Origin of the sequence: Pseudomonas sp. St316 (assembly GCF_018325905.1) — a bacterium.
Taxonomy (GTDB): Bacteria; Pseudomonadota; Gammaproteobacteria; order Pseudomonadales; family Pseudomonadaceae; genus Aquipseudomonas.
The window spans coordinates 285,655-516,340 of record NZ_AP021901.1; the positions used below are offsets into that span (position 1 = coordinate 285,655).

Sequence of the window (230,686 nt, forward strand, 5' to 3'; positions counted from 1 at the left end):
CGTCGCGTACGCAGGGGGACGCGAGCATCGAGCTGCCGCGGAAAAAGCGCGTGATGTTGCCCACCAATGGGTGAAAACGATTGATGGGATACACCAGTGCACTGGCGTCTTCACGCAGCGACTGGCGTACCGATTCGTCGACGGGCAGGTGCGCGATCAACTCGAAGTCGAACGCTTGCTGCAGATCGCTCGCCAGGTACTGGACGATGAAACCGTGCATCAAGTGCGCAATCGCCGCGCGGTCCTCTTCGGGCGCGGTGCGCCAGTAAATCTGCACCAGTCGCGTCCAGAAACCGGAGTGCCGGCCCTCGTCGAGCAAGTGATCAGCCATCAGCCCCTTGATCGAAGCCTTGACCGAGTCGTCCCGGGCGAAGGCCGCCACTTCGTTGGTCACGGTGTTCTCGGCGATGGCGATGCAGATCAGTTCCACGGCGCTGAGCAAATGTTCCGGCGCCTGGGCCAGGGTCGCGGGTATCGCGCGGCTGAGTTCGATCTGCCCAGGCAACGGGATCGGTGCGATGCCGGTCATGTCGATGGTCTGCTGCATGAAGTCCATCGCCACCAGCGCGTGGTAATCCTCGTCCACCACCACGGTCATCGCGTCGTAGCGGCAAGCGAATGGGAATTCGATGCCGAAGCGGTTCTTGGCGATGCGCCGGGCGGTGTGGTCCACCAGTTCGGTCTCGAAAATCACCACGTCGTTGATGAACTTGTAGAGGCTCTGCACCAGCACAAAGTCGCGCAATTGCGGGCAGTGGCTGAGGAAGGTCTGGCTGTGTACCAGCGGCTGGCGGCTCATCGGGAAGATCAGCTTGTCGTCGTCTTCAACCCGCCGCCGTGGCCGGGTGCGGATCGTGGCGCGGCTTTCCCAGGCGTCGGCGAAGGATTGGTATTCGGCGGCGTTCATGGCGTCACCTGTGCAACCGGCTGGGCCATGCTCTGGCGCAGGCCGTCCCACAAGGCGGCGCGGCTGTGGACGGCGGCGAGCGCGGCGGCCAGGACTTCGGTTTCGCGCTGCGGGTCGCCATCGATCAGCCGGGCCAACAACTTTTCTGCCGCCGGGCCATGGTCTTCGGAGTCGACTTCGATGTGCCGTTGCAGGTAATAACGAAAGGTCGGCGCCTGATCCAGGCCAATGCCCCAAGCGTCGAGCATGCGCTGGAACATCTGCGGGATGACGCTCTCGCGACCGTGCACGAAGGCAGCGGCCACGCTGTGGGCCGGGGCGTTCAGGGCGGTGTGCAAGGTCTGGCGGACAAACCGTGCCGCCGCCGGTTCGACCTCGACGCTGTCCAGTGCAGTCTCGGGGCTGACGCCTTCCTGTTGCAGGGTGATGAATCGCTCGATTGCGCGGGTATCGGCGCCGATTTCCCGCATGGCGTCCAAGTACAGTTCGAAATGGCTGCAATAGCCGGCACCAGGACGGTCATCGGACTCTTCCCCCAGCACGATTTCATTGATCAAGCGTGCCGCGTGCGGGTCGGCCGGCGGCAGCCAGGGCAGGTGGACGCAGGTGAGCTCGCGTTGCAGCCGCTTGGTCAGCGACATGAAGTCCCAGACGGCAAAGACATGGCTTTCCATAAAACGGCGTAACAGATCGATTGATGTAATCTCGGAAAAAACCGGGTGTTGGCCAAGTTCGCTTTTTTGGAGGGATAGTTTTAGAGATAGTTGTTCTTTGGTTGGCTGCATCGGAACGTCCTCATCAATGATATTTGTCCGGAAGGTTGCTCGTTATTTAATTAAGGCGAGCGGGTGCCTGAACCGGAATCCATGAATTACCCAAGTGGCTTAAGTATTCGCTCTCAGTACGTGTTTTTGGCTTGTGGTGCCTGTATTCAAAGGGTTTGTAAAAAAGCGAAAGGGTCGCCAGTAACGCGACTAATAAAAAGCTAATGCATGAAACAAGTGAGCGGCAAGTACTTTTTTAATTATTTAAAGTTGGGGTTTTATTGGGTGCGAAGAGGGCTGTTAAAACTTTTTATATAAGTTTTATTGAGGCGAAGAAGCTCCTTCCGATTTAGGAGTATCAGAATCGAATAGTTCGAGTGAATGCCTCACTCGGAGCACTTCAGGGATCGGGGAGTTAAGAAGTTTTATGTTATGGGCAGGACGTCGGTCGGACATCCGATCATCCCGCCGGTTGGACGACGCTCCTTGCGTATTGGCTTCGATTCGTCTGGCCTCAGCCAGGCGTTGACTTCTTCAGGTCTGTTTTGAATCGACAAGCGCAAGAGTGAGCCCAAATCGATGGCAGTGCCATTGAACTGATGGGACGACGAGTCGCGGCCACGGCCAGGCCGCGCCGCGCAGGCGACAAGTGAGTCGGAAGGATATGTAAGAAATTTTTACGCTGGTCGGAGCGCCGATGTGGGATCAAAGATTCGACGGCTGTTCCAGGTACCGGCGCATGGTGGCAGAGGCTTTTTCCAGGTGCAGCTCCAGCAATACGATGGCCTTATCGATGTCCTTGGCACGCGCGGCGTCGAGCAGCGCGCGATGATCGTCCTGGCTCAACTTGCCCAGCCCCATGGATGACAGATGAAAGCGCAGGAAGCGCTCTTCTTCATTGAGCTCGCGCTCGATCAGGTCCAGCAGCTTGCTGTTGGGTGCCTTGTAATAAAGCGACATGTGGAACAGCCGGTTGAGCTTGCCGATCTCGGCGTGTTCGGTTTCCGTTTCCAGCTGTTCGATGTACTGGGCGGCCAGTGCCAGGTCGTTGTCATCGAGCAGCGGGATAGACAGGCGTAGGGCGAACGATTCGAGGACCGACCGCAGGGCGTAGGTTTCTACCGCATTGTTGGTGATCAATGGCGCCACCACGGCGCCCTTGTGCTGAACCACATTGAGCAGCGACTGCGCCTCGAGCTGGCGCAATGCCTCGCGCACCGGCATGCGGCTCACGCCGAACAGGTCGGCCAGTTCCTGTTGGCGCAGGGCGGTGCCGCAAGGCAGGCGCCCATCGAGGATGGCCTCGCGCAGAGACTCTTCGATGATCGAGCGTGCCTGGTCAGCCGGGATGGGTCCGTTGACCTGGATAGTGCTGAGTGGTTTGGGCTTCTGTGTCACGACAACACCTGACTGGTAGTAACGAAAATTGGATCCAGGCCAACGTTAGTTACAGATTGCCAAGCCGTCAAAATCTTGCGGCCCCGTTCCTGAACTAAAGTTTAGTCTGCTTGCGGTGATTGCAACCTGCCATTGTTTTTTACCGGGCCAGGCTTCACCATCCAACGAATTTCCAACGGCCCTTTTCGGACGTATTCCCTTGGCTGCACCTTTCCCTGTTCTCAGGTCCTTGCGCTGGCTGTGTTCGGCATTGTTGCTGGCCGGCCTGATGCTGGGTGGCTTGCAGGCTGACTGGGACTTTGCGCAGATCAGCCGACGGGCGCAAGCCTTATATGGGCCCTTGGGCGAAGGTCAGCAACGGATCGACGCATGGCAGCAACTGTTGGCGACCCAGAAACAGATCCCGGAACTGGAACAGCTCAAGGTGGTGAACCTGTTTTTCAACAAACAGGTGCGCTACGTGGAAGACATCGACCTGTGGCGCGAGGTCGACTACTGGGAGACCCCGATCCAGGCCCTGTGGAAGGGCGCTGGCGATTGTGAAGACTACGCCATCGCCAAGTATTTCAGCCTGCGTCATCTCGGGGTGTCCAGTGACAAGCTGCGCATCACCTACGTCAAGGCCTTGCGGCAGAACCGTGCGCACATGGTGCTCACCTATTACGCCACGCCCGAGGCGATGCCGCTGGTACTCGACAGCCTGATCGACGGCATCCTGCCGGCCAGCCAGCGAACCGACTTGCTCCCGGTCTACTCTTTCAATGCCGAAGGGCTGTGGCTGCCGGGTGCCAAGGGCAACAAGAAAGTGGGTGACACCAAGCGCCTGTCCCGGTGGCAGGATGTGTTGAAGAAAATGCAGGCCGAAGGTTTTCCGGTCGAGACGACTAACTAGGAGCGCGCGCTCAGATGTCCTTGTTCAAACAGCTGTTGATCGCTATCTGTCTGTTCCTGGTGGTTGCCTTCAGCGGCAGCTTCATGGTCAGCCTCGAGAGCTCGCGGACCCAGTACGTCAACCAGTTGCGCTCCCACGCCCAGGACGCAGCCACGGCGCTGGCGCTGTCGTTGACGCCGAACATCGACGACCCGGCGATGGTGGAACTGATGGTCAGCTCGATCTTCGACAGCGGCTACTACGCCAGCATCCGTGTGGTCGACGTGGCCACCGACAAGACCCTCGTCGAGCGCACCGGCACGCCGGACGCCGGCAGCGTGCCGCAATGGTTCGTCAAGCTGATCGGCCTGGAACCGGCCGGTGGCGATGCTATCGTCAGCCGCGGCTGGGAGCAGGCGGCGCGGGTCGAAGTGGTCAGCCATCCGATGTTCGCCCTCGCCAAGCTGTGGCAGAGCGCGTTGGGCAGCCTGGGTTGGTTGTTGCTGTGTGGCGCCGTGAGCGCGGTGCTGGGGGCCTTGCTGCTGCGTCGCCAGCTCAAGCCACTGGACTACATGGTGCATCAGTCCCATGCCATCGCCCGTCGCGAGTTCCTGAGCCTGCCGGAGCTGCCGCGCACGCCAGAACTGCGCCGGGTGGTGCAGGCGATGAACCAGATGGTCGAGAAACTCAAGGCGCTGTTTCAGGAGCAGGCCGAGCGTAGCGAGAAACTGCGGGTCGAGTCCTACCAGGACAACCTCACGGGCCTGGCCAACCGGCGCTACTTCGAAATGCAGCTCAATGCCCGAGTGAGTAACCCGGAGCAGGCCAGCTCCGGTTATCTGCTGTTGTTGCGGGTCAAGGACCTGGCCGGTTTGAACCAGCGCTTGGGTGGGCAGCGCACTGACCAGTTGCTCCAGGCGGTTGGCGAGCAATTGCTGCGTGAATGCGCGCGGTATCCGGAAACCCATAATCTGGTCACGCGCATTCGCGGCGGGGAATTCGCGGTGCTGGCACCTGGGCTGGTGCGCGAGGAAGCGCTGCAACTGGCGCAGAACCTCGAAGCCGCGTTGGCGAGCTTGCACGCCACCGGCGCGACGGATGTGGCGTCGGTGGCTTCCATTGGGCTGGCGCCATTCGTCCACGGCGACTCGCCGCAAGCGGTGCTCCAGCTCGGCGACCAGGCCCTGGCCCAGGCCGAAAGCCAGGGCGAACCGGGTTGGGCCTGCCTGGACCACAGTGCATCGGCCAGCGTCGGCGACGATCACCATGCCTGGCACACGCTGCTTGACCAGGCCTTGAATCATCAGCGTTTCGAGCTGTACTTCCAGCCGGTGGTGGCCGCCCAGGACACCCAAGTGGTGCTGCACTACAAAGTGCTGTCGCGGCTGCTCGACGAGCAGGGCCAGACGATCCCCGCCGGGCGTTTCCTGCCCTGGCTGGAGCGCTTCGGCTGGACCGCGCGCCTGGATCGCTTGATGCTCGAACAGGTGCTCAAGCAAATGGCCGGGCATGAGCAATCCCTGGCGTTGAACCTGTCTTCCGCCACCCTGGGTGACCCGCAGGCGTTGAACAAGATCTTTGAAATCCTGCGGGCGCATTCCAACCTTGGGTCGCGCTTGACCCTGGAGATTGGTGAGGAGCAATTGCCTGAGCAAGTGGTGCTGGAACAACTGACCCGGCAGTTGCGCGAGCTGGGGTTCTCGTTGAGCCTGCAGCGTTTTGGTGGGCGGTTCAGCATGATTGGCAACTTGTCGCGGTTGGGGTTGGCTTATTTGAAGATCGATGGCAGCTACATTCGTGCGATTGATCAGGAAAGTGACAAGCGCTTGTTTATCGAGGCGATCCAGCGGGCTGCTCACAGTATCGACCTGCCGTTGATTGCCGAGCGGGTTGAGACGGAGGGGGAGTTGGCGGTGATTCGGGAGATGGGGTTGTTTGGGGTTCAGGGGCAGTTGGTTGGGGAGCCTCGGCGGTGGGGGTGAGTTTGTTGACCTTCTGACCGAGTACATATCCATTGCTGCGGTAACGGCTGCTTAGGGTTCCGCCCTTACGGCGGCTCACTTTTTTTCAAACGCCAAAAAAAGTAAGCAAAAAAGGCTTGCCCCACCACTCGGTGCCTCGCTTAGGCTCGGCATGCCCGAACGAAGGCATTGCTCCGTGGGCCGCCGCGAAGGGCCCTCCATGGCCCAGCGCGGCTATCCCGGCATCCATGCCGGGATGCCCACTCCACAATGCCTGCGTTCGGCCAGCGTGGTTAACGGGGCCCCAAGATCAAAAGCTCGCGAGGCGGCCTTATAGCCGACCTGGTTCTTCCGGTCGTACACCAGCCAGACTTGTTTGAGCAGGACCTGTGGGAGCAAAGCTTGCTCGCGAGGCGGCCTGACAGCCGATCTGGCTCATTGTGGGAGCGAGCTTGCTCGCGAAGGCGGCGGCACATTCAGCATTGATGCAAACAGACCCACCGCCATCGCGAGCAAGCTCGGCTCCCACAGGGATCGGCGGTGGACACTGATCTTGTAAACTACCAAAAACCTATGTGGGAGCGAGCTTGCTCGCGATAGCGTCCGCCCAGACAACCCAAAACCAGTGGCGAGGGGATAAATCCCCTCGCCACAGGGGTCTGTACTCTGCCTGGAATGAGGCTAGATCAACCCTTTCTCATCATCGTCGATCAGCCGGCTCAACCCGCCCAATGCTTCCCGGGCCTGGGTACGATCCATCAGTTTGGCCTGGGCCGCTGGTGGCAGGTCGGTGACGCGGATGACGCCTTTGCTGGTCAGCACCTGGATCAAGTCATCGAGTACCCGGATCATCTCCAAGTCGCTCTGCTTGAGCTGCTTGAGGCTGTTTTCCACTGCCTGGTTGGCGAACCAGTCCTGGATCTCGTGGTTGTCGGCCGGCAAGGTTTCGGTGGCCTCGGCGTAAGCGGTGGCTTCTACGCGCACCAGCAGGCCTTGTGCATCGCGTTGCACATAAAACATCGGGCATCCCTCGTGTATGAAGCGGCGTCATGCTGGGCAGCATAGGCCAACTGTGGGGAGTATGGAGGGTGGAGACGAAATCGTCATCCTGGGAGCAGCCATGCACGACCGCCCTGTGAAGGGCGGCCGTGAGGGCCCGATCAGCTGTTGTTGTGATCGACCTTGATGGTCGGATCGCTGCCGGCGATCAACGAGTTCAGGTTCACGTTCGACCAGTTGTTGCCTTCGAGCTTGATCGTCACGTCCGGGGTCGCGGCTGCACCGTTGGTGGTGTTGAACTGGCCGGACGTGCTGACCTGCAGCGACGACACGCCATCGACCGTGCTGATTTTCAGGAAGTGGTCAATGGTGCTGCCCGTTTCCCCCTGCAACAGATCCCGCAGGTCGATCCGGTCACCTTCACCGGCGTTGAAGTTCTTGATCACGTCGTTGCCGGTGTCGCCAGACTTCCAGACAAAGGTATCGCCGCCCAGGCCGCCGATCAGGGTGTCATTGCCCTGGCCACCGATCAGTGTGTCGTTACCCGTGCCACCCAGCAGGATGTCATTACCCTTGCCGCCATTGAGCGTGTCGTTGCCGCCCTGGCCGAAAATGATGTCATTGCCAGCGCCGCCCAGCAGGGTGTCATTGCCATCGTGGGCACCGGACACATCGAACGCGGTGTAGTGCTCGGTGATGTACTGGTGCACGTTGCTGGTGGTGACCTTGCTGACGTCCACGCCGCTCTGTTGGGCGACGAAGGCCTGGATGGCCTGGTAGCCCTCGCCGGCAACGCCGTTGAAGCTCACCAGGTCGCCGAACAGGATGTCGTTGCCGTCGCCGCCGTTGACCGTGTCGGAGCCCGGCAGGGTCGCTTCGGTGTGGCCGATGATCGAGTTGGCCAGGTTGTTCGGGTCGATGTTGGTCTGCGGTGTCGAGTCCGAGTCGTAGGGCTTGAGGTCGTTCAGGGTCACGTCGTTGTTCAGGCCGATGGCCTCGACGGTACTCAGGCCCTTGAGCAGCGTGAAGCTGTCGGTCGAGCCCGCTGCCGAATCGACATAGTTCCAGTAGTCGCCATAACCGGTACCGCCCTGGTTCGACAATTCAAAGGTGCCATTGCCCTCGGCATGCACCGTGCCCACATAGCTGTCCTTCCAGCCCTTTCCGCTTTTGGTCGACAGGTACATCTCGCCGTTTTCGTAGATGGTGTACTTGTGCGTGCTGTCGATCGTCTGGGTGTAGTACTTGCCGACGCTGTAATTGGCCGCGCTCAAGACGTCATCGAGCTTGACGCTACCGTAAAGCGTCGGATTGACCTGTTCGCCGGTCTGGTAGTAAGTCGGCTTGCCGTCGGTAATGAAATACGTCAGGTTTTTCGCCCCGGTATTGCTCAGGGCGTTGGTGCTGTTGAAGAAGTTCGCCGTGGTCTTGAACACGTCTTCGTAGTTGGTACCGCCACCGGACACCATCGAGTCGAGCACGCCCTTGAGCAGGGTCAAGGCGTCCGGGTTGTTGAGGTTGACCGAGACCGACTTGTTCACCTGGCTGTCGAAGTCCGCCAGGAAGATGTTCACCGTGCCGGCGTTGCTGCCCATGCTCTGCTTGAGGGTGTTGAACACCGAGGTCAGCGAGGCCTTGGCCGCGGCGATGGACGAGTCGCTCATGCTGCCGGAGCTGTCGACCATGAAGGCGATGTTGTAGTTGACCCCCGGCACCACGGTCAGCCCACCGATGTCGGCGACCACGATATCGTTGCCGTCGGTGCCGGTGATGTTGTCACTGCCCGCTGTGGCGGTGATGGCGTTATAGGTCGTCGGGTACACGGTGACCGGGATCTGCGCCGTGCTCGTGGCCGAGCCGCCGAGGGCTTCGGTGGAGGTCGACGTCACGGTCAGGTTGAAGTGGCCGTTGTAGTAGGTCGGAGGGGTCAGGGACAGGCTGCCCAGGTTCCAGCCGGTGACCGAGGCTTCGCCGTTGCTGCCCACGGTCGCGGTATGGCCCGCGCCGTCGCTCAGTACGCTGCCTTCCGGGATGCCGCCAATCTTCACGCTCAGGCTTTCGGAGCCGTCGGTGTCGGTCAGGGCGGTGGTGATCTTCGACAGGTTGACGCTGGTGCCTTCGGCGCCTTCGTTGAGCTTGAAGCCGTCGTAGTAGCCTTCACCGTTGGTGCCGTGCAGGTCGGAGACGGTCACGCCAGCATTCGCCAGGTCGGTCACGCCGGTATAGAGCGGCACGCCGGCACCGTTCAGGTCGACTGGCGTGCTGCCGTTGACCGACAGGTTCACGTCGTAGCTGCCCGGGCCGGTCTGATTGTGATGGTAGATGTCCAGGGTGTAGTAGCCGCTGGTGGTCGGCGTGAACGAACCGTTCAACTGGCCGCCCGCTCCCCAAGTGGTCGCCGCGGCGGTTTTGCCGCCGATGGTGACCAGCAGGCTGTCGTCACCGGTACCACTGAAGGTGTAGGTCTTGCCGGCTTCGAGGAAAATCAGACCCGAGGTTTTCGACGCGGTGCCCGGGTTGACGTTGCTGTCGGACTGCACGTTGGTCACGTTGCTGCTGCTGTTCGGCGTGCCGGCGGCATCGATCACCGACTTGAGCGTGCCGGACGGCGCGCCGCTGCCATCGGTGCCCAGGCCCGACAGGCCGGTCCAGACTTCCTTGATCAAACCGGTGGAGGTCACGTTGTTGCCGGCCACGTTGAGGCTCGGTGCGTCGGCGACTGGCGTGATGTCGATCTTCACGGTGCTGGTATTGCCCAGCGCTTGGCCGTCGGTTGGCTGGAAGCTGATTTGCGCGTAATCGGCCTTTTGATCGCCCACGCCGGCCGGGTTGCCGTTGGCACCGGACTCGTTGGCATCGGGGGTGAAGCGTACCTTGCCGGCGTCGATGTCAGCCTTGGTGAAGATCTGGTTGTTGGCCACGTCCTTCCAGGTCGAGCCGTCCAAGTACTGCAACTTGCCGTCACCCGGCAGCCCGGTGATTTTTACACCCTGGCTGGCGGCGGCGCTGTCCACATCGCTGATGCCGAAGGTCGACCAGCCGAGAACCAGCGAAGTGTCCTCAGTACCGGTTACCGCGCCACCGGTGGCCACCGGCGCATCGTTGACCCCGACCACGTTCGCGGTGGTGGTGGCGGTGTTGGAATAGCTGGTGCCGTCGGTCACCGTCACCGTGATGATGCGCGGTACGGTGCTCGGATCTTCGTTGTTGTTGATGAAGCTGATGTTCTTGATCTGTTGCATGTAGTCGGCCAGCGTCGCATTGCCCGACAGCGTCAGGACGACCTTGCCGTCGGTGCTGTTGGCGTTGATGCTGATGCCGTTGACGCTGTTGCCCAGGTTCAGCGCATCGCCAGGCTGACGGTTGGTCAGCACGATGGTGGCGCCGGTCAGCATGGTGCTGTCCGGGTCGGTGATTTTCAGGTCGGTGTCGGCGATGGACACGCCTGGGCCGGTGGTGCCTTCGGTGAAGGTCACCTGGTAATCGGCGCCGGTCTTGCCACTGGAGTTGTTGGCGTCCAGATCGAGTACTGGCGGTGCATCGTTGTCGATGATCGAGGTACTGACGCTGCCGTTGGTGCCGCTGACCGCCAGGTGCTCGAAGTTGCCACCGGTGGCCGAGTCGATCTTGACCACGAAGTTTTCGGTGCCTTCGGTGATCTTGTCGTCCAGCGTTGCCACGTTGAAGGTGGCGCTGGTGGCGTTGGCCGGGATCTTCACGGTGTAGACACCGGTGAAGTCCGTGCCATCGGCGGCGGTGCCGCTGTAGACGATCTTGAGCGTCACCTCGGTATGCGCCGGGTTCGTCAGGCTGACGGTATAGGTGGCCGCCTGGCCTTCGGTGACCGACGTGCTGCCGGTGATGCTGACGGTGGTGTTGTCGACAGTGTCGCCCACGGCCGTCGACGCGCCGGTCTTATCGACAGCGATGGCTTCGAGGTTGCCGCCGGATGCCGATTTTATCGACTCGGTGACGGACGGCGCACCGGTGTAGACATCGTTGCCGACGGCGACATCCAGCACGCCTGAGCTTGCGCCGGCGGCGATGGTGATGGTTTTGCCGCTGTCGAGGGTGACGGTGACCGGACCGTTCTGCGCGGTGACGGGTTTGCCGTCGACACCGGTCAGCGTCGCGGTGTAGGTGATGGTGCCGTTTTCGTTCACGGTCGGTGTGGCGGTCAAGGTCACGGTAGTGGTGTCGTTGACATCGCTGACGATGGTGCTGGCCGGCGCCGTGTTGGGTGCGATGGCTTCGAGGTTGCCGCCGGATGCCGATTTTATCGACTCGGTGACCGTGGTTGGGCCTTGGTACACGTCGTTACCCACAGCAACATCGAGCACGCCTGAGCTTGCGCCTGCTGCGATGGTGATGGTTTTGCCGCTGTCCAAGGTCACGGTGACCGGACCGTTCTGCGCGGTGACGGGTTTGCCGTCGACACCGGTCAGGGTCGCGGTGTAGGTGATCGTGCCGTTTTCGTTCACGGTCGGCGTGGCGGTCAAGGTCACGGTAGTGGTGTCGTTGACGTCGCTGACGATGGTGCTCACCGGAGCCGTGTTCGGTGCGATGGCTTCGAGGTTGCCGCCGGATGCATCTTTGATCGACTCGGTGACCGTGGTTGGGCCTTGGTACACGTCGTTGCCGACGGCGACATCCAGCACGCCTGAGCTTGCGCCTGCTGCGATGGTGATGGTTTTGCCGCTGTCCAGGGTCACGGTGACCGGACCGTTCTGCGCGGTGACGGGTTTGCCGTCGGCACCGGTCAGCGTCGCGGTGTAGGTGATCGTGCCGTTTTCGTTCACGGTCGGCGTGGCGGTCAAGGTCACGGTAGTGGTGTCGTTGACGTCGCTGACGATGGTGCTGACCGGAGCTGTGTTTGGCGCGATGGCTTCAAGGTTGCCACCGGATGCCGATTTTATCGACTCGGTGACCGTGGTTGGGCCTTGGTACACGTCGTTGCCGACGGCGACATCCAGCACGCCTGAGCTTGCACCCGCGGCGATGGTGATGGTCTTGCCGCTGTCCAAGGTCACGGTGACCGGACCGTTCTGCGCGGTGACGGGTTTGCCGTCGGCACCGGTCAGGGTCGCGGTGTAGGTGATCGTGCCGTTTTCGTTCACGGTCGGCGTGGCGGTCAACGTCACGGTAGTGGTGTCGTTGACGTCGCTGACGATGGTGCTGACCGGAGCCGTGTTCGGTGCGATGGCTTCCAGATTTCCGCCCGTGGCGGTACTGATGCTTTCGGTGACGGTGGTCGGGCCTTGGTAAACATCGTTACCCACAGCGACATCGAGCACGCCTGAGCTTGCGCCTGCTGCGATGGTGATGGTTTTGCCGCTGTCCAGGGTCACGGTGACCGGACCGTTCTGTGCGGTGACGGGTTTGCCGTCGGCACCGGTCAGGGTGGCGGTGTAGGTAATGGTGCCGTTTTCATTTACGGTCGGTGTGGCGGTCAAGGTCACGGTAGTGGTGTCGTTGACGTCGCTGACGATGGTGCTCACCGGAGCCGTGTTCGGTGCGATGGCTTCGAGGTTGCCGCCGGATGCCGATTTGATCGACTCGGTGACCGTGGTTGGGCCTTGGTACACATCGTTACCGACGGCGACATCCAACACGCCTGAGCTTGCACCCGCGGCGATGGTGATGGTCTTGCCACTGTCCAGGGTCACGGTGACCGGACCGTTCTGCGCGGTGACGGGTTTGCCGTCGGCACCGGTCAGGGTCGCGGTGTAGGTGATCGTGCCGTTTTCGTTCACGGTCGGCGTGGCGGTCAAGGTCACGGTAGTGGTGTCGTTGACGTCGCTGACGATGGTGCTGACCGGCGAGGTGTTTGGCGCGATGGCTTCAAGGTTGCCACCGGATGCCGAGGCAATCGACTCGGTGACGGTGGTCGGGCCTTGGTAAACATCGTTACCCACAGCGACATCGAGCACACCGGAGCTTGCGCCTGCTGCGATGGTGATGGTCTTGCCGCTGTCGAGCGTGACGGTCACAGGACCGTTCTGCGCGGTGACTGGATTGCCATTGGCGTCGGTCAGGGTGGCGGTGTAGGTGATGGTGCCGTTTTCATTCACGGTCGGTGTGGCAGTCAGCGTCACGGTAGTGGTGTCGTTGACGTCGCTGACCACGGTGCTGACCGGGGCTGTGTTTGGCGCGATGGCTTCCAGGTTGCCGCCAGTGGCAGTGCTGATGCTTTCGGTGACCGTGGTCGGCCCTTGGTAAACGTCGTTGCCAACGGCCACATCCAACACACCGGAGCTTGCGCCGGCAGCAATGGTGATGGTCTTGCCGCTGTCGAGGGTGACGGTCACAGGACCATTTTGCGCGGTGACTGGATTGCCGTTGGCATCGGTCAGGGTCGCGGTGTAGGTGATCGTGCCGTTTTCATTCACGGTTGGTGTGGCGGTCAACGTCACGGTGGTGGTGTCGTTGACATCGCTGACAATGGTGCTGACCGGCGCGGTGTTTGGCGCGATGGCCTCAAGGTTGCCACCGGATGCATCTTTGATCGACTCGGTAACGGTGGTCGGCCCTTGGTACACGTCGTTACCCACAGCGACATCGAGCACACCGGAGCTTGCGCCTGCTGCGATGGTGATGGTCTTGCCGCTGTCGAGCGTGACGGTCACAGGACCGTTCTGCGCGGTGACCGGGTTGCCATTGGTATCGGTCAGCGTCGCGGTGTAAGTGATCGTGCCGTTTTCGTTCACGGTCGGTGTGGCAGTCAACGTCACGGTAGTGGTGTCGTTGACGTCGCTGACGATGGTGCTGACCGGGGCGGTGTTCGGTGCAATGGCTTCGAGGTTGCCACCGGAAGCCGAAGCGATCGACTCGGTGACCGTCGTCGGGCCTTGGTACACGTCGTTACCCACAGCGACATCGAGCACACCGGAGCTTGCGCCTGCTGCGATGGTGATGGTCTTGCCGCTGTCGAGCGTGACGGTCACAGGACCGTTCTGCGCGGTGACTGGATTGCCATTGGCGTCGGTCAGGGTGGCGGTGTAGGTGATGGTGCCGTTTTCATTCACGGTCGGTGTGGCAGTCAGCGTCACGGTAGTGGTGTCGTTGACGTCGCTGACCACGGTGCTGACCGGGGCTGTGTTTGGCGCGATGGCTTCCAGGTTGCCGCCAGTGGCAGTGCTGATGCTTTCGGTGACCGTGGTCGGCCCTTGGTAAACGTCGTTGCCAACGGCCACATCCAACACACCGGAGCTTGCGCCCGCAGCAATGGTGATGGTCTTGCCGCTGTCGAGCGTGACGGTCACAGGACCATTTTGCGCGGTGACTGGATTGCCGTTGGCGTCGGTCAGGGTGGCGGTGTAGGTAATGGTGCCGTTTTCATTCACGGTCGGTGTGGCAGTCAGCGTCACGGTAGTGGTGTCGTTGACGTCGCTGACCACGGTGCTGACTGGCGTGGTGTTGGGTGCGATGGCTTCCAAGTTACCGCCAGTGGCAGTACTGATGCTTTCGGTGACCGTGGTCGGCCCTTGGTAAACGTCGTTGCCGACGGCCACATCCAACACACCGGAGCTTGCGCCTGCTGCGATGGTGATGGTTTTGCCGCTGTCCAGGGTCACAGTCACCGGACCATTTTGCGCCGTGACTGGATTGCCGTTGGCATCGGTCAAGGTCGCGGTGTAAGTAATGGTGCCGTTTTCATTCGCGGTTGGTGTGGCGGTCAACGTCACTGAGGTGGTGTCGTTGATATCGCTGACCACGGTGCTCACTGGAGCAGTGTTCGGTGCGATAGCTTCCAAGTTCCCGCCAGTGGCAGTACTGATGCTTTCGGTGACCGTGGTCGGCCCTTGGTAAACGTCGTTGCCTACGGCCACATCCAACACACCGGAGCTTGCGCCCGCAGCAATGGTGATGGTCTTGCCGCTGTCGAGGGTGACGGTCACAGGACCATTTTGCGCGGTGACTGGATTGCCGTTGGCATCGGTCAGGGTCGCGGTGTAGGTGATCGTGCCGTTTTCATTCACGGTTGGTGTGGCGGTCAACGTCACGGTGGTGGTGTCGTTGACATCGCTGACAATGGTGCTGACCGGCGCGGTGTTTGGCGCGATGGCCTCAAGGTTGCCACCGGATGCATCTTTGATCGACTCGGTAACGGTGGTCGGCCCTTGGTACACGTCGTTACCCACAGCGACATCGAGCACGCCTGAGCTTGCGCCCGCAGCGATGGTGATCGTTTTGCCGCTGTCCAAGGTAACCGTCACAGGACCATTTTGCGCGGTGACTGGATTGCCGTTGGCATCGGTCAAGGTCGCGGTGTAAGTAATGGTGCCGTTTTCATTCACGGTCGGCGTAGCGGTCAACGTCACCGTGGTGGTGTCGTTGACATCGCTGACGATGGTGCTGACCGGGGCGGTGTTTGGTGCGATGGCTTCCAAGTTACCGCCCGTGGCGGTACTGATGCTTTCGGTGACCGTGGTTGGGCCTTGGTACACGTCGTTGCCAACGGCTACGTCCAGCACACCCGAACTTGCACCGGCGGCGATGGTGATGGTTTTGCCGCTGTCGAGCGTGACGGTCACAGGACCGTTCTGCGCGGTAACCGGGTTGCCGTTGGCATCGGTCAGGGTCGCGGTATAGGTGATCGTGCCGTTTTCGTTCACGGTCGGCGTAGCGGTCAACGTCACCGTGGTGGTGTCGTTGACATCGCTGACGATGGTGCTGACCGGGGCGGTGTTTGGTGCGATAGCTTCCAAGTTCCCGCCCGTGGCAGTACTGATGCTTTCGGTGACCGTGGTCGGCCCTTGGTAAACGTCGTTGCCGACGGCCACATCCAACACACCGGAGCTTGCGCCCGCCGCGATGGTGATGGTTTTGCCGCTATCGAGCGTGACAGTCACCGGACCATTTTGCGCGGTAACCGGGTTGCCGTTGGCATCGGTCAAGGTCGCGGTGTAAGTGATCGTGCCGTTTTCATTTACGGTCGGTGTCGCGGTCAACGTCACTGAGGTGGTGTCGTTGACATCGCTGACGATGGTGCTCACCGGAGCCGTGTTCGGTGCGATGGCTTCCAAGTTACCGCCCGTGGCAGTACTGATGCTTTCGGTGACCGTGGTCGGCCCTTGGTAAACGTCGTTGCCGACGGCCACATCGAGCACGCCTGAGCTTGCGCCCGCAGCGATGGTGATCGTTTTGCCGCTGTCCAAGGTAACCGTCACAGGACCATTTTGCGCGGTGACCGGGTTGCCATTGGCGTCGGTCAGGGTGGCGGTATAGGTGATCGTGCCGTTTTCATTCACGGTCGGTGTGGCAGTCAACGTCACGGTAGTGGTGTCGTTGACGTCGCTGACCACGGTGCTGACTGGCGTGGTGTTGGGTGCGATAGCTTCCAAGTTCCCGCCCGTGGCAGTACTGATGCTTTCGGTGACCGTGGTCGGCCCTTGGTAAACGTCGTTGCCGACGGCCACATCCAACACACCGGAGCTTGCGCCCGCCGCGATGGTGATGGTTTTGCCGCTATCGAGCGTGACAGTCACCGGACCATTTTGCGCGGTAACCGGGTTGCCGTTGGCATCGGTCAAGGTCGCGGTGTAGGTGATCGTGCCGTTTTCATTCACGGTCGGTGTGGCAGTCAACGTCACGGTAGTGGTGTCGTTGACGTCGCTGACCACGGTGCTGACTGGCGTGGTGTTGGGTGCGATAGCTTCCAAGTTCCCGCCCGTGGCAGTACTGATGCTTTCGGTGACCGTGGTCGGCCCTTGGTAAACGTCGTTGCCGACGGCCACATCCAACACACCGGAGCTTGCGCCCGCCGCGATGGTGATGGTTTTGCCGCTATCGAGCGTGACAGTCACCGGACCATTTTGCGCGGTAACCGGGTTGCCGTTGGCATCGGTCAAGGTCGCGGTGTAGGTGATCGTGCCGTTTTCATTTACGGTCGGTGTGGCGGTCAACGTCACGGTAGTGGTGTCGTTGATGTCGCTGACGATGGTGTTGACCGGGGCGGTGTTGGGTGCGATGGCTTCAAGGTTGCCACCGGATGCCGAGGCAATCGACTCGGTGACCGTGGTTGGGCCTTGGTACACGTCGTTGCCCACAGCGACATCCAGCACGCCGGAGCTTGCGCCTGCGGCGATGGTGATCGTTTTGCCGCTGTCGAGCGTGACGGTCACAGGACCGTTCTGCGCGGTAACCGGGTTGCCATTGGCATCGGTCAGGGTCGCGGTGTAGGTGATGGTGCCGTTTTCATTCACGGTTGGTGTGGCGGTCAACGTCACGGTGGTGGTGTCGTTGACGTCGCTGACCACGGTGCTGACCGGGGCGGTGTTTGGTGCGATGGCTTCCAAGTTACCGCCCGTGGCGGTACTGATGCTTTCGGTAACGGTGGTCGGACCTTGGTACACGTCGTTGCCCACAGCGACATCGAGCACGCCGGAGCTTGCGCCCGCAGCGATGGTGATCGTTTTGCCGCTGTCCAGGGTCACAGTCACCGGACCATTTTGCGCGGTGACCGGGTTGCCATTGGCGTCGGTCAGGGTCGCGGTGTAAGTGATCGTGCCGTTTTCATTCACGGTCGGTGTGGCAGTCAGCGTCACGGTGGTGGTGTCGTTGACGTCGCTGACCACGGTGCTGACCGGGGCGGTGTTTGGTGCGATGGCTTCCAAGTTACCGCCCGTGGCGGTACTGATGCTTTCGGTAACGGTGGTCGGACCTTGGTACACGTCGTTGCCGACGGCAACATCGAGCACACCGGAGCTTGCGCCTGCTGCGATGGTGATGGTCTTGCCGCTGTCGAGCGTGACGGTCACAGGACCATTTTGCGCGGTGACTGGATTGCCGTTGGCGTCGGTCAGGGTGGCGGTGTAGGTAATGGTGCCGTTTTCATTTACGGTCGGCGTGGCGGTCAAGGTCACCGTGGTGGTGTCGTTGACATCGCTGACGATGGTGCTCACCGGGGCGGTGTTCGGTGCAATGGCTTCGAGGTTGCCACCGGAAGCCGAAGCGATCGACTCGGTGACCGTCGTCGGGCCTTGGTAAACATCGTTACCCACAGCGACATCGAGCACACCGGAGCTTGCGCCTGCTGCGATGGTGATGGTCTTGCCGCTGTCGAGCGTGACGGTCACAGGACCGTTCTGCGCGGTAACCGGGTTGCCGTTGGCATCGGTCAGGGTCGCGGTGTAGGTGATCGTGCCGTTTTCGTTCACGGTCGGCGTAGCGGTCAACGTCACCGTGGTGGTGTCGTTGACATCGCTGACGATGGTGCTGACCGGGGCGGTGTTCGGTGCAATGGCTTCGAGGTTGCCACCGGAAGCCGAAGCGATCGACTCGGTGACCGTGGTCGGCCCTTGGTAAACGTCGTTGCCGACGGCCACATCCAACACACCGGAGCTTGCGCCCGCAGCAATGGTGATGGTTTTGCCGCTATCGAGCGTGACGGTGACCGGGCCGTTCTGCGCGGTGACCGGGTTGCCATTGGCATCGGTCAGCGTCGCGGTGTAAGTGATCGTGCCGTTTTCGTTCACGGTCGGTGTGGCGGTCAACGTCACGGTAGTGGTGTCGTTGATGTCGCTGACGATGGTGTTGACCGGGGCGGTGTTGGGTGCGATGGCTTCAAGGTTGCCACCGGATGCCGAGGCAATCGACTCGGTGACCGTGGTTGGACCTTGGTACACGTCGTTGCCCACAGCGACATCGAGCACGCCCGAGCTTGCGCCTGCGGCGATGGTGATCGTTTTGCCGCTGTCGAGCGTAACGGTCACAGGACCATTTTGCGCGGTGACCGGGTTGCCATTGGCATCGGTCAGCGTCGCGGTGTAAGTGATGGTGCCGTTTTCATTCACGGTCGGTGTGGCAGTCAGCGTCACGGTAGTGGTGTCGTTGACGTCGCTGACGATGGTGCTGACCGGAGCTGTGTTTGGCGCGATGGCTTCAAGGTTGCCACCGGATGCCGAGGCAATCGACTCGGTCACGGTGGTTGGGCCTTGGTATACGTCGTTACCCACAGCAACATCGAGCACACCCGAGCTTGCGCCCGCAGCGATGGTGATCGTTTTGCCGCTGTCGAGCGTGACGGTCACAGGACCGTTCTGCGCGGTGACCGGGTTGCCGTTGGCGTCGGTCAAGGTAGCGGTGTAGGTGATCGTGCCGTTTTCGTTCACGGTTGGTGTGGCGGTCAACGTCACGTTGGTGGTGTCGTTGATATCGCTGACGATGGTGCTCACCGGAGCCGTGTTCGGTGCGATAGCTTCCAAGTTCCCGCCAGTGGCAGTACTGATGCTTTCGGTGACCGTGGTCGGCCCTTGGTAAACGTCGTTGCCTACGGCCACATCCAACACACCGGAGCTTGCGCCTGCAGCAATGGTGATGGTTTTGCCGCTATCGAGCGTGACGGTGACCGGGCCGTTCTGAGCGGTGACCGGGTTGCCATTGGCATCGGTCAGCGTCGCGGTGTAAGTGATCGTGCCGTTTTCGTTCACGGTCGGTGTGGCGGTCAACGTCACGTTGGTGGTGTCGTTGACGTCGCTGACCACGGTGCTGACTGGCGTGGTGTTGGGTGCGATAGCTTCCAAGTTCCCGCCAGTGGCAGTACTGATGCTTTCGGTGACCGTCGTCGGCCCTTGGTAAACGTCGTTGCCTACGGCCACATCCAACACACCGGAGCTTGCGCCCGCAGCAATGGTGATGGTTTTGCCGCTATCGAGCGTGACGGTGACCGGGCCGTTCTGCGCGGTAACCGGGTTGCCGTTGGCATCGGTCAGGGTCGCGGTATAGGTGATCGTGCCGTTTTCGTTCACGGTCGGCGTAGCGGTCAACGTCACCGTGGTGGTGTCGTTGATATCGCTGACCACGGTGCTCACTGGAGCAGTGTTCGGTGCGATAGCTTCCAAGTTCCCGCCCGTGGCAGTACTGATGCTTTCGGTGACCGTGGTCGGCCCTTGGTAAACGTCGTTGCCGACGGCCACATCCAACACACCGGAGCTTGCGCCCGCAGCAATGGTGATGGTTTTGCCGCTATCGAGCGTGACGGTGACCGGGCCGTTCTGCGCGGTAACCGGGTTGCCGTTGGCATCGGTCAGGGTCGCGGTATAGGTGATCGTGCCGTTTTCGTTCACGGTCGGCGTAGCGGTCAACGTCACCGTGGTGGTGTCGTTGATATCGCTGACCACGGTGCTCACTGGAGCAGTGTTCGGTGCGATAGCTTCCAAGTTCCCGCCCGTGGCAGTACTGATGCTTTCGGTGACCGTGGTCGGCCCTTGGTAAACGTCGTTGCCGACGGCCACATCCAACACACCGGAGCTTGCGCCCGCCGCGATGGTGATGGTTTTGCCGCTATCGAGCGTGACAGTCACCGGACCATTTTGCGCGGTAACCGGGTTGCCGTTGGCATCGGTCAGCGTCGCGGTGTAAGTGATCGTGCCGTTTTCATTCACGGTCGGTGTGGCGGTCAACGTCACGTTGGTGGTGTCGTTGACGTCGCTGACCACGGTGCTGACTGGCGTGGTGTTGGGTGCGATAGCTTCCAAGTTCCCGCCAGTGGCAGTACTGATGCTTTCGGTAACGGTGGTCGGACCTTGGTACACGTCGTTGCCGACGGCAACATCGAGCACACCGGAGCTTGCGCCTGCTGCGATGGTGATGGTCTTGCCGCTGTCCAGGGTCACAGTCACCGGACCGTTCTGCGCGGTAACCGGGTTGCCATTGGCGTCGGTCAGGGTTGCGGTATAGGTGATCGTGCCGTTTTCATTCACGGTCGGTGTGGCAGTCAGCGTCACGGTGGTGGTGTCGTTGACGTCGCTGACCACGGTGCTGACCGGGGCGGTGTTTGGTGCGATGGCTTCCAAGTTACCGCCCGTGGCGGTACTGATGCTTTCGGTAACGGTGGTCGGACCTTGGTACACGTCGTTGCCCACAGCGACATCCAGCACGCCGGAGCTTGCGCCCGCAGCGATGGTGATGGTTTTGCCGCTGTCCAGGGTCACAGTCACCGGACCGTTCTGCGCGGTAACCGGGCTGCCATTGGCGTCGGTCAGGGTTGCGGTATAGGTGATCGTGCCGTTTTCATTCACGGTCGGTGTGGCAGTCAACGTCACGGTAGTGGTGTCGTTGACGTCGCTGACGATGGTGCTGACCGGAGCTGTGTTTGGCGCGATGGCTTCAAGGTTGCCACCGGATGCCGAGGCAATCGACTCGGTCACGGTGGTTGGGCCTTGGTATACGTCGTTACCCACAGCAACATCGAGCACACCCGAGCTTGCGCCCGCAGCGATGGTGATCGTTTTGCCGCTGTCGAGCGTGACGGTCACAGGACCATTTTGCGCGGTGACCGGGTTGCCATTGGCGTCGGTCAGGGTTGCGGTATAGGTGATCGTGCCGTTTTCATTCACGGTCGGTGTGGCAGTCAACGTCACGGTAGTGGTGTCGTTGACGTCGCTGACGATGGTGCTGACCGGAGCTGTGTTTGGCGCGATGGCTTCAAGGTTGCCACCGGATGCCGAGGCAATCGACTCGGTCACGGTGGTTGGGCCTTGGTATACGTCGTTACCCACAGCAACATCGAGCACACCCGAGCTTGCGCCCGCAGCGATGGTGATCGTTTTGCCGCTGTCGAGCGTGACGGTCACAGGACCATTTTGCGCGGTGACCGGGTTGCCATTGGCGTCGGTCAGGGTTGCGGTATAGGTGATCGTGCCGTTTTCATTCACGGTCGGTGTGGCAGTCAACGTCACGGTAGTGGTGTCGTTGACGTCGCTGACCACGGTGCTGACTGGCGTGGTGTTGGGTGCGATGGCTTCCAAGTTACCGCCAGTGGCAGTACTGATGCTTTCGGTGACCGTGGTTGGACCTTGGTACACGTCATTGCCAACGGCGACATCGAGCACACCCGAGCTGGCGCCGGCGGCGATGGTGATGGTTTTGCCGCTGTCCAGGGTGACGGTCACCGGACCATTTTGCGCGGTGACTGGATTGCCGTTGGCATCAGTCAAGGTCGCGGTGTAGGTAATGGTGCCGTTTTCATTTACGGTCGGTGTGGCGGTCAACGTCACGGTAGTGGTGTCGTTGATGTCGCTGACGATGGTGTTGACCGGGGCGGTGTTGGGTGCGATGGCTTCGAGGTTGCCACCGGAAGCCGAGGCAATCGACTCGGTAACGGTGGTTGGGCCTTGGTACACGTCGTTGCCCACAGCGACATCGAGCACGCCTGAGCTTGCGCCTGCTGCGATGGTGATGGTTTTGCCGCTGTCCAGGGTCACAGTCACCGGACCGTTCTGCGCGGTAACCGGGTTGCCGTTGGCATCGGTCAGGGTCGCGGTGTAGGTGATCGTGCCGTTTTCGTTCACGGTCGGCGTGGCGGTCAAGGTCACGGTAGTGGTGTCGTTGACGTCGCTGACGATGGTGCTGACCGGCGAGGTGTTTGGCGCGATGGCTTCAAGGTTGCCACCGGATGCCGAGGCAATCGACTCGGTGACGGTGGTCGGGCCTTGGTAAACATCGTTACCCACAGCGACATCGAGCACACCGGAGCTTGCGCCTGCTGCGATGGTGATGGTCTTGCCGCTGTCGAGCGTGACGGTCACAGGACCGTTCTGCGCGGTGACCGGGTTGCCATTGGTATCGGTCAGCGTCGCGGTGTAAGTGATCGTGCCGTTTTCGTTCACGGTTGGTGTGGCGGTCAACGTCACGTTGGTGGTGTCGTTGATATCGCTGACGATGGTGCTCACCGGAGCCGTGTTCGGTGCGATAGCTTCCAAGTTCCCGCCAGTGGCAGTACTGATGCTTTCGGTGACCGTGGTCGGCCCTTGGTAAACGTCGTTGCCGACGGCCACATCCAACACACCTGAGCTTGCGCCCGCAGCAATGGTGATGGTTTTGCCGCTATCGAGCGTGACAGTGACCGGACCATTTTGCGCGGTGACTGGATTGCCGTTGGCATCGGTCAGGGTGGCGGTGTAGGTGATGGTGCCGTTTTCATTCACGGTCGGTGTGGCAGTCAGCGTCACGGTAGTAGTGTCGTTGACATCGCTGACCACGGTGCTGACCGGCGCGGTGTTCGGTGCGATGGCTTCGAGGTTGCCACCGGAAGCCGAGGCAATCGACTCGGTAACGGTGGTTGGGCCTTGGTACACGTCGTTGCCCACAGCGACATCGAGCACGCCTGAGCTTGCGCCTACTGCGATGGTGATGGTTTTGCCGCTGTCCAAGGTCACAGTGACCGGACCGTTCTGCGCGGTAACCGGGTTGCCGTTGGCATCGGTCAAAGTCGCGGTGTAGGTAATGGTGCCGTTTTCATTTACGGTCGGTGTCGCGGTCAACGTCACTGAGGTGGTGTCGTTGACATCGCTGACAATGGTGCTGACCGGCGCGGTGTTCGGTGCGATGGCTTCCAGGTTACCGCCCGTGGCGGTACTGATGCTTTCGGTGACCGTGGTCGGCCCTTGGTACACGTCGTTGCCGACGGCGACGTCCAGTACACCCGAGCTTGCGCCTACTGCGATGGTGATGGTTTTGCCGCTGTCCAGGGTCACAGTCACCGGACCATTTTGCGCGGTAACCGGGTTGCCGTTGGCATCGGTCAGGGTCGCGGTATAGGTGATCGTGCCGTTTTCGTTCACGGTCGGCGTGGCAGTCAGCGTCACCGTAGTGGTGTCAACCGAATCGGTAATCGTAGTAACCGCAGGCGCGGTGCTCGGCACCAGGTTTTCAAAGTTGCCACCGGTCGCACCGGTAATGGTGGTGCTGACTGTGCTGCCGTTGTTGTAGACGTCATTAGCCGGCGTCTCGACGTTGACGGTGCCGGTAGTCTGGCCCGCAGCGATGGTAATGACCGAGCCATTGCTCAAGGTCACGGTCACCGGAGTCTGGGCCGGGTTGGTCAGCGTCGCGGTATAAGTGATCGAACCGCCTTCGGTGATGGTGTTGCTGGCGGTCAGGGTCAGGCCGGTGGTGTCAACCGAATCGGTAATCGTAGTAACCGCAGGCGCGGTGCTCGGCACCAGGTTTTCAAAGTTGCCACCGGTCGCACCGGTAATGGTGGTGCTGACTGTGCTGCCGTTGTTGTAGACGTCATTAGCCGGCGTCTCGACGTTGACGGTGCCGGTAGTCTGGCCCGCAGCGATGGTAATGACCGAGCCATTGCTCAAGGTCACGGTCACCGGAGTCTGGGCCGGGTTGGTCAGCGTCGCGGTATAAGTGATCGAACCGCCTTCGGTGATGGTGTTGCTGGCGGTCAGGGTCAGGCCGGTGGCATCCGCCGAATCGGTAATCGTGGTAACCGCAGGCGCAGTGCTCGGCACCAGGTTTTCAAAGTTGCCACCGGTCGCACCGGTAATGGTGGTGCTGACCGTGCTGCCGTTGGTGTAGACGTCATTGGCCGGGGTGTCGACGTTGACGGTGCCAGTGGTCTGGCCCGCAGCGATGGTAATGACCGAGCCATTGCTCAAGGTCACGGTCACCGGGGTCTGGGCCGGGTTGGTCAGCGTGGCGGTATAAGTGATCGAACCGCCTTCGGTGATGGTGTTGCTGGCGGTCAGGGTCAGGCCAGTGGCATCCGCCGAATCGGTAATCGTGGTAACCGCAGGCGCAGTGCTCGGCACTAGGTTTTCAAAGTTGCCACCGGTCGCACCGGTAATGGTGGTGCTGACCGTGCTGCCGTTGTTGTAGACGTCATTGGCCGGGGTGTCGACGTTGACGGTGCCAGTGGTCTGGCCCGCAGCGATGGTGATGACCGAGCCGTTGCTCAGGGTCACGGTCACTGGGGTCTGGGCCGGGTTGGTCAGGGTGGCGGTGTAGGTGATCTGGCCGCCTTCGGTGACGGTATTGCCCGCGCTCAGGGTGACGGTGGTGGTGTCGATGGTGTCGGTGATCTGGGTCACGGCCGGCGTGGTGGGCACGGTCACGGCAATGCCAGCGCCACCGGTAGTACCAGTGACGGTCACGCTGATTTGGCTTGGGTCGTTGTAGACCGTGTCATTCGGCGCGAGTGGAACGTTGACGCTGCCGGTCAGCTGACCGGCCGGGATCACGATGACCGCGCCGTTGGACAAGGTCACGGTCAGGTTGGTCTGCGGGGCCTGGGTTACGGTCGCGGTGTAGACCAGCACGCCGCCGGCCTCGGTCAGGGTCGGCGTGGCGCTCAGGGTCATCGTCGCATTGAGCACGGCGTTGGCGGTCGTATTGGCCGTGGTATCGCCACCCAGGATGTTGTTACCGGTGGCGGCAGCCGCAGCGAGGCCCTCAGTTGGGAAACCGACAGTAGGGTCGACGCTACCAGCGGTGGCATCGAGCACCACAAAGCTGTGGCCACCACCGGCGGCACCACCGGTACCCGCGGCGGTAGCGCCGGCGGCGGTGGCTTCCAGGGCGGTCGTCGGGTCGACGCCAGCGGTGATGGCTTGTTGCAACTCTTCTACCGACGGCGCGGCCTGGGCAGCGGCCTGTTCAAGATCGGTGGACGAGTCCGGGGCATTGGCGCTCCACTGGGTGTCGCGGCCCAGGTCCAGCGTGCGGCCATCGGCCAGTTCCAGTGTGACGGCGCCGGCAGGCCCGGTGTCCAATTGGTCGCCTGGGTTCAGGTGGTCACCTTCAATGAGTACCCGCCGGATGCCCTCTGGGGATACGACGAAAACCTGACCAACAATGCTTTTGACAACGGCAATAACACTGCTCATTGAAGACTCTCCGGGTGCCACGCTCAGTAGACTTCCATGGACCCGGCAGCTTGTAGGCGGCAGCGGTCTGGACGTTCATGTTCACAAAATAAGGTTATTTGACGCTTTCATGTGTCAATGTTTTGGCTCTTGTTTTTCGATCATTTTGTTTGTGCCAAACTATTGACCTTCTGCCGGCCATCCTAAACAATCATTGGCGTAATGTCACATTGATATTTAAGCGGCGACCTGTTCTTTCGGTGCGTATTCCAGCTCCTGTTTTGAACTTTCCGATATACGGTCATTCCGGTTGCCATCATCCGATGCAGCGCCACGTTTCGCTGTGATCCAAGACAAGTGTTTCAGGAAGAAATCCACCATGCGTTCGCCCCTGTTCATGGTTTTACCCTTCGCCCTCGCCGCCAGTTTTGTACAAGCACAAACCTTGCCGCAGGCCATGCAACAGGCGCTGGATGTCCATCCTGAAATCCAGGCTGGCGTGAACAGTCGCCTCGCGGCGGATTACCAACTCAAGGCGGCCAAGGGCGGCTACCTGCCTAGAGTGGACCTTGCAGCCGGATACGGCCGTGAAGGCACCGACAGCGTCACCACTCGTTCGGGCGGGACCAATCATTGGGAAACCCTGAACCGCAGCGAGTCGAGCCTGCGCCTGTCGCAAATGGTTTTTGACGGTTTTGCGACGTCCAGCGAAGTGGGGCGTCAACAAGCCACCGTCAATGCCCGTGCCTACTCGTTGCTGGACGCGTCCGAGCGCACCGGGTTGACGGTGGCCCAGGTCTACCTGGACGTGCTGACCCGTCGCGAGTTCGTGCGCCTGGCCGAGGAAAACCTCAAGAGCCACGAGCGCATCTTCGACCAGATCAAGCTGCGCACTTCCCGTGGCGTGGGCAGCGGCGCTGACCTGGACCAGGCCGAAGCGCGCATGGCCCAGGCCCGCAACAACCTGATCACCGAACAAACCAACCTGGCCGATGCCGAGACCAACTACCTCAGCGCCGTTGGTCAACTGCCCGATCAACTGGAACGCCCTGCCGATTTTCTGGCGTTGCTGCCGGCCAACCTGACCGAAGCCCGCGCCCAGATGCTGGAAAACAGCCCGGTGCTGCGTTCGGCCGAAGCTGACATCGCCGCTGCCGAGCAACAGTACGAAGCCGCCAAATCGAGTTTCTACCCACGCTTTGACGCCGAGCTGGGCCGCACTGCCGATAACGACCTGGATGGCCAGAACGGCCACAACAATGAATGGCAAGCCATGTTGCGCATGCGTTTCAACCTGTATGCCGGCGGCAGCAACAAGGCGGATCTGGAATCCAAGTCGTACCTGTCCAACCAGGCCCTGGATATCCGCAACAACGCGCTGCGCCAGCTGAACGAAGAGCTGGGACTGGCCTGGAACGCTTTGAACAACGCCAATGCCCAGGTGCCGGTCGCCCAGCAATACGTGGATCGCAGCGCTAACGTGCGCACTGCCTATCAGAAGCAGTTCAGCCTCGGCGAGCGGACCCTGCTCGACTTGCTCGACAGCGAAAACGAGCTGTTCAGCGCGTCCCGGCGCCTGGCGGAAATCAAGAATGTGCAGCTGTTCACCCAGTACCGGATCAAGGCAACCATGGGCCAGCTGCTGAAAAGCCAGGGTGTGGTAGCGCCGTTGGCATCGGTTGTGCAGAACGACATGAAGCCCAAGGTCCAGTTGCCTGGGATGAATTGAGTCCTACCACCCGTTTTAATCAGTCAGAGTGCCGAGCGTGGAATCAGAAGTCAGTCCAGTCGAACTAGTTCATGACCCGCGCACGCTGCACGACGACCCGCTGCTGGACGGCTTGCTGGCGCTCTGCATGCTGCACCAGAAGCCGGCCAGCGCGGCGATGCTCACCACCGGCCTGCCGCTGCCCAAGCAGCGCCTGAGCGTCGAATTATTGTCGCGCGCGGCGGCCCGTGCCGGGCTGCAAGGTCGGGTACTGCAACGCAAGCTCGAGCAGATCCCGACCATCGCCATGCCAGCGCTGTTGTTGCTCAAGGAAGGCCGCAGTGCCGTGCTGCTGGGCTGGGTCGGTGACGATCAGGCGCGCTTGCTGCTCAGCGAAAGCGACGGCGGTGAGGTGACCATCAGCCGTGAACTGCTGGCCGATGACTACAGCGGCAAGGTGTTCTTCGCCCAGCCGCAGCATAAATTTGACGTTAACCACGGCACGCTGATCCCACGGGCGCGTTCGTGGTTTCGCGATACCCTCAAACGGTCCCGCTGGCTGTATGCCGATGCCATTGCCGCGAGCCTGCTGATCAACATCATCGCCATGGCCGCGCCACTGTTCGTGATGAACGTCTACGACCGCGTGGTGCCGAACCAGGCCGAATCGACCCTGTGGGTATTGGCCGTGGGTATCTGCGGCGCCTATGTGTTCGACCTGATCCTCAAGATGCTACGCAGCCTGTGCCTGGACCTGGCCGGCAAGAAAACCGACCTGATCATCTCGGCGACGCTGTTCGAACGCATCGTCGGCATGTCCATGAAATACCGCCCGGCGCGGGTCGGCAGCTTTGCCCAGAACATCCATGAGTTCCAGAGCCTGCGGGACTTCCTCGCTTCGCTGACCCTCACCAGCCTGATCGACTTGCCGTTCACCCTGCTGATCTTCATGGTCATCGCGATTATCGGCGGGCACCTGGTGTGGATTCCGGTGCTGGCGTTCCCGATTGCCCTGCTGATCGGCTACGCCTTGCAGAAGCCCCTGGTGGCGACCATGGAGCGCACCATGGCTCTGGGCGCCGAGCGCCAATCCAGCCTGATCGAAACCCTGGCCGGCCTTGACGCGGTGAAGGTCAACAACGCCGAGAGCGAACGCCAGTACCAGTGGGAACAGACCATCGGCACCCTCAGCCGCCTCGAACTGCGGGTGAAAATGCTGTCCGGCCTGGCGATGAACATCACCTTGCTGATCCAGCAACTGGCCGGGGTGATCATGATCGTCTTCGGCGTTTACCTGATCATCGCCGGTAGCCTGAGCATGGGTGGACTGGTGGCCTGCTACATGCTCAGCGGCCGAGCCCTCAGCCCGTTGGCTTCGCTGTCGGGCCTGCTGACCCGCTACCAACAGGCGCGGGTGACCATGACATCCGTCGACCAGATGATGGAGCTGCCCCAAGAGCGCAATTTCGACGAGCGCCCGCTGAGCCGCAAGGTCCTGCAGGGTGCCATTGAATGCCGTCAGTTGAATTTCACTTATCCGAACCAGCAGAACCCCGCGCTGAAGAACATCAACCTGGTGATCAAGCCGGGCGAGAAAATCGGCATCATCGGCCGCAGCGGCTCGGGCAAGAGTTCCTTGGCCAAGTTGCTGGTGGGCCTGTACCAGCCGGACGACGGCGCGCTGCTGGTGGACGGCGTGGATATCCGCCAGATCGACGTCAGCGAACTGCGCTACAACATTGGCTATGTGCCCCAGGACATCCAACTGCTGGCCGGTACCCTGCGCGACAACCTGACCTCCGGCGCCCGTTACGTCGAAGACGAGCTGGTGCTCCAAGCCGCCGAGCTGGCGGGCGTGCATGAATTTGCCCGCCTGCATCCGCAAGGTTATGAACTGCAAGTCGGTGAGCGCGGACAGAACCTGTCCGGTGGTCAGCGCCAGAACGTCGCCCTGGCCCGCGCGCTGCTGCTCAACCCGCCCATCCTGTTGCTGGATGAACCCACCAGCGCCATGGACAACACCGGTGAAGAACGCTTGAAACAGCGCCTGGCCGCCGTGGTGGAGAACAAGACCGTACTGCTGGTGACGCACCGGGCGTCCTTGCTGTCGCTGGTGGACCGCCTGTTGGTGATCGACCGTGGACAGATTCTCGCCGATGGCCCGAAAGCCGCTGTCATGGAAGCGTTGAAGAAGGGGCAGATCAGTGTTGCTTAAAACCGGTTTGAAGGGCGCTGTCGGCCGTTATTTCAAAGGCTCCGACTCGCTGCACGGGCAACCGCTGCCCGAGGTCAACAAGGCCCTGATCGAAGACGCCCCACGAGTGGTGCGCCTGACCATCTGGGGGATCATCGGCTTCTTTATATTCCTCGGGCTATGGGCCAATTTCGCCGTGATCGACGAAGTGACCAAGGGCGACGGCAAGGCGATTCCCTCGTCCAAGATCCAGAAAATCCAGAACCTGGAGGGCGGGATCGTCGCCGAGCTGTTCGTCAAGGAAGGGCAAATCGTTGAAGCCGGCGCGCCGTTGATTCGCCTCGACGACACGCGGTTTGTCTCCAACGTGGGCGAAACCGAGGCCGATCGCCAGTCCATGCTGTTACGTGTTGAACGGCTGAGTGCCGAGGTGGATGACCGGCCGCTGAACTTCCCCGCCGATGTACTCAAGGCCGTACCGCGCCAGGCGGCCAGCGAAGAGTCGCTGTACCTCAGCCGCCGCCAGCAACTGCACGATGAAATTGGCGGCTTGCAGGAACAGTTGATCCAGCGCCAACAAGAACTGCGCGAGTTCATTTCCAAGCAGGCGCAGTACCGCTCCGGCCTGGCGCTGCAACGCCAGGAAATCAACATGTCCGAGCCGCTGGTGGCCCAGGGCGCGGTGTCGCCGGTGGAAGTGCTGCGACTCAAGCGCGCTGAAGTTGAAACCCGCGGGCAACTGGACGCCACGACGCTGGCGATCCCTCGTGCCGAATCGGCGATCAAGGAAGTGCAGCGCAAGATCGACGAGACCCGCGGTAAATTCCGCAGCGACGCCCTGACCCAGCTCAATGAGGCCCGCACCGACCTGAACAAGGCCCAGGCCACCGGCAAGGCTTTGGAAGATCGGGTGAGCCGGACCCTGGTCACTTCACCGGTACGCGGTATCGTCAACAAGTTGCTGGTGAACACCATCGGCGGGGTGATCCAGCCCGGCAGCGACCTGGTGGAAATCGTGCCGCTGGACGACACCATCCTGGTGGAAGCGAAAATCCGTCCCCAGGACATCGCTTTCCTGCATCCCGGCCAGAGTGCCACGGTGAAATTCACCGCGTACGACTACACCATCTACGGCGGGCTGAAAGCCAAGCTGGAACAGATCGGCGCCGACACCATCACCGATGAAGACAAGAAAACCACCTACTACATCATCAAGCTGCGCACCGAACGCAGCCACCTGGGCACCGATGACAAACCGCTGCTGATCATCCCGGGCATGGTCGCCTCGGTGGACATCATCACCGGCAAGAAAACCGTGCTCAGCTACCTGCTCAAGCCGATCATCAAGGCCCGGGCCGAGGCGTTGCACGAGCGGTAGGCTCCTCACCCTGGCTGCTTGAGAGCTTGAGAGCTTGAGAGCTTCAGGCTTGATGATTTGGGTGTTAGAGGTTCTTGTGGCGAGGGAGCTTGCTCCCGCTTGAGTGCGAAGCGCTCATCGCTTTTCGGGGCCGCTGCGCGACCCAGCGGGAGCAAGCTCCCTCGCCACGGTAATTGACCCCTGTGGGATCCTGTGGGAGCGAGCTTGCTCGCGATGGCGGTGTCTCAGCGACAAAGAAGTGTCTGACCTGACGCCATCGCGAGCAGGCTCGCTCCCAAAAAAAAATGCCATATCGTTATTCGCTAACGGTATTTAAATTCAAGTTCTTATAGCCTTAAAGTCATCCTCCTGCGTACCTGCCGACCAATCGGCGCGCCGCACGACACAAACCAACACGGTAACGCCGTGAGTTTTGATCGATTGCGCGCCCGTTAGCGCGCTGTGCGTGGGAGTGATGTATGCCAGCCGTCTCTTATTCTCCAGATTCACCTATCGCGAACATTGCGCCGCAGTCGTTCGACATCCGCCCGTTTCGCGATGCCGTAGGCGCCGAGATCGTTGGCCTGGACCTGTCCCGACCGCTCAACGACCAGGACTTCGCCCGCATCCACCGTGCGCACCTGGACTATCACGTCGTGGTGTTCCGCGACCAACGCATCACCCCCGAACAACAGATCGCCTTCAGCCGCCGTTTCGGCGTGCTGCAAATCCATGTGCTCAAGCAGTTCCTGTTGGCCGGGTATCCGGAAATCCTCATCGTCTCCAACATCATCGAAAACGGCCAATCCATCGGCCTGGGGGATGCGGGCAAGTTCTGGCATTCGGACCTTTCCTATAAAGAATTGCCGAGCCTGGGTTCGATGCTCCACGCCCAGGAGTTGCCGAGCGAAGGCGGCGACACGCTGTTCGCCGATATGCACAAGGCCTGGGAAGGCTTGCCCGAAGCGCTGCGCAAGGCCGTGGAAGGGCGTTCGGCGGCGCACTCCTACACGGCGCGCTACAGCGAAACCAAATTCGAAGGCAACTGGCGCCCGACGCTGACGCCGGAGCAACTGGCCCAGGTCGCCGAAGTCGTTCATCCGATCGTGCGCACCCACCCGGAAACCGGGCGCAAGGCGTTGTTCGTCAGCGAAGGCTTCACCACCCGCATTGTTGGCCTGCCGGAAGACGAAAGCACAGCGCTGCTGGCCGAGCTGTATGCCCACAGCGTGCTGCCGCAGAACATCTATCGCCATCAATGGCAGCCCCATGACCTGGTGTTCTGGGACAACCGCTCGCTGATCCACTTGGCCGCCGGTTGCCCGAGCCATCTGCGCCGCAAGCTGTACCGCACCACCATCCAGGGCGATGCCCCCTTCTGATCGGCTGCGCCTCGCGCAAAGAGCCCGGAGAATCACCATGTCCAAACGCATCGTTTTTGCACCGCTGGCCGCCGCCATCGGCCTGGGTTTCAGCCTGCTGGCCGGCAGCCTGGTAGCGCCCGCCAGTGCCCAGGCCGAGGGCGAGATTCGTATCGCTGAACAATTCGGCATCGTTTACCTGTTGCTGAACGTGGTCCGCGACCAGCAACTGATCGAAAAGCACGGCAAGGAGGAAGGCATCGATATCAAGGTCGATTGGACTCAACTGTCGGGCGGCGCGGCGGTCAACGACGCGTTGCTGTCGGGGTCCATCGACATTGCCGGGGCTGGCGTCGGGCCGTTGTTGACGGTCTGGGACCGCACCCGTGGCAAGCAGAACGTCAAAGCCGTGGCCTCCCTGGGCAATTTTCCCTATTACCTGTTGAGCAACAACCCGAAGGTCAAGACCATCGCCGACTTCACCGAGCAGGACCGCATCGCGGTGCCGGCGGTGGGCGTTTCGGTGCAGTCGCGCTTCCTGCAATACGCCGCCGCCAAGCAGTGGGGTGACAAGGACTTCAATCGCCTCGACAAGTACACCTTGGCGGTCCCCCACCCGGACGCCACGGCGGCGTTGATTGCCGGCGGCACCGAGTTGACCGGGCATTTTTCCAACCCGCCGTTCCAGGACCAGGCCCTGCAAAACCCCAACGTCCACGTGGTGCTCAATTCCTACGATGTGCTGGGTCCGAACTCGCCCACGGTGCTGTTCGCCACGGAAAAATTCCGCGATGAAAACCCGAAGACCTACAAGGCGTTCGTCGAGGCGCTGACCGAAGCGGCCGAATTCGCCCAAAGGGATAAAGGCGCGGCGGCGGACACCTATTTGCGGGTGACCAAGGCCAAGATCGACCGGGCCACCTTGCTGAAGATCATCGACAACCCGCAGATCGAATTCACTGTCACGCCAAAGAACACCTACCCGCTGGCCGAGTTCCTCTACCGCGTCGGCGCGATCAAGAACAAGCCGGCGTCGTGGGAAGACTATTTCTTCCAGGACGTCAAACCGCTGCAGGGGAGCTGATTGCCATGAACGCGCTTTTGCAAGGCCACGCGGCCAGCAACCCCACTCGCACCGGCACGGCGTTGTTGTCGGTGGATAACGTCAGCCTGGAATACCGCACCCCGCAGCGGGTGGTGCGGGCCACCCATCAAGTGAGTTTCGAAGTCGACCCGGCAGACCGTTTTGTACTGCTCGGCCCGTCGGGGTGCGGCAAGTCCACCTTGCTCAAGGCCATTGGCGGCTTCATCACGCCGTGCGAGGGCGAGATTCGCTTGCAAGGCCAGACCGTCAACGCGCCGGGGCCGGACCGGATCGTGGTGTTCCAGGAGTTCGATCAACTGCCACCGTGGAAAACCGTCAAGCAGAACGTGATGTTTGCGCTGTTGGCGTCCCATACCCTCAAGCGCCGCGAGGCTGAGGAGCGGGCGCTGCATTACCTCGATAAAGTCGGCCTGGCGGGGTTTGCCGATGCCTATCCACACACCTTGTCCGGTGGCATGAAGGCCCGCGTGGCGATTGCCCGAGCGCTGGCGATGCAGCCGAAAATCCTGCTGATGGACGAGCCCTTCGCCGCCCTCGATGCCCTGACCCGACGCAAGATGCAGGAAGAATTGCTGCTGCTCTGGGAAGAGGTGCGCTTCACCCTGCTGTTCGTCACTCACTCCATCGAGGAGGCGCTGGTGGTGGGCAATCGCATTCTGTTGTTGTCGCCGCACCCGGGGCGAGTGCGGGCGGAAATCCACAGCCATCAATACGATTTGCACAGCCTTGGGGGCGTGGGGTTCCAGCACACGGCGCGGCGGATTCATTCGCTGTTGTTCGAACAAGGCCAGTCGCCGGAGACCGAGCGCGAGCTGGATTTCGCCGACATTCGTATCGCGTATTAAGGGGGAACGAACCATGAGCCAGTTATCGCCTGCGCGCCAAGAGTATGAAGTCGACCTGCAACCCCTGACCCATGTGCCGCTGGAGCGCGAGTTGCCCTTGGGCCAGCGCCTCTGGCAACAGGGTTGGCTGCGCAAGAGTTTGATCCTGTTCGTGCTGGCGCTGGTGTGGGAGGGCGTGGCGCGCTACCAGAACAACGACCTGCTGCTGCCGAGCTTCCTGCAGACCGCCAGCGCGTTGTACGACGGTTTGCTCAGCGGCGAGCTGCTGGGCAAGGTGTGGATTTCCCTGGTGGTGTTGCTCAAGGGCTATCTGCTGGGGATTATCCTGGCGTTCGGCCTGACCACCCTGGCGGTGTCGACGCAGTTGGGCCGTGACCTGCTCAGCACACTGACGTCGATGTTCAACCCGTTGCCAGCCATTGCCCTGTTGCCGTTGGCACTGCTGTGGTTCGGCCTGGGGCAGAACAGCCTGATCTTCGTACTGGTGCATTCGGTGCTGTGGGCCCTGGCGTTGAACATGTACGCGGGGTTTCTCGGTGTGTCGGAAACGCTGCGCATGGCTGGGCGCAACTATGGGCTCAAGGGCCTGCGCTTCGTGTTGTTCATCCTGATCCCGGCGGCGCTGCCGTCGATCCTCGCCGGGTTGAAGATCGGCTGGGCGTTCGCCTGGCGCACCTTGATCGCCGCTGAACTGGTGTTCGGCGCCACCAGCGGCAAGGGTGGATTGGGCTGGTACATCTTCCAGAATCGCAACGAGCTGTACACCGACAAGGTATTTGCCGGGTTGGCGGTGGTGATTTTGATTGGGTTGCTGGTGGAGAACCTGGTGTTCGACAGTTTGGAGCGGGTGACGGTGAAGCGTTGGGGGATGCAGCGTTAGCCCGTGGGTTGAATGAACCCTGTGGCGAGGGAGCAAGCTCCTACGCTACACGGATTTGGGTTGTCTGGGCTGGCGTCATCGCGAGCAAGCTCGCTCCCACAGTTGAGCGGTGTTGATCTCACATTTTCAAATGACACAAAACCCCTGTGGGAGCGAGCTTGCTCGCGATGGCAATCGTCCATTCACCGCAGGAGTGTCAGCCCGCCGCTTGAACCTCAAGCCGATCCATCGCCCGCTCCACCAGCAAATGCACCCCATCGGCCATCCGGCTGATCGCCAGGATCACACTGCGACGACTGCCCTCAACATCATCCGCCAGATCGGCAGCGATGGCGCTGATGGACCGCAGGTCTTCGGAGGCATTGGCCAGCAGCGTTTCGGTGTCGATGTCCGGGGCGACCATGAAGAGCTGGGCGGTTTGGGTTTTGCCCGAGGTTTCATCGGCCGGTTTGGGGTTGAGGTAGTAGTCGAGGGCGCGTTCGGCGGCTTCGTCGAGCTTTTTGGTCTTCGAAGATTTATCGCAGGCGCTGCCAGGGTTTCCTGGCGGATTTGGCGTGACCTTGAACATGTCGTGTAGCTCCATCTGTAATGTTGGAACTGACACCCTTCGCTTGCACGCAAATGAGGTGGCAGTTGTACGTAGGTGTGCAAGACCGGGCAGACGGAACCCCGGCAGATTTCACCTTGCGGAAAAATCTCCCACGCACAACCGCCATAAAGAGAGCCTTGATCAAGGCTCATAGCGATGTGCGACGTCTTTTACCCGGACTTGCACGTCCGTGTCACCGTTTTTTCAGTGACAAACCCAGACTAGCGGTGAGCCCGAAGCCGGACAAGTTCATCAACATCGCCGCAACTCGAAGGAAATCTCCTAGGACTCCGCTGCACGAAAGCAGCACACAAACCTGTGGCGAGGGTTCGGCTTAGGTTTCATGTGCACCAGACGGCGGATTTTATTTATCGCTGCCCGGCCCATTAGCCAAGTAAAGCCCTCTCCATTTCCTTTAGACTGGCCGCCCTCAAGCAAGCCTTCAGGACACGGAATGCCAACCCCTCCCAGTACCCTTCGCAAAGCCCTGGTCGTTTGGCTCTATGCCGCCGCCCTGATGCACCTGCTCGCCGGTGTCACGCTGACCTGGGCCGGTCATTCGGGCTTGCTCGACGGTTATCTGCAGAACATCGAACAAGCTTTCTGGGGCGCCGACACGGTGGTGCCCGCGATGGCCCATGCGCAGCAGGTCTGGTGGCTGGCCTTGTTCGGCGCCACGCTGCAAAGCTATGCGCTGTACATGCTCGCCCTCGTGCACATCGGCAATCGTTTGAAGAACGCCATGCCTTGGGGCTGGTTGATCGCCGGCATCCTGCTCTGGGCACCCCAGGACATGCTGATTTCCGCCCAGGCACAGGTCTGGTCACACTTGTGGTTCGACAGCGTCGCACTGCTCGTTTTATTGCCGCCGCTGTTCTGGCTCTATCGCCACGACCGCCGCACATCCCTGACTGCCAATGCGTCGAGTGATTCAAACCATGCCTGACTTTTCACCGCTGGACTGGGCCATCGCGCTGCTGATTGCCCAGGCAATCCTGGGCGCGCTGGATACCCTGTATCACCACGAACTCACCGTCGCGTTGCCCTATCGCCACAGCGCTCGCCTGGAACTTTCCATCCACGCCCTGCGCTCGTGCTTCTACGGGATTCTGTTCCTGGGTATCGCCCATCTGGCCTTCCAGGGGACATGGGCGATTGTCATCGCGCTGTTGTTTGCGCTGGAGATCGGCCTGACGCTCTGGGATTTTGTGGTCGAGGATCGCAGCCGCAAGTTGCCGCCCATCGAGCGCATCATGCACACGGTGTTGGCGGTCAATGGCGGCGCCTTCTTCGCGTTGTACGGGGTGCAACTGGCGCAGTGGGCGAGTTTGCCGACCGGCCTGGGCGCGATTGACTTGGGCTGGCGTGGCTGGTTGCTGACCTTGTTCGCCGTTGGGGTCACGGCCTCGGGAATTCGAGACGGGTTGGCAGCGCTGCGCATGCAACGCGCGGGCAAGCCCGCCAACCCGTTTGCCGGTGGCGCCTACAAGCGCGTGTTGGTCACGGGAGGCACCGGGTTTATCGGCGAAACCCTGGTCAATCAACTGCTTGACGCCGGGCACACGGTCAGCGTGTTGGCCCGCGATCCATTGAAGGCCGCCTACCTGTTCGACGGCCGTGCCCGGTGCCTGCGCTCGCTGGGCAAGCTGGGCCATGACGAAACCTTCGACGTGGTGATCAACTTGGCGGGCGCGCCGGTGGCCGGCCCGCGCTGGAGCCCCAAGCGTCAGGCGCAACTCATCGCCAGCCGGGTCAATACCACCGAAGCGTTGATGGCTTGGCTGAAGAACGCCCGGCACAAACCGGCGTTGTGGGTTCAAGCGTCTGCCATCGGCTTCTACGGCGTGCGGGATGCCAGCGAAAGCCTCGATGAAAGCGCCAGCCGGGGCGATGGCTTCATGGCCGAACTCTGTGCGCGCTGGGAAGCTTCGGCGCTGCCCGCCACCGAACTGGGTGTACGCCAGTTGGTGATGCGCCTGGGTGTGGTGTTTGGTCCGGGCGGCGCGTTGCTGCCGCTGCTGATTCCATTTCGGCTGGGGTTCGGCGGGCGGATGGGCGATGGTCGGCAAATCATGAGCTGGGTGCACCGCGACGACGTGATTGCCGTCATCGCCCGCGCCTTCGATGACGCAAGCCTGAGCGGTACCTACAACCTGGTGGCACCGGAAACTGTCAGTCAGGCACTGTTCGCCGAAAGCGTCGGCAAGGTGCTCAAGCGCCCGGTGTGGTTCCACATTCCCGCCGCGCCGGTGCGCGCCCTGGCAGGCGAAATGGCCCAGTTGTTTTTCGACGGTCAACGTGTGCTACCAAGCCGTCTCGTCGAGGCGGGCTATACGTTCCGTTACCCGACCCTCGACGCTGCCCTGCGCGACCTGGCCTGAGGAGCGCCCATGAGCAAGCCCCGGATGTACCTGCTGGCCGGCAACGGCAGCGCCGCCGATTGGTGGGACGACGCGTTGCCGCACTTTGAATGCTACGACGTGGTGCCGCTGGAGTTGCCGGGTTTTGGCAGCAACCCGCAAGCCCCTTGCGAGGACCTGGCGGCCTACGCCCAGGCCTTGCTGGCGGCGACGGAAAAGGGCAGCGCGATCATGGCGGTTGGCGTGAACGCCTTGTTGGTGCTGCACGCCTTGCAACGTCAACCGGGGCACTTTTGCCGTAGCGTGTTGCTGGCACCGGTGGGCGCGTTTTTGTGGCAGCGACGACTGCCGGCGTTGATGTCGCCGCTGCCGATTCGCAAGACCATTCACTGGCTGCTCTCCAACAAGCCGACGCTGTTTGCCCACAAGTTTTCCCGCCAGACCTGGACGCCCGCGCAGTACCAACGCATGGGCGCCGGGTACGCCCGCTGCCGGGCCTTTGTGCCGCATTGGGACCTGGTGCGTGCCGACACCGCGTTGCCGCTGCTGGAATGGATCACCGACCCGGTCGAACTGGTGTGGGGCGATCAGGACAACGTGCTGGGCGTCGAGCAGGCAGCGGCCTGGTCTGCCATTCTTGCTCGGGCCGACTTGACCATCAGCCTGAAGCCCGGTTGGGGCCACTACCCTTGGATCGACGCACCGGCCGAGTTCGCCGCCTGGCTGGAATCGGGCGAGCGTGGGTTCGTCGCGCACACCAAGGGCGGGCGCCTGCGCCTGGCGGAACTGGCCGGGCAAGCGGTGCCGTCGGCGCTGACCCTCAATGATTGCCACGACCTGCGCCTGCCAACGTTTCTTGCCAGCCAACCGAACGCGACCTGGGCAGTGCGCTCCTCGAGCTACGGCGAGGATCAGGCGGATGCGGCGAATGCCGGCCTGAGCACCACGTTCCTGCGTGAGCCGACCGGCAACGTGCCGGCGCGCATCGCCGAGCTGACAGCGGCGGGCGTCGAGGAAGTGGTGGTGCAGCGGTTCATCACACCGCGACTGTCCGGGATCGCCTTCGTTCGCCACCTGGCGGTCGAACTGGAGTGGGTCGAGGGGCACCTGGAGTCGTTGGCCGATGGCCAGGCGAGCCCCGAGCGCGCGACCCTTTCCCGCCTCGGCGCGGCCTGGAGCAGCGGCACCTTCAAGCCCGCCCATGGCCTGACCGAAGAGGCGCTGTGGCGTTTTCTCCAAGGCGTGTTGCGGGTGTTCCACTATGTGCCCGGCGACGTTGAATGGGCGTGGGACGGCACGCAGCTCTGGTTGCTGCAATACCGGCCGATCAGTGACTACGGCTGGCGCCGCCACCTGACCGCCGCCAACATCGCCGAAATCCTGCCGCCGCAACCCAGCGTCCTGGTGGAGTACACCCAACGCCGGGCGGCGGCGAGCATTCCGGCAATCATGGCGCGCTGGGACGCACGGGTATTGCAGGACAACGAGCCGTTCACGGCAGTGTTTGGCGGCGCGTCGTACATCAACAACGACCTGTTCCTTGCCCGGCTGGCCGACTGGGGCATCAGCGCCAACCGCTATGCGGGAGAGGTCGGCGGCGCGGCGCCGCACCTGCCCTGGCGGCCGTTGCGCCTGATACGTTCGCTGCCGTTGTTCCTGCGCATGCAACGCATCGCGCGTGGGCATTTGCTGACGCTCGAGACGGGCTTGCGGCGTTTCGACCGGGAGCTGTTCGAACTGACCGCACAAGGCGCCGACGGCCAGCGATTGGCCGACTGGTTCACCCGTTTCTACGTGTTCGTGGTGCAAGGCAACCTGTGCATCGCCAGTGCGTTGGCCAGCAGCGGCGGCGACCTCTTGGGCCGCCCGCCGACCGCCTATGACGACCTTGAGCACAGCCCCCATCGCCTGCCCTGGGAAACCGACCCGGCGACACTGCGACCGGCCTCGACCGAGCTGCCCTTGCAGGCATTCCCCCAGTGGCCCCTGGCGATTCGCCTGGCCCATGGAGCCGGGCTGCCGGGCTTGCGCGGTTACTACCTGCAAGTGCGTGAGTGGTACCGCGACAACCTGATGCGGATGTTCTTTCGCCTGCACCACGCCATGCCACTGGCCGATCGAGCCTATTGGTTTGCGCCGCACCCGGACATCCGCACCCGCGACGGCAGTTTCTGGCAGGACGGCCGCGAAGGCACCGAGCAGGCGAACGGCTTCCTGATCTACCCGGGTCAAGCCCAAGGCATTCTCGGCGAGGATATCCTGCTGGAAGACACCCTCGACCCTGGCCGCCACGCCCACTATCAACGCGCCCGGGCAGTGATCGCGCGCATGGGCGGGCGCCTGTCCCATGGATCGACGCTGCTGCGCGAATTGCGCAAGCCCTCGGCGGTACTGCCGCAGGTTGATGTGGCATGGTTGGGACGTGAGGTGCGCTATAGCGATGGTGAGTTGACGCTGGTGGAGTAGACGGTCACCCGGCAGCGGGGTCGTTACCAGTAATCCGGCTTGATGGCGGGGGCCTTGTGCGTGGGGACTCGGTGGGGGAACTGGTGGGATTGGAGTTCTTCGCAGGTGACCACGCGGCGCATCCAGTGGGCATGTTCCTTCAAGGAGCCTGGTGCGAGGCGCTTGGAACCGGTTTGGTAGGGGAGCACCACACCCACTTTCAAGTGAGGGAAATCTTCTCGGATAGCCCTCAATGCTGGGGCCATGTCGGTGTCGCCAGAGACCAGCACGAGTTGCTCGATACGCTCTTCTACTGGCAGTGTTTCTTGTCTTGAGGCCATGCGATACATGCTGATTGCAATATGGACGTCCGTTTCCTTTTCTTCCAGCTTCCAAATAGCCACTGTGTCCTGGCGTGAGGCACCGACGCTTCTGCTGATAAAGCGAGGGGCATTGGCCCGCTCGAGCTGATGGCGACCATAATGAACGGCGACTTTGCTGGCCTTCAGTGCGCGGACATACGAGTCTTGAGCTTCCTTGGAAAGGATCCCTCGTGTCGCCAACTCCGGTTTGACCGAAGACGTAAAGTAATCAACGGAGGCGAGTGAGCTTTGAGGATTTTCGACGCGAGCGATGTGCGCCAATAGCTGCGCCAGGTTCAACCATTTGTAAGGTGTGTCGGCAAGCAGTCCATAAAAAACGTTATAGCCGTCAACGAAAAAAGCGGTGCGCACAAACTCAATCCCCAGAAACGAAAAAACCGGCCGAAGCCGGTGTTTTCACCCCAACGGCCAGAGAACTTAATCTCTGCGTACGAGGTTGAGCAGTGAGCGAATCCTAAGCCTGGGATGACGCTGAGTCAACCGCAGGGGAACAAGCTCAAGCACCGGCCTGCTGAGTTTTGTGCGCTATTACGACCAAAGATCAAGACGTTTCCAGCTAGATTTGTCAGCGATTATTTCAGTTTTTATTGAAATGAATGGAAGCGGTTCAACGAAAGGAATAATCCATCATTCGGTGCTGTTTTGAATGAGCGGCTCTTCTTGAGTCACTGTGGGATTTATTACGGATATACCTCAGAAAAAAACCTCGAGCATTCTCGACCACTGTTCAGTCTTTTTTAAACAAGATATTTCACCCTTCATAAGGCTATTCCCTTGACGCTCCCCACCGCTGTCGTAGACTCCGCCCATCCGTCAGGGAGTAACGGTCATGCGACGTTTGAGTAGTTGGGTTGTGGGATTGGCCTTTGTAACGTGCGGCGTCCAGGCGCAAACGCCTGCGGCAGATGATCCATTGCTCGGCAGCAACGTCGCGGCCAGTGCATCGGGCGGCAACGAGGCGCGTGGGGTGCTTCGGGCGCGGGACCAGGCGGTGCTGGCCAGCGAGTTGGCCGGGCGCATCGTCGAGTTGCCCTTCAGCGAGGGCGAGTCGTTCAAGAAGGGCGATACCCTGGCGCGTTTCGATTGCTCGGCGTACCAGGCCCAGCTCAACGCGGCCCAGGCGGCCAGCCGTGGCGCCAGTGAAGAGTTGGCCCATAACCGGCAACTGGCGGAGTTGAAGTCGGTCGGGCGTTTCGAAGTGTCGCGGGCCGAGGCGCGGGTCAGCGAGGCGCAGGCGCAGTCCCAGGTCTACCAGGTGCAGGTCAAGCGTTGCAGTGTGGTCGCACCGTTCGACGGGCAGGTGGTGGCGCGCAAGGTCCAGCGTTATGAAAGTGTGGCGGCCGGCGCACCGTTGCTGGATGTGGTCGACAACCGCTCCCTGGAAATCCATCTGCTGGTGCCTTCGCGCTGGATGGACCGGCTCAAGCCCGGCCAGCCGTTCACCTTTATCCCCGATGAAACCGGCAAGCCGTTGCAGGCGACGGTCAAGCGCCTGGGCGCGCGCATCGATGAGGGCAGCCAGACCCTGCTACTGGTGGCGAGTGTGCCGGATGCCAGCGGCTTGCTGTCCGGCATGAGTGGCACGGCGCGTTTTGCGGAGCCCAAGTGAACGCGCCGATATCGGGCAGCGCCGAGCAGGTGTTTGCCCGTTTTCTCGACCTTGAGCGCCAGACGCGGGCTGCCCGCACCCCGGCGCAATTGAGCTACAGCCTGGTCAATGACGGCCAGGCGCTGTTCGGGTTTCGCCATGCCGCGCTCTTGATTGCCGGCAAGGTGCAGGCGGTGACTGGCGTCAGCGCCGTGGAGCCTAATGCGCCGTTCGTGGCGTTCGTCGAGCAGGCGGTGGCCCAGTTGTTCAAACAAGGGCTGCTCAATCAGGCCCGGGTGATCGCCGCTGACGGGGTCAGTGAATCCATCCGGGCGGACTGGCGCAGTTTGTCGGCGGGGCAGGTGTTCTGGCTGCCGTTGGTCGATCATCAAGGCCAGGTGTTCGGGGGGTTGTGGCTGGCCCGTGATTTGCCGTGGACCCCGTCTGAACAAGTGCTGTTGTCGCAGTTGGGCGATACCTACAGCCATGCCTGGCTGGCCCTGCAACCGCGCAAGCCGTGGCGCCTGCGCTGGACGCGCAAACGGCAGGTGGCGCTGGCCGCCATGCTGTTGCTGGGCTTGCTGATTCCGGTCCGCCAATCGGTACTGGCCCCGGCCGAAGTGGTGCCGCTGGGCGGGCAAGTGGTGGCGGCACCGTTGGACGGCGTCATTGCCGAGTTCATGGTCAAGCCCAACCAGGCCGTGAAGAATGGCGACCTGTTGCTGCGTTTCGAAAGCACCAGCCTCAAGGCTCAGGCCGATGTGGCCGAGCGCGCGTTGGGCGTGGCCGAAGCGGAGCTCAAGGCCAACTCCCAGCGCTCGTTCGCCGATGCGGAGTCGAGCTCCAAGGTTGACCTGCTGGCCGCCCGCGTCGAACAGAAACGTGCCGAGCGTAACTATGCGATGGAGCTGCTCAAGCGCAGCGAGGTGCGTGCCGAGCGGGACGGTATTGCGGTGTTTGCCGATGCCGAGCGCTGGCTCGGCAAGCCGGTGCAGACCGGCGAGCGGCTGATGGAAATTGCCGATCCGAACCAGGCTGAGTTGCGTATCGAGCTGGCGGTGGGCGACGCGATCGCCCTGGAGCCCGGCGCACAAGTGGCGCTGTTTCTTGACAGCGACCCATTGCAGCGGCATCTGGCCTGGCTCGAACGTTCGGCCTATGAAGCGCAGCCCACGGCGGCCGGGCAATTGGCCTATCGGCTGGACGCGCGCTTCGATGCCACGGCGCCGCGCATCGGCCTGCGAGGCACGGCAAAGGTCTTTGGCGAGCGCGCCCCATTGGCACTGTACCTGTTGCGCCGGCCACTGGCCGGGCTGCGCCAGAGCGTAGGCCTGTAGCATGAACCTGCCGAGCCTGCGGCCCGATTTGCAGTTGTCCCCGGCGGCTCCAGACCCTGACGGTTCGCCGCAATGGACCCTGGCCGACCCGGTGCGCGGGCGCTATTTCAAGCTGGGTGCGGCGGCGATGCGCATGCTGCGTCATTGGTCCCTGGGCGACCCGGAACGGGTGCTGCAAGCGGCGAACCGTGAGCCGGGCCTGCCCCTCAATGGTGAGTCGCTGGAGCAGTTGCTGGGTTTTCTGCGTGGCCACGATCTGATCAGCGCGATGGACCCGCAACAGCGCGCCAGCTACTCATTCAAGACGGCGGCCCGGCGCCAGAGCCTGTGGCAAATACTGCTGCACCAATACCTGTTTTTCCGCATTCCGCTGTGGCGCCCGGACGCCTTCCTCAACCGCGCCTGGCCCTGGCTGGCACGGTTAGGTCCCAAGCTCTTGCGCTATGGGCTGCCGTTGACCCTGGGGCTCGGTATTTTCCTGGTGTCACGGGATTGGCAGCGGTTCCTGGCGACGTTTCCGCACCTGTTCAGCCTGGGCGGTGCGCTGGCGTTCGGGGTGGCGTTGTTTTTCGCCAAGCTGTGCCATGAGTTCGGCCATGCCTTCATGGCCAAGCGCGCCGGTTGTCGGGTGCAGAGCATGGGTGTGGCGTTCATGGTGCTGTTGCCGATGTTCTATACCGATGTCAGTGATGCTTGGCGGATCAACGACCGACGGGCGCGGTTGCTGATCGGCGCCGGTGGCGTATTGGCAGAATTGCTGCTGGCCTGCGTCGCCCTGCTGGCCTGGTCGCTGTTACCCGACGGGCCGGCGCGCACTGCCGCGTTCATGCTGGCCAGCGCCACCTGGATCACCACGCTGATCATCAACCTGAATCCTTTCATGCGCTTTGACGGGTATTTCCTGCTCAGTGATTTCTGGGCGGTGGATAACCTTCAAGGCCGTGCGTTCGCCCTGTGTCGCTGGCGCCTGCGCGAAGCCTTGTTCGGCTATGGCTTGGCGGCCCCGGAGCCCTGGTCGCCGAAGATGCGCCGTCGCTTGCTCGTCTGGGGATATGGCTCGTGGTTGTGGCGCGCGGCGTTGTTTTTCGGTATTGCCCTGGCGGTCTATCACCTGTTCTTCAAGGTGCTGGGCATTTTCCTGATGATGGTGGAATTGGTCTGGTTCATCTTTATGCCCATCGTGAATGAGTGGCGGCAATGGTGGAGTCGCCGTGAACAGGCCCACGGTCCGCGGGTGCTGCTGAGCGGCCTGGTCTTGCTGGCGTTGGTGCTGGCGTTGCTGCTGCCCTGGCGCAGCGCCGTGGAAGTGCCGGCGATGCTGGAGGCCGGTCGTGCCAGTGCGTTGTATGCGCCGGTGGCGGCACGGGTCAAGCAAGTGAATGTGCACGACGGCCAGACCGTGGCCCAAGGCGACGTCCTGGTTGAACTGGAGTCGCCGGACATGGCGTCGCGCCTGGTCATCGTGCGCCGGGAAATCGAGATCCAGCAGTTGCAGATGCGTCGTCAGGCCGGGCGCAGCGAGACCGCCGCCGATGCTGGCATCATTGAACAGCAGTTGGCCGAGGCGGTGGCGGAATACCGCGGCCTGGTCGCCCAGCGGGAACGCCTGTTGCTGCGCGCGCCCCATGCCGGCCAGGTGCGCGACCTGCTGCCGCAACTGTCGGTGGGGCGTTGGCTATCGCCAACGCAGCCGCTGGCGCGAGTGGTGCAGACCGATTCTCGCCTGCGTGGGTACCTGACCGAGGCCGAGCTGTGGCGGGTCAGTGCCGGTGCCACGGGCCGGTTCATTGCCGACGATCCGATGCACCCTTCGATTGCCGTGCAACTGAATGAGATCGACACCAACGGCGTGGCCTGGGTCGAGCAACAGGCGCTGACTTCCGATCACCACGGGCCGATCGCGGTGCGCCGTGATTCGCAGCAGCGGGCCGAACCGGTGCAGGCGCAGTACGGCGTGCGCTTGAGTGCGATCGAGGACGGGGCTGCGCCGCTGCAACCGCTGCGTGGCGTGGTGGTGCTGCAGGGGCGGGGGGAGTCGGTACTGGGAGCGGCTTGGCGCCGGTTGGCGGCGCTGGGTGTGAGGGAAAGCGGATTTTAAGGAGCGAACATGGATTCAGTGGCGGCAGAAGGCTTGGTGGTGCGGCCATCGCGGGTCAGCGATGGTCCGTTCCTGCAGAGCCTTTACCAGGCGGCGCGTCCGGATCTGCAATGGATCGACGGTGAGCACGAGCAGGTGCAACAGGTAATCGCCCAGCAGTTCCAGGTGCAAGAGCAGGGGCTGGGGGAGAACTTTCCCAATGCCATGCATTACGTGGTGGAAAAGCTCGGCACCGCCATCGGCGCCCTGAGCACGGATTTCGGGCCGAATGAAATCCGCGTGCTGTACCTGGCCTTCATCCCCCAGGCCCGCGGGCAGGGTTATGGCCGGACGGTGTTGCAAGGGGTGCAGAAAGCCGCACAGCAGATTCGCTGCCCGGTGGCGACCGTGGTCTGGGCCAGCAACCCCCACGCACGGCGGCACTACCTGGCGCTGGGGTTCGAAGTGCAAGAACGCAACCCGGCGGCTGAGCGGTTGGTGTGGTACCCGAAAGGCGATTGAGGGTCTTGTGAGCTTGTTGGAGCGGGCATGCTCACGAACGCACTGGGTCAAAAGGCATTGATTCGACTGACCCAACGCTTTCGCGAGCAGGCTCGTTCCCAATGGGGCGGGCCACGGCCCTGCGGCGGGTGATCAGTTGCGGGACGGGAAGAGACCGTTCAAAGCGATGCTGAAATTGATCGCCAGGAACGGGTTCATGATCGCCATCGGCAGGCCATTGCCCGTCGGGGACACCGTTCCACTAACCGTCGTTGTCACGCCTTTGAGCGGCACTGGCGAGGCGCCGACCTGGTCGGAATAGATATTCGCCGCACCTGGCCCGGTGCCCGAGGTGCCGATGAACGAGTTGGTGGCCGTGGGTGTATTCGCCGGATTGCTGGCCGGGTTCGCCAGTTGCAGGGTGGTCGAGGCAGTGATACCGGCGAGGGCGTGAGTGTGGTTGGGCAGGTTGTTCAGGGTTGCGGTGACGTTTTCGGTGCCCGCAACCTCGCCGATGACGCGCGGGGTCAGGCCCAGGCCGTTGCCCTGGCCCATCGGCAGGCGGCCTTGCAGATCGGGGAGCGTGAAGTTGGTCGTGCCATTGCCTCCGTAGTAGGTGCCGAGCAGTGAGAACAACGCCTGGTATTGCGAGACGGCGAGTGTCTGTCCATTGCACAGCGCCCAGCCATTGGGTGCGAAGTTAAAGGCAAAAGACTGGATAGTGCCCATGAATACTTCCATAAATTCCTCATCCCTCAGGTTATTGGTCTGGTGTCGCCAGAGAAGAAGATTGCGTTCGGCCCGATTCCCTATTCCCTGGCCTGATCACGCACGGCTGAGCGGTTGCGGCATTCTGCCGGGCGAGATCTTTGGGGCGGTGGTCTCCGATTGATGTGTCTATGGGGTGAGCCTGCTCGCGAACGCAGTGGGGTCAGTTGTCGTCATGTTGGATGTGCTACCGCCTTCGCGAGCAGGCTCGCACAGGGGCTGGCGGTAGCAGCTCCACTCGCTAATTGAACGCGATGTAGAAATAGCCAATCGTGGGGTCCCGTCCCATCGGCGGGATCCGTGACACGAACACGCCTTCGAGCCTGCCCAGTTCGGGCACGTCCAGCGCACACAGGCCATCGACGAACTCGGTGGCCTGCAAGCTGTTGAGCTCCACGCTGAACGGCATGCGCTCGGTGTTCGGCAGCTTGGCCCTGGGCGTCTCCTCGAGGGTCTCGACCCGTATGGGCAGGCAACTGCCGTCGGGCAGGGTCAGGCTGCTGGTCTGGCCCAGCAACGATTGGAAATGGTGGCTATGAACCGCTTGCAGCATGTTGATACTCCAACGGACCCGAGGGCCGGGCCCTGCGGTGGGTCATCAGTTACGGGACGGGAAGTAACCTTGAAGGGCGATGCTGAAGTTGATCGCCAGGAACGGGTTCATGATTGCCATCGGCGTGCTGCCGCCTGTGGGCGAGACCGTGCCGCTGACCGTCGTTGTCACGCCTTTGAGTGGCACCGGCGAGGCGCCGACCTGATCGGAATAAATATTCGCCGCACCTGGTCCGGTGCCCGAGGTGCCGATGAACGAGTTGGTGGCCGTGGGTGTATTCGCCGGATTGCTGGCCGGGTTCGCCAGTTGCAGGGTGGTCGAGGCGGTGATGCCAGTGAGGGTGTGGGTGTGGTTGGGCAGGTTATTCAGTGTCGCGCTGACGTTTTCGGTGCCGGAAACCTCGCCGATGACGCGTGGGCTCAGGCCCGGGCCGTTGCCTTGCCCTATGGGCATGCGCCCTTGCAGGTTGGGCAACATGAAGTTGGTTTGGCCGTTGCCCCCGTAGGTCACGCCGATCAGGGCGAAAAGGGTCTGGTACTGGGCAAGGCTGAGCGTTTGCCCCTGGCATAGAGCCCAATCCCTGGGCGCGAAATTGAAGGCAAATGCTTGAATGGTTCCGATGAATACTTCCATAGATTCCTCATCCCTCAGGTGATTGCTCTGCTGTTGGGCGGGCAAGGTATGGGGGGAAAGGTCGATCAGCCCGACGCCTTCATTCCCTGGCCTGTCACGCACGGCTGAGCGTAGACCGGGATATCTGATTTTGCCGGGAGAGACGTCAGGAAAATTCTTCTGGATCGGCTAAATCGATTCAGGTGTGGCGAGAGCCTGTACCGTCCATCTTTTTTACGGGATGAGGTCTATTTGATATCAAAGTACTACTATGCGGCGCTTGTTTCCTAAGCTACGCTTCGGACACAAAAGGACTACAAATGGTGAAAGGATTGTCACAGTTTCACTTTATTTCCGGCTTGCCGCGCTCAGGCTCGACCCTGCTTTCTGCGATTCTGTTGCAGAACCCGCGCTTTCACGCCGGTATGACCAGCCCCGTCGGTTCGCTGTTCAGCAGTGTGCTGCAGCAGTGCAGCGCCGGCAGCGAGTTTGGCTCGGTGATCGACACCGACCTGCGCCGCCGCCTGTTGCGTGGGCTGTTCGACTCCTACTACGCCGACAAGGCCGACAAACCCGTCATCTTCGATACCAACCGCCAATGGTGCGCGCGCCTGCCGGCCCTGCAAGACCTGTTTCCCCAAGCCAAGACCATCGCCTGTGTACGCAATGTCGCCTGGGTGCTCGACAGTCTGGAGCGGCTGTATCGCGCCAACCCCTTCGAGAACACCAAGCTGTTCATCGACGATGACGAGCGCAATACCGTCTACAGCCGTTGCGAAACCCTGGCCCAGCGCAACCGCTTGGTGGGGTTTGCCTGGACGGCGCTCAAGGAAGCCTATTACGGCGAGCACGCCGAGTCGCTGCTGATCGTCGATTACGACCTGCTGAGCCAGGCGCCCGAGCGGGTGATGCGGCTGGTCTACGAGTTCATCGGCGAGCCCTGGTTCGAACACGACTTCAATCACTTGACCTACGACGCACCGGCCTTCGACCAGGCCTTGGGCGTTGCCGGCCTGCACAAGGTCAAGCCCAAGGTCGCGCCGCAAACCCGGCGGACCCTGCTGCCGCCGGATCTGTTCGAAAAATATGCCGAGTTGTCGTTCTGGCGCGATGGGGCTGCCAGCGCCGCCAATGTCATTCGTATGAAAACCGACGCCGCGATCAGTTGATCGCGGTTTTTTTCATTTGCGTGTTCAAGCAGTTCGAGTCCAGGTGAACGTCATGTGGTGGAGCAAAGGTAAATCGCGGGTAATCGAGGGCGCACAGGCCCTGGCATCGCCAATGATCATGTCACTGGAGCCGCGCATGCTGTTCGACGGCGCGGTGGCCGCGACCGTGGCCGAGGCCGCGCAACCGGAGGCTCATCCCACTGCTGATGCGGCCAAGACGCCGACGGCTGACCAGCCTGCCGATACACATGCGCCCCAGGGGCAGGTCGATGCCACCGAGGCTGCCGTTCCGGGCAAGTCCGTGGTGTTTGTCGATTCCCGGGTCAAGGACGCTGCCAGCCTGCTCGATGGCGTCGCGCCCGGCACCCAAGTGGTGCAGCTCGATGCCACCAAGGACGGCCTGCAACAGATTGCCGACTACCTGGACACCCACCAGGGCGTGAGCTCGGTGCAAATCATCGCCCACGGCAATGCCGGCGATTTGTGGCTGGGCAACGCCTACCTGTCGGCGGACAACGTCCAGGCCCGCAGCGAGGTGCTGGCGCAGATCGGCCAGGACATGAACGCCGGTGGCGATATCCTGATCTACGGCTGCTACACCGCCGAGGGCGACCGTGGCTTGGCGCTGGTCGATTCGTTGGCGCAGTTGACCGGCCGCGACGTGGCGGCCTCCAATGACCGCACAGGCCTGGGCGGTGACTGGGACCTGGAAATTGCCACCGGCAATATCGAAAGCGCCAACGTGCTGTCGGCCAATGCGATGAGCGAGTACCAATGGGGTCTTGCCACCTGGACGGCTACCAACAACGCCAACACTGGTGTGGGCTCGTTGCGTGCGGCCCTGGCTTCCGCGCAGAACGGCGATATCGTGACCTTCAACAGTGGCATGACCGTCGCGCTGACCCAGGTGCTGGTGGTCAACAAGAACGTGACCATCGATGGCGACCTCAATAACGACAATGTCGCCGACGTGACCCTCGACGGACAATTCCGCACGCAGATCCTCAATGTGACGTCCGGCACGACGGCTACCCTCGATGGCCTGGTGATCACCCGCGGCATGGTGGCGGGTAACGGCGGCGACGGCGGCACGGATGCGCTGGTAGCCAAGGGCGGCGGGATCTACAACGCCGGGACGTTGACCCTGAAGAACGTCACGGTCACCGCGAACGCCGCGTCGGGCGGTGGCGGCGGTGGCGGTGTGACGCCGCAATACGCCGGTGGCGGTGGCGGTGGCGGTGGTGCGATCAGCGGTTTCGGCAACGGCGGCAACGGCGGCAATACGCTCAACGCCACAGGTTCCATCGGCTCGTCTGGTCAAGGCGGGGCCGGTGGTGGCTTCTCCAACATGGGCGGGCGAGGCGGTTCTTCTACTGCCGGGGCTGGCGGTGCCGCCTATCCGGGCTACAGCACCGGTTCGGCCGGCGGCACGGCGTCCAGCGGCGGCCGGTCCATCGGCGGCGGTGGCGGTGGTGATGGCTACAACGAGATCGGCGGCGCCGGTGGCGGAGCCGTCGGCGGTATCTACAACGATACGGGTGCAACCCTGCGGATCATCGGCAACTCGGTGATTTCCAACAACATCGGTGCGGGCGGTGGCGGCGGTGGCGGCGGGGCCGGTGGCGGCTACAACCACACCGGTGGTGCCGGCGGCGTCGGTGTTGGTGCGATCTGGAACAAAGGTTCGATCCTGATTACCGCCGCCAACTTCGCGGCCCTGGCCGGCAACGTCGGGGGCAGTGGCATTGGTGGGGCGAGTGCGGGTACCGCAGGTACTTCGCCATCGTCGGTGACCAACGTCTATGGTGACGGCGGTACCATCAACACCAACTATGTGCCGGACCTGACGCCACCGACCGCGACTGTCGTGGTAGCCAATACCAACCTGAACTCCGGCGGTACGTCGCTGGTGACCATCACCTTCTCCGAGGCCGTGACCGGCCTTACGGCGTCGGACCTGACGGTGCAGAACGGCACTGTCGGCACCCTCACCAGTGGTGACGGCGGTATCACCTGGACCGGCACGTTGACGGCGGCCAGCAACATTGCCGACACCACCAACGTGATCACCCTGGACAACACTGGCGTCGCCGACCTGGCCGGCAACGCTGGCGTGGGCACCACCAGCTCGAACAATTACGTGGTCAACGACACCGTGGCGCCAACCGCGACCATCGTGGTGGCCGATACCGCGCTCAAAAGCGGTGAAACCTCGGCAGTGACCATCACTTTCTCTGAAGCGGTGACTGGTTTCACCACCGCCGACCTGACGGTGGCGAACGGCACGATCACCGGCCTGAGCAGCGCCGACGGTGGCATCACCTGGACCGCGACCCTGACGCCGGGCGCTGATATCACCGATACCACCAACCTGGTGGTCCTGGACAAGACCGGCGTCGCCGACCTGTCCGGCAACGCCGGGGTAGGCTCCACCAACTCCAACAACTACGCCATCGATACCCTGCTGCCGACCGCCACCATCGTGGTGGCCGATACGTCGCTGAGCGTCGGTGAAACGTCCCTGGTAACCATCACGTTCAATGAGGCGGTGACTGGTTTCACCGCCGCCGACCTGACGGTCGCCAACGGCTCGGTGACCGGACTGAGCAGCGCCGATGGTGGCATCACCTGGACCGCGACCCTGACCCCGACCGCCAGCGTCAGTGACACCACCAACGTGATCACGTTGAACAGCGGCGGCATTGCCGATCTCTCCGGCAACGTCAACGCGGGCACCACCGACTCCAACAACTACGCGATCGACACGCTGCGCCCGACCGCCACGATCGTGGTGGCCGACACCGCGCTGGCCGCCGGCGAAACCTCACTGGTGACCATTACCTTCAGCGAGGCCGTGAGCGGCTTCACCCTGGCCGATCTGACGGTCGCCAACGGCTCCTTGAGTGGCCTGAGCAGCAGCGATGGCGGCATCACCTGGACCGCGACGCTCACGCCGACCGCCAGCATCGCCGATGCCACCAACCTGGTCGTGCTGGCCAACACGGGTGTGGTCGACGCTGCCGGTAATGCCGGCACCGGCACCACCAGCTCCAACAACTACGCCGTCGACACCCAGCGTCCGACCGCCACCGTCGTCGTGGCCGATACGTCGTTGAGCGTCGGCGAAACGTCGCTGGTGACCATCACCTTCAACGAGGCGGTGACCGGCTTCACCACAGCCGACCTGAGCGTTGCCAACGGTACCGTCACCGGGCTGAGCAGCAGCGACGGCGGTATTACCTGGACCGGGACCCTGACCCCGACCGCCAGCATCAGTGACGCCAGCAATGTCATTACCCTGGACAATACCGGCGTCAGCGATGCCGCCGGCAACGCCGGCAGCGGCACCACCACGTCCAACAACTATGCCATCGACAACGTTCGGCCGACCGCGACGATCGTGGTCGCCGACAGCACCCTCAGCATCGGCGAGACGTCCGTGGTGACGATCACCTTCAGTGAAGCGGTGACCGGCTTCACCCTGGCCGACCTGACGACGGCGAACGGTGTCTTGAGCAACTTGAGCACCAGCGACAACATCACCTACACCGCGACCTTCTCCCCGAGCGCGGGCATCAGCGACACCAGCAACCTGATCACCCTGGATAACACCGGGGTCGTGGACGGAGCAGGCAACGCCGGCAGCGGCACCACCGACTCGAACAACTACGTCGTCGACACACTGCGCCCGACCGCCACCATCGTGGTGGCGGACACCGCGCTGAGCGTTGGCGAAACGTCGCTGGTGACCATCACCTTCTCCGAAGCGGTCAGTGGTTTCAATAACTCGGACTTGTCCGTGGCCAATGGCACGCTCAGCGCGGTCAGCAGCAGCGACGGCGGCTTGACCTGGACCGCCACCCTGACCCCGAACCTGGGGGTCAGCGACGTCAGTAACCTGATTACCCTGAACAACACCGGCGTCAGCGATGCAGCAGGCAACACCGGCACTGGCACCACCAACTCCAACAACTACGCCATCGACACCAACGTGCCGACGGCGACCATTGTGGTGGCCGATACGTCCCTGAGTATCGGGGAAACGTCCCTGGTGACCATCACCTTCAACGAAGCGGTGAGCGGTTTCGACAACAGTGACCTGCTCGTCGGCAATGGCACACTGAGCAACGTCAGCAGCAGCGACGGTGGCGTGACCTGGACCGCCACGTTCACTCCGAGCGCCAGCATCAGCGACACCACCAATGTGATCACCCTGGACAACACCGGTGTGACCAACGGTTCAGGCAATGCCGGGGTCGGTACCACCGATTCCAACAACTACGCCATCGACAACGTGCGCCCGAGCGCGACCATCGTCGTCGCCGACACGGCCATCGCCGCGGGCGAGACGTCGCTGGTGACCATCACCTTCAGCGAAGCCGTGACCGGTTTCACCACGGCCGACCTGAGCGTGGCCAACGGTACGCTCACCGGGCTGAGCAGCAGCGATGGCGGCATCACCTGGACGGCCACGTTCACGCCGACCGTCGGTATCAACGACACCAGCAACCTGATCACGCTGGATAACACGGGCGTGGCCGACCTGGCGGGTAATACGGGCAGCGGCACCACCGACTCGAACAACTACGCCATCGACACCTTGCGCCCAACGGCGACGATCGTCATGGCCGACACCAACCTCAGCGTCGGTGAAACGTCACTGGTCACCATCACCTTCAGCGAGGCGGTGAGCGGCTTCGACAATTCGGACCTGAGCGTGGCCAACGGCACCCTGAGCGCCGTCAGCAGCAGCGACGGTGGTATCACCTGGACAGCGGTCTTCACCCCGACCATCGGCACACGGGATGCGACCAACCTCATCGTCCTGAACAACAGTGGCGTGAGCGATGTGGCGGGCAATGCCGGTACGGGCACGACCAACTCCAACAACTACGCCATCGACACCCAGGTTCCGACCGCCACCATCGTGGTGGCCGATACGTCGCTGAGCATCGGTGAAACGTCGCTGGTGACCATCACCTTCAGCGAAGCCGTGACCGGTTTCACCGCTGCCGACCTGAGCGTGGCCAACGGTACGCTGAGCAACGTTTCGTCCAGCGACGGTGGCGTGACCTGGACCGCTACGTTCACCCCGAGCGCCAGCGTTTCCGACACCAGCAACCTGATCACCCTGGACAACACCGGTGTGACCAACGGTTCAGGCAATGCCGGGGTCGGCACCACCGATTCCAACAACTATGCCATCGACACCGTGCGTCCGACCGCGACCATCATCGTCGCCGACACGGCCATCGCCGCGGGCGAGACGTCGCTGGTGACCATCACCTTCAGCGAAGCCGTGACCGGTTTCACCGCTGCCGACCTGAGCGTGGCCAACGGTTCGCTCACCGGGCTGAGCAGCAGCGATGGCGGCATTACCTGGACGGCCACGTTCACGCCGACCGTCGGCGTCAACGACACCAGCAACCTGATCACGCTGGATAACACGGGTGTGGCCGACCTGGCGGGTAATACGGGCAGCGGCACCACCGATTCCAACAACTACGCCCTCGACACCCAGTTGCCAACCGCCACCATCGTGCTCAGTGATTCAACGCTGAGGCCGGGTGAAACCGCCCAGGTCACCATCACCTTCAGCGAAGCAGTGACCGGTTTCACCAACGCTGACCTGACGGTGGCCAACGGCACCCTGAGCGCTGTCAGCAGCAGCGACGGTGGCCTGACCTGGACGGCCACGTTCACCCCGACCCTGGGTGTGAGCGACGCCACCAACCTGATCAGCCTGGACAATACCGGGGTGAGCGACGTGGCAGGCAATGTCGGCGCGGGGACCACCGACTCGGCTAACTACGCGGTCGAGACCCGGGTGCCCAGCGCCACGATCGTGGTGGCCGACAACGCCCTCAACGTCGGTGAAACCTCATTGGTGACCATCACCTTCTCGGAAGCGGTCAGCGGCTTCGACAACAGCGACCTGAGCGTGAGCAACGGCACCCTGAGCAACGTTTCGTCCAGCGATGGCGGCGTGACCTGGACTGCGACCTTCACCCCGGCGAGCAACATCACCGACACCAGCAACCTCATCAGCCTGGACACCAGCGGCGTGGTCAATGCCTCGGGCAACAGCGGCGTCGGGGTGGTGAACTCCAACAACTACGCGGTCGACACGGTGCGCCCGGGCGCCACCATCACCCTGGGCGATACCAGCCTGGGCATCGGTCAGACCACCACCGTGACCATCAGCTTCACCGAAGCGGTGTCGGGCTTCGACCTGTCGGATCTGAGCGTGGCCAACGGCGTGCTGTCGAACCTCGCCAGCAATGACGGCGGCCTGACCTGGACGGCGACCCTGACGCCGACCGCGGGCGTCAATGATGCCACCAACCTGATCCTGCTCGACAGCAGCAATGTCCAGGACCTGGCCGGCAACGCGGGCGCTGGCATCGCGATCTCGGCGAACTACGCCCTGGATGCCAGCCGGCCGACAGCGACCATCGTGGTCGCCGACCCGAACCTGAGCGTGGGCGAGACGACCCAGGTGACCATCACCTTCAGCGAGGCGGTGAGCGGTTTCGACCTGTCGGATCTCAGCGTCACCAACGGTGAACTGACCAACCTGGCCAGCAGTGACGGCGGCAAGACCTGGACGGCGACGTTCACGCCGACGGGCAACCTCACCGACCCGAGCAATTTCATCGCCCTGGACACCAGCAACGTCAGCGACCTGTCGGGCAACGCCGGCTCTGGGGTGTCGGTGTCCAACAATTACCAGATCGACACCGTGGTGCCCAACGATGTGAAGCCGCCACCGGAGTTCCTGATCTCGGACCCGGTTACCGTGGTGCCACCGTCCGACGTGCCGTTGCAGCCGATCATCTTCACGCCGCCCACCGGCAACCTGGGCTCGCCGCTGGGCTTCCCGCCGCTGTTCGAGCAACGGGATGTGGGCGGTGGCCTGGATCCGATAGGCGATATTTTCATCAACCGGGGTGAACTGGCGCCGAGCTACATCGCCCAGGTCTTTAGCAGCGATGCTGCCGGCGACGGCTCGGGCCATGGGTTCCTGGGCTTTGGCGGTGGCGATGGCGGGGTGTTCGGCAGCAGCACGCTGTCGACGCTGTTCAACCAGGACGCCGCTTCCGAGGGCGAATCGATGGACGCCTTCGGCAATTCATCGATGCAGGGGGGCGATGTGTCCCAGGGCTTGCGCGGGATGTTTGGCGCACCGACCTTGGGCCAGCAACTGCAACACCTCAAGGACACTGAACAACGTCAGGTAGACAGCCTGGCGATGGCTTTGCAACAGGTCGGCATCAGCCAGGTACAGGCCTGATAAAACTAAAAAATGGGGCAGCCAGGGGCAATCCAGGGAATGAATAGAAGTCAGAAGTTATTCGCAGTGAGTGCGCTGGCGTTGGTGGTCAGCGGATGTGCCGTCACCAGTGAGCCGATCGATCGAAGCGTCAGCGAACAGCGCGCCCGGACCGACCTGCAGAATATGTACAAGGGCCAGGAGCCCCTCAGTGGCCCGCTGACCCTGCACCAGGCCATGGCCCGCGCGGTGAAGTACAACCTCGAAGGTCGCTTGAAGATCATGGAGGAGGCCCTGGCAAAACGGCAACTGGACCTCGCCAGTTTCGACATGCTGCCGCGCATGGCGCTGGATGCCGGTTATGTCGGCCGCAACAATGTCAGCGCCTCCAGTAGCCAGAGTGTCGAAACCGGCACCCAGTCCCTGGAACCGTCGACCTCCCAGGACCGCGACCGTGAGGTGGCGGACCTGACCATGGTCTGGAACGTGCTCGACTTCGGCGTGAGCTACATCAGCGCCAAGCAGGCCGGCGACCAGCGGCTGATCGTGCAGGAGCGTCGTCGCAAGGTGATCAACACCATCGTCCAGGACGTGCGTTCAGCCTACTGGCGCGCCATGGCCGCCGAGCGCCTGCTCAAGCAGATCGACAGCTTGATGGCCCGGGTCGAGTCGGCACGCGGCAACAGCCAGAGCATGAGCGAGCAACGCATCGGTGACCCGGTTCAGGCCCTGGGTTACCAGCGCTCGCTGATCCAGGCCACCCGCCAGCTCGAAGAGCAGCGCCGGGCGCTGTCGCTGGCCAAGACCGAACTGGCGACCCTGATCAACCTGCCCCTGGGCACCGAGTTGACCCTGGCGACCCAGGATGAGTACGAGATTCCGGAGCTCAAGGTCGACCTGTCCCGCCTCGAACAGGAAGCCCTGGCCAGCCGTCCGGAACTGCGCGAGCAGGACTATCAGACGCGCATTACCGCCGCCGAAACCCGCAAGGCCATGCTGCGCCTGCTGCCAGGCCTGGAGTTCTCCGCCGGCGGGCACTACGACAGCAACTCGTTCCTGGTGGAACAGGGCTGGGCCGACTATGGCGTGAAAGTCACCTGGAACCTGTTCAACGTGATTTCCGCCCCGGCGGCCATCGACGTGGCCAAGGCCGGTGAAGAAGTGGCGTCGGCGCGGCGCCAGGCGATGTCGATTGCCGTGTTGGCGCAGTTGTACGTGGCCAATGCCAACTATCGCGAAGCGCTGCGCCAGTTCAAGACCAGCCAGCAACTGTCGGACATCGACGGGCAGATTGTCGGTCAATTGCGCAGTCGTCACCAGGCTGCCGGCATTGGCGAGCTCGATCTGATCCAGGGTGAACTCAATACCCTGCAGGCCGATCTGCGCCGGGACCTGGCCTACGCCGACCTGCGCAACGCCTACGGGCAGATCTTTGCCAGTGCCGGTCTCGACCCACTGCCAAACGAAGTGCAATCGACCGAAGTCCAGTCGATTGCCACGGCGCTGGCTAACCGCGAAGCGGCCTGGGCCCAGGGCAATATCACGGTGCCGACCACGGCCACGGTGCCCCAATAACCGGGCGCTGGCATGACGCGCCCGGCGTTTTCCCGGCTGCCGGTGGCGGTGAACCTGCCGTTGCTGTTGCAGGCACTGGCCGCCATTGAAGACGAGCGCTGGCAGGGGCATTTCAACAGTGCCTATTACAGCGGCGACTGGAGCGGTGTGGCGCTGATTTCAGCAGCCGATGCCGTCACCGAGCTGTCGCCCGGGCGCGGCCAGCCCCTGCATCGCGCGCCTTGGTCAAGGGATGGCCGCTGGCATGAAGCGTTGCGCGACTGGCCCCTGGAGATCGTCTCGGCCCGGCTGCTGCGGCTCGGGCCCGGCGGGTGCATCCACGAACATCGCGACTATGACCTGGACGGGCCGGACGCCGACCTGCGCCTGCACGTGCCGCTGCTCAGCTCGCCTGGCGTGGACTTCTTCCTGGATGGGCAAATCATTGCGATGACGGCAGGCGAGTGCTGGTTCCTCGACCTGGCGCGGCCTCATCGGGTTGTGAATCGAAGTGCTCACTCGCGGGTTCACCTGGTACTCGATTGTCGCCCCGGGCCTTGGCTGGCACAGCAGATTGCCAATGGGCTGCCCACCACACCCGCCGCGGGCGTCGGGCCAAGCGACTTTGTCCGTTTTCAGCAGCGTGTGGAAACGGATCCTCATCTCGCCCGAACCTTGCAGAACTTGCCTGAGCTGGAAGCGTTCATTGACTCTGCCCTGGCGCTGGGGGCCGAACAAGGGCTTCATTTCACCCGGGAAGAATTGCGGGCGGCGATGCGCACAGGTCGCCAGCAGTGGAGAGACCAGTGGAAGACCTGAACCTGCACGGCTGGTTGCCGATCCGCGTATGGCAAGAGGCCGGGCTGTGGCGGGTCGATTGGTGCTGGTTTGGCGACGCGCGACTGTCGCAGCCGTTCTTCGGCGATGCCGTGGAAGACGCCCTGCGCTTGCCCTTCAACCAGGCATTGCGCCGCCAGACACCCTTGGACGTACTCGGTCAGTGGCAACGACAAAGCCCGGGGCTGGCGCCCAGTGCGTTCATTTTCCATGCCTCCCGTTGCGGTTCGACATTGATCAGCCAGATGCTTGCCCAATTGGACGATCACATCGTCATATCGGAACCACCGCCCCTGGATACGTTGCTGCGCAGTGATTTGCCGTCGCCCGAGCGGGGCGTGGCGCTCAAGGGCTTGATGTCGGCCTATGGGCAGCGCCGCCGAGGCGTGGAGCAACGCCTGGTGGTCAAGCTCGACGCCTGGAACATCGGTGAGCTGGCGCTGTTGCGAGAATGTTTTCCCGACACGCCCTGGCTGTTCCTGTACCGCGACCCCTTGGAAATCGCCGTCTCCCATCTGCGCCGTCCTGGTATGCACATGGTGCCGGGGATGATCGGGACGAGTGTCTTGGACGATGGGTTGCCGTTCAGTAGCCGGGAAGATTTCATCTCGCGTCGGGTAGGGCGGTTGTTGGCGACGGGTTTGGAATACTGTCGGGTATTGGGTGCAATGGCGGTCAACTACACCGAACTGCCTGGGGCAATGACGGGCAGGCTGGCGGCGTTTTTCGGCCTCGATGATGAGCAATGCAGGCGGGTGTTCGCGACGGTGGGGCAGCATGCCAAGCAGCCGGCGCAGGCGTTTGTTGGTGATAGCGAGGACAAGCACCGGGAGGCTTCGGCGCTGTTGCGTGAGCAGGTCCTGCGCTGGGCGCAGGGGCCCTATGAAGCACTCGAAACATTGCGCTGTGGCGAGGGGATTTAGCGAAGCGTCGCACTTCCCCTTGTGGGAGCAAAGCTTGCTCGCGAAACAGGCGCCTCGATTTCTGAAAGACCGCATCGCCGCCATCGCGGGCAAGCCTTGCTCCCACAGTGGGCAACGCATCAAGATTTGTTGGGCGACAACTCCGCCATTCCCTTGAGCAATTCAATCGGCAGGGGGAAGACGATGGTGGAGCTTTTATCCCCGGCAATCGAGCCCAGCGTCTGCATGTAGCGCAGCTGCATGGCACCGGGCTGACGACCGAGCATTTCGGCGGCCTGCATGAGTTTTTCCGAGGCTTGCAGTTCGCCTTCGGCGTGGATCACCTTGGCCCGGCGTTCGCGCTCGGCTTCGGCTTGGCGGGCGATGGCGCGGATCATGGATTCGTTGAGGTCCACGTGCTTGATCTCGACGTTCGCGACCTTGATGCCCCAGGCGTCGGTCTGGGCGTCGAGCACCTGCTGGATGTCGCCGTTCAATTGCTCGCGCTCGGCCAGCAGTTGGTCCAGGTCATGTTTACCGAGGACCGCGCGCAGTGTGGTCTGGGCCAGTTGGCTGGTGGCCATGAGGAAGTTCTCGACCTGGATGATGGCTTTCTGCGGATCGAGCACGCGGAAATACAGTACCGCGTTGACCTTCACCGAGACGTTGTCGCGGGTGATCACGTCCTGGGGCGGCACGTCGAGGACAATGGTACGCAGGTCGACGCGGATCATCTGTTGCACCACCGGAATCAGCAGGATCAACCCTGGCCCCTTGACCTGCCAGAACCGACCGAGCTGGAACACCACCGCTCGTTCGTATTCGCGCAGGATCCGGAACGTCGCACCCGCCAGGGCGATCAACAGCAACAACAGCAGCACAAAACCGATTTGCATGCCCATCTCATACCCCTCCGGAGTCAGCGGCGGCCACTTCCAGCAGCAACCCCTTGCGTGCGATGACCCGCACCGCTTGCCCAGGCCGCAGCGGCGTCGCACTTGCCACCTGCCAGCGTTCGCCTTCCAACTGGACCCAGCCATGATGATTATTGCCGGCTTGCAACGCGGTCACCGCCGTGACGCTGCCCAACAGCGCGGCATCGCCGCTGACAGGTTGGCGCGGTCGTGTTTTCAACGCACGGACCAACAGGATGATCAGCAGCAAGGCGCTGACCAGGCCCAGGCCGAGCATCAGCGGAGCCGGTACATCGGCGTTGGTCAGGATGACCGCGCCAATCACGCACAGGACAATGCCACCCAGCCCCGCGACGCCATAATTGGGCAGGGCCGCCTCGAAGACCAGCAAGGCCACGCCAACGGCAACCAGCCAGAACCCCAGGGGATCGGTGCCTGGCAGCACGAGCCCATCGGCGCCGAACGCAGGCCCGCTGATCGCCAGCAGCGCGACCGTCAACCAGTGAATGTTCACGGGACCCTCCGCAACGTGTATTCGTCGGGATGTTTATTCAAAGTCTAGTCGAGGTGTGGGTTGATTGAATTTTGATCAGTCTGACGGTCGTCGAGGGGCTAGACTGCGCAGAAACACCCCGCCATCTCCATTATGTTCAGGAGGCCCGTATGGAAACCCCAATTCACCCTCTTTCCTCATTATTCAAGCAGCTGGGCTTGCCCGATGACGCTCAGGGCATTGATCAATTTATCACCAGCCATTCCCCCCTCAAGCCTGGGCTGCACCTGGCCGATGCGTTTTTCTGGAGCGAGGGCCAGCGGCAAATGCTGCGCGACGAGATCCTCGAGGATGCGGACTGGGCGGAAGTGATAGACCAGTTGGATGTTTTGTTGCGCAAGGGGCGCAGCGAGTGAGGCACGCACCATTTTGAAAAAGAACCAAAACCTGTGGGAGCGAGCCTGCTCGCGATAACGGAGTGTCTGGTACGACAATGGTGAATGACAGGCTGCTATCGCGAGCAGGCTCGCTCCCACAGTTTCTTATTCTTTAATTGCATTAATAAATAGCTTCTTATTCCTTAAGCAATATGGCTCTCCTCCCTATACTCGTCCGGGAACAGACACGCAGGAGAGCACCCATGCGCAACGAATCGATTCGCTACCTGATTGTGCCGGGCTGGCAAGGATCGCCGGAAAATCATTGGCAAACCCACTGGCAAAACAGCCTGCCCAACAGCGCCAGGGTCGAGCAGGCCGACTGGGTCACGCCTCGGCGTGAAGACTGGGTCGCGGCGCTGGCCGAGGCCGTGGCCGCCGATAGCACGCCAGTGATCCTGATTGCCCATAGCCTGGGCTGCATCACGGTGGCCCATTGGGCCGCCACCGCGCCGGTGCAGTTTCTGCGACAGGTGCGCGGGGCGTTGCTGGTGGCGCCGGCGGATGTCGAGCGGCCGGCCTGTGTCCCGGCGCTGCGCAACTTCGCGCCGATTCCCACTGATCTGTTGCCGTTCCCAAGCCAAGTGGTCAGCTCCGACAACGACGCTGCCGTGAGCGCCCCGCGCGCCCTGGAACTGGCCCGTAACTGGGGCGCAGAGGCCGGGATCCTGGCGGGGGCGGGGCATATCAACGTGAAGTCTGGCCACCAACGATGGGAGCAGGGTTTCGCTTACCTCTATCGTCTGCAAAACCGCATGGAGCATCACGCCCTGCGTCGCGCCTGAATTTTTAGCGCCCCCCGTCTCCCGGCGGTCTGGGGCGGGAGCCTGCCATGAGTTTGCATGAAACCTTCGGTCAGCCCTTGCTGACCTTTCCCGATGCGGAAAAAAGCCCCCTGAGCATTCGCGCCAAGGCGCTGGTGTTTGTCGACCCTCGTTCGCGGCAGTTGCGCCAGGCGTTGGAGCAACTGGCGCCGCGTGCGGTCTCGGTGCTGATACGGGGTGAAACCGGTAGCGGCAAGGAACTGCTGGCCCGGCATATCCATCGCGAAAGTGATCGCGGTGGGTTGTTTGTGTCGGTTAACTGCGGTGCGATCAGCCCGACCTACGCCGACGCCGAGCTGTTCGGTTATGCCGCCGGCAGCTACAGCGGTTCGGCCAGCAGCCGGGCCGGTTGGTTCGGTTCGGCCAATGGCGGCACCCTCTACTTGGATGAAATCGGTGATTTGCCGCTGCCGATCCAGATCAAATTGCTGGCGGCCCTGGAAAACCATGAAGTCACCCGTGTGGGGGCGCATCAGCCCAGCCCGGTGGATGTCCGCCTGGTGGCAGCGACCAGCATCGACCTGGCGCAAGCGGTGGCGGCCGGGAAATTCCACGAACGGCTCTACCATTACCTTGGCGAAGGCCAGCTCGAACTGCCAGCCCTGCGCGAACGGGTGGGCGATATCTTGTCCCTGGCCGAATATTTCCTGGGCATCTACAGCCAGCGACTCGGCCTCAGCGTGCCGCTGATCAGCGAGGCGGCGCAGCATACCCTTGAACAGCACAGTTGGCCGGGCAACACCCGCGAGCTGGAAAACGTCATTCACTTCGCGTTGTTGGTGAGCACAGGGGATGAAATCTTGCCGGAGCACTTGAATCTGCCGTCCCAGCCTTCAGCCCTGAAGTTGATTGATCAGCAGGTGGCGCAGGTCATTGCCCAAGGTTCGCAAGCCGAGCGCCTAGCCCTCAAGGCGCTGCTCAATCGACTGGAGCAAACGCTATAGACCTTCGCCACAAAAACAGCGTTTTTCTATATGAGCAAAATGAATATGAACTTGAATAAAAGATATTGTTAAGGAATAAAAAATATCGGTATTGTCCGCATCACGCCAGCGATAGCACTTCACTGGCACTCCACATTTGGCCGTCGTCCATGACGACAGTGATTTTCGATAAGGACACTGCATGAAAAAGGTTCTGTTGTTCACCGCACTGGCGGCAGCCCTGGCCTCTGGCCTGGCCCAGGCCGCAGAGAAACTGGTCGTGGCGGCCACCCCGGTGCCCCATGCTGAAATCCTCGAGCTGATTAAGCCGGCCCTGGCCAAAGAAGGCGTGGACCTGGAAATCAAGGTCTTCACCGACTACGTCCAACCCAACGTACAGGTTGATCAGAAGCGTCTGGACGCCAACTACTTCCAGACCCTGCCGTACCTGACGAACTTCAACGAAGGCAAAGGCACCCATCTGGTAACCGTGATCGGCGTTCACGTCGAACCGTTCGGCGGCTACTCGAAGAAGTACAAAAAATTGGCTGATCTGCCAGACGGCGCAACCATCGCGCTTCCCAACGAAGGCAGCAACAGCGGCCGCGCCCTGATCCTGCTGCAGAAGGCTGGGCTGATCGAGTTGAAAGACCCGAAAAACGCTTTGGCGACCCCGAAAGATATCGCCAAGAACCCGCGCAACTTCAAGTTCAAGGAACTGGAGTCGGCCATGCTGCCGCGCGTGCTGGACCAGGTCGACCTGGACCTGATCAACACCAACTATGCCTTGGAAGCGGGGCTTAACCCGGCCAAGGATGCCTTGGTGATCGAAGGTGCGGATTCGCCTTACGTCAACTTCCTGGTGGCCCGTCCGGACAACAAGGACAGCCCGGCCATCCAGAAACTGGCCAAGGCCCTGACCAGCCCTGAAGTGAAGGCGTTCATCGAGAAGAAATACAGCGGCGCGGTACTGCCGGCGTTCTGATTCGCGCGGCAAACCCTTTCACGGTTTCAAACGCCGACGGCTGATACAGCGTCGGCGTTTTTTTCTGTGGGAGCGAGCTTGCTCGCGATGGCGATTGGTCAATAAGCACCGATGTGACTGACAGCCCGTTATCGTCGAATTGCCGCCCGGAGCAAGCTCGCTCCCACCAGAGGCCAATCTGGCCGATGGATCAAACCACCCTGGTCTTCAACGCCCTGCGCAACGCCACCAACAATTTCAGTATTTCCTGCGGTTCCAGTCGCTGCGGCACTTTTACGTCAGCCATGTTTTCTTCCTTGTAATGGTTCGGGGTTTCGAACAAAAGTCCTCCCTGCGGCGCAAAGAAAATAGTCGTCTTTGGCCCTCGCGGCAAATCCTGGGGAAAGTTTTTTGCGTGATATAAATAGGCTTTAATGGTATTTAAGTTACGCTTTTCATACCTTTAAATTCAGTGCCTGCCGAGTAGCTATCTGCTGCTTCATTGATAAGGCGATTCGTTTGATCAGGCGCCGCTCAATCGGGCCAATGCCAAGCCGGCTCATCCAGCGCCCGCTGCCCGACAATCGCGGTCTGCCCGAGCTCCTTTTCCAGCACGATGCAGTTGCACTGCTCATCCTGTTCGAGGGCGGCGATCAGGCGCGTGGCATGGGACACCACCCAGACCTGGCAATTGACTGAGGCCCGGATGATCAGCCGCGCCAAGGCCGGCAACAGGTCCGGGTGCAGGCTGGTTTCCGGTTCGTTGAGCACCATCAGCGAGGGCGGTCGTGGTGTGAGCAGGGCGGCCACCAGCAACAGATAGCGCAGGGTCCCATCCGACAGTTCGGCGGCGGACAGCGGCCGCAGCAGGCCATGTTGCTGGAACGCGATCGCGAAACGCCCACCTTGCAGTTTTTCGATGTGCAGCCGAGCGCCAGGGAACGCATCGCCGATGGTCGCGTGCAAGGCCTCGAAGTCGCCGATTTCAAGGATGGTCTGCAGGGCGGCGGCCAAGTCGCGGCCATCGTGGTGCAGCACCGGCGTGCGGGTGCCCAGTTGCGGTTGGCGCACCGGGGCATCGGCGTCGCTGCGAAAGTGATCGTAGAAGCGCCAGCGCCGAATGAATTCACGCATCTGGAACACTTCGGGCGAGGTGCGCAAGCTGCCGACCTGGTCGAACAGGCTGTCGAAGGTGGGCGTGTGCTGGGCCAATACATCCCAGGAACGGCCTTCGCGGGCACGGATCATCGGGCCGTTGCGGTCCACCAGCAGGCTGGCGGGACGAAACACCGGGCCGGCCCAGATGCATTCGCGCTTGATTTCAGGGTCCAGTGAAAACGCCGAGCGGCTGGGCTCCGGCAAGCCCAGGGCGATCGAATAGCTGAAGTCTTCACCGGCAAAACCCAGGCGCAGGCGCTTGGTGCCTTGTCGCACGATGCCTTGGACAGGTACCTCGCCGTTACGCATGCGTCGGCTTATTTCTTCTGGTCCGGCCCAGAAGGTCGAGTCCAATCCCCCTTCGCGGGCCAGGGCGTTGACCACTCCACCCTGGGCGGTTTCAGCCAGCAGGCGCAGGGCGCGGTACAGGTTGGACTTGCCACTGCCGTTGGGGCCGGTGATCAGGTTCAGCCGCCCCAGTGGGATCACCAGCTTGTTGATGGATCGGTAGTTGGCCACCGCGAGGGTCTTGAGCATGGGCAGACTCCTGCTACCTGGGTTCGTAGGAGGCGATCAGTTTGCCCGACTTGTTGTGTCCATTGTATTCGTTGAACCCTGTTCTAAGCTCACAGTCGTATCGTCACTGGCACGTTCGTGCAATGCAAGGAGTCTGCATGGGGGGTCCCCGAATCAAACTGGTTGTTGGCTTGGGCTTGTGTGCATTGTTGGCGGGATGCGGTGATGAGACGCCTGTGGAAAAAGCCTTGCCACGGGTGTTCGTGCAGCAAGCCGTGCCTAGCGAATATGCTGCCTCGGTGACGCTGACCGGTGATGTCCAGGCGCGGGTGCAGACCGATCTTTCGTTTCGCGTGGGCGGCAAGATCATCGAGCGCAAGGTGGATGTCGGCGACCGGGTTTCGGCCCAGCAAGTGCTGGCCCGGCTCGATCCGCGTGACCTGCAGACCAATGTCGACTCCGCCGAGGCCCAGGTCGCCGCCGAGCAGGCGCGGGTCAAGCAGAGTGCGGCGGCGTTTGTGCGCCAGCAGAAACTTCTGCCCAAGGGCTACACCAGCCAGAGCGAATACGACGCGGCCCAGGCGCAGCTGCGCAGCAGCCAGAGTGCCTTGACCGCAGCCCAGGCCCAGTTGGCCAACGCCCGCGAACAACTGGGCTACACCGCACTGGTGGCCGAGATGCCGGGCATCATCACGGCGCGCCAGGCCGAGGTGGGCCAGGTGGTGCAGGCCACCGAGCCGATTTTCAGTCTCGCCCAGGATGGCGAGCGCGATGCGGTATTCAACATTTATGAATCGCTGTTGCGTGAGCCACCATCGGACCCGGCGATCATCATCAGCCTGCTGGACAATCCGGCCATCCAGACCACCGGCAAAGTGCGCGAGATCACCCCGGCAGTGTCCGCCCAGACCGGCACGGTTCAGGTCAAGGTCACCCTTGATAACCTGCCTGAAGGCATGCGTTTGGGATCGGTGGTCAGCGCCACGGCCAAGTCCGCCGGCAAGACCGCCGTGGAGCTGCCTTGGTCGGCATTGACCAAGAACCTCAGTGAGCCGGCCGTGTGGCTGGTGGATGGCGAGGGCAAGGCGCAGTTGCACCCGGTCACCGTCGGCCGTTACCTGACCGGCAAGGTCATCATCAGCGACGGGCTCAAGGGCGGCGAGAAAGTCGTCACCGCGGGCGGGCAGTTGCTGCACCCCGGCGTACGCGTCGAAATAGCGGATAGCGCCGCGAAATCGCCGACAGGAGTCCAGCCATGAAAGGTCCATGGACGCTCCTGGTGGCGTTGCTCCTGGTCGCTTGTTCGAAGGAAGAAGCCCCGCCCGAGCCGGTACGCCCGGTGCTGTCGGTCGAAGTCCAGGCCCTGGATCAACAGGCCCTCGGACGGTTCGCCGGGAATATCCAGGCGCGTTACGAAACCAACGTGGGTTTCCGCGTGCCAGGACGGATCGCCAGCCGCGATGTCGATGTCGGTGCGCAAGTGAAGAAGGGCGACCTGCTTGCCACCCTCGATCCCACCGACCAGCAGAATCAGTTGCGCGCGACCCAAGGCGACCTGGCGCGGATCGAGGCGCAGTACATCAATGCCCAGGCCAATGCCCGTCGCCAGCAGCAATTGTTCGACCGTGGCGTCGGCGCCCAGGCGCAACTGGACATCGCCCAGACCGACCTGAAAACCACGGGTGCAGCCCTCGAACAAGCCAAGGCAGCGGTGGCGCAGGCCCGTGACCAACTCAACTACAGCGAACTGCACACCGATCACGACGCAGTCGTCACGGCCTGGAATGCCGAAGTCGGGCAGGTGGTCACCGCCGGCCAGCAAGTGGTGACCCTGGCTCGCCCGGACATCAAGGAGGCGGTGATCGACCTGCCCGCCGACCTCGTCGACCGGCTGCCCGCCGACGTGGTGTTCGAAGTCGCCGCGCAACTGGACCCGGCCACCCACACCACCGCCATCGTCCGCGAGATCGAACCCCAGGCCCAGAGCGCCACCCGCACGCGCCGCGCGCGGCTGACGCTGACCGAGACGCCGCCGGGCTTGCGCCTGGGCACGGCCATCAGCGTGACCCTGAGCTCGACCATCGAACCGCGCATCGAATTGCCGCTCGCTGCGCTGCAAGAGGTCGATGGCAAGGCACGGGTCTGGCTGGTCGACCCGCACAGCCAGACGGTCTCACCCCGTGACGTGCGGATTCTCGAACGCTCGGCCAACTCGGTGTTGGTGGCCAACGGCATCAAGGCCGGCGACCGCGTGGTCACCGCCGGCGTGAACACTCTCCAGCCGGGGCAGAAAGTGAAACTCGATGAGGACGCACGATGAAAGGGCCTTTCAACCTGTCCGAATGGGCCCTGCGGCATCAGTCGTTCGTCTGGTACCTGATGTTCGTGGCGTTGTTGATGGGCGTGTTCTCGTACATGAACCTGGGGCGTGAAGAAGACCCGTCGTTCACCATCAAGACCATGGTCATCCAGACCCGTTGGCCCGGTGCGACCCAGGAGGAAACTCTCAAGCAGGTCACCGACCGCATCGAGAAAAAACTCGAAGAGCTCGATTCCCTCGACTACGTCAAAAGCTACACCCGACCGGGGGAATCGACGGTATTCGTGTACCTGCGCGATACCACCGGGGCCAAGGAAATCCCCGAGATCTGGTACCAGGTGCGCAAGAAGATCAACGACATTCGCGGCGATTTTCCGGATGGCCTGCAAGGGCCTGGCTTCAACGACGAGTTCGGCGATGTCTACGGTTCGGTGTACGCCTTCACCGGCGACGGTTTGTCGATGCGCCAGTTGCGTGACTACGTGGAACAGGTGCGCGCCGAGATCCGTGACGTACCCGGCCTGGGCAAGGTCGAGATGGTGGGCGAGCAGGACGAAGTGCTGTACCTGAATTTCTCCACGCGCAAGCTCGCCGCCCTGGGGATCGACCAGCGCCAAGTCGTGCAAAGCTTGCAGACCCAGAACGCCGTGACCCCGGCCGGAGTGATCGATGCGGGGCCGGAGCGGATTTCCGTGCGCACGTCCGGGCAGTTCCAGTCGGAAAAAGACCTGGCCAACGTCAACCTGCGGCTCAACGATCGGTTCTATCGCCTGACCGACATCGCCGACATCCGTCGCGGCTACGTCGATCCCGCCACACCGATGTTCCGCTTCAACGGTACGCCGGCCATTGGCTTGGCCATCGCCATGAAGAAGGGCGGCAACATCCAGGAATTCGGCAAGGCGTTGCATGCGCGCATGAACGAGTTGACGGCCGACCTGCCAGTGGGCGTTGGCGTGCACACCGTGTCGGATCAGGCCGAGGTGGTGGAGGAGGCGGTCGGCGGCTTCACCAGTGCCTTGTTCGAGGCGGTGATCATCGTGCTAGTGGTCAGTTTCATCAGCCTGGGCATACGCGCTGGGCTGGTGGTGGCCTGCTCGATTCCGCTGGTGCTGGCGATGGTCTTCCTGTTCATGGAATACAGCGGCATCACCATGCAGCGGATTTCCCTTGGTGCGTTGATCATCGCCCTCGGCCTGCTGGTGGACGACGCGATGATCACCGTGGAGATGATGGTCACGCGCCTGGAGAAGGGCGACAGCAAGGACCAGGCCGCCACGTTCGCCTACACCTCGACGGCGTTCCCGATGCTCACCGGGACCCTGGTGACCGTGGCCGGTTTCGTGCCCATCGGCCTGAACGCCAGTTCCGCCGGTGAGTACACTTTCACCCTGTTCGCGGTCATCGCCGTGGCGATGCTGGTGTCGTGGATTGTCGCGGTACTGTTCGCCCCGGTGATTGGCGTGCACATCCTCAGTACCAACATCAAACCCCACAGCGCCGAACCGGGGCGGATCGGCCGGGCCTTCAACGGCGGCCTGCTGTGGGCGATGCGCAATCGCTGGTGGGCCATTGGCATCACGGTGCTGCTGTTCGTGCTGGCGGTGTTTTGCATGCGTTTCGTGCAGAACCAGTTCTTCCCGTCCTCGGACCGGCCAGAAATCCTGGTGGACCTCAACCTGCCGCAAAACGCCTCGATGGACGAGACCCGCAAGGTCGTCGATCGCCTGGAGGCGAGCCTCAAGGGTGATCCGGACATCGAGCGCTGGAGCACTTACATCGGCGAAGGCGCCATTCGTTTCTATCTGCCGCTGGACCAGCAACTGCAGAACCCGTACTACGCGCAATTGGTGATCGTCAGCAAAGGCCTGGAGTCGCGCACCGCCCTCACCGAGCGCCTGCAAAAGCGCCTGCGTGAAGACTTCGTCGGCATCGGCAGCTACGTGCAGGCCCTGGAAATGGGCCCGCCGGTGGGCCGGCCGATCCAGTACCGGGTCAGTGGCAAGGACATCGACCAGGTGCGCAAGCATGCGATCGAACTGGCCACCGAACTGGACAAGAACTCGCACATCGGCGAAATCATTTACGACTGGAACGAACCGGGCAAGGTGCTGCGCATCGACATCGCCCAGGACAAGGCGCGGCAACTGGGTTTGTCTTCCGATGACGTGGCCAGGCTGATGAACAGCATCGTCAGCGGTTCCCCTGTGACCCAGGTCAACGACGATATTTACCTGATCGATGTGGTCGGCCGTGCTGAAGATGCCGAGCGTGGTTCGCCGGAAACCCTGCAGAACCTGCAAATCGTCACCCCGGGCGGCACCTCGATTCCGTTGCTGGCGTTCGCCACGGTGCGCTATGAACTGGAACAGCCCTTGGTGTGGCGTCGTGACCGCAAGCCGACCATCACCATCAAGGCGGCGGTGCGCGATGAAATCCAGCCCACCGACCTGGTCAAGCAACTGCAGCCAGCCATCGACAAGTTCGCCGCCGGCCTGCCGGTGGGCTACAAGGTCGCCACGGGCGGTACGGTGGAAGAGAGCAGCAAGGCCCAAGGGCCGATCGCCAGTGTCGTGCCGCTGATGCTGTTCTTGATGGCGACCTTCCTGATGATCCAGCTGCACAGCGTGCAGAAACTGTTCCTGGTGGCGAGCGTCGCGCCCCTGGGCTTGATCGGCGTGGTGCTGGCGCTGGTGCCGACGGGCACGCCCATGGGCTTCGTGGCGATCCTCGGGATCCTCGCGTTGATCGGCATCATCATCCGTAACTCGGTGATCCTGGTGACGCAGATCGATGAATACGAACGTGACGGCTACGAACCCTGGGATGCGGTGGTGGAAGCCACCGAGCACCGGCGCCGGCCGATCCTGCTCACGGCCGCCGCGGCGAGTCTGGGGATGATCCCGATTGCCCGCGAAGTGTTCTGGGGGCCGATGGCCTACGCGATGATTGGCGGGATCATCATCGCCACCTTGCTGACGTTGCTGTTCCTGCCGGCGCTGTATGTGGCCTGGTACAAGATTCGCGAGCCCAAGCGTGACTGAATCGTCAGGGCTGCTGTGCAGCCCTGTCGCGAGCAAGCTTTGCTCCCACAGCAGATCTGCAGTGAGTTCAAAACGCTGTATTCACAACGCTCCAGTTGTGGGAGCAAAGCTTGCTCGCGATAGGGCCCGTCCAGCCACCCAGGACTTCTTATTTACGCAACAACCGCAACCCATTGAACACCACCAGCAAGCTCACCCCCATGTCGGCAAACACCGCCATCCACATGGTGGCGACCCCGGCGAAGGTAAACCCGAGAAAGATCGCCTTGATCACCAACGCCAACGCGATGTTCTGTTTCAGGACCCTTGAAGTCTGCCGCGACAGGCGAATGAAAGCCGGGATCTTGCGCAGATCATCGTCCATCAACGCGACGTCGGCGGTTTCAATCGCCGTGTCGGTCCCGGCCGCTGCCATGGCGAAGCCGATTTCCGCCCGGGCCAGGGCCGGGGCGTCGTTGATGCCGTCACCCACCATGCCGACCCGGTGGCCCTTGGCGTAAAGCGCTTCGATGGCCTGCAGCTTGTCCTCGGGCAACAGATCGCCCCGGGCCTGATCGATGCCCACCTGCGCGGCAATCGCGTCGGCGGTGTGAGCGTTGTCGCCGGTGAGCATCAAGGTCTTGATACCCAGGTCATGCAGCTGCCGGATGGCTTCGCGGCTGGAGTCCTTCACGGTGTCGGCCACGGCAAACAGTGCCAAGGGGCCTGTAGCGCCGATCAGCAGCACCACGGACTTGCCTTGTTTTTCCAGGGCGAAGAGTTTCTCTTCCAGTTCGGCGGAGCACAGACCGAGGTCTTCCACGAGGCGGTGATTGCCCAGGTGATAAGTCTGCCCACCGATGTCGCCGCGCACGCCGCGCCCGGCAAGTGCCTCAAAGTTATCCACAACCTGCTGTGCCAGTTGCTTATCCACAGCCGCGTTGGCAATCGCCCGGGAAACCGGGTGGTCGGAGCGGGCGGCGAGGCTGGCGGCCAGGGCCGCAGCGGTGGTTTCCACGCTCGGGTCCAGCGCCACATAGTCGGTTTGCACCGGCTTGCCGTGGGTGAGCGTGCCGGTCTTGTCCAGGGCCAGGTAGTCAAGCTTGTAGCCGCCTTCCAGGTACACGCCGCCCTTGACCAGGATGCCTTTGCGCGCGGCGGCGGCGAGGCCGCTGACGATGGTCACGGGGGTGGAAATCACCAGTGCGCACGGGCAAGCGACCACCAGCAACACCAGCGCCCGGTAGATCCAGTCGAACCACGCCGCGCCCATGAACAGCGGTGGGATAATGGCTACAGCCAGCGCCAGGACAAACACCGCCGGGGTGTAGATTTTCGAGAACTGGTCGACGAAGCGCTGAGTCGGTGCGCGAGCGCCCTGGGCCTGTTCCACGGCGTGGATGATCCGCGCCAGGGTGGAGTGATCGGCCGCCGCGGTCACGGCGTATTCCAATTCGCCGGCCTGGTTGATGGTGCCGGCGAACACTTTGTCGCCGATGGTTTTTTCCACCGGTAGGCTCTCGCCGGTGATCGGTGCCTGGTCGATGGTCGAGCGACCGGCGACCACGTCACCGTCCAGGCCAACCCTTTCGCCCGGGCGGACCCGGACCCGTGCACCGAGGGTGATGAGTTTTACGTCTTGCACCTGCCAGCTGCCATCGGCCTGTTGCACGGTGGCCTGCTCCGGGGCCATCTGCATCAGGCCGCTGATGGCGTTGCGTGCCCGGTCCAGGGATTTGGCTTCGATCAGTTCGGCCACAGTGAACAGGAACATCACCATCGCCGCTTCCGGCCACTGGCCGATCAGCACGGCGCCGGTCACGGCGATGCTCATCAGGGCGTTGATGTTCAGGTTGCGGTTCTTCAGGGCGATCCAGCCCTTCTTGTAGGTACCGAGGCCGCCGCTGAGGATCGACACCAGTGCCACCACGGCCACCACCCAGCTGGGCGCGGCATTGGTGAAATGGATGACCTCGGCGCCCAGGGCCGTGACACCGGACAGCGCCAACGGCCACCAGGGTTTGGCCGGCGCGGGCAGGTCCTTGGTTGCTTGTTTCTGGCCTGGGGTCAACGGCTCGGCCTGCATCCCCAAGGATTCGATGGCCTTGATGATCGGCGCGTCGCTGGGCAAATCGTGGGTCACGCCCAGCACGCGGTTGATCAGGTTGAAATCCAGTTGCTGCACGCCTTCGAGCTTGCCGAGCTTGTTCTGGATCAGCGTCTGTTCGGTGGGGCAATCCATGGCTTCGATGCGGAAACTGCTCAGACGCGCACCGTCCGTCGGCGTTTTGCCGAGGATGACCACAGGCGGTGCTGCTTTCGAGGCGCAGCAAGAATGCCCGTGGTCATGGCCGTGGTCGGGTTTGTGGATGTGAAGAGAATCGCTCATCGGGTTGCGTCCGTGAAAAGTGCCTGTTGCACAGTAAAGACCCTGTAGCCACTATAGGGTCAAGCACCTATTCAGGAGGCACTGCCATGAAGATCGGCGAACTGGCGAAAATCACCGACTGCCAGGTCGAGACCATCCGCTATTACGAGCGCGAAGGCTTGTTGCCGGAGCCGGCCCGTAGCGACGGCAATTACCGCGTCTACACCCAGGCCCATGCCGAGCGGCTGACGTTCATCCGCAATTGCCGCACCCTGGACATGACCCTGGAAGAAATCCGCAGCCTCCTGGCCCTGCGCGACAGCCCCCAGGACCAGTGCGAAAGCGTCAACGCGCTGATCGACGAACACATCCAACACGTCAAGGCCCGTATCGACGGCCTGTTGGCCTTGCAGACGCAACTGATCGACCTGCGCCATCGCTGTGGCGAAGGGCCGGACCTGGATCAATGCGGGATCTTGCAGCGGCTGGAGGTGAGTGGCGCGGTGGCGCCGGAGGTGGAGCATTCGCATGTGGGGCGCAGTCACGGGCACTGAGCCGATCTTGATGCTCATGCCGACCCAATGTGGGAGCGAGCTTGCTCGCGATAGCGGTCTGTCAGTCAACTTTAATGCTGAATGTAATGGCCTTATCGCGAGCAAGCTCGCTCCCACAGGGAGAGGTGGAGTGGCTTAGACCGCCATCGGCGCGGTCATCGGCGCGTGGTGTTGGTAGCCTTCGAGGCTGAAGTCGCTCGGCTCAACCAACTCCAGCCACTCTGGCTGGTACACGCCGGTCTTGGCGAATTCCGGCACACGCTCGGAAATCACCAGCTTGGGCATCGGGAACGGCTCGCGCCTAAGCTGCTCTTTCAGCATGTCCAGATGATTTTCGTAGACGTGCGCATCGCCGATGAAATAGGTGAACCAGCGCGGCGTGTAGCCGGTCAGGCGGCCGATCAGGCTCAGCAGCGCGGCGCCTTCGGTGAGGTTGAACGGCGTGCCCAGGCCCAGGTCGTTGGAGCGGATGTAGAGGGTCAGGGAAATTTCCTTGGTCTCGACATTGGGGTGGAACTGATAGAGCAGGTGGCACGGCGGCAGGGCCATCTCATCGAGCTGGGCGCAGTTCCAGCCGTGGAACAGGATGCGCCGGCTGCCCGGGTCCTTGATGATGGTGTCGACGCACTGGCGGACCTGGTCGATGGCCTTGTACAGCACCACGTAGGCCTGGCCGTTTTCTTCGCCTTCGGCGATCTGCCGGTAACTCTGGGCCAGCGTCTGCTCAATGGCCGCCGGGTTGCTCAGGGGGATCTGCTTGTAGGCCGGCCACTTGCGCCATTGCACGCCGTAGATCTCGCCCAGGTCGTCTTCGCCCTGGCGGAACGGGTTGGCCAGCCACTGCGCGTTTTCGTTGGCGTTCTGGTCCCAGACCTTGCAGCCCAAGGCACGGAATTCGGCGGCGTTGTTCACGCCACGAAGGAAACCGCACATCTCGCCGATGGCCGATTTGAAGGCCATCTTGCGGGTGGTGATGGCCGGGAAGCCTTTCTTCAGGTCGTAGCGCAACATTGCGCCGGGAAGGCTGATGGTGTTGACGCCGGTGCGGTTGGCTTGCCGGGTGCCGTGCTCGATGACGTCGGCCACCAGCTCGAGATATTGTTTCATGAATTACCTGTGTCCTTGAAGCCAGGGCAGTGCCCCGGCGTTCGGGTTTAAACTTTGGCCGCCGCAGCCGACGCACGATGATAAGCCAGCCAGATCAGCGCCAGGCCGCCGACGATCATCGGCAAGCACAACACCTGGCCCATGGTCAGCCAGTTCCACGCCAGATAGCCGAGCTGGGCGTCCGGTACGCGGACAAACTCGACGATGAAGCGGAAGATCCCGTAGAACAGTGCGAACATGCCCGACACTGCCATGGTTGGCCGCGGCTTGCGCGAGAACAGCCAGAGGATCAGGAACAATGCCACACCTTCGAGGGCGAACTGATAGAGCTGCGACGGGTGGCGCGGCAATTGTGCCGGGTCACTGAACGGCGGGAAGATCATTGCCCACGGCACGTCGGTCGGCTTGCCCCACAACTCGGCGTTGATGAAGTTGCCGATGCGCCCGGCGCCCAGGCCGATCGGCACCATCGGTGCGACGAAGTCCATCAGCTGGAAAAACGATTTGTTGTTTTTCTTGCCGAACCACAACGCTGCCAGCATCACGCCGATGAAGCCACCGTGGAACGACATGCCGCCCTTCCAGACTTCGAAGATCAGTGTCGGGTTGGCCAGGTACGCGCTCAGGTCGTAGAACAGCACGTAGCCCAGGCGCCCGCCGACAATCACGCCCATGGACAGCCAGAACACCAGGTCGGAGAGCTTTTCCTTGTTCCAGGTTGGGTCGAAACGGTTCAGCCGACGCGACGCCAGCAGCCAGGCGCCGCCGATGCCGACCAGGTACATCAGGCCGTACCAGTGGATTTTCAGCGGGCCGATGGCCAGGGCCACCGGATCGATCTGCGGGTAAGGCAGCATTGATATTCCTCGTAAACGTCAAAAATACCCGGGCGACGCTGCCACCTCGGGATTAAGCCAGGATTGCGTCAGAACAGGAAACTCAAGCCGACGCAGAATAGCAGGGCGGCGAACAGCCTCTTGAGCAAGCGCGGTGACAGGCGATGGGCCAGTCGCGCACCGAAGCGGGCGAAGACCATGCTGGTCAGGGCGATGCCCAGCAGCGCCGGCAAATACACAAAACCGAGACTATGGGCCGGCAACAGCGGATCGTGCCAGCCCAGAATCATGAAACTTAAAGCGCTGGCCAGGGCGATCGGCAAACCGCAGGCTGATGAAGTCGCCACCGCCTGCTGCATTGGCACGCTGCGCCAAGTCAGGAACGGCACGGTCAGCGAACCGCCGCCAATGCCGAAAATCGCCGAGGCCCAGCCGATCACCGTGCCGGCCACGGTCAATGCGGTCTTGCCCGGCACCGTGCGGCTGGCCTTGGGCTTGAAATCCAGGGCCAGTTGCACGGAGACGATCATGGCAAACACGCCAATGATCTTTTGCAGGTGCGGGCCGGAAATCGCTTCGGCGGTGATCGCGCCGAAACCGGCACCGATCAGGATCCCTACGGTCATCCAGGCGAATATTGGCCAGCGCACCGCGCCTTTACGGTGGTGCTCGCGCACGGCATTGACCGAGGTGAAGATGATCGACGCCAGGGACGTGCCGACGGCCAGGTGCGTCAACACCTGCGGGTCGAAGCCCTGCAGGGTGAAACTGAACACCAGCACCGGGACGATGATCATCCCGCCACCCACGCCGAACAACCCGGCCAGCACGCCGGCGCAGGCGCCGAGCAGCAGATAGAGCACAAATTCCACCAGCGTCTCCCCGCCCATCCCCGAAATAAGAGCGGCATGGTAACGGATCCATGGCCCTTGGCTCCACTGAAGGCGATGGATGCATAGGTGATGTGTGGGTAGAGTAGGCACGGCGACAGCTTTCGTGGCGAGGGAGCTTGCTGCCGCTGTAGGAGCTGCCGAGCGAAGCGAGGCTGCGATCTTTCCCCAGGCGCTTGAGTCTCAAGCGAAAGATCAAAAGATCGCAGGCTTCGCCAGCTCCTATAGCGCCCAGCGCGAGCTTGCTCCCTCGCCACGAAAGCGGTGTTGTTCAGCTTCATCCTTAAACAGGACAACCTGATGTGCCTGATCGTATTTGCCTGGCGCCCCGGCCATGCCCGGCCGCTGATCGTGGCGGCCAACCGCGACGAGTTCTATGCCCGGCCGACCTTGTCCCTGGCCCAGTGGCCTGATGCGCCCCATGTGCATGCCGGTCGCGACCTGGAAGCCGGCGGCACCTGGCTCGGCATTGGCGCCGAGGGGCGCTTTGCCGCCCTGACCAACATCCGCGACCCGGGCCAGCTCCCGGCGTTCAAGTCGCGCGGCGAACTGGTCGCGCGGTTTCTGACCGGAAATCTGTCGATTGCCGAGTATTTGAGCGAAATCGTGCCCCGTGCCGGTGAGTTCGGTGGGTTTAACCTGCTGCTCGGTGATGGCGCTGAGCTGTGGCACTTCAACGCTCGCGATAGCCAGCCACAGCGTCTGGCTGAGGGTGTCTATGGCTTGTCGAACGCTGGGTTGAACACGCCCTGGCCCAAGTTGCTCAAGGCCCGCGCGGCGCTGAGCGAGGTATTGGACGATCCGCAGCCCGAGGCGCTGCTTGCGCTGCTGAACGACCCGAAGCCTGCTCCGGTGGCTGAGCTGCCTGATACGGGGGTGGGAGTGGCGACCGAGATGCTGTTATCGAGTGTGTTCATCGCCAGCCCGGCCTACGGGACGCGGGCGAGCACGGCGCTGATCGTCCATGCCGATGGGACGCGGCACTTGGTCGAGCGTAGTTTCGGGCCGCATGGGGGGCATTTGGGGGAGGTTGAAGTCAGGGTTTAGTTTGCGGTGTGGTGGCCGGCCTCATCGCGAGCAAGCTCGCTCCCACAGTTGATCTTCAGTGAACACCTATTTTGTGAACAACCGAGATCCCCTGTGGGAGCGAGCTTGCTCGCGATGGCAGTGCTACTGGCTTAGAGGGTCTTGTTCGAAGCCGGATTGATCATCCGCGCCAAACCAAGGTTCTTCAGCGCCAGTTGCAGGGAACTGTGGATCACTTGCGGGTTGTCGATGGTCATGACTTCCGCCAGCAATTCCTGGGCCTTGCTGAGGTTGATCTGGCGCAGCATCCACTTCACTTTCGGCAAGTTGGTGGCGTTCATCGACAGGCTGTCAAAACCCATCGCCATCAACAGCACGGCCGCTGCCGGGTCGCCGGCCATTTCGCCGCAGATGCTCACCGGCTTGCCTTCGGCATGGGCGTCGCGCACCACGTTCTGCAAGGCTTGCAGCACCGCCGGGTGCAGGTAGTCGTACAGGTCCGCCACCCGTGGGTTGTTACGGTCCACGGCCAGCAGGTATTGGGTCAGGTCGTTGGAGCCCACCGACAGGAAATCCACCTGCCGTGCCAGTTCCTTGGTCTGGTACACCGCTGCGGGAATCTCGATCATCACGCCCACCGGCGGCATCGGCACGTCGGTGCCTTCGTCGCGCACCTCGCCCCAGGCCCGGTGGATCAGGTGCAGGGCTTCTTCCAGTTCATGGGTGCCGGAGATCATTGGCAACAGGATGCGCAGGTTGTTCAGGCCCTCGCTGGCCTTGAGCATGGCCCGGGCCTGGACCAGGAAGATTTCCGGGTGGTCGAGCGTCACGCGGATGCCGCGCCAGCCGAGGAACGGGTTGTCTTCCTTGATCGGGAAGTAGGACAGGGACTTGTCGCCGCCGATGTCCAGGCTGCGCATGGTCACCGGTTGCGGGTGGAACGCGGCCAGTTGTTCGCGGTAGATCGCCAGCTGTTCCTTTTCGCTGGGGAAGCGCTGGTTGATCATGAACGGCACTTCGGTGCGGTACAGGCCCACACCCTCGGCGCCACGTTTCTGCGCCCGGGCCACGTCGGCCAGCAGGCCGGTGTTGACCCACAATGGCATGCGATGGCCGTCGAGGGTCACGCATGGCAGGTCCCGCAGCGCGTCCAGGCCCAGGGACAGTTGCTTTTCTTCCTCGACCACATCGGCAAACTGCTTGCGCAGCACGTCGCTGGGGTTGGTATAGACCTCGCCGTGGTAGCCATCGACGATCATCTGGATGCCGTCGACCTTGGAGTACGGCAGGTCCACCAGGCCCATCACCGTCGGGATGCCCATGGCCCGGGCCAGGATCGCCACGTGGGAGTTGCCCGAACCCAATACCGAGACCAGCCCCGCCAGCTTGCCTTCGGGCACTTCGCCGAGCATGGCCGGGGTCAGCTCTTCGCTGACCAGGATGGTGTTGTCGGGGTAGACCAGGGTCTGCTGGCGCTCTTGCTGCAAGTAGGCCAGCAACCGGCGGCCAAGGTCCTTGACGTCCGAGGCCCGCTCGCGCAGGTAGGCGTCGTCCATCAGTTCGAAACGGTTGACGTGGTCGGTCACCACCTGACGCAGTGCGCCCTGGGCCCACTGGCCAGTCTTGATGACGGTGGTCACTTCGCTGCCCAGGGAGGCATCGTCGAGCATCATCAGGTAAACGTCGAACAACGCGCGCTCTTCTGGACGCAGCTGTGTTGCCAGCTTGGCCGACAGGGCGCGCATGTCGGCGCGCACGCCTTCAATGGCGGTCTTGAACAACCCCAGTTCGGCGTCGATATCGGTGATGGCCTTGTCCGGCACCACGTCGAGGTCGGCGGGCGGCAACATGACCACCGCCGTGCCCACTGCCGCGCCCGGTGAACCCGGTACGCCGACGAACTTGGCTTCTTGGATGCCCTTGCCCTGGCGACCCAGGCCGCTGATCGAGCCGGTGGCCTCGGCGTGGGCGATAACCCCGGCCAGTTGCGCGCTCATGGTCACGAGGAAGGCTTCTTCACCTTCGTCGAACTGGCGGCGCTCTTTTTGCTGGATGACCAACACGCCGACAACGCGGCGGTGGTGGATGATCGGTGCCCCGAGGAACGAGGCGTAGCGTTCTTCGCCAGTTTCGGCAAAGTAGCGGTAGCGCGGGTGATCCGCGGCGTTTTCGAGGTTCAGGGGTTCTTCACGTGTGCCGACCAGACCGACCAGGCCTTCATTGGGGGCCATGCTGACTTTGCCGATGGAGCGCTTGTTCAAGCCCTCGGTGGCCATCAGCACGAAACGATTGGTCTCGGGGTCCAGCAGGTAGACCGAGCAGACCTGGCTGCCCATGGCCTCTTTGACACGCAATACAATAATCCCCAACGCCGCCTTGAGATCCTTGGCGGAGTTAACTTCCTGGACGATCTTGCGCAGCGTATTGAGCATGGCTCGGGGTCGAACTCCGTCGTCAGTCGCGCGTCAGCAGGCGCGGGGCAAGCTCTTTGAGAGCGCGTCGGTAGACTTCGCGCTTGAATGTCACTACCTGGCCCAACGGATACCAATAGCTGACCCAGCGCCAGCCATCGAACTCCGGTTTACCGGTCAAATCCATCCGCACCCGCTGCTCGTTGGAGATCAGGCGCAGGAGAAACCATTTCTGCTTCTGGCCGATGCACAGCGGTTGGCTGTGCGTCCTGACCAAGCGTTGCGGCAAACGATAGCGCAACCAGCCGCGGGTGCAGGCGAGTATTTCGACATCTTCTCGCTCAAGCCCCACTTCTTCATTCAACTCGCGGTACAAGGCCTCTTCCGGCGTCTCCTGGGGGTTGATCCCACCCTGGGGAAACTGCCAGGCGTCTTGATTGATACGGCGAGCCCATAGCACCTGCCCTGCATCATTCGTCAGAATGATCCCCACATTGGGGCGGAAACCATCGGGGTCGATCACGGCAACAACCTCGCAAACGCATGTCGCCGCATTGTTCCACAAAGGTTGTGAAAGCAGCAACGAGCCTGCGCAGTGGCCTGTGTAGTTAGCCACACAGGCCATCACCTTATGTGCACTCTTGTGAAAAGTCCGTATTCTGGACGCCTTTCTTCAGATTTTTCAGCGAGTAACTGCAATGCGGCTGGCTTTATTCGACTTGGACAACACCTTGCTGGGCGGCGACAGCGACCACGCGTGGGGTGATTACCTGTGCGAGCGCGGTTTCCTGGACGCTGTCACCTACAAGGCACGCAACGACGAGTTCTACCAGGATTACCTGGCCGGCAAGCTCGACAATGCCGAGTACCTGAATTTTTGCCTGGAAATCCTCGGTCGTACCGAAATGCACGTGCTGGCCCAGTGGCACCTGGACTACATGCGCGACTGCATCGAGCCGATCGTGTTGCCCCAGGCCCTGGACCTGTTGAAAAAGCACCGTGACGCCGGCGACAAGCTGGTGATCATTACCGCGACCAACCGCTTTGTCACCGGGCCGATTGCCGAGCGCCTGGGCGTCGAGACGCTGATTGCCACTGAATGTGAAATGATCGACGGTCGCTACAGCGGGCGCAGCACCGATGTTCCATGCTTTCGCGAGGGCAAGGTGACCCGGCTGAACCGTTGGCTGGAAGAAACCGGGCATTCGCTTGATGGCAGCTATTTCTATAGCGATTCGATGAACGACCTGGCGCTGCTGGAAGTGGTGACGCATCCGGTGGCGGTGGATCCGGATCCGAATCTGCGGGCCGAGGCTGATAAGCGGGGTTGGCCGGTGATCAGTCTGCGCGGTTGAAATAGCTATCGCGAGCAAGCTCGCTCCCACAATGGATTTGCGTCAATCACACAACCTCTGTGGGAGCGAGCTTGCTCGCGATGGGGGCGACGCGGTCCCAAGCCTTAAACCGGCTTGGCCCCCATCAACCCCGCAATGGCGATAAAGCAGACCATGCTGAACACCGCCAGGGCAAAGGTGAACCTGCCATTGCCCACCGTCGGCGTCTTGCGCAGTTTGTTCAGTCGCACCACCAGCCAGAACCCCGCCAGCGCCGCCACGGTGTAGAGCACGCTGGAAGCCAACAGCCAGGTCTGCCCCAGCGGCCAGCCAACCTGATGCACCATCCACCAGCCCGTGAAGGGCAGGCTTGCCAGTGCCAGGATCATCACCAGCCAGATGAACAGCCGCGGACGTTGCAGCGTGCGCGCCGCCGCCGTGGCATCGCCGTTGCGGCGCGTGCGCCAGACCCAGACGGCCAGCCCCAGGGCGCCCGCCAGCAGCAGTACGGTGGCGATGACGTGAGCGATCTTCAGCGCAGTTAATGTTTCCATTGTTGGATTTTCCTTAAGTCTTGCTCACAGCCTAGCCCGGCTTTATCAACCCAGGAACAGTTGATAGGCCGGGTTATCGCTTTCATCCCAGTACGGGTAGCCGATTTCTTCCAGGGCGGCTGGCACCAGGTGGCGCTCATCGTGCGGTACCTGGAGCCCGGCGACCACACGGCCATCCGCCGCGCCATGGTTGCGGTAGTGGAACATCGAGATGTTCCAGCGCCCGCCCAGCTTGTTGAGGAAGTTGAACAGCGCACCCGGGCGTTCCGGGAATTCGAAGCGCAGCACCACTTCGTCGATGACATGGGCCGCATGCCCGCCCACCATGTGGCGAATGTGCAACTTGGCCAGTTCATTGTCGGTCAGGTCCAGCACCGGGAAGCCTTGTTCGGTCAGGCTGGCGATCAGCGCGCTGCGCGGGTCGTTTTCCGGGTGGGTCTGCACGCCAACGAAGATGTGCGCTTCGCTGCCGGTGTTGTAGCGATAGTTGAATTCGGTGATCTGGCGCTTGCCGACGGCTTCGCAGAACGCCTTGAAGCTGCCCGGCTTCTCGGGGATGGTCACGGCGATGATCGCTTCGCGGCCCTCGCCCAGTTCGGCGCGCTCGGCCACGTGGCGCAAGCGGTCGAAGTTGACGTTGGCGCCGGAATCGATGGCCACCAGGGTCTGGCCGCTGACACCCCGCGACTCGACGTACTTCTTGATCCCGGCCACGCCCAGGGCGCCGGCAGGTTCGGTGATCGAGCGGGTATCGTCGTAGATGTCCTTGATCGCTGCGCAGATCTCGTCGGTGCTGACAGTGATGACTTCGTCCACGTAGTGCTTGCAGATATCGAAGGTGTGCTGGCCGATCTGCGCCACGGCGACGCCGTCGGCGAACAGCCCCACGGTCGGCAGGACCACGCGCTCGCCAGCAGCCATGGCCGCTTGCAGGCAATTGGAATCGTCCGGCTCGACGCCGATGACCTTGATGTCCGGGCGCAGGTATTTCACGTAGGCCGCGATCCCGGCAATCAGCCCGCCACCGCCCACCGGGACGAAGATCGCATCCAGGCGCCCCGGGTGCTGGCGCAGGATTTCCATCGCCACGGTGCCCTGCCCGGCAATGGTGTGGGGATCGTCATACGGGTGAATGTAGACGTAGCCCTTTTCGTCGACCAGTTTCAGTGAGTAGGCCAGGGCTTCGGGGAACGAGTCACCGTGCAGCACCACCTTGCCGCCACGCGAGCGCACGCCTTCGACCTTGATTTCCGGGGTGGTCTTGGGCATTACGATGGTGGCCTTGACGCCCAGCACCTTGGCCGCCAGGGCCAGGCCCTGGGCGTGGTTGCCCGCCGAAGCCGTGACCACGCCGCGTGCGCGCTCTTCGTCGCTGAGCTGGGTCAGCTTGTTGTAGGCCCCGCGAATCTTGAACGAGAACACCGGCTGCAAGTCTTCACGCTTGAGCAAAATGCTGTTGCCCAGCCGCTCTGAGAGCTGGCGAGCGGTCTGCAGCGGGGTTTCTACGGCAACGTCGTAAACGCGCGAGGTGAGGATCTTTTTGACGTACTGTTCAAGCATCGGAAAGCATCACTGAGCGGGTTGGGCAGGGCCAAGGAGTCTAACCCGGCTTTTGGCTGGGCGACCACACGAATTAAGGCACTTTGGGCACAGAAACCCCCGTGGCGAGGGAGCTTGCTCCCGCTGGTCGCGTAGCGGCCCCAGAAAAAGCGATGAGCGCTTCGCACTCAAGCGGGAGCAAGCTCCCTCGCCACGGTTTCTACGCCTATAATGCCGGCCTTTCGTTCCCTCTCGGCACCTTCGGAGCCCGCATGACCCAGGATCAACTCAAACAGGCCGTGGCCCAGGCCGCTGTCGACCTTATCCTCCCGAAGCTGGATGACAAGAGCATCGTCGGGGTCGGCACCGGCTCCACGGCCAACTGCTTCATCGACGCGCTGGCCAGGCACAAGGGCGCATTCGACGGCGCGGTCGCCAGCTCCGAAGCCACCGCCGCGCGCCTCAAGGGCCATGGGATTCCAGTGTACGAGCTCAACACCGTGAGCGACCTGGAGTTCTACATCGACGGTGCCGACGAAAGCGATGCACACCTGAACCTGATCAAGGGCGGCGGCGCGGCCCTGACGCGCGAGAAGATCGTCGCGGCCGTGGCCAAGACCTTTATCTGCATCGCCGACGCCAGCAAACTGGTGCCGGTGCTAGGCGCGTTCCCATTGCCAGTGGAAGTCATCCCGATGGCCCGCAGTCATGTGGCCCGCGAACTGGTGAAGCTGGGCGGCGACCCGGTGTATCGCGAAGGCGTGTTGACCGATAACGGCAATATCATCCTGGATGTGTATAACTTGCAGATCACAAATCCGGTGGCGCTGGAAAGCCAGATCAACGCTATCGTTGGCGTGGTCACCAACGGCTTGTTCGCTGCCCGGCCGGCGGATGTGCTGTTGCTGGGGACCCCTGAAGGGGTGAAGACCCTGCGGGCTGAATAACCTGCTCTTTTGAGTGAAGTAACCCTTGTGGGAGCGAGCTTGCTCGCTCCCACATTGGTTTGTTGTTCAGGGTAAGTGGATCAAGGCTGCGGTTTCTTGAACACGTAGAACAGATTCGGCTCGCTCACCAGATACAGGTTGCCATCGTCGTCCATGGCGAGGCCTTCGGCCTGGGGCACGGTTTTTTGCAGGCCCTGGCGCCCCTTGCTCAACGACAGCGTGCTCAACGGCCGGCCGTCGATATCCAATTCGATAATCAACCGCGACTCCTCGGACAGCGCCAGCAAATGGCCGCTGCGCTCGTCGTATTGCAGGCTTGAGAGGTCGCGTACGAACAGCCCGGCATCGCGCTTGGGGTTGTTGATCACATGGACTGCATAGGACTTTTCCGGATTGTGGTGGGGAAACCCATGCACTTCATAAATCAGCATCGGGTCGCGTTCCTTCGCCACGAACAGCCGTTTGCCCACCGAATCGTAGGCCAATCCTTCGAACCCCTTGTTGCCGCTCATGTGCACGCCCAGGGTCATCTGTTCGGCTTCGGCGGCGTCGAGGAACTGGGTGTTGTCTTCCAGGCGAATCTTGATCAGCCGCTGCTGGCGCTCGTCGGTGATGACGTAGATGTCTTCGCTGATGAATTCCACCGCCTCCGGATCGCCAAAGCCGATCAGGGCGATGCGCCGCAAAATCTTGCCGTCCAGCGACAACTCCACCAGCTCGGCATTCTTATTGGTGACGGTGAAGAGGCTCTTGCGGATCGGGTCGAACGTCAGCGCTGAAACGTCATCGTCCAGGCCTTCGATCACCTGCGCCTCGACCGTGACCCGGTATTGGTCCAGGGCGATGGCCTGTTCGCTGGTGGTTTTCCAGAGCGTGTTGAGGTTGAACCAGGCGCGTTCGAATAGGCGCAGATGCTGGCCGGCGGCGATCAGGCAGATCAGCGCCAGGGTCAGCAGTATCAGGCTCAAGGGCTTGGGGCGGGCGAGTCGACGCATGTTGGGGTGGGCTCGGATAAGAACAGGTGGGTGGAAATACCACGGCTGCCTGAACTGAAGCTTAATGGCTGTGTGCCACACCCTACAACGAAAGAGGATTTATCCTACAGAGTCAGTGCTGTCAGCGCTGCTTTTCGAAACGATAGAACAGATTCGGTTCGCTGACCATGTACAGATTGCCGGCCTCATCGACGGTGACACCTTCGGCACGAGGGATCGTGTCTTTCAAGTCGTTGAAGCCGCCCAGCAGGGTCATGAAGCTGACCTGCTCGCCTTTTTCGTCCAGTTCCAGCAGCAGATGGGAGTCGGCCGAAAGCACCAGCATGTGCCCGGTGCGCGGGTCGACCGCCAGTGCCGAAAGGTTGCGCAGGTCCAGTTCATTGCTGGTGTGGATCTGCTTGTCGCCCTTGAGCGACTGGCTGCCATCGCTTTTCCAGGTGAACAGCGCCGGCGGGCGTTCCTCTCCGAGCACCAGTTGCTGGTTGCGCGGGTCCCAGACGATCCCTTCGAACCCTTTGTTCTGGTTCTTGGAGGGGCCGAGATCATAGTGAGGGAAGTTGGCATTGTTCAGTTCGCGGGTATCGGCATCAACGTGGACGATGGTCAGCGTGTGACTTCGTTCGTCGGTGATGGCCAGTAAGCCGTTTTCCATATAGGCCACGCCCTCGGGGTTGCTCCAACCCACCAAGGGCATCTTGCGCAGCACATCGCCTTGCAGGCTCAGTTCCACCAGGAATGGGTTCTTGCCCATGACGGCGAACAGGGTCTTGGTCTGCGGGTTGTAGGTCACATCGGACGCTTCGTCCTTCTCCATGCCGGGTAGTGGCTTGGCGTCGATCACGGCGCGGTAGTCCGGGAGCCAGATGCTTTCCTGGCGCTGGGCCGGGCTCTGGAAGTGTTCCGATAGCCAAAGCAGGCCGCGGTCGTCCCAATGCATCGCGAACGCCAGGCCATAGGCCGCGGCCACCGCCAGCAGCGACCAGGCATACCAGGGCAGGGCGAAGCGGGAGCGGCGGGCAGGTTTGGCGGCAGACAGTGCTTGGGTTTTGGCCATCGGGGAATGCGTTCCAGAAAATTCGGCTAGGGGAATGGCTGGCTCAGATGCCGCATTCCCCGGAATTATCCGGATGGCATGTGAAAAAAATGGCAAAGGGTGGGAGAGGTCTCCACCCGTCCACCCTGTGGGAGCGAGCTTGCTCGCGATAGCGGTGTGTCAGCCAACATCTATGTTGGATGTGATGGCCTCATCGCGAGCAAGCTCGCTCCCACAGGGGAACAGGTTTAACCGTTAGCGAACGCTGCTGTCGAAGCGGCTCGCTCCCGGCAACTCCAGGATCAGTTCATCCCCTGCATTCAACGGCCCGACGCCCGCCGGGGTGCCGGTGAGGATCACGTCGCCGGCCTGCAGCGAGAAGCAGCCGGCCATGTATTGGATCATCGGCACGATGGGGTTGAGCATCAGGCTGCTGTTGCCGTCCTGGCGCACCTCACCGTTGATGGTCAGGCGAACGGGGATGTCGGTCAGGTCGGCAAAGGTGCCGCTCGACACGAACGGGGCGAGCACCGCCGCGCCGTCGAAGGATTTGGCAACCTCCCAGGGCAGGCCCTTGGCCTTGAGCTCGGCCTGCTTGTCCCGCAGGGTCAGGTCCAGGGCCGGGGCGAAGCCGGAGATGGCGTCCAGCACTTCCTCGGCGCTTGGGCGTGGCGACAGCGGCTTGCCGATCAGCACGGCGATTTCCGCCTCGTAATGCACCGAGCCGCGGTCGGCAGGAATGCTGAAACCGCCTTCCAGTGGCACCACGCAACTGCCCGGCTTGATGAACAGCAAGGGTTCGGTGGGCACCGGGTTATCCAGTTCCTTTGCATGTTCGGCGTAGTTGCGGCCAATGCACACCACTTTCCCGACCGGGAAATGAATACGTGTACCGTCGACATACTGGTGCTGATAGCTCATTACCGACTCCTGCTTCTGGGATTCATCAGGTGTTTTTAGGCGTCAAATCGCGAAAATCTTGCCCGGGTTCATGATGCCGTTCGGGTCGAATACCGCCTTCACCGCTTTCATGTACTCGATTTCCACTGGCGAACGACTATAGGTCAGGTAGTCGCGCTTGGTCATGCCCACGCCGTGCTCGGCGGAAATCGAGCCGTTGTACTTCTCGACGGTTTCAAAGACCCATTTGTTCACGGTCGCGCATTTGGCGAAGAACTCATCCTTGCTCAGGTTTTCCGGCTTGAGGATGTTCAGGTGCAGGTTGCCGTCGCCGATGTGGCCGAACCAGACGATTTCGAAATCCGGGTAGTGTTCGCCGACGATCGCGTCGATCTCCCGCAAGAAACCCGGAACCTTGGAGACGGTCACCGAGATGTCGTTTTTGTACGGCGTCCAGTGCGAGATGGTTTCGGAGATGTATTCGCGCAGCTTCCACAGGTTCTGCAGCTGGGTTTCGCTCTGGCTCATCACGCCGTCCAGCACCCAGCCTTGTTCCACGCAATGCTCGAAGGTTTCCAGGGCGTGATTGGCGACTTCTTCAGTGGTGGCTTCGAATTCCAGCAGGGCGTAGAACGGGCACTCGGTTTCGAACGGTGCCGGCACGTCGCCGCGACCGAGGACCTTGGCCAGGGCCTTGTCGGAGAAAAATTCGAAGGCGGTCAGGTCCAGCTTGCCCTGGAAGGCGTGCAGCACCGGCATGATCGAATCGAAATCCGCCGTGCCGAGCACCATGGCGGTAAGATTTTTCGGCGCACGGTCCAGGCGCATGGTGGCCTCGACCACGAAGCCCAGGGTGCCCTCGGCGCCGATGAACAGCTGCCGCAAGTCGTAGCCGGTGGCGTTCTTGATCAGGTCCTTGTTCAGCTCCAGCAGGTCACCCTTGCCGGTGACGACCTTCATGCCCGCCACCCAGTTGCGGGTCATGCCGTAGCGAATGACCTTGATTCCGCCGGCATTGGTGCCGATATTGCCGCCAATCTGGCTTGAGCCTGCCGAAGCGAAGTCTACCGGGTAGTACAGGCCATGTTCTTCGGCCTTGTTCTGCAGTTGTTCGGTGACCACGCCAGGCTGGCAGACCGCGGTGCGGTCGGTGAGGTTCACGTTGAGCACCTGGTTCATGTAGTCGAACGACACGACCACTTCGCCGTTGGCCGCCACGGCTGCGGCGGAAAGCCCGGTACGTCCGCCCGATGGCACCAGCGCGATTTTGTGCGCGTTGGCCCAGCGCACGATGGCCTGGACCTGTTCGGTGGTCTTGGGAAAGACGATGGCCGAAGGCGCAGGGGCAAAATGCTTGGTCCAGTCCTTGCCATAAGCGTTCAGGGAGTCGGCATCGGTCAGGACCTTGCCAGGCTCAACCAGGGTCTTCAGCTCATCTATTACGGCAGGATGGGTCATCGATAGAACTCTCGAACATTTCATGGTCATCCTGAGGACGCTTCACGTCGCAGAATGAGTGTTTGGAGGTCGCATATGCTAGCATACCGGCCCCGCAGCGTAGTGCCCAACGGCTGTTCTGCGGCGACGGCTGTCACGCCGGTCGGGCCAGCATGCGCTGTCCGATTCCCTGCCATTTTTCTCCGGGACACAGGTTTACGCAGATGAGCAAGACTTCTCTCGATAAGAGCAAGATCAAGTTCCTTCTTCTCGAAGGCGTCCACCAATCGGCTGTCGACGTCCTCAAGTCGGCGGGCTACACCAGCATCGAGTACATCACCAGTTCTCTGCCGGAAGCCCAGCTCAAGGAAAAGATCGCCGATGCTCACTTCATCGGTATTCGCTCCCGTACCCAATTGACCGAAGAAATCTTCGACCACGCCAAGAAACTGGTCGCGGTCGGCTGCTTCTGCATCGGTACCAACCAGGTTGACCTCAACGCGGCGCGCGAGCGCGGTATCGCGGTGTTCAACGCGCCGTACTCCAATACCCGTTCCGTTGCCGAACTGGTGCTGGCCGAAGCGATCCTGCTGCTGCGCGGCATCCCTGAGAAGAACGCTTCCTGCCACCGTGGTGGCTGGATCAAAAGTGCGGCCAACTCCTTTGAAATCCGCGGCAAGAAGCTGGGTATCGTGGGCTACGGCTCGATCGGCACCCAGTTGTCGGTACTGGCTGAAGGCCTTGGCATGCAGGTGTTCTTCTATGACACCGTGACCAAGCTGCCGCTGGGCAACGCTACCCAGGTCAACAACCTGCACGAGTTGCTGGGCATGTCCGACATCGTGACCCTGCACGTGCCGGAAACCGCTGCCACCCAGTGGATGATCGGTGAGAAGGAAATCCGTGCCATCAAGAAGGGCGGGATCCTGATCAACGCCGCTCGCGGCACCGTGGTCAAGCTCGACGCCCTGGCCGACGCGATCAAGGACAAGCACCTGATCGGCGCCGCCATCGATGTGTTCCCGGTGGAGCCACGCTCCAACGACGACATCTTCGAAAGCCCGCTGCGTGGCCTGGACAACGTGATCCTGACGCCGCACATCGGCGGTTCCACCGCTGAAGCCCAGGCCAACATCGGTCTGGAAGTGGCGGAAAAGCTGGTCAAGTACAGCGACAACGGTACTTCGGTATCGTCCGTGAACTTCCCGGAAGTGGCCCTGCCGGCACACCCTGGCAAGCACCGTTTGCTGCACATCCACGAAAACATCCCGGGTGTGATGAGCGAGATCAACAAGGTCTTCGCCGAAAACGGCATCAACATTTCCGGTCAGTTCCTGCAGACCAACGAGAAAGTCGGCTACGTGGTGATCGACGTCGACGCCGAATACTCGGACCTGGCGCAAGAGAAGCTGCAGCACATCAACGGCACCATTCGTTGCCGCGTGTTGTTCTAAGCAGATCTGGCCGGCAAAAAAAACGGGAGCCTCGCAAGGGGCTCCCGTTTTTTTATGACACACACAACCTGGAAACTCCGTGGGAGCGAGCTTGCTCGCGATGGCGGCATGTCAGCCAATATTAACGTGTCGGACAGACTGCCATCGCGAGCAAGCTCGCTCCCACAGGGGCTGCGTTGGGCCAACCGATAGGCTGTTACTTCACGTCCACGGTGATTTTCTCGGACACGATCGACGGATCGAACGGCATGTGGCCGCTGTCACCCAGGATCAATTGCAAGGTGTGCTTGCCCGGGGCCAGTTTGATGGTGGCCTGGGTTTGTGCCTTGCCGAAGTGCATGTGGTTGGCGTCGTTTGGAATCGGAGCGCCGGCGGCGGGCAGTTTGTCGACATCGATGAGCAAATGGTGATGGCCAGTATTTTTGGTCACATCGCCGGCCGGGGCCAGGGCGATATCCTTGACGCCGAACTTGACCGTGAATTCCTGGGCGACGGTGGCGCCGTCTGCCGGGGAAACGATGAACACTTCTGCACCTTTGGGCGCCGGGGTCGCGGCGCTTGCCAGCATCGAAGCACCCAGCAACAGGCCGGCCAACGTGGCACGAGACATAAAGCTTTTCATTTTTTTCTCCAGTTTTTCCATGAAATCCGCTCGGCCATGACAACTTCATGACCAATCGTTGTCGAAGCCTGCTACAACCATAGCAAAGCGAGCCTGAAACGAGCGCCGCTTGTATAAATACAAAGGAGTGACCATGCGCTTTCTGCCTGGCCTGATTTGCCTGCTACCCCTTTTGAGTCCCCTGGCTCATGCCGAACTGATCGATGACATCAATGACCGTGGCGAACTGCGCATTGCCCTCGAGGCCAATACCGCGCCCTTCAACTTCAAGGAAGACGGCAAACTCACCGGTTTCGAAGTGGAACTGGGCGAAATGCTTGCCAGTGAGCTCGATGTACGCCCCGACTTCGTGGTCACCGATGCCGGTGACCTGCTGAGCGGGGTGGAGAGCGGCAAGTACGACGTCGCCATCAACCACATAGCAATGACCCCGGAACTGGCGGAACGTTTCGACCTCAGCACTGCTTACAGCCATCCGGATGCGCAACTGCTGGCGAGCAAGGATCAGACGCAACGTCCGTTGGTCATGGCGCAGTCGTTCCAGCCGGAAGAAAAGAGCGTCCCGGCGCCGAGCCTGGTGATTCCGTTCCAGAAGGGTAATCCGGCGTTCAAGGCAAGCCTGGACAATGCCCTGACACGTATCAAGGAGGATGGAAGGCTGGAGCGGTTGTCGCAGAAGTGGTTGAAAAAACAGGAGTGAAGCTTCCAGGCGATGAGGCCAAACCATCGAGCTTCATTGATTGTTGCACCGCTATCGCGAGCAAGCTCGCTCCCACACTTGATCAGTTGTGAACTCATAGTCTATGAGCACCGCCGTTCCAATGTGGGAGCGAGCTTGCTCGCGATGGCGCCTTCAAATCCTAAGCAGGTCTTCGCCAGACACTCGCCAACCAAGGCTGTTGCTCCCGGGGCAGTCCAGCCGGTCGGTAGTAATGCTCCAGTTCCACGAAGCCTGCGTCGCCGAGCAGCGTGCGCCAGGCCGCAAGGTCGTGGTAGGCGCCGAAGCGTTGGCCGTTCCAGCCCTCCTGGTTTTCGCCTCGAGGGTTTGAGCTGAACAGCACACCGCCGGGCTTGAGCGTGGCGTGCAGTTGCTTGAGCACCCGAGGCAGTTCCTGGACGGGCACATGAAACAGCACCGCGTTGGCGAAAATCCCGTCAAAGCGCTCGGCCGGCAGGTCGAGCGCCAGGAAGTCCTGTTGCCACACTTCGCAACCGCTGTCCTGGCGCGCCATCCGGGCAAATTCCGCCGAGCCGTCGAGACCGACCGCGACGTGGCCCAGGCGGGTGAACGTGCGCAAGTCGCGCCCCGGGCCGCAGCCAAAATCCAGGATGTGCAGCGGTGCCTGGCCCTGGATATGGCGCAGCAAGGCGTCGATGTTCTGGCTGACATCGTGATCGCGGGTGCCTTCGCGAAAGCTTTCTGCCACGGCGTTGTAATGGCCCAAGGTCGTGGCAGTGATGGCGTGCAGGTCTTCGGTGGTGTGCTTCATGATCGGGGGCTTGAGTGGGGAGCGTCAGGTGACTATACCGCAAGCCCGTTGGTCTGCCTGTGGGAGCAAAGCTTGCTCGCGATTGCGGTCGTCCAGTTGGCATCCATGTTGGATGGAGTAATGCTATCGCGAGCAAGCTTTGCTCCCACAGGTCAACTTTTCCCATGGTCAGCGTTTATTCAAGCCGCGCGCCAGGCGGTCGCCGCCCAACTGGATCACCGCCACCAACGCCACCAGCAATACGATCACCGTGAGCATGATCTGGCTGTCGAAGCGTTGGTAGCCATAGCGGTAGGCGATGTCGCCCAGGCCGCCGGCGCCTATCGCTCCGGCCATGGCCGAAGAGTTGATCATGGTCACCAAGGTGATGGTAAAGCCGCCGACGATGCCCGGTAACGCTTCGGGCAGCAACACATGCCAGACAATGTGCCAGCGCCGGCAACCCATGGCCTGGGCCGCTTCGATCAGGCCATGGTCGACTTCCCGCAGGCTGACTTCGGCGATGCGGGCGAAGAACGGCGTGGCGGCGATGGTCAGCGGTACGACGGCGGCCCACACGCCATACGTAGTGCCGACGATCAGCCGGGTGAACGGAATCAGCGCCACCATCAGAATCAGGAACGGTATCGAGCGGAACAGGTTCACGAACGCGCCCAGGGCCCGGTTCAGGGCTGGCGCTTCATAGATCCCGCCCTTGCCGCTGGTGACCAGGATCACTGCCAGCGGTATGCCCGCCAACAACGCAATCAACGATGACACGCCGACCATCAGGAAGGTGTCGATGAACCCCTGCAACAACCGATCAAACCACATAACCCAGCACCTCCACCCGTTGCGCCCAATTGCCCGCCCGTTGCCGCAGTTCCTCGGCGCCCCACGACGAACCGCTCACGGCCAGCAGCAGTTGCCCCAGCCCGTGGCCCTGAATCCGTTCGATGCCACCGTGCAGCAATCGCACCCGCCCGCCGAGGGCACTGAACAAGGCGGCAAGATCCGGTTCCTCACGATCGATGCCGGTGAATTGCAGACGCAGCACGGTCGCCGCGTCCGCCGACGCCGGTTGCACCTGCAAGCGGCTTTGCAGCTCCTGCGGTATGGCGTGTTGCAACGGCGCCAGCAGCGTCCGGCTGACCTCGTGTTGCGGGTTGCCGAAGACCTCCCAGACTGGCCCCTGCTCGACGATTCGCCCTTGCTCGAGCACGACCACTCGGTCGCAGACTTCGCGAATCACCGCCATCTCGTGGGTGATCAGCACGATGGTCAGGCCCAGCCGCTGGTTGATCTCGTGCAGCAGGCCGAGGATCGATTGAGTGGTCTCCGGGTCCAGGGCCGAGGTGGCCTCGTCGCACAGCAGGATCTGCGGGTCATGCACCAGCGCCCGGGCAATCCCCACCCGCTGTTTCTGCCCGCCGGAAAGCTGCGCGGGATAGGCCTTGTGCTTGCCTTGCAGGCCGACCAGTTCCAGCAACTCGCGGACTTTGCGCTGGCGCTGTTCCTTGGGCACGCCGGCGACTTTCAGCGGCAGCTCAACGTTCTGCCACACGGTCTTGGCCGACATCAGGTTGAAGTGCTGGAAGATCATGCCGATGCGCCGACGCAGTTCCACCAGGCGGTCTTCATCGAACTCGCCGATATCTATCTGATCGATCAACACCCGGCCACTGCTGGGTTGTTCGAGGCGGTTGATGGTGCGGATCAGCGACGACTTGCCGGCGCCGCTGCGGCCGATGATGCCGAACACCTCGCCGCGCTGGATCGCCAGGTCGATGCCTTGCAGCGCGGCCACCGGACCTTGGGCACCGTTGTAGGTCTTGCCCAGGCCGATGAAGCGCACATGGGCACGGTTGAGCAGCGGATGCAGTTCGGTCTGCTCGGCGCTCTGGAGCGTGGGGGCTTGGTGTCGGAGTCGAGGGTTGACGGCGTTCATGTCAGCTTTCCCAGCCGGCTTGGTAGAGCTTGCCGTGGGCCTTGTCCAGGGCGGCGCGCACGGCTGGCGAATGCTGGTAGATGTCGACGAACTTGATCAGCCGCGGGTCGTTCTTGCTCTTGGGCTGGATCACGAACTGAATCACGTACTCCTTGTGATCGAGGCCGTCGAACAGCAAGGCAGAGCTGGCATCGAAGGTCTTGGCCAGGCGGATGTAGGCGGGATAACCCTGCACCAGGTCGGCGTCTTCATAAGCGCGCACCAACTGCACGGCTTCGACCTGCAGGATCTTGAGCTTCTTCGGGTTGGCGACGATGTCGTCTTCGGTGGCCTTGTAGCCGACACCCGGCTTGAGGCTGATCAGCCCGGCCTTGGCCAACAGTTGCAGGCCGCGCCCGCTGTTGATCGGGTCGTTGGCAATGGCGACGCTGGCACCTTCTGGCAGTTCGTCGAAGCTTTTGTATTTTTTCGAATAGAGGCCGACGTTATTGATGATTCCTGGCGCAAACGGCACCAGGTCGAATCCGGCGGCGGCCTTGGCATTTTCCAGGAACGGGATGTGCTGGAAGTAATTCACATCGATATCACCGGAGGCCAGGCTGACGTTGGGCGCGATCCAGTCGCTGAACTCTACCAGCTCGACTTTCAGGCCTTGTTTGCCGGCTTCTTCGACGGCGGCCTCCAGGGGAATGGCGAACGCGGCGGTTGTGCCGATTTTCAACGGTGCATCAGCAGCGAACAGCGCCGAGCTGAAGAGGCCGAGGGTCAGGGCCAGTGCTTTGACTGGCAGGGTCAGGCGTTGCTTGGTCATGTCGGATATTCCAGTCATTTCAGGGGGGCGGTGCATATTTTTGTGGCGAACAGCGCTATGTGGGAGCAAGGCTTGCCCGCGATGAAGTTGATGCGGTCTCTCAAAAACCGAGGTGTCTGCATCGCGAGCAAGCTTTGCTCCCACAGTGCCTTGCTCCCACAGGGTCAGTGCCGGTAGGTCGAGCCAGTGTGTTGTCCGGGTAGATGGGCCCCCGCGTGAAACAGTTTCTCGCGCAGGGTGCCGTTGTCGTATTCGGTCTTGTACGAGCCGCGTCGCTGCAACTCGGGAATCACCAGGTCGATGAAGTCCACGTAGCTTTGCGGCGTGACGATGCGGGTCAGGTTGAAACCATCGAGGCCGGTTTCGGCGATCCACGACTCCAGCTCGTCGGCCACCTGTTCGGGCGAGCCGACCACCGTGATGTAACGACCGCCCAGGGCGTGTTGCTCGAGCAATTTGCGCCGGGTCCAGTCGTTGTTCTGCAAGGTCTTGGTGGCGGACTGGATGGCGTTGCTCTTGACGTACTGGATCGGTTCGTCCAGCTCGTACTGGGAAAAATCGATCCCTGTCGACGCGGAAAAATGCGCCACACCGGCCTCTGCGCTGGCGTAGCTCAGGTACTCGGCATGCTTGGCCCAGGCGGCCGCTTCGGTTTCGCCGACGATTACGTTCAGGCCCATGAACACCTTGATGTCCTCGGGATTACGCCCGGCCCGGGTGGCACTGGCACGCACCTTGTCCACCTGGACCTTGGTCGCCGGTTTGTTCTGGCCGCTGATGAACACACACTCGGCATGCCGTCCGGCGAACAGCAGGCCGCGCTCGGAACTGCCGGCCTGGAACAGCACCGGCGTGCGCTGGGGTGAGGGTTCGCACAGGTGATAGCCCTCGACCTGGTAGAACTCGCCCTGGTGCCGGACCTTGTGCACTTTCTCCGGGCGGGCATAAATCCGCTGCTCGCGGTCGTTGAGCACCGCGTCGTTTTCCCAGCTGCCTTCCCACAATTTGTAAAGCACTTGCAGGTACTCATCGGCCTGGTCATAGCGGCGGTCATGCTCGACCTGCGCCGTCAGGCCCATGGCCTTGGCGGCGCTGTCCAGGTAGCCGGTGACGATGTTCCAGCCGACCCGACCACGACTCAGGTGGTCGAGGGTGCTCATGCGTCGGGCGAACAGGTAGGGCGGTTCGTAGGTCAGGTTGGCGGTGAGGCCGAAGCCGAGGTTTTTCGTCACGGCGGCCATCGCAGAAACCAGCAACAACGGGTCGTTGACCGGCAGCTGGATCGACTCTTTGAGCGTGACGTCCACCGACTGCTGGTACACGTCATAGACACCGACGATGTCGGCGATGAACAGCCCGTCGAACAGCCCGCGTTCGAGCAATTGCGCCAGGGCAGTCCAGTATTCGATCGTGTTGAACTGGGTCGATGTGTCCTGGGGGTGGGTCCACAAGCCGTGATTGATGTGCCCGATGCAGTTCATGTTGAACGCGTTGAGCAGGATTTTTTTCTTGCCGTCCGCCATCAGATAGTCCCCCGCAGCGGCGGTTTTTCATCGTTGAGGTAGAAGTTGCCCACCGCGTGGTATTTCCAGCGCACCGGGTCATGCAGGGTGTGCACCCGAGCGTTGCGCCAGTGGCGGTCGAGGCCATGTTCGGCCAGGGTCGCCTGGCTGCCGGCCAATTCGAACAGCGTGCTGCTGGCGGCCAGGGAAATTTCGGTGCTGATGGCACGGGCTTCGGCCACGGCAATCGAGGCAGCGGCGACCGTGTCGGCCCGGGTGTCGGCCTGGGCTCGGTCGAGAAACTCACCGGCGCGCTCCAACAGGGCTTCGGCGGCATGCAGGCGGATGCTCAGTTGGCCGAAACTCTTGAGGGTGTGCGGGTCTTCGGTGGCGACGTCGCTGGTGGCGTCGATCCAGGGGCGGGTTTTATTGCGGACAAAATGCAGGGCGTCCTCATAGGCGGCGCGGGCGATGCCGGTGTCGATGGCGGCGTGAAGAATCTGCGCCAGCGGCCCTACCGGTGTGGGGCGTTCGAAGGCGCTCTGGAAGGGCACGATGTCTGCGGCGGCGACATACACGTCTTCGAACACCACCGAACCACTGCCAGTGGTGCGCTGGCCAAAACCGCTCCAATCGTCGATCACCGTCAGGCCCTGGCTGTTGCGAGGAACGAACGCCAGTTGTTGCACGCCGTTTTCGTCCACCACCGATGTGGGGATGCGTTGGGCGTAGATCGCGCCCGTGGCGTAGAACTTGCGACCGTTGATGCGATAGCCCTCGCCGTCGCGGCGCAGTTGGGTGATGCGGTCATGGGCCGTCTTGGTGCCAAGTTCGGCCAGGGCGTTACCAAAGCGTTGGCCGGCGAGCACTTCGGCGTACAGGCGTTGTTGTTGCGCTTTAGTGCCGTTTACCCGCAGCACTTCCAAGGCGTAGAAATGATTTTGCGGAATCTGCCCCAGCGAGCCGTCGGCCTGAGAAATCAGCGCGATGACTTTGGCCAGGGTGACGTTGGAAACACCGGCACCGCCATAGGCCTTGGGCACGCTGATACCCCACAGGCCCGAGCGGGAGAAGGCCTCCAGTTCCGGGTACGGCAAGCGGCGCTCGCGGTCGCGCAGGGCGCTGTCACGCTTGAAGTCATCGGCCAGGTCGCTGGCCACGATCAGGGCTTGTTCATCGCTGGTGATCACCGCGACGTGTTGAGAAAACGTCATGTGCTGCTCCAGAGGTCGGGTCGTCAGATCCAGGAATGGCGGGCCGGCAAGGTGCCGTTCAGGTGGTAGGCGCCTACCGCGTGATACTTCCAGCGCACCGGGTCGTGCAGGGTGTGGACCCGTGCGTTGCGCCAGTGGCGATCGAGGTTGAATTCGGCGAGGGTGGCGCGGCTGCCGGCCAGTTCGAAGAGTTTTTCGCTGGCTTGCAGGGCGATTTCGGTGGTGAGCACTTTGGCCTCGGCCACGGCAATCGAGGCGCGGGCAGCCGATTGCGCCGTGATGGGGGCGGCACTGACCTGGTCCAACACTTGTCCGGCCTTGCGCAGCAAGGCTTCGGCGGCGTGCAGTTCGATTTTCAGTTTGCCAATGTCGGCGATCACGTAGAGGTCATCACTGGCCCGCTCGACCTTGGCGTCGATCCAGGGCCGGGCCCGTTCACGGACGAAGGCGATGGCGTCGTCAATGGCGCCACGGGCGATGCCCGCATCGATGGCGGCCTGGATCAGTTGGGAAATCGCGCCTTGCACGCCGGGTGTTTCGTTGATGCGCCAGTTATCCAGAACCAACTCGGCATCCACGCGTACATTGTTCAGCAGCACCGTGCCGCTGGCCGTGGTGCGCTGGCCGAACCCCGACCAGTCGTCGACGATCCGCAGGCCCGGTGTGCCGCGCCGCACGAACGCCAGCACCTGGCGGCCTTCCTCATTCAACGCCTTGACCGCTACCCAATGGGCAAACAGTGCGCCGGTGGAATAGAACTTCTGGCCATTGATGACGAAGCCGTCACCGTCGGCGGTGATCCGTGCCTTCAGCTCAAGGGTATTGCGAACACCCCGTTCCGGCCCGGCGTTACCGATGCGCCAACCTTCGAGGACGCTCTGCAGAAGAATTTTCTTCTGCCGTTCGGTGCCCGTGCCGAGTATCAGCTGGAGAATGCCAAACTGGTTTTGCGGGATCTGCCCTAGGGCCGGGTCAGCGGCGCTAATGATTGCGAACACGTCGGCCAGGGTGACGAACGAAACCTGTGGGCCGCCGTATGCCCGGGGAATGGCGATGCTGCCCAGTCCGCTGCGGGTAAATTGCTCAATTTCTGCCCAGGGCAGCTTGCGTTGCTGGTCACGACGCGCGGCCTGCTGACGAGCGACCTGCGCCAGTTCATGGGCAGCTTTGATGGCCTCGGCATCGTTGCGCAACACCTGTGCGGGCAACAACAGCGGTGCGATGTCCTGGTCGCTCTGGACCTTTGCTTGCGCCAAATCCGACATTACAGCCACTCCGTGGCTGCGGGCAGTGCCGGGGCATACTGCACTGGGGTGATTGTGTTGCGTTCCATACCCACCTCACATCTCAAGAAACGCCGCGATGAATGCGGCGAGCGAAAATCAAGAATGTCCGGTGGTCCGGTTCATATACCCTAAGCGTGTATAAATTTTTTTTAAACTAACTTTTAGGAATATTAATAGAGAGCTTTTGTCGAGTGATGTTGTGGCGAGGGGATAAATCCCCTCGCCACGCTGCTTGCTCAGGGATTCACGTTCGGCGGTGCGGCTCGGCGACCATAGCGGCGTTTTTCGTCGGGTTTTTCAGATAGGGATTGGCGCAACCGATCTTCAACGTCAGTGGCGGTGCCCAGTGGGAGTTGTTGCCCACACGGTCGAGGATGCAGTAGGTCACTTCCAGGCGCAGGTCTTCTCCTGCCTCCAGGATGATCTGCGGCGCAACCCAGATATTGATCGGTTGGCCGACCTCACTGGCGGTGACGGCAGGCAGGTCCATGCGTACATCGCCCCAGCGCAGGGTCACGGCATCGCCGGCGGCCATGTTCAGGTAGGGTTCGATGGTCAGCGGTACGCCGCGCTTGATCTGGTTGGGGTTCACCCCTTGGCGTCGGATAGTGCCGGGAATGCGCACTGGCGCCAGGCCTTGGTTTTCATCGCCGCTCAGGGCCACCGGTTGGCCGCCGGGACAATCGAGCTTCACCTGCATCCGTTGCTTGGCTGACAGCGCCGGCCCGCGTCCAACCTGCATCACCCGGTAATGGATACGCGAGGTGCCGTTGACGATAAAGCTCTCCGGGACCCGCATCGTGATGTTGCCCGGTACATCTGCCGGCGACAGCACGCGCGAGCCGACATAGCAGTTGTCCCAGAACAGTTCGATCAGGTCACCTGCGTCCATACCAGGGTAGGGCGCGATGGCAACCTCCAGGTGAGCGGCGTTGGCGATATTGATGCCAGTAGGGTGGGCATTGACCAGGGTGGGGGCGGCCAACTCGGGACTCTTCGACTTACATGTCATGGTGTTCTCCTTGATGCTTGAAAACTAAGTCCGTTTCGGAAAGTTCAACGGCAATGGTGGATCGCGACATGGTTTATTTGCGCAGCCCTATAGGCTGTCTGCGCTTAGTCGATGCGCAAACTAATCAATGTGCGTTGCCTGTTGGGCACTAGATAAGGGCTCTCTAGTTTCGGTGTCAATAGAGCCGTTTGCCTAATAACTCATTATGAAAGGCTTCAGAAACATCCTACATGCGCCTGTTAAGAATGCTTGGCTTCAAAGGCCATTTTCCCAGGCTTGCCGGTTTTCGAAATAGGTCTTGAACGAGGTCTGGAAACTAGGTGGCGGGAGGCTTGGGCGCAAGGGAAGTGTTACGAGAGGTATGTATATGCTGTTGCATGTATAAGATGAGTGGGACGGAAGTTGCAAGTTGTGACGTCTTTGTAGCGCCTGTGATAACGCCGTATTAATTATGTAGCAGCCTCACTTCCATCCCTGGAAGTGATGATGCTGATTTACTGGTTGCCGTGTCCGGCGGACAGGAACTTGCTGAGGAACTGTCGAGTGCGTTCTTCCTTGGGCGCTGCAAACAAGGCCTTGGCTTCGCCTTGTTCGACGATCACGCCTTTGTCGAAAAACACCACGCGGTTGGCCACGTCCCGGGCGAAGCCCATTTCGTGGGTCACGATGACCATGGTGCGTTTTTCTTCAGCCAGGCCGCGAATGGTTGCCAGTACTTCACCCACCAGTTCCGGATCGAGGGCCGAGGTCGGCTCGTCGAACAGGATCACCGCCGGTTCCATCGCCAACGCCCGGGCAATCGCCACGCGCTGTTGCTGGCCGCCAGAAAGACGCCGTGGGTAGGCGTCCTCCTTGCCCGCCAGCCCGACCTTGGCCAAGAGCTTGCGTCCCAGGGCTTCGGCTTCGGCGCGGGGAATTTTCTTCACCACCTGCGGGCCTTCAGTGACATTTTCCAATGCTGTGCGATGGGGAAACAGGTTGAAGTTCTGGAACACGAAGCCCACCTGCTGGCGCAAACGGCGCACCAGGCCCTGTTGTTGGTTCAGCGGGCGACTGCCATCGATCTCGATGTCGCCGACCTTGATCCGACCGCTGGTAGGCTCTTCGAGGAAATTCAAGCAGCGCAGGAAAGTGGTCTTGCCCGAGCCGCTGGGGCCGATGATCGCAACCACTTCGCCTTCTTCGATCTTCAGGTCGATGCCGTTGAGCACCACCTGCCCCTTGAACTGCTTTGTCAGTTTTTCCACGACAATCATGGGTCAGGACTCCTGGTCATGGCGATTGACCCGGGCTTCCAGGACGTTCTGCAGGTGCGAGAGCACGCTGGCCAGAATCCAATAGATCAGCGCGGCGGCCAGGTACATGGTGAAGATTTCGAAGGTTCGCGCGGTGATCAACTGCGCCTGGCGGAACAGCTCCGGCACCTGGATGGTCGCCGCCAGCGCGGTGTCCTTGACCAGGGAAATGAAGCTGTTGCCCAACGGTGGCAGGGCCGTGCGTGCGGCTTGCGGCAGGATGGCCCGGCGCAGTGTCTGGGCGCGGGTCATGCCGATGCTTGCCGCCGCTTCCCACTGGCCGCGCTCGATGGAGCTGATGGCGGCCCGCAGGATTTCACACGCGTAGGCGGCCATGTTCAGTGAGAAACCGATCAGGGCCGCCGGTAGCGGATCCAGCTCTATGCCCAGTTGCGGCAACCCGTAATAGATCACGAACAACTGCACCAGCAACGGCGTGCCGCGAAAGAACGACACGTAGATGCGGGCGATCCAGTTCACCAGTTTGAAGCGCGACAGGCGCATCAGCGCCAGGCCGAACCCCAGCAGCAAGCCGAAAAACATGCCGCCCAGGCTGAGGAAGACCGTGTAGTACGCGCCCTTGAGCAAGAAGGGCGCGGAGTCCAGCGCGAGTTGAAAAGCCGCTTCCATTATTTCGTGACGTCAGCGTTGAAGTACTTCTGCGAGATCTTGGCGAGGGTGCCGTCGGCGCGCAATTTGTCGATGGCCTTGTTGATCGCGTCCAGCAACTCTGGCTCGCCTTTGCGTAGGGCGATGCCGGCTTCCTGGCGAGAAAACGCTTCGCCGGCGGCCGTGGTGTCCTTGGCTTTCTTGGCATATTCCAGCGCCGCGAGGCGGTCGATCAGGATGGCATCGATGCGGCCAACGCGCAGGTCCTGGAACTTGGTCGGATCATCTTCATAGGTACGCACGTCAGCGCCAGGCACGTTGGCTTTGACCCACTGTTCATAGTTAGTGCCCAGGCCTACACCGACCTTCTTGCCAGCCAGGTCGGCGGCAGTCTTGATGGTGTCCTGATTCTTGGTCAGCACCAGCGCCTGGATCCCGGAAACGGTGTAGGGCTGGGAGAAGTCGTATTTCTTCTTGCGCTCTTCGGAGATGGTTACCTGGTTGACCACCGCGTCCAGACGCTTGGATTCCAGTGCCGCGAGGATCCCGTCCCATTTGGTCGGCTGCAGCTTGACCTTCACCCCCAGTTCCTTGGCCAGGGCTTCGGAAAACTCCACTTCAAAACCGGCCAGCTTGCCGTCGGCGTCGACGAAACTGAACGGTGGGTAAGTGCCTTCCAGGCCGACGTTGATCACGCCTGCGTCCTTGATTTTTTGCAGCTGCTCACCGGCAACTGCTTGCCCCAACAGCCCGGCGCTCAATGCCAGGCCCAGCGAACCTACCAACAGGTTGCGACGTAATGCGGAGAAATTCATGACAAGCCCCTGTGCTTTCTTATGAAGAGGTTATTTTGGCTGAGATAAGGCGTAGCCGCGATCCGAAAAGATTGCCACATCCTGCCTTAAAGCAGCTCGGGCGTCTCGCGGCAAATGCGCCTGCGGCGAGACTATAAGATGGCTTTTATAGATTGGAAAATAATATTAAATCAATCGCATATGTCTATTTGGAATGAGTATTTGTGGGAGCGAGCTTGCTCGCGATCGCGGTGGATCAGCCGAAATGTATGGAGCTGACATACCGCTATCGCGAGCAAGCTCGCCCCACCGAAGTCTCCACTACGCCGGGAATGCCGTGCTATAGGCAAACAATGCCGGTGCACCGCCGGTATGCAGGAAGATGATCGGGCCGTCGTCGAAGCGGTCGCGGCCAAGGCCGTCGAGCAGGCCGGCCATGGCCTTGCCGGTGTAGACCGGATCGAGCAACAGGCCTTCCTGGCTGGCCAGCAGCTTGACCGCCGCCAGGGTTCCGGCGTTTGGCTCACCGTAGCGGGGCGCGAAGTACTCGTCCCACAGATTGACCTTGAAAGCCCCGGGAAGGGCCACGTCCAGCAACTGGGCGGTGCGTTCGGCCAGGCCCTGGACCTTCGGAAACTGGTCTTCCTCGCTGCGCGAAACCGTGACGCCGATGACAGGCAGCGCCGGCAGGGCTTCGCTCAGCGCCAGCGCCAGGCCGCTGTGGGTGCCGGCACTGCCCGAGGCCAGTACCACGGCGGCGAATTCAATCCCGGTGTCCTTGATCTGCTCGGCCAGTTCCAGGCCGGCGCGCACATAACCCAGCGCGCCTAAGGCGTTTGAACCACCAATCGGCACCAGGTAGGGATTTTTCCCGTTGGCGCGCAGGCGACCGGCCAGGGCCTGTAGCTGCTCATCGGCGTTGTCCAGGTTGTCCACCAACTCGACCTTGGCGTCGAACAATTCCAACAGCAGGCGGTTGCCGTTGCCCAGGTAATTGCTGTCTTCAGTGCCGATGGGGTTTTCCAGCAAGGCCACGCAACCCAGGCCCAGCTTCGCGGCCAGCGCGGCAGTCTGGCGTACATGGTTGGACTGGATCGCCCCGGCGGTGATGAGGGTATCGGCGCCTTGGGCGATGGCATCAAAGGCCAGGTATTCGAGCTTGCGCAGTTTGTTGCCGCCCAAGGCCAGGGGTGTCAGGTCGTCGCGCTTGATATAGATGTCCCGGTCGAGCCAGGTGGAGAGGCGCTCGAGTTTTTCCAGCGGTGTCGGATGGCCGAGCAGGTCGAGACGGTTAAAGCGAGACAGCTGTTGTTTGATCATGAGTCCGTACTGGTTGTAGGCGATGTCTGGACTATAGGCATGCGGATATACACCGGCAACCGGCATGTGGGAGCGAGCTTGCTCGCGATAGCGGCGTGACAGTCGATGAAGATGTTGGATGGCGGATAGCTATCGCGAGCAAGCTCGTTCCCACGGGGGCTTGGCGCCAGTGAACGAATGCTCTACTGGCAACGTCATACCCTCTCGTAGGCTAGTGTAGGAAGCGTGCCGTCGAGCCCTGCGATTAGTCCTTAGCTACCTATTTATGTTTAACTTGAACGTTCATTCAAGTTAAACCGTCGGTTTGCTGCCCGCTCACAACAGGAGGCTTGCCTTTGCCGAGTCCGTTTTCGATCACCATCCTTTCGCTTTCCGGAGTGCACCGCCCATGAGTGCCTCGTCCCTTCCACCCAGCGGCCTGGTCCGCATGAACCCGCCGGTCTTTTACTTCGCCGCGACCTTTATCCTGCTGTTCGGCCTGGTGGTGATTGCCATGCCCGCGCAGGCCGGCGCCTGGTTGCTGGCCGCGCAGAACTGGGCGGCCAATACGGTTGGCTGGTACTACATGCTGGCGATGACGTTGTATCTGGTCTTCGTGGTGGTCACCGCCTTGTCCGGCTACGGCAAGATCAAGCTCGGTGCCGACCACGACGAGCCCGAATTCAGTTATCTGTCCTGGGCCGGCATGCTGTTCGCCGCCGGCATCAGCATCACGCTGTTTTTCTTCTGCGTGTCCGAGCCGCTGACCCACATGGTCCAGCCGCCCCAGGGCGAGGCCGGTACCGCCGAGGCCGCGCGCCAGGCCATGCAGATCCTGTTCTTGCACTGGGGTCTGCACGGCTGGGGCGTTTTCGCGTTCGTCGGCATGGCCCTGGCGTACTTTGCCTACCGGCACAATTTGCCGCTGGCCCTGCGTTCGGCGTTGTATCCGCTGATTGGCAAGCGCATCAACGGCCCCATCGGCTACGCCGTGGACGGCTTCGGCATTATCGCCACGGTGTTCGGCCTGGGTGCGGACATGGGCTTTGGTGTGCTGCACCTCAATTCCGGGCTCGACTACTTGTTCGGCATCGCCCACACCCAGTGGATTCAGGTTGGCCTGATCGTGCTGATGATGGGGGCGGCGATCATTGTGGCGGTGGCCGGTGTCGACAAAGGTGTGCGGGTCATGTCCGACATCAACATGCTGCTGGCCTGCGCGTTGTTGCTGTTCGTGCTGTTCGCCGGGCCCACCCAGCATTTGCTCAACACCTTGATCCAGAACATCGGCGATTACCTCGGCGCCCTGCCGATGAAGAGCTTTGACCTGTACGCCTACAACGAACCTAGCGACTGGCTGGGCGGCTGGACGGTGTTTTACTGGGCCTGGTGGATCGCGTGGTCGCCGTTCGTGGGGCTGTTCATCGCACGGATTTCCCGTGGGCGCACCATCCGTGAATTCGTCTTTGGCGTGCTGCTAATTCCCCTGGGTTTCACCCTGGCGTGGATGTCGATCTTCGGCAACAGCGCCATCGACCAGGTGTTGAACCACGGCATGACTGCCCTGGGCATGTCGGCCCTGGAAAACCCGTCGATGAGCCTTTACCTGCTGCTGGAAACCTACCCCTGGAGCAAGACCGTCATCGCGGTCACCGTGTTTATCAGTTTCGTGTTCTTCGTCACGTCCGCCGACTCAGGCACCGTGGTGCTGTCGACGTTGTCGGCCAAGGGCGGCAACCCCGATGAGGACGGGCCGAAATGGCTGCGGGTGTTCTGGGGCGCAATGACGGCCTTGGTGACCAGTGCGTTGCTGTTCTCCGGCAGCATCGATGCCTTGAAGTCGGCGGTGGTGCTGACGTCCTTGCCGTTTTCATTGATTCTGCTGCTGATGATGTGGGGCCTGCACAAAGCGTTCTACCTGGAGTCCCAGAAGCAGATCGCGCAATTGCACTCCCTGGCGCCGGTGTCGGGCTCACGTCGGGGCACGGGCGGCTGGCGCCAACGCTTGAGCCAGGCGGTGCATTTTCCATCCCGTGATGAGGTGTACCGTTTCCTCGACACCACGGTGCGCCCGGCCATTGAAGAAGTGACGGCAGTGTTCGTCGAAAAGGGCCTGACGGTGGTGACCCAACCCGATCCGGCCAACGACAGCGTCAGCCTGGAGATCGGCCACGGCGAGCAGCATCCGTTCATCTACCAGGTGCAGATGCGCGGTTACTTCACACCGTCCTTCGCCCGCGGCGGCATGGGCTCCAAGGAGCTCAACAACCGTCGTTACTACCGTGCCGAGGTGCACTTGAGCGAAGGCAGCCAGGATTACGACCTGGTGGGCTACACCAAGGAGCAAGTCATCAACGACATCCTCGACCAGTACGAGCGACACCTGCAGTTCCTGCATTTGGTGCGCTGACCGAGGCCTGATTTCATCTGCGTCGGCCCCATCGCGAGCAAGCTCGCTCCCACAAGGGAATCACTTAACCCTGTGGGAGCGAGCTTGCTCGCGATGGCGGCGTGGCTGGCGATAGAGAGCACAGTCTCAGACAAGACCGCCGTTGGCCCGCAGGATCTGCCCGTTCACCCAGCCAGCGGCGGGGCTCACCAGGAACGCGATGATGCTGGCAATGTCTTGCGGCTGGCCGAGGCGTTCCAGGGGCGGCATCTTGGCGTAGTGCTGCACCTGTTCCTCACTCTTGCCGTGCATGAAGAGCTCGGTGGCGACGGGGCCGGGGGCCACGGCATTGACCGTGATCTGGCGACCGCGCAGTTCCTTGGCGAACACCTGGGTCAGGGATTCCACCGCGGCCTTGCTGGCGATGTACACCGAGTAGCCGGGCAGGTTGAGGCCCACGGTGCTGCTGGAAAAATTCACGATCCGGCCACCGTCGTTCAGGCGGGTCGCGGCTTCGCGCAGGGTATTGAAGGTGCCGCGGGTGTTGACGGCGAACGTCTGGTCGAACAGCTCGTCGCTGTGCTGCGCCAGAGGCATCACCTGGAGGATGCCGGCGTTGTTGATCAACACATCGACCTTGCCCAGCTGCGCTTCGGTTTCATCGAACATCCGACGAACATCGGTGGCAGAGGACACGTCCGCCTTCACCGCTATGGCTTGGTGGCCGGCCTGGCGCAATTGCACCACCAACTTGGACGCCTCACTGGCGCTGTTGGCGTAGTTGATGACGACGGCGAAACCTTCGCTGGCCAGTTGCTTGGCGATTTCGGCGCCGATGCCGCGGGAAGCACCTGTGATGATGGCAACTTTGGACGTTTGAGTCGGCATGCTTGAGTCCTCTTGAATGGGGTAGGGCCAGGTTCACATGTTTACTCTTGGCGATAAATGCCGGAAAGTTGCCTTGACTGTTCAGTATTTCCCAACAATGAGAACGCAGGATTCAGATGGACCAAGTCAAGGCAATGAGGGTGTTTGTCCGCATCTACGAGCGCAGCAGCTTCACCCTGGCCGCTGAAGACTTGAACATGCCCCGGGCCACGCTGACCCATACGCTCAACCAATTCGAAGCCTGGCTGGGCGTGCGTTTGCTGGAGCGCAGCACCCGCAAGGTGCGCCCGACGCTCGACGGCGAAGCCTATTACCCGCGTTGCGTGCAATTGCTCGCGGAGCTGGAGGAAGCCGAGCTGGCGTTTCGCGGCGTGGCGCCCAAAGGCAAGTTAAGGGTGGACTTGCACGGAACCCAGGCACGGTATTTCGTGATTCCGGCGTTGCCGCAATTCATGGCCCGCTATCCCGAAATAGAACTGTTCATCAGCGAGGCCGATCGTTTCGTCGATCTGATTGCCGAAGGCGTCGATTGCGTGCTGCGCTCCGGTGAGCTGGCGGATTCGTCATTGATCGGTCGGCGTGTCGCCAATCTTCGGCAGATTACCTGTGCCAGTCCCGGTTATTTGCGCCAGTACGGTGAGCCGAAATGCCTCGATGACTTGAAGCATCACAAGGCGGTGAATTACGTCTCGCGGACCACCGCCAAACTGTACCCGTTTCAGTTCATGGTCGATGGCGAGCTCACGGAGGTACCGATCGGAGGCTCGCTGTCGGTGTCCGGCGCCGAAATCTATGCCGCCTCGGCCATCGCCGGCCTGGGCCTGATCCAATGCCCGCATTACCGGATGCAAGAGCCGATCCGGCAGGGCCTCATGCAGGAAATCCTCACCACCACCCCACCACCGTCCATGCCGGTGTCGGTGCTCTATCCGCACAACCGACTCATGTCGCCGCGGGTGCGCGTGTTCGTGGATTGGGTGGCGCAGGTATTTGCGCAGGCGCGTTGACTGGCCACGCTGGAACCCCTTGTGGGAGCGAGCCTGCTCGCGAAAGCGCGATGCCAGTCACTGAAAGTCTGCAGTCCCCCCGCATTCGCGAGCAGGCTCGCTCCCACAGGGATTGGCGAACTTTCAGCCTGACCGAGGCGTCTGTGAAATGTTAGCTTCTGCCACCTGCGTCTGAACAGAGAGCCTTTCGATGACCTACACCGCTGCCGAAAATCGCTACGAGTCCATGCCTTACCGCCGCGTCGGTCGCAGCGGGTTGGTGCTGCCAGCGCTGTCGCTGGGGTTGTGGCACAACTTTGGCGACAGCACGCCCATCGACACCCAGCGCGCCTTGCTGCGCACGGCGTTCGACCTGGGCATCAACCACTTCGACCTGGCGAACAACTACGGCCCGCCCTACGGCAGCGCCGAGATCAATTTTGGCCGGTTGCTGCGCGAAGATTTCAAGCAGTACCGCGATGAGTTGATCATCTCCAGCAAGGCCGGTTGGGACATGTGGCCGGGTCCTTACGGCCAGGGCGGTGGCTCGCGCAAATACGTGCTCGCCAGCCTCGACCAAAGCCTGCAACGCCTGGGGCTGGACTATGTGGATATCTTCTATTCCCACCGCTTTGACCCCGACACCCCATTGGAAGAAACCGCCAGCGCACTGGCCACTGCCGTACAGCAGGGCAAGGCGCTGTACATCGGCATTTCCTCGTATTCCGGGGTGAAGACCCGGGAAATGGCGGCGCTGCTCAAAGAGTGGAAAATCCCGCTGCTGATTCACCAGCCGGCCTACAACTTGCTCAACCGCTGGGTGGAAAAGGACCTGCTGGACGCCACCGACGAACTGGGTACCGGTGTAATCGCTTTCACGCCACTGGCCCAGGGCCTGTTGACCGACAAGTACCTCAAGGGTATTCCGGCCGATGCGCGGGTCAACCGTCCGGGCGGTGGTTCCTTGCAGGCTTCGCACCTGTCGGAGGAAAACATCGCCCATGTACGTGCCCTCAATGAGATCGCCCAGCGGCGCGGCCAAAGCCTGGCGCAAATGGCCTTGGCCTGGACCCTGCGCGATCCCCGCGTGACCAGCGCACTGATCGGCGCCAGCCGGCCGGAGCAAATCATCGAGAACGTCGGGGCACTGAAGAACCTGAGCTTCACTGCGGAAGAACTGGCGCAGATCGATCGGTTTGCCCAGGAAGGCGGGATCAATCTGTGGGAGAAACCGTCATCAGCCGAGTAAACAGACCCCGTGGCGAGGGAGCTTGCTCCCGCTTGGCTGCGCAGCAGCCATAAGCAATAGGCCTGCTGCGCAGTCCAGCGGGAGCAAGCTCCCTCGCCACGGGTGATGGGTTTGTTACCGAAAGAACGGCACATCCCCCAACACCGTCGCCCGGTGCATTACGCGCCGGGCCGGGCGGTAGTCATCCACGGCAAAATGCTGGGTGACGCGGTTGTCCCAGAACGCCACGTCGTTGACCTGCCAGCGCCAGCGCAGGGTGAACTCGGGGCGGGTGGCGTGGGCAAAGAGCAGTTTCAGGATGACCTCGCTTTCACTTTCCGACAGCTCGTTGATCCGTGTCGTGAAGCCTTCATTGACGAACAGCGAGCGTCGCCCGCTCACCGGATGAGTGCGGATTACCGGATGGGACAGCGGCGGGTTTTTCCGCCGAGCCTCTTCCCAGCGCGCCAGGTCTTCGGCGCTGTTGCCAAACCGTTCCAAGGGAAAGGATCGGGTGAAATCGTGGGTCGCTGTCAGGCCCTCCAGCAAGCGCTTCAACGGTGCCGACAAGGCTTCGTAAGCCGCGATGCCACTGGCCCACAACGTATCGCCGCCAAATGCCGGCAGCAGTTTGGCGCTGAGCACCGCGCCCATGGCGGGCGTTGGGAGAAAGGTCACGTCGGTGTGCCACACGGCGTTGTCACGGACGTCGGTGACGGCGGTGTCGAGCACCAATACTTCGGGCTGCTCCGGCACGTTGGGGTAGATGGGGTGAATGTGCAGGTCGCCAAAATACCCGGCGAAGCGTGCCTGCTGTGGCGGTTCGATCGGCTGGTCCCGGAAGAACAGCACCTGATAGTCGAGCAGCGCCTGCTCAAGGGTGTCGCGATCTGCCTGGCTCAGGGGCTGGCTGATAGCGATCCCATCGATCTGCGCGCCAAGGGCTGTGCTCAAAGGCGTAATGGTCGGGCGATTCATCGCAATGCTCTCGGTCTGGGGCGCCGAATGGTCGGCGTGGTCATTGGCTATCAATGGGCCTGGCCGTGCCACGGCACCAGCTTGCGTTGCAGGGCGCGCAGGCCCATTTCCATGGCGAAGGCGATCAGTGCGATCACCAGGATCCCCAGCACCACCACATCGGTCACCAGAAACTGTGCCGCTGACTGGACCATGAACCCAAGGCCGCTGGTGGCGGCGATCAGCTCGGCGGCCACCAGCGTCGACCAACCCACGCCCAGGCCAATGCGAATGCCGGTGAGGATGTCCGGCAAGGCACTGGGCACGATCACGTGGCGAATCAACTGGGCCCGCGTGGCGCCCAACGATTGCGCAGCGCGTAGCTTGGCCCGGTCGACAGTGCGCACACCGGTGGCGGTGGCAATGGCAATCGGGGCGAAGATCGCCAGGTAAATCAGCAGCACCTTCGACAACTCGCCGATGCCGCACCAGATCACGATCAACGGCAGGTACGCCAGCGGTGGAATTGGTCGGTAGAACTCGATCAACGGATCGAGCACGCCGCGAGCGATACGGTTGGCGCCAATGGCGATGCCCACCGGCACCGCCGTCAGCACCGCGAACAACAGGCCCAGGCCGATGCGTTCAAGGCTGGCGGCCAAATGTTGCCAGAGGGTCGAATCCATGTAGCCGCTGGTCGCCAGCAACCAACCTTTTTGCAGCACGGCGGCGGGCGAGGGCAGGAACAGCGGTTCGATCAGGTCACTGGCGGTGACGGCCCACCAAACCGCCAGCAGCGCGATCAGGGTCAAGCCGCTGATCCAGCGCGTACTCAGGCTTGGCCTTAAGCCGCCGGCCGGGTGCTTGCGCGTCGTTTCACTGATCACGGCTGGAATTTCGTAACTGCTCATGCGCGCTCCTGTGGCCGAGTGGCGCTGCGTTGGGAGAACACCTTGGCGAGCACATGCTCGCGGGTTTCGATAAAGCGCGGGTCGGATTTGATCGAGCGCGCCGATTCCCCGGCCCCGTAGCGCTGGCCGAAATCCAGGCTCAGGCGTTCGACGATCTGCCCTGGGTTCGGTGCCAACAGAATCAAGTCAGTGGCAAGGAATACGGCTTCTTCAATGTCATGGGTGATCAGAAACACCGGCTTGGCGGTGCGCTGCCAGACCTGCAGCAACAGTTCCTGCATCTGCTCGCGGGTAAAGGCGTCCAGGGCACCGAAAGGCTCGTCCATCAACAATACGCGCGGGTCGGCTGCCAGCGCTCGGGCCAGGCCGACGCGTTGTTTCTGGCCGCCGGAGAGCTGCCAGACACGGCGTTGCTCGAAACCGGCCAGGTCCACCAGGGTGAGCATTTCCCGGGCCCGGGCTTCGCGCTTTTGCTTGCCGACCCCAGCCAGTTCCAGGCCGAACCCAACGTTTGCCAGCACGTCCTGCCAAGGCAGCAGCGCATCGTCCTGGAACACCACGCCGCGTTCGGCGCTCGGTCCCTTGACCGGTACGCCGTCGAGGGTGATCTGCCCGGCGCTGGGTTCGACGAACCCGGCGATCAGGTTCAACAGCGATGTCTTGCCACTGCCGGATGGGCCGAGGGCAACCAGCAGTTGCTGGGGCCCCAGGGTCAGGGAAATGTCCGCCAGCACGGGGTCCGCCGCGCCGGGGTACTGTGCGCTGATGCGCTCCAGCTGTAGCAAGGCCATCGCGTGTCTCCCTTTTTCCGCTTAACGAGTGATGTACTTGGCGCTGACGTACGGCGCGTAGTCCGGCAGCACGGCTTCGACCTTGCCTTGCTCTTTCAAGAAGGCCGCCGTGTCGGTGATGGCTTGGGTGGTCGGTGCGCCGAGGCTCACGACCTGATCGGCCGCCAGGGGAAAGACGTTGCCTTGCAGCAATAGCGGGATGTCGCTGGCCTTGGCGCCGGAAAGCTTCACCAGTTTGTCGACGTTGGACGCATCGGCCAGCCAGGCTTGTGGGTCCTTGCGGTACTGGGCGTAGGCCTCCAGGGTCACTTTGGCGAAGGCTGTGACAATTTCAGGGTGCTTCTGGGCGAAGTCCTTGCGCACGATCCAGGCGTCGAAGGTCGGGGCGCCGAACTTGGCCAGCTCTGCGGAGGTGATCAGCACCTTGCCGTTTTCCTTGGCCACGCCCAGGGCCGGGTCCCAGACGTAGGTGGCGTCGATGTCGCCGCGCTTCCAAGCGGCGATGATGGCCGGTGGCGCCAGGTTGAGGATGGTGACTTTCGACGGGTCGATGTTCCAGTGCTTCAACGCGGCGAGCAGGCTGTAATGGCCGGTGGAGACGAACGGCACGGCGATCTTCTTGCCGATCAGGTCCTGCGGGGAGTTGATACCCGAACCGTCACGAACCACCAAGGCTTCGGCGGCGCCGATCTGGGTGGCGATGAGGAAGGTTTCCACCGGGACCTTGCGGGTGATGGCTGCGGTCAGCGGGCTGGAACCGAGGTAGCCGATCTGCACGTCGCCCGAGGCGATGGCGGTGATGACATCGGCGCCGTTGTCGAACTTGCGCCAATCGATCTTGGCTTGGGTGGCTTTTTCATAGGCGCCATCGGCCTGGGCGACTTTTGCCGGGTCGACGGTGGTCTGGTAGGCGACGGTCAGCTCGGCCGCCTGGGCAAAAAAGCTCGTTGCAGCCAGGGAGGCGGCCGCGAGAAAGCGAAGGGGGAAACTCAAAGACATGGGAAAGCTCCTCAACAGGCCGCCGGATGTTCGGCGTTGGAGGAGACTAAATGATCTAAGAACTCAGAAATAAATAACTTTTTCGCATGAGCTTATTTGCGAAAAAATCTATCGAAAGCGGCTCGGACCCCTTGTGGCGAGTGCGCTTGCTCCCGCTGGACTGCGCAGCAGGTCCCCTTTTACGGTGGCTGCGCAGCGGAGCGGGAGCAAGCGCACTCGCCACAAACGTGTCCTCGTCAAAAAGAGGTCAGTTGCTGATCGCCAGGATGCTCGCCTGATACGAACCCACGAACACGTCGAAATCTCCCACCTCGTTCTGCTCCAGTTCAGTTTGCTGAACCAGGGATTCACGGGCGGTTTCCTCGAAGGCCGTCTGCTCCTGGGCAGGCAAAGGTTCGGCGCGGAAGAACTCAGCGTGGACCTTGCTTTGGCGCAAGGAGAACTGGGCAAAGCTTTCCTGATGTTCGGCCATGGCGGCCAGCACCTGGGCGGAAGGCGTCAGGGAAGGGTCGCGGACTTTCGCCAATTGCGCATCCAACGCCTGGCGGTGGGCATCGCCACCATGGCTCTGGTCGAGCAGCGAGGCCAAGGGTGCGATTTTTTCCAGCAATTCGACGGCCCAGGCCTGCATGTCCACCGATTGACCCTGGCGCTGCAATTGCAGGCCCGGCTTGCGGCCTTCCTTGACCACGGTCAGGAAGTTGCTCGTGGCGTTGCCGCATTCGTTGTTTTCCAGCTGCGGGCTTTCGTTGAGGCCGCAATACAGCAGGAACGCATCGAGGAATCGCGACTCGGTGAGGTCGATGCCCATTGGCAGGAACGGGTTGATGTCCAGGCAACGCACTTCGACGTACTGGATACCCCGGGCCATCAAGGCCTGGATCGGCCGCTCGCCGGTGTAGGTCACGCGTTTGGGGCGGATGTTGGAGTAGTACTCGTTTTCGATCTGCAGGATGTTGGTGTTGAGCTGCACCCACTCGCCGTTCTGGTGGGTGCCGACTTCGACGTAGGGCGCATAGGGCGTCGCCACCGCTTTGCGCAGGCTGTCGGTGTAGCTCGCCAGGTCGTTGTAGCACGGCGTCAGGCCAGCCTGGGCGTTGCTCTGGTAACCCAGGTCGCTCATGCGCAGGCTGGTGGCGTAGGGCAGGTACAGGGTGTCCGGATCCAATTGTTCCAACTGGTGCGGACGACCTCGCAGGAAACCGGCGTCCAGGGCCGGCGAAGCACCGAACAGGTACATCAGCAACCAGCTGTAGCGGCGGAAGTTACGGATCAGCGCGATGTAGGCCGAAGACTGGAAGTCACGGTCGCTCACATCGACGGCTTCGTTCTGGCGCAGCAGCGGCCAGAGTTTTTCCGGCAGGGAAAAGTTGTAGTGGATCCCGGCAATGCATTGCATGGTCTTGCCGTAGCGCAGGGCCAGGCCTTTGCGGTAGACGTACTTGAGCCGACCGATATTAGACGTGCCGTAATACGCAATCGGGATGTCCTCTTCCGCCGGCAACGGGCACGGCATCGAGGGGCTCCACAAGTATTCGTCGCCGAGTTTGCTGTAGGCGAACCGGTGGATCTTGTCGAGGCTGCGCAGGGTATCGGCCGGGTCGGCCAGGGCCGGGGTGATGAACTCCAGCAGCGACTCGGAATAGTCGGTGGTGATCTGCTCGTTGGTCAGCGCCGAACCCAGGGCCTCGGGATGCGGGGTCTGCGCCAGGAGGCCGTCGCCGGTGACGCGCAGGCATTCACGCTCGATGCCGTGCAGGCATTGTTCGAGCAGGGAGAGGTTGGCGCGCTCGCCGAGCAGGGCCAGGCGGCGGTTTAAAAGGTCGCTCAAGTTGAATTCCTTCACGCGTCAGTCGCCCCAATATGGGGGTGGGCAAGACGGTCTACAAGGGTGAAGTTAAAACTGGCGTTTTCGCCTGGTTTTTGTGCGGCCAAAGGCCAGTCGCCGCCATTCTCTGTGGGAGCGAGCTTGCTCGCGATAGCGGTGGATCAGTAACGTTGATCTCGACTGATCTTCCGCTATCGCGAGCAAGCTCGCTCCCACCGGAAAGCCCGACACTGCATTCGTGCGTCGAAATTAACCCAAATCGATGACAGGGAGCTATAGGACAGCGAACGTGCCTTGCGCTTTTGCGACCAGTTTGTCGCCTTGCATCACCTCGGCCTCGACCACCAGGGTGCGCCGGCCCGGGTGGATGACCCGGGCGGTGCACAACACGTCGCCGTCGGACACGGCGCGAATGTAGTTGATCTTGCATTCGATGGTCGCGCTCTGCTGGTCAAAGCCATGGACACTGGAGCAGGCCAGTCCCATGGCGATGTCCACCAGGCTGAACAGCGCGCCGCCATGCAGCTTGCCGCCGCGATTGCGCAGCGGCGGCTCAAGGCCCAGGGCGACTTGCGCCACCCCGTCCCCAAGGCTGTGCAGACGGCAGCCGAGCAGCTTGAAAAACGCGCTCTCCACCAACCCGGCTGGCATGTCCATCAGCGTTTCTTCAACTGCTTGGCGTTGGCGAACAACGAGGCCATGGCGTTGTTCGTCGGGGCCGCGGTGGCGGTTTCCTTGCGCGGCGCGGTGTTTTGCGACTGGCGTGGCGTCGAGCCCGGACGCGCACCACGGGCGCCGTCGACTTTTTCGCCCGGCGTGTCGCTCATGCGCATCGACAGGCCGACGCGTTTGCGCGGGATGTCGACTTCCATGACCTTCACTTTCACCACATCACCGGCTTTCACCGCTTCGCGCGGGTCCTTGATGAACTTCTCGGACAAGGCGGAGATATGCACCAGGCCGTCCTGGTGCACGCCGATGTCGACGAAGGCACCGAAGTTGGTGACGTTGGTCACCACGCCTTCGAGGATCATGCCCGGCTGCAGGTCCTTGAGGTCTTCGACGCCGTCCTGGAACTCCGCGGTCTTGAACTCAGGGCGCGGGTCACGGCCTGGTTTCTCCAGTTCCTGGAGGATGTCGGTCACGGTCGGCAGGCCGAAGGTTTCGTCGGTGAACTTCTTCGGATCCAGGCGCTTGAGGAACCCGGCGTCACCGATCAGCGAACGGATATCGCGGTCGGTCTGGGCGGCGATGCGTTGCACCAGCGGGTAGGCCTCGGGGTGGACGGCCGAGGAGTCCAGCGGGTTGTCGCCGTTCATGACCCGCAGGAAACCGGCGGCCTGCTCAAAGGTTTTTTCACCCAGGCGCGGGACTTTCTTCAACGCGGCGCGGGTCTTGAACGCGCCGTGTTCGTCACGGTGGGTGACGATGTTCTGCGCCAGGGTGGCGTTCAGACCGGAGATACGCGCCAACAGCGCCACCGAAGCGGTGTTCACGTCCACGCCCACGGCGTTCACGCAATCTTCCACCACGGCATCCAGCCCACGGGCCAGCTTCAACTGGGAAACGTCGTGCTGGTACTGGCCGACACCGATGGATTTCGGGTCGATCTTCACCAGTTCCGCCAGTGGATCCTGCAGGCGACGGGCGATGGACACGGCGCCACGGATCGACACGTCCAGGTCGGGGAATTCCTTGGAGGCCAGTTCCGATGCCGAATAAACGGAAGCGCCGGCCTCGGAGACCATGACCTTGGTCATCTTCATGGCTGGGTATTTCTTGATCAGCTCGGCGGCCAGCTTGTCGGTCTCGCGACTGGCGGTGCCGTTGCCGATGGCGATCAGGTCCACCGAATGCTTGGCGCACAGGGCGGCGAGCACGGCGAGGGTCTGGTCCCACTTGTTGTGCGGCACGTGCGGGTAGACCGTGGCGTGGTCCAGCAGCTTGCCGGTGGAATCCACCACCGCCACCTTGCAACCGGTGCGCAGGCCCGGGTCCAGGCCCAGGGTGGCACGTGGGCCGGCCGGTGCGGCCAACAGCAGGTCGTGCAGGTTGTGGGCGAAGACGTTGATCGCCTCGGTTTCTGCGTTATCGCGCAACTCGCCCAGCAAGTCGGTTTCCAGGTGGGTGTAGAGCTTGACCTTCCAGGTCCAGCGCACCACCTCGGCCAACCATTTGTCGGCGGCGCGATTCTGGTTCTGGATGCCGAACTGCTGGCCGATCATCCCTTCGCACGGGTGCATGGTGCCGGGCAATTCTTCACCGACCTTCAGGGCGGAACTGAGAATGCCTTCGTTGCGACCACGGAAAATCGCCAGTGCGCGGTGGGACGGCATGCTCTTGAGCGGTTCGTCGTGTTCGAAGTAGTCGCGGAACTTCGCGCCTTCCTCTTCCTTGCCGGCGATCACCCGGGCGCTGAGGGTGGCTTCCTGCTTGAGGTAGCTACGCAGTTTTTCCAGCAGGTTGGCGTCTTCGGCGAAGCGCTCCATGAGGATGTACTTGGCGCCTTCCAGCGCCGCTTTTACGTCCGCCACGCCTTTTTCGGCATCGACGAAGCGTGCGGCTTCGGCTTCCGGGGCCAGGGTCGGGTCGTTGAACAAGCCGTCGGCCAGCTCGCCGAGGCCGGCTTCCAGGGCGATCTGGCCCTTGGTGCGGCGTTTTTGCTTGTAGGGCAGGTACAAGTCTTCGAGGCGGGTCTTGGTGTCGGCCAGCTTGATGTCGCGCTCAAGTTGCGGGGTCAGCTTGCCCTGCTCCTGGATGCTGGCCAGGATGCTGATGCGCCGTTCGTCGAGTTCTCGCAGGTAGCGCAGGCGCTCTTCCAGATGACGCAGCTGAATGTCATCGAGGCTGCCGGTCACTTCCTTCCGGTAACGGGCGATGAAAGGCACCGTGGAGCCTTCATCGAGTAGCGCGACGGCCGCTTCGACCTGTTGCGGGCGTACGCCGAGTTCCTCGGCGATGCGGCTGTTGATGCTGTCCATAAAACCACCTGACAAATTGTGAAATCAGGCTCGCCACCGCAGAAGCAGGGCTCGGCGAGACTGGTTGAGCGGCCTGGCACGCGCCGCTGCCTGGGTCAAAAGGCTGCCTGTTGACCCGCGAAATTCAAAAAGTGCTGCCTGGCCAAGGGGAAAAAAATGGCACGCCGCCTGGTCCATGAACTGAGTCACGATCCGGCATCCCTGGCACAAAGGGCGGCGCATTATAACCAGCGTTCCGTCCTGAGGGGGGGACATGGTCTGTAGGCTTGATACCCGGATTTGTGGTCATAGAGGAAAAATCTGCTAACAATGCACACGGTGCGTATAACGGCAGCTAGGCCATAATGCGCGCCGAGATCAAAGGAGCTTCCTATGAGCAGCACTGCACAAACTGCTGAAGGCGAAAAAATTCTTATTGTTGACGACGATCCGGGGCTGAGCAGCTTGCTGGAACGCTTTTTCGTCAGCAAGGGCTACCGCGCCCGCACCGTACCGAACACCGAGCAAATGGATCGACTGCTGGCCCGTGAAGTTTTCAACCTGGTGGTGCTCGACCTGATGCTGCCCGGTGAAGACGGCCTGACAGCCTGCCGCCGCCTGCGCGGCGCCAACAATCAGATCCCGATCATCATGCTCACCGCCAAGGGCGACGAGCTGAGCCGTATCAAGGGCCTGGAGCTGGGCGCCGACGATTACCTGGCCAAGCCGTTCAACCCCGACGAGCTGATGGCCCGCGTCAAGGCGGTGCTGCGTCGTCAGTCGGCGCCGGTACCTGGCGCGCCGGGCAGCGAAGATGAAAGCGTCACCTTCGGCGACTATGAGCTGTCCCTGGCCACTCGTGAGCTCAAGCGCGGCGATGAGGTCCACATGCTCACCACGGGTGAGTTTGCCGTGCTCAAGGCCCTGGTGATGAACGCCCGCCAGCCGCTGACCCGCGACAAACTGATGAACCTGGCCCGTGGTCGTGAATGGGATGCGCTGGAGCGCTCCATTGACGTGCAGATTTCCCGTCTGCGCCGGATGATCGAACCCGATCCTTCCAAGCCGCGGTATATCCAGACCGTCTGGGGCGTGGGTTATGTGTTCGTACCGGATGGCGCCGCCAGCAAGTGATCGGCGATTTGTAGGAGCGGGTGGCCTGGCCGGTTGAAATGTCTTCTTCCAGGCGACTCGCGGTCTGTCAGTGTGCGAGCATCGCTCGCTCCTGCAAGTGTGTAGCGGTTATTCATGAAAACCCCCGTTTGGTTCCCCAGAGTTTCTTCTCCCGCACCCTCTGGCTGGTGCTGATCGTCGTGCTCTTCTCCAAGGCACTGACGCTGGTGTACCTGCTGATGAACGAAGACGTTCTGGTGGATCGGCAGTACAGTCACGGCGTTGCCTTGACCCTGCGGGCCTATTGGGCGGCGGACGAAACCAACCGCGCGAAAATTGCCGAGGCGGCGACGCTGATCCGCGTTGTCGGTGCCGGCGTGCCGGAGGGCGAGCAGCACTGGCCCTACAGCGAGATCTATCAACGCCAGATGCAGGCCGAACTGGGCGCCGATACCGAGGTGCGATTGCGCATGCACTCGCCGCCGGCGCTGTGGGTGCGGGCCCCGAGCCTGGGGGATGGCTGGCTGAAAGTGCCGTTGTACCCGCATCCGCTGCGTGGCCAGAAAATCTGGAACGTGCTCGGCTGGTTCCTGGCCATCGGCCTGCTGTCGACGGCGTCGGCGTGGATCTTCGTCAGCCAGCTCAACCAACCGTTGAAGCGCCTGGTCTACGCTGCCCGCCAACTGGGCCAGGGGCGCAGCGTGCGGCTGCCCATCAGCGATACGCCCAGCGAAATGACCGAGGTCTACCGTGCCTTCAACCAGATGGCCGAGGATGTCGAACAGGCCGGGCGCGAGCGTGAGTTGATGCTCGCTGGCGTCTCCCATGACCTGCGCACGCCGCTGACCCGGCTACGGTTGTCGCTGGAATTGATGGGCGAGCACACCGACCTGACTGACGATATGGTCCGCGACATCGAGGACATGGACGCGATTCTCGACCAGTTCCTGGCGTTCATTCGCGACGGTCGTGACGAGTCTGTGGAAGAGGTGGACCTCAGTGAACTGGTGCGGGAGGTGGCCGCGCCCTATAACCAGAACGATGAGAAAGTGCACCTGCGCCTGGAGCCGATACAGCCGTTCCCGTTGCGTCGCGTGTCGATGAAGCGTTTGCTGAACAACCTGATCGGCAATGCGCTGAACCACGCTGGCACCGGCGTCGAAGTCGCGGCCTATGTCTCCGGTGATACCAGTGCGCCTTACGTGGTGCTGAGTGTCATGGACCGTGGCGCCGGCATCGATCCCTCTGAGCTGGAAGCCATTTTCAACCCGTTCACTCGCGGTGATCGCGCCCGGGGTGGGAAGGGCACGGGGCTGGGCCTGGCCATCGTCAAGCGCATCGCCTCGATGCACGGCGGCAACGTCGAGCTGCGTAACCGCGTCGGTGGTGGGCTGGAAGCTCGGGTGCGGTTGCCATTGGGCTTGATGCTGCCGCGGGATGCGGTGTAGCGGTCTCTCTCAAGATAAGACAGAGAACTTTGCTTTCTGGGAGCCGAGCTTGCTCGCGATGGCGGTGGATCAGTAAAGTTGATCTTGACTGACACACCGCCATCGCGAGCAAGCTCGGCTCCCACAAAGGCTAGCTCCCATATGGGGTGGTCTGAGTTAGCCCTTGCCTTTGGTCCGGGTCATGTTCGGCCCGCCATTCTTTTCCAGGTGCTCGATGATGATCCCCGCCACGTTCTTGCTGGTGGTGGTCTCGATTCCTTCCAGGCCTGGCGAGGAATTCACCTCCATCACCAGTGGCCCGTGATTGGAGCGCAGGATGTCCACGCCCGCCACGGCCAGGCCCATGACTTTTGCCGCGCGCAGGGCGGTCATGCGCTCTTCCGGGGTGATCTTGATCAGGCTGGCGCTCCCGCCGCGATGCAGGTTGGAGCGGAACTCCCCGGGCTTGGCCTGGCGCTTCATCGAGGCAATCACTTTGTCGCCGACCACGAAGCAGCGAATGTCCGCGCCACCGGCTTCCTTGATGTACTCCTGGACCATGATGTTCTGCTTCAGGCCCATGAACGCCTCGATCACCGATTCCGCTGCCGTTGCGGTTTCACACAAGACCACGCCGATGCCCTGGGTGCCTTCCAGCACCTTGATCACCAGCGGTGCGCCGTTGACCATCGCAATCAGGTCGGGAATGTCGTCGGGGGAGTGGGCAAAACCGGTGACCGGCAGGCCGATCCCGCGCCGTGACAGCAACTGCAGCGAGCGCAGCTTGTCCCGGGAGCGGGCAATGGCCACCGACTCGTTGAGGGGAAACACCCCCATCATTTCGAACTGGCGCAACACGGCGCAGCCATAGAACGTCACCGATGCGCCGATGCGCGGGATCACCGCATCGAACCCTTCCAGCGGCTTGCCACGGTAATGGATCTGCGGCTTGTGGCTGGCAATGTTCATGTAGGCGCGCAGGGTATCGATCACCACCATTTCATGGCCTCGTTCGGTCCCGGCTTCAACCAGGCGACGAGTGGAATACAGACGCGGATTACGCGACAGCACAGCGATCTTCATGCAACACCTGTGGCAGAGGTAGTGGACACCGGGAATGCCGGCTTGTCTTGAACATATTTGGTACCTGGATTGACCACCAGTTGGCCGTCGATCAAGGCTTTGGAACCGAGTAAAAGGCGATATCGCATGGATTTGCGGCAGGCAAGGGTGAACTCGACCCGCCAGACCCGGTCACCCAGCGCCAGCGTGGTGCTGATCACGTAGCGGACCTGAGCGTGGCCGTTGGAACTCTTTATGGTCTTGCGGGCCACCAGTGGCGCTTCGCAGCGGCGATGGCGCAACTGCACCACCGTGCCGAGGTGCGCCGTGAAGCGCACCCACTTTTCGCCATCGCGCTCGAACGGCTCGATGTCGGTGGCATGCAGGCTGGAGGTGCTGGCGCCGGTGTCGATTTTTGCCCGCAGGCCCACGACTCCCAGATCCGGGAGCGCCACCCACTCGCGCAGACCGACAACGGTCAAATGGTCAAAAGTCTTCAATAAAAAAACCTGCGATCAGTACATCGGATCGTGGACTCCGCGAATCGCGGTATTCACGCAGAATAATCACAAAATGGCGACAGTTATCTACGCACTTGTTTGTGCTTGTAACCGATTCCGAGCCAAGCCATGGGTGTGGAGACGGTTTGGCGGGCATTCTATCTGTCGGGCCGGATTCGTGCGCTCGACAAAAACGGTAGTACAGTTCCGGCTATTGGCAGAAAAGAGGAATGGCAGTGGCACAAAAAAAGGAAGAGGACGACAAGGTCCGTCTCGATAAATGGTTGTGGGCGGCGCGATTCTACAAGACGCGGGCCCTGGCCAAGACCGCCATCGAAAGCGGCAAGGTTCATCACCGGGGAGAACGTTGCAAGCCGGGCAAGGAACCACGCGTTGGCGATGAATTTGTCATCCGCACCGGCTTCGATGAAAAGACCGTGGTGGTCGAAGCCTTGTCGATCGTGCGTCGCGGTGCGCCTGAAGCGCAGGCGCTGTATCGCGAAACCGAAGCCAGCATCGCCAAGCGTGAAACCGCCGCCGCGCAACGCAAGGCCGGCGCCCTGGGGGTCAGCACCGACGGCAAGCCGAGCAAGAAACAGCGCCGGGACCTGTTCAAGTTTCGTGGTGGCAATAGCGAATAGACATGCAGGCTGGCGATTGTGGCGAGGGGATTTATCTCCGCTGGGCTGCGCAGCGGCCCCCAAATAAACACGCGACAGATCTGACGCGGCGTGCAAAGTTCAGGGCCTGCTGCGCAGTCCAGCGGGGATAAATCCCCTCGCCACAGGTTCTCGGGAAGATAGGCGGTGCATCTCCTTCCCGTCAGGCCAGCCCAAGCCTTGCTTGGAACCCACCCTGAATGCCCATAAAATGCCTGCCATCATTTGTCATCACCTCAGATACCAGACCCTATGACTGATTTACCGGATACCGACTACACCCAACGTTTCATCTTCGATGACAGCGACGCCCGTGGCGAGCTGGTGGCGTTGGAGCGTAGCTACGCCGAAGTCCTCGCCAAACACGCCTATCCGGAGCCGGTCGCACAGCTGCTCGGCGAGCTGATGGCGGCTGCGGCGTTGTTGGTGGGCACCTTGAAGTTCGATGGCTTGCTGATTCTCCAGGCGCGCTCCGAAGGTCCGGTGCCGCTGCTGATGATCGAGTGCTCCAGCGAACGTGAGATCCGTGGCCTGGCCCGTTATCACGCCGAGCAGATCGCGCCCGACGCGACCCTGGCCGACATGATGCCCAATGGCGTACTGGCCCTGACGGTCGATCCGACCCAGGGCAAGCGCTACCAGGGCATCGTCGATCTCGATGGCGCGACCCTGGCCGAATGCTTCACCAATTACTTCGTCATGTCCCAGCAGACCAATACCCGTTTCTGGCTCTACGCCGACGGGCGGCGTGCGCGCGGTTTGCTGCTGCAACAACTGCCCGCCGATCGCCTGCGCGACCCGGAGGAGCGTGACGCCAGTTGGCAGCACATCACCGCTCTGGCCAGCACCTTGAGCGCCGATGAGCTGCTGAGCCTGGACAACGAAACCGTGCTGCATCGCCTCTATCACGAGGAGCAGGTACGTTTGTTCGACGGACAGCCGTTGCGCTTCCAATGCAGTTGCTCTCGTGAACGTTCCGGCAATGCGCTGGTCAGTCTGGGTCTGGAAGATGCGCAGCAACTGGTGATCGAGCATGGCGGCGCCATCGAGGTCGATTGCCAGTTTTGCAACGAGCGCTACCTGTTCGATGCGGCGGACATCGCCCAATTGTTCGCCGGTGCGGGTGTCGACACACCGTCAGATACTCGTCACTAAAACGGTTCAGCGCAGGTAAATCTCCTGGCAAACGCCGGATTTACGCCGTACTGACGGGAGGGCCCTACTCTTTTTGGGGTTTTCTGGCATAATCCGGCCCACTTTTTTCGGGTAGTAGTGCGCGACTTCCTACTACAAAACGTTTGGAGCACTCGGCCACGGGCCGACGGGGAATCTCATGACGCAAGCCAATAACGCCGTGTACACCGATCTGAGTGTCGATGATCTGGTCAAAGAAGCCCTGAATCGCGGTGAAGGCGAGCTTGCCGATACTGGCGCGCTGGTTGTTCGTACCGGTCATCGTACCGGTCGCTCGCCAGTCGACCGTTTCATCGTAGAAGAGCCAACCACCCAGGACGCCATCGCCTGGGGCCCGATCAACCGCAAGTTCCCGGCCGACAAGTTCGATGCCCTGTGGAGCCGCGTCGAAGCCTACCTGGGCGAGCGCGAGCGTTTTGTATCCCATGTGCATGTAGGCTCCGATCCTGCGCACTACCTGCCAGTCAAGATGACCACCGAGACCGCGTGGCACAACCTGTTCGGCCGTTGCCTGTTCATCAACCCCGAGCAGTACAACGCCGGTGGCAAGGATGAATGGCAGATCCTCAACGCGCCGAACTTCGTCTGCGAGCCTGAGCGCGACGGCACCAACTCCGACGGCACCGTGATCATCAACTTCGCGGCCAAGAAAGTGCTGATCGCCGGCATGCGTTATGCCGGTGAAATGAAGAAAGCCCTGTTCTCCGTGCAGAACTTCCTGCTGCCGGCTGTTGACGTGCTGCCGATGCACTGCGCCGCGAACATGGGCGAAGAGGGTGATGTGACCCTGTTCTTCGGCCTGTCGGGCACCGGCAAGACCACCCTGTCCGCCGACGAAAGCCGTTACCTGATCGGTGACGACGAGCACGGCTGGGGCGTGGGCGTGGTCTTCAACATCGAAGGCGGCTGCTATGCCAAGTGCATCGACCTGTCCGAGAAGAACGAGCCAGTTATCTGGAAAGCCATCCAACACGGCGCCGTACTGGAGAACGTTGTCCTCGACCCGGTCACCAAGAAAGCCGACTATGCCGACGACAGCCTGACCCAGAACAGCCGCGCCGCCTACCCGCGTGAACTGATCGAAAAACGCGCACCGAAAAACCTCGGTGGCGAGCCAAACGCCGTAATCTTCCTGACCTGCGACCTGACCGGCGTACTGCCGCCGGTGTCGATCCTCAGCGAAGAGCAAGCCGCCTACCACTTCCTGTCCGGCTACACCGCACTGGTGGGCTCGACTGAAATGGGTTCGGGCAGCGGCATCAAGTCGACCTTCTCCACCTGCTTTGGCGCGCCGTTCTTCCCGCGTCCGGCCGGCGAATACGCGGAACTGCTGATCAAGCGCATCCGTGGTTTCGGCTCCAAGGTCTACCTGGTCAACACTGGCTGGACCGGCGGCGGCTATGGCGTTGGCAAGCGCTTCAATATCCCGACCACCCGTGCGGTGATCGCGGCGATCCAGAGCGGCGCGCTGATCGGTGCTGAAACCGAACACCTGGACATCATCAACCTGGACGTGCCGCTGGCTGTTCCAGGCGTTGAGACGGTTCTGTTGAATCCACGTAACACCTGGGCCGACAAAGCTGCGTACGACGAAGCTGCCAAGGCGTTGGCCGGATTGTTCACCGAGAACTTCAAGAAGTTCGACGTGAGCGATGCGATCAAGGCGGCGGGGCCGCAGTTGTAAGATTCAGTTCGGCAATGAAAAAACCGCCCTGATCAGGGCGGTTTTTTTGTGGGCGACGGAATTTGGCCATCCATAGGTGCCTGGGCGCATCGGTGAAACGGGCGTTTGGCCGGGCTCCCCTGAGTGATCCACCGGGCAGCTGTATTGAGCCGAATAAGTGAAATGGCTGCGATCTGCGATAGGCGTGATTACAAGGGGCGTTGAGCCGATAACTGCCAATATCTCATCTTAAATCGTCATAAACAGCCAGAATAATGCCACTTGCTGCATCAGCTGGCCCCTTCCGCTGCCTGAGTGTCCCATCGTTGTGCCTTGATGGCCTTGTAGAGCATGCCGATGGTCAGCGGCATCTTGTTGCCACGGCCCTTGGCCCTGCGTTTTTGGAACACATCAAAGCCTTCCGGCTGGAAGTATTGGTAAGCGTCGTAGTCGACGAGGTCGATGGCGAACCGCTCCTCCAAGGTTTCCATCAGATGCCGAGCGTCTGCGCCATCGCAGCCCAGGTCGAGATTGATCGCCGTTTCCAAGCGAATGGTCTTGCGCTCGGGTATGCCGATTTCTTCGTGAAGCAGTTCCATGAGTTGACGCATGAGCTGGTCGTCGGGGAAGTCTGGTGCGAGGTGCATGGTGAAGTGTCCGGGCTGATCAGGTGAGTCCGTAGGGATGAAAGTTCAGGGCGAAATCGTTACTCATTGGAAAAAGAACAACGGTCTCTTGAAGCATAGGCAATGAAGGGTTCAAGCAGGTCGCTGGAAGCGCGGATTCGTTGGGCGTCGGCGTCACAAAGGTCGTGGCGGTTGGCCCCGGTATCGATCGATGGACGGATTTTCTGTGTGCATTTGAGCCCTCTCCAGTACGATTTTCAATCGCGCCGCACACTATAGAGCGCGCACCTTAACCTGCAAGTGGGGTGGGACGAGGCGTCAACGTGCCTCGATTTGTATCTCCTCGTGGCGAAGCAAAAGGGCGCTGAGGCTGTATCATCCGGTATCGTTTTTACCCCGACCTTTTCTCGACGCGCTGCGCTGTCCCGCTAGGCTTTGGGCATCGCAGCAGTCAAAGGAGCGACCGCGCATGCACAGCACCCTGGAACAGGTTTTCGGTTATCCACAGTTTCGCCCCGGTCAGGAAACCGCCGTCAGCGCGGTACTTGCCGGCCGGTCGGCGGCGGCCATTTTTCCCACCGGTTCTGGCAAGTCCTTGTGTTATCAGTTGCCGGCCCTGTTGTTGCCGCACCTGACCCTGGTGGTCTCGCCACTGCTGGCGCTGATGCAGGACCAGTTGGCGTTCCTGCAGCGTCACGGCATCGCGTCGGCCAGTATCGATTCGGCTCAGAGCCGTGACGAAGCCAACGACGCCATGGCACGGGCCCGGTCGGGTGAGTTGAAGATTCTGATGATTTCAGTGGAACGGTTGAAAAACGAGCGCTTTCGCAATTTCCTGCAGCAGGTGCCGATCTCGTTGTTGGTGGTGGACGAGGCGCACTGCATTTCGGAATGGGGCCATAACTTCCGCCCTGACTATCTCAAGCTTCCCGACTATCAACATCAGTTCAACATTCCCCAAGTGTTGTTGCTGACGGCCACAGCAACACCCAAGGTCATTGCCGACATGCAGGCAAAGTTCGCCATCGCCGCCGAGGATGTGGTGACGACCGGTTTCTACCGGCCCAACCTCAATTTGCTGGTCGAACCCGTGCGCGGTGCGGATAAGCGAGCGCGGCTGGTGCAATGGTTGGGCGAACGTCCCGGGCAACCGAGCATCGTCTACGTCACCTTGCAGCGAACCGCCGAGCAGATCGCCGAGCACCTGAGTCGCAACGGTATCGGGGCCGAGGCCTATCACGCCGGTTTGCCCCACGAACAACGCGAAGCCATCCAGCGGCGGTTCATGGGCGGGCAGTCCAATTGCATTGTCGCGACCATCGCTTTCGGCATGGGCATCGACAAGAGCGACATCCGCAACGTGGTGCATTTCGACCTGCCCAAGTCCATCGAAAACTACAGCCAGGAGATCGGCCGGGCCGGCCGGGACGGGCAGCCGTCTGATTGCCTGGTGCTGGCCAACCGCGACAGCCTCAACGTGTTGGAAAACTTTGTGTACGGTGATACGCCCGAACTGGAGGGCATTCGTTGCGTGCTCGACGAACTGAAGGCCGCCGCCTCCGATGGACAATGGGAGTTCTTTCTGGGCCCGCTGGCGGACCAGAGCAACATCCGGCAACTGCCGCTCAAGACGTTGTTGGTCCAGTTGGAGCTGCGCCGGTTGATCGCACCGCGTTATGCCTATTTCGCGGAATATCGCTTCAAGTTCCTGACTGAACCCGATGAGCTGCTGGAGCGCTTCGAAGGCGAGCGAAGGGACTTCGTCTCGGCCATCATCCAGACTTCCAACCGAGCCCGGACCTGGGCCACGGTGAATTTCGACGGGATGTACCAGCAGTATCACGCTGAGCGCAATCGCGTGGTCAAGGCGCTGGATTATTTCCAGGAGAAGGGCTGGATCGAGCTGCAAAGCAAGCAGATGACCGAGGTTTACAGCGTGCTGGAGACGAACCTGGATGTGCAGGTCTTGAGCGCTGAGCTACACGCCTATTTCACCCGGCACGAGCACGGTGAAATCGCGCGGATCCACGCCATGCTCGAATTGTTCGCCACCGACCGTTGCCTGGGTTATCGCTTGGCGCAGTATTTTGGCGACGACAATGCGCCGCATCAGTGCGGTCATTGCTCGGTGTGCCATGGCCATGTCGCTCACCTGCCACAACCCCCTTCGTTGCCGGCACTTGTGGATAAAAGCTTCGAGGCTCTGTGTGGTGATTTTATCCACAAGCACGAGCAGCACACCGGCAATGCGCCCTCTGCAGAGCGGTTGACCCGGTTTCTGTGTGGGATCAGCGTGCCGCTGTTCACTCGTTTGAAGGCGCGCAAGATCCTGGGGTATGCCGCACTGGAGGAATATCCGTACGCTGAAGTTCGCGATTGGACGCAAGCGCACCTGTGAGCTGCATCCATCCGCTGAATGCCCTTCATCACACGAATAAATTTCAAAAATATTCGGCGGCTGACTAAGGTGAAGGCTGTCCTCGGATCGCCAATAAGAGAGCCAACATGAGCCAGACACCTTTTGATATTCAGCGCGCCGCGGTGGTCGGTGCAGGCACCATGGGGCGGGGCATCGTGATGTGCCTGGCCAATGCCGGCGTGGCGGTGCAGTGGGTCGACAACAATCCGCAGATGCTCGAGCAGGCTCTGGTCGCTGTGGCCGAGACCTATGCCCACGGCGTGCGCCAGGGCCGTATCGACCAGGGTGAGGCCGATGCACGGATCGCCCGGGTGACAGGGGCGCAGGATTATGCGGCGATCCGCAATGTGGACCTGGTGATCGAAGCGGTTTACGAAAACCTCGAGCTCAAACAGAAAATCTTTCGTGAACTGGACGGCTTGCTCAAGCCCGAGGCTATCCTGGCGAGCAACACCTCGGCGCTGGACATCGATGCCATCGCCGCTGTCACCCACCGGCCAACCCAGGTCCTGGGCCTGCATTTCTTCAGCCCGGCGCACATCATGAAGTTGCTGGAAATCGTTCGCGGCGCACACACCTCCACAGCGGTGCTGGACGCGGCGTTGGTGCTGGGCAAGCGCATGGGCAAGGTCAGCGTTGTATCAGGCAACTGCCATGGCTTCATCGGCAACCGGATGCTTCATCCTTATGTGCTGGAAGCGCGCAAGATGCTGCTGGAGGGGGCATTGCCCCATCAGGTGGATGCGGCGTTGCAAGGCTTCGGCTTCGCCATGGGGCCGTTTCGCATGTACGACGTCGTGGGCATCGACCTGGAGTGGCGCGCCCGTGAGCTGGCGGGCAAGGGCCAGGATGCACCCGAGGTGCAGGTGGACAATCGTCTGTGCGAGCTGGGACGGTTCGGCCAGAAAAGCGGCAATGGGTACTATCACTACGAGCCGGGCAGTCGACAGGCCGAGCACGATGTCGAGGTCGATGCGCTGGTGCTACGGGTCAGTGAAGCGCTGGGTTTCCAGCGTCGCCTGATCGGCCCGGAGGAAATCCTTGAGCGTTGCTTGCTGGCGCTGGTCAACGAGGGGGCCAGGATCCTGCAGGAAGGCATTGCCGAGTCGGCCCACGATATCGATCTGGTCTACCTCAACGGCTACGGCTTCCCTGCGGACAAGGGCGGACCGATGGCCTGGGCCGACAGCCAGGGGCTGGAGAATATTCACGCACGCCTGCTGGCGCTCGAAACGAAGCAGGGCGACCAGTGGAAGCCCGCGCGCCTGGTCGGCGAACTGGCAGCACAGGGCAAGGGCTTTGCGAACCGATAGGCCGCCACCTTTGTAAACCAATGAACAACCATGAAGAGCACTTGATGCCGCAACGTAGCGAATACCCACACCTGCAGCCCATTACCACGCGCTGGCACGACAACGATGTGTACGGTCACGTCAACAACGTCACCTACTACAGCTTTTTCGATAGCGCCGTGAATACCTACCTGATCGAAGTCGGCGGCCTGGATATCCATGATGGAGAAGTGGTGGGATTCGTGGTGAGTTCGGCTTGCGACTACTTCGCCTCGATCGCCTTTCCAGACCGGATTGAAATCGGCCTGCGGGTCGGCAAGCTGGGCAGCAGTTCAGTGCAGTACGAGCTGGCGGTGTTCAAGGTGGGCGAGGAGGAGGCCTGCGCGGCGGGGCGTTTTGTTCACGTATTCGTGGACCGGGCGTCGAATCGGCCGGTGGCGATTGCGGATCGGCTACGTGGGGCTTTGGAACAGTTGGTGGTCTGAAACAAAAAATCGCAGCCTCCTGTCAGCTCTTCGAGCTGCCGGAGGCTGCGATCTTTAACGGTGGGTATCAGCCAACCGTTAGTCGCGGTAGTAGCGATGATGTTTTTTGCGATGCCCGTAGGCATGGCCACGACCTGGGTGGCCGTCACGGTAATAGCGACGGTCACCACGGCGATCGTCATAACGACGGTCATCGTCGTCGTCCTTGCCCATGTAGTTACCCAGAGCGCCACCAGCGCCACCGCCCGCTGCCGCACCGATCAGGCTACCGGTGCTGCCGCCGACGCTACGGCCGACCACGTTACCGCCGGCTGCGCCCAGTGCGCCGCCGATGGCTGCTTCGCCGCGACTGTGTTTGTCTGCACCGACTGCACTGCCGCCCGCGCCGCCCAGCGCTGCGCCGATAGTGGAGCCGGTGTTGCCGCCCAGGGACTGGCCGACGACCGAACCCAAAACCCCGCCCAATGCGCCGCCCACACCTGCTTCGGCAGTACCACCGGCGGAAGCGATGCCACTGGCCAGGCTAAGGGACAACAAGAGAATGGAGGAGAACTTCATAGAGGAGCCTCAAAGGGATGACGGCGCGATCCTGAGGCTCGCCTCGCTTGGTTACAATAGAAATCCGACGAGTAACACGACTTGTGCACAATTCTCTAAGTTATTGTTTTTAGGTGGGAACTTAAGGCGAATTGGCCGGTCTTTAGCTACTTCGGACAGGCCGTTTTCTATGGGAAACGGCCTTTTTTGTGGGCGTTCGAAAAATACGATTGTGAGTGCAAAGCTGTGTGGGAGCAAAGCTTGCTCGCGATACAGGCGACTCCATTTCTGAAAGACCGCACCGCTTTCATCGCGGGCAAGCCTTGCTCCCACACAACCTGATCTCCTAGCACGTTGTATCAGGCCGACTTGGCCAGGATCAGTCCGTTCTCGCTCGCGGCTTCCAGACGGATCGCGACGAATTTCGACGTTGGGGTGTGGCTGCCATCGCCCGTGCTTTCCAATGGCACCAGCGGGTTCACTTCAGGGTAGTAGGCCGCAGCCTGCCCGGCTGGAATGTCGAACGCCAGCAAGGTAAAGCCCTTGACCCGACGCTCGCGACCGTCATCCCAGAGCGAGACGATGTCGGCTTTCTGACCCGGCTTGAAGCCCAGGCGGATGATGTCCGCTTCGTTGGCGAACAACACGTCACGCTGGCCCTTGACGCCGCGATAGCGGTCATCCAGGCCATAGATGGTGGTGTTGTACTGATCGTGGGAGCGCATGGACTGCATGATCAGGTCGGGCAACTGGCCGGTGGCCCGGGTGCGTTCATGCACGAGGTCGGTCGGCAGCCTATTTGGCTTGAAGTTGGCGCGGCCCGACGGGGTGTTCCAGCGTCGCGAACCGGCGCTATTGCCCAGATAGAACCCACCGGGATTCTTCAGCTTCTCATTGAAGTTCTTGAAGCCGGGGACGGTGTCGGCGATCAGGTCGCGAATACGACCGTAGTCGGCCACCAGCCAGTTCCAGTCCACCGGGCGGCTACCCAGCGTGGCGGCGGCGATGCCGGCGATGATCCACGGTTCGGAGCGCATCAGGTTCGACAGCGGCTGCAACTGGCCCTTGGAGGCATGCACCATGCTGAAGGAGTCTTCCACGGTCACCGCTTGCGCGCCTTCGGTTTGCAGGTCGATGTCGGTGCGGCCCAGGCACGGCAAGATCAGCGCGTCCTTGCCGTGGGCCAGGTGGCTGCGATTGAGCTTGGTGCTGATCTGCACCGTCAGGTCGCAATTGGCCAAGGCCTGGAACGTGCGATGGCTGTCCGGCGTGGCTTGGGCAAAGTTGCCACCCAAGGCGATGAACACCTTCGCCTGGCCGTCGGCCATGGCGTGGATCGCCTCGACCACGTTGTGGCCGTTTTCCCGCGGGACCTTGAATTGGAAACGCCGCTCCAGCGCGTCGAGGAACGCCACCGGCGGACGCTCGTTGATGCCCATGGTCCGGTCACCCTGCACGTTGCTGTGGCCGCGAACCGGGCACAGGCCGGCGCCTGGACGACCGATGTTGCCACGCAGCATCATTACGTTGGCGATTTCCTGGATGGTCGCCACCGAATGACGGTGCTGGGTGATGCCCATCGCCCAGCACATGATCACGTTCTTGCTTTTGGCGTACATGCGCGCCGCTTGCTCGATTTCAACCAGGGTCAGGCCCGATTGCTCGACGATCTGTTCCCACGACGTATCGTCGACCGTCGCCAGGTAATCCAGCACGTTGGTGCTGTGCTCATTGAGGAAGGCGTGGTCGAACACCGCTGCCGCGCCGGTGTTCTGCGCGTCACGCTCCCATTGCAGCAGGAACTTCGCCATGCCGCGCAGTATCGCCATGTCGCCGCCCAGTGCGGGGCGGAAATAGGCGGTGTTGGTCGGCTTGTTGCCGTTGGTGAGCATTTCGATCGGGCTCTGCGGATGCTGGAAACGCTCCAGGCCGCGCTCCTTGAGCGGGTTGATGCAGATCACTTGGGCACCGCGTTTCACTGCCTCGCGCAGCGGCTCAAGCATCCGTGGGTGGTTGGTGCCAGGGTTCTGGCCCCAGACGAAAATCGCGTCGGCGTGCTCGAAGTCGTCGAAGGTCACGGTGCCTTTGCCCACGCCAACACTCTGGGCCAGCGCTACGCCGCTGGCTTCGTGGCACATGTTCGAGCAGTCGGGGAAGTTGTTGGTGCCGTAGGCGCGCACGAACAATTGATACAGGTAGGCCGCTTCGTTACTGGCCCGGCCCGACGTGTAGAACTCGGCCTGGTTGGGGCTGGACAGCCCTTGCAGGTGCTTGCCGACCAGGGCGAACGCCGCTTCCCAACTGATGGGCTTGTAGCGGTCGGTTTCGGCGTCGTAACGCATTGGCTCGGTCAGGCGACCCTGATACTCGAGCCAGTAGTCGCTCTGCTCCAATAGCGAGGTCACGCTGTGCTTGGCGAAAAATGCAGCATCGACGCGGCGCTTGGTGGCTTCCCAGTTCACGGCCTTGGCGCCGTTCTCGCAGAACTTGACCATGCCGCTTTCGGGAGAGTCACCCCACGCGCAGCCAGGGCAGTCAAAACCACCATTCTGGTTGGTCTTGAGCATCATGCGGATGTTTTTCAGCGCATTGTCACTGGTCAACCAGGCCTGAGCGACACTGATCAGCGCACCCCAACCACCGGCCGGGCCCTTGTAGGGCTTGTAGCGTGGTACGGGTTTCTGGTCGGCTTGTTGATGATTGCTCACGCTTGTTTCTCCATCGCAGGGCTGTAGACCCGCGGCGCATTTTTTTGCGGCAGGTGGATGAGGTTGAGGTTGTGTTGGCGGGCCCACTGCACCGCAAGGCCCGTGGGCGACGACAGGCTGACGAGGGTCTGGATGCCAGCCCGCAGGACTTTCTGGATCAGTTCGAGGCTGCACCGGCTGGTGACGATCGCCACGCCGCCGGCCACCGGGATCTGCTGCCGGACCAACGCACCGATCAGCTTGTCGAGGGCGTTGTGCCGGCCAATGTCTTCGCGACCCAGCAGCAATTCGCCTTGGGCGTTCATGAACAATGCGGCGTGGACTGCGCCGCAATACTGGCCCAGGGGCTGGAACTGGCTGATACGGTCACGCAGGCCATCAAGCCATTGCGCTGGTGGCAGCGCTGCGCCGGGCAGCACCTTGAGGTTTGGCAATGCCTGTTCCACTGCTTCCACGCCGCACAAGCCGCAGCCACTGGTGCCCGTCAATTGCCGGCGTTGCTGCTTGAGGTTCCAGAAGGCGCGGTTGGCGATAGTTACCTCGGCATGGTGCGCCGCACCCGTGCCGCTCAGTTGCAGGTCATAGATGTCCGATAGGTCTTCAATGATGCCGCTGCCGAGGCTGAAGCCGACGATGAAGTCTTCAAGGTCGGTGGGGGTGACCAGCATGACCGCCTGGCTGATGCCGTTATAGGCAATCGCCAGCGCCACTTCCTCGGCCAGCGCAGTGCTGTCCGATTGGGAGTGGTCCAGATTGCAGTAGCGATAGCTCTGGCTGGCGGCCGGCGCAGATGTTTCCATCGCTGGCGCTGGACTGACCGGAGGCTTGTCGTTCATAGGCATCACTGAAAGTAGGAACAGTGTTAAGACTAAATGCGGCAATCTGCCACGTCTAATCGCTATTACTGATCTCTCAATAGATGACGTCGATCAAGAAGTCGTCGATGATTTCTGATAAAGCGCAAAACAGGCCTCTGCCAAGGCCGAACGTGGGGCGCCGCGCCGCATGATCAGGCCCAGCGGGACCAACGTCTGCGCGCTTTCGATGGGCTGGATGCGCAAGTCTTCGGTCAGCACATTCAGGCCGCTGTCCAAGGGCATTACTGCGCAACACAGTCCGCCGTGCACAGCTTGTAACAATTGGTGCACCGCGTCGGTTTGCAACAGCGGTTGAGGTGTGAGGCCCCGGCTGTGGAAATTGTGGTCGATGGATTGGCGAAAATGCATGCCGCTGGTGAGCATGCCCAGGGGCAGCTCTATCAGGGCTTCCCAGCTCAGCGGTTGTTCGCCGAAAAAGAAAAAGCGTTGGTCGTAAAGCAGACCCATGCGGGTGTGGCTGAAGGGCAGGGCTTCGAAGCGCTCGTTGTCCAGGCGTTCGAGGTAGGAAATGCCCAGGTCGATACGGTTATTGGCCAACTGTTCAAGGATGCGTTCGGAGCTCAGGGACGATAATTCGAAACGCAGGTTGGGGTGCTCGGCGTGCAAGCGCTGCATCATCGACAGCGGGTCGAAATCCGACAAGGGCACCACGCCCAGGCGCAGCGTACCCACCAGGTTGCCACGACAAGCCGCCGCTTCGGCCTGGAGCCCGTCATAGGCCGCCAGCACCGTGCGTGCCCAGGCCAGCACCCGTTCCCCCGGCGCGGTAAAACCTTCGAAGCGCTGGCCGCGGTTGACCAGCGGCAGGTCGAGTTCTTCTTCAAGGCTGCGCAGGCGCATCGACAGGGTCGGCTGGGTGATGTGGCAGCGTGCGGCGGCCTGGCCGAAGTGGCGGGTTTCGTCCAGCGCGATGAGAAATTTCAGCTGCTTGATGTCCATCTTCGCTCCAGGGCGCGGGAAGAGTCGGATTCTAGCGCTTGCGCGTGGCGGGGTCATTGGTCGGCTGGGAACCGGGTTCGTCTCGCCTGGTCTAGTCTTTGCGTTCGGACACTTAAATCAAGGAGCATGTGCCATGAGTATCTTTAGCTTTGTGAAGGAGGCCGGTGAAAAGCTGATCGACTTGCTGACCCCCGGCAATGCCAATGCCAGCGAACAACTGAAAGCGCATATTGAAAAGGTCGGCCTGGGTAGTCCGAATGTACAGGCGACCGTCGAGGGCGACAAAGTCATCGTCACCGGTGAAGTGGCAAGCCAGGAAGAGAAGGAAAAAATCCTGCTGGCGGTGGGCAACATCGCCGGTGTCGGCAGTGTTGACGACCAGATCACGGTAACTGGCCCGGTGGCTAAGGAGGCCAAGTTCGTGACCGTCGAGAAAGGTGACACCTTGAGTGCCATTTCCAAGCGTGTCTATGGTGATGCGAATAAGTACCAGAAGATCTTTGAGGCCAACAAGCCGATGTTGTCGCACCCGGACAAGATCTATCCGGGGCAGGTTTTGCGTATCCCTGAGTAAACTTCAGGACCGAGTCGTATTCATCGCGAGCAAGCTCGCTCCCACACTGGATCGGTGGCGAACAGAGATCCCCTTGTGGGAGCGAGCTTGCTCGCGATGAAGGCGACACGGTTCAAAGCCCGATAATCAAGTCCCGATAATCCCCAGCGCCTCGAACTCCCCCGTATCCTTGGGCCCCTTGCGGCTGTCCGGCTCGCTCACGGCCAGCAAATGCGCCACGCCGAAGTCCCGGGCGCTGCGCAGCACCGGCAAGGTGTCATCGATGAACAGGCTGCGGGCCGGGTCGAAATTCAAGTCGGCTTGCAGCGCGTCCCAAAATTGCGGGTTTTCCTTGGGAAAGCCGTAGTCGTGGGAACTGATCAAGCGGTCGAAATAGGGAGCCAGTTCGATGCGTTCCAGCTTCAGGGACAACGAATCGCGGTGGGCGTTGGTGATCATCACCACGCGTTTGCCGGCCCGTTGGATCGCCGCCAGGAAGGTATCGGCGTCCGGGCGCAAGGCGATCAGGTGCGCGGTTTCCAACTTCAGTTCGCGTACCGGCAGTTTCAGCTCTGCGCTCCAGAAATCCAGGCAATACCATTGCAACTGACCGGCGTTGCGCTCGAACAGCGGCTGCAGCTCCATCTCGGCCATCGCCCGGCTCACGCCATGCAGTTCGGCGTAGCGCTGGGGCAGGTGTTCGAGCCAGAAATGGTTGTCGTAATGCAGGTCCAGCAGGGTGCCGTCCATGTCCAGCAGAACCGTATCGATCTCATGCCAGGGCAGCAAGGCCATAAAACTTCTCCAGCGGTAATCGGATATCCGACACAAACAATCAGAATAGGCCGGGTATAGTATCCCGCTATCGCCCAGGGAGCCGTTTATGCGCCAGAAACCCACCATACTCGATCGCCAGATCGTCGCTACCAGCCGCCTGTTTTGCGTGGAAGAACTGAAATTGCGGTTTTCCAACGGCGTTGAGCGCACCTATGAACGTCTGGCGAGCAAGGGGGCGGGCTACGGCGCGGTGATGATCGTGGCGATGCTCGATGCCGACCACGCCGTGTTGGTGGAAGAGTATTGCGGTGGCACCGACGCCTACGAACTGTCCCTGCCCAAGGGTTTGATCGAGCCAGGCGAAGACGTGCTGGCGGCGGCCGAACGGGAACTCAAGGAAGAAGCCGGTTTCGGTGCGCGTCAGTTGGAGCACCTGACCGAACTGTCGTTGTCCCCGGCTACATGAGCCAGAAGATCCAGGTGGTGCTGGCGACCGATCTGTATGAAGAGCGGCTGGAGGGTGACGAGCCCGAGCCGATGCGCGTGGACAAGGTCAACCTGCGTGAGCTGTCGGCCCTGGCACAGAACCCGCAGTTCACGGAGGGCCGGGCCTTGGCGGCGCTCTACCTGGCCCGTGACCTGCTGAGCCAGCGTGGAGCGTTCCTGTCATGACTTTCCCTCATCCCTTGATGGCCCCTGTCGTCGAGCTGGCGCTCCAGGCCGGTGAAGCGATCCTGCCGTTCTGGCGCGCCAATGTGCAGGTCAACCACAAGGCCGACGAGTCGCCGGTGACCGCCGCAGACATGGCCGCTCATGATGTGATCGTGGCTGGGCTGATGGCGCTGGCTCCGGATATTGCGATCCTCTCCGAAGAGGACGCCGATATTGCCCAAAGCGTTCGCGCCGGCTGGCATCGCTGGTGGCTGGTAGACCCGTTGGATGGCACCAAGGAATTCATTTCCGGCAGCGAGGAGTTCACCGTCAACATCGCGTTGGTGGAGCAGGGCCGCGTGGTGTTCGGCGTGGTGTCGATGCCGACCACGGGTCGCTTCTATGTGGGCGGCGCAGGGCTGGGTGCCTGGCGTGGCGACAAGGGCGGCGTGCCTTTGCCTATTGCGGTGCGTGACGTATTGGCGCCGGGCGAAGCGTTCACCGTGGTCGCCAGTCGCCGGCACACCAGCCCGGAGCAGGAGCGCCTGCTGGAGGGCTTGAGCGGGAGCCTGGGCGAGCTGCAGCTGACCAGTATCGGCAGTTCGTTGAAGTTTTGCCTGGTGGCCGAAGGCGCGGCGGATTGTTATCCACGGCTGGCGCCGACCTCCCAATGGGACACCGCCGCCGCCCAGGGTGTATTGGAAGGCGCGGGGGGCGCGGTACTGGACCTCAATGGTGAGCCGTTCTGCTATCCGCCGCGGGAGTCATTGCTCAACAGCTCGTTCCTGGCCTTGCCGGCGAAGGCGCCGTGGCGCGCAAAGTTGTTGGAACTCGCCCGCCCTTAAGCTTGGCTTGATCCTTTGTGGCGTTTTCAAGATCAGCGGTGCAACACGTACTGCCCCTCGAACTGCACCGCTACGTCCTCGCTGCCGGTATTCATCACCCGCGTCTGCAACGCCAGCCGTGCCCTTCCATAACGCCGGTAGGTGGCCAGGAAGCGTTTCCAGATTTTTTCCTCGGGCGCTTCGCAGACGACGGTTGCATCGCGGGTTACCGGCAGCGGATAACTGATTTGCCCTTCCTGAATCACGATATGCCCGTCTTCGATGCCTTCCTCGCGCAGGGCCAGGTGCAGCCAGCCCCAGCCGCCGAGCACCGCGCCGCAATACAGGCTGCCACCGAACATGGTGCTCTTGTGGTTGACGTTGGCTGCAAGCGGCAAGGACAGGCGCAGTTGCCGGGCCTGCCAATCGAGCACCTTGAGGCCCATGTCCCGGGTCAAGGGGATGTCGTGGTGCAGGATCGATTCCAGGTAACGACTGTCGCGGTTCATTGCGGGGCCTTTTGCTTGAAAGGGAAATGACGCTGACTCAATCGGACTCATCGGCTGAACCCTGGCTGCTGTCGCCGAAGGTCAGCCCGTGTTTGCGTAACTTGTCGTGCAAGGTCTTGCGTGGAATGCCCAAGGCTTCGGCCAGGCTGCGCACCGAGCTGTGGGGGCGGGCCAGTTCGGCGGCGATCAGGGTTTTCTCGAAGTTTTCCACCTGCTCGCTCAAGCCGCCACTGACCACTTCCACCGGTGCGCCGGGGCTGCCGTCGGGCGCGCTGTTGTCCAGGGCCAGCTCCAGGCCCAGGGCAAATCGTTCGGCGGCGTTCTGCAGTTCCCGCACATTGCCCGGCCAGCTATGGCGCAGCAGCTGCGCCCGTTGCGCCGGCTGCAATTCGTGGGGCGGCAGCCCGTGGCGAGCGCTGGCTTCGTCGGCGAAATGCTGGAACAGCATCAGCGCATCCTCACCCCGTTCGCGCAACGGCGGTATGCGCAGCGGCGCGACGTTCAGGCGGTAATACAAGTCGGCGCGAAAACGCCCCTGGTCGGCGGCCTGGCGCAGGTCTTCCTTGGTGGCGGCGATCACGCGGATGTCCAGCGGGATCTGTTGATTGCCCCCCAGTCGCTCCACCACGCGCTCCTGCAGCAGGCGCAGCAGTTTGACCTGGACATCCAGGCTCATGCTTTCGATTTCATCCAGGAACAGCGTACCGCCGTTGGCGAATTCGAATTTGCCGATGCGGCGTTTCTGCGCGCCGGTAAAAGCGCCGGGTTCGTGGCCGAACAGCTCGCTTTCCACCACCGACTCGGCCAGGGCCCCGGCGTTGATCGCCACGAAGGGGCCGTTGCGCCGGCCTGAAAGATCGTGCAATGCACGGGCCACCACTTCCTTGCCGGCACCGGTTTCACCGAGGATCAGCACGTCGGCGCGGGTGGCAGCCAGTGCACCGATCTGCTCGCGCAGGCGCAACATGGGGGTCGATTGGCCGACCAGTCGGGCGCTGAGTTCATGGCGATCGCTCAGGGCCAGGCGCAGGCTGCGGTTGTCCAGCACCAGCCGGCGCAAGGCCAGGGCCCGGCGTACGCTGTCGAGCAGATGATCGCTGGCGAAAGGCTTTTCCAGGAAGTCATAGGCTCCGGCGCGCATCGCCTGCACGGCCAACGGCACATCGCCGTGGCCGGTGATCAGCAGCACCGGCAGCTCCGAGTCCTGGGCGTGGAGTTCACCCAGCAGTTCGAGGCCGTCCATGCCCGGCATGCGAATATCGCTGACCACCACACCCGGCCAGTCACGGGGCAGTTGCCCGGCCACACCCTTGGCTTCGGCCAGGGGCAGGATTTTCAGGCCGGCCAAGTCGAGGGTCTGGCTCAGGGCCTGACGCAAATGGGGATCGTCGTCGATCAGCACCACCTCAATCCGGTTGTCGATGGTCATACACTTCGGTCCTCGGACGGTTGCAGGCTCACCCCGGGGGCGCCAGCGCGCAGTTTCAGGGTAATCAGGGCGCCGCCTTCCTTGTGGTTGGCGAACGACAGTTCGCCGCCAAAGGCGCGCATCAGGGTGTCGCAGATCGCCAGCCCTAGGCCAAGGCCCTGGGTGCGGGTCTTAGTGGTGTAGAAGGGCTCGCCGGCGCGGCCCAGGGCTTCCATGCAAAACCCCGGGCCGTTATCGCGGATGTACAGGTTGACGCCGGTTTCGGTGGCCTGGGCGCTGAGCCAGAGTTTGCGCGGTGGGCCTTTTTCGGTGAGCGCATCGAGGGCGTTGGCCAGCAGGTTGCCGAGTACCTGGCGCAAGCGGGTTTCGCCGGCCTCGACCCACAGCGTGGCGGCCGGCAAGTCACGGATCAGTTCCACTTCCATGCTGCGCCGGCGTTTGGCGAGCAGTGCCAGGGCGTCGTCCAGCGCCGGTTGCAGGGCGACGCTTTCCGGGGCATGGCGGTCGCGACGGGCAAAGGCGCGCAGGTGGGCGATGATCGAGGCCATGCGCCCGGTCAGTTCACTGATCAGCTTGAGGTTGCCCCGGGCGTCTTCGGTGCGTTGGTGGTCGAGCAAGATCTCGGCGTTTTCCGCGTAGCTGCGAATCGCTGCCAGCGGCTGGTTGAGTTCGTGGCTGATGCTCGCGGACATGGTGCCCAGGGCTGATAACTTGCCGGCCTGCACCAGGTCATCCTGAGCGCGGACCAATTCCTGCTGGGCCTGTTCGCGCTCCAGCACCTCCTGTTTCAATCGCCGGTTCAGCCCTTCCAGGTCACTGGTGCGCTCGGCCACCCGGCCCTCCAGCTGATGACGGGCCTTGGCTTCGAAGGCGATCCGATCCAGGTAATGGCGCCTGCGCTGCATCATCAACCCGAGCAACAACATCAAGACCAGCAGCGCCGCACCTCCGATGGCGACCACGGTGCGCACCGGACGATCGATCAGCGTGCGCGGGGCAAGAATGCTTACGCTCCAGCCGGTTTCCTCGATGGACTGGGTCTGGGGCAGCCAGGCATTGGCGTCCAGGTTCAGCGGCTTGGGATCGCGGGTCGGATAAGGTTGTACCGCGCTGATGGCTTGGCGCTCGTCGTCATTGAGGGGCCGGGTCGCGCGAAATCGCCATTCCTGTCGCGACGTGAGGATGACCACGCCGTTGTGGTCGGTCACCAGCAACTGTTCGGGGGTCTTGCCCCACAGGCTTTCGGTGTGATCCAGGTCGACCTTGACCACCAGCACCCCGATGACTTTTTCGCGGTCGCGCACGGCGGCGGCAAAGAAGTAACCGCGCTTGGCCGATGTCGTGCCCAGGCCGAAGAAGCGGCCCAGGCGCCCGGCCATGGCTTCGATAAAGTACGGCCGGAAGGCGAAATTGCGTCCGACGAAACTGTCGTGCTTATCCCAGTTCGATGCGGCCAGGGTCTTGCCGGAAGGGTCCATCAGGTACATGACTTCGGCGCCGGTCTGGGCGCTGATGTTTTTCAACAGCCGGTTGGCATTGCCTTGGGTCACGCCATCGTCCGGGGCCGACAAGACGGCACGCAAGGCCGGCAGGTCGCCGAGAATCTGCGGCAGCACCTCATAACGGTGCAACGTGCCCAACAGGTTGGCGACGTAGAGGTCCAGGGTCTGGCGGTTCTGTCCGGCCAGTTCGCTGCGGTAATAACGTTCGGCCAGGTGTTCCAACGGCCACAGCAAGGGCGCCAGGCACAGCGCCAGCAAGGCCAGGCTGCGCCAACGGGGTCTGCGGGGAAGGGTGGAATTCATGAGCATCGGGCGCCTGTGGTGACAGGCGTATTATGCCTAGTTGCCTCGCAAATACTATTTGTAAGGCAGTACTAGGCTTGTCCGGCGAGGCACCACTGCAACGCGCTTCGCCAGTCAGGCTGGCTCACCCCCCACTCCTTGAGCAGGGGTGTGCAGTCCAGGCGCGAGTTCGGCGGCCGCGGGGCCGGAGTCGGATAGGCGCTCGACGCAATGGGCTCAAGCAGTGCGCACGGCTTGTGCCGTTCGAGCAGGTTTTCGCCGATGGCCTGGGCGAAACCGAACCAGGATGTCTCGCCCCGGGCTGTCAGGTGATAGGTGCCCCAGGCGCCGGGTTGGCCGGCTTGCCAGCGCTCGATCAGTTGCGCGGTGCTGTCGGCAATGGTGCCCGCCCAGGTCGGTGCACCGATTTGATCGGCAACCACCCGCAATTGCGGTTTTTCTTGCAACAGGCGTTGCATGGTCAACAGGAAATTGCGGCCCTCGGTGGAGTACACCCAACTGGTGCGCAGTATCAGGTGCTGGCCGCCAGCCTGGCGGATGGCGTTTTCGCCGGCCAGTTTGCTGCGTCCGTAGACACTGAGTGGGTTGGGCGTGTCGTCCTCGGTATAGGGGGCGGGCTTGAGGCCATCGAAGACGTAGTCGGTGGAGTAATGAATCAGCGGGACGCCCAGTGCAACCGCTGCCTGGGCCAGAATGCCCGGTGCCGTGGCATTGATGGCAAACGCCCGTTCCGGTTCACTTTCGGCCTGATCGACGGCCGTGTGGGCGGCGGCATTGATGATCAGGCCGGGCTTGAGGGCTTCGACGGACGCGCGCAGGGAGTCCGGTTGCGCCAGATCGAGTTGCTCGCTACCGCGTACGATCAACTCGCCCAGGTCGCTCAGGCGCGACTGGAGGGCCCGGGAAACCTGGCCATTCTGGCCGATGATCAGGATGCGCAAGGGAGCATTCATGGGAACAGGTCTGCCTCGTGCAAGGTCTTGCCGTTCTGGTCCTTGGCCGAGAGGATCGGCGCGCCTTCGAGCTCCCAATCGATGGCCAACTGCGGATCGTCCCAGCGAATGCACCGCTCGGCCGAGGGGGCGTAGTAATCAGTGGTCTTGTAGAGGAAGTCCGCTGATTCGCTCAGTACGACGAAACCGTGGGCGAAACCTGGCGGGACCCACATCTGCCGGTGGTTCTGCGCCGACAGTCGTACGCTGGCCCATTGGCCGAAGGTCGGCGAGCTGCGGCGGATGTCCACCGCGACATCGAGCACTTCCCCCGCCGTGACGCGCACGAGTTTTCCCTGGGCCTGTTCGATCTGATAATGCAGGCCCCGCAGCACGCCCCTGGTGGAGCGTGAATGGTTGTCCTGGACGAACTGCAGGGTGCAGCCAGTCGCCTCGGCAAACGCCCGGGCATTGAAGCTTTCGTAGAAAAAACCCCGGTCGTCGCCAAAGACTTTCGGTTCGATGACCAGGACGTCTGGCAAGCGAGTGGCGATGACATTCATCGTGTTTCTCCGGCGATATTGAACAAGTACTGGCCGTAGCCGGTCTTGCCAAAATACTGGGCGCGTTCAAGGACGTGCTCGCGGCTGACCCAGCCTTGCTGGTAGGCAATTTCTTCCAGGCAAGCCACTTTCAGGCCTTGGCGATGTTCGATGGTCTGCACGTATTGCGAGGCTTCCAGCAGGCTGTCGTGGGTGCCGGTGTCCAGCCAGGCAAAACCACGGCCGAAGCGCTCGACGTGCAGGTCGCCGCGTTGCAGGTAGGCATTGTTGACGTCGGTGATTTCCAGTTCGCCGCGCTTGGATGGCTTGATGGTCTTGGCGATCTTGATCACGTCGTTGTCGTAGAAATACAGGCCGGTCACCGCGTAGCTGGATTTGGGCGCTGTGGGTTTTTCTTCGATGGACATCGCCCGTCCTTCGGTATCGAAGTCGATCACGCCAAAACGCTCGGGGTCCTTGACCCAGTAGCCGAACACGGTCGCGCCACTCTGCCGGTTGACGGCGGTCTGCAGTTGTTCGCCAAAATGCTGGCCGTGGAAAATGTTGTCGCCCAGGATCAGGCATACCGAGTCGCTGCCAATGAACTGTTCGCCAATCAGGAACGCCTGGGCCAGGCCATCGGGGGTCGGCTGCTCGGCGTAGCTGAACTGCACGCCAAACTGATGGCCGTCGCCCAAGAGGGCGCGGTATTGCGGCAGATCCTGCGGGGTGGAAATCACCAATATGTCCTTGATGCCGGCGAGCATCAGTACCGATATCGGGTAATAAATCATCGGTTTGTCATAAACCGGCAAGAGCTGCTTGGAAACGCCAAGGGTGATCGGGTGTAGACGTGTGCCGGAACCGCCGGCCAGAACAATGCCTTTCATGCAATTGCATCCTTGTTGTCGAGCGAGCCCAGGCGCTCGCCCTGATAGCTACCGTCCTGGACACGTTGGCACCACAGCAGGTTTTCGAGGTACCACTGCACGGTCTTGCGCAGACCGGTCTCGAAGGTTTCCCGAGGCGTCCAGCCCAGTTCCCGTTCGATCTTGCCCGCGTCGATGGCGTAGCGCAGGTCGTGGCCGGGGCGATCCTGGACGAAGCTGATCAGGTCGGCGTAGTGCTCGACGCCTTCGGGTTTGCGTGGCGCCAGTTCTTCGAGCAGCGCGCAGATGCTGCGCACCACGTCGATGTTTTTCTGCTCGTTGTGCCCGCCAATGTTGTACGTCTCACCGACCGCGCCTTCGGTGACGACCTTGAGCAATGCACGGGCATGGTCTTCGACGAACAGCCAGTCACGCACTTGCTGGCCGTTGCCGTAGACCGGCAGCGGTTTACCGGCCAGGGCATTGAGAATCACCAACGGAATCAACTTCTCGGGGAAGTGAAATGGCCCGTAGTTGTTCGAGCAGTTGGTCACCAGCACGGGCAAGCCGTAGGTGCGTTGCCAGGCGCGGACCAGGTGGTCGGACGCCGCCTTGCTCGCCGAATACGGTGAGCTTGGGGCATAGGGGGTGGTTTCGGTGAACAGGTCGTCCACGCCGTGCAAGTCGCCATACACTTCGTCGGTGGAAATATGGTGGAAGCGAAACGCGCGCTTCTGCGGCTCGGGCAAGGCCAGCCAATACGCGCGAGTGGCTTCCAGCAGGCTGTAGGTGCCCACGATGTTGGTCTGGATGAATTCCGCCGGGCCATCGATGGAGCGGTCCACATGGGACTCGGCCGCCAGGTGCATGATGGCCTCGGGCTTGAATCGCGCCAGCAGCGCACTGACGGTCGCTTGATCGACGATGTCGGCCTGGATGAACTCGTAACGGCTGTCGTGATCGATGCTGCTCAGCGATTCGAGATTGCCGGCATACGTCAGCTTGTCGAGGTTCAGGACCTGGTGCTCGGTGTCGAGGATCAAGTGCCGTATGAGTGCCGAGCCGATGAAGCCAGCACCGCCAGTGATGAGAATGCGCATCCAGTTAAGCCTTTTTCCGTGGGACGACAAAGCATAGGTGCATAGCTTGTCGGCATGGCGGGAGCGGTGCAAGCAAATATCCCATGCACAGCCCCTCCCGACACAGCTTCTCAGGAGGGCTGTGCATATTTTTGAACAGGAGGGGGTTGCTTATCCCCCGACTCAGTGGCGAGATAGGGACCCGAACAAAACCATTTCAGGGGTCCTTGTATGCCATTCGCTACGTTGGTTCACCGTGCCAGTTTGCCGAGCCCACAGATCAGCGCCGAACAAGCGCTGGTGCTGCTGCGCTCCAATTACGGACTCAGCGGTGACCTGCGACCCCTTGGCAGCCACCAGGACCTCAACTACCGCGTCGACAGCGAGCGCGGGCGCTTCGTGTTGAAAATTTGCCACGGCGACTACGCTGTCCAGGAAATCCAGGCCCAACATGCTGCCTTGAAGCAGTTGGCCGGACATGACGCGGTGAAAGTACCGCGGGTCATTGCAGCCCTTGACGGGCAAGACCTGCTGACATTGGACGTCGACGGCCAAGCGGTTCATATGCGACTGCTGGAGTACATCGACGGCCAGTCCCTCACCCAGCTCAAGCACTTGACGCCCGAGCTGGTGACCGGCCTGGGCCGCCTGTGCGCGGAAATGGACCTGGCCCTGGCGACATTCGACCACCCGGGCCTTGCGCGCACCCTGCAATGGGACGCGCGCCACGCCCCCGCCCTGGTCGATCACCTGTTGCCGGTCATCGACGACGATCAGCGACGCCAACTGATCGCCGAGATCGCGCAACAGGCCGAGCGGCGCTTGCAGCCGCTCAAGGCCAGCCTGCCGATGCAGGCGATTCATATGGACATCACCGATGACAACGTGGTCTGGCAGCGCGATGCCCAGCGCCAATGGCAATTGCAGGGCGTCATCGATTTCGGCGACCTGATCCGCACCTGGCGCATCACTGACTTGTCGGTGACCTGCGCGGCCCTGCTGCACCATGCCGACGGCGATCCGTTCTTTATCTTGCCGGCGATCAAGGCCTACCAGGCGGTCAACCCCTTGCAACGCGAAGAGCTGCTGGCGCTATGGCCACTGATCGTGGCACGCGCCGCGGTACTGGTGCTCAGCGGTGAGCAGCAGGTTTGCATCGACCCGGACAACCAATACAGCCGCGACAACCTGGCGCATGAGTGGGAGATTTTTCGGGTCGCCCACTCGGTGCCCTTCGAACTGATGGAAGCGGCGATTCTCACCGCCGTCGGCCACGGCCTGTCGCCGATTGCCAGCGAAGGCTTTGCGCCGCTGCTGCCAACTCTGGTGGGACGTGAGTTTGCGCTGATTGACCTGGGTGTACTGAGCCCGCATTTCGAGGCCGGCAATTGGGAGCAGCCGGGGATCGACCAGCGCCTGCTGAGTGAGGCCGCTGGCGTCCATGGCCTGGCCGCCAGCCGCTACGGGCAGTACCGGTTATCCCGCACTCGGCCGGACAGCGCCGGCGAACCCGATACTTATCCACTGCACGTGGAGTTGAGCGTTCCCGGGGGACGCCGCTCGAATCCCCGTTCGCAGGGGTCGTGCACAAGGCTGCCGACGGCCTGTTGCAGCTGGACAGCGCACAGTTGAGCGTGCGGCTGTGGGGCGTGACGTCGCCGCTGCATTCCGGCGCGGCACTGGTCAAGGGGCAGGTGCTGGGCGAAGTGACGGGGCCGTTGCGGGTCCAGTTGTGCCGTGGCGCCCAGGTGAATCCACCGCTGTTCTGCACGCCCTCCAGGGCACTGGCCTGGCAGGCGCTATGCCCTTCGCCGGCGGTGCTGCTGGGACTGGCTTGCGATGCCGAGCCGGAGATTGATCCCCAGGTGCTGCTGGCCCGTCGCGATGCGAGCTTTGCCCGTTCGCAGAAGCACTATTACGTCGATCCGCCGCGTATCGAGCGCGGCTGGCGCAATCACCTGATCGACATGCAGGGCCGCTCCTACCTGGACATGCTCAACAATGTCGCGGTGCTGGGCCATGGTCATCCACGCATGGCGGCAGTGGCTGCCCGGCAATGGTCGCTGCTCAATACCAACTCGCGTTTCCACTATGCGGCGATTGCCGAATTTTCCGAACGCCTGCTGGCGTTGGCGCCGTCCAACATGGACCGGGTGTTCCTGGTCAACAGCGGCACCGAGGCCAATGACCTGGCGATCCGCCTGGCCTGGGCCTACAGCGGCGGGCGGGACATGCTCAGCGTACTGGAGGCCTATCACGGCTGGTCGGTGGCGGCCGATGCGGTCTCGACGTCCATTGCCGACAACCCCCTGGCCCTGAGCAGCCGCCCGGACTGGGTGCATCCGGTGACGGCACCGAACACCTATCGCGGCGAATTCCGTGGCCTCGACACTGCGCCGGACTACGTGCGCAGCGTGGAACACAACCTGGCGAAAATCGCCGAGAGCAAGCGCCAGCTTGCCGGTTTCATCTGCGAACCGGTGTACGGCAACGCCGGTGGGATCGCGCTGCCGCCTGGTTACCTGAAGCAGGTCTACGCGAGGGTGCGCGAGCGTGGTGGGGTTTGCATCGCCGACGAAGTACAGGTCGGTTACGGGCGCATGGGCGAGTTTTTCTGGGGCTTCGAAGAGCAAGGCGTGGTGCCGGACATCATCACCATGGCCAAGGGCATGGGCAACGGCCAGCCGCTGGGCGCGGTCATTACCCGCCGGGAGATCGCCGAGGCGCTGGAAGCCGAGGGTTATTTCTTTTCGTCGGCCGGAGGCAGCCCGGTCAGTTGCCAGATCGGCATGGCGGTGCTGGATGTCATGGAAGAAGAAAATCTCTGGGAAAACGCCCGAGTAGTGGGCGGGCACTTCAAGGCGCGGCTGGAGGCCTTGATCGACCGCTATCCATTGGTCGGCGCGGTCCATGGCTCCGGGTTCTACCTGGGCGTGGAACTGATCCGCGATCGCGACACGTTGGAGCCGGCCACTGAAGAAACCACGGCGCTGTGCAACCGCCTGCGAGCGTTGGGGATCTTCATGCAACCGACCGGCGATTACCTGAACATCCTCAAGATCAAACCGCCGATGGTCACCACGCGCCAGAGCGTGGATTTCTTCGTCGATATGCTGGTGAAGGTCTTGGACGAGGGGTTGTAATTCATCTGGAACGCCAAGCCGTTCCCGGTGGGAGTGGGCTTGCTCGCGATGACGGTGTCCAAGCCAATAGTGATTTGGCTGACTCGCCGCTTATCGCGAGCAAGCTCGCTCCCACAGGGTTAGGCGGTCTTTCTAAAATCGATTTTTGTCGATGTTTTCCGCTATTTCAAGATGCTGATTAGTTATTTTGACTTTATTAGTCGATATTTATCGTTTATAAAGTTGCCACTTCCCATCGCCCAGGAGATGACCCATGACAACGTTGCACAGCACTCCGCGCGCGGATGGTTTCCACATGCCTGCCGAGTGGGCGACCCAGACCCAGGTCTGGATGATCTGGCCCGAGCGCCCGGACAACTGGCGCCTGGGCGGCAAGCCCGCGCAGGCTGCCCACGTAGCGGTCGCCAAGGCTATCGCCCGTTTTGAACCGGTGACCGTGGCGGTGTCTGCGGCCCAGTACGAAAATGCCCGGGCGCGTCTCGACGTGCCGAATATCCGCCTGGTGGAAATGTCCAGCGACGACGCCTGGGTTCGCGACACAGGGCCGACGTTCGTCATCAATGACAACGGCGAAGTGCGCGGTGTCGATTGGGATTTCAACGCCTGGGGCGGTTTCGACGGTGGCCTGTATGCGCCGTGGAACCGTGATGCGCAAGTGGCCGGCAAGATCCTTGAGATCGAGCGCAGCCCGCGTTATCGCACCGAAGGTTTTGTGCTCGAGGGCGGCTCGATCCACGTGGATGGCGAAGGCACCCTGATCACCACCGAAGAGTGCCTGCTCAACCGCAATCGCAACCCGCACTTGAGCCGTGAAGAGATCGAGGCCGTGCTCAGCGCGCAGTTGGCGGTGGACAAGATCATCTGGCTGCCGGACGGTCTGTTCAATGACGAAACCGACGGCCACGTGGATAACTTTTGCTGCTACGTGCGGCCAGGCGAAGTCCTGCTTGCCTGGACCGACGACCCGCAAGACCCGAACTACGCCCGCTGCCACGCGGCAATGAATGTGCTGCAAAACAGCACTGACGCCAAGGGACGCCCGTTCACAGTGCACAAAATGCCGATTCCGGGGCCGCTGTATGCCACCGAAGAAGAATGTGCCGGCGTGGACGCGGCAGAGGGTTCCCAGGAACGCAACCCAACCGTGCGGCTGGCCGGTTCCTATGTGAATTTCCTGATCGTCAACGGCGGCATCATCGCCCCAAGTTTTGACGATCCGCTGGACGCACCGGCCAGGGACATCCTGCAGAACCTGTTCCCGCAGCACGAAGTGGTCATGGTGCCAGGGCGCGAACTGTTACTGGGGGGCGGGAATATCCATTGCCTTACTCAACAGCAACCGGCGCCGCGGGCAAAATGAGTGGCGATGTAACAGCTGGGTGACATCGACTGCGCCGGCTCTAGGTCGGCGCTTTTGGATCCATCATGGCAAGCCCGCGGCCCGATTGGGCCGTGGGTTTTTTTGTGCCTGTTTATGGCTGCCGCGGATACATTGGCATAGCTCTTGTATCAGCACCTGTGCAGTTTCGGGGAGCGGAACTGCGTTGTTTTGTCATAAACCTTGGATAAATTGGCCGCTCATCAACCAGGAGAGGGCGCTGGAATGAATATGACAAGCGAGCGCACATGCCATCCCTTGGCCGTTAATGGTGAGTCGCTTCAAGCCCTGGCGCAGTGGTTGAAGTCCAACGGAACGCGTCAGATCAGAGAGCCTGATCCGCGCCGGATCATCGTTGAGCGTTACCCCGTTGGCCTGTTCAGCGAGGCGGAGCTGGAAGCGTTGTGGGACGTGATGCAAGGATAGAATTCGACGGATTGATAAGAAGCGCTGGCCGGGATGGCAGCGCTTTTTTTGTGTCCGCAGGCTTTCGGATTCACACAAATCCCTGCGTGCGGGCTTGCTCGCGATAGCGGTGGGTCAACAACACTGCTGTTGACTGACACACGGCCATCGCGAGCAAGCTCGCTCCCACAGCGGGGGTGTTCAAATTCAGTGGGCATTCGACCGATCCACGAAACACACTGAAAACCGTTCCAGCGTTTTTCCGCAGCGCGCTCAAGACTACCCTGCTGCCATCCAATCCTCATGGTTAGCGGAGTTCCCATGACCACTCTTCATTATATTTACGATCCGCTGTGCGGCTGGTGTTACGGCGCCAAGCCGTTGGTGCAGGCCGCCCGGACCGTTTTGCCGGTCATTGCCCATGGCGGCGGCATGATGACCGGTGCCAATCGCCAGCAGGTTTCGCCGCAATTGCGTAATTACGTGATGCCCCACGACCAGCGCATCGCCGAATATTCCGGGCAGCCGTTTGGCGAGGCCTATTTCGAAGGTTTGCTGCGTGACCACAGCGCCGTGTTCGATTCGGCGCCGCCGACCGCCGCCATCCTCGCTGCCGAACAGCTCGGCGGCCACGGCCTGGAATTGCTCGGGCGCCTGCAAACCGCACATTACGTCGAAGGCCTTCGCATCGCTGACGAAACCGTTCTGCTGGCGTTCGCTCAAGCCATCGGCCTGCCAGCCCAGGCATTCCTGGCGGCGTTGCGCGCGGTTGATGTGCAGGGGCATATCAAGGCCAGTCGTACCTTGCTGGCCCAGGTCGGTGGCCAGGGTTTCCCGACCTTTGCCCTGGAGCAGGACGGCCAGTACACACGAATTGACATCGGCCCCTGGTTCGGCAAACCCGAGGCATTCGCCCAATGGCTAACGCAAGCCCTGCCGGCGCAGGTATCCACGCCATCGGCGGCTTGCGGTTTGGATGGCTGTTCGTTTTGAATCGGTTGTTAGAAGTTTTTTGCCTAATTACAGACGATTCACGAAATTGACACACCCTTGAGGGCGCGACTAGGATTCGTCCTACGCCTGTGGCTAACAGCCATGATTCTTAAATAATAAAAAGGCCCGACACGATCTCTCGTGGGCGGGCCTTTTCATTATTTCCAGGAGCAAGAGTCCGAAAAAGAGCGCAAAAAGCGCCATTTCGGTTGCCCGCCGCAGTGCGTATCAACCCGTACAAGGAAAATAATTATGTTGAACAAGCGCATTAGTTTGATCGCACTGGGGATCTTGAGCACGACACACGCCATGGCCAACGACCAGGCTGAGTCCAAGGGGTTCGTTGAAGACAGCAGCTTGAAAGTGCTGTTGCGCAACGCTTATATCAACCGCGATTACAAAGATGGCAACGACGACAAGGCCGAGTGGGGCCAAGCGGCCATCGGTACCTTCTCGTCCGGTTTCACCCAGGGCACCGTCGGTGTCGGTGTGGATGCGTTCGGCCTGTACGCGCTGCGCCTGGACGGCGGCAAGGGCCGTAGCGGTGCGCAAGGCATCGATTTCTTCAAGCAAGGTGACAGCGGCAACGCGGCCGATGACCTGTCCAAGTTCGGTGCAGCGGTCAAGTTCCGCGTCTCCAACACCGTGCTGGCCTACGGTGACCAGATGCCGGCCCTGCCGGTGCTCAGCTATGACAACTCGCGCCTGCTGCCGGAAAGCTACACCGGCACGCTGATCACCTCCAAGGAGATCAAGGGCCTGGAACTCAATGCCGGCCGTTTCACCGCCGAATCGCGCAAGAGCGCCGAAGGCCGCGACAGCGGTGGCCTGAAGTCGATCAACGTCTTGGGCGGCAGCTATCAGTTCACCGAGCAGTTCAAGGCTTCGCTCTACGCTTCGGATGTCGAGGATGTATTGAAGAAGCAATACGTGAACGCCAACTATGTGTTCCCGCTGGCCAAGGATCAGTCCCTGACCCTGGATTTCAACGGTTATCGCACCAAGCTGGACAACAGCTACGTGCGTGAAAACAACGTCACCGGCGATGACAACAAGATCTGGAGCCTGGCTGCCACCTTCGCCACGGGCCCGCACAGCTTCACGCTCGCCCACCAGCGCAGCACCGGCGACAGCAACCTGGGTTATGCCTACGGTGGCTATCAGCGCGGGCAGAATCGGGTGGGTGATGGCGGTAACACGATCTACCTGGCCAACTCCTACTGGTCCGACTTCAACGCTGAAGACGAACGCAGCTGGCAGTTGGGCTATGGCCTGGACTTCACCACCTTCGGCGTACCGGGCCTGACCTATAACGTCGCTTATGTGCGTGGCGATAACATCACCACCTCCACCAGCGAAGGCGGTACTGAGCGCGAGATCTTCAACCAGTTCAAGTACGTGGTCCAGAGCGGCCCGGCCAAGGACTTGAGCGTAAGGTTGCGCAGTTCCGTGCTGCGGGTGTCGCAGAAGTCCAGCGAGTACAACGTCAGCGGCAATGAGCTGCGGGTGTTCGTGGATTACCCGATCAACGTCTTCTGATGCCTGATCGCATGACAAGCGCCTGATAAAAACCCCCGACGTCAACTCGGGGGTTTTTTACCTTTTGGCGCCAGAAAAGTCGCAAAGAGCGCCCGTTTCCCCGAGAAAAAGTCGTACTAATGCAACCCCAAGCGCCGTTTCAAACACGGCTTGAAGTGCCTCAAATACTTTCTCATGGACGTAAATCCTGCACCTACTAGATTAGGCCGCTCAATGCAGCGGAGACCTATGAAAAATGATCGTTCTGAACAGGGAAGTGGGCGAAGCGCTAAGACGTGATAAATACGTCAACGTTCGCGGTGGGGACTTCAACCTCTACGGTCATTTCGGCGATTTTGTCCGGCTGACCAAAAGCTGGGAAAACATGGAGCCCGACAGTTACTACGGCCAGGCCGAGTCAGGCATGCGTTTTCGCCGCTACAGCGACTTCGAATACAACCCCAGGACCCGTGAGCTCATGCAGCTCGAACACCGGGCCTACATTCAGTCCAAGGCCAATAACAGCTATGTCGGCGGCCTGGAGCGGCACTTCCAGGACTTCTCCAACGAAGTGATGAACTCGCCGGTGATGCGCAGCCTGATCGACACGGACTTCGAGGTGTACAAGAACGTCCTGCCACAGGAACTGCACGATGAAATCTGGCAGTGCCAGATCCACCAGATCCGCATCGAGATCAAGCCGGGTAAAGAGTTGGAAATCACCCCCGAAGGCATCCACTGCGACGGGTATCCGTTCAGCGGCGTGCACTTCTGGGGCCGCCATAATGTGGCGGGCGCCGAAAGCCGCTTGTACACCGCCCAGGAAGAACAACTGGCGGCGATTACCTACGAGGACATCCTCGACACCACGTTTTTCCTGGACCGCGACATGCGTCATTACGTGACCCCGGCGCGCAACACCCATAGCCATGACATGGCGTACCGGCAGATCCTGGCCATTTCGTTCTCGCGGCCCGGGACCGCTTTCGACATTGTTCGCTGAACGGCTCGAACCCATGGACGACCCGACGCAGCAGGTCCTGTTGCGCCGAACCATGGTCCGGGACGCCGAGCGACTGGAGCGGTTCTTTCGCGGTTTCGACGAAGTGTCGTTCTGCGAATGGCAGGACGCCCGATTCTTGCGCGGTGTGTTGTTGCAGGAAACCACCACCGCCTACCTGGCCATCGATGCGAGCGGTGAAGTAGTGGGTGCGGTGATCGGCGGCATGCTCGGTACCCGCGGCACGATCAATCACTTGGCGGTCAGCCCGCAGCATCGCACCAAAGGCCTGGGCCAGCGCCTGGTCGAGGCCGCATCGGCTGACATGAAGCGGGTAGGCGTGCTGCGCATGTTCCTTTTCGTCGACGATGCTAATCTGGCCGGCAAGCGTTTCTGGGCCGCCCAGGGGTTCTGTGAGCCTCGGGGTGAAATCACCTTCGAGAGGGATTTATGAACAAGACTTCCAGCCAGCCGCTGGCGGTCGAACCACAAGCCTCGCGTACCTTTGCTGAAGCCAGTCCGGTGGTAGCGGGTTATTTTACGGTTTCGTTTGTGTTCGGTCTGATGGCGGTCAACGCCGGGCTACCCTTGTGGTTGCCGGTGGCGATGTGCCTGTTCGTTTACGCGGGCGCTTCGCAATTTGCGGCGCTGGCGTTGATTTCGAGCGGCGCGTCGCTGACCACCATCGTGCTCACCACGTTCCTGATCAATGCCCGGCACATGCTGATGTCGGTCTACATGGCCAAGGCCCTGCGAGCGCTGGGGCTCAGCCGTTTCGAGCGCTGGTGCTACGCGGCGGGGCTGACGGACGAGTCGTTCGCGTTCCACAGTGTCAAGCTCGGCAGCGGGGCGCCAGTGAGCGTTCGCTACCTGATCGGTTTCAACCTGTTCTGCCACACCTCTTGGGTATTGGGTGGCTTGCTGGGCGCCGTATGTGCGCAATACGCGGCGCACCTCATCAAATATCAGCTCGACTATGCCCTGACGGCGATGATGCTCTATGTCCTGGTTTCGTTGTGCAACACCCGCAACAAGTTGATCGCAGCCCTGGCGGCTGTCGTCTGCATGGGGGGCTGAGCCTGCTGGGCAGCTCGCCGTTCAATGTCTTCATTGCCACGTTCGTTGGCTGCGGGGTGGGCGTATGCCTGACCAAACGTTCCTGATCCTGGTCGTGGTCCTGATGATGGCCGTGACCTTCCTGCCACGCGCCCTGCCGCTGCAGATCAACACCGAACACTGGCCGCCCTTCGTCGCCCGTGCCCTGGAATACCTGCCAGTGGCGATCGTCGCTGCCATCAGCCTGACTCCCTTGTTGATCAAGGATCAGCGGATACAACTCGACCGCCCTGAATTTTATGCCGCGATTCCGACGCTGTTATGTGCGTATTTCAGCCGTAACCTGTTTCTCAGTGTGGCGGTGGGCACGGCGGCGTACATCGCGCTCGGTTCGTTCCTGTAGCGTCAGGTCCACCACATCGTGCAATGCCTGGCCCGACAACTCCGGATTGTTCACCGCCAGGCGGACCTCCAGGAAATCCTCGAAATCCGGGAAAATCGCCAGGCCATTGCGCAGCGCGGCTTCCCGGGACACCAGCCCCAAGCCATCGAGCTGGGTGATCAACGACAACGTCAGCGTTTCACTGCAGGAATACACCATGCGTTGGCTCGACCCGTATTCGCCCAGGCCTGCATCGAGAAAGCGCAGGAAGCTGTGGGAATACGGACATTCTTCTGCCGGGCGCACCTGAAACTTGTCACCGAGCAGGCCAAGGGAATCGTCCGCGTCGCCACAATGGGCGCCGACCACCCGCACCTGCACATCCGGCATGGTGATGCTGGAAAAACCGGCCTGTTGCTGCCCGATCAGGATCGCCAGGTCAAAATCTTCATTCCTGAGCTTGCTCAGGTTCTCCATCGACTCGGCGTAGCTGAATTCCAGCTGATACTGGGGGAACACAGCGATCAACCGATCGATCATCCGCCGGTTGAACTCCGCCGGCAGGGTGGTATTGAGCGCCACTCTGAGCGTGCGCTGTCGCGGGGTCTTGAGCGCCGCGACTTTCTCTTCCAACTGCCGGGTGGCAACCAGCACCTGATCCATGAAGGGGGTCAGTTCCGAGCCTTGGCTCGTCAACGTCAGGCCCTTGTTCGAGCGCCGGAACAACCGGAAACCGAACTGTTCCTCGACCTTGTTCAACTGCGCCGCCAGCGCCTGCACCGTGAGGCACGAATGCTCGGCCGCTGCCGACAAGGAGCCGGTCTGCACGATACGCATGAGGTTGCGTAGGGTTCTGCTATCCATGAGGTAATGCCCTCTGCTTAAGTGGGCTCGCTATTGTTGTGCTCCTGGCCCGGGCCAGGTAGTGCATGCGCGCTATCATCATGCACCTTGCCACGGTTGTCGCGATTTTGTGCCGAAAAGCGCCGGGAGGCGATGGTTGGAGCTTATGCGGGATTTGGGGATTTTGCCCAGTCGGTGCTGGCCAAGATCGGTTAGCTGGAGCGCTTTAGTCCGCTTGCGAATAAAAACTTAAAAATAATCCATATCTGTACTATCCTCTAAGCACCACCCCCGCGACAAAGGAGCCCAAACCCATGGCGACTTCCTCCATCAACCTCAATGCACAGCAACAGTTGGACTCCCCGGGCGCGGGTCGAGTCGCATTGAAGTTTTTCTTCAACCTCATGGATCTCTGGGGCTGCAGCGTCGAACAGCAGCGCACATTGCTGGGCAAGGTGGGCAACACGACCTTCTACAAATACAAACAGTTGCCGGAAAACGTGAAGCTGCCTCGCGATACGCTCGAGCGCATTTCCTACCTCATGGGTATCCACAAGGCGCTGAGCATCATCTTCAGCAACAGCCGGGACCGTGCCTATCAGTGGGTCAGCAGCCCGAACACTGCGGCACCGTTCAACGGCCAGTCGGCGCTGTCCTACATGCTGACCGGGCGGGTGGTGGACATCGCCGATGTGCGGCGATACCTCGACGGAGTGCGCGGTTGATGATGCCTCCACTGGCGGACCCGCAATGGAAACGGGCCTATCGGATCGTCAACAGCAGCTTCCCGCCGATTTCGCTGTTTGAAGACGTACTCGACCCCGAAGACCTGCCCACGGCCTACGCCCTGGAAGCGTTGACCAACGACCGGCTGATGGAACAAGCCGGCGTGCTGTCCCGGGTACGCCCCGAGGACCGCATTTCCGGGCCCGGCTCTTCGCCGGTGATGGCGGCGTTTACCCACATCGGCAAAAGCAGCCGCTTCAGCGACGGCACCTTCGGCGTCTACTACGCCGCCAGCAGCCAGGAAGCCGCCATCGCCGAGACCTGCTTCCACCAGGCACGATTCCTCGGCGCGACCAACGAGCCCGACCTGGAGTTGACCATGCGCACCTACGTCAACAAGGTCGTCAAACCCTTGCACGACGTCCGCCACGACTATCCCCACCTCCACGACCCGGACCCTACAGCCTACGGCCCGTCCCAAGTGTTCGCCCGGCAACTGCGGGAAACCTTGTCGTGGGGGCTGCTGTACAACAGCGTCCGCCTGCCCGGCCACGAGTGCGTGGCCGCGTTTCGCCCGCCGGCGGTGTCGATTCCGGTGCAGGGCAAGCATATTCGGTATGTCTGGAGTGCCCAGAAGCGGGAGATTTCGTTTGTGTTTGAGGTGAGTCAGGTGTGAATTGGAATAGGAAGAACACCTGACAGAATCAGCAACCCTGCTCACAGGATCGTGCAACCTCGTGGCGAGGGAGCTTGCTCCCGCTGGGCCGCGCAGCGGCCCTGTTTGTGAATCAACTTGCCGCGATCAACGCTTGTTCTTCCAACCATATTTCCTGAACGAACGGATCTGTAATCGCATAGATCCCATGTCCGCGACGCATGATGATATTTTCGGCCACCAAGGCAATCACCACAGGTTGAATTTCTTCTATACGAACATCGCGACCCACGGCTTTTGAGTATTCTGCTGCCGCGTCAACGGAAAAAATGCCGCGAGCGTCCGCTGCTGCCGAGGCGATTTTATTGAAGATGGCTTGAGCCAGACTGCCCAATTGCTCAACCTTCTCAAGCTCGATGTTTGCCGCGGCGGAGCGCAGCGTACTGGCGATGACGGGCAAGAAAAGGTCTGGATTACCCTCTTGTTGCAAGACTTGCCTAAGGGCCTTGAGCATTTCTTCCGGGCGGTTACCCAGTGTATTGAAAGCTTGCGTTGCGACTTCAAGCGACGGCAGTTTGTGTTGGCTGACCGTCATTGCCAGGCGGTTCAGCAGATACTCGACATAATCACCTTTCAAGACGGGATACGCCGTGGAAGTCGCGCCGGAAAAACCCTGGTTACGTTTTGCCGTGAGTTCGCTGACCTGCGCTCGGTGAGAGCCTGTGCCGATGAACAGAAAGTAACCCGGAGTATTGGGGCGAGGGTTGATGGCGTCACGAGCGGCTTTCAGCGCGAGCAACATCTGGTTCCCATCTTCAGAGGCGATGGCGTGTTGCACCTCGTCGACGATAAGCACCAGGTCAGTCTTGGCTTGATCGACAACTTCGGTGAATGCTTGCGCGAGCGTCGTGCCCCCAACATCACCGACTCCTTCAAGTTTAAAACCGAACTTGAATCCTGCCGCGCCGATATCGACGCCGCCGACCCGCCTGAGTTTTTCAAGCAGCCCAGAGGTGGGGGTTTGTAATTCCTGTAGCGCTCTACGAATGGCGTCGTGCAGTAAGGTGGCCGGGTTGGCGAGGGTATTGCTCCAGAGGTCCACGTAAATAACGAGCGCACCCTCTTTTTCCAATGTCGGAATCAGGTCGCTGCGCAAAAAAGTCGTTTTGCCGGTTCTACGCAACCCGGACAGGAACAGGCCTGAACGCAAACCTTCGTCAAGAACCCCCGGATTAAGAAGCTGATTGGCCATGCTTTCAGCCAGTTCCGGGCGCTGGAAAATGCTGCTCATGCAATTATTCTGTTTTATGGATTAGCCATAATTATTGCTGAGCCATAATTTAGCATAAGATTTTGCGCAGGCTGAAAGCGAAACGTTTGCTCGTTGATCAGTGGGACTCAAGGGCCGCTGTGCAGCCCAGCGGGAGCAAGCTCCCGCGCCGTAACAGTGTCGATTGATCAAATCTTGAACTGCTGCACCGAAGCCTGCATCGACCCCGCCGCATGGTTCAATTGATCCGCCGTTTGCGTCAGGGTGTGAATCGAGCGGGTATTCTCGCGGGACTGCTCGGCGATCGACTCCACCCGCTGGGCCATCTCGTCACTGGCTTTGGACTGCTCGGCAATGGTCTGGGAAATCTCCTCCACCACTTCGGCCGCATGCCGGGCGCCGGTGCGGATTTCGCTGATGGACACCCCGGCCTGCTGGGCCAGGTTGACGCCTTCGTCCACGCGACTGACGCACGCCTGCATGTTCGCCACCGCGTCCCGGGCGCTGGACTGGATGCGCTCGATCATCGCGGTGATTTCCTGGGTGGACTGGGTCGTGCGCGCCGCCAGGTTGCGCACCTCGTCGGCCACCACCGCAAAACCACGGCCCGCCTCACCGGCACGGGCGGCTTCGATGGCGGCGTTGAGCGCCAGCAAGTTGGTCTGTTCGGCGATGCTCTTGATCACCTGGATGATGGAATGAATGTCCTCGGACGATGCGTCCAATGCCGTGATCTTGCTGGATGACTGGTTGACCACTTCGGCGATCCGGTTCATGCCTTCCACCACCCCGAGAATCACCTGGCCACCGCTGCTCGCCAAATGCTCGGACTGTGCGGAAATCGTCCGGGCGCTGTCGGCGTGCTGATGGATCTGGCTGATGTTCGCCATCATCTGTTCCATGCTCGCGGCCATGCTGGTTGCGCTCTGGGCCTGCTGATCGGCGCTGGACACAATCTGCCGCGCCGTATCGCCCAGGTTCCGGGACGTACCGTGCAAGTCATCGCTCTGGCCACGAATCGTGGCGATCATCTGCCGCAGATTGGTCTGCATCTGCTCGATCACCCCCTGCAACTGACCCAGCTCATCCTTGCTTTGCGCGCCCATCGAGCGCTGCAAATCCCCTTGGGAGATCGCCTGGGTGTTGAGGATGATCTTGTTCAGCGGCGTGAGCACAGCCTTGAGCAAGTTCCACGACAACAACACCAGCGCCACGCAGGTGGCCAGCAGCGTCAGGACGAGCCAGCGTTGGGCGCTTTGGATGCTGGTGTCCTGAAGCTCGCGAGACACCTGCGCCTGTTTTTCGATCAGCTCACTGACCGCCTCGTTGCGTACCTCCAGCGCCGAAAACGCGCTGTCGAACTCCGCCCGCAACGCCCGGCCGTCCTGAGCGCCGCCCAGTGCCTTGGTGATCACCTGTTTGGCCTTATCGATATACGTCTCGACCTGGGGCTTCAACTCGACAATCGCCTGGGCGACATCCTTGGGCAACTTCGCCTCCGCGTTATCGGCAATCACCTGGCGCATGCGCTGCGTATGCTCATCGAACGCATCCGTAACCTCTTTGCCCGCCGCCGCATCCCCCGGCGCCACCAGCAAGGCCGCCAGCACATCACCCCGAATGGCGTCATGCATCATGTCTGCCTCCATGTGCTTGCGCATGGCCGAGATACTGGTCTCATTCTGCGCCAGGGATTCGGTCATGGCGTGATAACCCCACAACCCGATACCGCCAAGCAACAGCGCAAAAGAAAGACTGACCAACCCCGAGCCTATGACCTTGGTGCGGATCTTCATCGCTGACTGCTCCTGGAGCGGGGGAATTCTGGGAAAGTGTAGACGAGCGTGAGCGGAGCCTTGGGTCAGGCCATGCCCTTATTTGGGTATCGGCGGGGTAAATGATTAGATGAATACGCCGCAAACTGTTTGGACAGAAGGCACGGTCGAGGGGATTTTTTCGCAGGGCTGCGAAGCAGGCGCCTACGCCTTCGCTACGATCTCGTCCCATGCCGTGGGGGTAGGAAATAGCTCGTTCAGAAAACCCACAAACGCTTTAACGTTCGGGCTTCCTCGGCGGCTTTCAGGCCACAAGGCCGTGATGGAGGAGCGGTCGACTGCGAACTGTGGAAAGAGCGGTTTCAGTTCTCCCCGGGCAACATAGGGCGCCGCGACATAAGTGGGTGAAATGCCAATGCCACCGCCCGCTGCGAGCACCGCAGCCACCGCATCACTGGCGTCGATGACGATGGCTGCGTCGGGTACGATCTCCACCATTCGATCCCCCACGCTGAATGGCCAGCGCAACGCTTGACCCGAACTCTGGTAGCGAAAATTCACGCAGTCATGGTCGGCCAGATCACTGAGCTCCCGCGGCGTGCCGCGTTTGGCTAGATAGGCTGGCGAGGCAAAAGCGCAAATTCGATGCGGCCCCAGCGTACGAGAGATGAGTCGCGAGTCGGCCAGCTCGCCCACGCGCACGGCCACATCGATGCCTTGCTCAATGATGTCCGCAAACTGATCGCCCAAACGCAGGTCGATGGCGAGCTTGGGGTAGCGCTCGCGAAATCTGGGAATCGCCGGCGCCAATATGTTCAGCCCGATAGGCGGTGGCGCTGTCACTTTCAAGGTGCCGGAGGGCTCCGCGCGCGAGGCCGCTGCGGCCTGCTCGATGTCCTCCACCTCTCGCAGAATTCGCAGCGCTCGTTCGTACAGGTCCCGGCCTTCCGCTGTCAGGGTGAGCGAGCGTGTGGTGCGGTTGAACAAACTCAGCTCGAAATGCTGCTCCAGACGTTGCACGCTCTTGCTGATGGCGGAGGGCGACACCGATAAATCGCGCGCAGCAGCGGTATAACTGCCCAAAGAGGCAGCCCGGGCAAAGGCAATGAGACCCGTAAGGCGGTCCAACCCTATTTGTTCCTTCATGGCATTAGTAAAGCGACTTATGCCCTAATTATCAATATGGGATCTCGCCTTTAATCTTTGCTCATCGACGCCATCAAGGCGTTCAAGGAGAGAGACCATGAGCCATTCCACTGCTACCCCAAACGCATTTACCCAAACGCTTCCAGCCCAACTCGAAGGCCGCACCGTGGTGATTTTCGGCGGCACGTCTGGCATCGGTCTAGCCGCCGCGATTCAAGCCAAAGCGGCCGGTGCACGCGTGACCGTAATTGGCTCCAATGCTGAACGTGCCAAGCAAGCCGCTCTGGAACACGGGCTCGCCGGCTGGCGTGCCGCTGATGTCACCCACAGCGAGGCCATCTACACCGCCTTGGCGGACATCCCCCACGTGGATCATCTGGTTCTACTCGCCGGCACATTTGTGGGGGGCAAGGTACTGGAGGCGGAAATCGATCACCTGCGCCGAGCGTTCGAAGAGCGGATGTGGGCTTCTGTGCACGCCATTCGCGCGCTCGGGGATCGTTTATCCAAGGACGGCTCCATCACCTTTATTTCTGGCTGCTTGGCCGACCGGCCCAATGCCCATGGCACCGCTGTACTCGCTGCCGCTTCGGCAGCCATGGAAGCACTGGCCCGTGGCCTGGCCCTCGAACTGGCGCCGATTCGCGTCAACACCCTGTCCCCAGGCCCGATCGACACCCCCATTTTCAGCAAAGCCCTGGGCGAGGGGCGCGATGCGTATGTTCGCGCATGGGAACAAGCACTGCCGTTGCACCGCGTGGGCACCGCCGCTGAGGCGGGCGCCGCTACCGTATTCCTCATGACCAACACGTTCATGAACGGCGCCACGCTGAACATTGACGGTGGGGCTCGGCTGGTCTGAACGTAAACCCGTGGCAAGGGAGTCCCTGTGGCGAGGGGATAAATCCCCTCGCCACAAAAGGCGGTGCTCGACTCACTGAGACACATTGCCGAACTGTGTTTTGGAGAGAATGTTTACTATTAAAATCAGTAAGTTGTAGTTTGTTTCATGAGGGGTTGCTCCCGCCGGGGTGCGAAGCAGCCCTTCTTTAACTGCCCCTGCAGACTAAGCCCAATGCTGCCCCGCTCAGTGAGCAGCATTGCGCCTGTGGCTCTTAAGCCGGATGACTCCCCGGCGCCTCCAGCACCTTCACCACATCATCGATGACGGCCTTGCTCATATCCTGCAAATAACATGACGCCCAGGCATACCGATCCGTGCTGCGAATCATCGCCGCGTCCTCGGCCAGGACCTTGGCAACGTGGAGCAGATCGGAGGCGTGGGACAGGGCTTCGCCGATGGGAATGCCGCTGTTGACGCGAAATAGCGGGCGGTCGGAGTGGTAGCAGAAGGGGGTTAGGCCTGGGGTTTTGAGGTCTTTTGGATGGGTCATTGCGCACCTCCATTTGCCAATTGGCGGCGGGCGGTGACTAGCAAAGCGATAAGCGAGACTGCAGCAGATCCATGGCGTGCATCGATAAACTCCCATATCGAATGAGAGCTGCCACGTTCGTTCTCAGGCGAATGGGTGGCAGCTGTGCGCAGGCTGAGAAACCGGAGATACAGGAACCCGGCAGACCCGAAGGTCTCCCACGCACAGCCGCCATTGCACGGAATGCGGACATAAAAAAACGCCGCAAAACGTGGTTCGGGCGCTGTAGCGCCTGCATCTTACTCGGGTTCTCAGGCCCGGTCGCTGAATTGGCAGCGACGTTCAGAGAGTAGTGGGCGATTGGGGAGGCTGCAATCGTGGCGCGATGCTGGCGGGTTAGGAATTGTGTGTCTTGGATTTAGGCTTTCGTGATCACCGGTATGCACTACCTGGTGGTCGGCAGCGTGGGTAATGAGCAGCGGCGCCACAGCACCTACGAAACGAAGATCATGAAGGCAGTGGAGCTGCGGGTGTTTCGATTGCCATTGTGGGTGAGGAGAGGGCATCAAAAATCGATGCCTACTTCAGAGCTTCCCTAGAGCCACTTTCCCAGTCAGTTTTAAATTCATTTATTGCTCCTCAAACTAAGCATAGTTAATAACATGGCTCTGAGTGACATGGCATAATCAAGGCGATTTGGTGAGTTGGGTAGCGCCCCATCATCTGAACTGGGGCGGGGCGAATTTGTATTGATTGACAGTGCATAGCCACAAGCTACCGAGAAGCACACGTCGAACAACGATCAGAAACTATATGTCACCTTCAGGCTGCCAGTGGGCGATGTTTTTCGTTGAACAATTGGACTATTTCGTGCATCACCAGCCAACTGCGTAAAACCTGCTGCGGCAACTACGCTCCAGTCTTGATTAAGCTTGTGCGTCCAGTCCGTATTCAGTGAATAGGCATAAATTCCAGACTTGGCATCATATCGAGTAACCCCCGATGCTGCCGACTGTGATGCACTTACCCCGTAGTAAGTCTGCATGTACTTGCTGGTCCCCCAACTATTGGTCAGCGCCATCGTCACAGCGTTTTTCGATGACGTATAGAGCGGGCTGACAATGCTGAAATGCAGGGCCTCACCATTGCTTCGCTGAGAAATCGGCACTTCAGCCTGCAATTGCAAATTAAGCCAGTCGGTCACCTCGTATCCTAGGCCAGGCAAACCGATAGCTGAGCCCTTAACGTCACCCATACCTCGCAAGTAGTCGCTACCGTAGCTGAGCGAGTCGCTGTCCACGTCACGATCCTTTCTGCCTGCGCGATAACTGAGCGCAGCGCTGTAATCAAATTTGCCGATGTTGTTACCGTAACCGATACCACGCGTGGAGCTGACGAAGAAACCATTTAACATAGAGTAATCAATCACTAGGGCCGTCGTGACTCGGCTTTCATCCGAACCAGAATAACGTGGCGCAACTTCTACGCCTCCTCCCAAGGTCAATTCGTTGCCCTGTTTCTGTTCTGCTGCCAGTATTGGGGTTGCCAATAACGCGAGGACAAATCCTGACAACAATTTTTCCAGGGTATGCCCCGAGAGTGAATGGAGGAACTTATGACTCAGTTCGATGTTTCTCATTAAGGAAGTCCTTGTGGGTTCAACTGACTACGATACAAGCGGTTTTAAACGCCAGAACGCTCAGTTTGAATGCTGGCCCTGAAGTTCTCATGAGCCAAAAATGAAGAAATACTGAAGCTAGTACCAGTTCTGCAAACCTGATAAATTTACTGACACCGTTTTTTTCTTCAGACTTTCTTCATTCACTGTTGATAAAATCACTATTGTGAAAATTCTCCTAATCGAAGACGACATCGACCTCGGCAATGGCGTACGTATTGCCCTTACAGACCAAGGATTAGATGTCATATGGGTTCGCCGTAAAGTGGATGCTCTGCATCAACTCGATCTATGCGTGCCAGAACTTGTATTGCTCGACCTCGGCCTGCCCGACGGTGATGGCATGAGCCTGATGGCGCGTCTGCGTCAGCAGCTCAAGGGGATCCCCGTCATCATCCTGACTGCTCGGGGCACTCTGCAAGATCGCTTGACTGGGCTGGATGCCGGTGCAGACGACTATCTCGTCAAACCTTTTGTTCTCGCTGAGTTATTGGCCAGGGTGAGAGCACTTGTGCGGCGCAGTTACGGTTTTAAGAATGATGTGATAGAGATTCGAGGGCTATCTCTCCATGTGCCGACTCGTCGCGTGACAGTGAGCGAAAGTCATGTTGATTTGACGGCAAGTGAATGCGCGCTGCTTGAAACGTTAATGTTGCGTTCTGACCGTGTTCTGACCCGTAGTTTTCTGGAAGAAAGGATCTTCGGTGCAAAAGAAAATATGAGTAATGCGCTCGATGTACATATGGGAAATTTGCGTCGAAAAATTGGTGACGGCTATGTGCGAACGGTGAGAGGTGTGGGGTTTGTCATTGAAACCGTACCCATTCAGAAGGGGGCAGGTTGATGCGTAATTTTTGGCGCTGTCTGAGAATTCCAACGCTCGTACGGCGAATTATGATCGCCCAGATGCTATTACTCACGCTGCTTTGGTGTATTTTTCTGACCTACATTTTATGGGATAACTTACGCAGCCCTCCAATGCTATCAGGCAACAAAACCTATGAAACCATTCTGACATTGGTGGATCGTATGGGGGATCGCCCGCACGATCTAACCGATGTGCTGGAAACATTCAGCAAGGCATTGCGGGAAGGCTATGGCGGAGGTGAAGACCCAAAAATGTCAATCAGCATAATCGTTCGGAAGAATAAAGAGATAATTTATTCATCTGATGGCGCTCCAGTAGGAGTGACAAACACCGGTTATGGGATGATTCAGAGTGTTCAGAGTAACGGCCGCACCTGGACTAGTCGTACTCTGAAGTCTAGGAGCTCCGACACAGAGGTGACCCTGCTCACTCCTGCTGGCGGTTGGAACTTCTTCATATACCTGAACTCGCGCGGATACTACATATTACCGCTGCTGGTATGCATTCCTTTTCTTTTGTTTCCTGCGTGGCTGTCAATCCGCATTGCAATGCGTCCCTGGAACAAGGTGGCAAATGAAGTTTCCTTACGAACACCAGAAGATCTTTCTCCCTTAAAAGCAGTTCCCAAGCACAAGGAGCTTCGCCAAATAGTGGACGCGATTAATATATTCCTTGCCAGGGTACGAGAAAGCACTGAAAGGGAACGGATTTTCATTGCAGATGCCGCTCACGAGCTGCGTACTCCACTGGCTGCAATGCGAGTCAATGTTGAAGCTTTGCAGTCCGATGTAGGCAACGTTAGTCAACAGGAATTGCTTGCAGGGATTATTCGTAGCAATAGCCGTGCTGCTCGTCTCGTCAATCAGTTGCTGCTGCTGATGCATAGTGAAGCGCGCATTGACACTGTTATGGAGCCTGTGCCGCTGACGACGCTCATACAAGAGCGAATGGCTGAGTTGGCACCGCTAGCGGCTGAGAGCCGAGTTGAGCTTGAATTCTACTCTCATGATGAAGTCTGGATTACAGGTGTCAGGGAACGCCTGATGTCGCTGATCGACAACTTAATTGAAAATGCTGTGAAGTACAGTCCTGAGGGCGGGCGGGTTGAAGTAGAGGTACGATCGTTAGAAAAATCCATTCAATTGCGTATCTCAGATGCAGGGCCCGGAATCATGGTCGAATTGAGGGAGCGGGTGTTCGACAGATTTTTTCGTGATCCCAATCAGATACAAAGCGGGAGTGGATTGGGGCTTGCAATAGTCAAAGCGGTTGCGCAGCAACACAACAGCAGTATTTTACTAAGTACGTCTGCAGAAGGTGGGCTCATGGTTATTGTTGATATCCCAAATCACAACTCCGTCTGAAAGAGAACGCAATTTTAGTCTCGGTCATGCGTAGGACATTTACCAGAATAATGGAGCATAAGTTGAAATATTTGACCCTGGCTACAATATTGTTTTCTATATCACTTAGCGGATGCGCCATAACCGTCAGTGATTTGAAAAACAGCAAGTCATCCTTAGACGGCAGTTTCATTAGCAAGACGGGGACCTCCGATACTTATCGAACCATAAGGCACATGGCAAGGCAGTGTATGGAATATGAGGCATATTCAGGAAATCCGGTCATCGTATTAAGCGAGTTTGACGGTGAGCGTAAAGAAGGTGAGATCATTCAAAAGTTTCTTTCAGAAGGACTGTTGATCAACAACACGCTAATTCAGATAGAAAGTCATGATGGTGACAAAGCTAAGATCAGCCTATACACAACCAAGAATATCTTGAGTACGGGCATCAGGTCGCCAAAAGTGAGTGATATCAAGCGCTGGGCTGATGGCGATAGAACCTGCTAACACGACACTCTCGTACAACTCAGCAATACCGCGAAGCATCCCGACCTGAAAATTAGTGAAGAAACGGGGTCAGACCCTGAGGGATCCCCACAAATCTACTCCAGGCTCTGCGCCTGATAATGCACCTCGTCACGCAGGGCCTGCTCGAGCTTTTCTAAATGCCTTCGTCCGCCAAAGTCCGTGCAGCAACGCCAATCGAGACCAATCGACCAAAATCAATGGATGTTTTAGTGAGCCCAGCAACGCTCGTAACATTACCCAGTAGAACAGTGGACGCTCTGCCCTTAGGTGCCGATTACCCAGCAATCGGTCTACTCGCTTGATGGCATGTTTGGGGTAAGCCCGACCCGGCAGAGACCGCCCTAGACCCGTCAGCGTCAGACGACGGCCTTGCAGTAATGAACTGACACAACTCATCAACGTCGTCAGACGGCGGGAATGGACAGAGGAAAGTGCTTGAGCGAGCGCTCTGTATAAAAATCGGATGGCCTGCATGAGTTCGGGATCTTGTTTTTGTGTGGTGCAATACAAGCTGCCGACTCATTCAGGCCTCTTCAATCTTCCAACTTCTTGATTTTCTGTAAGAAAATTTGGGGGGCCCTTAGGGTCAGACCACGGTAATCGGATAGGTCATCTCCGCATCTTTACAATGCCAACCCTCGCTTGGTTGAATCGCACGGAAGCGGAGGCAGTGCGGGTGAGGTGTTTTTAGCGCTCCCAGCTTTGCGCTTTGCGGGTATAGGTAACGGCCTCATCGCGAGCAAGCTCGCTCCCACAGGTTTTTCAGGGTGTGGACGAAAAGTGAACACCCCAGAAACAACAAAGCCCCCGCATTTCTGCGAGGGCTTCGTTTTGTATGGTGCGGCACCAGGAGTCGAATAGAAAAGTAAGCACCTGTTTTACAACGTAATTACGCTGATTTATTTCTATCCCTACGATTATCCTAATCAAGTCGCAGGTGTTCGCTAGGTTCGACGGCATCACTCAATACAAGCGAATAGCTACAGGATTGGCAAGATTGACGCTGGAGCGTAGCCACATCAGCAGAGTTCGATTCTGTCGTTAAAAAAATCGTTGACGTAGCTCGAAAGGTCGGTATAACTTCCATCAAATAGGTCGCCTTTTCTTGTCAGAAATCGCAGACCCTCAGCAATATTGCTGAGTACATATCGGCTATAGAAGCCCCTGATTTGCGTGAATAGCGCAGTCGGGGGTTTTTTTTTGGAAAAATTTAAATGTCGACTTTGAAATCCTCTGACGAAACCCAAGAATTTCCGAGCACCACGGTGGCAGCCGTACAAATGGAGCCACGAGTGGGCTGCAAGGCTGAAAACCTGGAAGTGTCGCTGCACCTGATAGCCGAAGCGGCCAGCGCCGGTGCGCAGATCGTTGTACTGCCCGAATTGGTCAGCAGCGGGTATGTCTTTTCCAGTCGTGAAGAGGCCTTTGAACTGGCGGAATCCGTACCGGCAGGCATCAGCACCCAGGCGTGGGTAGACGCGGCCCGCCAGCACAACGTTTACGTCATCGGCGGCGTTGCCGAACGGGTGGGGCACAAGCTTTACAACGCTGCCGTCATGGTCGGCCCCGAAGGTTATGTGGGGACTTATCGCAAGCTCCATCTATGGGGTGACGAACATCTGTATTTCGAGGTCGGCGATCTTGGTTTACCGGTGTTCCATACGCCTTTTGGCCGCTTGGCGATGATCATCTGCTATGACGGCTGGTTCCCGGAGGTCTATCGGCTGTTGGCCATGCAAGGCGCAGATATCGTCTGCATGCCAACCAACTGGGTACCCATGCCGGGACAGGGCAACGGCGCCATGATCATGGCCAATACACTGGCCATGGCCAATGCGCACGTCAACGGTCTGAACATCATTTGCGCTAATCGCGTAGGCACCGAACGCGGTCAGCTCTTTGTGGGTAACAGCATCATTGTCGGCGCCGACGGTTGGCCATTGGCTACCCCAGGCAGTGCTGACCTCCAGCAAATACTCTACGCCGACATCAATCTGAAGGCGTCCCGTCAATCCCGGCACCTTACGACGTTCAACACGGTCCTGCGTGACCGCCGCACCGACATCTACGACCCCATGCTAGGCACCGGCTGGCAGCTACCTCGCTACTAACCCCCCTTATCTACAATAAAAAATATTGAGGATACTCACATGAAATCCACTTATCCCCTCATCCGCATTGCCGTTCTTGCCGCTACAGCACTCGTAGCAACTCAGGGACATGCCGCTGAACCGATCAAGATTGGTGTCGCGGTGGGGTTGTCAGGCGCCAATAGTGTCGTGGCACCGGCTGTAGTCCAGTCCTCAGAACTCGCTGTGGAGCAGATCAACGCCGCCGGTGGAATCCTCGGTCGCCCGGTGCAGTTGGAGATTGTCGATGATGCTTCCGGCGCAATAGGTGCACAGAAAGCCTTTGATACGCTGGTGTTGGAAAAGAAAGTAAACGCCATTATCGCGATGGAAAGTAGCGCCGCGCGCAATGCCGCCTTGCCGGTTATTTCCCGGGGGCGCGTGCCCTATATCTATACCTCGTTCTATGAAGGCCGTTCTTGCAATAAGTGGATGTATGTCAACGGTTGGGTACCAGAACAGCAAGTTGCCCCCGTAGTGGATTACTTCAGCCAGAAACTCGGGGCTAAAAACTACTTTCTTGTCGGTAGCGATTACGCCTTTGGCCGGGGCATGCTGAAGTTTACTAAAGCGTACATTGAGCAACACGGCGGGAAGGTCATCGGTGAAGAGTACCTGCCGATGGACGGGAGTGACTGGACCGCCGTTATTTCAAAAATTCGCTCGACGCAACCTGACGCGCTTATCAGTGCCACAGCAGGTGGCGCACCTAACGTCTCATTGGCCAAACAGTTGAAAGCAGCGGCGCTGACACTGCCTTACGGCAACCTGGCCATTGACGAAGGCACCGGCAAGACCATGGGGGATGTCGCAACAGGCATGTACATGTCGGCTTCGTACTTGACCAGCATCGACACACCGGAAAATAAAAAATTCCTGAGTGACCTCGGCCAGAAGTTTGCCGGGAACCTGTCCACGCCAAACGAACTGTCCGAACCGCAATATGAAGCCTTCTTCCTCTACAAGGCCGCGGTGGAAAAAGCCAACTCCATCGACTCCGCGGCGGTCGTAGAGGCGCTGAACGATGTCTCGATCGTCGGGCCACGTGGCGTTGTGCAGATGAATGCCAGCCGTCATACCCCACTGGCCATGCGCCTGGGCCAAATACAAAGCGATGGTTCTATTCGCATTCTTGAAACCCAAGAAGGAGTCAGCCCAGGTATTCAATGCCCGAATTTGAAATAGTCCATTGCTTGATTACTAAGTAACGCTTCACGTTGCATTCTCCCCGGAGGGAGACGTCATGGTGTTAATTCTAGATATAACAACAACAATAGCCATGCTGTTCATTGTTACTGCGGGCCTGATGATGATTTTCGGAATAATGAAAATCGTCAACTTCGCCCATGGTGCCTTGCTGACAATGGGAGGGTATGCGGCGTTTGTCGTGACCCAACTGGGATGGAGTCCCTGGCTTGCGTGGCCGTTGGCTCTCGCGACCGGAATGATCGTTGGCGCGATCATCGAATACTTGATTGTTAGGCCACTCTATAAACGTCCTCTGGATGCCATCCTGGCAACCTGGGGGCTGGGTATCGTGATCGGTCAGCTGATCATTCTCGCCTTTGGCCGGGACGTGAAGTTTGCAGACGTGCCCCTGACAGGAACCTGGTCGCTGGGTGGAACGGATTACTCCGCCTATCGATTGCTGCTGATTCCCTTGGCACTCGGCCTGTGCGCTTTGCTGACGGCGCTACTCAACGGGACCCGCTTCGGTGTCAAAACCCGCGCCGTCATCATGAACGAGGAATTGGCCAGTGGCCTGGGCATCCATGCCGGGCGCATACGCTTCATTACCTTCAGCCTGGGCGCGGGCCTGGGCACATTGGCCGGGGCCTTGATTAGTCCGCTTTCGAGTATTGACCCAGGCATGGGGATTATCTGGCTGGTTTCTGCCTTCATGCTCGTCATGGTCTCCGGGCATTCGATGCCCAGCCTTATCGTGACTTGCGCGGTATTTGGTGCGTGCCAAGTTATCGTGAGCACCTATGCGAGCCCGGTACTCGGCGGACTCACGATTGCCGTGTTGGCGGCGTTGACCTTGCGTATTCGTCCAAAGGGGTTCGCACATGACTAACACTACGTTGCAGGCGGCAAACCCCCAATCCACGGGCTCCAGTCGTCAGGGAGCATGGGGCCGTTCGGGCGTGCTGTCTTTGATCGCCATCGCATTGCTGGTCGCTGGCCCATGGATTTTCGACAGCTACGTTCTCAACCTGCTGATCAAGGCCTTTCTGTTTGCGATCGTCGTTATCACGGTGGATGTGCTGTGGGGCTATACCGGATATCTCACCTTTGGGCAGTCGGCGTTTTTTGGTATCGGTGCGTATGCCGCAGGCTTGGTTTTTACTCACTTTGGCCTGTCGCCTGGCTCCATTGCTATCGCCATCGGGCTCGCGCTTGTCGTCCCGATGGTGGTTGCAGGGCTGGTGGGGTGGCTGTCCTTCTACCGGGGCGCCTCGCCGTTTTTTGCCACGGTTATCTCGCTGGTGTTGCCCATCGTAATGACCCAGTTGCTGCTGTCCGGTGGGGAGTGGACGGGCTCCAGTTCGGGCCTGACCGGCTATGACACCTTCGACTTGTCGCTCAATGCCTGGTACTGGATCGCCGGGAGTGGCGTGGCGCTGATAGGGCTTTTCGCCTGGCTGTTCGTGCGCAGTGATGCCGGGCGTGTGCTGGCGTCGATACGTGACAACGAGTCCAGATGTGCGTACCTGGGGATCAACGTCCCGAACATCAAAATCCTTCTGCTGATCGCCACTGCGGCGATTACAGGGATCGCAGGTTTTAGCTACGGTGCTTTCAGTGGCGTGGTGGCGCCCGAGTTGTCCGGTTTCGTCTTGGGTACCGAGCTGATCATCTGGGTTGCGCTGGGTGGACGCGGCACGTTGTGGGGGCCCATGGCGGGGGCGATTCTGATTAATGTCGCAACGGCCTATCTCGGCAGCCGCATGCCGTTTTTGTGGCAACTGATCCTCGGCCTCTCTTTCGTGCTGGTGATCGTCTTGCTGCCGCAGGGGATCGTCCCGGCTCTGCTCAAGCCCCTCGGTTTCGGTGCACCTTCGCGGCGAGTACCGGCGCTGGTTGAACGTGAAGGGAAAGCGGTTCCCGAATCGGATGGCGTGCCTGCGCTTCTAATGGAGGACGTCACCAAGAGTTATGGTTCGCTCAAGGTACTGCAGGGGATCAACCTCAAGGCCGAGGCCGGTGATCTGGTTGGATTGATTGGCCCCAATGGTGCCGGTAAAACAACGCTGATGCGGTGCATGAGCGACGGGGCTGACCGTACATCCGGGACGGTGCATCTGTGCGGCAACGATATCCGTCGGCTTCCGGCTGAGGCCTGCGTCCGTTTTGGTCTCGGGCGCAAATTTCAAAATGCCAATATTTTCGAATCCCTGACCGTCGCCGAGTGTCTGCGTATGGCCGGAACCCTTCACGAACGACCCTCGTTTTTCACTCGGGCGGATACGTTGGCCTTGCCATCCTATGCCTTGGACGTTCTGCGGGTTACCGGGCTGGATAACATGCTGGACGTGGTCGCTCGAGACTTGTCGCACGGTGAACAGCAAGCGCTGGAACTGGCCATGGTGCTGGCCCTGGAACCTCGTATCGTGCTGCTCGACGAGCCTACCGCAGGGCTGACAAAGACCGAACGCACGCAAATCGGTGTGGTGCTTTCCATGCTCGCAAACCGCTACAAGTTGTGCTGCCTGCTGGTTGAACACGATCTGGATTTTGTGGAACAGATCGCTACCCGAATCGTGGTATTACATCAAGGGACGATGGTCATGCAGGGCACTTTCGAAGAAGTCGTCAACTCGGACTTGGTCAAGACGATTTATGCCGGGTCTGCACTTGCTCCACAGGAGGTCGCATGAACGGTGCCACATTGGAACTGAATTCAGTCACGAGCGGTTACAGGGCGTCCGTCGTCCTACGGGATATGTCGTTCAAAGTCGCGGCCGGCGAAGCGGTCGCATTGCTGGGCAAGAACGGCATGGGCAAGACGACGTTGCTCAAGACCATCATGGGGTACCTGCCCAAGAAACAAGGCACTGTTCAAGTCAACGCCTGTGACATTACCCGACTGTCGCCTCATCGAGTCGCACAAGTAGGTATTGCTTATGCGGCTCAGGAAAAAGCGCTTTTCACCGAACTGAGCATCCGGGACAACCTGCGTATGGGGCTCGAGAAAGACGCGTTGTTCGATGAGCGTTTCGCTGCCATAGAATCCGTGTTCCCGGTTTTCAAGGACCGTCTGAAGCAGTACGCCGGCACGCTGTCGGGAGGTGAGCAAAAAATGCTGCTGGTGGCGCGCGCGTTGATGATGCGCCCCTCCATCATTTTGCTGGACGAAATCACTGAAGGCTTGCAGCCCTCGGTGATTGACCGGATCGCTGTCGCACTGGTGCACGAGCGGCAACGCCACGGCACGACCCTGCTGCTTATCGAGCAAAATGTGCCGTTCGCATTGAAGGTGGCGGATCGATACCTGGTGCTTAAACAAGGTGAGATCGAAGAGGAAGGCGACGCCCGCGCGCCGGGTGCTACCGAAGCCATTTTCAACCATCTGAGGGTGTGACGCTTATGGCCCTGTCTAGCTCTGACGACCTTCCGTTGTGCCTGTTCATCGCAACAGGCGGAACAATTGCCATGCAAGTTGACCCTTCGACGTCAGCCCCGATACCTGCGTTGTCGGGCAGCGACTTGATCAAGGTCGTTCCTGCCATCGCAAAGATCGCGCGGCTCGAAATCAACAACCTGTCCAATGTTCCGTCAGTCGAAATGGGGCCGCAGCGCTGGGTACAGCTGCATCAGATCATTGAAGCCGCGTTGGCCCGTCAGGATATCGCGGGTGTGCTGGTGTCACACGGCACCGACACCCTTGAAGAGACCGCGTGGTTTCTCGACTTGACATTGACGTGCCGCAAGCCTGTTGTGCTTATCGGTGCTCAACGCAATGCATCCGAATCGGACTTCGACGGGCCACGCAACCTGATGAGCGGTGCCAGGGTCTGCGTTGAGCCTGAATCTTCGGGCAAGGGCGTGATGGTGGTCCTGAACGATCAGATCAACGCCGCACGGGAAGTCAGCAAAACCCACACCTCGGACGTTGAGTCGTTCAACTCGGGCGACGCCGGTTTTCTCGGAAGAGTGGACGGCGATACGGTCATTTTTTATCGCTCATCCTGTCGTCGACAATACTTGTCGCTGGGGCGAGACAGCTTGCCTCGCGTTGACATCGTAGCTATGTACGCCGGCGCCGACGCCTCCTCGTTGAACGCTGCCGTGCAGGCGGGCGCCAGGGGGATCGTCATCCAGGCGCTGGGGGCGGGAAATGTGAATGCCCAGGTGTATGCAGCCATTTCGCAGGCGATCGACGCCGGTATCACGGTGGTCGTTGCCACCCGCGTACCTCGTGGTCGGGTCAGGCCTCTCTATGGCTTTGCCGGGGGCGGCAGTACTTTGAAAGAAGCCGGTGTCATCTTCGCCAATGACCTGAGTCCGCAGAAAGCGAGGATATTGTTGATGTTGGCTATCCAAAGCCTCAGGTCCGCAACCGAACTACAAGACATTTTTGATCAATAGGTGAGCGTCATGCCAAGCACCAAGACAGCAGTCACTAAAGATCAGGGGTGGCCTATCGGCATCTTGTACTCGCGCTCGGGTGCTACCGGTGTCACCGAGTCCGAACATTTTTTTGGTACTGCGCTGGCGATCGAGGAAATAAACTCCCTGGGTGGCGTCCTGAATTTGCCGTTGATTCCAACCGCATATGACCCGAAGGGGTCTGCGGAAGAATACCGACGCTTGACCGGCAAGTTGCTGATCGAAGATGAGATCAACGTAATTTTTGGCTGTTCCCGATCTTCCAGCCGAAAAGCGGTGCTGCCGCTCATCGAGCGCCATAACGCGTTGCTCTGGTATTGCTCGTTCTATGAAGGGTTCGAATATTCACCAAACATCATTTATACCGGCGCCGTACCCAATCAGAACAGCATTCAACTGGCCGCCTACCTGTTGCAAAACAAGGGCACCCGGTTCTTTTTGGTGGGCGCGGACTACATCTATCCGCGTGAATCCAATCGCATCATGAGGGACGTCGTTGAACAATACGGCGGCGAAATTGTGGATGAGGTCTACCTGCCCATCGACGCAGGCGTAGAGCAGCTCAAGGACGTTTTGAATGAAATCCGCGAAGCCCAGCCGGATGTTGTTTTCTCGACCCTGGTCGGACAGTCGGCCCGGTCTTTCTATCAGCTGTATGGCGAGCATGGGCTAGATCCCAAAAAAATGCCCATTGCCAGCCTATCCATGACCGAAGAAGAAATCCGTTTGATCGGGCCGCAACTGTGTGAAGGCCACATCACCGCCGCCACCTATTTCGGCTCGCTGCGCAACGACAGTAATCAACGGTTCATTGAGCTTTGGCGCACACGATTCGGTGATCGGCCAACCAGTACCTGGTCGGAAATGGCCTATTCCCAGGTTCACCTGTTTGCGCGTGCTCTGGAGCGAGCTGGTAGTCTGGACAGGCGCAAATTAGTCGACGCTGTACACAAGGTGAAGTTCGCTTCGCCAGAAGGGCCGATAGCGATTGATGCGGAAAATAACCATTGCGCCCTGACGCCCCGGATCGGCATCTGCCGCAGTGATGGGCAATTCGACGTCGTATGGGAAGGTTCGGGGCCGGTCAAACCCGATCCTTACCTCTCCACTTTCGGCTTCTCTGAGTTTTGGTTGAGGTAACGCCATGAGTTCCAGCCTTCGCCGTCTCTATGAAGATTTGCGCAGCATCTGCGTTGCGTTTGTTTATCCCCCTGGGGATGACCGCGATATTGTCATGCAGCAACTGAAAAGAATTGGCTGCCGCGTGAAGATCGTCTGGCCATTCCCCTCAGAGCCGCCTGCGGACGTCGACGTCATTCTCTTTCAGATTACGCAGGATCTGGAAGGCAATAAGATCTGGTCGGGCGCCTCCGTCAACGCGGCACTCATCGCGCTTTCCGACTACGAAAGCCCGACCATCTTGAAGTTGTTGCTCGATACGCGCGCTCACGGAGTGATTTCAAAACCGTTTCGATCTTCCGGAATTCTTAGCACGCTGGTACTGGCCAGAGCCTCGTACAGCTACCAGGAACGCTTGCAGGGGAAGATCGACAAACTGGAGTTGACCATAAAATCCCGTCGACAGATCGAAAAAGCCATTCGGGTGTTGGTCGAACGTCAAAACCTGACCGAGACTCAGGCTTACGAACACATGAGGTCGCGGGCAACCAAGCTGCATGTAACCGTCGCCGAGGTGTCCGGGATGATCATCGAGGCCCATGAGGCCATGGAACGGCTTGGTTTGAAGCTTTAGCTCTGGCGCGCCGCGATCCGTTTGCACTCGTTGTAACGAGTGTCTACAGCCACTAAAACAAGAAAACCCCTATGACAATGCTTGATTCCCGCCTCACGGGTGAGTCTCGGCCTGGCCCGATATCGCCTGGATTTTTTAAACGCGCTCTTGGCGACCTTCCGGTCGGCGGCAAACTGGCGTTTGGTTTTGCGCTCGCGGTGTTGGTAACCATTGGGGGTGATTGCTACGGCTTTAGTGAGTCAGCACTCTCTGTTCAATGGCAATGAACAGCTGAACAAGGTCATGGTTATCAATGAACGGGTGCTGCGTGCCCGAGTCGCCGAAAACAGCTTTGCGTTGAGTCGTGCCGATGATCAACAGCAAGAGATCAAGCAGTCGCTTGCCGTCGCTGTCGAAACGCTTTGAAGCTTGCTGCTTGAACAGAAAACGTCTGATAAACCCTGGCCAGGGATGCTGGAGGCTATCGATCTCTATCAAGCGCAATTCGAAGCTCATGCCGGCCTGTTGAACGCTGGATATCTCGCGCAATTGGGGATGCAGGATCAGGCGCGTACGGCGGCAGAAAGCTTCGAATGGGTCTTTCTTGATCTGCTCGATAACTTGAGAGGAAACGGGGTCAGACCACGGTAATCAGATAGGTCATCTCCGAATCTTTACAATGCCAACCCTCGCTTGGTTGAATCGCGCGGAAGCGGAGGCAGTGCGGGTGAGGTGTTTTTGGCGCTCCCAGCTTTGCGCTGTGCGGACATAGGTAACGGCCTCATCGCGAGCAAGCTCGCTCCCACAGGTTTTTCAGGGTGTGGACGAAAAGTGAACACCCCAGAAACAACAAAGCCCTCGCATTTCTGCAAGGGCTTCGTTTTGTATGGTGCCGGCACCAGGAGTCGAACCCGGGACCTACTGATTACAAGTCAGTTGCTCTACCAACTGAGCTATACCGGCGTGTGGGCGACGATTATAGCGATTGGGTGAGTTCTGTAAACCCCTGAATTCTGACTATTTTTGCACGCCCCATGCTTAAGCGCGGCGTAGCAGGGTGCGTACTTTCTGAAAGGCTCGCCACGCACGGCTGTTTTGCAGGGCATGGAGTTGCGCTTCGGCCTGCTCAGCCCGTTGCAGGGCGGCGCTGAGTTGTTGGTCGGTGTCGTCGATGGGGTGGCTGAATTTGTGGCCTTTGCAGAGTTGGAAACCGTCGAGGTTGCACGGGGGGATGTCGAAGGCGGGTTTGAGGGCCAGGTGTTCTTCGGCGAGGTAGTAGGTGTTGATGCCGTCGAACAGGATGGACTGGTAGCCGGCGTCGGTCACCAGGGTTTCCCAGGCCTGGTCGCGGGCCCATGGGGTTTCGATGAGGATGATCCAGGGACGCCAGCGGCTGAAGTCCATGCCGCGCAGGACGGTTTCTTCGTGGCCTTCGACGTCGATTTTCAGGAAGTGGATGGGGCGGTCCTGGGCGTATTGCTCGCAGATGGAGGCCAGGGTGCGGGACTGGACGGTCTGGTTGCGCACGTCCATGCCGGCGTCGCGGTGTTGTTGGGCGACGCTGGCTTCTACTGTGGACAAGCCGGTGTCGGCGATGGTGTAGAAGGTCAGGCTGTCGGCGTTTTCGCCGGCCACGCATTGCAGGTTGATGTCGTCGGGGCGTTGTTGGCAGAGGGCGTCGTAGTAAGCCGGCACCGGTTCGATGTTGATGCCGCGCCAGCCGCGGTCGTAAAACGCTCGGGTGACCGAATCATCTGTCGGATGGTTGGCGCCGACGTCGAGGTAAAAGCCGTTTTCCACCGATTGAAGGGCGCGCCACAGGCGTATGTCTTCGAAGTTTTGTGCGTAGGAAATGAACGTCACGGCCAGTCCTTGAGTGTGTCGGCATTGTGTCAATCACAGTACGTTGGGCTGTTGTATAGCACGGGCGCGGTGGACGCAATTATTGGCGCGAGGCAGCACTGAATTCGGCGGTTATGTCGTTTTGCTTAGACGCTTATGCACAACGGGCAGGATAAGGCGCTGGGCATCTTGCGATTTTGTGACCGCTTTCGCGTTTCGTCGCAAATGTCTGTTTTCATGGTTTTTTATCCATGTGAACAAAAAATGACCAGCGCTGATTGGGTCATGAAATCGCGAATTTCTTGGATCCTGGTTTATTTCATCAACAGAGTTATCCACAGGGTGTTTCGTCTCAGCAACGCTCTGCCAGCAACAGCAGATTGCGCGGCGTCAGGGGCGTTTCGCAGAAGGTGCCAAGGCGAACCTCGTAGCCTTTTTGCGTGAGGAAAAGCGCCCGGTCCAGAACCAGCCAAAGCTCCAGTGGCCGCCGGAAAAGCCCTCGCACCAGTTCCAGGTTGCGCACCTCCGCCAGGCGCTGATGGCCTGCTGCTTCCAAGGCGACCCAGTCAGGCGCGCCGACTGTGGATAAGTCTTTCAGGGCCGCCAGGTCGGTGCAGTACTGCGCGAAGGATTTTTCCAGCCAGGCGCTGGGCAGTGAGGGAGTGGGCAAGTAGTCGTCGCACCCTCTGATGTGCCGTTGCAGCACGTCGAAGCCCAGGCGCCAGGCCATGGATTGGTCCCGTTGTCTTCTGACGCGCGCCCCAGCGGTGACGGTTTCGGTCAGCGGCAGGCTCAGATCGTCGAGCGACAGCCGTAGGGCAGAGCCCTTGGCCGCGTCGGACAGCGCTTGATAACGCTCGCTGCTGATGCGGTTGTAGCAGCACGGCGCGATCGCCAGTTGTGCACAGCCGACGGCGCTGGCCAGGTGCATCAGACGCACGTGCAGATCACCGCAAGCGTGCAGAGCTACGGGGGTGTGTTCGGCGTGGAGCGCCTGAGCGGCGTCCGCCGCCAGCACGTCTTGTTGCAGGTGCGTGGCGGGCAGGCGATGGCGCTGGCTCAGTTGTTGGCCGCTGGCGACCAGGGCGGGGTCATATTCCAGGCAGGTCAGCTGCTGAGTACCGTGCAGCAGGCGTCGACCGAGGTGGCCTTTGCCGGCGCACCAATCCAGCCAGTGGGTCGGCTGGGTGGTGAAGTGCAGGCGGCTGGCGAAGGCTTCGATCTGCTGCCATTTGCGTCCGGGCACGTCGACGTTGAGGCGATGGCTTGGCGCCCGGAGCGTGCTGGCCGGCAATTCTGCGACAGCGCTCAATGCCCGGGAGATAGCGGCCAACTCCGGGAATGGCGCTGGCGCGTCTTTCATCAACCACGGCTGATGATGGTCGTTTTCTGCCGCTTCCAGCGAGCGCTGGCGTAGCCATCCGGACAATTGCGGGTGGGACGGTTCCCAAGGCAGTTGCAGATGGGTGAACGGACGCGGCTTCCACAGTGCTTGGTGCGCTGTGAGAAAAACGTCCAGCGCCGTGAAGCGGGCGAGCAGTGCCTCGCCCATCAGAATGTCGCTTTCAGCGACCTTGGCAGGCATCGACGCGCAACCAGCGTTCCAGTTGTTTGAAACCTTGCACCAGGACGAAGGACATCAACAGGTAGAACATGCCGGCCGCGAAGAAGATCTCCACCGGCATATAGGTCCGGGCAATGATGGTACGGGCCATGCCGGTGAGTTCCAGCAAGGTCACGGTACTCGCCAGGGCACTGGCCTTGAGCATCAGGATCACTTCGTTGCTATAGGCGGGCAGGCCGATGCGCGCAGCGCGGGGCAGCATGATGTAGAGCAGCGCTTTGGGCCGCGACATGCCCAGGGCCCGTGCGGCTTCGATCTCGCCCCGGGGGATGGCCTGGATCGCACCGCGCAGGATCTCGGCGATGTAGGCAGCGGTGTGCAGGGTCATCGTGGCCGTGGCGCACCAGAAAGGATCGCGCAGGTACGGCCACATTGCACTGCTGCGCACGGCATCGAACTGCGCCAGGCCGTAGTAGACCAAAAACAGCTGGACCAGCAGCGGCGTGCCACGGAAAAAGAAGATGTAGGCGTAGGGCAACGCCCGCACGTACCACAGGCGCGAAGAGCGGGCGATGCCCAGTGGAATCGCCAGCAGCAGGCCGGCGATCACGGCGATGGCCACCAGCTCCAGGGTCAGCGTGGCGCCTTGGGCCAGCTTCGGCAGCCATTTGATGATGATGTCCCAGTTCATTGGGTGCTCCTGGTAAAGCCACGGGCGGCGCGTCGTTCCAGCAGGTGCATGCCGATCATGGCGAACACCGTCAGGCCCAGGTACATGAATGCTGCGACCATATAGAAGGTGAACGGTTGCTTGGACACGGTTACGCCGATTTCCGCATGGCGCATGATTTCTTCCAGGCCGATCACCGAGACCAGTGCGGTGTCCTTCATCAGGATCATGAACAGGTTGCCCAGACCGGGCAGGGCAATGCGCCACATCTGCGGCATGATCAACCGAGTGAAGATCCGCCACTTCGACAGGCCCAGGGCGACGCCGGCCTCACGGTGACCCTTGGGGATCGCCAGAATCGCCCCACGAAACACTTCCGTGGCGTAGGCGCCAAAGCACAGGCCCAAGGCAATGACGCCAGCGGCGAAGGCATCGAGGGTGAGGTCGGGGTTGCCGAAATACTCACCCAAGGCACGTAGCAGGTTGACGGTGCCGAAATAGATCAGCAGCACCCAGAGCAATTCCGGGATGCCGCGAACCAGCGTCGAATAGGTGCCGCCCAGCCATTGCAGCGGCTTGTACGGCGAGGTCTTGGCCAAGGCGCCGAGCAGGCCGAGCACCAGCCCCAGGCAGAGGGCCGTGAGCGCCAGTTTGACGGTCATCAGCGCGCCGGCGGCAAGCGCCGGGCCGAATCCGTAGAGATCGATCATCATGGGTAAGAGTTCATATCGCGGCAGGCTTTGCTAAGGGCCGGCGCTGCCAGGCAGCGGCGCCGGCCAGGCACATCAGTATCAATAGATGCTGAACGGGAAGTACTTGTCGTTGATCTTTTTATAGGTGCCGTCGGCAATGATTTCCTTGAGTGCGGCGTTCAGCTTGTTGCGCAGTTCGTCGTTACCCTTGCGCACCGCAATGGCGATCTTGTCGCCTTCCACCACCGGGTCGCCCTTGAATTCGTAAGCACGGCCAGCTTCGGTTTTCAGCCAATCGTAGTTCACGTATTTGTCCGCCAGGATCGCGTCGACGCGGCCGGAGGTCAGGTCCAGGTAGGCGTTTTCCTGGGTGTCGTAGAGCTTGGCGGTGATATCGCTGCCCAGTTCGTCTTCCAGCCAAGTGCCGGCGAGGGTAGAGCGCTGTGCCCCGATGACCTTGCCTTTGAGAGACTCTTTATCGGTTTTGAAGTCGACGTTTTTCGGCGCGATGAATTGCAGTTTGTTGGAGTAGTACGGGTCGGTGAAGTCCACGGCTTGCTTGCGCTCGTCGTTGACCGACAGCGAAGAAATCAGGAAATCGAACTTCTGGGCCATCAGGGCGGGAATGATGCCGTCCCAGTTGGACGTGACCACTTCGCACTCGACTTTCATCTTGGCGCACAGGGCGTCGCCAATGTCTTTATCGAACCCCACGACCTGGCCGCTGGCGTCCTTGTTGTTGAACGGCGGATAGGCCGCTTCGATGCCCATCTTCAGCTTTTCGGCCGCCATGGCGCTGGCCGAGAAAACCAGGCTGGCCGCTGCGGCCAGGAGGAATTTCTTGTAGGTCTGCATGTGTATTGCTCCGTTAGCGGTTGCTGGACATGAATTGTTTGCAGCGCGCCGAAAGCGGGTTCTCGAAGACCTGCTGTGGCGATCCTTGCTCCTCGACCAGGCCTTGATGAAGGAACACGACCTCGCTGGAAACCTGACGGGCGAAGCCCATTTCATGGGTGACCAGCAGCATGGTGCGTCCTTCTTCGGCCAGGGCGCGGATCACACTAAGTACTTCCTGGACCATTTCCGGGTCAAGGGCGGAGGTGGGTTCGTCGAACAGAATCACCTTGGGCTGCATCGCCAGTGTGCGGGCGATGGCGGCGCGTTGTTGCTGGCCGCCGGACAGTTCGGCCGGGTAGGCGTGGCGCTTGTCGGCGATACCGACTTTGGCCAAAAGGGCCTCGGCCACTTCGACGGCTTCGGCCTTGCTTTGGCCAAGCACCCGGCGCGGCGCTTCGATGATGTTATCGAGCACGCTCATGTGCGGCCAAAGGTTGAAGTTCTGAAAGACAAAACCGATCTCGCTGCGCATGCGGTTGATCTGTTTGCCGTCGGCGGCCACCAGCTCGCCATTTTTCGCGGCCTTGAGCTTGAGCGCTTCGCCGGCCACCAGGATTTCACCCTGGTTAGGGTTTTCCAGCAGGTTGATGCAACGCAGGAACGTGGACTTGCCGGACCCGGAGGATCCGAGGATCGAGATCACATCGCCGTCGCGGGCGGTCAGCGAGACGCCTTTGAGCACCTCCAGCTGTCCGTAGCGTTTGTGCAGGTTGCGGATTTCAAGCGCGGGCGTGGCCTGGGCCATGTGCGGTCCTCATGGTATGTGCTCCCTTGCTGTTGGCTGCCTTCCTTGGCGAGGCGGCCAAGCTAGCATGCGTGGCGAATGGCAGCCAACAGCGCTACGGGCGGTAAACCGGTGATGTGCGGCAGGTTGTCGCATCGGCGCAGCAGACTGTCGCGCCATCAACAACCGAACAGCCGTTTGAACCTGGTCTACCGGTGAAAAGCCCCGGGAGTCGCGTAAAAAAAGGCGCGATGGTGCCAGCTTTGGGCGGGGGTTGGAAGGGTTAAACGGATGAGCGTTACCGAACTCAAAAGTATGTCGGGTTATTCGGGAGCGTCCTCGAGATCCCACAATATGTTGAGGACCTCTTTGAAACTGGCTCGTGCAGTTTCGAAATCCGCCTGTACTTCAGGGCTGTGAAGCCAATGCTCCGTAGCTTCCTGAGCGAGAAAGTGGCCGTAAACCTGTGGGAGCGAGCTTGCTCGCGATAGCGGTAGAGAAGCCAACGGAGATGTGAGGTTGATGGCCGCATCGTGAGCAGGCTCACTCCCACATTGGGCCTCGATTGAGCTGTTTTTTAACTTCAAGCCACCGAAGTTACGACCCTGTCGTCGTCACAGTGGTCCAATCCTCGATGCGCAGTCCGGGGACTCTTTCGAACTCTTTCAGGTTATTAGTGACCACGATCAGCCCGAGGGAGCGGGCGTGGCCGGCAATCATCTGGTCGTAGGGGCGGATTGGCCTGCCCATCTTTGCCAGCTCCGCCCGGATCATTCCGGTATGTGCTGCAGCGTCATAACCAAAAGGTAAAACCTCAAGTCGGGCACAGAACCCTTCGATGACGCCGAGATTTTTCTCTGGGGCGGATGACTTTTCTGCGCCGTAGATCAACTCCATCGGCGTGACGGCGCTAATGCAGAGCTGGCCGTGATGAAGATTGAAAGCTTCTCTAACGATCTGGGGTTTATTTTTGATCGTGAAAATACAGATGTTGGTGTCGAGCATGAATTTGATCATCAGACAGTCCCAACCAATAGTTCCAATCGATCTAAACGTTGGCTCGCGACTGAGCTCTAAAAAGAACTCATGTGAGTTGTTTCCAGAGGCTGGAGTCCTCGCCATGAAGCTCATTCATTATTTTGTATTACCCTTCGTCGCCATCAGCGTCCTGCTGTTCCCCATCGCCCTCAACGCCACCAACCTCGCACCCATCGACAACAGCGGCGTGCAGGTCCAGCCCATGCAGCAGAACGGCATCACTTATCTGTCGGGCGGTATCGGTGAGGATGAAGCCCGGGCCATCGGGCAAGCCCAGGGTTACAACTTGCACATGACATTCGCGGTTGGCCCGGAAAACAAATACATCCCGGATGTGGAGGTCACTGTCCATAACGCGTCGGGGCAAACGCTGCTGACGCTGACTGAGGCCGGGCCGCTGGTTTACGTGCAACTGCCGCCCGGCAAATACACGGTGGTGGCGACGCGCAACGGTGAGGCGCGGCGCGACACTGCTGAGGTAGGCAGCGGGGCCGCGCGCAACCTGGTGTTTCATTGGAACGGTGACGAATAACCGACGAGCTTATTCGCTGGCCGGTTCCTCCATCGACTGGCGATAACGGTCCAGGGCCTCGCTGAAGTCCTTGATGAACTCCGGTGTGCTGAGCCAGCGCTGGGCGGTCTCGCGGTCCATTTCATCGACCCACATGCGGTAGTCCACCAGCATGTCGGCGGCCAGGTTGGTGGCTGCCATGCTTTCGTTTTCGGCGTTCTTCAGGTCGAGCAGGCCTGGGCGTTCGCTGATCATCACGCTCAGGGAGGCGAGCAGCGTGTCGAGCATTTCACTGCGGCTAACGGCCTCGGCTTCGCGCAATTTGGCGAACAGCTCCAGTACATAGACCGGTGGCTGGGCGGTGGCGTGGTCCGGGTCACCATACATGGGGATGGATTTACGCCCGGTCATGCGGATCTGCTTGGCTTTGTCTTTGGCGCGCTTGGCACGTTTTTGCTGTTTGTTCAGAGAGGCCATTGGGCTTCGATTTCCACATTCGTTAGGGGGACGGTGCCCGGCTCAGTCGATTTTAGGCACGGTACAGCGCAATTCGCTGCCCTGGCCTGGCTGGCTTTCGGCGAGCAGTTTACCGCCATGGGCCTGGACAATCCCCTGGGAAATGAACAAACCGGTTTGGGTGGGTGGCTTTCTGTCAGGTCGCTGGCCCCGGTTGCCGTGCCTCAAGTCGTGTCCGCTCGCGATCCAGCTCATTGCGCAGTTCTTCTTCCGTAGGGAGCACGAGTTGGTACTGGCTGGCGAATAGTTGTTCGTTGCCTTGTAAGACGGAATAACGCACCACTGACTCGTCTTTCTGGGCGCAGAGAATGATGCCGACGGTGGGTTTGTCGTCGGGGCCGCGTTTGAGGTCGTCGTAGAGGCGCACGTACATGTCCATCTGCCCGATGTCCTGGTGGCTCAGTTCGCCACGCTTGAGGTCGACGATTACAAAGCACTTGAGCAAGTAGTTGTAGAAGACCAGGTCGAGGTAGAAGTCCTTGCTGTCGGTGCTGATGCGTTGCTGGCGAGCGATGAAGGCGAAACCCTTGCCCAACTCAAGGAGGAAACCCTGTAGCTGGTCGATCAGGGCTTGTTCCAGTTCCGTTTCCAGTAGCGTGCCGGCATTGGGCAGGCCGAGAAACTCCAGGACCACCGGATCCCTGATGATGTCTCTTGGGCTGAGGTTGAGTTTTTCAAGGTGAGTTGTCGCTTCCTGCTGCACGGCAGGGCGGTCCCGACTGGCCAGCAGGCGTTCGTAGTAGAAGGTGCCGATCTGGCGTTCCAGCGCACGAGTTGACCAGTTCTGGGTAGCCACTTCGTTCATGTACCAATGACGGGCGTTATCGTCTTCTATCCGCAGAAGCGTACGGTAGTGGGTCCAACTCAATTCGGAACGCACTGCGTTCCAAATCGGAAACGATTGATAAAAGTCCCGCATGTGCCGCAGATTCCGTTCATCGAATCCTTTCCCAAACCGCGTCGTAAGCTCTTTAGCCAGCGTCGGCAGCAGTCTAGCCCCATAAGCTGCCCGCTCGGCGCCGCCCTGTTCGAATTCGACAATGTGCCGCCCAATCTGCCAGCAGGTTTGTACCTGGAGTGTATCGACGGCACGCAGGACCTTTTGGCGTGCCTGGCGAATCAGTTCGCCGAGTTCGTTGATCAAGGGAGCGAGCTGTGGGTCATCTTGGGGCAGCATGGGCGTCATCGAAGTGTCCAGCCATTGAGAGGGGGCGGACCGCAAGGATGCTCCAGGCGATGTTTCGATGATGCCGGACGGGGATGATTGCTTGGGCGGAAAAATAGCAGAGTGATGCAGGACGGGTATGACGCCGCCCCATGTTGGTTGACCTTGGATTGTGGGAATTATCCCCGGAGGGCGTCATCCACCGCGGTCCCGGCCAGACAGTCAGTCCTGGCTTTGCGTAAACGTCTGGGATGCAGCCACATAATCGGCCTGGAATTGCTTGCTTTCCACCCAATCCAGCGCGGTCTGCTCATCGACGCCTGTGGTCAGGCGGCGGTATTCGATCAATGCGGTAATGATGAAGTCGGTCGCCTCTTCTTCACCTTCCTGCTCCAGTACCAACGCCAGCAGTGGATATGCCAGGAACGCCTCGCACAGCGCCTTCTGGCTGACTTTTTCGGCGTCACGCATGATTTGGAACAGCTCCGTCAGGTCCACGGTTTCCAGATCGATACGCTCATCGTTCGGGTCGAGGAAATCGTTCGGCGCAGCAGCGCGCTTTATCCGGTTGTTCTTGGCTTTCGCCTTGGCGCGCTGGTTGCGTTTCTGCTGTTTGTTCACCGATGACATGGCCGGATTCCTGATGAATAAGTCGACCTATCCTACAGCTTCGGCGTGAACGCTTCGAATCAATCCACTATGAAGAGCGTGGCCCCTGACGAAGTCGAGGAGCGATGGGGCTCGGCCTGGTCGGCTACTTGATAGCTCATGCCTGGCTTGAGCAAAAATTGCCGCCCGTCTTCAAGTTCAGTGTTGAGCTCGCCCTTGAGGCAAAACAGGATGTGGCCCTTGGTGCACCAATGGTCGGCCAGGTACCCCGACGTGTATTCCACCATCCGCACGCGAATGGTCCCGAACTGTTGGGTACGCCAATACGCGGTTCCGGTAATGCCCTTGTGCTCGGTGGGCTCGATGGTTGACCAATCGGTGGTGCCAAAAGGGATGCCGGAGATATCCATGTCGACTCGTTTATCAGAGGGAAGCTGATGAATGTAGCCGAGTCGATAAGGCGGAGGAAGAAAATCCCACGCAATAAAAAACCCCGATCAATTGCTTGATCGGGGTTTTCGGTATTTGGTGCCCAGAGACGGAATCGAACCGCCGACACGGGGATTTTCAATCCCCTGCTCTACCGACTGAGCTATCTGGGCAACGGGGCGCATTAAACGGGTTTTTCGGGGGGGCGTCAAGCACGTTATCAAAAAATATTTAATTATTACCGTCGCTTACGATCCGCCCCCGTGTGGAACAGCTTATTCGGACGGCGGCACGTAGCCTTCGGCCTTGGCGTAATCTTCGCCGGAAAAGTACTTGTCCATCTCGCCCTGAAGGTATTTGCGATCTTCAGCGTTCATCATGTTCAGGCGTTTTTCATTGATCAGCAGGGTCTGGTGTTTCTGCCAGTCGGCCCAGGCCTTGGCCGAGACGTGGTCGTAGATGTCCTGGCCCTTGGCACCCGGGAACGGTGCACGTTCCAGGCCTTCGAGTTCTTCTTTGTACTTGCGGCACATGATGGTGCGGGTCATTGCAACTCTCCTGCGTTCATTACGGCGGCCGCGCGTTCGAGCAAGGTTTTGACCGGGGCGGCAAGGCCCAGGCGCGGCGGGGTGGCGAGGTTATACCAGAGCCAGTCGGCCTCGGCCACGTGATGGCCGGTTTCCCGGACCCGGACCAGCCAGGGTTCGATCGCCAACTGGAAGTGGCTGAAGGTGTGCACCAGGCTTGGCATTTGCTGTTGGTTGCCCAGTTCCAGCGAGTGTTGCAGGGCCAGGTGCTGCAGGTCGTCGAGGTCGTCGAGTTCCGGCAGGCTCCACAGCCCGCCCCAGAGCCCTGTGGAGGGGCGACGATAAAGCAGGATTGCGCCCTCGTGGTTGGCCAGCATTGGCATCAAGGTGCGCTTCTTGGGCACTTCCTTGCGTGGCTTGGGAATCGGGTAGCGGGTTTCCAGGCCCAGCATGTGGGCCTCGCAACCTTGCTTCAGCGGGCAGAGCAGGCAACTGGGCTTGCTGCGGGTACAGAGCGTGGCGCCCAGGTCCATCATCGCCTGGGTGTAGGCGTTGACCCGGTCCTGTGGCGTGAAGCGCTCGGCGGTGGCCCACAGTTGTTTCGCCACCTTGGGTTCGCCTGGGTAGCCTTCCTGGGCGGTGAAGCGCGCCAGTACCCGCTTGACGTTGCCATCGAGAATCGGCGCCCGCAGGCCCATGCTGATGCTGGCGATGGCGCCGGCGGTGGACAGGCCGATGCCCGGCAACTCGGTGAGTTTTTCCACGTCCCGGGGGAATTCGCCGCCGTACTGTTCAACGACGATTTTCGCGGTTTTCTGCAAGTTGCGCGCACGGGTGTAGTAACCCAGCCCGGTCCACAGGTGCAGCACTTCGTCCTCTGGCGCGGCGGCCAGGGCTTGAACGGTGGGCAGCGCGGCCATGAACCGATCGAAGTAGTTGAGCACGGTGCTGACCTGGGTCTGCTGCAACATGATCTCCGAGACCCACACCCGGTAGGGCGAGATACCCTGCTGCCAGGGTAAATCGTGGCGCCCGTGGCGGTCGAACCAATCCAGGACAGCGGTGGAAAACTGTTCGGCTCTCATCGCTTGAACAGCCCCTTGAGCGCATTTTTGAGTTCGGGGCTGACCTTGTCGCCCAGCTTCTCATCGATCTTGTCGCCGAGACGCTCGCCAGCCAGTTTCGCTGCGACCTTGCCCAGCCCGTCGTTGTCCAGGCGGCAGGCCTTGGCGCCCAGTTCCAGCGGGCCGCGGCAGCGCAATGGCCATTCGACGTCAACGTAGCGTTCGTTGACCTGGCAGGCCGGATCGGGCATGTCGCTCTTGTCGCCTTCGACGATGATGCCGACGCGATAGTCCATGCCCAGCACTCGCAGGTCGATATCGCCGTTGCCGTTGACGCTCATGCCGGGGATGCGGACTTTCAGGTCCGGGTTGTTGGCAACGCCATTGTTGAAGGTGAGATTGCCGTTGAGTTGCTGGAATGGCGTGTCCTTGCCCCGGGGTTCGCCGCTGAGGGTCTTGCGATTGAGGGTGGCGATGCCTTTGCACAATTGCTGTTCGAGGTTGGCATTGAGCAGCACGCCGTCGTTGATGACGAACCCGGCGGTGCCGTTGAGGCTGTCGATCAGGGCTTTCTGGCTATTGCCGCTGGCGGTGATCGCGCTGTTGACGGTGACCAGGCCTTTGACCGGCGGATTCTTGCCTTGGCTTTCGATGATCTTCTCGGCAGGGACCCGGTTGATGCGCGTTTGCAGGCTCAACTGTGGGGTAGGTTGGCGCACGTCCAGGGTGCCCTTGCTTTCGAAGTTGCCGCTGTACAGGTCGCCTCGCAGGTTCTCCAGGGTCAGCAGGCCGCCCCGGCCGGTGGCCTTGAGCGCAGCGTTCTGGATCGGCAGTTTATCGAGGGTCAGTTGCCCGAAGGTCAGGTCGGCATCGAGGTCCAGCTTGCTCAGGCGTTCCACCGGAAACAATCGATCGTTACTCCAGGCGCCCTGGGTCGGGGCGCTTGGCAGCGGTGTACTGCCAGCACCGGCCATGGCGCTGGCTTCGGTGTTGCTGACTTCGACCTCGCGGGCGGCCTTGGAGCTGTCGGCTTCGGCGGACTTTGGCGCCAGGTAGCGGTCGACGTTGAACGTGTCGGCCTTGAGCTGCGCGCGCAGGGACTGCTTGGCGAAGTCCTCCACGGCGATGCGACCGCTGAAGTTGCTGTCGTCCACTTTCAAGTTGAAGTCGTTGAGCTCGACACTGGTTGGCGTACCGGCAATGCGGCTGGACAGCTCGACCTTGCCCAGGCTGCCTTCGGCCATGGCCGGGAGTTTCTGGCCGACGCTGTCGACGAACTTCGCCAAGTCGAACTGGGCGATGGACACCCCGCCATTCAACTGTGGAGTCTTGTCGAGGTCATTGACCTTCAGTTCACCCAGGGCGCGCAGTTGATTGAGCGACAGCTTGATGCCGGTCCATTCGGCGACGTTTGCCGCTTTGTCCAGGAACAGTTGGCCTTGGGCGGCAAAGTTCAGGGTCTTGCCCTGCAAGGGGTCGCCGGTGGCTTCGCCGGACAATTTCAGGTCTTCGAACTTGTAGCGCTTCAAGGCCCGTTCGAAGCGCAGTTCACCCGTCACTTCGGTGCGTACGCGCACGGCTGGCTGGTTGCTGGACAGGAAGGCGGTCAGGGTGACCGGGATGTTGGTGGAGTCGTGGACCGGGCCGGTGCTCAGTTGGATGCTCTCGGCCGTGAACAGCTTGCCGGTCTGCTCGTCGGTGTATTCGACCCGGGCGTTGTTCACGGTCAGGCTGTCGATATCCAGGCGGGTCGGCTGGGCAGGTTTTTCTGCCGGGGTGCCGCCGGGCGGGGCCGGTTGTTCGGCCGGCACCGGTGCCGGCGCGTTCGCCGTCGACGCAGAGGCCGGCACCTTGCCGATGTCTTCCCAGTTGCCGTGCCCGTTCTTGTCACGGTTGAGCCGCAGGTTCAGGCCTTCGACCCGCACATCGCTCATCTGTACTTCCCGGCGCAGCAGCGGTATTACCCGGACCGAAAGGCCGAGCATCTGCAGGTCGGCGAAAGGCTGGGTCGGACTGGCCAAGGTCGCGACGCTGGCGTCGTGCAACTCAAGGCCCAGCCATGGAAACAGGCTCCAGCCGATGTCGCCATTGAGGGTCAGCTCGATGTGGGCCTTGTCGCGGGCTATCTGGCGGATCTCTTCTTTGTAGTCGTTGGGATCGAACAGGTGGGTCAGGGCAAAGCCCAGGGCCACAATGATCAGCAACAGCCCGAGAAGTACCAGACCCAGGATTTTGCCGAACGCTTTCATGGGCGAATCCTTGTAGGTTGAGTTCAAAATTTAGCCGGGAGTATAACGCTGTGGGTTGATGGTGGTGCGTTGGGTGCTCGTTATAAGTCCGGTGCGCAGGTCCATTGTGGGAGCGAGCTTGCTCGCGATAGCGGTGTGACAGTCACTGAATGTGTTGAGTGTGCGGCCGCCATCGCGAGCAAGCTCGCTCCCACAACAGCTCGACTAACGATGTGCATGAAAATTCCTGAAAAAATAAATCGTTAGCCCCCTATAGAAAACGAGCAGGCGTGCGATAAGACAGATGGCACGAAAAAGGTGATATCACTTTGGTTTTTACGCCGCGAGCAAATGGTAACCTTTGCCCGTTCGTCCGCCCTTCTGCGACTCGATGTCGCACACTATGGAGCTTCACCAGAAAATACAGCCATGCCTGCGTGCAATGAAGGCTGAGGGTGACGCGTGGCTGACGGACCATTCCAATAACTGGGGGATACACAATGAGCACGAGCATCACGGCTGGCGGCGTCGCCGACCAGCCAGCGTTCCTCTCCAAGGAACGTATCATCGCCAAGCCCGGTTTCAACCGGTGGTTGGTTCCACCGGCCGCACTGGCCATTCACCTCTGCATCGGCATGGCCTACGGCTTCTCGGTGTTCTGGTTGCCACTGTCCAAAGCCTTGGGTGTCACCAAGCCTGTGGCCTGTGCACCGGATATGAGCTTTATCTCGCAAGTTTTTTCGTCCCAATGTGACTGGCCGATCTCGATGCTCGGCTGGATCTACACCCTGTTCTTCATCTTCCTGGGTTGCTCGGCAGCCATCTGGGGCGGCTGGCTGGAACACGCCGGGCCACGCAAGGCTGGCGTTGTATCGGCATTGTGCTGGTGCGGTGGCCTGCTGATTTCGGCGCTGGGTGTCTATACCCACCAGATCTGGCTGATGTGGGTCGGTTCCGGAGTGATCGGTGGTATCGGCCTGGGCCTGGGCTACATTTCCCCGGTATCGACCCTGATCAAGTGGTTCCCGGACAAACGCGGCATGGCCACCGGCATGGCGATCATGGGCTTCGGCGGTGGTGCGATGGTCGGTGCTCCGCTGGCTGCGGCGCTGATGAGCCATTTCGCTTCGCCGACCGGCGTGGGCGTATGGCAGAGCTTCCTGGTCATGGCCGCGATCTACTTCGTGTTCATGATCGGTGGCGCCTTGTCGTACCGCGTTCCGCCAACCGGCTGGAAGCCTGAAGGCTGGACTCCGGCGCCGAAAAAAGCGTCGAACGCGATGATCACCCATCGTCACGTCCACGTGAGCGTCGCCTGGAAAACCCCGCAATTCGTGCTGGTGTGGCTGGTGCTGTGCCTGAACGTGTCCGCCGGTATCGGCATCATCGGCATGGCTTCGCCGCTGTTGCAGGAAGTGTTTGGCGGTAAGTTGCTTGGCAACGACCTGCCCTTCGGTCAGTTGGACGCCACGCAACTGGGTCAGATCGCGGCCATCGCCGCCGGTTTCACCGGTCTGTTGAGCCTGTTCAACATTGGCGGACGGTTCTTCTGGGCGTCCTTCTCGGATTACCTCGGTCGCAAGAACACCTACTTCGTGTTCTTCGCGTTGGGCGTTGTCCTGTACTCGTTGATCCCGAACCTCGGTCACCTGGGCAGCGTCGCGCTGTTCGTGGCGGCGTTCTGCATCATCCTGTCGATGTACGGCGGCGGTTTCGCCACCGTGCCGGCCTACCTGGCGGACCTGTTCGGTACGCAAATGGTTGGCGCGATCCACGGTCGCCTGCTGACCGCCTGGGCCGCAGCGGGCGTGCTGGGTCCGGTACTGGTGAACTACCTGCGTGAATATCAGCTGAGCATCGGCGTGGAACGTGCCGCGGCCTATGACATCACCTTGTACATCCTTGCTGGCCTGCTGGTACTGGGCTTCCTGTGCAACCTGATGGTTCGCCCGGTCGCCGACAAGTACTTCATGACCGACGCCGAACTGGCTGCCGAACAGGCGCTGGGCCATGACAAAGGTGCCGACAGCAGCACTTCGCTGGAGTGGAAAGCGGCGCCGGGCACCAAGCCCCTGGCGATCGCCGCCTGGCTGGTGGTGGGCATTCCGTTGGCGTGGGGTGTGTGGGTGACCCTGCAGAAGACGGCAGTGCTGTTCCACTAAGACCGTTGCCCTGGCCACCCGGTCAGGGCAACCCGATGTGGGAGCGAGCTTGCTCGCGATGGGGGCGGGTCAGTCGACATCATGGTCGGCTGATCCACCGCTATCGTGAGCAAGCTCGCTCCCACATTTTTTTTGTGTGTGGCGAAGCTTGTATGGACATGTCTATCGCCGACACCCCGTCAGTGATGTCACCTCTTGTGTTTCTGTTTGCCGCTCGCGCCCCTATAATGGCTGCCTTTTTCGCCCAATGATTTTGCGGAGCTGGTGATGGCCGAACGTAAGGCGTCTGTCGAGCGCGACACTCTGGAAACCCAGATCAAAGCCTCGATCAACCTGGATGGCACCGGAAAGGCCCGGTTTGATATCGGCGTGCCTTTTCTTGAGCACATGCTGGACCAGATCGCCCGTCACGGGCTGATCGACCTGGACATCGTCAGTAAGGGCGACCTGCATATCGACGACCACCACACGGTGGAAGACGTCGGTATTACCTTGGGCCAGGCCTTTACCAAAGCCATCGGCGACAAGAAGGGCATCCGTCGCTACGGCCATGCCTACGTGCCGCTCGATGAGGCGCTGTCGCGCGTGGTCATCGACTTCTCCGGTCGCCCGGGCCTGCAAATGCATGTGCCGTACACCCGTGCCACCGTTGGCGGCTTTGACGTTGACCTGTTCCAGGAATTCTTCCAGGGCTTCGTCAACCACGCCAACGTGACCTTGCACATCGATAACCTGCGCGGGCACAACACCCACCACCAGATCGAAACTGTGTTCAAGGCTTTCGGCCGCGCCCTGCGCATGGCCGTCGAGCTCGATGACCGCATGGCCGGCCAGATGCCTTCCACCAAGGGCGTCCTGTAATGCAGACGGTCGCCGTTATCGACTACGGCATGGGCAACCTGCACTCGGTGGCCAAGGCCCTCGAGCACGTGGGCGCCGGCAAGGTGCTGATCACCAGCGATGCCGACGTGATTCGCGAAGCTGACCGGGTGGTGTTCCCCGGCGTCGGTGCGATTCGCGATTGCATGGCCGAGATTCGTCGCCTGGGCTTCGACAAGCTGGTGCACGAAGTCAGCCAGGACCGTCCGTTCCTTGGCATCTGCGTGGGCATGCAAGCCTTGCTCGAGCGCAGCGAAGAGAACGACGGCGTCGATTGCATCTCCATGTTTCCAGGCCAGGTGAAGTTTTTCGGCAAGGGCCTGCATGAAGACGGCGAGCACTTGAAGGTTCCGCACATGGGCTGGAACGAAGTGAAGCAGACGGTGGATCACCCGCTGTGGCACAACATCCCGGACCTGGCGCGCTTCTACTTCGTGCACAGCTACTACATCGCCGCCGGCAATGCGCGGCAGGTGGTGGGCAGCGGTCACTATGGCGTCGATTTCGCCGCCGCCCTGGCCGATGGTTCGCGCTTCGCCGTTCAGTTCCACCCGGAGAAGAGCCATACCCATGGCCTGCAGCTGTTGCAGAACTTCGCAGCGTGGGACGGGCGCTGGTAATGGCTCGCAAGAAACCGCCGATCCTCACCCTCACGCCCGAGCAGGAGAGTGAAGCGAACCGCAAGATCCAGCGGTTCATGGAGGAGCGTTTCGAGCTGGACCTGGGTTCGTTCGAGGCGGCGGAAATTCTTGACCTGTTTACCCGCGAAATTGCTCCGCACTATTACAACAGGGCGATTTTCGATGTGCAGGCGCACCTTAAAGAAAGGTTCGAAAGCATCGAAAGCGACTTGTGGGCGCTCGAGAAAAACTGATTTTCGAGCCAAGCTGAATATTCGTATTTGAAGGTTTGCCAGATGCTGATTATCCCCGCTATCGATCTCAAGGACGGCGCTTGCGTACGTCTGCGTCAGGGCCGCATGGAAGACTCCACGGTGTTTTCCGATGACCCGGTGAGCATGGCCGCCAAGTGGGTGGAGGGTGGCTGCCGTCGCCTGCATCTGGTCGACCTGAACGGCGCCTTCGAAGGGCAGCCGGTCAATGGCGAAGTGGTCACGGCCATCGCCAAGCGCTACCCGAACCTGCCGATCCAGATCGGCGGCGGCATTCGTTCGCTGGAAACCATCGAGCACTACGTCAAGGCCGGCGTGAGCTACGTGATCATCGGCACCAAGGCTGTGAAGGAACCTGAGTTCGTCGCTGAAGCCTGCCGCGCCTTCCCGGGCAAGGTCATCGTGGGGCTCGACGCCAAGGACGGTTTCGTCGCCACCGATGGCTGGGCCGAAGTCAGCACCGTACAGGTGATCGACCTGGCCAAGCGTTTTGAGGCTGACGGCGTGTCCGCCATCGTCTACACCGACATCGCTAAAGACGGCATGATGCAGGGCTGCAACGTCCCGTTCACCGCCGCCCTGGCCGCCGCGACGAAGATCCCGGTCATCGCCTCCGGCGGTATCCACAACCTGGGTGATATCAAGGCACTGCTCGACGCCAAGGCGCCGGGCATCATCGGTGCGATCACCGGTCGCGCGATCTACGAAGGCACCCTGGACGTCGCCGAGGCCCAGGCCTTCTGCGATACCTATAAAGGCTGAGGACTCACCATGGCGCTGGCCAAACGCATCATCCCTTGCCTGGACGTGGACAACGGCCGGGTGGTCAAGGGTGTCAAGTTCGAGAACATCCGTGATGCCGGCGACCCGGTGGAAATCGCCCGTCGCTACGACGAACAGGGTGCGGACGAGATCACCTTCCTCGACATCACGGCCAGCGTCGATGGCCGCGATACCACGCTCCATACCGTCGAGCGCATGGCCAGCCAGGTGTTCATCCCGCTGACCGTGGGCGGTGGCGTGCGCACCGTGCAGGACATCCGCAACCTGCTCAATGCCGGTGCCGACAAGGTGTCGATCAACACTGCGGCGGTGTTCAACCCCGAATTCGTCGGTGAAGCGGCCCAGCACTTCGGCTCGCAGTGCATCGTCGTGGCCATCGACGCGAAGAAGGTTTCCGGCCCGGGCGAAACCCCGCGCTGGGAAATCTTCACCCACGGCGGCCGCAAACCCACGGGCCTCGACGCCGTGGAGTGGGCGAAGAAGATGGAAGGCCTGGGCGCCGGTGAAATCCTGCTGACCAGCATGGACCAGGACGGTATGAAAAACGGCTTCGACCTCGGTGTGACCCGCGCCATCAGCGATGCCCTGGGCATTCCGGTGATCGCTTCCGGCGGCGTCGGCAACCTGCAACACCTGGCCGACGGCATTCTGGAAGGTCATGCCAGCGCGGTGCTGGCGGCGAGCATTTTCCACTTCGGTGAATACACCGTGCCGGAAGCCAAGGCCTACATGGCGCATCGTGGTATCTGCATTCGCTGATCGCTGGACACCATGGCGGGCCCAAGGCACTCTTGGGCACACCATGGATTGCGGTAGCCCGACATGCTCAAACGCCTCGTTCTTGCCTTTGCCGGTGCCACGCTGCTGCTCGCAGGCACCGTCCGCGCCGCTGATACGTCGCTGGTGTTGCTGACGGAAAACTTCCCCCCATACAACATGGCCAAGAACGGCAAGAACTTCGCCCAGGACGAGAACATCCATGGCATTGCCGTGGACATCGTCCGCGAAATCTTCAAGCGTGCCGACATCTCCTACAGCCTGACGCTGCGTTTCCCTTGGGAGCGGATCTACAAACTCGCCTTGGAAAAACCTGGCTACGGTGTGTTTGTCATGGCGCGTTTGCCGGAGCGTGAAAAGCTTTTCAAATGGGTGGGCCCCATCGGCCCGGATGACTGGATCATGCTCGCCAAGGCCGACAGCAGTATTGCCCTCGACTCGCTGGCGCAGGCGCGCCAATACAAAATCGGTGCCTACAAGGGCGATGCGATTGCCGAGACATTGGCCAAGCAAGGATTGAAGCCGATTGTCGTGTTGCGCGATCAGGACAACGCCAGAAAGCTGCTCAACGGCCAGATCGATCTGTGGGCCACCGGCGACCCGGCCGGGCGTTACCTGGCGCGTCAGGAAGGGGTGACCGATCTCAAGACCGTGCTGCGCTTCAACAGTGCCGAGCTATACCTGGCGTTGAACAGGGACGTGCCTGACGACGTGGTTGCCCGGCTGCAAGCGGCCCTGGATGAACTGCGCAAGGAAGGTGAAGTGGACGCGATCATGGCGCGGTATCTCTGAGCGCTGGAACAAACCTGTGGGAGCGAGCTTGCTCGCGAAATCGGTGGGTCAGCCTGCAGCAATGTCGAATGTGTAGCCGCCATCGCGAGCAAGCTCGCTCCCACAGTGGTTCTGCATCGGGCACAGGCTTTGTGTCCAGCTCAGAATAGTGGTTCTGCATCTAGCTCTAGATTTGTGTTCACAGCAGATCCCCTGTGGGAGCGAGCCTGCTCGCGATGGCGGCGACTCGGTTTGAAAGCTATCGATAAACCCCATCCTTCCCATGCCCAACCATCGCCCGATTGCTGCGCAGGCTGATCATCGACTTGATGTCGATCCATTCGATGCCCTGGGCCTTGAGCTTGGGCAGTTCGCGTTCGAGCACGGCCAGGGTCTGCGGGTAGGGATGGCCGATCATCACCGCCGAGCCTTGCCGGCGGGCCAGGTCGATGGCGGTCTGGAGCTGGTGGGCGATGGCCGTTTCGGTGCGCTCGTCGTCCAGGAACACGTCCCGCGACACGCTGGCGAGGCCAATCTTTTGCGCCTCGGCGGCGGCGACTGTCTGGGCGCTGGTGCGGCTATCGACGAAAAACTTGTGTCGCTGCTGCAAATTCGCCATCAGCCACGCCATGGCCTGGGGTTGGGCGGTCATGCGGCTGCCCATGTGGTTGTTGATCCCGCTGGTATAAGGCACGGCAGCAAACGCGGCGTCGAGGCGCTTGCCCAGTTCTTCGATGGGCAGCTCAGGATGCCAGGCGAACGGCCCGGTGGCCGGGTCCATGGGCATGTGCAGCATGACCAGTTTGCCGGCGCGATGGGCCTCGCGGGCAAATTCGGCGGCGTGGGGTGTATCAGGCATGATCGCCGCGGTGACCGGGCCGGGGAGGGCCAGTACCCGACGATCCCGAGGCAGGTTTTGCCCCAGGTCATCGATGATCAGGCTCAGGTACGCCTTGTGCGGCGAAGAGGGTGTGGCGGGCGCCGCGTTAACGGCTCCCGCCAGCAGGCACAGCAGGACGAAGGTGAAACGCAGGCCCATCTCAGCGGCCGGACGTGATGTTCAACCCTTTGAGCAGGCTCAAGGCCTGGGCCAATTGATAGTCGTCATCCTGTGGCATTGGCTTGGCTTTGCCACCGGAACCGGTCGGTTTGTCGGCGCCGCCGTTGCCATTGCCCAGGTGACCTTGCAGGTCGGCTTCCTTGAAGTATTCGCTGTCCTGCTCGTTGGTGATCTTGGCCTTGCGCACCTCGATGTCCGGGACGATGCCCTGGGCCTGGATGGAGCGACCGTTGGGCGTGAAATACAGCGCGGTGGTGATCTTCAGGGCGCGGTCGTTGTTCAGTGGCAATACGGTCTGCACCGAGCCCTTGCCGAAACTGGTGGTGCCCATGACCACGCCACGCTTCTGGTCCTGCAGGGCGCCGGCGACGATTTCCGATGCCGAGGCGCTGCCGCCATTGATCAACACCACCAATGGCACGGCTTCGCTCAGGTCGTTGCCGGTGGCCGAGAAGCGCAGCTCGGAATTGGCGATGCGGCCCTTGGTGTAGACGATCAGGCCCTTGGTGATGAAGTGATCCACCACTTCCACCGCCGATTGCAGCACGCCGCCGGGGTTGTTGCGCAGGTCCAGGACCAGGCCGTTGAGTTTCTTGCCGTTGTCCTTGCGCATCTTGGCCAGGGCCTTGGCGACTTCTTCGCCGGTCTTGACCTGGAATTGGGTAATGCGGATGTAACCGTAGCCCGACTCCAGCAACTGGCTCTTCACGCTCTTGACCTGGATGACCGCCCGCGTGAGGGTCACGTCGAATGGCGTACCGCCGTCGCGCACCAGGGTCAGGGTGATCTTCTGGCCGATCTTGCCGCGCATCTTGTCCACGGCTTCGGTCATGCTCTGGCCGCGCGTCGGCTGGCCGTTGATCTTGACGATGAAGTCACCGGCCTGGATGCCGGCCTTGGAAGCAGGTGTGTCGTCGATCGGCGAAACCACCTTGATGAAGCCGTCTTCGCTGCCGACCTCGATGCCCAGGCCACCGAATTCGCCGCTGGTGCTTTCCTGCAGCTCGGCAAAGTCGTCCGGCCCCAGGTAGGCCGAGTGCGGATCAAGGTTGCTGAGCATGCCTTTGATGGCGTTCTCCAGCAGCATCTTGTCATCCACCGGTTCGACGTAGGCGGCCTTGATCCGGTCCATGACCTCGGCAAAGGTGCGCAGCTCGTCCAGCGGCAGCGGGGCCTTGGCGGTCGCGGCTGTGGCAGCGGGGGCCGACGGGGCTGGTTCGGCGGCGAAAGCCAGGGGCGCACCGATCACGAGGGCGATCGTCAGGGCCAGCGAGGTAAGGCGGGACAAATGCAGCATGTCGAACGAACTCCTTAATAGGATGGGCGCGCTTATCCTTGCGCACGACACCATTGGGCCGGGTCACTGGGGCGACCCTGCTGACGAATAGCGAAATACAGTGCTGGCGTATCCTGCCCGCCACTGTTACCGACCGTGGAGATGGACTCTCCGGCCTTGACCACATCCCCCGCCGACTTGAGCAGCGTCTGGTTGTGGCCGTACAGGCTCAAATAACCGTTGCCGTGATCCAGGATCACCAGCAGGCCGGCGCCGCGCAACCAGTCGGCGAAGACCACGCGCCCGCCATGCACGGCATGTACCTGGCTGCCGGCGGAAGCGCTGATCATCACCCCGTCCCACTTGGTGCGGGTGTCGTCGCCGCGGGTTTCACCGAAGCGCGCAAGCAATCGACCATTGACCGGCCATGGAAGTTTTCCTCGCGCTGAAGCAAATGCGCCGCCGAAGGTTTCGCCGTCGCTGGAAACCAGCGCGCCGGGGCTCGATTTTGCTGGTTTGCGCGGTGCGTCGCCGGCGTCCGCGTCGGCCTGGGCTTCACGCAAACGCTTTTTTTCGGCTTCCTGCTGGGCGATCAGCGCTTTCTGGCGCGCTTCTTCTGCCTCTCGGGCCTGGCGGGCCAGGGTTTCTTCGATGGTTTTCAACACATTGGCCAGTTCGGCCTGGTCCTGCTCGCGGGCCTTGAGCTTGCTGTCGCGAGCCTTCACGTCGTCATTGAGCTTGGCCAGGGCCACCTGGCGTTCCTTTCGCACCTTCTCGAGTTCTTCGCGTTGGGTGTCGAGGCTGCTCTTTTGCACCAGCAACTGGGCTTGCTGCAGTTCAATGTCTTTTTCGACATTGGCCAGTTGGCGCAGGGTTTCGTTGAAACTCTTGAGCTGTTCCAGGCGGGCCTGGCTCAGGTAATCGTAATAAGTCAGGGTGCGAGCGAACTTCTCGGGGTTCTGCTGGTTGAGCAGCAGCTTGAGGTATTCCTGGCGGCCGTTCTGGTAGGCGGCCCGGGCCTGGATGGCGATCAGCTTTTGCTGTTCAGTGCGCGCGCTCTGGAGTTTTTTTTTCTCTCCATCGAGTCGCTGCAGCTCGGATTCGCTTTTCTTCAGCTCTTTTTGCAGGGCGTCGACCTGCTTCTCCAGATTGCCCATCTCGGTCTCGGTGCCGCGCAGGTCTTTCTGCACGCTGGATTTCTCTTCCTGCAACTTGCCCAGCAGCTTCTTCAGCTCGGCAATGTCCTGGCGCGTGGCTTCCAACTGTTGTTGGGTTTGCGCGCGCTCGTCGGCAAAGGCCGGTTGGAGCAGGCAGGTCAGAGCGAGGGCTATCAGGACGCGAAGCATAGAGGCGGGCGACACCAGGGAAAGGGACGGCCTAGTATGCCCGCCCCACGCTGCAAAAAAAACGCCCATTTGGGGCTGTGTGATAACTGGCTAAAAAAACACCAGAAACCCCAATGTGGGAGCGAGCTTGCTCGCGATAGCGCCAGTACAGTCAACAAAGATGCCGCTTGGACGATCGCTATCGCGAGCAAGCTCGCTCCCACAGGGTTTGCGGTGATTGGTGGATCAATCAGACCAGGATTGAAGTCCCGGTCATCTCCGCCGGTTTTTCCATGCCCAGCAGCATCAGCATGGTCGGTGCCACGTCAGCCAGCACGCCGCCGTTGCGGACCTTGAAGTTGCGCTTGCCGACATAGATGAACGGCACCGGCTCGGTGGTGTGGGCGGTGTGGGCCTGGCCGGTGGATTCGTCGGACATCTGCTCGACGTTGCCGTGGTCGGCCGTGATCAGGGCTTCGCCGCCGACCTTTTCCAGGGCCTCGACGATGCGGCCAACGCAGGTGTCCAGGCATTCCACGGCCTTGACCGCCGCCTCGAACACGCCGCTGTGGCCGACCATGTCGCCGTTGGCGTAGTTGACCACGATCACGTCGTAACGCTGGTTTTCAATGGCCTCGACGATGCGGTCGGTCACTTCCGGTGCGCTCATCTCCGGTTGCAGGTCGTAGGTGGCGACTTTGGGCGAGGGGATCAGGATGCGTTCTTCGCCCGGGAAGGGTTCTTCACGGCCGCCGGAGAAAAAGAACGTCACGTGGGCGTACTTTTCGGTCTCGGCGATGCGCAGTTGGGTCTTGCCGTTCTTCGCCAGGTAGTCGCCCAGCACGTTTTCCAGGCTGCCGGCGGCGAAGGCCGATGGCGCGGGGATGCTGGCGGCGTATTGGGTCAGCATCACGAAACCGGCCAGTTTCGGCTGGCGAGCGCGTTCGAACTCCTTGAAGTCGTCTTCGACAAACACGCGGGTCAGTTCGCGAGCGCGGTCGGCGCGGAAGTTCATGAACACTACGGCGTCGCCGTCTTCAACCTTGACCGGTTCGCCAATGGTGGTGGCCTTGACGAATTCGTCGCTTTCGCCGCGCTCGTAGGCGGCTTGCAGGCCTTCCTGGGCGGTGGCGGCGTTGAACTCGGCGTTGCCGTCGACAATCAGGTTATAGGCCTGGGAAACGCGGTCCCAACGGTTGTCACGGTCCATGGCGTAATAGCGGCCGATGAGGCTGGCGATGCGACCCTTGCCAAGTGCCTGGAACGCTGCGTCCAGGAGTTCGATCGACGACGTGGCGCTTTTCGGCGGGGTGTCGCGGCCATCGAGGAACGCGTGCAGGTAGATCTGCTCGGCGCCGCGCTTGAAGGCCAGTTCGGCCATGGCAATCAGATGGTCCTGGTGGCTGTGCACGCCACCGTCGGACAGCAGGCCCATGAAGTGCACGGCCTTGCCGGCGGCCACGGCTTTATCCACGGCGGCGCAGATGGTCGGGTTTTCGAAGAACTCACCGTCGCGGATCGATTTGGTCACGCGGGTGAAGTCCTGATACACCACGCGGCCCGCGCCGAGGTTCATGTGGCCGACTTCGGAGTTGCCCATCTGCCCGTCCGGCAGGCCGACGTCCATGCCGCTGCCGGAGATCAGGCCGTTGGGCACGGTGGCCCACAAACGGTCCAGCACAGGCTTGTTGGCCGAATACACGGCGTTGGATTCGTGGCTGTCACTGTGACCGAAGCCGTCGAGAATCATCAGGACCAAAGGTTTAGGCGTGGTAGTCATGGAATCCACTCGTGGCGGGTTAAAAGAAGACGATGGAAAAGGGACGGGCAGTTTAAAGGTAAGTTCCGACGGCGTCACCGCCGGGCGGGGTTTGGCCGGCCTTGTGTGCTGTGTATACTGGCCGACATTTTAACGCCCTGGAACCTCCTTCGATGGTTGCTCACCTGATTGAATTTGCCACTACCCACTACATTCTCGTCGGTATCTTCGTCGTACTGCTGGCGTTGCTGGTAGCCCATACGATGCAGGGTGGCGGTCGCAGCCTCAGTACCGCCGAGCTGACGGCGTTGGTCAACAAGGATGCCGGCGTGGTGGTGGACATCCGCCCGAGCAAGGATTACGCCGCTGGCCACATTGTCGGGGCGGTGAATATTCCCCAGGACAAACTGATCGCCCGTATTGGCGAGCTGGAAAAGCACAAGGCCAAGACGCTGATTCTGGTAGATGCCCAAGGCCAGCACGCCGGCACCCACGCCCGCGAGCTGATGAAATCCGGTTTCACCGCCGCCAAGCTGTCCGGCGGTGTGGCGAGCTGGAAAGCCGACAATCTGCCCCTGGTGAAGTGAAATGCCCGACGTCGTTGTCTATTCCAGCGATTACTGCCCCTATTGTTCCCGAGCCAAGTTCCTGCTCCAGAACAAAGGCGTGGCCTTCGAAGAGATCAAGGTCGACGGCAAGCCGCAACTGCGCGCCCAAATGGCCCAGAAGGCCGGGCGCACGTCCGTGCCGCAGATCTGGATCGGCAGCACCCACGTGGGCGGTTGCGATGATCTGTTCGCCCTGGAGCGCGCCGGCAAGCTCGACGCACTGCTCAAGGCCTGAATTTCCCACTGAAAGAACCTGAAAGTAAGAAGGATCTGCGATGACTGACCAACAGAACACAGCTGCCAGCGAAGAAGAAAGCGCACCGCAATTCTCCTTGCAGCGCATTTATGTACGTGACCTGTCCTTCGAAGCCCCGAAAAGCCCGGCGATCTTTCGCCAGCAGTGGGAGCCGAGCGTAGGCCTGGACCTGAACACTCGCCAGAAAGCGCTGGAAGATGACTTCCACGAAGTGGTGCTGACCCTGTCGGTGACTGTGAAAAACGGTGACGAAGTGGCGTTCATCGCCGAAGTGCAACAGGCCGGGATTTTCCTGATCAAGAACCTGGATGCCGCTTCGATGAGCCACACCCTTGGCGCGTTCTGCCCGAACATCCTGTTCCCTTACGCCCGCGAAACCCTGGACAGCCTGGTGACCCGCGGTTCGTTCCCGGCCCTGATGCTGGCTCCGGTGAACTTCGATGCCCTGTACGCCCAAGAGCTGCAGCGCATGCAGCAAGAAGGCGGCGCGACCGTTCAGTAAGCGGCGCTGTCAGCCAGCTACAAAACCTGTGGGAGCGAGCCCTGTGGGAGCCGAGCTTGCTCGCGATGAACGATGACGCGGTTTTGCAGTTGAGCCGTGTCGACCTCATCGCGAGCAAGCTCGGCTCCCACAGGCTCGCTCCCACAGGTGTTTCTCTCGCAGGTGTTTCTGGTGGACGGGAAGGGTTCAGGCGAACCCGTTCTGCCGCCAAGCCTCATAAACCGCCACTGCCACGGTATTGGACAGGTTCAGGCTGCGACAGCCTTCGCGCATCGGCAGGCGCAAGCGTTGTTCGGCAGGCAGGGCGTCCAGCACGTCGGCCGGCAGGCCACGGCTTTCCGGGCCGAACAGGAACGCATCACCCGCGACGAAGCTGGCGTCATGGAACGGCCGCGAACCTTTGGTGGTAAAGGCGAACAGGCGCGGATGCCCGAGGCTTTCCAGGCAACTGGCAAGGTCGGCGTGACGCTGCAAGGTGGCATACTCGTGATAGTCGAGACCGGCACGGCGCAGGCGCTTGTCGTCCATGTCGAAGCCCAGCGGCTCGATCAAATGCAGGTGGCAGCCGCTGTTGGCGCACAACCTGATGACGTTGCCGGTATTCGGTGGAATTTCCGGTTGAAAAAGGATGACGTGAAACATGCACGGCTCCGCAGATGAAGATGAGCGGCATTCTACGCCGCAAACCGAGCGACGTTCGAAGCTAATGCCTCGGGTGATGGGCTCGTTGGCGATTTTCGGCATGATGGTCGGGCTGATGATCGGACGCCTGACCACGCCCGAACCGAGCGTACTGCAGCAGGTCGAGGTGATTGACGGTGGGGTGGTGGCTTGGTTCAACACCGAACCCAAGCTGCACGGGGAGGTCATCGACGGCTCGGTAGCGTTGTTGTTCGAAGCAGAAGGTCGGCCGCAGAACGGCCAGTTGAAGTTCAACGGCAAGGACGTGAACTGGCGGGTGCGGTTGAGTGACAAGGGATTGTTGCTGACGTTGGTGGCGGCGCGTCCACTGCGCGGGGCGTGGACCGCCAGCGAGGTCGATGATCGCTGGCGGCTGGAGGTCCGTCTCCAGGAGCAATAAAAGAGGGAATCCCCGGCCTGCCTGTACCAAGGTCCCCAAAACGGGAGGGCTTACCGCGAAGGTCCAGCCCTGGTGTAAAGAAGGGAAACCTTGACCTGCCTGTATCAAGGCCCCCAAAACAGTGGGCTCGATGAGCCCGGTATAAAATGGGGAATCCCCGGCCTGCCTGTACCAAGGTCCCCGAAACTGGGTAGTGATTGAGTTATTGCAGGGGGCGTGCCAGGTTTAAATGGTTTGTCACAAAAAAATTGCTGATGCTGCGAAAAGCCCCGTATTGCGGGGCTTTTTCTTTTGTATGGGCTGGGTTTTCGCGTTTTACCGATTGGCTTAGGCTCGCGCGGCATGCGCAATTGCGGTTCGCCGTGCATTGATGCGGTGCATGAAGCCTCTAAAAGCATCGCGAGCAAGCTCGCTCCCACAGTGGATTTTCGGTGTTCGCGAGCCCGTGAACACCCCTGAACCCTGTGGGAGCGAGCTTGCTCGCGATAGGGCCTCCAAATTCAGCGAAGGGTTACCGGCCGATCAGCCCTCTTCGCCATCATCATCATCCCCACCGTCAACCTTCATCCCCAACTCCTTGATCTTGCGGGTCAAGGTATTGCGGCCCCAACCCAGCAGCACCGCAGCGTCGCGGCGGCGGCCGGCGGTGTGCTTGAGGGCGGTTTCGATCATGATCCGCTCGAAGCTCGGCACGGCGCTGTCCAACAGGCTCGATTGACCACGGGCCAGGGCCTGGTCGGCCCACTGGCGCAGGGCTTGCTCCCAGTTGGTCACCGGGGCTGAATCCTGTGGCAGGCTCAACAGCTCCGGCGGCAGGTCGCTGATGTGCACTTCGCGACCCGAAGCCATCACCGTGATCCAGCGGCAGGTGTTTTCCAACTGACGCACGTTGCCCGGCCACGGCAGGTTCTTGAGGTATTCCTCGGTTTCGCTCTTGAGCAGCTTGGGCTCGACCGCCAGTTCCTGGGCCGCGCGGCTGAGGAAGTGCCGGGCCAGGGTTGGAATGTCTTCGCGACGATCTGCCAGGCGCGGGATATGGATGCGGATCACGTTCAGGCGGTGGAACAAGTCCTCACGGAATTTGCCGGCGTGAACCAGGGTTTCCAGGTTCTGGTGGGTCGCGGCGATGATGCGCACGTCCACTTTGACCGGCGTATGCCCGCCCACTCGATAAAACTCGCCGTCCGCCAGTACGCGCAGCAAGCGGGTCTGGGTGTCCGCCGGCATGTCGCCGATTTCATCGAGGAACAACGTGCCGCCGTCGGCTTGCTCGAAGCGCCCGCGCCGCAGGTTGGCCGCGCCGGTGAACGCACCTTTTTCGTGGCCGAACAGCTCGGACTCCATCAGGTCCTTGGGGATCGCGGCCATGTTCAGCGCGATGAACGGCGATGCCGCCCGTGGACTGTGACGGTGCAGGGCGTGGGCTACCAGTTCTTTACCGGTGCCCGACTCGCCGTTGATCAGCACGGTGATGTTGGAGTGGCTCAGGCGCCCAATGGCGCGAAACACTTCCTGCATCGCCGGCGCTTCACCGATGATTTCCGGGGTGCGGGCCAGGGCCGGCACCTCTTCCATGCCCTGTTGTTCCTGGGCATGTTGATTGGCGCGCTTGACCAGCGACACGGCTTCGTCGACGTCGAATGGCTTGGGCAGGTATTCGAAAGCGCCGCCCTGGTAGGACGCCACGGCGCTGTCCAGGTCGGAATGGGCGGTCATGATGATCACCGGCAGCCGCGGATGCTGTTCGCGAATCCGCGCCAACAGGTCCAGGCCGCTGGCGCCAGGCATGCGGATGTCGGAGATGATGACGTCCGGTTGCTGACGCGCCAGGCGACTCATCACCCCATCGGCGCTGTCGAAGCTCTGGGTGGTCATGCCTTCCTGTTGCAAGGCTTTTTCCAGAACCCAACGGATAGAACGGTCGTCATCGACGATCCACACGGTTTCACTACGGCTCATGTCGCTGTGGCTCCTTGTTCCAGTGGCAGGAAGATCGAGAAGGTGGTGTGGCCGGGGTGGCTTTCACACTCGATCAAGCCCTGATGCTGACTGATGATGTTCTGGGTAATGGCCAGGCCCAGCCCGGTACCGTCCGGACGGCCGCTGACCATGGGGAAAAAGATGGTTTCCTGCAGCTCGGCAGGGATGCCCGGGCCGTTGTCGATGATCTCGATCTTGGTCACCAGGCGATGGCGCACATGGCCGATGGTGAACTGGCGCATGGCGCGGGTACGCAGGCTGATGCGGCCCAGGCGCAGCTCGTTCTGGCTGCTGATGGCTTGCATTGCGTTGCGCACGATGTTCAGCACGGCCTGGATCATCTGCTCGCGATCGATCAGGACATCGGGAATGCTCGGGTCATAGTCGCGCACCAGCGTGATGCAACCCTGGCTTTCCGCTTCCACCAGGCTGCTGACGCGCTCCAGCACTTCATGGACGTTGCACATCGCCAGCGATGGCAGCTTGTTCGAGCCGAGCATGCGGTCCACCAGGTTTCGCAGGCGGTCGGCTTCTTCAATGATGACGTTGGTGTAGTCCTTGAGGCTTTCTTCCGGCAGTTCGCGGGCGAGCAACTGCGCCGCGCCACGGATCCCGCCGAGGGGGTTCTTGATCTCATGGGCCAGGCCGCGCACCAGCATCTTGCTGGTTTCCTGCTTGGACAATTGCGCTTCTTCCTTGGTGATACGCAGAAGGCGATCACGCGGGTGGACTTCCAGCAACAGCAGGGTGGCGCCGTTGTTCAGGATCGGTGTAACCGCATAGTCCACGGTCAGGGTCTGGCCGGTCAGCGCGGTGAGCATCGCTTCGCGCTTGGTAAACGGATGGGCTTGTTCCACCGCCTGGCGCAGGGAGTTGAGTGCCTCGGCGGATTCGGTGAACAGTTCGCTGATGAACTGCCCATGGCTGCGCTGGCCACTGACGGCCAGGAGCATCTCTGCCGCCGGGTTCATGTACTCGAGGCGCAGTTCAGCATCGAGCAGGATGGTCGCGGTGGTGAGGTTGTCGAGCAGCAAGCGGTGTAGTGCGTCGCTAATGGTCATCAGGACCTCTTTTGGAGCGTAGCAAATCGGGACCGGTCCCAAATTGCGCGCGCGATTAATGCGCTGTTACAAGGAAAATGCAAAAACCAAACCAAGGCTCCGAAAAGAAGCGTTTAGAGCCTCAAAAAGGTGTTTTTCGCCCAGTTGCGTGGCGTTCTGCCAGCTTTTTCGGGTACTTTCGAACCAAAATGGGTTTGGAAACTGAGTAGCGTGCAAATATTTGCACCAATATAGTGCGCGAGCTTGGGCGGCATCAGAAGAACGGCAGGATGCTGCTTTTTTCTTCTTCAGGCTTTTCGGCGAGTGGGCACTCGGGGCGTTGACCGTAATCGGCCGTGGCGCAGGGTTTGATGCGGCGCTTTTGCGCCAGTGACATGCGTTGCATATGGAAGGGCTGGTTGGCGGTGCGTTCGACGATGCGGTCCTGCTCATCGAGGATTTCTACCGCCAGTTGATGGGTGCCTCGATCGATGTTGCTCAAGGCAAACACCGGGCTTGGCCCCGGCGCACCCGTCGGCTGGCCGTCGAGTAGCAGGCGGTAGCGGTGGCCTTTTTTCAGGCCGGGTTCGCTGGTGACGCTGACGATCAGTTCGCCTGCGGTGCTGCGTATCGTCGCGTCCGGCTCGGGTATCAACAGTCGGAGCATTTCGTAATGAAACAAGGGCTCGGGCCGAGCTTCGGCGGTGGGCGCCGAGTGTGTACCCGGGGGCGGCGTCGGCATCCGGTTGCCGGGTGGCAGTTGGACTTTCTTCGCATTGCCGGGGCGCGGCTGATCGGTGAAGACGCGATTACCCTGGGCATCGATGTAGGTGTAGACCTGCGCCACCCCTGGCAGTGCCGCCAGCGCCAGGCTAAGCGCGAGCAGCCAGCGGATCATGGCTGGTGCACCCGCTGCACGGTGAAGGTGACGGTTTCGCTTTGCTGCACGAGGTTTTCGCCGTCGATGACTTGAACCGCCAGGCTGTGTTCGCCCCGATCGATATTCATCAACTGCAGGCGCGGCACGTTGCTCGGCTGGCCGTAGGGCTGTCCGTCCAACAGTAACCGGAACAGGTGCGGGCTGCGCAGGCGCGGTTGAGCGTGCACGCCAACGGTGAAGGTGCCGTTGTTGGCGCGCAGGGCCTCTTCGTTGGGGATGTCCGTCAGTTCCAATATCTCGTAGGCATTGCGCGGCTCGTCGTTGTTGGCGGGGGCTGGCGGTGTGGCCGGGCTGGCCGGGGATTGGCGTTCGATGCTGTTGAGCGGCGGCAACTCCACCGTCTGGGCCGGTACGCCCTGGGGCGGCTGGTTGCTGTAGGCGGTGTTGCCCTCGGCGTCGGTGTACTTGTAGATCTGCGCAGCGGCAGGCAGCGCCAACAGCAGCAACAGGATGATTGAAAAACCGCGACCCATGGAAAATCGACCGAAAATGAAAAGTGATGGGTTGCAGCATAGGTCAGGGATGGGGATTGACCCAAGTTGTTGCGCTCAGCCCCTGTGGGAGCGAGCTTGCTCGCGATAGCGGCGTGTCAGTCACTGAGATATTGGCTGTGCCGGCCTTATCGCGAGCAAGCTCGCTCCCACAGGGGAAGGGGTGTTGTTTTAAGCTTTTGTGGGGATACACAGCTCTCCGGTCGCCCGGATCAGGGCGAGGCGGTGCACGGGGTGCTGCTTGTCATTGTGGGTAGCTCGGGCCAGCCATTGCGGGCACTGCGGGTCGGTGCGGTAGGGGGCGAAGTCGGCCAGTTGTTGCAGCAGGCGTTTTTGCAGTCGATCGAGTTGCGGGCGGATCTGTCCCACCAGGTCCGGGCGCGGAAGGTCCGGGGCCTTGCCTGCCATGGCCCAGTCGGAGAGGTTGATGTACTGCACCATTTTGTTGGCTTCTATCTGGGCGGCGAAAAACGCTTCCACGGTTTCGCCACTCAGCTTGTAGGCCGGCGCCTGGGCGACGGCGGCGGCAATCACTTCTCGCTCGCGCTGACGGTCTTCTACCGGTTTATGGCTGTCCCATTTGCTCAACGCCACTTGATCGCCAAGGGCCAGGCGTTCGCCAATGGCGTTAAGCAACGGGGTAAGGGCTTCAGGGGCGGGGGCCGAGGCGGCTTCGGCGGTGCAGGCCAGCAGCGCGGCAGACAGGGCAAGGCAGAGCTTGAAGCGCAAAGTCATGGGCAGTCTCGTTTTCTATGGGGGAGCGACGAGGCATCATGCACGTAACCGGCGCCCATAAAAAAGGCCTCCCGAAGGAGGCCTCTCTTTATTCACGCCGTGCGTGGCGGCGTTTACTGGATTAGCAGCTGTAGTACAGCTCGTATTCCAGTGGGTGTACGAAGGTGCGAACCTTGATTTCTTCTTCGCTTTTCAGTGCGATGTAAGCGTCGATGAAGTCATCGCTGAATACGCCGCCCTTGGTCAGGAACGCGCGGCCCTTGTCCAGCTCTTCCAGGGCTTCTTTCAGGCTGCCACACACCTGTGGGATTTCCTTGGCCTCTTCAGGCGGCAGGTCATACAGGTTTTTGTCAGCGGCATCGCCAGGGTGGATCTTGTTCTGGATACCGTCCAGACCGGCCATCATCAGTGCAGCGAAGGCCAGGTACGGGTTGGCAGCTGGATCCGGGAAGCGTGCTTCGATACGACGAGCTTTAGGGCTGTTGACGTAAGGAATACGGATCGAGGCGGAACGGTTGCGAGCCGAGTAGGCCAGCATCACCGGGGCTTCGAAGCCTGGGACCAGACGCTTGTAGGAGTTGGTCGACGGGTTGGTGAAGCCGTTCAGGGCCTTACCGTGCTTGATGATGCCGCCGATGAAGTACAGGGCGGTGTCCGACAGACCGGCATAGCCTTCGCCAGCGAAGGTGTTCTTGCCGTCTTTGGAGATCGACACGTGAACGTGCATGCCCGAACCGTTGTCACCGTAGAGTGGCTTCGGCATGAAGGTCGCGGTGCGGCCATAGGCATCGGCCACGTTGTGCACGACGTACTTCAGGGTCTGAACTTCGTCAGCCTTCTTGACCAGCGTGTTGAATTTCACGCCGATTTCGTTCTGGCCGGCAGTTGCCACTTCGTGGTGGTGAACTTCAACGGTCTGGCCCATTTCTTCCAGTGCGTTGCACATGGAGGTACGGATTTCGTGGTCGAAGTCGAACGGTGGAACCGGGAAGTAGCCGCCCTTGACACCTGGACGGTGGCCTTTGTTGCCGCCTTCCACGTCCTGGTCGGACATCCACGAACCTTGTTCGGAGAAAATCTTGAACATGGAACCGGAGATGTCGGACTTGAATTTGACCGAGTCGAAGATGAAGAACTCAGGCTCAGGACCGAAGAAAGCGGTGTCACCGATACCGGTGGACTTCAGGTATTCCTCGGCGCGGTGGGCGATGGCGCGTGGGTCGCGGTCATAGCCTTGCATGGTCGAAGGTTCGATGATGTCGCAGACCAGGATCAGGGTCGGCTCTTCGGTGAACGGGTCCAGGACGGCGGTTTCGTCGTCCGGCATCAGGATCATGTCGGAGGCTTCGATGCCTTTCCAGCCGGAGATGGAGGAACCGTCGAACATTTTCCCGATTTCAAAGAATTCGTCGTCCAGCGCATCACGAGCCGGCATGGTCACGTGATGTTGAGTACCTTTGGTGTCAGTGAAGCGCAGATCAATCCACTTGACGTCATGATCTTTGATGAGTTGAACCGACTTCGACATATGTCCTCCGGGTGGCTTCGGGCGGGTAGTGGAGTGCCCTTAGATATGGGTGATGCCGGCGCGAATACTCTGCCATGGCAACCTGCCTCACAAGGGAGCAAATTGCATGCCAGTGCCCCAGCATGGGTGTTTTGCACCAAATCCACGCTCTTGGAGGGTAGGTATAGCGGATTGTCGAACAATTGCGCACCGCAATGTGGCGCGCAATTGTGGTTATGACCTGTTTTGGTGCATTGAAAACGAACTGCACATTAACTGGTTAAACCTTGAGCAATTTCCGCTATAATCCGCGCCCCCCTTTTTCGGCTGGCCGTTCGCGCGCTGTTTTCATGAAACTAATCGTAAAAGTCTTCCCCGAGATCACCATCAAGAGCCGCCCGGTACGGATGCGTTTCATCCGCCAGTTGGCCAAGAACATCCGCGCCGTGCTCCGAGACCTGGACCCGGCCGTGGTGGTGAATGGCGTGTGGGACAACCTCGAGCTGGAAACCCGTGTCAGCGAACCCAAGCTCCTGAAGGAAATGACCGAGCGCCTGAGCTGCATGCCGGGCATCGCGCATTTCCTGCAAGTCGATGAATACCCGCTGGGGGATTTCGACGACATCCTTGCCAAGTGCATGCTTCATTATGGTGATGCCCTGGCCGGCAAGATCTTTTCGGTGCGCTGCAAGCGTGCCGGCAAGCACCCTTTCAGTTCGATGGATGTGGAGAAGTACGTCGGCAGCCAGTTGCGCCGACAGTGCGGCGCGGCCGGTATTTCGCTGAAAGACCCGCAGATCGAAGTGCGCATCGAAATTCGCGACCAGCGGCTGTTCGTGATCCACAGCCAGCACAACAGCATCGGCGGTTATCCGCTGGGTTCGCTGGAGCAGACCCTGGTGCTGATGTCCGGCGGCTTTGACTCCACGGTGGCCGCCTACCAGATCATGCGGCGCGGGTTGATGAGCCATTTCTGCTTCTTCAACCTCGGCGGGCGCGCCCATGAACTGGGTGTGATGGAAGTGGCGCACTTCATCTGGAAGAAGTACGGCAGCTCCCAACGCGTGTTATTTGTGAGCGTGCCGTTCGAAGAAGTCCTGGGCGAGATTCTCGGCAAAGTCGATAACAGTCATATGGGCGTCATTTTGAAGCGTATGATGTTGCGCGCCGCTTCTCGAATTGCCGACCGCCTGCAAATCGATGCGCTGGTGACCGGCGAGGCGATCTCCCAGGTGTCGAGCCAGACGCTGCCGAACCTGTCGGTGATCGACTGCGTGACCGAGAAGCTGGTCTTGCGGCCGCTGATTGCCAGCCACAAGCAGGACATCATCGACCAGGCCAATGAAATCGGCACCGCCGAGTTTGCCCGGCACATGCCGGAGTACTGCGGCGTCATCTCGGTCAATCCGAAGACGGCGGCCAAGCGCGGGCGGGTGGAACACGAAGAGAAAGAATTCGACATGGCGGTGCTCGAGCGTGCGCTCGAAAACGCCAGGCTGGTGCCAATCGATCGAGTCATCGATGAGTTGGGCCAGGACATTCAGATTGAAGAAGTCGGCGAAGCGCTGGCTGGTCAGATCATCATCGACATCCGTCACCCGGACGACGCTGAAGACGACCCGCTGAGCATCGCCGGCATCGAGGTAAAAACGATGCCGTTCTATGCCGTGAACGCGCGTTTCAAGGAACTGGACCCTACTCGCCAGTACCTGCTGTATTGCGACAAAGGCGTGATGAGTCGCCTGCATGCCCACCATTTGCTCAGTGAGGGGCATGCCAATGTGCGCGTTTATCGACCGAGCTAAGTGCCCGGGGCTGTTTGCCTGTGGCCTGCGTCACCGGCCCCCCGACGCCGCCGACAGGCTGTAACGGCTTTGTCGGACTCAACGTAAATCGCTGCCACGACCTGTCAGCACACCGAATCCTCTGATCGAGATACACAAGTGATCGAAAATCTACGCAACATCGCCATCATTGCTCACGTTGACCATGGTAAGACCACCCTGGTAGACAAACTCTTGCGTCAATCCGGCACCCTGGAGCGCAACGAGCTCAACGACGAGCGCGTGATGGACTCCAACGACCAGGAAAAAGAGCGCGGTATTACCATCCTGGCGAAAAACACCGCCATCAACTGGAATGGCTACCACATCAACATCGTGGACACCCCGGGCCACGCCGACTTCGGTGGTGAAGTAGAGCGCGTGATGTCGATGGTCGACTCCGTGCTGCTGCTGGTTGACGCTCAAGACGGCCCTATGCCGCAAACCCGTTTCGTGACCAAGAAGGCTTTCGAAGCCGGCCTGCGTCCGATCGTGGTCATCAACAAGGTTGACCGTCCAGGCGCGCGTCCGGACTGGGTTCTGGACCAGATCTTCGACCTGTTCGACAACCTCGGTGCCACCGAAGAACAGCTGGACTTCAAAGTCGTCTACGCCTCGGCCCTGAACGGTATTGCCGGTCTGGACCACACCGCCATGGCTGAAGACATGACCCCGCTGTACCAGTCGATCGTCGACGACGTACCGGCGCCGAAAGTCGACCGTGACGGTCCGTTCCAGATGCAAATCTCCGCGCTGGACTACAACAGCTTCCTGGGTGTGATCGGCGTTGGCCGTATCGCCCGTGGTCGCATCAAGCCGAACACCCCGGTGGTCGCTATCGATGCCGACGGCAAGAAGCGTAACGGTCGTATCCTCAAACTGATGGGTCACCACGGCCTGCACCGTATCGACGTTGAAGAAGCAGCGGCCGGCGACATCGTCTGCATCAGCGGCTTCGACCAGCTGTTTATCTCCGACACTCTGTGCGACCCACTGAACGTCGAAGCGATGAAGCCGCTGACCGTTGACGAACCAACCGTTTCGATGACCTTCCAGGTTAACGACTCGCCGTTCTGCGGCCGTGAAGGCAAGTTCGTCACCAGCCGTAACATCAAGGAACGCCTGGACAAAGAGCTGCTGTACAACGTTGCACTGCGCGTTGAAGAAGGCGACTCGGCTGACAAGTTCAAGGTCTCCGGCCGTGGTGAGCTGCACCTCTCGGTTCTGATCGAAACCATGCGTCGCGAAGGCTTCGAAATGGGCGTGGGTCGTCCTGAAGTGATCATCCGTATGGTTGACGGCGTCAAGCACGAACCGTACGAAAACGTGACCATCGACCTGCCGGAAGAATCCCAGGGCGCGATCATGGAGCAAATGGGCCTGCGCAAGGGCGACCTGACCAACATGGTTCCGGATGGCAAGGGCCGTGTGCGCCTTGAGTACAACATCCCGGCCCGTGGCCTGATCGGTTTCCGTAACGAGTTCCTGACCCTGACCTCCGGTGGCGGCATCCTGACTTCGATCTTCGATCGTTACGACGTGATGAAGTCCGGTGACATGTCCGGCCGTCAGAACGGTGTTCTGGTATCGGTTGCGACCGGCAAGGCGCTGACCTACTCGCTGGAAACCCTGCAAGCCCGTGGCAAGCTGTTCGTTGAACACGGCCAGGATATCTACGAAGGTCAAATCGTCGGCCTGAACAGCCGCGACAACGACCTGGGTGTGAACCCAACCAAAGGCAAGAAGCTCGACAACATGCGTGCTTCGGGCAAGGACGAAACCATCGCCCTGGTTCCGCCGGTCAAGTTCACCCTGGAACAAGCGCTGGAGTTCGTGCAAGAAGACGAACTGTGCGAAGTGACGCCTAAGTCGATTCGCCTGCGTAAGAAAATCCTTGGCGAAAGCGAGCGTACCCGCGCTGCCAAGAAAAGCGGTAACTGAGTTTCGACTTAGTTAATGGCTGAAAAAAAACGCCCCTGATTGTGAGATCAGGGGCGTTTTTTTATGCCTTGAAATTATTGGGTGTCTGATAAGGCCCCTTCGCGAGCAAGCTCGCTCCCACAGTGGATTTATGTCGGACACATCATCTGTATCCACTGAAAATCAACTGTGGGAGCGAGCTTGCTCGCGATAGCGCCGGTTCAGGCACCACAGAACTATCAGTCGATCAAAACTTGTCCAGCGTCCGCGGATTGCGCTCGCGCTCCACTTCCTTGGGCTTGTAGGCGCAATACCCCGGCCGTGGCCCAACCCGCGGATGGTTGCGGCATGTATCCGGGCGCTTCTCGTAAATGGTGCACAACCGGCTTTTGCGGTCCAGATAAAGGCAATCGTTGTTGCTCATGCGCTGGAGCGTGAAGATTTCCGACTTCTGGTTGTAGCGCTCGACGATCCCTTCTTTTTGCAGGCGCTTGGCGATGTTCTTCGGCGGGTCGCCCAGCTCGAACTCGTCAACGATGCCAATGCGGATCAGGTCCTTGATCTTGACCTCCACCGGCAGCGTGCAGCAGCTCGACACGCAGGAGCCGCACATCGGGGCGGAGTACTTGGCCCAGGTATCGAGTCGGTCGAGTTCCGCGGCGGCGATCAGATTGGGCTTCATCATCGAGATTTACCAGCATGCATCAGGGCGCGCGATCATACCGGGACTGGTGAAATTTTGAACGACCATCCGCCAGTTTTTTTTCATCCCGGCCAAACCCACCCAGATCGGCACGGCCCCTGCATTCATTCGACCATCCGGCAATTCCATGGCGGCGATTCTTCGACACTCGGGGAAATCCACCGAACCAAGAGCCTGTACCGTCTGTCAGACCGACTAGGCTCAGACAATTCCATGCTCGTTCGAGGTCTCATCAATGACTCAAGAACCACTTGTTCGCGAAGCCGAAGTCGCTGCATTTCGCGATGCCGTGTTGACCAAACTCACTTATGCCGTCGGCAAGGACCCGGATCATGCGTTTGATCACGACTGGTTCGAAGCCATTGCCCTTGCCGCCCGCGACCATATGGTCGATCACTGGATGGACCACACGCGACAGATCTACCGCAAGGGCCAGAAGCGCGTCTATTACCTCTCCCTGGAATTCCTCATCGGTCGCTTGCTCTACGACAGCCTGAGCAACCTCGGCCTGCTGGACACGGCGCGCGAGGCGCTGACCGAGCTGGGCGTGGACCTGGAACGCATTCGCCTGCTTGAGCCGGATGCGGCATTGGGCAATGGTGGTCTTGGCCGCTTGGCCGCGTGTTTCATGGAAAGCATGTCGACCCTGGGCATTGCCGGCCATGGCTACGGCATCCGTTATGAACACGGCCTGTTCCGCCAGGCGATCGTTGACGGTTGGCAGCAGGAGCAGACTGAACACTGGCTGGATTTCGGCAACCCGTGGGAGTTCGAACGGCCGGAGGTGGTCTACCCGATCGGCTTTGGCGGCAGTGTCGAGACCGTCACCGACGACGCCGGCAAGACCCGGCAAGTCTGGTCCCCGGCCGAAACCGTGCGTGCCATTGCCTATGACACGCCGGTGGTGGGCTGGCGCGGTGCCAGCGTCAATACGCTGCGCCTGTGGCGCGCCCGGGCCGTGGAAGACCTGCACTTGGAACGCTTCAACGCCGGCGATCACTTGGGCGCGGTAGCCGAAGTGGCCCGGGCCGAAAGTATTTCCCGTGTGCTGTACCCGGCCGACAGCACCGAGGCTGGCCAGGAACTGCGCCTGCGCCAGGAATACTTCTTCGTGGCCGCCTCGCTGCAAGACCTGCTGCGCCGTCATCGCAACATGCACACCTCGGTACTGACCCTGGGCGACCACGCCGCGATCCAGCTCAACGACACTCACCCGTCCATTGCCGTGGCCGAGTTGATGCGGCAACTGGTGGACGTCTACGATGTGGCTTGGGATGCGGCCTGGCAGATCACCCAGGACACGCTGTCCTACACCAACCACACGCTGCTGCCCGAAGCCCTGGAAACTTGGCCGGTGGGGTTGATGGAGCGCATGCTGCCCCGGCACATGCAGATCATCTACCTGATCAATGCCCAGCACATCGATTCGCTGCGGGCCAAGGGCGTGCACGATTTCGATGTGCTGCGTTCGGTTTCGCTGATCGAAGAAGACAACGGTCGCCGGGTGCGCATGGGCAACCTGGCGTTCCTCGGCTCCCACAGCGTCAACGGGGTGTCCGGGTTGCACACGCAACTGATGCGCAGCACGGTGTTCTCCGAGTTGCACAAACTCTATCCGGACCGGATCAACAACAAGACCAACGGCATCACCTTCCGCCGCTGGTTGTTCCAGGCCAACACCGAACTGACCTCGATGATGGTCGACGCGCTGGGGCCGAGCGTGCTCGACAATCCCGAGGAACGCCTGATCGAACTGGAGCCGTTTGCCGATAAGCCAGCGTTTCGCAAACAGTTCGCCGAGCAGCGCCTGCACAGCAAGAAAGCCCTGGCTTACCTGATCCATGAGCGGTTGGGGATTGCCGTGAACCCGGCGGCGATGTTCGACGTGCAGGTCAAGCGGATCCACGAATATAAACGTCAGTTGCTCAACCTGATGCACACCGTGGCGCTGTACCAGGCGATCCGTGCCGAGCCGGAAGTGGACTGGGTGCCGCGGGTGAAAATCTTCGCCGGCAAGGCCGCCGCCAGTTATCACCAGGCCAAGTTGATCATCAAGCTGACCAACGACATCGCCCGGGTGGTCAACAACGATCCGACCGTGCGTGGCTTGCTCAAAGTGGTGTTCCTGCCCAACTACAACGTCAGCCTGGCCGAGAGCATCATTCCAGCGGCGGACCTGTCGGAGCAGATCTCCACCGCCGGTTTCGAGGCGTCGGGCACCAGCAACATGAAGTTTGGCCTTAACGGTGCGCTGACCATCGGCACCATGGACGGCGCCAACGTGGAGATGCATGAGCGCGTCGGCGGTGAACACATGTTCATCTTCGGCCTGACCGCCGAGCAGGTGGAGGCCCGCAAGCAAAACGGTGAGTTCAGCGCCGCGCCGGACATCGCTGCCTCCCATCGGCTCAACGATGTGCTGCAGGCGATTCGTGGCGGGGTGTTTTCGCCGGATGATCCGATGCGCTACGTCGGGCTCGTGGACTCGTTGGTCGATTACGACCGCTTCCTGGTCTGCGCCGACTTCGATTCGTACTGGAACGCCCAGGCCAAGGTCGAAGAGCGTTGGCATGACACCAAGCAATGGTGGCGTTCGGCGGTGCTCAACACCGCGCGCATGGGCTGGTTCTCTTCGGACCGGACCATCCGCGAATATGCCACCGACATCTGGAAAGCCCTGGAGTAGCATTTGCTGTAAGAAATGTGAGCGAAGCCCAACGGCGGTTAGGCTTCGTCGATATACTAGGCGCCAGTTTCGCCGGGCTGCGGTGTTGTCGCTCAGTCAAAAGTGTCCAATGTGGGAGCGAGCTTGCTCGCGATAGCGGTCGGTCAGGCAGTACGAATGCGCCTGATACACCGCTATCGCGAGCAAGCTCGCTCCCACAGGGTTTGGGGGTTTCCACTAGACTGATCCAGGCACCGCATCACCCCGGTTACGCCCGCAACGGGCCGCTTAGGGATATCGACCATGCAATGGATCTTGACGCTGTTGGGCCTGGCACTCGGCTGGGTGGTGGACCAGTCGTTCGCCGATGCGCTGATAGGCGCGCTGGTGGGGCTTGGCATCGCCCAGTCGTTTCGATTGGGGCGCCTGGGTATCCAGGCGGCCAAGCAACAGATCTTGTTGCAAGAGGCCCAGCAGAGTTTGCTCACGTTGGAGGCACGCCTGGCAGTGTTCGAGCGCGGGGCCGTTGCCGCATCGAGTGAGCCGGCGCCAGCGCCCGAGGTTGTCGTGCCCCAGGCCGCGAAGCCCGAAGCGCGCACCGAGCCAGGGCTCGTCTGGGAGTTGCCGCCAGAGCTCGAGCCCGTTCCCACGATGGCCACCCAAGCCAGCCAACCATTGCCCGACGACGTTTGGAAACCTGCGCCAGCCACTGCCAGTCGGCATGCCGACCGTGACTTTGCGCCGCTGCCCCTGGAGCCGATGGTTTCGAAACCCGCGGCCCCCCGTGGCCCGAATGTGTTCGATCGCGCTGTGATTGGCGCGCGCAACTGGCTGTTTGGCGGCAACACGGTGCTGCGGGTCGGCGTGGTGCTGTTGTTCCTCGGCCTGGCGTTTTTGCTGCGCTACGCCACCGAAGGCATGGTAGTGCCGATCGAGTTGCGTTACGCCGGCGTCGCGGCCAGCGCGTTGGGCCTGTTGGGCCTGGGCTGGTGGTTGCGCCATCGCAACAGCAACTATGCGCTGATGCTCCAGGGTACCGGGATCGCGGTGCTGTACCTGACAGTGTTTGCGGCCATGCGCCTGCATCCGTTGCTCGACGCCAAGGCGGCCCTGGGCTTGCTGGTCGCGGTGACGGTGTTCTCGGCCATCCTGGCGATTACCCAGAACGCCCTGGGCCTGGCTGCGGCTGCGGCGCTGGGCGGGTTTGCCGCGCCGATCCTGACCTCCACCGGCAGTGGCAACCACGTCGCGCTGTTCAGCTATTTCATCCTGCTCAACGCCGGCATCCTCGCGATTGCCTGGTTCAAGGCCTGGCGCCTGCTCAACCTGATCGGTTTTGTCGGCACCTTCGGCATCGGTTTCGCCTGGGGCCTGCGTTCTTATACCCCGGAACTGCTCTGGAGCACCGAGCCGTTCCTGATCTTGTTCTTCCTTATCTACCTGGCGATTGGCTTGCTGTTCACCCGGCGTAAGTTGCTGGAAATGAGCGATGCCCCTGAAGACGCCAGCCGCGACGCGCTGTTGCACTGGTCGGCGCGCAAGGGCGATTACGTGGACGGCACCATGCTGTTCGGCCCGCCACTGGTGGGCTTCGGCTTGCAGTTTGCGTTGGTGCAGCATTTTGAGTTCGCCGCTGCGTTCAGCGCCCTGGCCTTGGGCATGATCTACATGGGCCTGGCGCGGGTATTGATGGGCGGTCGCGCCCTGCTGCTGGCGGAAACCTGCCTTGCCTTGGGGGTGATTTTTGCCAGCCTGGCGATCCCTTTGGGGCTCGATGCCCGTTGGACCGCAGCGGCGTGGGCTGTGGAGGGCGCAGGGATCTTCTGGCTGGGCCTGCGCCAGCAGCGTCCATTCGCCCGGGCTTTTGCCTTGTTGCTGCAGTTGGGCTCGGCATTGGCGTTCGTCAGCGAATTGCGTATAGGCGACGGCAGCCTGCTTGATGGTTCGGCGCTGGGCGCGCTGATGCTCGGCGGCGCCTTGCTGTTCACCTTCTACCAACTGCACAAGGCTGAGCCTGAACACAGCGCCAATTGGGAGCGTCGAGGCCTGCCGGTGCTGGCTGTGCTGGGGTTGAGTTTCCTCTATCTGTTGGCACCGCTGTTTTTCTTCACCCACGGCACCGCCATTGCCTGGGCCCTGGCCGGATTGGCGACGTTGTTTGTCGGCCTGCGCCTGCAATCGCGCAGCTTCCTGTTCAGCGCATTTGCGGTGCAATTGCTTGGCGGCGCCTTGTTCCTGGTGCGCTTGCAAGGCGCCGAGGGCGATGCGTCGGCGGTGTTCAGCGCGGGCTGGAGCGGTTTGCTCAGCGCCTCGCTGATCGGCCTGGCGTTGATTGGCGGCATGTTGCTGGCGGCACGTGACGACATGGTCCGCAACGATGTCCGGTTGCTGCGCGGCTTGTCGGTGGTGCTGCTGGCGGGGCTGGTGCTGATCAATCTTGCGGTGCTGTTCGTCCTGCCGTGGCAAACGGCGAGCGGTGTGTGGGCGGCCAGCGGCTTGTTGATCATCTGGCTGAGCCTGTACCTCAAACAACGTGTGAGTTTTGTCTTCGGCCTGCTGCTGCAACTGCTTGGCGGTGCGGCGTTCCTGACGGCGGGGCCGGCGCTGTTGGGGCCGCTCAACGCCGAGGACCTGCGACCGCTGGCCCATAGCGGCTTCTGGACGCCGCTGGTGCTGGGTCTGGCAGCGTTGGTGGGCGCATGGCGCCTGCAGCGGGCGCACGTGGCGCAGGAGCTCGAGGTCTTGAGCTTGCAGCGCTTGTCCGAGCTGTTGCTGATCTGGGGCGCCGGTTGGTGGGCGCTGGCGTGGGTCAGCGAAGTGCTGCGCTTCGCCCCGGTGAACCTGCAAGGCAGCTTGCTGTTGTTGGTCGCGGCGATCAGTGTCGCGGTGTGGACAGTCTTGGCGCTGCGGTTGAAATGGCCGGCGCTGGGGCTGCTGTGCACCTTGCTGATTCCGGCGGCGGGTTGCGTGCTGGTAGCAACGGGGCACAGCCACTATCACCCGGCCGCGAATTTCGGCTGGTTGGCCTGGCTGGCGGTATTTGCTGTGCATTTCCTGTCGCTCAAGCGCCTGGCCGAGACGCTGCCGGCCCAGGCGCGCAGTACGGCCCACGTACTCGGTTGCTGGTTGCTGATGGCGGTGTTGATGCTGGAGTTGCGTTACGGCCTGCTGTTGCTGTCCGAGCAGTACAACGCCTGGCGCTGGCTGGCCTGGGCGATCCTGCCAGGCCTTTACCTGGTGCTGATGGCCACGCCGCGTACCTTGCCATGGCCGGTATCGGCCCAACCACGCGAGTACCGGGTCTACGCGGCGGCGCCGATGGCGCTGTTGATGCTCGGTTGGTTCTGGCTGACCAACACCTTCAGCGATGGCAACTCAGAGCCACTGCCTTATGTGCCGTTGCTCAATCCCTTGGAGCTGGGCCTGCTGTTCGCCTTGTTCGGTATCTATGTGTGGGCCCGAAACGCCGTGGAGCAATCGACGAACCGTTGGAATCGCGTCGGGCACATCGCGCAGTTGATCGCCGGTGTGTCGCTGTTCGCGTTCTTCACCGCCCTGGTGATGCGCAGTGCCCATCAGTGGATGGGGGTGCCATATGAGCTGGACGCGCTGCTCGAGTCGATGTTCGTGCAGGCCGGGTTGTCCATTGTCTGGACCCTGATCGCCCTGGGGCTGATGATCGGTGGGCATTTGCGCCACCGTCGTGAAGTGTGGCTGATCGGCGCGGCGTTGATCGCGGTGGTCGTGGCCAAGCTGTTCTTTGTCGAGTTGAGTAACCGTGGCGGTCTGGCGCGGATCGTGTCGTTTATCGGCGTGGGTGTATTGCTATTGGTGGTGGGCTACTTCGCACCGCTGCCGCCCAAACGCCCGGAGTCGGCCTCGCCGACCGAGCCGCCTATGCCTGTCAGTGAGGGAGTGTCATCTTGAGTCGCAAGTTGAGTCGGATCGGGCTGGGTGTGGTGGGGTTATGGGCGGCGTTGTCGGCCGTGGCCCAGGAGCAACCGGCGGACTTCGCCCATCAGGTGCCATTGGCCTTGAGTGGCGAAGGACCGTGGTATCGCCTCCCGTTGCCACTGGACGTTCAGCTGCAAGCGCGGCAGACCGACCTGAGCGACGTGCGGGTCTTCAACGCGGCCGGTCAGGCCCAGGCCTACGCCTTGGTGCGTGAGTCGGCCCAGAGCCGGGAGAACCGTACCCTCACCGACGTGAAATGGTTCCCGCTGTACAACGCCGCCGATGACAACGAGCGCGCGCCCAGCGTGCGGGTGCAATCGAATGCCAACGGCACCTTGGTGGAGGTCCAACCCTCCAGCCGGCTCGAAGCCGGGGAGGAGGAGCTGCGTGGCTGGTTGTTGGATGCCAGCGCGATCAAGGCGCCGTTGCAGCAGTTGGTACTCGACTGGACCAGTGAGCGCGACGGCTTCCAGCGGTTCACCATCGAAGCCAGTGATGACTTGCAACACTGGCAGTCGTGGGGCGAAGGCCAGGTGGCGCGCCTGACCTTTGCCGATGAGCGGGTCGAGCAACATGAAGTGAGCTTGCCGGGGCAATCGGCGCGTTACCTGCGGTTGTTGTGGGATTCGCCGTCCTCCGCGCCGGTCCTGACTTCGGCCCAGTTGCAAAGCGCCAGCCGCGAAAGCCTGCCGTTGCCGCTGGCCTGGTCGCAGCCATTGGCCGGCAGCACCGCGAAGGCCGGTGAATACACCTGGCAGTTGCCCATGGGGCTGAACATCGAGCAGGTGCAGGTCGAACTGAGCCAGGCCAACAGCCTGGCGCCGGTGACCCTGGCCGGTCGCCGTGAAAGCAGCCATCCGTGGCAACCGCTGGGCAGTGGCTTGCTCTATCGCCTGACCCAGAACGGCCAGGATGTGCTGCAAAACCAATTGCAACTGTCTGGCCAGACCGTACAGCAATTGAAACTGACCGTGGACGAGCGCGGCGGTGGCCTGGGAACCGAAGCCCCGGCCCTGCGCTTTGCCGTGCGTCCGACCCAGGTGGTGTTCCTGGCGCGTGGCGAAGGGCCCTACAGCCTGGCCCTGGGCAGCGCGACAGTGAAGGCGGCCAGCTTGCCCTTGACCACATTGGTGCCCGATTACAAGCCGTCGCGCCTGGCGACGCTGGGCACGGCGACTGTGAACGGCGCTGCCACGTCGACCCAGGCTGCGGCCACGGTAACCGCGCCAGCGACGGTCGAGACCAACTGGAAGAAAATCGGCTTGTGGGCGGTGCTGCTGCTCAGCGTGCTGTTCCTCGCGGCGATGGCGTTCAGCTTGTTGCGCAAGCCGCCGGTCAAGGGTTGAGGTGATTCATCGCGAGCAAGCTCGCTCCCACAATAGACCGCGTTCGTCGGAACAACTCGGTCAACTGTGGGAGCGAGCTTGCTCGCGATAGCGTCCTCTCAATCAACAGAAATACCCAAGCGAACCGCTAACCGTGAACTCAATCCTCCATTCCCCGTCTCATAGGAGGAATTAAGTCCAGACTCGCGCTAAACTGCGCTGGTTTTTCCGCCCCCTATTCTTCGGAGCCGTCCATGTCCCGCGTTACCTTGAGTCGCTATTTGATTGAGCAGACCCGCAGCAACAACACCCCTGCCGATCTGCGCTTTTTGATCGAAGTGGTGGCGCGTGCGTGCAAGGAAATCAGCCACGCCGTCTCCAAAGGCGCGCTAGGTGGTGTCCTGGGCAGCATGGGCACCGAAAACGTACAGGGCGAAGTGCAGAAGAAACTCGACGTGATTTCCAACGAAATCCTGCTCGAAGCCAACGAATGGGGCGGTCACCTGGCCGGCATGGCGTCCGAGGAAATGGACAATGCCTACCAGATCCCGGGCAAATACCCCAAGGGTGCCTACCTGCTGGTATTCGACCCACTGGACGGTTCGTCGAACATCGACATCAACGCCCCGGTTGGCACCATCTTCTCGGTACTGCGTTGCCCGAACGAATACCTGAGCCAGAACGAAGCCTTGAATGAAAAGGCTTTCCTGCAGCCAGGCACCGAGCAGGTCGCTGCCGGTTATGCCATCTACGGCCCGCAGACCATGCTGGTGCTGACCCTGGGCGACGGCGTCAAGGGCTTTACCCTGGACCGCGAGATGGGCAGCTTCGTCCTGACCCACGAAGACATCACCATTCCTGAAACCACCCAGGAATTCGCCATCAACATGTCCAACCAGCGTCACTGGGAAGCCCCGGTAAAACGCTACGTCGAAGAATTGCTGGCGGGCGAAGAAGGTCCGCTGAAGAAGAACTACAACATGCGCTGGGTCGCCGCGATGGTTGCCGACGTGCACCGTATCCTGACCCGTGGCGGTCTGTTCATGTACCCGCGCGACAGCCGTGAGCCGTCCAAGCCGGGCAAACTGCGCCTGATGTACGAAGCCAACCCGATGTCGTTCCTGGTGGAACAGGCGGGCGGTGCTTCCACCGACGGTCACCAGCGCATCCTCGATATCAAGCCCGAAGGCCTGCACCAGCGCGTGGCCGTGTTCCTCGGCTCGAAGGAAGAAGTGGCACGCGCTACGGCCTACCACAAGGAATAAATCATGGCCGAGCCCTGGCAGCCGTTGCTCGATTGGTGGTTTGGTTCAGCCAAGGCACCGGACGAGATATCGGCTGACAGAGGCAAGCTGTGGTTCGGCAAACGCCATGATCGCCAGGCAAACGAGCGTTTTGGCGATCAGGTCGAGCTGGCACTGGCCGGCGCATTGACCGACTGGGCGCAACGCCCGGAAGGTTGGCTGGCCCTGGTGCTGCTACTCGACCAACTCCCGCGAATGATCTTTCGCGACACCCCCAAGGCCTTCTCCGGTGACCTGCGTGCCCAAGCGCTGGTGGCCCAAGGCATGGCGGCGGGTTTCGACCGGCAACTCAAGCCGATCCAGCGCGTATTCATCTACCTGGTGCTGGAACACTGCGAAAACCTCGCGGTGCAGAACGAGGCCGTGTCGCGGTTTATCGACTTGGTGCGAGAGCAGCCGGAGGCGCAGCGGGCGGTGTTTGAAGACAACCTGGATTACGCCGAACGGCATCAGAAGATCATTGCCCGGTTTGGGCGTTTTCCCCATCGCAATGCGGTGTTGGGGCGCGAGTCCACGGCTGAGGAAGTCGAGTTCTTGAACAGGCCTGGGTCCAGGTTCTGATTTTTTCTGTGGGGCTGATGCCGCCATCGCGAGCAAGCTCGCTCCCACACTGGATCTCCATTCACTGAAGTCCTGTGGGAGCGAGCTTGCTCCGGGCGGCGATCCGACGATGGGGCCCTTCCAGACTAGATCCGGAAGCTGCCCACCAACTGCTTCAACCGCGCCGCCTGCTGCTCGAGGTCGGCACAGGCCCGCAAGGTGGCTTGCAGGTTTTCCACGCCTTCCTGGTTCAGGGTGTTGATCTCGGTGATGTCGACGTTGATCGACTCCACCACGGCGGTCTGTTCTTCGGTGGCGGTGGCCACGGATTGGTTCATGCCGTCGATTTCACCAATACGCTGGGTGACGCTGCTCAGGCGTTCGCCGGCCTGGTTGGCGATGCCGACGCTGCTTTCGCTCTGGCGCTGGCTGTCGGTCATGGTCAGTACCGCTTCCCGGGCACCGACTTGCAGCTCTTCGATCATCTTCTGCACTTGCTGCGCCGAATCCTGGGTGCGGTGGGCCAGGTTGCGCACTTCATCGGCCACTACGGCGAAGCCGCGCCCGGCTTCACCAGCACGGGCCGCTTCGATGGCGGCGTTGAGGGCAAGCAGGTTGGTCTGCTGGGAAATGCTGGTGATCACCTCAAGAATCTGGCCGATGTTCACCGTGTTGCTGTTCAGCGTCTCGATGTTGCCGCACGAATCGCTGATCTTGGCCGACAACTGCTGCATGGCCGCGATGGTTTTATCCACCACTTGCTGGCCGTCTTCAGCCAGGTTGCGGGCATCGCTGGAATGTTGTGAGGCGAGGGCGGCGTTCTGGGCGATTTCCTGGGCGGCGGCACCGAGCTGGTTGATGGCGGCGGCCACGCTGCTGGTGCGCGAAGCCTGCTGGTCGGAGTTGAACATCGACGAGTTGGACGCGCTGACCACGCGCAGGGCGACTTCGTTGACCTGGCCGGTGGCCGAGGCCACTTCACGAATCGAGGTATGAATGCGTTCGACAAAGCGGTTGAACGAAGTACCCAGCGCCCCGAATTCGTCATGGCCGTGGATGACCAGGCGCCGGGTCAGGTCGCCTTCGCCCTCGGCGATGTCATGCATGGCGCGGCCCATGGTCAGCAGCGGTTGCATCAGCACGCGGATCAACATGCCGAGCAGGGCGATGATGAATACCACGGCGATGGCCATGGCGATCAGCGCCGAGGTACGGAACTCACTGAGCATCGCCAGCGCGGTGTCCTTGTCGAGCACCAGCGCCACGTACCAGTCGGCGCCCGGCACGCCGTTGACGTGGGTGAAGGAGATGAATTGGGTCTTGCCGTCGAGGTCGACTTCTTTCACGCCCGGGCTGATTTGAGGCGCGCCGTTAGGGTAGGCCTCGGCCAGGGTCTTGAGCACGCGCTTGCTGTCGGGATGGATCAGGATCTTGCCGTCGGCACTGACGATGAACGCGTGGCCGTGGCCGCCGAAGTTCAGTGAGTTGATGATGGCGCTGACGCTGGACAGGTCAATGTCCGCACCGGCCACGCCGATCATCTGGTTCTGGTGCTGCACCGGGGTGGCGACGGTAATCACCAGCTTGCCCGACGAGGCGGCGATGTAGGGTTCGGTGACGATGGTTTGCTGTGCGCTGTTGGCGGCCTTGTACCAGCCACGGGCGCGCGGGTCGTAATCGGCGGCGCGATTGCCGGCCGGTACCGAGAACATCACGCCGTCGGTCCCACCAAAATAACTGAGCTGGAAATTGCCGGTGTAGGCCGGCAGGCCCACGGCGCGCTTGAGGTTGTCGGCACTGCTGCCGTCCACGGCGATCTGCTGGGCCAGCGATTGCAGCAGCTGGATACGACCGTCGACCCACGTCTGGATGTTGCGGCTGGTCAGGCTGCCGAGTTCCTGCATGGAGGTCTCGGTGCTGGCCTGCAGGCTCTGGCGTTGACGATAGTCGTTGAACAGGATGAAACAGGCGAATGCAACAGCCACCACGAGGGCGGCAGCCAATAGGATTTTATGGCTGAATTTCATGTTTCTGGTCATTAATAACACTACCGCGGAGGGACGGGTCAGGACGGGCTGTCAATTTGCCATAACGCATTGGTTTGCGCTGTTTCTTTTTATCGGCGCGCCAGGTCACCTCATCAGCCGGTGGCGGTTCAATTCCGACGAAATGCGCGACGCCGTCACAAAGTAGGTGTTTCATCGATGAAACACCTGCCGAGGCCCAATAAATACCGGGGGCGTCGGGGAACCAGATAGGGGTTTTCTCTTCTAAGCTTCTGGTTGGCACCTGCCACCCCCCTTCTGTTCCAGGAGTTACACCATGTCGCTGCGATCTATCGCCTTGTTGTTTGTGTGTGTCGTATTGAGTGCATGCAGCAAGGTCAACCAGGAAAACTACTCGAAGCTGTCGGCTGGCATGCCCAAGTCCGAAGTCGAAACGTTGCTGGGGAAACCGACCGATTGTTCAGGCGCGCTCGGCATGTCCAGCTGCACCTGGGGCGACCAGAAAAGCTTTATCAGCGTGCAGTACGCCGGTGACAAAGTGTTGATGTTTTCCGGCCAAGGCCTGAAGTAAACCGGGGCCACGCGCCCGCGGGAGAAAAATAATGATGCGGTTAGTTTTTGTGCTTTTGGCTGGCCTGATTTTGGCTGGCTGTGCCACTTCTGGCGAAGATCCGCTGGCACCCAAGACGGTCAACAGCGTCAATCTCAAGCGTTACCAAGGGACCTGGTATGAGTTGGCCCGCCTGCCCATGTATTTCCAGCGCAATTGTGCGCAATCGGAAGCCCACTACATCCTCAAGCCAGACGGCAACGTGGGGGTGCTCAACCGCTGCCTGACCTCCGACTGGCAGTGGGAAGAAGCCAGGGGCACCGCCACGCCGCAGGTGCCGGGCAAGACCGACAAGCTCTGGGTCGAGTTCGATAACTGGTTTTCGCGGATCGTGCCGGGTGTGGCGAAAGGGCAATACTGGGTGCTGTACGTCAGCGATGACTACAAGACCGCCATTGTTGGCGACCCAAGCCGTCGCTACATGTGGCTGTTGTCCCGTACACCGACCGTCAATAGCGTCGTGCGCGAGGAACTGTTGAGCAAGGCGCGTCAGCAGGGCTATGACACGACACGGTTGATCTGGCGAGCGTCGGATCGACAGATGGCCAAGACTTCGGACTGACTGCCAACCGACAGCTAAATGTGGGAGCGAGCTTGCTCGCGATAGCGGACTTTCAGTCAACTTCTATGTTGAAGGCAAAGGCCCCATCGCGAGCAAGCTCGCTCCCACAGGGTTGATTGACTCAGCCCAGCAGTTCGCGCAGCACCTGGGTAAACGCCCGGGCGCTGTCCTCTTCGCCGGCATGACGTCCATCACGCACCACCCATCGGCCGCCGACCATCACATCGCGCACCTGGCGATCGCCACCGGCAAACAGCCAGCGATTGAGGATCCCGTCGCCCTGGGCGGTGGCCA

At 61.0% G+C, this 230,686-nt stretch carries 185 protein-coding genes, 2 tRNA genes and 6 pseudogenes (2 of these 193 running past the window's edge); 92 read left to right on the forward strand and 101 right to left on the reverse strand.

Translation table 11 applies throughout. The features are described 5' to 3' along the window. The 3 genes from KI237_RS01295 to KI237_RS01305 form a co-directional block, all read right to left on the reverse strand. A protein-coding gene (locus KI237_RS01295) for a diiron oxygenase (RefSeq protein ID WP_212798465.1) crosses the window boundary here: on the reverse strand, positions 1-907 show its 5' portion. It extends 26 nt beyond the left edge of the window; 907 of the gene's 933 nt are visible here — the first part of the coding sequence; its start codon is at positions 905-907; its stop codon lies off the left edge, out of view. Further along, positions 904-1,692, reverse strand: a complete 789-nt coding sequence (locus KI237_RS01300; protein ID WP_212798466.1) for a DUF3050 domain-containing protein — start codon at positions 1,690-1,692, stop codon at positions 904-906. Before KI237_RS01300 ends, KI237_RS01295 begins: the two co-directional genes overlap by 4 nt. Before the next feature lie 684 nt (positions 1,693-2,376). Next, entirely contained in the window at positions 2,377-3,069 is a 693-nt protein-coding gene (locus KI237_RS01305) for a GntR family transcriptional regulator (protein WP_212798467.1), read from the reverse strand. 268 nt (positions 3,070-3,337) lie between these two features. Between KI237_RS01305 and lapG the strand changes: the two genes are divergently transcribed. Together lapG and lapD are read left to right on the forward strand one after the other, a co-directional pair. Then, on the forward strand, positions 3,338-3,961 hold the full coding sequence (lapG, locus tag KI237_RS01310) for a cysteine protease LapG (protein WP_371856198.1): 624 nt from the start codon (positions 3,338-3,340) through the stop codon (positions 3,959-3,961). Between the two features lie 14 nt (positions 3,962-3,975). Then, positions 3,976-5,922, forward strand: coding sequence for a cyclic di-GMP receptor LapD (gene lapD, locus KI237_RS01315; protein ID WP_212798468.1), 1,947 nt, complete (start codon positions 3,976-3,978; stop codon positions 5,920-5,922). 660 nt (positions 5,923-6,582) lie between these two features. Here the strand turns inward: lapD and KI237_RS01320 are convergent. Both KI237_RS01320 and KI237_RS01325 read right to left on the reverse strand, forming a co-directional pair. Further along, positions 6,583-6,921: a hypothetical protein gene (locus KI237_RS01320; protein WP_003196545.1), complete on the reverse strand. Its 339-nt coding sequence runs from the start codon at positions 6,919-6,921 to the stop codon at positions 6,583-6,585. Between the two features lie 140 nt (positions 6,922-7,061). Next, the gene (locus tag KI237_RS01325) at positions 7,062-25,520 is read right to left on the reverse strand and encodes a LapA family giant adhesin (RefSeq protein ID WP_212798469.1); all 18,459 of its coding nucleotides are present in this window, start codon (positions 25,518-25,520) and stop codon (positions 7,062-7,064) included. 358 nt (positions 25,521-25,878) lie between these two features. Between KI237_RS01325 and KI237_RS01330 the strand changes: the two genes are divergently transcribed. The 7 genes from KI237_RS01330 (at position 25,879) to KI237_RS01360 (ending at position 34,949) form a co-directional block, all read left to right on the forward strand. Continuing rightward, positions 25,879-27,228 (forward strand): TolC family outer membrane protein, encoded by a 1,350-nt coding sequence (locus KI237_RS01330; RefSeq protein ID WP_212798470.1) that lies wholly within the window; start codon positions 25,879-25,881, stop codon positions 27,226-27,228. A gap of 37 nt (positions 27,229-27,265) precedes the next feature. Continuing rightward, positions 27,266-29,422, forward strand: a complete 2,157-nt coding sequence (locus KI237_RS01335) for a type I secretion system permease/ATPase (protein WP_212798471.1) — start codon at positions 27,266-27,268, stop codon at positions 29,420-29,422. Continuing rightward, on the forward strand, positions 29,412-30,779 hold the full coding sequence (locus KI237_RS01340; RefSeq protein WP_212798472.1) for an HlyD family type I secretion periplasmic adaptor subunit: 1,368 nt from the start codon (positions 29,412-29,414) through the stop codon (positions 30,777-30,779). Before KI237_RS01335 ends, KI237_RS01340 begins: the two co-directional genes overlap by 11 nt. A 458-nt stretch (positions 30,780-31,237) precedes the next feature. After that, entirely contained in the window at positions 31,238-32,140 is a 903-nt protein-coding gene (locus KI237_RS01345) for a TauD/TfdA dioxygenase family protein (protein WP_212798473.1), read from the forward strand. 37 nt (positions 32,141-32,177) lie between these two features. Next, positions 32,178-33,203, forward strand: a complete 1,026-nt coding sequence (locus tag KI237_RS01350; RefSeq protein WP_212798474.1) for an ABC transporter substrate-binding protein — start codon at positions 32,178-32,180, stop codon at positions 33,201-33,203. A gap of 5 nt (positions 33,204-33,208) precedes the next feature. After that, positions 33,209-34,069, forward strand: coding sequence for an ABC transporter ATP-binding protein (locus KI237_RS01355; RefSeq protein ID WP_212798475.1), 861 nt, complete (start codon positions 33,209-33,211; stop codon positions 34,067-34,069). A 13-nt stretch (positions 34,070-34,082) separates the two neighbouring features. Further along, positions 34,083-34,949, forward strand: coding sequence for an ABC transporter permease (locus KI237_RS01360; RefSeq protein WP_212798476.1), 867 nt, complete (start codon positions 34,083-34,085; stop codon positions 34,947-34,949). Between the two features lie 196 nt (positions 34,950-35,145). Here the strand turns inward: KI237_RS01360 and KI237_RS01365 are convergent, their stop codons facing one another. Beyond that, complete coding sequence (locus tag KI237_RS01365) at positions 35,146-35,517, reverse strand: DUF6124 family protein (protein ID WP_212798477.1); 372 nt, start codon at positions 35,515-35,517, stop codon at positions 35,146-35,148. Between the two features lie 475 nt (positions 35,518-35,992). On the opposite strand from KI237_RS01365, the gene KI237_RS01370 reads away from it, so the two are divergent. From KI237_RS01370 to KI237_RS01380, 3 genes are read left to right on the forward strand one after another with little or no spacing between them, the layout of a single operon-like run. Next, a complete protein-coding gene (locus KI237_RS01370) occupies positions 35,993-36,484 on the forward strand; it encodes a cell division protein (RefSeq protein WP_212798478.1) in 492 nt (163 codons plus the stop codon). Further along, positions 36,477-37,919 (forward strand): TIGR01777 family oxidoreductase, encoded by a 1,443-nt coding sequence (locus KI237_RS01375; protein WP_212798479.1) that lies wholly within the window; start codon positions 36,477-36,479, stop codon positions 37,917-37,919. The genes KI237_RS01370 and KI237_RS01375 overlap by 8 nt, the downstream gene beginning before the upstream one ends. A gap of 9 nt (positions 37,920-37,928) precedes the next feature. Beyond that, entirely contained in the window at positions 37,929-40,364 is a 2,436-nt protein-coding gene (locus tag KI237_RS01380; RefSeq protein WP_212798480.1) for a PEP-utilizing enzyme, read from the forward strand. A 23-nt stretch (positions 40,365-40,387) separates the two neighbouring features. Here KI237_RS01380 and KI237_RS01385 read toward each other — a convergent pair whose 3' ends face one another. Beyond that, on the reverse strand, positions 40,388-41,077 hold the full coding sequence (locus KI237_RS01385) for an NYN domain-containing protein (RefSeq protein WP_212798481.1): 690 nt from the start codon (positions 41,075-41,077) through the stop codon (positions 40,388-40,390). Between the two features lie 478 nt (positions 41,078-41,555). Here KI237_RS01385 and KI237_RS01390 point away from each other — a divergent pair, with 478 nt between their 5' ends. Genes KI237_RS01390 through KI237_RS01405 form a run of 4 tightly spaced genes read left to right on the forward strand, consistent with a single transcriptional unit; the run spans position 41,556 to position 46,250 of the window. Continuing rightward, positions 41,556-42,335, forward strand: coding sequence for an efflux RND transporter periplasmic adaptor subunit (locus KI237_RS01390; protein WP_212798482.1), 780 nt, complete (start codon positions 41,556-41,558; stop codon positions 42,333-42,335). Beyond that, on the forward strand, positions 42,332-43,651 hold the full coding sequence (locus tag KI237_RS01395; RefSeq protein WP_212798483.1) for an efflux RND transporter periplasmic adaptor subunit: 1,320 nt from the start codon (positions 42,332-42,334) through the stop codon (positions 43,649-43,651). Before KI237_RS01390 ends, KI237_RS01395 begins: the two co-directional genes overlap by 4 nt. Position 43,652: 1 nt before the next feature. Further along, positions 43,653-45,749, forward strand: a complete 2,097-nt coding sequence (locus KI237_RS01400) for an efflux RND transporter periplasmic adaptor subunit (protein WP_212798484.1) — start codon at positions 43,653-43,655, stop codon at positions 45,747-45,749. Positions 45,750-45,758: 9 nt separating this feature from the next. Continuing rightward, on the forward strand, positions 45,759-46,250 hold the full coding sequence (locus KI237_RS01405) for a GNAT family N-acetyltransferase (RefSeq protein WP_212798485.1): 492 nt from the start codon (positions 45,759-45,761) through the stop codon (positions 46,248-46,250). A 132-nt stretch (positions 46,251-46,382) separates the two neighbouring features. Here KI237_RS01405 and KI237_RS01410 read toward each other — a convergent pair whose 3' ends face one another. The 3 genes from KI237_RS01410 to KI237_RS01420 all read right to left on the reverse strand — a co-directional run bounded on the left by KI237_RS01410 (position 46,383) and on the right by KI237_RS01420 (position 48,183). Beyond that, the gene (locus tag KI237_RS01410) at positions 46,383-46,970 is read right to left on the reverse strand and encodes a phage tail protein (RefSeq protein ID WP_212798486.1); all 588 of its coding nucleotides are present in this window, start codon (positions 46,968-46,970) and stop codon (positions 46,383-46,385) included. A gap of 268 nt (positions 46,971-47,238) precedes the next feature. Further along, entirely contained in the window at positions 47,239-47,550 is a 312-nt protein-coding gene (locus KI237_RS01415; protein ID WP_212798487.1) for a DUF6916 family protein, read from the reverse strand. 45 nt (positions 47,551-47,595) lie between these two features. Beyond that, positions 47,596-48,183, reverse strand: coding sequence for a phage tail protein (locus KI237_RS01420; protein WP_212798488.1), 588 nt, complete (start codon positions 48,181-48,183; stop codon positions 47,596-47,598). Between the two features lie 302 nt (positions 48,184-48,485). On the opposite strand from KI237_RS01420, the gene KI237_RS01425 reads away from it, so the two are divergent. The 5 genes from KI237_RS01425 to KI237_RS01445 are packed head-to-tail and all read left to right on the forward strand — an operon-like array spanning position 48,486 to position 59,918. Further along, positions 48,486-49,331: a sulfotransferase family protein gene (locus KI237_RS01425; RefSeq protein ID WP_212800531.1), complete on the forward strand. Its 846-nt coding sequence runs from the start codon at positions 48,486-48,488 to the stop codon at positions 49,329-49,331. 52 nt (positions 49,332-49,383) lie between these two features. Beyond that, positions 49,384-56,625 (forward strand): Ig-like domain-containing protein, encoded by a 7,242-nt coding sequence (locus KI237_RS01430; RefSeq protein ID WP_212798489.1) that lies wholly within the window; start codon positions 49,384-49,386, stop codon positions 56,623-56,625. Between the two features lie 39 nt (positions 56,626-56,664). Continuing rightward, positions 56,665-58,179 (forward strand): TolC family protein, encoded by a 1,515-nt coding sequence (locus KI237_RS01435; protein ID WP_212798490.1) that lies wholly within the window; start codon positions 56,665-56,667, stop codon positions 58,177-58,179. A 12-nt stretch (positions 58,180-58,191) separates the two neighbouring features. After that, positions 58,192-58,977, forward strand: coding sequence for an aspartyl/asparaginyl beta-hydroxylase domain-containing protein (locus tag KI237_RS01440; protein ID WP_212798491.1), 786 nt, complete (start codon positions 58,192-58,194; stop codon positions 58,975-58,977). Continuing rightward, positions 58,965-59,918, forward strand: a complete 954-nt coding sequence (locus KI237_RS01445; protein WP_212798492.1) for a sulfotransferase family protein — start codon at positions 58,965-58,967, stop codon at positions 59,916-59,918. Before KI237_RS01440 ends, KI237_RS01445 begins: the two co-directional genes overlap by 13 nt. A gap of 119 nt (positions 59,919-60,037) precedes the next feature. Here KI237_RS01445 and KI237_RS01450 read toward each other — a convergent pair whose 3' ends face one another. Both KI237_RS01450 and KI237_RS01455 read right to left on the reverse strand, forming a co-directional pair. Next, on the reverse strand, positions 60,038-60,799 hold the full coding sequence (locus tag KI237_RS01450) for a slipin family protein (RefSeq protein WP_212798493.1): 762 nt from the start codon (positions 60,797-60,799) through the stop codon (positions 60,038-60,040). A 1-nt stretch (position 60,800) separates the two neighbouring features. Further along, positions 60,801-61,325: an NfeD family protein gene (locus tag KI237_RS01455; RefSeq protein ID WP_212798494.1), complete on the reverse strand. Its 525-nt coding sequence runs from the start codon at positions 61,323-61,325 to the stop codon at positions 60,801-60,803. A gap of 149 nt (positions 61,326-61,474) precedes the next feature. Between KI237_RS01455 and KI237_RS01460 the strand changes: the two genes are divergently transcribed. The 4 genes from KI237_RS01460 to KI237_RS01475 all read left to right on the forward strand — a co-directional run bounded on the left by KI237_RS01460 (position 61,475) and on the right by KI237_RS01475 (position 64,473). Next, positions 61,475-61,720 carry a DUF2789 domain-containing protein gene (locus KI237_RS01460; protein ID WP_003196599.1) on the forward strand — a complete coding sequence of 82 codons (246 nt, stop codon included), beginning with the start codon at positions 61,475-61,477 and terminating at the stop codon, positions 61,718-61,720. Positions 61,721-61,944: 224 nt separating this feature from the next. Further along, positions 61,945-62,526 carry an alpha/beta hydrolase gene (locus KI237_RS01465; RefSeq protein WP_057450543.1) on the forward strand — a complete coding sequence of 194 codons (582 nt, stop codon included), beginning with the start codon at positions 61,945-61,947 and terminating at the stop codon, positions 62,524-62,526. Between the two features lie 47 nt (positions 62,527-62,573). After that, positions 62,574-63,509, forward strand: a complete 936-nt coding sequence (locus KI237_RS01470) for a sigma 54-interacting transcriptional regulator (protein ID WP_212798495.1) — start codon at positions 62,574-62,576, stop codon at positions 63,507-63,509. Between the two features lie 181 nt (positions 63,510-63,690). Beyond that, positions 63,691-64,473: a MetQ/NlpA family ABC transporter substrate-binding protein gene (locus KI237_RS01475; RefSeq protein ID WP_212798496.1), complete on the forward strand. Its 783-nt coding sequence runs from the start codon at positions 63,691-63,693 to the stop codon at positions 64,471-64,473. A gap of 513 nt (positions 64,474-64,986) precedes the next feature. Here KI237_RS01475 and KI237_RS01480 read toward each other — a convergent pair. Continuing rightward, the gene (locus KI237_RS01480; protein WP_212798497.1) at positions 64,987-66,147 is read right to left on the reverse strand and encodes an AAA family ATPase; all 1,161 of its coding nucleotides are present in this window, start codon (positions 66,145-66,147) and stop codon (positions 64,987-64,989) included. Positions 66,148-66,284: 137 nt separating this feature from the next. Here KI237_RS01480 and KI237_RS01485 point away from each other — a divergent pair, with 137 nt between their 5' ends. Genes KI237_RS01485 through KI237_RS01495 form a run of 3 tightly spaced genes read left to right on the forward strand, consistent with a single transcriptional unit; the run spans position 66,285 to position 71,490 of the window. Further along, positions 66,285-67,385, forward strand: a complete 1,101-nt coding sequence (locus tag KI237_RS01485) for an efflux RND transporter periplasmic adaptor subunit (RefSeq protein ID WP_212798498.1) — start codon at positions 66,285-66,287, stop codon at positions 67,383-67,385. Further along, positions 67,382-68,446 carry an efflux RND transporter periplasmic adaptor subunit gene (locus KI237_RS01490; RefSeq protein ID WP_212798499.1) on the forward strand — a complete coding sequence of 355 codons (1,065 nt, stop codon included), beginning with the start codon at positions 67,382-67,384 and terminating at the stop codon, positions 68,444-68,446. The genes KI237_RS01485 and KI237_RS01490 overlap by 4 nt, the downstream gene beginning before the upstream one ends. Next, positions 68,443-71,490, forward strand: a complete 3,048-nt coding sequence (locus KI237_RS01495; protein WP_212798500.1) for an efflux RND transporter permease subunit — start codon at positions 68,443-68,445, stop codon at positions 71,488-71,490. Before KI237_RS01490 ends, KI237_RS01495 begins: the two co-directional genes overlap by 4 nt. Positions 71,491-71,638: 148 nt before the next feature. Here the strand turns inward: KI237_RS01495 and KI237_RS01500 are convergent, their stop codons facing one another. After that, positions 71,639-73,858: a heavy metal translocating P-type ATPase gene (locus KI237_RS01500; protein ID WP_212798501.1), complete on the reverse strand. Its 2,220-nt coding sequence runs from the start codon at positions 73,856-73,858 to the stop codon at positions 71,639-71,641. Between the two features lie 86 nt (positions 73,859-73,944). Between KI237_RS01500 and cadR the strand changes: the two genes are divergently transcribed. After that, positions 73,945-74,391: a Cd(II)/Pb(II)-responsive transcriptional regulator gene (gene cadR / locus KI237_RS01505; protein WP_003196623.1), complete on the forward strand. Its 447-nt coding sequence runs from the start codon at positions 73,945-73,947 to the stop codon at positions 74,389-74,391. A 135-nt stretch (positions 74,392-74,526) separates the two neighbouring features. Here the strand turns inward: cadR and KI237_RS01510 are convergent, their stop codons facing one another. The 3 genes from KI237_RS01510 to KI237_RS01520 all read right to left on the reverse strand — a co-directional run bounded on the left by KI237_RS01510 (position 74,527) and on the right by KI237_RS01520 (position 77,206). Then, complete coding sequence (locus tag KI237_RS01510; protein WP_212798502.1) at positions 74,527-75,498, reverse strand: thymidylate synthase; 972 nt, start codon at positions 75,496-75,498, stop codon at positions 74,527-74,529. A 47-nt stretch (positions 75,499-75,545) separates the two neighbouring features. Then, on the reverse strand, positions 75,546-76,355 hold the full coding sequence (gene lgt / locus KI237_RS01515; RefSeq protein WP_212798503.1) for a prolipoprotein diacylglyceryl transferase: 810 nt from the start codon (positions 76,353-76,355) through the stop codon (positions 75,546-75,548). A gap of 68 nt (positions 76,356-76,423) precedes the next feature. Continuing rightward, on the reverse strand, positions 76,424-77,206 hold the full coding sequence (locus KI237_RS01520; protein WP_212798504.1) for a sulfite exporter TauE/SafE family protein: 783 nt from the start codon (positions 77,204-77,206) through the stop codon (positions 76,424-76,426). A 318-nt stretch (positions 77,207-77,524) separates the two neighbouring features. Here KI237_RS01520 and KI237_RS01525 point away from each other — a divergent pair, with 318 nt between their 5' ends. Beyond that, positions 77,525-78,271: an NRDE family protein gene (locus KI237_RS01525; RefSeq protein WP_212800532.1), complete on the forward strand. Its 747-nt coding sequence runs from the start codon at positions 77,525-77,527 to the stop codon at positions 78,269-78,271. Between the two features lie 131 nt (positions 78,272-78,402). Here KI237_RS01525 and ptsP read toward each other — a convergent pair whose 3' ends face one another. Together ptsP and KI237_RS01535 are read right to left on the reverse strand one after the other, a co-directional pair. Next, on the reverse strand, positions 78,403-80,682 hold the full coding sequence (gene ptsP / locus KI237_RS01530) for a phosphoenolpyruvate--protein phosphotransferase (protein ID WP_116833926.1): 2,280 nt from the start codon (positions 80,680-80,682) through the stop codon (positions 78,403-78,405). Positions 80,683-80,704: 22 nt separating this feature from the next. Beyond that, positions 80,705-81,184 carry an RNA pyrophosphohydrolase gene (locus KI237_RS01535; protein ID WP_003186867.1) on the reverse strand — a complete coding sequence of 160 codons (480 nt, stop codon included), beginning with the start codon at positions 81,182-81,184 and terminating at the stop codon, positions 80,705-80,707. Positions 81,185-81,359: 175 nt separating this feature from the next. Here KI237_RS01535 and KI237_RS01540 point away from each other — a divergent pair, with 175 nt between their 5' ends. Then, positions 81,360-82,016 carry a histidinol-phosphatase gene (locus tag KI237_RS01540; protein ID WP_212798505.1) on the forward strand — a complete coding sequence of 219 codons (657 nt, stop codon included), beginning with the start codon at positions 81,360-81,362 and terminating at the stop codon, positions 82,014-82,016. Between the two features lie 104 nt (positions 82,017-82,120). Here KI237_RS01540 and KI237_RS01545 read toward each other — a convergent pair whose 3' ends face one another. Then, positions 82,121-82,549, reverse strand: coding sequence for a DUF2269 family protein (locus KI237_RS01545; protein WP_212798506.1), 429 nt, complete (start codon positions 82,547-82,549; stop codon positions 82,121-82,123). Positions 82,550-82,594: 45 nt separating this feature from the next. Next, positions 82,595-84,109 carry a threonine ammonia-lyase, biosynthetic gene (gene ilvA / locus KI237_RS01550; RefSeq protein ID WP_109751891.1) on the reverse strand — a complete coding sequence of 505 codons (1,515 nt, stop codon included), beginning with the start codon at positions 84,107-84,109 and terminating at the stop codon, positions 82,595-82,597. A 251-nt stretch (positions 84,110-84,360) separates the two neighbouring features. Between ilvA and rpiA the strand changes: the two genes are divergently transcribed. Next, a complete protein-coding gene (gene rpiA / locus KI237_RS01555; protein WP_212798507.1) occupies positions 84,361-85,035 on the forward strand; it encodes a ribose-5-phosphate isomerase RpiA in 675 nt (224 codons plus the stop codon). 80 nt (positions 85,036-85,115) lie between these two features. Here the strand turns inward: rpiA and KI237_RS01560 are convergent, their stop codons facing one another. The 4 genes from KI237_RS01560 to KI237_RS01575 form a co-directional block, all read right to left on the reverse strand. Beyond that, positions 85,116-86,030: an SdiA-regulated domain-containing protein gene (locus KI237_RS01560; protein ID WP_212798508.1), complete on the reverse strand. Its 915-nt coding sequence runs from the start codon at positions 86,028-86,030 to the stop codon at positions 85,116-85,118. A gap of 121 nt (positions 86,031-86,151) precedes the next feature. After that, positions 86,152-87,084, reverse strand: coding sequence for an SdiA-regulated domain-containing protein (locus KI237_RS01565; protein ID WP_212798509.1), 933 nt, complete (start codon positions 87,082-87,084; stop codon positions 86,152-86,154). A 234-nt stretch (positions 87,085-87,318) separates the two neighbouring features. Next, positions 87,319-87,984, reverse strand: a complete 666-nt coding sequence (locus tag KI237_RS01570; protein ID WP_212798510.1) for a fumarylacetoacetate hydrolase family protein — start codon at positions 87,982-87,984, stop codon at positions 87,319-87,321. A 42-nt stretch (positions 87,985-88,026) separates the two neighbouring features. Further along, positions 88,027-89,421 carry a D-2-hydroxyglutarate dehydrogenase gene (locus KI237_RS01575; RefSeq protein WP_212798511.1) on the reverse strand — a complete coding sequence of 465 codons (1,395 nt, stop codon included), beginning with the start codon at positions 89,419-89,421 and terminating at the stop codon, positions 88,027-88,029. A gap of 203 nt (positions 89,422-89,624) precedes the next feature. On the opposite strand from KI237_RS01575, the gene serA reads away from it, so the two are divergent. Next, positions 89,625-90,854, forward strand: coding sequence for a phosphoglycerate dehydrogenase (gene serA / locus KI237_RS01580; RefSeq protein ID WP_003186856.1), 1,230 nt, complete (start codon positions 89,625-89,627; stop codon positions 90,852-90,854). 196 nt (positions 90,855-91,050) lie between these two features. On the opposite strand, the gene KI237_RS01585 is transcribed toward serA, so the two are convergent. Further along, positions 91,051-91,476, reverse strand: a complete 426-nt coding sequence (locus tag KI237_RS01585; protein WP_212798512.1) for a DUF4399 domain-containing protein — start codon at positions 91,474-91,476, stop codon at positions 91,051-91,053. Between the two features lie 133 nt (positions 91,477-91,609). Between KI237_RS01585 and KI237_RS01590 the strand changes: the two genes are divergently transcribed. Next, positions 91,610-92,176, forward strand: a complete 567-nt coding sequence (locus tag KI237_RS01590; protein WP_212798513.1) for a transporter substrate-binding domain-containing protein — start codon at positions 91,610-91,612, stop codon at positions 92,174-92,176. Between the two features lie 160 nt (positions 92,177-92,336). Here the strand turns inward: KI237_RS01590 and KI237_RS01595 are convergent, their stop codons facing one another. The 12 genes from KI237_RS01595 to KI237_RS01650 form a co-directional block, all read right to left on the reverse strand. After that, complete coding sequence (locus KI237_RS01595; RefSeq protein WP_212798514.1) at positions 92,337-92,966, reverse strand: class I SAM-dependent methyltransferase; 630 nt, start codon at positions 92,964-92,966, stop codon at positions 92,337-92,339. Positions 92,967-93,134: 168 nt separating this feature from the next. Beyond that, on the reverse strand, positions 93,135-93,779 hold the full coding sequence (locus KI237_RS01600; RefSeq protein WP_025211262.1) for a methionine ABC transporter permease: 645 nt from the start codon (positions 93,777-93,779) through the stop codon (positions 93,135-93,137). Next, the gene (locus tag KI237_RS01605; RefSeq protein ID WP_212798515.1) at positions 93,769-94,893 is read right to left on the reverse strand and encodes a methionine ABC transporter ATP-binding protein; all 1,125 of its coding nucleotides are present in this window, start codon (positions 94,891-94,893) and stop codon (positions 93,769-93,771) included. The genes KI237_RS01600 and KI237_RS01605 overlap by 11 nt, the downstream gene beginning before the upstream one ends. Position 94,894: 1 nt before the next feature. Then, positions 94,895-95,704, reverse strand: coding sequence for a MetQ/NlpA family ABC transporter substrate-binding protein (locus tag KI237_RS01610; protein WP_212798516.1), 810 nt, complete (start codon positions 95,702-95,704; stop codon positions 94,895-94,897). 164 nt (positions 95,705-95,868) lie between these two features. Next, on the reverse strand, positions 95,869-97,227 hold the full coding sequence (locus KI237_RS01615; protein WP_212798517.1) for an LLM class flavin-dependent oxidoreductase: 1,359 nt from the start codon (positions 97,225-97,227) through the stop codon (positions 95,869-95,871). Beyond that, complete coding sequence (locus KI237_RS01620) at positions 97,227-98,420, reverse strand: SfnB family sulfur acquisition oxidoreductase (protein WP_212798518.1); 1,194 nt, start codon at positions 98,418-98,420, stop codon at positions 97,227-97,229. Before KI237_RS01620 ends, KI237_RS01615 begins: the two co-directional genes overlap by 1 nt. 23 nt (positions 98,421-98,443) lie before the next feature. Next, positions 98,444-99,685 carry an SfnB family sulfur acquisition oxidoreductase gene (locus tag KI237_RS01625; protein WP_212798519.1) on the reverse strand — a complete coding sequence of 414 codons (1,242 nt, stop codon included), beginning with the start codon at positions 99,683-99,685 and terminating at the stop codon, positions 98,444-98,446. A 265-nt stretch (positions 99,686-99,950) separates the two neighbouring features. Continuing rightward, on the reverse strand, positions 99,951-100,718 hold the full coding sequence (locus KI237_RS01630; protein ID WP_212798520.1) for a hypothetical protein: 768 nt from the start codon (positions 100,716-100,718) through the stop codon (positions 99,951-99,953). Positions 100,719-101,212: 494 nt separating this feature from the next. Then, positions 101,213-101,974: an L-cystine ABC transporter ATP-binding protein TcyN gene (gene tcyN, locus KI237_RS01635; RefSeq protein ID WP_212798521.1), complete on the reverse strand. Its 762-nt coding sequence runs from the start codon at positions 101,972-101,974 to the stop codon at positions 101,213-101,215. A 3-nt stretch (positions 101,975-101,977) separates the two neighbouring features. After that, entirely contained in the window at positions 101,978-102,643 is a 666-nt protein-coding gene (gene tcyL / locus KI237_RS01640; RefSeq protein WP_212798522.1) for a cystine ABC transporter permease, read from the reverse strand. Beyond that, complete coding sequence (tcyJ, locus tag KI237_RS01645) at positions 102,643-103,437, reverse strand: cystine ABC transporter substrate-binding protein (RefSeq protein ID WP_212798523.1); 795 nt, start codon at positions 103,435-103,437, stop codon at positions 102,643-102,645. The genes tcyL and tcyJ overlap by 1 nt, the downstream gene beginning before the upstream one ends. 300 nt (positions 103,438-103,737) lie before the next feature. Further along, entirely contained in the window at positions 103,738-104,736 is a 999-nt protein-coding gene (locus KI237_RS01650; protein WP_212798524.1) for a D-cysteine desulfhydrase, read from the reverse strand. Positions 104,737-105,163: 427 nt separating this feature from the next. Between KI237_RS01650 and betT the strand changes: the two genes are divergently transcribed. Then, positions 105,164-107,125 (forward strand): choline transporter BetT, encoded by a 1,962-nt coding sequence (gene betT, locus KI237_RS01655; RefSeq protein WP_212800533.1) that lies wholly within the window; start codon positions 105,164-105,166, stop codon positions 107,123-107,125. Between the two features lie 126 nt (positions 107,126-107,251). Here betT and KI237_RS01660 read toward each other — a convergent pair whose 3' ends face one another. Next, on the reverse strand, positions 107,252-107,992 hold the full coding sequence (locus KI237_RS01660) for an SDR family oxidoreductase (RefSeq protein WP_212798525.1): 741 nt from the start codon (positions 107,990-107,992) through the stop codon (positions 107,252-107,254). A 116-nt stretch (positions 107,993-108,108) separates the two neighbouring features. Between KI237_RS01660 and KI237_RS01665 the strand changes: the two genes are divergently transcribed. Both KI237_RS01665 and mgrA read left to right on the forward strand, forming a co-directional pair. Then, complete coding sequence (locus KI237_RS01665; RefSeq protein ID WP_212798526.1) at positions 108,109-108,999, forward strand: LysR family transcriptional regulator; 891 nt, start codon at positions 108,109-108,111, stop codon at positions 108,997-108,999. Positions 109,000-109,189: 190 nt separating this feature from the next. Next, positions 109,190-110,227, forward strand: a complete 1,038-nt coding sequence (gene mgrA / locus KI237_RS01670; RefSeq protein WP_212798527.1) for an L-glyceraldehyde 3-phosphate reductase — start codon at positions 109,190-109,192, stop codon at positions 110,225-110,227. Between the two features lie 114 nt (positions 110,228-110,341). On the opposite strand, the gene tauD is transcribed toward mgrA, so the two are convergent. The 7 genes from tauD to KI237_RS01705 form a co-directional block, all read right to left on the reverse strand. Further along, positions 110,342-111,184, reverse strand: a complete 843-nt coding sequence (gene tauD / locus KI237_RS01675; RefSeq protein ID WP_212798528.1) for a taurine dioxygenase — start codon at positions 111,182-111,184, stop codon at positions 110,342-110,344. Between the two features lie 50 nt (positions 111,185-111,234). Beyond that, positions 111,235-112,074 (reverse strand): taurine ABC transporter permease TauC, encoded by an 840-nt coding sequence (gene tauC / locus KI237_RS01680; protein ID WP_212798529.1) that lies wholly within the window; start codon positions 112,072-112,074, stop codon positions 111,235-111,237. Continuing rightward, positions 112,071-112,865, reverse strand: coding sequence for a taurine ABC transporter ATP-binding subunit (gene tauB / locus KI237_RS01685; RefSeq protein WP_212798530.1), 795 nt, complete (start codon positions 112,863-112,865; stop codon positions 112,071-112,073). The genes tauC and tauB overlap by 4 nt, the downstream gene beginning before the upstream one ends. Before the next feature lie 21 nt (positions 112,866-112,886). After that, complete coding sequence (gene tauA, locus KI237_RS01690) at positions 112,887-113,864, reverse strand: taurine ABC transporter substrate-binding protein (protein WP_212798531.1); 978 nt, start codon at positions 113,862-113,864, stop codon at positions 112,887-112,889. A gap of 247 nt (positions 113,865-114,111) precedes the next feature. Continuing rightward, a complete protein-coding gene (gene gshA, locus KI237_RS01695; RefSeq protein WP_212798532.1) occupies positions 114,112-115,695 on the reverse strand; it encodes a glutamate--cysteine ligase in 1,584 nt (527 codons plus the stop codon). Positions 115,696-115,965: 270 nt separating this feature from the next. After that, positions 115,966-116,349, reverse strand: a complete 384-nt coding sequence (locus KI237_RS01700; RefSeq protein ID WP_212798533.1) for a PaaI family thioesterase — start codon at positions 116,347-116,349, stop codon at positions 115,966-115,968. Further along, entirely contained in the window at positions 116,349-118,673 is a 2,325-nt protein-coding gene (locus KI237_RS01705) for a Tex family protein (RefSeq protein WP_212798534.1), read from the reverse strand. The genes KI237_RS01700 and KI237_RS01705 overlap by 1 nt, the downstream gene beginning before the upstream one ends. Before the next feature lie 372 nt (positions 118,674-119,045). Here KI237_RS01705 and ompR point away from each other — a divergent pair, with 372 nt between their 5' ends. Both ompR and KI237_RS01715 read left to right on the forward strand, forming a co-directional pair. After that, positions 119,046-119,786 (forward strand): osmolarity response regulator transcription factor OmpR, encoded by a 741-nt coding sequence (ompR, locus tag KI237_RS01710; RefSeq protein ID WP_003196691.1) that lies wholly within the window; start codon positions 119,046-119,048, stop codon positions 119,784-119,786. 114 nt (positions 119,787-119,900) lie between these two features. Continuing rightward, positions 119,901-121,213 (forward strand): annotated as a pseudogene (locus KI237_RS01715) (ATP-binding protein). A gap of 156 nt (positions 121,214-121,369) precedes the next feature. Here KI237_RS01715 and rimK read toward each other — a convergent pair. Then, a complete protein-coding gene (rimK, locus tag KI237_RS01720) occupies positions 121,370-122,275 on the reverse strand; it encodes a 30S ribosomal protein S6--L-glutamate ligase (protein WP_003196697.1) in 906 nt (301 codons plus the stop codon). After that, on the reverse strand, positions 122,272-122,754 hold the full coding sequence (gene rimB / locus KI237_RS01725; protein WP_018608792.1) for a retropepsin-like aspartic endopeptidase RimB: 483 nt from the start codon (positions 122,752-122,754) through the stop codon (positions 122,272-122,274). The genes rimK and rimB overlap by 4 nt, the downstream gene beginning before the upstream one ends. Before the next feature lie 236 nt (positions 122,755-122,990). Here rimB and KI237_RS01730 point away from each other — a divergent pair, with 236 nt between their 5' ends. The 3 genes from KI237_RS01730 (at position 122,991) to KI237_RS01740 (ending at position 126,291) form a co-directional block, all read left to right on the forward strand. Continuing rightward, on the forward strand, positions 122,991-123,395 hold the full coding sequence (locus KI237_RS01730) for an RNA-binding S4 domain-containing protein (protein ID WP_212800534.1): 405 nt from the start codon (positions 122,991-122,993) through the stop codon (positions 123,393-123,395). A gap of 270 nt (positions 123,396-123,665) precedes the next feature. Further along, on the forward strand, positions 123,666-124,568 hold the full coding sequence (gene hslO / locus KI237_RS01735; protein ID WP_212798536.1) for an Hsp33 family molecular chaperone HslO: 903 nt from the start codon (positions 123,666-123,668) through the stop codon (positions 124,566-124,568). A 178-nt stretch (positions 124,569-124,746) separates the two neighbouring features. Further along, entirely contained in the window at positions 124,747-126,291 is a 1,545-nt protein-coding gene (locus tag KI237_RS01740; RefSeq protein ID WP_014336039.1) for a phosphoenolpyruvate carboxykinase, read from the forward strand. A 269-nt stretch (positions 126,292-126,560) separates the two neighbouring features. On the opposite strand, the gene KI237_RS01745 is transcribed toward KI237_RS01740, so the two are convergent. After that, positions 126,561-126,917: a DUF1493 family protein gene (locus tag KI237_RS01745; protein WP_212798537.1), complete on the reverse strand. Its 357-nt coding sequence runs from the start codon at positions 126,915-126,917 to the stop codon at positions 126,561-126,563. Between the two features lie 448 nt (positions 126,918-127,365). Between KI237_RS01745 and KI237_RS01750 the strand changes: the two genes are divergently transcribed. The 3 genes from KI237_RS01750 (at position 127,366) to KI237_RS01760 (ending at position 131,092) form a co-directional block, all read left to right on the forward strand. After that, entirely contained in the window at positions 127,366-129,294 is a 1,929-nt protein-coding gene (locus KI237_RS01750; protein WP_212798538.1) for a RecQ family ATP-dependent DNA helicase, read from the forward strand. A 107-nt stretch (positions 129,295-129,401) separates the two neighbouring features. After that, positions 129,402-130,628 carry a 3-hydroxyacyl-CoA dehydrogenase gene (locus tag KI237_RS01755; RefSeq protein ID WP_212798539.1) on the forward strand — a complete coding sequence of 409 codons (1,227 nt, stop codon included), beginning with the start codon at positions 129,402-129,404 and terminating at the stop codon, positions 130,626-130,628. 44 nt (positions 130,629-130,672) lie between these two features. Further along, the gene (locus KI237_RS01760; protein ID WP_212798540.1) at positions 130,673-131,092 is read left to right on the forward strand and encodes an acyl-CoA thioesterase; all 420 of its coding nucleotides are present in this window, start codon (positions 130,673-130,675) and stop codon (positions 131,090-131,092) included. Between the two features lie 78 nt (positions 131,093-131,170). On the opposite strand, the gene KI237_RS01765 is transcribed toward KI237_RS01760, so the two are convergent. The 4 genes from KI237_RS01765 to KI237_RS01780 form a co-directional block, all read right to left on the reverse strand. Beyond that, entirely contained in the window at positions 131,171-131,650 is a 480-nt protein-coding gene (locus KI237_RS01765) for a glycine zipper domain-containing protein (RefSeq protein WP_212798541.1), read from the reverse strand. Positions 131,651-131,988: 338 nt separating this feature from the next. Then, a complete protein-coding gene (locus tag KI237_RS01770; protein WP_212798542.1) occupies positions 131,989-134,337 on the reverse strand; it encodes an FdhF/YdeP family oxidoreductase in 2,349 nt (782 codons plus the stop codon). After that, a complete protein-coding gene (gene fdhD, locus KI237_RS01775) occupies positions 134,334-135,173 on the reverse strand; it encodes a formate dehydrogenase accessory sulfurtransferase FdhD (RefSeq protein ID WP_212798543.1) in 840 nt (279 codons plus the stop codon). The genes KI237_RS01770 and fdhD overlap by 4 nt, the downstream gene beginning before the upstream one ends. A gap of 93 nt (positions 135,174-135,266) precedes the next feature. Beyond that, positions 135,267-136,154, reverse strand: coding sequence for a LysR family transcriptional regulator (locus KI237_RS01780; RefSeq protein WP_212798544.1), 888 nt, complete (start codon positions 136,152-136,154; stop codon positions 135,267-135,269). 133 nt (positions 136,155-136,287) lie between these two features. Here KI237_RS01780 and lysM point away from each other — a divergent pair, with 133 nt between their 5' ends. Further along, complete coding sequence (gene lysM / locus KI237_RS01785; RefSeq protein WP_212798545.1) at positions 136,288-136,728, forward strand: peptidoglycan-binding protein LysM; 441 nt, start codon at positions 136,288-136,290, stop codon at positions 136,726-136,728. Between the two features lie 112 nt (positions 136,729-136,840). Here the strand turns inward: lysM and yrfG are convergent. After that, positions 136,841-137,502, reverse strand: a pseudogene (gene yrfG, locus KI237_RS01790) (GMP/IMP nucleotidase). 88 nt (positions 137,503-137,590) lie between these two features. Here yrfG and nudE point away from each other — a divergent pair. Then, positions 137,591-138,156 (forward strand): annotated as a pseudogene (gene nudE, locus KI237_RS01795) (ADP compounds hydrolase NudE). Further along, positions 138,153-138,980 (forward strand): 3'(2'),5'-bisphosphate nucleotidase CysQ, encoded by an 828-nt coding sequence (gene cysQ, locus KI237_RS01800; protein ID WP_212798547.1) that lies wholly within the window; start codon positions 138,153-138,155, stop codon positions 138,978-138,980. Before nudE ends, cysQ begins: the two are co-directional and overlap by 4 nt. 32 nt (positions 138,981-139,012) lie before the next feature. Here the strand turns inward: cysQ and KI237_RS01805 are convergent, their stop codons facing one another. The 7 genes from KI237_RS01805 to rfbB all read right to left on the reverse strand — a co-directional run bounded on the left by KI237_RS01805 (position 139,013) and on the right by rfbB (position 146,145). Then, on the reverse strand, positions 139,013-139,468 hold the full coding sequence (locus KI237_RS01805) for a YiiD C-terminal domain-containing protein (protein WP_014336054.1): 456 nt from the start codon (positions 139,466-139,468) through the stop codon (positions 139,013-139,015). Positions 139,469-139,505: 37 nt separating this feature from the next. Then, positions 139,506-140,897, reverse strand: coding sequence for a sigma-54-dependent transcriptional regulator (locus tag KI237_RS01810; protein ID WP_212798548.1), 1,392 nt, complete (start codon positions 140,895-140,897; stop codon positions 139,506-139,508). Then, a complete protein-coding gene (locus KI237_RS01815; RefSeq protein WP_212798549.1) occupies positions 140,894-142,702 on the reverse strand; it encodes a sensor histidine kinase in 1,809 nt (602 codons plus the stop codon). The genes KI237_RS01810 and KI237_RS01815 overlap by 4 nt, the downstream gene beginning before the upstream one ends. 71 nt (positions 142,703-142,773) lie before the next feature. Further along, positions 142,774-143,655 (reverse strand): dTDP-4-dehydrorhamnose reductase, encoded by an 882-nt coding sequence (rfbD, locus tag KI237_RS01820; RefSeq protein ID WP_212798550.1) that lies wholly within the window; start codon positions 143,653-143,655, stop codon positions 142,774-142,776. Next, positions 143,652-144,197 (reverse strand): dTDP-4-dehydrorhamnose 3,5-epimerase, encoded by a 546-nt coding sequence (gene rfbC, locus KI237_RS01825; RefSeq protein ID WP_212798551.1) that lies wholly within the window; start codon positions 144,195-144,197, stop codon positions 143,652-143,654. The genes rfbD and rfbC overlap by 4 nt, the downstream gene beginning before the upstream one ends. After that, positions 144,194-145,066: a glucose-1-phosphate thymidylyltransferase RfbA gene (gene rfbA / locus KI237_RS01830; protein WP_212798552.1), complete on the reverse strand. Its 873-nt coding sequence runs from the start codon at positions 145,064-145,066 to the stop codon at positions 144,194-144,196. Before rfbA ends, rfbC begins: the two co-directional genes overlap by 4 nt. After that, positions 145,063-146,145 (reverse strand): dTDP-glucose 4,6-dehydratase, encoded by a 1,083-nt coding sequence (gene rfbB / locus KI237_RS01835; RefSeq protein ID WP_212798553.1) that lies wholly within the window; start codon positions 146,143-146,145, stop codon positions 145,063-145,065. Before rfbB ends, rfbA begins: the two co-directional genes overlap by 4 nt. A gap of 210 nt (positions 146,146-146,355) precedes the next feature. Between rfbB and KI237_RS01840 the strand changes: the two are divergent. From KI237_RS01840 to KI237_RS01880, 9 genes and pseudogenes are all read left to right on the forward strand, one after another. Continuing rightward, positions 146,356-149,267: pseudogene (locus tag KI237_RS01840) on the forward strand (aminotransferase). 253 nt (positions 149,268-149,520) lie between these two features. Continuing rightward, positions 149,521-150,627, forward strand: coding sequence for an agmatine deiminase (aguA, locus tag KI237_RS01845; RefSeq protein WP_212798554.1), 1,107 nt, complete (start codon positions 149,521-149,523; stop codon positions 150,625-150,627). Positions 150,628-150,870: 243 nt separating this feature from the next. Beyond that, positions 150,871-151,071 (forward strand): hypothetical protein, encoded by a 201-nt coding sequence (locus KI237_RS01850; RefSeq protein WP_212798555.1) that lies wholly within the window; start codon positions 150,871-150,873, stop codon positions 151,069-151,071. A 300-nt stretch (positions 151,072-151,371) separates the two neighbouring features. Further along, on the forward strand, positions 151,372-152,043 hold the full coding sequence (locus tag KI237_RS01855) for a DsbA family protein (RefSeq protein WP_212798556.1): 672 nt from the start codon (positions 151,372-151,374) through the stop codon (positions 152,041-152,043). A 252-nt stretch (positions 152,044-152,295) separates the two neighbouring features. Further along, positions 152,296-153,582, forward strand: a complete 1,287-nt coding sequence (locus tag KI237_RS01860) for an OprD family porin (RefSeq protein WP_212798557.1) — start codon at positions 152,296-152,298, stop codon at positions 153,580-153,582. Between the two features lie 235 nt (positions 153,583-153,817). Beyond that, positions 153,818-154,564, forward strand: coding sequence for a 2OG-Fe dioxygenase family protein (locus KI237_RS01865; RefSeq protein ID WP_212798558.1), 747 nt, complete (start codon positions 153,818-153,820; stop codon positions 154,562-154,564). A gap of 13 nt (positions 154,565-154,577) precedes the next feature. Continuing rightward, entirely contained in the window at positions 154,578-155,015 is a 438-nt protein-coding gene (locus KI237_RS01870) for a GNAT family N-acetyltransferase (RefSeq protein WP_212798559.1), read from the forward strand. Further along, positions 155,012-155,724, forward strand: a pseudogene (locus KI237_RS01875) (AzlC family ABC transporter permease). The gene KI237_RS01870 and the pseudogene KI237_RS01875 overlap by 4 nt, the downstream one beginning before the upstream one ends. Then, a complete protein-coding gene (locus KI237_RS01880) occupies positions 155,703-156,020 on the forward strand; it encodes an AzlD domain-containing protein (RefSeq protein ID WP_013692053.1) in 318 nt (105 codons plus the stop codon). The pseudogene KI237_RS01875 and the gene KI237_RS01880 overlap by 22 nt, the downstream one beginning before the upstream one ends. Here KI237_RS01880 and KI237_RS01885 read toward each other — a convergent pair. Continuing rightward, the gene (locus KI237_RS01885; RefSeq protein ID WP_212798560.1) at positions 155,937-156,863 is read right to left on the reverse strand and encodes a LysR family transcriptional regulator; all 927 of its coding nucleotides are present in this window, start codon (positions 156,861-156,863) and stop codon (positions 155,937-155,939) included. The two genes, KI237_RS01880 and KI237_RS01885, sit on opposite strands and share 84 nt — an antisense overlap. Positions 156,864-157,156: 293 nt before the next feature. Here KI237_RS01885 and KI237_RS01890 point away from each other — a divergent pair, with 293 nt between their 5' ends. Together KI237_RS01890 and KI237_RS01895 are read left to right on the forward strand one after the other, a co-directional pair. Then, positions 157,157-157,567: an MbcA/ParS/Xre antitoxin family protein gene (locus KI237_RS01890; RefSeq protein WP_212798561.1), complete on the forward strand. Its 411-nt coding sequence runs from the start codon at positions 157,157-157,159 to the stop codon at positions 157,565-157,567. Further along, positions 157,567-158,244 (forward strand): RES family NAD+ phosphorylase, encoded by a 678-nt coding sequence (locus KI237_RS01895; protein ID WP_212798562.1) that lies wholly within the window; start codon positions 157,567-157,569, stop codon positions 158,242-158,244. The genes KI237_RS01890 and KI237_RS01895 overlap by 1 nt, the downstream gene beginning before the upstream one ends. 112 nt (positions 158,245-158,356) lie before the next feature. Here KI237_RS01895 and KI237_RS01900 read toward each other — a convergent pair whose 3' ends face one another. The 3 genes from KI237_RS01900 to KI237_RS01910 form a co-directional block, all read right to left on the reverse strand. Continuing rightward, on the reverse strand, positions 158,357-159,514 hold the full coding sequence (locus KI237_RS01900) for an AAA family ATPase (RefSeq protein WP_212798563.1): 1,158 nt from the start codon (positions 159,512-159,514) through the stop codon (positions 158,357-158,359). Positions 159,515-159,681: 167 nt separating this feature from the next. Beyond that, positions 159,682-161,289, reverse strand: a complete 1,608-nt coding sequence (locus tag KI237_RS01905) for a methyl-accepting chemotaxis protein (RefSeq protein WP_212798564.1) — start codon at positions 161,287-161,289, stop codon at positions 159,682-159,684. Between the two features lie 183 nt (positions 161,290-161,472). Next, positions 161,473-162,414 (reverse strand): LysR family transcriptional regulator, encoded by a 942-nt coding sequence (locus KI237_RS01910; RefSeq protein ID WP_212798565.1) that lies wholly within the window; start codon positions 162,412-162,414, stop codon positions 161,473-161,475. 97 nt (positions 162,415-162,511) lie between these two features. On the opposite strand from KI237_RS01910, the gene KI237_RS01915 reads away from it, so the two are divergent. Further along, positions 162,512-163,276: an SDR family oxidoreductase gene (locus KI237_RS01915; protein ID WP_212798566.1), complete on the forward strand. Its 765-nt coding sequence runs from the start codon at positions 162,512-162,514 to the stop codon at positions 163,274-163,276. A gap of 253 nt (positions 163,277-163,529) precedes the next feature. Here the strand turns inward: KI237_RS01915 and KI237_RS01920 are convergent, their stop codons facing one another. Both KI237_RS01920 and KI237_RS01925 read right to left on the reverse strand, forming a co-directional pair. Continuing rightward, a complete protein-coding gene (locus KI237_RS01920) occupies positions 163,530-163,808 on the reverse strand; it encodes a DUF3077 domain-containing protein (protein ID WP_212798567.1) in 279 nt (92 codons plus the stop codon). Positions 163,809-164,589: 781 nt separating this feature from the next. After that, positions 164,590-165,426 (reverse strand): MipA/OmpV family protein, encoded by an 837-nt coding sequence (locus KI237_RS01925; RefSeq protein ID WP_212798568.1) that lies wholly within the window; start codon positions 165,424-165,426, stop codon positions 164,590-164,592. A gap of 205 nt (positions 165,427-165,631) precedes the next feature. On the opposite strand from KI237_RS01925, the gene KI237_RS01930 reads away from it, so the two are divergent. The 3 genes from KI237_RS01930 (at position 165,632) to KI237_RS01940 (ending at position 168,185) form a co-directional block, all read left to right on the forward strand. Then, positions 165,632-166,309: a response regulator gene (locus KI237_RS01930; RefSeq protein ID WP_212798569.1), complete on the forward strand. Its 678-nt coding sequence runs from the start codon at positions 165,632-165,634 to the stop codon at positions 166,307-166,309. A gap of 62 nt (positions 166,310-166,371) precedes the next feature. Beyond that, positions 166,372-167,697 (forward strand): sensor histidine kinase, encoded by a 1,326-nt coding sequence (locus KI237_RS01935; RefSeq protein WP_249410684.1) that lies wholly within the window; start codon positions 166,372-166,374, stop codon positions 167,695-167,697. 62 nt (positions 167,698-167,759) lie between these two features. Beyond that, complete coding sequence (locus KI237_RS01940) at positions 167,760-168,185, forward strand: hypothetical protein (protein WP_212798571.1); 426 nt, start codon at positions 167,760-167,762, stop codon at positions 168,183-168,185. Positions 168,186-168,344: 159 nt separating this feature from the next. On the opposite strand, the pseudogene KI237_RS01945 reads toward KI237_RS01940, so the two are convergent. Then, positions 168,345-168,680, reverse strand: a pseudogene (locus tag KI237_RS01945) (IS4 family transposase); the annotation flags it as partial. 740 nt (positions 168,681-169,420) lie between these two features. Here KI237_RS01945 and KI237_RS01950 point away from each other — a divergent pair. Genes KI237_RS01950 through KI237_RS01985 form a run of 8 tightly spaced genes read left to right on the forward strand, consistent with a single transcriptional unit; the run spans position 169,421 to position 177,701 of the window. Continuing rightward, positions 169,421-170,317, forward strand: a complete 897-nt coding sequence (locus tag KI237_RS01950; protein ID WP_212798572.1) for a nitrilase family protein — start codon at positions 169,421-169,423, stop codon at positions 170,315-170,317. Between the two features lie 39 nt (positions 170,318-170,356). Next, positions 170,357-171,520: a substrate-binding protein gene (locus KI237_RS01955; RefSeq protein WP_212798573.1), complete on the forward strand. Its 1,164-nt coding sequence runs from the start codon at positions 170,357-170,359 to the stop codon at positions 171,518-171,520. Positions 171,521-171,578: 58 nt separating this feature from the next. Continuing rightward, the gene (locus KI237_RS01960) at positions 171,579-172,412 is read left to right on the forward strand and encodes a branched-chain amino acid ABC transporter permease (protein ID WP_057407801.1); all 834 of its coding nucleotides are present in this window, start codon (positions 171,579-171,581) and stop codon (positions 172,410-172,412) included. Continuing rightward, entirely contained in the window at positions 172,405-174,216 is a 1,812-nt protein-coding gene (locus tag KI237_RS01965; RefSeq protein ID WP_212798574.1) for an ABC transporter permease subunit, read from the forward strand. The genes KI237_RS01960 and KI237_RS01965 overlap by 8 nt, the downstream gene beginning before the upstream one ends. After that, positions 174,213-174,920 (forward strand): branched-chain amino acid ABC transporter ATP-binding protein, encoded by a 708-nt coding sequence (locus KI237_RS01970; RefSeq protein ID WP_212798575.1) that lies wholly within the window; start codon positions 174,213-174,215, stop codon positions 174,918-174,920. Before KI237_RS01965 ends, KI237_RS01970 begins: the two co-directional genes overlap by 4 nt. Before the next feature lie 5 nt (positions 174,921-174,925). Next, a complete protein-coding gene (locus tag KI237_RS01975) occupies positions 174,926-175,927 on the forward strand; it encodes an asparaginase (RefSeq protein ID WP_283246285.1) in 1,002 nt (333 codons plus the stop codon). 9 nt (positions 175,928-175,936) lie between these two features. Continuing rightward, positions 175,937-177,088: a transporter substrate-binding domain-containing protein gene (locus KI237_RS01980; RefSeq protein ID WP_122277259.1), complete on the forward strand. Its 1,152-nt coding sequence runs from the start codon at positions 175,937-175,939 to the stop codon at positions 177,086-177,088. Between the two features lie 4 nt (positions 177,089-177,092). Then, positions 177,093-177,701 (forward strand): ANTAR domain-containing response regulator, encoded by a 609-nt coding sequence (locus KI237_RS01985; RefSeq protein ID WP_212798577.1) that lies wholly within the window; start codon positions 177,093-177,095, stop codon positions 177,699-177,701. Between the two features lie 231 nt (positions 177,702-177,932). On the opposite strand, the gene KI237_RS01990 is transcribed toward KI237_RS01985, so the two are convergent. The 9 genes from KI237_RS01990 to vapC form a co-directional block, all read right to left on the reverse strand. Next, entirely contained in the window at positions 177,933-178,196 is a 264-nt protein-coding gene (locus KI237_RS01990; protein WP_212798578.1) for a hypothetical protein, read from the reverse strand. A gap of 371 nt (positions 178,197-178,567) precedes the next feature. Beyond that, positions 178,568-178,643: transfer RNA gene (locus tag KI237_RS01995), tRNA-Thr, on the reverse strand. A 75-nt stretch (positions 178,644-178,718) separates the two neighbouring features. Then, the gene (locus tag KI237_RS02000) at positions 178,719-179,543 is read right to left on the reverse strand and encodes an FkbM family methyltransferase (RefSeq protein WP_212798579.1); all 825 of its coding nucleotides are present in this window, start codon (positions 179,541-179,543) and stop codon (positions 178,719-178,721) included. 331 nt (positions 179,544-179,874) lie between these two features. After that, on the reverse strand, positions 179,875-181,107 hold the full coding sequence (locus KI237_RS02005) for a methyltransferase (RefSeq protein ID WP_212798580.1): 1,233 nt from the start codon (positions 181,105-181,107) through the stop codon (positions 179,875-179,877). Continuing rightward, the gene (locus KI237_RS02010) at positions 181,088-181,777 is read right to left on the reverse strand and encodes an ABC transporter permease (protein ID WP_212798581.1); all 690 of its coding nucleotides are present in this window, start codon (positions 181,775-181,777) and stop codon (positions 181,088-181,090) included. Before KI237_RS02010 ends, KI237_RS02005 begins: the two co-directional genes overlap by 20 nt. Further along, complete coding sequence (locus KI237_RS02015) at positions 181,774-182,469, reverse strand: ABC transporter permease (protein WP_212798582.1); 696 nt, start codon at positions 182,467-182,469, stop codon at positions 181,774-181,776. Before KI237_RS02015 ends, KI237_RS02010 begins: the two co-directional genes overlap by 4 nt. Before the next feature lie 78 nt (positions 182,470-182,547). Beyond that, entirely contained in the window at positions 182,548-183,303 is a 756-nt protein-coding gene (locus KI237_RS02020; RefSeq protein ID WP_212798583.1) for an ABC transporter substrate-binding protein, read from the reverse strand. 13 nt (positions 183,304-183,316) lie between these two features. Beyond that, the gene (locus KI237_RS02025; RefSeq protein ID WP_212798584.1) at positions 183,317-184,090 is read right to left on the reverse strand and encodes an ABC transporter ATP-binding protein; all 774 of its coding nucleotides are present in this window, start codon (positions 184,088-184,090) and stop codon (positions 183,317-183,319) included. A gap of 576 nt (positions 184,091-184,666) precedes the next feature. After that, positions 184,667-185,086: a type II toxin-antitoxin system tRNA(fMet)-specific endonuclease VapC gene (vapC, locus tag KI237_RS02030; protein ID WP_212798585.1), complete on the reverse strand. Its 420-nt coding sequence runs from the start codon at positions 185,084-185,086 to the stop codon at positions 184,667-184,669. A gap of 103 nt (positions 185,087-185,189) precedes the next feature. Between vapC and KI237_RS02035 the strand changes: the two genes are divergently transcribed. Next, positions 185,190-185,639, forward strand: coding sequence for a flagellar hook assembly protein FlgD (locus tag KI237_RS02035; protein ID WP_212798586.1), 450 nt, complete (start codon positions 185,190-185,192; stop codon positions 185,637-185,639). 9 nt (positions 185,640-185,648) lie between these two features. Here KI237_RS02035 and KI237_RS02040 read toward each other — a convergent pair whose 3' ends face one another. The 8 genes from KI237_RS02040 to KI237_RS02075 all read right to left on the reverse strand — a co-directional run bounded on the left by KI237_RS02040 (position 185,649) and on the right by KI237_RS02075 (position 192,177). Then, the gene (locus KI237_RS02040) at positions 185,649-186,095 is read right to left on the reverse strand and encodes a hypothetical protein (RefSeq protein WP_212798587.1); all 447 of its coding nucleotides are present in this window, start codon (positions 186,093-186,095) and stop codon (positions 185,649-185,651) included. Positions 186,096-186,270: 175 nt separating this feature from the next. Then, entirely contained in the window at positions 186,271-187,320 is a 1,050-nt protein-coding gene (locus KI237_RS02045) for a PDDEXK nuclease domain-containing protein (RefSeq protein WP_212798588.1), read from the reverse strand. Between the two features lie 201 nt (positions 187,321-187,521). Then, entirely contained in the window at positions 187,522-187,929 is a 408-nt protein-coding gene (locus KI237_RS02050; RefSeq protein WP_212798589.1) for a hypothetical protein, read from the reverse strand. Positions 187,930-187,988: 59 nt separating this feature from the next. Then, complete coding sequence (locus KI237_RS02055; protein ID WP_212798590.1) at positions 187,989-188,318, reverse strand: DHCW motif cupin fold protein; 330 nt, start codon at positions 188,316-188,318, stop codon at positions 187,989-187,991. A 116-nt stretch (positions 188,319-188,434) separates the two neighbouring features. Beyond that, a tRNA-Phe gene (locus tag KI237_RS02060) sits at positions 188,435-188,510 on the reverse strand. 102 nt (positions 188,511-188,612) lie between these two features. Further along, on the reverse strand, positions 188,613-188,885 hold the full coding sequence (locus tag KI237_RS02065) for an oxidative damage protection protein (RefSeq protein ID WP_003196814.1): 273 nt from the start codon (positions 188,883-188,885) through the stop codon (positions 188,613-188,615). After that, positions 188,882-189,949 (reverse strand): A/G-specific adenine glycosylase, encoded by a 1,068-nt coding sequence (gene mutY / locus KI237_RS02070; RefSeq protein ID WP_212798591.1) that lies wholly within the window; start codon positions 189,947-189,949, stop codon positions 188,882-188,884. Before mutY ends, KI237_RS02065 begins: the two co-directional genes overlap by 4 nt. Next, complete coding sequence (locus KI237_RS02075; protein ID WP_212798592.1) at positions 189,946-192,177, reverse strand: AsmA family protein; 2,232 nt, start codon at positions 192,175-192,177, stop codon at positions 189,946-189,948. The genes mutY and KI237_RS02075 overlap by 4 nt, the downstream gene beginning before the upstream one ends. 479 nt (positions 192,178-192,656) lie before the next feature. Between KI237_RS02075 and KI237_RS02080 the strand changes: the two genes are divergently transcribed. The 7 genes from KI237_RS02080 to KI237_RS02110 all read left to right on the forward strand — a co-directional run bounded on the left by KI237_RS02080 (position 192,657) and on the right by KI237_RS02110 (position 198,441). After that, positions 192,657-194,318, forward strand: coding sequence for an OFA family MFS transporter (locus KI237_RS02080; RefSeq protein WP_212798593.1), 1,662 nt, complete (start codon positions 192,657-192,659; stop codon positions 194,316-194,318). A gap of 267 nt (positions 194,319-194,585) precedes the next feature. Continuing rightward, positions 194,586-195,179 (forward strand): imidazoleglycerol-phosphate dehydratase HisB, encoded by a 594-nt coding sequence (gene hisB, locus KI237_RS02085; RefSeq protein WP_003186751.1) that lies wholly within the window; start codon positions 194,586-194,588, stop codon positions 195,177-195,179. Then, entirely contained in the window at positions 195,179-195,817 is a 639-nt protein-coding gene (gene hisH, locus KI237_RS02090) for an imidazole glycerol phosphate synthase subunit HisH (protein ID WP_018606318.1), read from the forward strand. Before hisB ends, hisH begins: the two co-directional genes overlap by 1 nt. Then, on the forward strand, positions 195,817-196,071 hold the full coding sequence (locus KI237_RS02095; RefSeq protein ID WP_030141479.1) for a DUF2164 domain-containing protein: 255 nt from the start codon (positions 195,817-195,819) through the stop codon (positions 196,069-196,071). The genes hisH and KI237_RS02095 overlap by 1 nt, the downstream gene beginning before the upstream one ends. A 42-nt stretch (positions 196,072-196,113) precedes the next feature. Continuing rightward, positions 196,114-196,851 carry a 1-(5-phosphoribosyl)-5-[(5-phosphoribosylamino)methylideneamino]imidazole-4-carboxamide isomerase gene (gene hisA / locus KI237_RS02100; RefSeq protein WP_003196828.1) on the forward strand — a complete coding sequence of 246 codons (738 nt, stop codon included), beginning with the start codon at positions 196,114-196,116 and terminating at the stop codon, positions 196,849-196,851. A 9-nt stretch (positions 196,852-196,860) separates the two neighbouring features. Beyond that, on the forward strand, positions 196,861-197,631 hold the full coding sequence (hisF, locus tag KI237_RS02105) for an imidazole glycerol phosphate synthase subunit HisF (RefSeq protein ID WP_003196830.1): 771 nt from the start codon (positions 196,861-196,863) through the stop codon (positions 197,629-197,631). A gap of 63 nt (positions 197,632-197,694) precedes the next feature. Further along, positions 197,695-198,441: a substrate-binding periplasmic protein gene (locus KI237_RS02110; protein ID WP_212798594.1), complete on the forward strand. Its 747-nt coding sequence runs from the start codon at positions 197,695-197,697 to the stop codon at positions 198,439-198,441. A gap of 238 nt (positions 198,442-198,679) precedes the next feature. Here KI237_RS02110 and KI237_RS02115 read toward each other — a convergent pair whose 3' ends face one another. The 4 genes from KI237_RS02115 to gpmI form a co-directional block, all read right to left on the reverse strand. Then, positions 198,680-199,459 (reverse strand): divergent polysaccharide deacetylase family protein, encoded by a 780-nt coding sequence (locus KI237_RS02115; RefSeq protein WP_212798595.1) that lies wholly within the window; start codon positions 199,457-199,459, stop codon positions 198,680-198,682. Between the two features lies 1 nt (position 199,460). Continuing rightward, positions 199,461-200,777 (reverse strand): S41 family peptidase, encoded by a 1,317-nt coding sequence (locus KI237_RS02120; RefSeq protein WP_212798596.1) that lies wholly within the window; start codon positions 200,775-200,777, stop codon positions 199,461-199,463. Between the two features lie 32 nt (positions 200,778-200,809). Further along, positions 200,810-202,102, reverse strand: a complete 1,293-nt coding sequence (locus tag KI237_RS02125) for a murein hydrolase activator EnvC family protein (RefSeq protein ID WP_212798597.1) — start codon at positions 202,100-202,102, stop codon at positions 200,810-200,812. A gap of 229 nt (positions 202,103-202,331) precedes the next feature. After that, complete coding sequence (gpmI, locus tag KI237_RS02130) at positions 202,332-203,861, reverse strand: 2,3-bisphosphoglycerate-independent phosphoglycerate mutase (RefSeq protein WP_212798598.1); 1,530 nt, start codon at positions 203,859-203,861, stop codon at positions 202,332-202,334. 152 nt (positions 203,862-204,013) lie between these two features. Here gpmI and KI237_RS02135 point away from each other — a divergent pair, with 152 nt between their 5' ends. The 3 genes from KI237_RS02135 to secB are packed head-to-tail and all read left to right on the forward strand — an operon-like array spanning position 204,014 to position 205,206. Next, entirely contained in the window at positions 204,014-204,427 is a 414-nt protein-coding gene (locus KI237_RS02135; protein ID WP_212798599.1) for a rhodanese-like domain-containing protein, read from the forward strand. Between the two features lies 1 nt (position 204,428). Then, positions 204,429-204,683, forward strand: coding sequence for a glutaredoxin 3 (gene grxC / locus KI237_RS02140; RefSeq protein ID WP_212798600.1), 255 nt, complete (start codon positions 204,429-204,431; stop codon positions 204,681-204,683). Between the two features lie 40 nt (positions 204,684-204,723). Beyond that, on the forward strand, positions 204,724-205,206 hold the full coding sequence (gene secB / locus KI237_RS02145; protein WP_212798601.1) for a protein-export chaperone SecB: 483 nt from the start codon (positions 204,724-204,726) through the stop codon (positions 205,204-205,206). 186 nt (positions 205,207-205,392) lie between these two features. On the opposite strand, the gene trmL is transcribed toward secB, so the two are convergent. Continuing rightward, positions 205,393-205,848 (reverse strand): tRNA (uridine(34)/cytosine(34)/5-carboxymethylaminomethyluridine(34)-2'-O)-methyltransferase TrmL, encoded by a 456-nt coding sequence (trmL, locus tag KI237_RS02150; RefSeq protein WP_053117534.1) that lies wholly within the window; start codon positions 205,846-205,848, stop codon positions 205,393-205,395. Between trmL and KI237_RS02155 the strand changes: the two genes are divergently transcribed. Next, positions 205,847-206,287, forward strand: a complete 441-nt coding sequence (locus KI237_RS02155; RefSeq protein ID WP_212798602.1) for a hypothetical protein — start codon at positions 205,847-205,849, stop codon at positions 206,285-206,287. The genes trmL and KI237_RS02155 overlap by 2 nt on opposite strands. A 522-nt stretch (positions 206,288-206,809) precedes the next feature. Here KI237_RS02155 and ntrC read toward each other — a convergent pair. From ntrC to glnA, 6 genes are all read right to left on the reverse strand, one after another. Then, on the reverse strand, positions 206,810-208,246 hold the full coding sequence (gene ntrC, locus KI237_RS02160) for a nitrogen regulation protein NR(I) (RefSeq protein WP_212798603.1): 1,437 nt from the start codon (positions 208,244-208,246) through the stop codon (positions 206,810-206,812). After that, positions 208,243-209,328, reverse strand: a complete 1,086-nt coding sequence (gene glnL / locus KI237_RS02165) for a nitrogen regulation protein NR(II) (RefSeq protein ID WP_212798604.1) — start codon at positions 209,326-209,328, stop codon at positions 208,243-208,245. The genes ntrC and glnL overlap by 4 nt, the downstream gene beginning before the upstream one ends. Before the next feature lie 253 nt (positions 209,329-209,581). Then, positions 209,582-210,205 carry a DUF4124 domain-containing protein gene (locus KI237_RS02170; RefSeq protein ID WP_212798605.1) on the reverse strand — a complete coding sequence of 208 codons (624 nt, stop codon included), beginning with the start codon at positions 210,203-210,205 and terminating at the stop codon, positions 209,582-209,584. Beyond that, positions 210,202-210,720, reverse strand: a complete 519-nt coding sequence (locus tag KI237_RS02175; RefSeq protein ID WP_212798606.1) for a DUF4124 domain-containing protein — start codon at positions 210,718-210,720, stop codon at positions 210,202-210,204. Before KI237_RS02175 ends, KI237_RS02170 begins: the two co-directional genes overlap by 4 nt. Positions 210,721-210,909: 189 nt before the next feature. After that, positions 210,910-211,473: a chorismate mutase gene (locus KI237_RS02180; protein WP_212798607.1), complete on the reverse strand. Its 564-nt coding sequence runs from the start codon at positions 211,471-211,473 to the stop codon at positions 210,910-210,912. Between the two features lie 121 nt (positions 211,474-211,594). Next, positions 211,595-213,001 (reverse strand): type I glutamate--ammonia ligase, encoded by a 1,407-nt coding sequence (glnA, locus tag KI237_RS02185; protein ID WP_212798608.1) that lies wholly within the window; start codon positions 212,999-213,001, stop codon positions 211,595-211,597. A gap of 329 nt (positions 213,002-213,330) precedes the next feature. On the opposite strand from glnA, the gene thiI reads away from it, so the two are divergent. Together thiI and typA are read left to right on the forward strand one after the other, a co-directional pair. Continuing rightward, the gene (thiI, locus tag KI237_RS02190) at positions 213,331-214,785 is read left to right on the forward strand and encodes a tRNA uracil 4-sulfurtransferase ThiI (protein WP_212798609.1); all 1,455 of its coding nucleotides are present in this window, start codon (positions 213,331-213,333) and stop codon (positions 214,783-214,785) included. Positions 214,786-214,923: 138 nt separating this feature from the next. Beyond that, positions 214,924-216,744 carry a translational GTPase TypA gene (gene typA / locus KI237_RS02195; protein ID WP_212798610.1) on the forward strand — a complete coding sequence of 607 codons (1,821 nt, stop codon included), beginning with the start codon at positions 214,924-214,926 and terminating at the stop codon, positions 216,742-216,744. A 226-nt stretch (positions 216,745-216,970) separates the two neighbouring features. Here typA and KI237_RS02200 read toward each other — a convergent pair whose 3' ends face one another. Together KI237_RS02200 and KI237_RS02205 are read right to left on the reverse strand one after the other, a co-directional pair. Continuing rightward, positions 216,971-217,408 (reverse strand): YkgJ family cysteine cluster protein, encoded by a 438-nt coding sequence (locus KI237_RS02200; RefSeq protein ID WP_135843250.1) that lies wholly within the window; start codon positions 217,406-217,408, stop codon positions 216,971-216,973. 6 nt (positions 217,409-217,414) lie between these two features. After that, positions 217,415-217,555, reverse strand: coding sequence for a hypothetical protein (locus KI237_RS02205; RefSeq protein WP_212798611.1), 141 nt, complete (start codon positions 217,553-217,555; stop codon positions 217,415-217,417). Positions 217,556-217,661: 106 nt separating this feature from the next. Between KI237_RS02205 and KI237_RS02210 the strand changes: the two genes are divergently transcribed. The 5 genes from KI237_RS02210 to KI237_RS02230 all read left to right on the forward strand — a co-directional run bounded on the left by KI237_RS02210 (position 217,662) and on the right by KI237_RS02230 (position 227,235). Next, a complete protein-coding gene (locus KI237_RS02210; RefSeq protein WP_212798612.1) occupies positions 217,662-220,112 on the forward strand; it encodes a glycogen/starch/alpha-glucan phosphorylase in 2,451 nt (816 codons plus the stop codon). A 282-nt stretch (positions 220,113-220,394) separates the two neighbouring features. Then, positions 220,395-224,018, forward strand: a complete 3,624-nt coding sequence (locus KI237_RS02215) for a DUF2339 domain-containing protein (RefSeq protein ID WP_212798613.1) — start codon at positions 220,395-220,397, stop codon at positions 224,016-224,018. Further along, positions 224,015-225,391 carry a DUF3999 domain-containing protein gene (locus KI237_RS02220; protein ID WP_212798614.1) on the forward strand — a complete coding sequence of 459 codons (1,377 nt, stop codon included), beginning with the start codon at positions 224,015-224,017 and terminating at the stop codon, positions 225,389-225,391. The genes KI237_RS02215 and KI237_RS02220 overlap by 4 nt, the downstream gene beginning before the upstream one ends. Positions 225,392-225,624: 233 nt before the next feature. Beyond that, positions 225,625-226,635, forward strand: a complete 1,011-nt coding sequence (locus KI237_RS02225) for a class 1 fructose-bisphosphatase (protein WP_212798615.1) — start codon at positions 225,625-225,627, stop codon at positions 226,633-226,635. A 3-nt stretch (positions 226,636-226,638) separates the two neighbouring features. Beyond that, positions 226,639-227,235 (forward strand): DUF924 family protein, encoded by a 597-nt coding sequence (locus tag KI237_RS02230; protein WP_212798616.1) that lies wholly within the window; start codon positions 226,639-226,641, stop codon positions 227,233-227,235. A 125-nt stretch (positions 227,236-227,360) separates the two neighbouring features. Here KI237_RS02230 and KI237_RS02235 read toward each other — a convergent pair whose 3' ends face one another. Both KI237_RS02235 and KI237_RS02240 read right to left on the reverse strand, forming a co-directional pair. Continuing rightward, positions 227,361-229,253 carry a methyl-accepting chemotaxis protein gene (locus KI237_RS02235; protein ID WP_212798617.1) on the reverse strand — a complete coding sequence of 631 codons (1,893 nt, stop codon included), beginning with the start codon at positions 229,251-229,253 and terminating at the stop codon, positions 227,361-227,363. Then, positions 229,225-229,416 (reverse strand): hypothetical protein, encoded by a 192-nt coding sequence (locus tag KI237_RS02240; RefSeq protein WP_212798618.1) that lies wholly within the window; start codon positions 229,414-229,416, stop codon positions 229,225-229,227. The genes KI237_RS02235 and KI237_RS02240 overlap by 29 nt, the downstream gene beginning before the upstream one ends. 120 nt (positions 229,417-229,536) lie before the next feature. On the opposite strand from KI237_RS02240, the gene KI237_RS02245 reads away from it, so the two are divergent. Both KI237_RS02245 and KI237_RS02250 read left to right on the forward strand, forming a co-directional pair. Then, a complete protein-coding gene (locus tag KI237_RS02245) occupies positions 229,537-229,791 on the forward strand; it encodes a hypothetical protein (RefSeq protein ID WP_212798619.1) in 255 nt (84 codons plus the stop codon). Positions 229,792-229,822: 31 nt separating this feature from the next. Continuing rightward, positions 229,823-230,392 carry a lipocalin family protein gene (locus tag KI237_RS02250; protein ID WP_212798620.1) on the forward strand — a complete coding sequence of 190 codons (570 nt, stop codon included), beginning with the start codon at positions 229,823-229,825 and terminating at the stop codon, positions 230,390-230,392. A 121-nt stretch (positions 230,393-230,513) separates the two neighbouring features. On the opposite strand, the gene KI237_RS02255 is transcribed toward KI237_RS02250, so the two are convergent. Then, positions 230,514-230,686 carry the 3' end of a formimidoylglutamate deiminase gene (locus KI237_RS02255; RefSeq protein WP_212798621.1) on the reverse strand. Its footprint extends 1,192 nt past the window's final position, so 173 of the gene's 1,365 nt are visible here — the last part of the coding sequence; the start codon falls outside the window, past its right edge; it ends in the stop codon at positions 230,514-230,516.

Coding starts and splice junctions, on each gene's coding strand:
- KI237_RS01300 (WP_212798466.1), bottom strand. CDS start 1,692: ATGCAGCCAACCAAAGAACAACTATCTCTAAAACTATCCCTCCAAAAA.
- lapG (WP_371856198.1), top strand. CDS start 3,338: ATGCTGGGTGGCTTGCAGGCTGACTGGGACTTTGCGCAGATCAGCCGA.
- lapD (WP_212798468.1), top strand. CDS start 3,976: ATGTCCTTGTTCAAACAGCTGTTGATCGCTATCTGTCTGTTCCTGGTG.
- KI237_RS01320 (WP_003196545.1), bottom strand. CDS start 6,921: ATGTTTTATGTGCAACGCGATGCACAAGGCCTGCTGGTGCGCGTAGAA.
- KI237_RS01325 (WP_212798469.1), bottom strand. CDS start 25,520: ATGAGCAGTGTTATTGCCGTTGTCAAAAGCATTGTTGGTCAGGTTTTC.
- KI237_RS01330 (WP_212798470.1), top strand. CDS start 25,879: ATGCGTTCGCCCCTGTTCATGGTTTTACCCTTCGCCCTCGCCGCCAGT.
- KI237_RS01345 (WP_212798473.1), top strand. CDS start 31,238: ATGCCAGCCGTCTCTTATTCTCCAGATTCACCTATCGCGAACATTGCG.
- KI237_RS01350 (WP_212798474.1), top strand. CDS start 32,178: ATGTCCAAACGCATCGTTTTTGCACCGCTGGCCGCCGCCATCGGCCTG.
- KI237_RS01355 (WP_212798475.1), top strand. CDS start 33,209: ATGAACGCGCTTTTGCAAGGCCACGCGGCCAGCAACCCCACTCGCACC.
- KI237_RS01360 (WP_212798476.1), top strand. CDS start 34,083: ATGAGCCAGTTATCGCCTGCGCGCCAAGAGTATGAAGTCGACCTGCAA.
- KI237_RS01365 (WP_212798477.1), bottom strand. CDS start 35,517: ATGTTCAAGGTCACGCCAAATCCGCCAGGAAACCCTGGCAGCGCCTGC.
- KI237_RS01370 (WP_212798478.1), top strand. CDS start 35,993: ATGCCAACCCCTCCCAGTACCCTTCGCAAAGCCCTGGTCGTTTGGCTC.
- KI237_RS01375 (WP_212798479.1), top strand. CDS start 36,477: ATGCCTGACTTTTCACCGCTGGACTGGGCCATCGCGCTGCTGATTGCC.
- KI237_RS01380 (WP_212798480.1), top strand. CDS start 37,929: ATGAGCAAGCCCCGGATGTACCTGCTGGCCGGCAACGGCAGCGCCGCC.
- KI237_RS01390 (WP_212798482.1), top strand. CDS start 41,556: ATGCGACGTTTGAGTAGTTGGGTTGTGGGATTGGCCTTTGTAACGTGC.
- KI237_RS01400 (WP_212798484.1), top strand. CDS start 43,653: ATGAACCTGCCGAGCCTGCGGCCCGATTTGCAGTTGTCCCCGGCGGCT.
- KI237_RS01405 (WP_212798485.1), top strand. CDS start 45,759: ATGGATTCAGTGGCGGCAGAAGGCTTGGTGGTGCGGCCATCGCGGGTC.
- KI237_RS01410 (WP_212798486.1), bottom strand. CDS start 46,970: ATGGAAGTATTCATGGGCACTATCCAGTCTTTTGCCTTTAACTTCGCA.
- KI237_RS01415 (WP_212798487.1), bottom strand. CDS start 47,550: ATGCTGCAAGCGGTTCATAGCCACCATTTCCAATCGTTGCTGGGCCAG.
- KI237_RS01420 (WP_212798488.1), bottom strand. CDS start 48,183: ATGGAAGTATTCATCGGAACCATTCAAGCATTTGCCTTCAATTTCGCG.
- KI237_RS01430 (WP_212798489.1), top strand. CDS start 49,384: ATGTGGTGGAGCAAAGGTAAATCGCGGGTAATCGAGGGCGCACAGGCC.
- KI237_RS01435 (WP_212798490.1), top strand. CDS start 56,665: ATGAATAGAAGTCAGAAGTTATTCGCAGTGAGTGCGCTGGCGTTGGTG.
- KI237_RS01440 (WP_212798491.1), top strand. CDS start 58,192: ATGACGCGCCCGGCGTTTTCCCGGCTGCCGGTGGCGGTGAACCTGCCG.
- KI237_RS01450 (WP_212798493.1), bottom strand. CDS start 60,799: ATGGGCATGCAAATCGGTTTTGTGCTGCTGTTGTTGCTGTTGATCGCC.
- KI237_RS01460 (WP_003196599.1), top strand. CDS start 61,475: ATGGAAACCCCAATTCACCCTCTTTCCTCATTATTCAAGCAGCTGGGC.
- KI237_RS01465 (WP_057450543.1), top strand. CDS start 61,945: ATGCGCAACGAATCGATTCGCTACCTGATTGTGCCGGGCTGGCAAGGA.
- KI237_RS01470 (WP_212798495.1), top strand. CDS start 62,574: ATGAGTTTGCATGAAACCTTCGGTCAGCCCTTGCTGACCTTTCCCGAT.
- KI237_RS01475 (WP_212798496.1), top strand. CDS start 63,691: ATGAAAAAGGTTCTGTTGTTCACCGCACTGGCGGCAGCCCTGGCCTCT.
- KI237_RS01480 (WP_212798497.1), bottom strand. CDS start 66,147: ATGCTCAAGACCCTCGCGGTGGCCAACTACCGATCCATCAACAAGCTG.
- KI237_RS01485 (WP_212798498.1), top strand. CDS start 66,285: ATGGGGGGTCCCCGAATCAAACTGGTTGTTGGCTTGGGCTTGTGTGCA.
- KI237_RS01490 (WP_212798499.1), top strand. CDS start 67,382: ATGAAAGGTCCATGGACGCTCCTGGTGGCGTTGCTCCTGGTCGCTTGT.
- KI237_RS01495 (WP_212798500.1), top strand. CDS start 68,443: ATGAAAGGGCCTTTCAACCTGTCCGAATGGGCCCTGCGGCATCAGTCG.
- KI237_RS01500 (WP_212798501.1), bottom strand. CDS start 73,858: ATGAGCGATTCTCTTCACATCCACAAACCCGACCACGGCCATGACCAC.
- cadR (WP_003196623.1), top strand. CDS start 73,945: ATGAAGATCGGCGAACTGGCGAAAATCACCGACTGCCAGGTCGAGACC.
- KI237_RS01510 (WP_212798502.1), bottom strand. CDS start 75,498: ATGAAACAATATCTCGAGCTGGTGGCCGACGTCATCGAGCACGGCACC.
- lgt (WP_212798503.1), bottom strand. CDS start 76,355: ATGCTGCCTTACCCGCAGATCGATCCGGTGGCCCTGGCCATCGGCCCG.
- KI237_RS01525 (WP_212800532.1), top strand. CDS start 77,525: ATGTGCCTGATCGTATTTGCCTGGCGCCCCGGCCATGCCCGGCCGCTG.
- ptsP (WP_116833926.1), bottom strand. CDS start 80,682: ATGCTCAATACGCTGCGCAAGATCGTCCAGGAAGTTAACTCCGCCAAG.
- KI237_RS01540 (WP_212798505.1), top strand. CDS start 81,360: ATGCGGCTGGCTTTATTCGACTTGGACAACACCTTGCTGGGCGGCGAC.
- KI237_RS01545 (WP_212798506.1), bottom strand. CDS start 82,549: ATGGAAACATTAACTGCGCTGAAGATCGCTCACGTCATCGCCACCGTA.
- ilvA (WP_109751891.1), bottom strand. CDS start 84,109: ATGCTTGAACAGTACGTCAAAAAGATCCTCACCTCGCGCGTTTACGAC.
- rpiA (WP_212798507.1), top strand. CDS start 84,361: ATGACCCAGGATCAACTCAAACAGGCCGTGGCCCAGGCCGCTGTCGAC.
- KI237_RS01560 (WP_212798508.1), bottom strand. CDS start 86,030: ATGCGTCGACTCGCCCGCCCCAAGCCCTTGAGCCTGATACTGCTGACC.
- KI237_RS01565 (WP_212798509.1), bottom strand. CDS start 87,084: ATGGCCAAAACCCAAGCACTGTCTGCCGCCAAACCTGCCCGCCGCTCC.
- KI237_RS01570 (WP_212798510.1), bottom strand. CDS start 87,984: ATGAGCTATCAGCACCAGTATGTCGACGGTACACGTATTCATTTCCCG.
- KI237_RS01575 (WP_212798511.1), bottom strand. CDS start 89,421: ATGACCCATCCTGCCGTAATAGATGAGCTGAAGACCCTGGTTGAGCCT.
- serA (WP_003186856.1), top strand. CDS start 89,625: ATGAGCAAGACTTCTCTCGATAAGAGCAAGATCAAGTTCCTTCTTCTC.
- KI237_RS01585 (WP_212798512.1), bottom strand. CDS start 91,476: ATGAAAAGCTTTATGTCTCGTGCCACGTTGGCCGGCCTGTTGCTGGGT.
- KI237_RS01590 (WP_212798513.1), top strand. CDS start 91,610: ATGCGCTTTCTGCCTGGCCTGATTTGCCTGCTACCCCTTTTGAGTCCC.
- KI237_RS01595 (WP_212798514.1), bottom strand. CDS start 92,966: ATGAAGCACACCACCGAAGACCTGCACGCCATCACTGCCACGACCTTG.
- KI237_RS01600 (WP_025211262.1), bottom strand. CDS start 93,779: ATGTGGTTTGATCGGTTGTTGCAGGGGTTCATCGACACCTTCCTGATG.
- KI237_RS01605 (WP_212798515.1), bottom strand. CDS start 94,893: ATGAACGCCGTCAACCCTCGACTCCGACACCAAGCCCCCACGCTCCAG.
- KI237_RS01610 (WP_212798516.1), bottom strand. CDS start 95,704: ATGACCAAGCAACGCCTGACCCTGCCAGTCAAAGCACTGGCCCTGACC.
- KI237_RS01615 (WP_212798517.1), bottom strand. CDS start 97,227: ATGGCGGACGGCAAGAAAAAAATCCTGCTCAACGCGTTCAACATGAAC.
- KI237_RS01620 (WP_212798518.1), bottom strand. CDS start 98,420: ATGACGTTTTCTCAACACGTCGCGGTGATCACCAGCGATGAACAAGCC.
- KI237_RS01625 (WP_212798519.1), bottom strand. CDS start 99,685: ATGTCGGATTTGGCGCAAGCAAAGGTCCAGAGCGACCAGGACATCGCA.
- KI237_RS01630 (WP_212798520.1), bottom strand. CDS start 100,718: ATGACATGTAAGTCGAAGAGTCCCGAGTTGGCCGCCCCCACCCTGGTC.
- tcyN (WP_212798521.1), bottom strand. CDS start 101,974: ATGATTGTCGTGGAAAAACTGACAAAGCAGTTCAAGGGGCAGGTGGTG.
- tcyL (WP_212798522.1), bottom strand. CDS start 102,643: ATGGAAGCGGCTTTTCAACTCGCGCTGGACTCCGCGCCCTTCTTGCTC.
- tcyJ (WP_212798523.1), bottom strand. CDS start 103,437: ATGAATTTCTCCGCATTACGTCGCAACCTGTTGGTAGGTTCGCTGGGC.
- KI237_RS01650 (WP_212798524.1), bottom strand. CDS start 104,736: ATGATCAAACAACAGCTGTCTCGCTTTAACCGTCTCGACCTGCTCGGC.
- betT (WP_212800533.1), top strand. CDS start 105,164: ATGAACCCGCCGGTCTTTTACTTCGCCGCGACCTTTATCCTGCTGTTC.
- KI237_RS01660 (WP_212798525.1), bottom strand. CDS start 107,992: ATGCCGACTCAAACGTCCAAAGTTGCCATCATCACAGGTGCTTCCCGC.
- KI237_RS01665 (WP_212798526.1), top strand. CDS start 108,109: ATGGACCAAGTCAAGGCAATGAGGGTGTTTGTCCGCATCTACGAGCGC.
- mgrA (WP_212798527.1), top strand. CDS start 109,190: ATGACCTACACCGCTGCCGAAAATCGCTACGAGTCCATGCCTTACCGC.
- tauD (WP_212798528.1), bottom strand. CDS start 111,184: ATGAATCGCCCGACCATTACGCCTTTGAGCACAGCCCTTGGCGCGCAG.
- tauC (WP_212798529.1), bottom strand. CDS start 112,074: ATGAGCAGTTACGAAATTCCAGCCGTGATCAGTGAAACGACGCGCAAG.
- tauB (WP_212798530.1), bottom strand. CDS start 112,865: ATGGCCTTGCTACAGCTGGAGCGCATCAGCGCACAGTACCCCGGCGCG.
- tauA (WP_212798531.1), bottom strand. CDS start 113,864: ATGTCTTTGAGTTTCCCCCTTCGCTTTCTCGCGGCCGCCTCCCTGGCT.
- KI237_RS01700 (WP_212798533.1), bottom strand. CDS start 116,349: ATGGACATGCCAGCCGGGTTGGTGGAGAGCGCGTTTTTCAAGCTGCTC.
- KI237_RS01705 (WP_212798534.1), bottom strand. CDS start 118,673: ATGGACAGCATCAACAGCCGCATCGCCGAGGAACTCGGCGTACGCCCG.
- ompR (WP_003196691.1), top strand. CDS start 119,046: ATGAGCAGCACTGCACAAACTGCTGAAGGCGAAAAAATTCTTATTGTT.
- rimK (WP_003196697.1), bottom strand. CDS start 122,275: ATGAAGATCGCTGTGCTGTCGCGTAATCCGCGTCTGTATTCCACTCGT.
- hslO (WP_212798536.1), top strand. CDS start 123,666: ATGACTGATTTACCGGATACCGACTACACCCAACGTTTCATCTTCGAT.
- KI237_RS01740 (WP_014336039.1), top strand. CDS start 124,747: ATGACGCAAGCCAATAACGCCGTGTACACCGATCTGAGTGTCGATGAT.
- KI237_RS01745 (WP_212798537.1), bottom strand. CDS start 126,917: ATGCACCTCGCACCAGACTTCCCCGACGACCAGCTCATGCGTCAACTC.
- KI237_RS01750 (WP_212798538.1), top strand. CDS start 127,366: ATGCACAGCACCCTGGAACAGGTTTTCGGTTATCCACAGTTTCGCCCC.
- KI237_RS01755 (WP_212798539.1), top strand. CDS start 129,402: ATGAGCCAGACACCTTTTGATATTCAGCGCGCCGCGGTGGTCGGTGCA.
- KI237_RS01760 (WP_212798540.1), top strand. CDS start 130,673: ATGCCGCAACGTAGCGAATACCCACACCTGCAGCCCATTACCACGCGC.
- KI237_RS01765 (WP_212798541.1), bottom strand. CDS start 131,650: ATGAAGTTCTCCTCCATTCTCTTGTTGTCCCTTAGCCTGGCCAGTGGC.
- fdhD (WP_212798543.1), bottom strand. CDS start 135,173: ATGAACGACAAGCCTCCGGTCAGTCCAGCGCCAGCGATGGAAACATCT.
- KI237_RS01780 (WP_212798544.1), bottom strand. CDS start 136,154: ATGGACATCAAGCAGCTGAAATTTCTCATCGCGCTGGACGAAACCCGC.
- lysM (WP_212798545.1), top strand. CDS start 136,288: ATGAGTATCTTTAGCTTTGTGAAGGAGGCCGGTGAAAAGCTGATCGAC.
- cysQ (WP_212798547.1), top strand. CDS start 138,153: ATGACTTTCCCTCATCCCTTGATGGCCCCTGTCGTCGAGCTGGCGCTC.
- KI237_RS01805 (WP_014336054.1), bottom strand. CDS start 139,468: ATGAACCGCGACAGTCGTTACCTGGAATCGATCCTGCACCACGACATC.
- KI237_RS01810 (WP_212798548.1), bottom strand. CDS start 140,897: ATGACCATCGACAACCGGATTGAGGTGGTGCTGATCGACGACGATCCC.
- KI237_RS01815 (WP_212798549.1), bottom strand. CDS start 142,702: ATGAATTCCACCCTTCCCCGCAGACCCCGTTGGCGCAGCCTGGCCTTG.
- rfbD (WP_212798550.1), bottom strand. CDS start 143,655: ATGAATGCTCCCTTGCGCATCCTGATCATCGGCCAGAATGGCCAGGTT.
- rfbC (WP_212798551.1), bottom strand. CDS start 144,197: ATGAATGTCATCGCCACTCGCTTGCCAGACGTCCTGGTCATCGAACCG.
- rfbA (WP_212798552.1), bottom strand. CDS start 145,066: ATGAAAGGCATTGTTCTGGCCGGCGGTTCCGGCACACGTCTACACCCG.
- rfbB (WP_212798553.1), bottom strand. CDS start 146,145: ATGCGCATTCTCATCACTGGCGGTGCTGGCTTCATCGGCTCGGCACTC.
- aguA (WP_212798554.1), top strand. CDS start 149,521: ATGACAACGTTGCACAGCACTCCGCGCGCGGATGGTTTCCACATGCCT.
- KI237_RS01850 (WP_212798555.1), top strand. CDS start 150,871: ATGAATATGACAAGCGAGCGCACATGCCATCCCTTGGCCGTTAATGGT.
- KI237_RS01855 (WP_212798556.1), top strand. CDS start 151,372: ATGACCACTCTTCATTATATTTACGATCCGCTGTGCGGCTGGTGTTAC.
- KI237_RS01860 (WP_212798557.1), top strand. CDS start 152,296: ATGTTGAACAAGCGCATTAGTTTGATCGCACTGGGGATCTTGAGCACG.
- KI237_RS01865 (WP_212798558.1), top strand. CDS start 153,818: ATGATCGTTCTGAACAGGGAAGTGGGCGAAGCGCTAAGACGTGATAAA.
- KI237_RS01870 (WP_212798559.1), top strand. CDS start 154,578: ATGGACGACCCGACGCAGCAGGTCCTGTTGCGCCGAACCATGGTCCGG.
- KI237_RS01880 (WP_013692053.1), top strand. CDS start 155,703: ATGCCTGACCAAACGTTCCTGATCCTGGTCGTGGTCCTGATGATGGCC.
- KI237_RS01885 (WP_212798560.1), bottom strand. CDS start 156,863: ATGGATAGCAGAACCCTACGCAACCTCATGCGTATCGTGCAGACCGGC.
- KI237_RS01890 (WP_212798561.1), top strand. CDS start 157,157: ATGGCGACTTCCTCCATCAACCTCAATGCACAGCAACAGTTGGACTCC.
- KI237_RS01895 (WP_212798562.1), top strand. CDS start 157,567: ATGATGCCTCCACTGGCGGACCCGCAATGGAAACGGGCCTATCGGATC.
- KI237_RS01900 (WP_212798563.1), bottom strand. CDS start 159,514: ATGAGCAGCATTTTCCAGCGCCCGGAACTGGCTGAAAGCATGGCCAAT.
- KI237_RS01905 (WP_212798564.1), bottom strand. CDS start 161,289: ATGAAGATCCGCACCAAGGTCATAGGCTCGGGGTTGGTCAGTCTTTCT.
- KI237_RS01910 (WP_212798565.1), bottom strand. CDS start 162,414: ATGAAGGAACAAATAGGGTTGGACCGCCTTACGGGTCTCATTGCCTTT.
- KI237_RS01915 (WP_212798566.1), top strand. CDS start 162,512: ATGAGCCATTCCACTGCTACCCCAAACGCATTTACCCAAACGCTTCCA.
- KI237_RS01920 (WP_212798567.1), bottom strand. CDS start 163,808: ATGACCCATCCAAAAGACCTCAAAACCCCAGGCCTAACCCCCTTCTGC.
- KI237_RS01925 (WP_212798568.1), bottom strand. CDS start 165,426: ATGAGAAACATCGAACTGAGTCATAAGTTCCTCCATTCACTCTCGGGG.
- KI237_RS01935 (WP_249410684.1), top strand. CDS start 166,372: ATGCTATTACTCACGCTGCTTTGGTGTATTTTTCTGACCTACATTTTA.
- KI237_RS01950 (WP_212798572.1), top strand. CDS start 169,421: ATGTCGACTTTGAAATCCTCTGACGAAACCCAAGAATTTCCGAGCACC.
- KI237_RS01955 (WP_212798573.1), top strand. CDS start 170,357: ATGAAATCCACTTATCCCCTCATCCGCATTGCCGTTCTTGCCGCTACA.
- KI237_RS01960 (WP_057407801.1), top strand. CDS start 171,579: ATGGTGTTAATTCTAGATATAACAACAACAATAGCCATGCTGTTCATT.
- KI237_RS01965 (WP_212798574.1), top strand. CDS start 172,405: ATGACTAACACTACGTTGCAGGCGGCAAACCCCCAATCCACGGGCTCC.
- KI237_RS01970 (WP_212798575.1), top strand. CDS start 174,213: ATGAACGGTGCCACATTGGAACTGAATTCAGTCACGAGCGGTTACAGG.
- KI237_RS01975 (WP_283246285.1), top strand. CDS start 174,926: ATGGCCCTGTCTAGCTCTGACGACCTTCCGTTGTGCCTGTTCATCGCA.
- KI237_RS01980 (WP_122277259.1), top strand. CDS start 175,937: ATGCCAAGCACCAAGACAGCAGTCACTAAAGATCAGGGGTGGCCTATC.
- KI237_RS01985 (WP_212798577.1), top strand. CDS start 177,093: ATGAGTTCCAGCCTTCGCCGTCTCTATGAAGATTTGCGCAGCATCTGC.
- KI237_RS01990 (WP_212798578.1), bottom strand. CDS start 178,196: ATGAGCTTCGAATTGCGCTTGATAGAGATCGATAGCCTCCAGCATCCC.
- KI237_RS02005 (WP_212798580.1), bottom strand. CDS start 181,107: ATGCCTGCCAAGGTCGCTGAAAGCGACATTCTGATGGGCGAGGCACTG.
- KI237_RS02010 (WP_212798581.1), bottom strand. CDS start 181,777: ATGAACTGGGACATCATCATCAAATGGCTGCCGAAGCTGGCCCAAGGC.
- KI237_RS02015 (WP_212798582.1), bottom strand. CDS start 182,469: ATGATGATCGATCTCTACGGATTCGGCCCGGCGCTTGCCGCCGGCGCG.
- KI237_RS02020 (WP_212798583.1), bottom strand. CDS start 183,303: ATGCAGACCTACAAGAAATTCCTCCTGGCCGCAGCGGCCAGCCTGGTT.
- KI237_RS02025 (WP_212798584.1), bottom strand. CDS start 184,090: ATGGCCCAGGCCACGCCCGCGCTTGAAATCCGCAACCTGCACAAACGC.
- vapC (WP_212798585.1), bottom strand. CDS start 185,086: ATGATCAAATTCATGCTCGACACCAACATCTGTATTTTCACGATCAAA.
- KI237_RS02035 (WP_212798586.1), top strand. CDS start 185,190: ATGAAGCTCATTCATTATTTTGTATTACCCTTCGTCGCCATCAGCGTC.
- KI237_RS02040 (WP_212798587.1), bottom strand. CDS start 186,095: ATGGCCTCTCTGAACAAACAGCAAAAACGTGCCAAGCGCGCCAAAGAC.
- KI237_RS02045 (WP_212798588.1), bottom strand. CDS start 187,320: ATGACGCCCATGCTGCCCCAAGATGACCCACAGCTCGCTCCCTTGATC.
- KI237_RS02050 (WP_212798589.1), bottom strand. CDS start 187,929: ATGTCATCGGTGAACAAACAGCAGAAACGCAACCAGCGCGCCAAGGCG.
- KI237_RS02055 (WP_212798590.1), bottom strand. CDS start 188,318: ATGGATATCTCCGGCATCCCTTTTGGCACCACCGATTGGTCAACCATC.
- KI237_RS02065 (WP_003196814.1), bottom strand. CDS start 188,885: ATGACCCGCACCATCATGTGCCGCAAGTACAAAGAAGAACTCGAAGGC.
- mutY (WP_212798591.1), bottom strand. CDS start 189,949: ATGAGAGCCGAACAGTTTTCCACCGCTGTCCTGGATTGGTTCGACCGC.
- KI237_RS02075 (WP_212798592.1), bottom strand. CDS start 192,177: ATGAAAGCGTTCGGCAAAATCCTGGGTCTGGTACTTCTCGGGCTGTTG.
- KI237_RS02080 (WP_212798593.1), top strand. CDS start 192,657: ATGAGCACGAGCATCACGGCTGGCGGCGTCGCCGACCAGCCAGCGTTC.
- hisB (WP_003186751.1), top strand. CDS start 194,586: ATGGCCGAACGTAAGGCGTCTGTCGAGCGCGACACTCTGGAAACCCAG.
- hisH (WP_018606318.1), top strand. CDS start 195,179: ATGCAGACGGTCGCCGTTATCGACTACGGCATGGGCAACCTGCACTCG.
- KI237_RS02095 (WP_030141479.1), top strand. CDS start 195,817: ATGGCTCGCAAGAAACCGCCGATCCTCACCCTCACGCCCGAGCAGGAG.
- hisA (WP_003196828.1), top strand. CDS start 196,114: ATGCTGATTATCCCCGCTATCGATCTCAAGGACGGCGCTTGCGTACGT.
- hisF (WP_003196830.1), top strand. CDS start 196,861: ATGGCGCTGGCCAAACGCATCATCCCTTGCCTGGACGTGGACAACGGC.
- KI237_RS02110 (WP_212798594.1), top strand. CDS start 197,695: ATGCTCAAACGCCTCGTTCTTGCCTTTGCCGGTGCCACGCTGCTGCTC.
- KI237_RS02115 (WP_212798595.1), bottom strand. CDS start 199,459: ATGGGCCTGCGTTTCACCTTCGTCCTGCTGTGCCTGCTGGCGGGAGCC.
- KI237_RS02120 (WP_212798596.1), bottom strand. CDS start 200,777: ATGCTGCATTTGTCCCGCCTTACCTCGCTGGCCCTGACGATCGCCCTC.
- KI237_RS02125 (WP_212798597.1), bottom strand. CDS start 202,102: ATGCTTCGCGTCCTGATAGCCCTCGCTCTGACCTGCCTGCTCCAACCG.
- gpmI (WP_212798598.1), bottom strand. CDS start 203,861: ATGACTACCACGCCTAAACCTTTGGTCCTGATGATTCTCGACGGCTTC.
- KI237_RS02135 (WP_212798599.1), top strand. CDS start 204,014: ATGGTTGCTCACCTGATTGAATTTGCCACTACCCACTACATTCTCGTC.
- grxC (WP_212798600.1), top strand. CDS start 204,429: ATGCCCGACGTCGTTGTCTATTCCAGCGATTACTGCCCCTATTGTTCC.
- secB (WP_212798601.1), top strand. CDS start 204,724: ATGACTGACCAACAGAACACAGCTGCCAGCGAAGAAGAAAGCGCACCG.
- KI237_RS02155 (WP_212798602.1), top strand. CDS start 205,847: ATGCACGGCTCCGCAGATGAAGATGAGCGGCATTCTACGCCGCAAACC.
- trmL (WP_053117534.1), bottom strand. CDS start 205,848: ATGTTTCACGTCATCCTTTTTCAACCGGAAATTCCACCGAATACCGGC.
- ntrC (WP_212798603.1), bottom strand. CDS start 208,246: ATGAGCCGTAGTGAAACCGTGTGGATCGTCGATGACGACCGTTCTATC.
- glnL (WP_212798604.1), bottom strand. CDS start 209,328: ATGACCATTAGCGACGCACTACACCGCTTGCTGCTCGACAACCTCACC.
- KI237_RS02170 (WP_212798605.1), bottom strand. CDS start 210,205: ATGATCCGCTGGCTGCTCGCGCTTAGCCTGGCGCTGGCGGCACTGCCA.
- KI237_RS02175 (WP_212798606.1), bottom strand. CDS start 210,720: ATGGGTCGCGGTTTTTCAATCATCCTGTTGCTGCTGTTGGCGCTGCCT.
- KI237_RS02180 (WP_212798607.1), bottom strand. CDS start 211,473: ATGACTTTGCGCTTCAAGCTCTGCCTTGCCCTGTCTGCCGCGCTGCTG.
- glnA (WP_212798608.1), bottom strand. CDS start 213,001: ATGTCGAAGTCGGTTCAACTCATCAAAGATCATGACGTCAAGTGGATT.
- thiI (WP_212798609.1), top strand. CDS start 213,331: ATGAAACTAATCGTAAAAGTCTTCCCCGAGATCACCATCAAGAGCCGC.
- KI237_RS02200 (WP_135843250.1), bottom strand. CDS start 217,408: ATGATGAAGCCCAATCTGATCGCCGCCGCGGAACTCGACCGACTCGAT.
- KI237_RS02205 (WP_212798611.1), bottom strand. CDS start 217,555: ATGGAATTGCCGGATGGTCGAATGAATGCAGGGGCCGTGCCGATCTGG.
- KI237_RS02210 (WP_212798612.1), top strand. CDS start 217,662: ATGACTCAAGAACCACTTGTTCGCGAAGCCGAAGTCGCTGCATTTCGC.
- KI237_RS02215 (WP_212798613.1), top strand. CDS start 220,395: ATGCAATGGATCTTGACGCTGTTGGGCCTGGCACTCGGCTGGGTGGTG.
- KI237_RS02225 (WP_212798615.1), top strand. CDS start 225,625: ATGTCCCGCGTTACCTTGAGTCGCTATTTGATTGAGCAGACCCGCAGC.
- KI237_RS02230 (WP_212798616.1), top strand. CDS start 226,639: ATGGCCGAGCCCTGGCAGCCGTTGCTCGATTGGTGGTTTGGTTCAGCC.
- KI237_RS02235 (WP_212798617.1), bottom strand. CDS start 229,253: ATGACCAGAAACATGAAATTCAGCCATAAAATCCTATTGGCTGCCGCC.
- KI237_RS02240 (WP_212798618.1), bottom strand. CDS start 229,416: ATGAAACACCTACTTTGTGACGGCGTCGCGCATTTCGTCGGAATTGAA.
- KI237_RS02245 (WP_212798619.1), top strand. CDS start 229,537: ATGTCGCTGCGATCTATCGCCTTGTTGTTTGTGTGTGTCGTATTGAGT.
- KI237_RS02250 (WP_212798620.1), top strand. CDS start 229,823: ATGATGCGGTTAGTTTTTGTGCTTTTGGCTGGCCTGATTTTGGCTGGC.